Below are 228,982 nucleotides of genomic sequence, written 5' to 3' on the forward strand. Positions count from 1 at the left end.
CGTCGACTTTTGCCGCCTATCTCGGAGTAGCCGCCGAGCCGCCGACAATGCCCTTGCTTGCGGCGCTCCACGCCGCCGGCCACAGGATCCTTCTTCCCGTCTGTGAACCGGAACGGCGTCTGAGCTGGGTCTATTGGACACCGGATACGGCCTTTGTCCGCTCAAAGTACGCACCGATTGACGAGCCGGTGGGCGAACGATTCGACAGCGACGTCATCAGGGATGCCACTGGAATCTTCCTCCCGGCCACCGCTGTCGATGAAGACGGAAACCGTATCGGCCAAGGGGGCGGTTACTACGATCGGCTCCTTGACAAGCTCGACGCCGATGGGCAGCGTCCGCCGACTGTCGCCGTCGTATATGACCACGAAGTGCTGGCCGCGGGGACGATCCCGGCCGAACCGTTCGACAAGCCGGTGGCGGAGGCACTTACCCCCTACCGGATCGTCCGGCTGGTTCCGGCCGATTGATCGGGGCTTCAGGCCTGTCTACTCCGCCACATTTTGTGGTAGCGGCCCCGACTCCGGATGATAGAATTGGCACTCAGGCCCTGGGACTGCTAATGGACGGAACAATCCGCCTTGGCAGCACAGGACCTGTAGTTCGTCCCGGAGGAGGATCACCAGTGCCCACATATGCCTATGCCTGCAAAGACTGCGGACATGCCTTTGACATCGTTCAGTCGTTCACGGACAGCTCCCTGTCCGACTGCCCTGAATGCCAAGGGTCGTTGCGTAAGAAGTTCAACAGCGTGGGCGTCGTCTTCAAGGGATCGGGCTTCTACCGCACCGACTCCCGGGACTCCAAGGGAAGCACCGTTTCGGCCGCTCCCGCCTCACCAGCTGCGCCTTCGGCTCCAGCGTCGGTTCCGGCGGCTGCCGCGAGCTGATTGCGGTTTCCAGTCGCTCCCGGTTTTCCACATAGCTCAACGTTCCACATAGCTCATAAAGCCCTGCCGCGGGCCCGCGGACCCGGTTAGCGTGGCACCATGCCCGCAATCCCGAACGTACCCCCGGATCCCATGTCCGCCGGATCATTGTCGCTTCCGCGCGATAAACTCCTCGCACCGATCAGCAGGGCCCGCACCCGCCGTCTCCAGGCTCTTCCCTTCAGGGCCGGCGGACATCGGGGCGCTAGCGCGGGACCATCCAAACACCGCAGCTTCGGTAGCTGGTTAAACCGCAACCGTCGCCTCGTCGTGGCGCTCCTGCTATGCGTGGCCGCCGGGATCGCAGTCCATCAACTGACTCCCGCTTCGGAGCAACGAGCCACGGTCCTGGCCGCCGCGCGGGATCTTCCCGCCGGGTCCGCCTTGACGGATACCGACCTCAAGCCCCTCGCTGTCCTTCCTGATGGAATTCCAGCCGGGGCACTCACCCCGGGAACCGGATACGGCGGAAAGCAGCTTGCCTCGCCGCTGCGGAAGGGGCAGATCCCCACAGACGCCCAACTCCTGGGACCGGGCCTGCTGACCGGGACCGCACTCGCGACGGCGGCCGTTCCACTTCGCATGGCCGATCCCGCTTCAATTCAGCTCATCTCGTCCGGCCAGTTGGTCAACGTTGTGCTCACCGTGGCAGACGGACTTGAAGGGCCAGGCAAGAAATCCGAACTCTTGGCATCTGCGGTGCCGGTTTTGTGGACATCCGCGCAAGGAGGCAAAGCGAACCAATGGTTGGGCACGAACGAGGCGGACGGCCTTGTGGTTGTCGCCGCCAATCCGCAGCAGGCCGAAATCCTCGCCGGAGCTTCCACTCGCGGGAAACTGTTCTTTGTCCTCGTCAATCCCTCTGACAACCTGTCATGAAATATTCAGCCCCAGTGCGGGGGCCTTTGTTCCTTCAGCCAAGCGTCATGGTCGTAGCCGGGCTCATCACCCCAGCGGCGCGGATCGTCCTCGGAGGCTTTCTTGGGCAGAATGCTTTCTTCCACCTGCTTCCGCTCGGGCGCGGGCTTCACTCTTGTTTTCTCCTGCTCGTCCAACTCGATGTCAGCGCCTACCGCATCGGCACTGGCGTCCGCAGGGTGCTTGGATTGAGTGCTTTTGCTTTCCGCCATTGCGCTTCCTTAGGGGATCGCCGGTCCCGGGCCAGGGCCTTCGGTACTGCCGGGTCCGGCCGCGGCCGACTCCGCCTGTCTGTTCAGTTCCAATTGTTCAACATCAATGTCCAGGAATCCATCGTGGACTGCACCGTACGAGGGTGCTATCGGCTTCTCCAGTCCCAAGTAGGACCCGATGCGGTCAGCGCAGGACGAAGGATCAGTGAATACTTCAATGGTCCACAATGACATGTAACGCCAGCCAAGTCGTTCCAGCAATTGGGGCCGCAGCCGGCTGCGCTCCCTGACGCTCATGCGGCGGTATCGTTCCGTGCCATCGGATTCAATGGCCACCGGGGTGGGCATTTCGGTGTCATCACGGCCTATGGTGTGCACGGGGTCTGCTGCCGCGGCAATGTCCAAGGCTCCGTCGTAGTGGTGCCACACCCGGGCTCCACGGGCACGGAGTCGCTCGCCCAGATCCGCCACCAAAGGATCCTCACCGAGCGCTTGCTCGCTGGCAGCAGCCCTGGTGGCAGGTGTCCCCAGTTCCGAATTCCCGGACAGTTCACGGTCAAGGAGTTCATGGAATTCAACGGCGCCGTGAGCCAGCCGGTCCAGATCGAGGTCCTCCGGGCGGAAGCAGCTCAGGACGTGCAACGATCTCCGGGAACGGGTCATTGCCAAGGCAAACTTGTTTCGCCCGCCTTCGACGGACAGGGGCCCGAAACTGTGGAGGGCCCTGCCATGGGGAGTGCGCCCGAAGCCCAAGGAGAAGATGATATGGTCGCGGACCAGTCCCTGTGCGCGCTCCAAGTCCACCACGCGGAAGGACTCCGCACCGGCGTTGAAGAAACCCGACAATAGCGGATAGTTGGGAAGCTGGAGCCTGATGGCTTCGCCGATCCTTGCCGCATGGCGAAGGCTTGCGGTGACCACGGCGAGCGAGGTCCGCGGCCGAAGGCTTGCATGTTGAAACACCAGGTCAACCACGCGGTTCACTTCGGCGGCGACCGATTCAACACCTTCGTGATCCGCCCCGGGCAAGCCGGTGCCATCCGGGATGTATTCAACTACTACCGAGCGGTCCAGCCCCGTCACGGATTGCCCGTCCGGCAGCCGACGCAGCCCGCCGTTGTAGTAGTTCTTGCTCAACTGGAGCACCAGATCTTCGTCAACCGCCCGATACACCCAGTTCAACTGCCACGTGGGCAGGACCCGGGCCAAAGCACTGAATGCGCTATCCACGGTGTCCTGGCTGGCGGCACCGGCCATGGGCGGCTCCACCGCGACGCTGAAAGTGCGGGCATTGGCGATCTTCGCGTCGCCAAAGGCAACCACTTGCTGGGCTCGGGCGATGGCCGGCAGCACGGCCTGCAGGGATGTGCTCTCGGCGTCGAGAATCACCACCGCATCGAATTTCTGCTCTGCGGGCAAGAGGCTGGTCAGCAGGTACGGGCTGATGGACCACACGGGAACCAAGCGGGACACAAGGGCAGGCGCCTGGGCGCTGAGCGCCGAGAGAGTAACGCGGCCATCCTTGATCAGGTTCCTGAGGAGTTCCGACTGGCGGGGATGTTCAGCAATTCCTGCCCGCCACATTTCGGCGAGTTTCCACCGGAGCCGGGCGGCTCCGCTGGCGATGTGCGCATGGTCGGCCAAGCGGTACTCCGCTTCGAGGCGGCGGAGGGAATCCCCGTCGGACATCGCGAGATAGTCGTCACCGCTGATCATCGCTTCCAGGGCAGACTGCCACCAGGCGAGGTCAAGTTCCGCGGCAACGGATTCGGCGGGCACTTCGCGTTCAGCCAGGTCAGCAAGAAGCTCGGCGAGTCCGTGCTCGCGCATATCCTCGACCAGAAGCGTGCGCTCCGGGAGCGTCTCAAGGGTTCCCGTGTCCGCCACAAGGCGCTCAAGACGGTCCATGAGATCTTCGTATCGGCTCGCGTGGAGGTCGCCGCCACCGGTCGTGTGTTTGAGGCAATCGCCCAGACGGCGCAGATCCCGGTCCAGTTCACGGTAGCTGGCGCCGAGGTCCGCAAGTCCGGAGGGCACTGCCGGATGGCGCTGGCTGGTCGCGTACTGGGCCCAGAGTGCCCGCTGTTCCTGAACGAGCGCCAAGGAACTGTGCAGATCCGCAATGTGGACACCGGGGCGGACATATTCCTTCGCCACGCGACGCAAGCGGGAGCGCTGCATCGAGGGCATCTCGACTCCCCGCTCTCTGCGCCAAGCCGAGGTACCGGTAGCCGAAATCAGATCGTGGACCGGCCGGTCAAAAATATCAGGGGTGAATTTGTCCAGGCTTTCCCGCACCGCCATCAGGAGCTCGAGCTGCGCGCCCCATTCGGCGAAGTTCGCCCCAAGCCGGATTTCGGAGTGCTCCGCAACCTGGTTCATCCGATCCCGCAGCCGGGGAAGTTGCTCGGCGGCACTGCTGGCCAGTTGCTGGGCTTCCTCGGTCTCCTTGCGCGTGACCAGACGCGCGCCGTACCAGGGGCTCGACGTCGATGCACGGCTGAAGCTGCCAAGCTCGGCAGCGCGTCGGAGTCTTTCAGCCAGCTCGGCCCGGTCTTTGATATTGTCCAGCACGCTGCGCTTCAAGCGGACCGTCGTGGCGGGGGCTGGGTGGATGGAGGTCAGTTCCGCGAGGGACTGCATTGCCTGGTAGGGAGAGCATCCCCAGCGCTGACGCACGTTGTGCAAAGACGCGACATGGTCCATGAGCGCATGGCGGTGCTCGGTCAGGGTCTTGTGGAGATTCGCGAGTTGCGGTTCCAGCGACTTTTCGTTGCGGATAATCGCGCTGACCAGCTGGCCCTTGAGCTGCTGTGGCGTGGCGCCGTTGCCCGGCCTGAACAGCATCGATTCAAGGCCCAGGGCTTCAAAATGAGCCGCCAGGCCGTTGAGGCTCGCCCGCCGGTCACCCACCACAAGCACCGATTTCCCCTCGTTGACGAGGGCACCGATCGCGTTGATGGCCGTCTGTGTCTGGCCACTGCCTGGCGGGGTGCTCACCACCAGCGAATCCCCTGCCCGGACGGCATCCACGACGTATTGCTGATCCGAGTCGGCATCCAGGAGGAGCGATTCTTCGGCGGGGTCGCGCTCGTCGAGGTTCGGGAACCGTCCGGATTTGATGGGTTCGGGTTCCACTTCGCCGCCGTTGGCGGCTTCAAACAGGGAGGCAACGACGCTGCTGTTCTCGTTGATCCAGGGGTCATCCAAGTTCCCGGACAGATCCGCCAGCGTCGTGATGAGGAGATTGGGGGTTACTTCCGCACCGTGGATCGGTTGTACCAGTGTGGCAAGACGGTCGAGGACCGGCAGGGGGTCAAGGCGCGCGGTGTTGTAGGCCATGCGGCTCACCGCGTTGACGTCAAAGACGATTCCATGGACGGTCTTCAAGTGCCGGACCAACGCCGGGTTGATGCCCGCTTGTTCGGTCAGTTGCAGCTCGTAGTCATCTTCGCCCGGCCGCGCCGTGAGCGAGATGGCGGCCAACATCACAGGGGCGGAGACTCGCTGGGGCTTCCCGCCGACAGCCGAGGTCCACACGACCGTGCCGCAGGACAGATAACCGGCGTCGATCCCCCGGTCGTTTCCCAGTTCGAAGATCTTCGAGCGAAGGTTCCTGGCGGCACGCGCGGCAACAAGATACTGCTGGCGATCGCGGATCAGGGTGGAAAGCCGGGTCCGACGCCCGGCGAGGAGCTGTGCCAGGCCCGAGGGGTGGCCGTTGCTGAGGTCTATCGAACCTTCCGGCGTCTTGACGAAGCGCAGCATGGTGTCCGCGCCAGTCACGGGCTTGAGCCCTGACAGCCATTTCCGGAGCTCTGCAGAACTCTCTTCATGGCTTTGACCTACTGACACCGCTGCCTTCTTTTCTGTTATAGCTCGAGACGACTTGGACCAAATCGGCATACTTTCGAGGGTAGCGGGAATCGACCGGCAGTCCGCACCGCAACACTGGTGCAAAGGCAAATTAGCCCTGATTTCAGGGGAAATACAAAGTGACCGGCCTCTGGAACAGAGACCGGCCACTCAGAAAGCTATTCCCACTCGATGGTTCCCGGCGGCTTGCTGGTGACATCAAGTACCACGCGGTTGACGCCGTCAACCTCGTTCGTGATCCTGTTGGAGATCCTGGCGAGCAGGTCATACGGGAGCCTCGACCAGTCGGCAGTCATGGCGTCCTCGGAGGAAACAGGGCGCAGCACGATCGGGTGTCCGTAGGTGCGGCCATCGCCCTGAACGCCAACGCTCCGGACGTCGGCCAGCAGTACGACAGGCATTTGCCAGACGTCATTGTCGAGTCCAGCCGCCGTCAGTTCGGCCCGCGCGATGGCGTCCGCCTTGCGAAGGAGGTCGAGCCGTTCCTTGGTCACCTCGCCGACGATGCGGATACCCAGGCCCGGTCCGGGGAACGGCTGGCGTCCGACGATTTCCTGCGGCAAGCCGAGCTGCGCACCGACGGCACGAACCTCGTCCTTGAACAGCGCGCGGAGCGGCTCAACGAGTTCGAACTGCAGGTCCTCAGGCAAGCCGCCCACGTTGTGATGGCTCTTGATGTTCGCGGCACCTTCGCCGCCGCCGGATTCGACGACGTCCGGGTACAGGGTGCCCTGCACGAGGAACTTGATGCTCTCGCCTTCGGACGCAGCCTCGGCGATGATGGCCCGTTCTGCTTCCTCGAACGCACGAATGAACTCGCGGCCGATGATCTTGCGCTTGGTCTCGGGATCGCTGACCCCGGCCAGGGCGGACAGGAACCGCTCCTGCTCGTTGGCGACGTAGAGTTTGACGCCGGTTGCGGCAACGAAGTCGCGCTCGACCTGTTCGGCTTCGCCTTCGCGCAGCAAGCCATGGTCCACGAATACACAGGTCAGTTGATCGCCCACGGCGCGCTGCACGAGGGCTGCGGCCACGGCCGAGTCGACGCCGCCGGAGAGGCCGCAGATGACCTTCGAATCGCCGATCTGCCGGCGGATCCGGTCCACTTGCTCTTCGAGGATGTTGCCGGTGGTCCAGTTCGGCTTCAGGCCGGCTCCGTTGAACAGGAAGTTCTCCAGGACCTGCTGTCCGTGGACAGAGTGCTTTACTTCCGGGTGCCACTGCACGCCGTAGAGATGCTTCTCTTCGTTCGCGAAAGCAGCCACAGGTGCGCCCGCGGTGGTGGCCAGGACCTCGAAGCCGTCAGGAGCCTCGTGAACGGAGTCTCCGTGGCTCATCCAGGTGTTCTGGGAGTCCGGAACACCCGCAAGGATGGAGCGCGCTTCGCCAACGGTCGTGGCCTCGGTGGCGCCGTACTCCCGCAAACCGGTCTGTGCGACCTTTCCGCCGAGCGCGTTCGCCATGGCCTGGAAGCCGTAGCAAATACCGAAGACCGGGACGCCGGCCTCGAAAAGGTCCGCGCCAACCCTCGGGGCACCCTCGGCATAAACGCTTGAAGGTCCGCCGGAGAGGATGATCGCTGCCGGGTTCTTGGCCAGAAGCTGCTCGGTGGTGAACGTGTGCGGAACAATTTCCGAGTACACATTCGCTTCACGGACGCGGCGGGCAATCAGCTGCGCGTACTGGGCACCGTAGTCAACAACCAGCACCGGCTTCTGGGAAGTCTGAGCTTCAGAACTGAAGGGTGCGGTGGGAGTAGTCACCGTAACAGCCTACTTTGCCGGATGCCCCGGTGCACCTTGAAACCGGTCGTGAAGCCCGGAACCAGCTCCGAAAACAGTCCGACGTTAGCGATCTCACAATCCGCGCGGGGCTACGCCTGTCAGTAGCGCTTGGACGCCTGCGGATTCGCGGCGAGCTCCATCTCTACCTCCGAGTGGAACTTCTTCTCCACGATGAAGGACATGAGAGGAACAACGCCGCCCAAGGCGAGCAGGATGAGCTTCGTGAACGGCCAGCGCATGAGCGACCACAAGCGGAAATCCGAGATGAGGTACAGCACGTACATCCAGCCGTGGACGATCAGGACGCCCACGGAGACATTGACTCCGCCCAGCACCGCCTTGGACTCGGCGTCGGCGAATCCGAAACCGAAGGGCTGACCGGTGATCGCGCTGGTACCGCCGGCAAAGAGATACACGCCGAACGCATAGCGTGCAACGAGCTCGGCGCACAGGAGCAGCAGCATGGTGCCGGTGAGGTAGGCCATGACTTTGTAGAACTTCAGGGCCGAGCGGATCTGGGCCGTCGTTCCACCGAAGCGGCGTTTCTTGGCCGCGCTTGGCTTCGCGGCGGATTCTCCGGACTGTTCGGGCTGGATGGCCGGTTTGGGCTCAATCATGGCTTTACCTGTTCTGGCTTGGTAATTGCTGGCAAATCGTCGGACGGGAATTCGTCGTCGGGCTCGTCCTCGTCTTCCTCGAGGGTGCGCCGGTAGTCATCGGCCACCATCCGCCACCAGATGTAGAGGGCGAATCCTGCAAAGACCACCCATTCCACGGAGTAGAAGAGGTTGAGCCAATTGATCTGTTGGTTGGGTGGTTGGGCCGGGATATTCAAGGGCTTCAGCTGCGCCGGAAGCGCGAGGGCCTTGCCCGCCGATACTTCCGATGTCGCGGCGACGAAGCCGGGATAGCTTGAGACTTCCCAAGTGTTGATGAGTTCGGCGACCGAAACCGCTGAGGCTCGACCCGCTCCGGCGTCGACGTTTGGCACCGGCGCCTCGGACGGCAGGAGCCGTCCGGTCAGTTCAATGGTGCCCGACGGCGGCGGCCCGGCTTGGGCGGGATCGGCTACCCAGCCGCGGGCCACGGGGATCCAGGTCTTCGCGGTCGCGCCGACACCGTGGAGGGCGGGGGCGCCATCGACCGCAAACGCGGTCACTACCCAGTACCCTTTTTGCCCGGCGAGCAGCCGGCCCTCCACAAGGACCTGCTTGGCGGGATCGTAACTACCCTTCGCGCTGACCATTTGGTCTGACGCCGAACCCGGGAAGAACGTTCCGGGCTGCAATTCCCCGGTAAGCGGCTTGACTTGCTCCACCGCGGGGTCGTCAACCGGGACATCGCTCTGGGTGGATCTGCCGAACTGCCACTGGCTGAGCAGCACAAACACCCCGGAGAGCAGGAGCGCGAAGACAAGTCCTGCGATCCAGCGGGGCTTCAGAGCGGTTTTCAACACCCCTTAACCGTACTTCGCCAAGCTGTAGAACAGCTAAACGGGCGGGTCCCTTCCCGTAGGGCCAACCTTAGTGGTCGAAGAACACCAGGCTGGAGTTGATCAGTTCGGCGATGACTTCGGGATCGTGGGCGCGCCTGAGGGATTCCCTGAACGATTCCTTGGACAGGGAGCGGGCCAAGGTCGCGAGGACTTCCAAGTGGTCCGAGAATGAACTGGCGGGCGTAGCGATGAGGAGGACAAGCGTGGCCGGTCCGTCGCTGGCACCGAAGTCCAATGAGTGACCGAACTTCGTGACACCGACGGCAATGGAGACCCGGGAAACAAACTCGCTGCGGGCGTGCGGAAGGCCAATGCCGCCCGGCAGCCCGGTGGCAAGCTGGTGTTCGCGCGAGTTGACGACTTCGAGGAAGCCCTCAAGGTCCGTGATACGCCCGGCGGCGTAGAGCCGTTCCGCGAGCTGCCCTGCGGCATCCGTTTTGTCGACCGCTTCCATCTCCAGGATGACGGTCTCCGGCGTTGTCAGTTCGGCATCGTACGGGTCCAGTGGTTCCGCCAAGTCGTTTTCCCTCCAGTGTGGCCAGCCAACCCGGGCCGCTCAGCGGAGGGGAACGATGTCATCGACACCCATGCGCGCAGCATCGGCCGATTCGTCGTCGGGCTGCTGTTGGCTGAGCCGTTCAGCTTCCACCCGGGCCAGGTAGTGCTTGATTTCGCTTTCCCGCTGCGCGTCGCTCCAGCCAAGAATTTCTCCCATCAGCTTAGCGACAACAGGGACAGCGGAAACACCTCTGTCCCACGACTCGATCGAGATTCGGGTGCGTCGGGTCAGGACGTCATGCACATGCCGTGCACCCTCGTGGGTCGCGGCGTAGACGACCTCGGCCGCCAAATAGTCGTCTGCCCCCGGCAGCGGCTCGGCCATTGCCGGGTTGTCCTTGATGATGGCGAGGACTTCCGGGGTCATGGAACCGTATCGGTTGAGCAAATGTTCCACCCTCGCGACGTGGACTCCGGCCTCATCAGCGGTTCTTGCCCGCCGGTTCCATGCAGCTTTGAACCCCTCGGCGCCCAGGAGCGGGATGGTATCGGTGCAGCTCGCGGGAACGCGCTCGTCCATGGCGCGGGTCGCTTCGTCCACCGCGTCCTTCGCCATGACCCGGTACGTGGTGAACTTGCCGCCCGCAACCACCACTAGTCCCGGAACGGGGTGCGCTACGACGTGTTCGCGTGAAAGTTTGGCCGTGGAGTCGCTCTCCCCCGCCAGCAGCGGGCGGAGGCCCGCGTATACGCCCTCAACATCCTCACGGGTCAGGGGCCGCTTCAAGACACGGTTGACGTGTTCAAGAACATAGTCGATGTCCTTTGTGGATGCGGCAGGATGCGCCTTGTCGAGCTTCCAGTCGGTGTCCGTCGTACCGATGATCCAGTGCCGCCCCCAGGGGATGACGAACAGCACGGATTTTTCAGTCCTCAGGATCAATCCCACCGTGGACTGGAAGCGGTCGCGCGGGACCACAAGGTGTATGCCTTTCGAAGCGCGGACCTTGAGCTGGCCGCGATCCGTCACCATGGCCTGGGTCTCGTCCGTCCAGACTCCCGTGGCATTGACCACTTGTTTGGCGCGGACTTCGATGATGCTGCCGTCTTCCTGGTTTTCCACCTTCGCGCCCACTACGCGTTCGCCCTCGCGGACGAACGACACCACGCGCATCCTGTTCACGGCGTGCGCCCCGTAATGTGCCGCGGTGCGGACGACGTTGACCACCAGCCTGGCGTCGTCGACCTGTGCATCGTAGTAGCGGATGGAGCCGACGAAAGCATCGCTCTTGAGGCTGGGCGCTGCCCTCAGTGTTCCGCGCCGGAAGAGGTGTTTGTGCATCGGCACACCGCGGCTGTGGCCGGAGGTGAGGCCAAGCGTGTCATAGAGGAAGATCCCGGCACCAACATAGGGCCGCTCCCAAAAACGCCTGGTCAGCGGGTACAGGAACGGAACCGGCCGGACAAGGTGGGGTGCGATCAGTTGGATCAGCAATCCGCGTTCCTGGAGAGCCTCCTGGACCAGGGCGAAGTCCAGCATTTCCAGGTATCGCAAACCCCCGTGAATCAGCTTCGAGGACCTGGACGACGTTCCCGAAGCCCAGTCCCGGGCCTCGACGATGCCCACGGACAAGCCGCGGGTCACCGCGTCCAAAGCCGCACCGGCCCCGACCACGCCTCCCCCGACAATCAGGATGTCGAGTTCCTTGCCGGGCTCGGTGGTTCCTTTGAGAACTTCGATGGATCTGGCCCGCGCCTGCGGACTCAATGCACCTGTTGATGCATCATCCCTTTGCGAACCATCTGCAACACTGCTCATTGGACGCCTCCCATCGCACAAAGCCCGTAGTTCCCCACACTACTTCTTGTCCAGCGGCTTGGGCAGGGTTTTCGCGGGCCCGCTAAGGCGGCCCGGGCGTAAGCTACCGGCCCGAGTAAGGCGAGACGACGACGTCGACCCGCTGGAACTCCTTCAGGTCCGAATAGCCGGTGGTCGCCATGGAACGGCGAAGCGCGCCAATCAGGTTGGAGGTGCCGTTGGTGTGGTGGCCCGGCCCGAAGAGCACTTCTTCGAGGGGACCCACAGTGCCGACATTGACCCTGTCACCGCGGGGCAGCTCAAGGTGGTGGGCTTCCTGGCCCCAGTGCCAGCCCTTGCCCGGGGCTTCTTCCGCACGGGCCAAAGCGCTGCCGAGCATGACGGCGTCGGCGCCCATGGCGATGGCTTTGACGATGTCGCCCGAAGAACCCATGCCGCCGTCGGCGATCACGTGCACGTACCGTCCACCGGACTCATCCATGTAGTCGCGGCGGGCAGCAGCGACATCGGAAATGGCGGACGCCATCGGCGAATGGATACCGAGCGCACGGCGCGTCGTGGTCGTTGCGCCGCCGCCGAAGCCCACCAGGACGCCGGCCGCTCCGGTACGCATGAGGTGCAGGGCCGGGGTGTAGCCGGCGGCCCCGCCGACGATCACAGGGACGTCGAGTTCGTAGATGAATTGCTTGAGGTTCAGGGGCTCGTGGTTCTTGGAGACGTGTTCGGCCGAGACGGTGGTGCCCCGAATCACAAAGATGTCGACGCCGGCGGCCACCACGGTCTTGTAGTGCTCCTGGGTGCGCTGCGGTGTCAGCGAGCCGGCCACCGTCACTCCCGATGCTCGGATTTCCGCGAGCCTCGTGGTGATCAGTTCGGGCTGGATGGGCGCCTTGTAGAGCTCCTGCATGCGACGCGTGACCGTCGGGCTGGCCGTTTCATCCGCAAGGGCAGAGATTTCGTCCAGCACGGCCTGGGGGTCCTCGTACCGAGTCCACAAGCCCTCAAGGTCCAGGACGCCCAGGCCGCCCAGCCGGCCAAGGGCGATGGCCGTTTCAGGCGACATCGCAGAGTCCATGGGTGCGGCGATCACTGGCATCTCAAACTTGTAGGCATCAATCTGCCATGAGACGGAAACGTCCTTGGGGTCGCGCGTCCGGCGGTTGGGGACGATCGCGATGTCATCCAGGGAGTAGGCACGACGCCCACGCTTGCCACGGCCAATCTCAATCTCGTAAGTCACTGCTCTAGGTTATCCCAGTGCGGCGCGATGTACCGGCAGGGTGACGCACACCATGACGACAAGGCGATGCCTTGTAAACAGGCGAGCCCGCCACCTCCATGAGGGAGGTGGCGGGCTCGCTTTGGACTGCCTAGGACAGGAATTACGCCTAGCGGGAACCGTAGTTCGGAGCCTCGACGGTCATCTGGATGTCGTGCGGGTGGGACTCCTTCAGCCCGGCCGCAGTGATGCGCACGAACTTCCCGCGTGCCTTGAGTTCGGCGATGGTCGGAGCACCCGTGTAGAACATGGTCTGGCGGAGGCCGCCGACCAGCTGGTACGCCACCGAGGAGAGCGGGCCGCGATAGGCTACGCGGCCTTCGATGCCCTCCGGGATGAGCTTGTCGTCACCGGAAACGTCCGCCTGGAAATAGCGGTCCTTCGAGTAGGACGTGTTCTTGCCACGGGACTGCATGGCACCGAGGGAACCCATGCCGCGGTAGCTCTTGAACTGCTTGCCGTTCACGAAGATCAGCTCACCCGGCGACTCGTCGCAGCCAGCCAGCAACGAGCCGAGCATGACGGTGTCGGCGCCGGCCACGAGGGCCTTGCCGATATCGCCCGAGTACTGCAGGCCGCCGTCGGCGATCAGCGGAACGCCGGCAGGGATGGCTGCCTTCGAGGACTCGTAGATGGCCGTGATCTGGGGGACGCCCACACCGGCAACAACGCGGGTGGTGCAAATGGAGCCCGGGCCCACGCCCACCTTGATGCCGTCGGCACCGGCGTCGATCAGTGCCTGGGCGCCTTCACGGGTGGCGGCCTGGCCACCGATGATGTCAACGTGGGCAGCAACGGGGTCCGACTTCAGGCGCGTGATCAGGTCCAGGACACCCTGCGAGTGGCCGTTGGCGGTGTCCACGAACAGTGCGTCGACGCCGGCGTCGATCAGGGTCATGGCCCGTTCCCAGCCATCGCCGAAGAACCCGATGGCAGCGCCGACGCGGAGTCGGCCTTCCTCGTCCTTCGTCGCGAGCGGGTACTGCTCGGCTTTGGTGAAGTCCTTGGTGGTGATAAGGCCCTTGAGGCGTCCCTGCTCGTCAACGAGGGGCAGCTTCTCGATCTTGTTGGTGGCCAGCTTGTGCGAGGCTTCTTCGCGGCTGATTCCGACGTGGCCCGTGATGAGCGGCATCTTGGTCATCACGTCGCTGACAAGCCGCAGCGGGAAGTCGGACTCCGGCACGAAGCGGGTGTCGCGGTTGGTGACAATACCCAGCAGGCGGCCGTCCGGGTCAATGACAGGCAGGCCGGAAACCCGGTAACGCGAACACAGTTCGTCCAGTTCCTGAAGGGTGGCTTCCGGGTGGATGGTCAGGGGGTTGGTGATCATCCCGGACTCGGAGCGCTTGACGCGGTCGACGTGGTCGGCCTGGTCTTCAATGGACAAGTTCCGGTGGATGACGCCGAGGCCGCCCTGGCGGGCCATGGCGATGGCCATACGGGACTCGGTGACGGTGTCCATGGCGGCGGACAGCAACGGCGTCTGGACCGAAATCCGCTTGGAGATCCGGGAGGAAGTATCAGCTTCGGACGGAATGACGTTGGTGTGGCCCGGCAGCAGCAGGACGTCGTCGTAGGTCAGGCCAACAAAGCCAAAAGGATCGTGTTCGGGCTGGGTCATGAGTGCGCCTCTTACCTTGGTTCTTGGGGGTTGCTCTGGTAGGGGTTGCAGCTGATGACCAGCCCGTCATTACGGGACTGGCCTGTGCAGAAAGGTTCTGAATAAATAGTAGAACCTCGCTGCCAATCCCCATATTCCGCGAGGGCAATGTGAGCAACAGCACCCGGCGCCCGCGCCCGGGCGGCCCGGCCGCATAGCTCGGGCTGGCTAGCTCCATCCGGTCGCGGCCAGCCACCGGTCCCTGAACATAGGCGCCATGCTCGCAACATAGGTCTTGGAGAGGTGGTTGTTGTCCAAGTAGACAAAGGTGTTTCCTACAACGCCAGGGCATTCGCTGCCGTTACAAATCAGATCGGTCATGTCCAGTATGGACAAGCCGACGTACTTGCCTTGTAGTGATGCCAGCGGGTTTTGCGGCGCAAGCAGCTGGGCCTCACCGGGATTGCAGTCGGGGCTGTGCTGTCCTTTGACCGCGACGCAATCTGCCATGTTGAAGTCGAACCTCGGGTTGTCACGAACGGCAATGACGGATATGCCTTTGTCTGTGAGCATCTTCACGGTGTCTTCAAACCCGACAGTCAATTTTTCATCGGGTGATGATGGGACGGCTGCGGTTCCCACGAGGAACACCGCACTTGGCGGGTGCTCATCGATTTGCTGGCGAACGGCGTCATCAAATTCCTTGCATTCCGAGTTTAGCCCCGAGGTGTCCACCGTAAATGGACAACCCCCCAGCAGCAGGTGATACAGGCGCCATTGCTCTTGCTCGGCCAAAGGAGCCAAAGCGGCCAACCACTGTTGTGCATGCGAGTCCCCGAGCGCCAGGATGGTCCGAGCCGAGCCTGCAGCCTGATTGTTCTGGCCACACCCCGGTTGGAGGACTTTCGAAGCAGGTTTCAGATCCCCTGTGCACTGGCCCGACAAGCTTGCCCAGTCCTGTGGCAACTTTTCCGGGGTAGGAAGGAGAGCCGCTTTCGGGCTCACTTCGTTGACAAAGCCGGGCACCAAGGCGGCCGCCCCCGGGTTGTCTTTTTCTGCCTGGTCCATCGCAATCTTGGCGCTCACGTACTGCTGCACATTGAATGCGAGCAACGGAACGACGGCGACGGCCAAGCAGGCGACCGTCGCAATGGCGGCACGCCGCCGGTTCACTTCCGGCCATTTCCACTCCCGCAATGGCTTCTCGACAAACTTTGTGGTGAGGAAAGCCAAAACCAGGGCGGCCGCAATGATCACAGTCCCCGAGAGCCACCCGGCCTGGTCTTTGCCGGTCCAGATGAGAGAGATGACCAGCAGCGGCCAATGCCACAGATACAACGCGTAGGAGTTGTCGCCCAGGCGTACGAGAGGCTTGGAGCTCAGGATCCGGTCAACACCGAAACGGCTGCCTGTCTGGCCAGCAACAATAACGCAGGCCGCGGCCAGGGTGGGCCAGAGTGCCACGAAGCCAGGGAATGCCGTCTGGACCTGGAGCACGATCCCACAGCTCAACATTGCCAGGATGCCCACCCAGCCCATCATCACGCGGACGGGCTTCGAGAACCTCAACGCCGGCAGGATGAGGGCAACCAGCGTTCCTACGGCGAATTCCCACAGCCTGGCGAAAGTGTCGAAATAGGCGGTCGTTTGGTCCGTTGCGGTCGCAATGACGGAGTACGTAAGCGACACCGCGAAAACTAGGCCGAACACATACAGTAATGCGATCCGATACCGAAGACGGTACTTCTTACAAGCCAGGGCAACGAGCGCGAAAATAACCGGCCACAGGATGAAGACCTGGCCTTGGATCGAGAGCGACCAGAAATGCTGCAGCGGACTCGCCTGGCTATGATCCGCGGCGTAGTAGTTGACTGCCTCCCGCTGAAGTAGCCAGTTCTGGACGTAGAAAAGCGATGCCCAGACCTGGTCAACCAAAGCTGCCCATCGGGTCTTGGGGAGCACCACGAAAATTGCGGCCAATGTACCCAGCAGAACGACCACAGTGGCCGGAATCAGCCTGCGGAACAGGTGAAGCCAGTGCCTCAGCAGGTCCATGGGGCGGCCCTGCTCATAACGGCTTGTGAACTGCAGTGTCATCAAGAAAGCAGAGACCAAAAGGAAAACATCGACGCCACCGGAAACGCGACCGAACCACACGTGGTACGACACCACCATGAGCACGGCAAGCGAGCGCAGGCCTTGGATTTCGGGGCGGAACTTCGACTTTCGGCTGGTGTTACTGGAACGACTCTGCCCCTTGATGGAAGCTGCCGTTTGCACAGTTGACACCACAATGCCCCTCAAAGTCCTAGATCGAATCATGAATCTTACTGATTCGTAATGTTCAATGCCAATCGAAAATTCATCCGAGCAGCACTTGTCGTTCAATTGAGCCATACCTAGCTGGGCGTTCACAGGGTGATTGCCCGGTACCAACTGTGGGCCCGCCTGCGGGGAAACGGCGGGCCAAATGCAGGAGGCCCGGCCCCCAAAGGGGACCGGGCCTCGCGCATCGAGCAACCAGGATTAGTGGCTGTGGCCTGCGTGCTCGTCTTCCTCGGCCGGCTTCTCGACAACCAGGGTCTCGGTGGTGAGAACCAAGGCTGCGATGGACGCGGCGTTCTGGAGCGCAGAGCGGGTGACCTTGACGGGGTCGATCACGCCAGCGGCGATCAGGTCCTCGTACACGCCGGACTTCGCGTTGAAGCCGTGGTTGTCTTCCAGCTCGGCAACCTTGGCGACGACGACGTAGCCGTCGAAACCGGCGTTCTGGGCGATCCAGCGAAGGGGCTGGGTCAGGGCGCGGCGGACGATGCCGACGGCAGCAGCCGCGTCGCCTTCCAGTGCCTTGACGGCAGCGTCCTCGTCCAATGCCTTGAGGGCGTGGATGAGGGCGGATCCACCGCCGGAGACAATGCCTTCTTCAAGGGCAGCACGGGTGGAGGACACTGCGTCCTCGATGCGGTGCTTCTTTTCCTTGAGCTCGACCTCGGTGGCTGCGCCGACCTTGATCACGCCGATGCCGCCTGCCAGCTTTGCAAGCCTTTCCTGCAGCTTTTCCCGGTCCCAGTCGGAATCGGTGCGGGTCAGCTCGGCACGGATCTGGGCGACGCGTGCCGCGACGTCCTCAGAGGTGCCGGCGCCGTCAACGATGGTGGTGTTGTCCTTGGTGACGGTGATCCGGCGGGCGCTGCCGAGGACCTCGAGGCCAACCTGGTCCAGGGACAGGCCGAGCTCCGGGGAGACAACCTGTGCGCCGGTCAGCGTGGCAATGTCCTGCAGCATGGCCTTGCGGCGGTCGCCGAAGCCAGGAGCCTTGACGGCAACGACGTTCAGGGTGCCACGGATACGGTTCACGATCAGCGTGGACAGTGCCTCGCCGTCGATGTCCTCGGCGATGATGAAGAGCGGCTTGGCAGCCTGCAGGGCCTTCTCGAGGAGCGGGAGGAACTCCTGCAGCGAGGAGATCTTGCCCTGGTTGATCAGGATGAGCGCGTCTTCCAGAACAGCTTCCTGGCGTTCCGCGTCAGTGACGAAGTACGGGGACAGGTAGCCCTTGTCGAACTGCATGCCCTCGGTGAGGACCAGTTCGGTCTGCGTAGTGGAGGACTCTTCGATGGTGATGACACCATCCTTGCCGACCTTGTCGAAAGCCTCGGCAAGGAGCTCGCCAACTTCATCGCTCTGGGCGGAGATCGCGGCAACGCTGGCAACCTGGGTGCCTTCTACTTCGCGGGCGTTCTCCAGAAGGCGGGCAGCCACGGCCTGGACCGAAACCTCGATGCCGCGCTTGATTTCGCCAGGGGCGGCTCCGGCGGCAACGTTGCGCAGGCCTTCCTTGACGAGTGCCTGTGCCAGCACGGTGGCAGTGGTGGTGCCGTCGCCTGCGACGTCATTGGTCTTGGTGGCGACTTCCTTGGCCAGCTGTGCGCCAAGGTTCTCATACGGGTCGTCGAGTTCGACCTCGCGGGCGATTGTGACGCCATCGTTGGTGATGGTGGGAGCTCCCCACTTCTTGTCCAGAACGACGTTGCGGCCACGCGGGCCAAGGGTGACCTTGACGGTGTTGGCGAGCTTGTCAATGCCTGCTTCGAGCGAGCGACGGGCAGCGTCGTTAAACGCAAGCTGCTTTGCCATGGTTGTGTCCTTTCAAGACGGAAAACCCGCACCGCTGATTCGACCGGAAGAAGTCCGACTCGATCTGCGATGCGGGATCCAGGGAATTACTTAACGACGATCGCCAGAACGTCGCGGGCGGACAGAACGAGGTATTCGTTGCCGCCGGTCTTGACTTCAGTTCCGCCGTACTTGGAGTAGATGACGACGTCGCCAACGGTTACGTCGACGGGCACGCGGTTGCCGTTGTCATCGAAGCGGCCGGGGCCAACTGCAACAACTTCGCCTTCCTGCGGCTTTTCCTGTGCAGTGTCCGGGATGACCAGGCCGGAAGCCGTGGTCTGCTCTGCTTCGAGCGGGCGGACAACAATGCGATCCTCGAGAGGCTTAATGGAGACCGACACTCGGATCTCTCCTTTACGTGAGGTAGTACATGGACTATCAAACCAGGGATGCCGTGGCGGGCTTACCGTCGTCGCGGTGCCGGTAAGTGCCTGGCGGCATGATTAGCACCCGCCTAGGGAGAGTGCTAATCAAGACTCTATGTAAGCATTAGCACTCGGTCAAGGCGAGTGCCAGAATTCCGTCACGGGTGAACGTCCAATGGCGGCTTCCGACTCACACGCTCATTGCCCCGCGAGGTCATCGAAGTCAACGTCCTCGCCGTCGTCGTAGTCTTCCTTCGGTGCGCTTCCGCGGTTCAGATAGAGCACTACGGCGCTGGCGAGCGTGACGAAGCCGAACACCACCAGCCCGACGATCGCTGCGATGCGGGCACCGGTGTAGGTGTCACGGATGTCCCGGGCCTCATCCGTGGCGTCCTGGACGCTGTTTCCGGTCATGGAGTAGGTGGCCGCGTTGAAAGAGTCTAGGAAGAAAATGATGATCAACAGCGCGATGCAGACAATGGCGATCAAGGCACTCACGATGAGCGCGGGGCGGGCATACTTGGAGAGATTTCCGGCGAAGGGACGTTTATCGGGGGCAGAGGGAGAACCATTGGCGTCGTCAGGCTGGCGTACTGGGTTGTCTTCCATGGCATCAACCCTATCGGCCTGAGGGACTCTGTTCCCTCCCGACTCCGTATGACGGGCGAGCACTAGGCTTGTTCCCATGGCTGACACATCCCCGGACCAGATTGCCCCCTTGCTGACAACGGAAGGTTGGGAACTGCTGGCGTCCTTGGGACCGTACCGCGATGACGAAGCCTTCGCCCTGAATGCCCGCCTGCGCAAAGACGGCCGCTCCCCTGCCCTCGTTGCCGCCGTCCTCACCCAATCCAGGCTCCGCACCCGGGCCGAGGCCAAGTTCGGCGAATTCGCCCGGCAGATGCTCTTCACCCAGGCCGGCCTGGAACAAGCCACCCGGCTCAATGTTGCGGCCAGGCATGCCGAACGCTTCGCCAACGCAGGCTCACGGCACGTAGCTGACCTGGGCTGCGGGCTTGGAGCAGATTCCATGGCCATGGCCTCCATGGATATCAAGGTCACCGCGGTGGAGCTCGACGAGACCACCGCAGCGTGCGCCACCATCAACCTCATTCCTTTCCCGCACGCAACGGTGGTGCACTCCGACGCAACCTCGGTGCCCCTCGACGGGGTCGACGGCGTGTGGCTCGATCCGGCACGACGCACCACGTCGTCGTCGGGAACCAAGCGGATCTGGGATCCGGAGGCGTTCTCGCCGCCGTTGTCCTTCGTTGAATCATTGGCCGCCACCGGCAAGTCCGTCGGGGTCAAGATGGGCCCGGGAATGCCGCACGAATCGGTTCCGGCCGGCTGCGAAGCACAGTGGATCTCGGTGGGAGGGGATGTCACGGAAGTCACGCTGTGGTTCAACGACGTCGCCCGTCCCGGCATCCGCCGCGCTGCCCTGGTACTCGGGCCGCGGGGCGCCGCCGAGATGACCAGCGGCGAAGATTTCGACGGCGGTCCGGTGCCCGACGTCGGGCCCGTGGAGGGCTACCTGTACGAGCCGGATGGCGCGGTGATCCGGGCGGGCCTGGTGGCCGACGTCGCGCTCCGGCTCGGAGGCCACCTGGTGGACCCACATATTGCCTACATTTGCGCTCCGGAACTGGTGGAGACCCCGTTCGCCCGCGCCTACAAGGTCCTGGAAGTCATGCCGCTGAACGTCAAGGAACTCAAGGCCTGGGTGAAAGCCAACGGCGTCGGCGTCCTGGACATCAAGAAACGCGGCACCTCCGTTACCCCCGAAGAGCTGCGGAAACAATTGCTGCCGCCCGGGAAGAACTCGGCGAAAGCCCGCGGCAACAAAACAGCCACCCTGGTCCTCACGAGGATCGGCGAGGAAAAGGTGGCTGTTGTGGTGGAGCCGGTAGCGGCTGCCTGAGCTGGTCCCTGACTTGCGGCGCCCTATGGGGCGCGCGTGAATTCCTCGGCCGCGGCCACTTGCTCCGGCGTCGGCGTGATGCCGGTGTAGAGCACAAACTGTTCGAGCGCCTGGATGGTGGCCACCTCGGCGCCGCTGATCACGGTCTTTCCTGCCGCACGGCCGGCCTTGATGAGCGGCGTTTCTGCAGGGAGAGCGACGACGTCGAACACCACCTGCGCGGCCGAAACCGCTGCTTCGGGGAAGGACAGCGAGCCGGACTCGGGACCGCCGGCCATGCCGATCGGTGTGACGTTGACGAGCACGTCCGCCGTCGACTCCCCTACCTCGGATTGCCAGCCGAAGCCATAGAGCCCCGCGAGGGATTGCCCGGACTTCTCATTCCGGGCAACAACGGTGACGCGGGAGAATCCGGCGTCGCGGAAGGCAGCCGCGGTTGCCTTGGCCATGCCGCCGGAACCTCGGAGCAGCACGGACGACGCCGGGTCGATCGCGTTGCGCTCGATCAACTGGGCGATCGCGGTGTAGTCCGTGTTATAGGCAGTGAGTACGCCGGCGTCGTTCACGATCGTGTTGACCGAGTCGATAGCGGCGGCGGAAGCGTCCATGCGGTCGACAAGGGCGATGACGTCTTCCTTGTAGGGCATCGAGACGGCGCAGCCGCGGATGCCCAGGCCGCGCACGCCGGCGATGGCGTTCGGCAGGTCGGTGGGAGCGAAGGCCTTGTAGATCCAGTTCAGGCCGAGCGCCTCGTAGAGGAAGTTGTGGAAACGCGTTCCGTTGTTGCTCGGCCGGGCAGAGAGAGAAATACAGAGCGTCATGTCTTTATTGAGGATCGGCATAACGGGGCTTCCTTCGCGTAGCGGGTTCTCTGCCCAGCCTAGACGGGGAGCTAGCCTTGGCGCGCCTTGAAGCGAGGATTCAGCTTGTTGATGACAAAGGTGCGGCCGCGCCGGCGGACCACTTGCGCGCCGGGGATCTTCTTGAGGGCACGCAGCGAATTCCTGACTTTCATGGGGTTCTCCTTCTGGGGTTTTGACTTGTTTGATTGTGGTTTTGTTCCACCGAGGCCGAAGCCCTGCTAAAGGGTGGATTCGAGTTCAAAAGGGTCCTCGAGTCCGGCGAAGCCGAGCCGCATCTCCGCTTCGCTCAGCGCGCACCCGTCCAGGAGGGCCCGGATTTCGGCGGCGTCGAGGTCTTCCCCTCGTCCGGTCACGGCCAGCACCGTGCCCCGGTCGCCGAAGCGGGGATGCCAGTCAAGGACGGCGTCGACGTCGGCGAGTCCCCTTCCATGCTGCGCGCCCTTGCCGTCGAGGACGGTACCGGCGTCCGCGAGCCACTCGCCCGTGATCTCGAGCCAGACGCGCGGCCCGATTCCCTGCACCGCGATCCGGACCTTGGCCGCCGAGGCAATCCACAACCGGCCCCGCATCCAGTGGGATCCCTCGGCCAACTTGGGCAGTGCTTCCTGGAAGCGACCTGGATGAAGGGGACGCTCCACTTTGTGGAGCACGGTCCGGAAACTCCCAGACTCTTCCTCGAGCGGCACCCGCACGGAACCACGACGAACCCTCGCGAGAGCCTCCGCGCCGTCGTAGCAGCCGGGCCGGAAGTCGTCGTCGCCCGCGGAAACGGCGGCGTGCGGAGCAAGCTGCCCGAGCAGTTCCAACCCTTGGGCCCAGGCCTCGCTTGAGTCCGGGCGCAAGCCTGCCAGCTCCGCCCCAAGACCGGCGTGCACCATGACGGTGTCCGCATGGCCCAGTTCCCCGATGAGGAATTCTCCGCTGGTGCGCTCATCCTCGGGCATGGCCGTGAAGCCGGATTCATACAGCGTGTGCTTGTCCCAGATGTGGTCTTCCAGGCCGGAGGGATCGATCGCCAACACGGCGTTGTCGATGACTGCGGGCCGTCCCAGGCCGCGCTTGAGTTCCGCCACCGCCATGTCCACGGAGACCCCGGGCGGAAGGCCCAGGACGATATGGTCATGGCCGGAGGACGCGAGGCGTTCCGCCGTCGGGACAACATCCAGGCGGACCGTGCAGCTGAGGCAGCCGTGTTCCAAAGCGGTTTGCGCCTGCTCCACCAGTTCGCCGTTGCGGAAGATCCTTCGCAAGACGATGGAGCCGTCCAGGAGGTCGTGCAGGACCACCACCGAATCGCGGTGGGTCCGCCCAAGCCTGGCGGTGGCTGCTTCGCGGCATTGGCTGTCCAGTGAGCTGACGACAGAAAGGTGCATGCCCACTATTCTAGATGCAAATCATTCTCATTAGCAAACGACTTCGCTTTCCCTTTTTTACCTCGCGGTCCCATCATGCGGTACCGTACCGCCCCTGCATTAGACTTGAGCCAACCGCTGACGGCCCCACGGCGGGCATTGCTCAGGGCGTTTTTGGCAAATACCGAGGGGACCCACGTGCAGATTGATTTCGCTTCATCCAGGCAGTCGACCCTGGGGGTGGAATGGGAGCTCGCGCTCGTCAACGCACGCACCGGCGAATTGGTCTCGGTGGCGAATGAGGTCCTGCGGGGCGTTGCATCGCGGCATCCGGATTTGAACGAGGATGATGAGCATCCGCACATCAAGCGGGAATTGCTCCTGAACACCGTGGAACTTGTCACGGGCGTGTGCAACACCGTCAAGGAAGCCAAGGAAGACCTGGCCCGCTCGCTGCAGGCTGTCAGGGAAGTCACCGACCCCATGGGCGTGGAGCTTTTCTGCGCCGGAAGCCATCCTTTCAGCCCGCCGCAGCTTCAGCCGGTCTCGGACAAAGAACGCTATGCCAAGCTCATCGACCGCACCCAATGGTGGGGACGGCAAATGGTCATCTATGGAGTCCACGTCCACGTCGGACTGGACCGGAGGGACAAGGCGCTCCCCATCCTCGACGGGCTGGTCAACTACTTCCCGCATTTCCAGGCGCTGTCCGCCTCGAGCCCGTTCTGGGGCGGCGAGGACACCGGCTACGCGTCACAACGCGCCCTCATGTTCCAGCAACTGCCCACGGCCGGCCTGCCTTTCCAGTTCCCCAGCTGGGCCGAATACGAGTCCTATGTCCAGGACATGTTCACCACTGGAGTGATCGACACCCTGTCTGAAATCCGCTGGGATATCCGACCTGTGCCGAATCTGGGCACCATCGAGATGCGCATTTGCGACGGCCTGGCCACCCTTGAGGAAGTGGGCGCAGTTGCAGCCCTGACCCAATGCCTCGTGGACGAGTTCTCCACGATCCTGGACAACGGCGGCAGCATTCCGACCATGCCGCCTTGGCATATCCAGGAAAACAAGTGGCGCGCCGCCCGCTACGGCATGGAAGCGATCATCATCCTCGACGCCGAAGGCAATGAGCAGCTCGTCACTGAGCACCTCAAGGAAACGTTGCTGCGCCTGGCACCTATCGCGGAAAAGCTGGGTTGCTCGGAGGAACTGGCCGACGTCGAAAAGATCATCGCCCGCGGAGCGGGCTACCAGCGCCAGCGCCGCGTCGCCGCCCAGCACGACGGCGATCTTCACGCGGTCGTCCAGGATCTCGTGCAGCAGATGCGGTCCGTTCCGACCGCGTAGCCTCCAGCCGGGTCCCCGCGCCTACACCGAAACCGTGGTCACCGGCAGCGAGGAATCCGGAGCGAACGTGACGCCGCTGGGAGCGATTCCCGCCATGATGAGCTGCGAGCCCAAGGCCGCCACCATGGCGCCATTGTCGGTGCACAGTGACAGCGGCGGAACATGCAGGGTGATCCCCGCAGCCGCGCAGCGTTGCCCTGTCAGCTCACGGAGCCGGGAGTTGGCTGCAACCCCGCCGCCCAGCAGGAGATCCGTGATTCCATTCTCGTTGCAGGCCAACACTGCCTTGGACGTGATGACGTCGACGACCGCCTCCTGGAACGCGGCGGCGATATCGGCGACCGGAACATCCTCGCCCCGGGCTTCGAATTGTTCAACGCAGCGCGCGACGGCAGTCTTGAGGCCGCTGAAGGACCAATCGTAGCGATGGGGTCCGGGTTCCTCCGCGGTTCCCATGTACTTGGGTTGCGAAAGTCCGCGCGGGAAGAGGATGGCCTTGGCGTTGCCCTGCTTGGCGAGTTTGTCGATGGCCGGTCCGCCCGGGTAGCCAAGGCCCAGGAGCCTCGCCACTTTGTCGTAGGCCTCCCCTGCGGCGTCGTCGATCGTGGAGCCGAGCATCTCGACGTCGTCGGTGATGCTGCGGATGCGCAGGATTTCCGTATGCCCGCCGGAAACCAGCAACGCACCGAGGTTTTCCGGCAGCCGTCCGCCCGAAACTCCCCCAGTGCCACCGGCGGCGCCGTCCAGGAGCCCGACGCCGACATGCGCCACCAAGTGGTTGATCGCGTAGAGCGGCTTGCCCGTGGCAACAGAGAGGGCCTTGGCCGCGCAGACACCCACCATGAGCGCGCCGGCCAAGCCAGGTCCGGAGGTCACGGCGATGGCGTCGATATCGTCGAGCGTCACACCTGCCTCGTGCAAGGCCTCCTGCAGCGTGGGTACGAAGGCGTCCAGGTGCGCACGCGAAGCGATCTCCGGAATGACGCCGCCAAAACGGACATGCTCATCCATCGAAGAGGACACAGTGTTGGTCAGCAGCGTGGTTCCACGGACAATCCCGACGCCGGTTTCGTCGCAGGAGGACTCGATCCCCAGCACGAGCGGCTGGATGATGCGGGAGCGGTTCATGCCGGAATTCCTTCAGTCAATGTCAGCCTCATGATGAGGGCGTCCGTGCCGTCCCGGTAGTAGCGCCGACGGACGTGGATCTGCTCGAAACCGAACCGCGCGTAAAGTGCCTGCGCTCGTGGATTGTCGGCACGGACTTCCAAAAGCACTTCCACCGCGCCGCGCCTGCGTGCCTCTTCGATCAGTTCCGTGAGGATGGCGGAGCCTATACCCCTGCCTTCGAATTCGGGCACGACGGCGATCGTCTGGACGTCCGCGATCGGCTCGATGCACATGAGCCCGGCGTAGGCCACAATCTGCCCGCCGGCTTCGGCTACCACATAGCGGCGGGTATCAACCTGCGCGAGTTCATCGAAGAACATCTGCATCGGCCACGCGTCCACCGGGAAGAGCCTGCGCTCCAGGACCTCGACCGCGCTGACGTCGTCGGCGGTCATGTCGCGCAAGGTCACGCCGCCCAGCTTGAATTGGTACGAGGGGTTCACAATGCACGCTTCCTAGGGCCCGGCACTTGCGCGTCGGATTCCCGCAAATACAAGGGGGTGGAATCCGGCAGTTCCACCCCGGCCGCCAGGAGGGCCATGGCGAACTGGCCCAACGAGGCCGCGTCGGGCTGGGTGGTGCTGAATTCCTCGTTCGCGTTGACCACGTCCGCGTAAATGCCGCCGCCGGCACCGAAGACGGGGAGATCGGGCAACTCCGAGGCGAAACCGACGTGCGGACCGTCCACGAGTTGCGGGAGCTGGCCATCGTTGAGCGTGTAGCGCGCCCAGTAGACCTCTTTGCGACGGGCATCGGTGGCCACCAGGAACTCGGCCTGCGCCTCCGTTGACTCGGCCACTTCCAAGGCGATCGCATCCAGGCTCATGAGACCGAAAAGGGGTTTGTTCCAGGCAAATGCCAAAGTGCGGGCCGTGGCAATCCCTGAACGAAGGCCCGTAAACGGCCCAGGGCCGACGCCGGTGACGATGAGGTCGATGTCCGCGCCGCTTACCCCGGCGTCGGTCAGGAGCTTCTCGATGCCGGGCGCCAGGACCTCGGCGTGGCTGCGGGTGTCCTCGGTCGCGAAGGATTCCACCACGCCTTCCATGGCAACGTCCGAGATGAGCGCCGCACTCGCCACGGCCGAAGTATCAATGGCCAAGATCAGCATCAGGCGTTCTCCTCCAGTATTTCGGGCACGGCGCTCCAGCGAGGACCAAAGCCGCGGAAGACGATGGTGCGGGGTTCGTCGTCGTCCTCCGGGTCGAAGTCCAGCACGGCGTCCTGGCTTGCTTCCGGACGGGTTGCCGCCCGCTCCGTGCCGCCCACCGTCCGGTGCATTTCGATGTCAAGGCGACTATCCGAAAGGTGTTCCACGCGCTCGCGCCCCCACTCGACCACTGTCACGGAGTTGTCCATGGTGTTTTCGAGGTCGATGTCGTCGATTTCCGCGGCGGACGCCAGCCGGTAAGCATCAACGTGGACCAGATCGGGGCCGCCGGGCCGGGCCCCCTCCGGCAGGTTGGGGTGGATACGCACCAGGACAAACGTGGGCGAGATGACGCCGGAACGGACGCCCAGTCCTTCGCCGAGGCCCTGCGTGAAGGTGGTCTTGCCGGCACCGAGTTCGCCTGACAGAACCAGCAGGTCACCGGGCTCAAGGACCCCGGCGAGCGCCGAGCCCAAAGCGTGTGTCTGCTCCGCCGTCGCGACCCTGACGGTCCGTTCCCACAAGGCCTCACTCAACGGGGTCTTGTCAATCGGGGCCCCGCTCACCGGGCATCCGCCCCCGGAGTCTCATTGATGTAAATACGGGGCACGCGTGGGCTGATGCGGGTGACAATCTCATAGTTGTTGGTTCCCGCGGCCACTGCCCAGTCGTCCGCCGTCGGGCCGCCGTCGGTGCCGTCACCAAACATGACGGCTTCGGCGCCCAGCCAGCCGGCTTCGTCCGTCACCGCGTTCCCAAGGTCGATGACCATCTGGTCCATGGCGATCCGACCCACAACGGGATAGTTGACTCCGTTGACCCGCACCGGTCCGCCCGTGGCGACGCGCGGCACGCCGTCGGCGTAACCGAGCGGGATCAAGCCCAAGGCACTCTCGCTGGACGTCCGGTAGTTGAGTCCGTATGACACCCCTTGACCCTCGGGCACCCGCTTGCAATTGGAAACGAGGGTGCGCACTGTCATGGCCGGGCGGAGACCAAGTTCCGCGGAGTTTTGTCCTTCGAATGGGGACAGCCCGTAGAGTCCGAGACCGACGCGGACCAGGTCGAAATGGGCGTCCGGGCGCGAAAGTGTGGCGGGAGTGTTGGCCAGATGCCGGACTTCGGTGTCCACTCCGGCGTCCTCGGCCACGGCAATCGCTTCCCGGAAAGCAGCCAACTGCTCATCGGTCTCGGGACGGTGCGGTTCATCGGCCACCGCCAAGTGCGAGAAGATGCCCACTACGCGCAGGAGGCCCTCGTCCTGGTACTCCATGGCCTGGCCCACCACTTTGTCCCATTGGGCGATAGTGGAGCCATTACGGCCCAGGCCGGTGTCCACTTTGAGGTGGATGCGGGCCGGTCGTTCCTGTTCGCGTGCCGCAGCGACCACCGCGTCCAGCTCCCAGCCGGAAATTCCGACGTCGACACCGGCGGCAACAGCCGCCTGGAAGTTGCTTTGGCTCGTGTGCAACCAGGCCAGCATCGGGGCATCAATTCCGGCGGCGCGTAGCGCCAAAGCCTCCGAAATATGGGCAACACCGAGCCATCTGGCGCCGGCTTCAAGTGCTGCCCGCGCCACCTGCACCGCGCCGTGACCATAGGCGTCGGCCTTGACCACGGCCATGACGCTTGCGGGCGAGGCGATGGCCACGAACTGGCGTACGTTGTGCCGGATGGCGTCCAAGTCGATGACGGCTGATCGTTCGAGGACCGTTGCCGAACCCGATTTCGTCGAGGGTTCGAAACTGGCAGCTGCTTCGTAAGTCACCCTCACGATTCTAGTGCCGGGACGACGTGCGGGTTGACTGGGGGTGAGCGGGTTGACTGGGCGTCAGCCGGTTTGCTGGGGTGAGCGCTGCTCAGGCGTCGGAGTTGTGGGCGATCGTGGCTGTTGCACGACGTTGGGCCCCGGGCGGGACGTCCGCCACGATGTCTTCGAGGAAAGCGAACCGTTTGAGCCACTGGCTGGACTGCCGCTCCCTCCGGGCGTTCGCTCGCTGCCACCAGTCGGCGATGTCACCCCAACCGGGCGCAGCAAGCGAGCCGCCCACTTCCTGCACCGCCAGCGAGGCGCAAAGATTGGCAAAGCGGAGCCGGTCCCCCAAGGGCCATCCGGCCAAGCAGCCCACAACAAACGCCGCACCGAAGCAGTCACCCGCTCCGGTGGGGTCGTACGCCGTCACGGGAAGCGACGGCACCCACTCCTCCTCGCCGGTTTCGGAATCCACGGCCATGGCTCCCTGCGCTCCCAGCGTCACTACAGCCACCGGAACCCGGTCGGCGAGGGTGTAGAGCGCGGACCAGGGGTTGTCCTTGCCGGTGAAGGCCATCGCTTCGCGTTGGTTCGGCATGAAGGCGTGGAAATTGCTGAGCTGGTCCAGCCGTTTCGACGACCACTCTCCCGTCGGATCCCATCCGGAGTCGCCGAAGAGTTTGACGCCGGCTTTCCTCGCCGCCAGCATCCAGGGCTCAGGTTCCGCGCCAAGATCCGCGACGGCGGCGAGCGCCTTGGGCGGCTCGCCAATCAGTTCCGAGGCGCTCATCGGCGACGGGTGTCCGTGAGTGACCATGGAACGATCCTGGTCGACACACAAGGAGACGGTCACGGGGGAATGCCAGCCCTCGAACCGCCTGGACAGAGAAAGATCCACGTGCTCCTGACTTTCCAGGATCCGCCAATTGAAGTCCCCGTACCCGTCATCGCCGAACGCCGCGGCGAGGCTGGTCCGCAACCCAAGCCGGGCAGCCGCGATGGCTTGGTTGGCCACGCCGCCGGGGCAGCTCCCCATGCCTTGGCTCCACACTTCGGTACCCGGTTCCGGGCTTCGGTCCAGTCCGGTAAAGATGATGTCCTGGAACACGGTGCCGGTCAGCAGGAGATCGCAGCCTGAATCGGCCCCGTCCACCAGCACATCCCCTCGGATAGCGGCAAGGGGGTCGAATCGTGCCCTGGGCGTTGCGTCCATGCACCGCAGACTACGCCGCGGCCACGATTGTGCATAGCTTTCAGAGCTCCTGGTACATGACGTGCAGCCCCACGTAGCCAAGGGTCGGATGCTGAAAGGCCTCGGGGATAGTCGCCAGGATGCGGAAGCCCATGGACTGCCACAGTCCCACTGCGCGGACGTTGCTTTCGACCACGGCGTTGAACTGCATCGCCTTGAACCCAGCGTCCCGGGCGGCAACCAAGGAATAGGCGCAAAGTGCCCGGGCGATTCCTTGCCCGCCGTGATCGGCATGGACCATGTAGCCGGCGTTGGCCACGTGGCTTCCGCCGCCACCCTGGTTGGCGTGCAGTTCACCGGTACCCAGCACGTCGCCGTCGCGCACTGCCACAAAGGTCAGGCCGGGCGCTTCCTTGATCCATTTGCTTCGGGCAGCTTCTTCGGTAGTGTCGCGGTCCCAGGTGAAGGTCTCCCCTGCCCGGATCACGGGTTCCAGGACGGCCCAGATCCCGGGCCAGTCGCTTGCCCGGGCGGGCCGGATCTCGTATGTAACGGCCGCCGCCGTTCCTGTTTCGCTGTTTGAGTGGCTCACGTCCGTTACGGTATCAGCCCGCTCTACGATGCTGGCCCTGGTGGGCCGGCTGCAATGCCGGGGAGCTCAGGAGTAGTGTTTTCGCTGGGACGCAGAGGATTTATCGCTTTGCGGAACTTGTTGAATTGCGTTGGATACAGGAGGTAGCGGTGTCGTTGATCCGTCGCGTGGCCTTCCTGTCACTCCATACTTCGCCCATGGAGCAGCCGGGTTCGGGCGATGCGGGCGGCATGAATGTCTACGTCCGGGCGCTGGCCATGGCGTTGGCTGATCTTGGCGTGGAGGTAGAGATCTTCACGCGTTCGACGTCCGCCGGGCAGCCCGCCGTCGAACATCCAGGTCCCGGCGTCTGCGTCCACAACGTCCTGGCAGGCCCGCCCCGGAAACTGCCCAAGGAGGAACTGCCCGATCTTCTCCACGCCATGGTTGCCGAAGTCGAGAGGATCCGGCAGCGGCAACCGCACGGCCGTTACGACGCCATCCATTCGCACTACTGGGTGTCCGGTGTGGCCGGCCTCGAACTCTCCGCATTGTGGAACGTGCCGCTGATCCACACGATGCACACGATGGCGAAGGTCAAGAACCTGGTGCTCGAATCCGGCGAGCGCCCGGAGCCGCGCCTGCGTGAAGACGGCGAACAAAAGATCGTCGATGGAGCCACGCGCCTCGTGGCCAACACTCCTGCCGAAGCCCAGGAGCTCGTGTCGCACTACGACGCCGATTTCGACCACATCGACATCGCTCCCCCCGGCGTTGACCTCACCGTGTTCACTCCCGCCTTCCGGGCCCGGTCCCGCGCCGAGCTTGGAGTGCGGCCCGGCAGTTTCCACTTGCTCTTCGCTGGACGCATCCAGCGGCTCAAGGGACCGCAGGTTTTCATCGAAGCTGTTGGCATCCTCCGCAAGAGGCGGCCCGACATCGACCTCGAACTGACCATCCTGGGCGCCTTGAGCGGTGCCAAGGACTTCAATCTGCAGTCCTTTATCACTGCCGCGGGGCTGGACGACGTCGTAACTCACCGCGCGCCGGTCAAGGCGCCGAAGCTGGCGGGCTGGTTCCGTTCGGCCGACGTCGTGGTGATGCCTTCCTTCAGCGAATCGTTCGGGCTTGTTGCCCTGGAGGCGCAGGCCTGCGGGACTCCAGTGGTGGCCACCAACGTTGGTGGCCTGTCCCGTGCCGTTGCGGACGGGCGGACGGGTATTCTGGTCGACGGCCACGATCCTTCCCGCTGGGCCGACGTCATCGAAGCCCTGTACGACGATCCCCGGACCCGCGAAGACATGGGCCGCGCCGCGGCAGTCCACGCGGAGGCTTTCGGCTGGCACAGGACGGCCGCCATCGCGCTCGAGAGCTACCGCGCAGCCATCGGCGCTGTCCTCGTCCGACCGAGCTAGACCCTCGCTCACAAACAAGCCCCCTCCCGGCGACCCGCGCTCACCTATCAGGGCAATCCCGACGACGCCCGCTCACCTATCAGGGCAATTCCCCAAACGCTCGCTCACCTATCAGGGCAATTCCGACGACGCCCGCTCACCTATCAGGGCAATTCCCCAAACGCTCGCTCACCTATCAGGGCAATTCCCCAAACGCTCGCTCACCTGCGGGGGCACGACTGGTAGATTGTCGCGGACAGTGTTCCGCACAGAGTTGAGGACAAGGATGTCTGAAAACAAGATCTCGAGCGACCTCGAAATTGCCCAGAATGCAGCGATACGTCCCATCGAGGAGATCGCGGAGCGTGCCGGGATCAACGTCGATGCGTTGGAACTGTACGGGCGGTTCAAGGCGAAAATCGATCCGGCGAAGCTGCGTCTCCCGGACGTCAAACGCACGGGCAAGATAGTCCTCGTCTCGGCCATGTCCCCCACGCCGGCGGGTGAGGGGAAGTCCACAACCACGGTAGGCCTCGCCGATTCCTTGGCGCGGGCCGGTCACCGGGTGATGATCGCGCTACGCGAACCGTCCCTTGGACCGATCCTGGGCATGAAGGGAGGCGCGACCGGGGGCGGCTACTCCCAGGTTCTTCCGATGGACGAGATCAACCTGCATTTCACCGGCGACTTCCACGCGATCACCTCGGCCAATAACGCCCTGATGGCCCTCGTGGACAACCACATATTCCAAGGCAACGAGCTCAACATTGATCCGCGGCGCATGACGTTCAAACGGGTCCTCGATATGAACGACCGCTCGCTGCGCGAGGTCATCATCGGCCTGGGCGGGCCCGCTCAAGGCGTGCCGCGACAGGACGGTTTCGACATCACCGTGGCCTCCGAAATCATGGCCGTCTTCTGCCTCGCAACGAACTTGGATGATCTGCGCGAGCGCCTCGGCCGCATCACTTTCGGATACAGCTATGACCGGCGGCCGGTCACCGTGGCCGACCTCGGTGTCCAGGGCGCGCTGACCATGCTGTTGAAGGACGCCATCAAACCGAATCTCGTGCAGACGATCGCGGGAACCCCGGCTCTGGTGCATGGCGGCCCGTTCGCCAATATCGCGCACGGCTGCAACTCACTCATCGCCACCCGAACGGCCCAACAGCTCGCCGACATTGTGGTCACGGAGGCCGGCTTCGGCGCCGATCTCGGTGCCGAAAAGTACATGGACATCAAGTCGCGCATCGCAGACGTGGCGCCGTCGGCCGTCGTCGTGGTTGCAACGATCAGGGCTCTGAAAATGCAGGGCGGCGTCCCGAAGGAGCTTCTCAAGGAGCCCAACGTCGAGGCGCTGGCCGCCGGCGTCGAGAACTTGAAACGGCATGTGCACAATGTCGAGAAGTTTGGCGTCACACCGGTTGTTGCAATCAACAAATTTGCGTCGGACACAACAGAAGAGCTCGAATGGCTGCTGGCTTGGTGCGCCCAGGAGGGAGTGCAGGTGGCTGTGGCGGACGTTTGGGGTCGCGGTGGAGGGGGCGACGGCGGTGATGAGCTCGCGGCGAAGGTCGCCGCGGCGGTGGCGGCAGCAGCGCCGTCGGACTTCCGCCATTTGTACCCCCTGAGTCTGTCCGTGGAGGACAAGATCCGCACGATCGTACAGGAAATCTACGGCGCCGACGGCGTTGAGTTCTCGGTCCCTGCGCTCCGGCGTCTGGCGGACATCCGGAAAAATGGCTGGGGCGGAATGCCCGTTTGCATGGCGAAGACGCAGTATTCATTCACCGACGACGCCTCCCAGTTGGGCGCCCCCAAGGGGTTCACGGTGCACGTGCGCGAGCTGATTCCCAAGACCGGCGCGGGCTTCATCGTCGCGTTGACAGGCGCGGTCATGACCATGCCCGGCCTGCCCAAGGAGCCCGCCGCGATGCGGATGGACGTCGATGAGCAGGGAAACCCGGTGGGCCTCTTCTGACGCGCGCTCACGTATGCGGCTCTTTCGGGAAACCCTCGCTCACGTATATGGCACTTTCGGGAAACGCGCGCTCACCTACAGCTCCCAAGGACGATAAGATCTAGAGCCGAATCCCAAGCCTGTGGATAACTTCTGCAGGCACCCGCCCATTTGCGCAACAATGCGGGTATGCGAAACGAGTTTGCCCTTCCCACTGAACTGCTTTCAGGACCGTTCACGCTTGCCGAGGCCCTAGCCCAAGGTGTGCCGCGCAGCCGCCTGCTTCGCGCCGACGTCGAACGCGTCAGCCGTAGCCTCTACCGTCCGATCGGCTGGGACTTCGATCTTGAGGCCGCCGCCCGTGCGCTGTCCGCCGCTACCCCAGGGGCCTGGATCTCCCATGTGACGGCAGCGCGCCTTCGCTGTTCCTGCCTTCCGCCGTGGCTTGCCGATTCCACGGAACTGCACCTCAGCAAGCCCCGATCGGTGCCTGGAGCGCGTCGGAAAGGCGTGATCGGCCATAGGGTGATCGCCGCCGATGACGAGGTCGAATCCGTTGATGGAATACGCATAAGCACGCGCCCACGCACGTGGCTGGACATGGCCCGGCTGCTGCCATTGAACGACCTCGTCTGTATGGGCGACGAGCTGATTCGCGTACCCCGCCAGGCGCTGGAAGGACGAGACATGCCGTTCGCGACCCTTGAAGAACTGCACGCCTTGGTGAAGCGGCATCCAAATTTGCAGGGCGTCGTGCGCGCCCGGCAGGCGCTCGAACTGATGCGCGTAGGCGCGGATTCGGCGCCAGAGTCTCTGCTTCGCTTGGCCATGCTGGACGCTGGAATTCCCGAACCCGAACTTCAACTCAAGTTGCGAAGTGACGATCCGTTCTCGCCGTCGGCCGATTTGGGGTTCCGTCAAAGGCGGGTCGCCATTCAGTACGACGGCGGCCATCACCTCGCGGAGGCGCAGACACTCAGTGATCGACGCCGGAACAAAGCCTTCGAAGCGGCCGGGTGGACAGTACTAGTGTTCCGCAGGGACGATTTGGCGGATCGTTTCGAGCTGGCAACCAAGAAGATCAAGAAGGCACTGCGATCGGCGTGGGTCGATCCCGCCGTCACATCCGGCTTTGCAAGCGCCGTGTAGTGAGCCGGCGTTAAACGACAGACGCCCGCTCACTTGTTGGTGAGCGAGCGTCCGCCCGAAACCCGACATATGTGAGCGGGCGTCCGCCCGAAACCCGACATATGTGAGCGGGCGTCCGGCCAGAACCCGGCATACGTGAGCGGGCGTCCGGCCAGAACCCGGCATACGTGAGCGGGCGTCCGCCCGAAACCCGGCATACGTGAGCGAGCGTCCGCCCGAAACCCGACATATGTGAGCGGGCGTCCGCCCGAAACCCCACACACGTGAGCGAGCGTCCGGCCGAAACCCGGCATACGTGAGCGGGCGTCCGGCCGAAACCCGGCACATGTGAGCGGGCGTCCGGCCGAAACCCGGCCATATGTGAGCGCGCGTCCGGGCAGCCGGGCAGGCAGGGGAGGAAGCGGGGTTAGCGCTCGACGTCGCCTCGGATGAAGGCCTCGACCTTTTCGCGGGCGAGGTCGTCGTTGAACTGCTCCGGCGGGGACTTCATGAAGTAGCTGGAAGCAGAGAGCAGCGGGCCGCCGATGCCACGGTCCAGGCCGATCTTGGCGGCTCGGATGGCGTCGATGATCACGCCTGCGGAGTTCGGGGAGTCCCAGACCTCAAGCTTGTACTCGAGCGACACCGGGGCATCGCCGAAGTTGCGGCCTTCGAGGCGAACGAACGCCCACTTGCGGTCATCGAGCCAGGCGACGTAGTCCGACGGGCCGATGTGGACGTCGTCGGCGTGCAGGACGGCCTCGACGTTGGAAGTCACGGCCTGGGTCTTGGAGATCTTCTTGGATTCCAGGCGGTCGCGCTCCAGCATGTTCTTGAAGTCCATATTGCCGCCGACGTTGAGCTGGTACGTGCGGTCCAGCGTGACGCCGCGGTCTTCGAAGAGCTTGGCCATGACGCGGTGGGTGATCGTGGCGCCGATCTGGCTCTTGATGTCATCGCCGACGATCGGCACACCGGCGGCGGTGAACTTGTCGGCCCATTCCTTGGTGCCCGCGATGAAGACGGGCAAGGCGTTGACGAAGGCAACCCCGGCGTCGATGGCGCACTGGGCGTAGAAGTGCGCGGCGTCCTCGGAACCAACGGGCAGGTAGCAGACCATGACGTCGGCCTTGGCTTCGCGCAGTGCGGCGACGATGTCCACTGCCTCTTCCGGAGCCTCGACGATGGTCTCGCGGTAGTACTTGCCCAGGCCGTCCAGGGTGTGGCCACGCTGTACGGTCACGCCAGTGGAAGGCACATCGGCGATCTTGATGGTGTTGTTCTCGCTTGCGCCGATGGCGTCAGCGAGGTCGAGTCCGACCTTCTTGCTGTCGACGTCGAAGGCAGCGACGAACTGGACGTCGTTGACGTGGTACTTGCCGAACTCAACATGCATCAGACCCGGAATCGTGGCCTGGGGGTCGGCATCGCGATAGTAGTGGACACCTTGGACCAGCGAAGCGGCGCAGTTACCTACGCCGACAATGGCGACACGAATCGGATGTGAAGACACGGAACTCCTTTGAGAACTAACCTCAGGTGCCTAGCGCGTCAGTACCTGAATGTACGACGGCGTCTTAAAGGCACAGCGCCATTCGGCGCTCTTAGCATTGTAGCCAACCCAAACGGGGCCGGCTTTGTTCCCAGCCGGCCCCGCAAGTGTGTTAAGTTTCCGAATCTACTTCTGCGCCCACAGATTGATGTCAGATTCGACGGCGAACTCGTCAATCGCTGTCAGTTCCTCCGACGTGAAGTCGAGGTTGTTGATCGCGGACACGGTGTCCTCGAGCTGTGCCACGCTGGACGCCCCGACAAGCGCCGAGGTCACAGGCGAACCCTTCGGCTGAACGCGCAGGATCCAGGCGATAGCCATCTGGGCGAGGGTCTGCCCGCGGCCTTCGGCAATGGCGTTCAAACCACGCACCCGGCTGAGCTTTTCCTCGGTCAGCGCTGATTCGGACAGGAACCGTTCCTTGGCGGCGCGTGAATCCGAGGGAATTCCGTTCAGGTACCGGTTGGTGAGCATCCCCTGTGCCAGCGGGGAGAAGGCGATGGATCCTGCGCCAACCTGGTCCAGCGTTTCGTAGAGGTTGGGCGAACCGTTCTCGGTCCAGCGGTTGAGCATGGAATAGCTGGGCTGGTGGATGAGCAGCGGCGTGCCCATTTCCTTGAGAATCCGGGCTGCCTCGAGGGTCTGCTCCGGGGTGTAGGAGGATATTCCGGCGTAGAGGGCCTTGCCGGAACGGACTGCGTGGTCCAGGGCGCCCATGGTTTCTTCCAGCGGGGTTTCGGGATCGGGACGGTGGCTGTAGAAGATGTCCACGTAGTCCAATCCCATGCGCTGAAGCGACTGGTCGAGGCTGGAGAGCAGGTACTTGCGGGAGCCCCATTCTCCGTAGGGGCCGGGCCACATGTAGTAACCGGCCTTGGTGGAAAGGACGAGTTCGTCGCGGTACGGCTTGAAGTCGTCCTTCAGGTGGCGGCCGAAGTTCGTTTCAGCCGATCCGTCCGGCGGGCCATAGTTGTTGGCAAGGTCGAAGTGGTTGACTCCCAGGTCAAAGGCCCGCCGCAGGATGGCGCGCTGCTCTTCGAAACGCTTGTCGTCGCCGAAGTTGTGCCATAGTCCCAACGAGATCGCGGGAAGTTTGAGGCCGCTGCGTCCGACGCGGCGGTAGGGCATGGTTTCATAGCGGTTTTCCGCAGCCGAATAAGTCATACCTACCATCCTGCCACCGCCTTCGAGCCTCGGAGGCCGATGTCCGTCATGTGGGCGCGGTCACTTGCCAGGTTCCAAATTCACCATCGCTGATTGCGGTGACGGGCTGCGCCGGGCCAGAACCTCCTTCAGCGATTCGATCCAGAGGGTGGTGAGGGGTAACGACGCCCAAGGGGCACTTACAGCCGCAAAGGGCCAAGGCACCGATAAGGACAGCACGTGCAGCGCGGGAGCCAGCCACATCGCCACGAATGCTGCCACCAACATCACACGGATAAGAGGAGACGGGCGCCGTTCCAAGAGAAAGAGCGCGACGGGGACGAGCAGGATAGCGTCGTAGATCATGAGATGCGGCGAGAAAACGACGGTGGTTGCCAGCGTGGCCACCCAGACGGCGTGGGTGTCCACAGTGGTAGTACTGGCTGCACGGATTCTTTGGAGGAGAAAAACAAAACCGATGGCGATGAATGCCCACCCCACGTATGTGGCGAGCCAGGCACTCCATCCCGGCGGCAGAATGGCGATGATGAACGCCGGAAGGCTCACCATCTTCCAGGCTTGGCCTTGCTGGACCTGTTCGGTATAGACCGAACTAGTGATTGCGGCCACCCAATGTTGGACTCCGTCGATTCCAACAAGTAGTACCGATACCCCAGACAGTCCCGCCACAACCGCCACGAAGGCAGCGAGTGCCCTGTATTTTCGAGTGAAAAGCAGGATGAATGGGACGAGAACTACCTGCTGGGGTTTCAAGGACCCAAGACCAATAGCCGCCCCCGCGAGGCCTTGACGGCGCGTTGCCATGAGGCGCAGCCCGACGAGCCAAACGGCGAGTACGAACGCAGAATCCTGCCCGCCACCCACTAATTCAAGGACCGGCGCGGAAGCGAATATTGCCAGGAACACATATTTGCGCCGTCGTCGCATGAGGTTCGGGGCGAGGAAGCCAAGGCTATGAACACACCAGATCAACATCGAAGCGCTCAAGACTACCCAGCATGCCGCGCTCACGTTGTAGTTCAAAACTGAAAGGGGTGCGTACAGGGCCGCGACGAGTGGAGGAGAAACAAACCATGCCAAATAGGCGGTGGGACCCAAGGCTGTAACCTGATGCCCCAACTGGATTGCGGGGTCGTACAGCCCTTCACGCTCACCGGATAGAAGGAGTCCGCCTCCCGTCCAATGTGCGAGATAGTCAGGAAGAAATGCCCCCTGCGCTCCGGGATCGATGACGCGCTGCGCGGACGAAACGACCGTCATGAGCGCACCCAGGACTATGAAAATCATCGGATAGTTCCGCAGGCGCTCCGGAGTAATCAGCCTGTCGAGCGCTTGAACCAAATTTCGGAAGAAACGTTTGCAAGATCGCGGAATTCGACGAAATCCCCCGTTTTGTTTTGGACCGCGCAGCAGCATGTTGCGGAGCCTACCTCAAACACATTTACCGGGCCATCCCCCTGGAGTCTGTGGCGGGGTGCCGCGGAGCCGGAGCTCACCGTCCGGGCCCCCCACCGCCTTACTTAAGGCGCACGACGGCGGCGCTCTCCCCAGGGAGGGTCAGCTCGCCGTTCCCGACGGCGGCCGTGGAGTCCGTAGCGAGCAGGACTTCGCCATCCATCGCCTTCGTCAACGACCGGTCCCCGAAGTTGCAGGCAACCCTCGCGGCGCCCCTGCTAAGAACCAGCCACTTGTCCTCTTCGCTGAAGTCAACGTGGGTGTCAGTGAATCCGCCGCCTGCGAGCTCCGGAGTCGAGCGCCTGAGGGTCGCCAGCGCCCGGTAAAGTTCCAGCAGCCGGGCGTGATCGCCGTCGTGCGCTTCCTCCCATTTGAGCTTGGAACGTTCAAACGTCAGCGGGTCTTGGGGGTTGGGCACTAATGCGGGATCCCAGCCCATCCGTTCGAACTCCTTGAGCCGGCCCTCTGCCGTCGCCTCTGCGAGCCATTCCTCGGGGTGCGATGTGAAGAACTGCCAAGGCGTGGACGCACCGAACTCTTCGCCCATAAAGAGCATCGGAGTGAACGGCGACGTCATGGTCAGTACGGCGGCCAACGCCAGCCTGCCGTATGACAAGCTCGAACTCAGGCGGTCTCCAGCGGCGCGGTTGCCGATTTGATCGTGGTTTTGGTTGCAGACCACCAGCGCGGCAGGATGGACCAGGCCCGGCCGGATGGGGCGGCCATGATGCCTGCCGCGAAAGCTTGAGTAGCTCCCGTCATGGAAGAAACCGTGTTCAAGGACCTTTGCCAGTGCGCCTAGGGAATCGAAATCCGCGTAGTAGCCAGCTGTCTCCCCGGTGAGGTTCACATGCACGGCGTGGTGGAAGTCGTCGCTCCACTGCCCTTCCAGACCGTAGCCGTTGGTGTCCCTGCGGTAGATGAGGCGCGGATTGTTCAGGTCCGATTCCGCAATCAAGGTCTTGGGGACGCCTGTTTCCGCTTCGATCCCATCCGCGAGGCTGGCGAGGTCTTCCAGGATATGGACGGCCCGCTCATCGCGCAGGGCGTGTACGGCGTCCAGGCGCAGCCCGTCCACGTGGAACTCGCTCAACCACATAGCGGCGTTGTCCAGGATGTATTGACGGACTTCGTCGGAGCCGGGGCCGTCCAGATTCACCGAGTCGCCCCACGTGTTCCCTTCGCCGGATTTCAGGTAGGGGCCGAATTTCGGCAGGTAGTTCCCGCTGGGCCCCAGATGGTTGTAGACCACATCCTGGATCACAGCTAGTCCGGCAGCATGCGCGGCATCCACGAATCGCTGATACGCCTCCGGACCCCCGTAGGCCTCGTGGACGGCAAACCACAGCACGCCGTCGTAGCCCCAGTTGTGGGGGCCGTTGAAGGCATTGACCGGAAGGAGCTCAACGAAGTCGATTCCCAGTTCGACGAGGTAGTCGAGTTTTTCCGCGGCCGCATCGAGCGTGCCTTCCGGGGTGAAGGTCCCGAGGTGAAGCTCATAAATGACGGCGCCGCCGAGCCCGCGTCCCGCCCAATCCGAGTCTTTCCAGGCATAGGACGTGGCGTCGAAGGTGCGGGAAAGGGCATGGACCCCGTCCGGCTGGCGCTGCGACCTCGGATCGGGAAAGGGCCCCTCCCCGTTCACCAAATAGCCGTAGTCAGTCCCGGCCCGCCGGGGTACGTCTGCCGTCCACCAGCCCGCGGCGCCGTCGTCGTGCAACCGCATTTCGTGGTGCTGACCCTCCGCAAGCAAAGTAACAGATTCTGCAAACGGGGCCCACACGTCGAACTGTTTCCCCGCGCTGGTCTTCTCGGCCATCGCTTCCCCTCAATTGTCTCGTTCGGGCTTCGTTTGCCCGCCGTTGTTGGTGCTCTGGCTAGCCAATGGGCACAAGCAGGGCCACCGGATATCTCTGCAGAAGCCTCGCGACGTGAACTTCGCCCGCAGGATAACTGTTGCCTGTCAGTTCATCCTGGACTGCGCTCCCAAGACGGATGAATGTGTCCTGCCACCCGCCGTTCCGCTGAAGCTTCCGCGGGAGCCTGGTTGCCAAGGTGATGGCGCCGCCACCGGCGGCAAGGGCACCACGGTCGAAGGCGATGAGATGTTCGGCCGCGGGACCCTCCGCATTGACAGCACTGTAGCCATCGAAAAGCTCCGGCCTGTCTCGGCGCAACCGCAAGGCCCGGGAAGTCAGCAGCAGTTTGGCCAGCTCGTCCCTCGCTTCAGTCTGGACACCGGCGTCGAGGGCTGCGAGAGCGGCCCTCCGCCGTTCGAAGTCGACCGGGCGCCGGTTGTCCGGGTCGGTGAGTGACCGATCCCAGAACTCGGTGCCTTGGTAGACGTCCGGTACGCCCGGCATGGTCAGTTGGACTATCTTTGCCGACAATGAGTTGGACGTCCCATACGGGTCCACGAGGGCAACGAACTCTTCCAGGGCGGTCGTCACCTCCGGCACGTCGAAGACGGCGTCGACGGCGGAAGCCAGCTTCGCTTCGAAGCCCTCGTTCGGCTCTGTCCAGTTGGTGGAGTTGCCGGCTTCGCGTGCAGCCTTGACGACATAGCCCTTGAGGCGTTCCCGGCTGGCCGGCCAGGCACCCGCGATGGCTTGCCATACGAGGACGGCGAGCGGCCCGTCGGGAATCGGAGCCAGTTCCTGCATACGATCCACGAATGCTTCCCATTCGTCGACCGCCTCGGAGATAGCGGAGATCCTGGCCCGGGTGTCTTCGCTGCGTTTGGTGTCGTGGGTGGTCAGTGTGGTCATGGACAGCGGCAGCAGTGCCTGGCGACGTACCATCCGCTCGTGGAATCTGGCCCCGGACAAGGCGAATTCCGTGGGATCCGCTCCAACCTCGGTCAGCGTCCCAAGGCGCGTGTAACGGAAGAACGCAGTGTCTTCCACGCCCTTGGCCATGACCATGCCGGAGGTCTGCTGGAAGCGGCGGCCCAGTTCGCTCCCGGCGTCGAGCAGCAGCGGAAGCAGGGCCTTGAGGGTCTGTTCCAACTCCGGCCTGGTGCGGGCAGCGCGTTCAACGGCCTCAACCAAGGTGTCTTTTCCGTACGGGAGATAGCTCCGGTAGACATGAAACGAGGCAATGGTCTCGGCCAGGGCGTCTGCCACGTCCGGACGGCGCATCTTCGGAGAGTCCGGGACGAGCCGCGCGAGCCGCAGGATTTCCGAATGCAGGATGCCGTCCGTGATACGCCGCTTGGTGCCGTGGATCACGGCCTGGTAATCGACGGGCGAGCCCGTGCCCCGCAGCCTGGCGTCCAACGCATCAAGCCGCACCTCGGCGTCGGGATCCACGAAAAGGCGGTCGACGTCGGCGAGGGCGTCGTAGCCTGTGGTCCCCTCACAGTTGAAGTTCTCCGGAAGCTCCTCCCCTGGCTCGAGGATCTTCTCGACGAGCAGATAGGATCCGGCCGTGGTTTCCTTGAGGCGCTCCAGGTACCCGGCAGGGTCCGCGAGGCCGTCCGGGTGATCGATCCTCAACCCGTCAACAAGCCCGTCACGGAACCATCGGGCGATCTCCGCGTGGGCTTCATCGTAGACCCATGGGATTTCGACGCGGATCCCGGCCAGGGTGTTGACCGCGAAGAAGCGCCGGTAATTCAGTTCGTCGTCAGCCCGGCGCCAGCCGACCAGCTCGTAGTGCTGGCGCGCATGGACGTCCCCGGCATCGTCACCCGCGGCATAGCTGCCTTCGGCCAGCGGGAAGCGGTGGTCGAAGTAGCGCAATTCGCCGTCGACCACTTCCAGCTTGTCGAGGTCGTCGTCGCTTCCGAGGACCGGGAGCCGGAGTTTTCCGCCGCCGAAGTCCCAGTCGACGTCGAACGCTTCCGCATAGCGGGAGGCCTTTCCCTCTCTGAGGAGGGACCACCACCAAGCATTTTGCGGGGGCGACGCAACGCCCATGTGGTTCGGGACGATATCCACCAGGACCCCGAGCCCGGCTTCCCGTGCTGCCTTGGAGAGCGCGGCGAGCCCTTCTGCGCCGCCGCGCGAAGCATCTACGGTTGAGGGGTCGGTGACGTCGTAACCGTGGTCCGAGCCTTCCTCCGCCGTCAGGATGGGTGACAGATACACCCAATCCACCCCGAGCTCACGCAGATAGCCCGTGAGGGCCGCCGCGTCCTGGAGCGTGAACGACGGCCTGATCTGGAGCCTGTACGTGGAGACGGGCGTCTTCATGATCCCCCGTTCTTGTGGGCGCGTGGCTTTCTGGGCTTCTTCGGCGCAGCGGCAGGCTTGGTTTCGGGGTCAGCCTTTGGCTCCGGAGCATGGTGCTTCTTCGGTTCAGGGGCTGCTTCCGGTACAACCTGGAGCTTCCGGGTTGACGGTGACGGTGTGGCTGGCGCAGTCAAGGAGGCCGTTTCGGTGGTGGCTGTTTGCGACAACGCGGCGAGGGACGCGGCCACGGAATGGTCCGGGTCCGTGTCCGGGACGCTATGCGCCCTCAAGACCACGAGTGATTTGGCCCCGACACCCAGGACTGCTTCTGCCTGAACGGGTTCCGTGTCGGCTCCGCCGCCGGCGGTGTCGATAATGATGTCCCAAGCAGGTGCGTATTCATCCGAGGGCACCTTGAAGCCGACTTCGTCGTCGTGGGCGTTGAAGTAGAGCAGGAAGTTGACGTCCGTGATGCGCCGTCCCTGGTTGTCCCGGCCGCGGATCCCGTCGCCGTTGAGGAACACGCCCACGGAGCGGCCGAAGCCGCTGTCCCAGTCCGACGGCGTCATGGTGGTTCCGTCGACGTCGAGCCATACGATGTCCGGAAGCCTCTCGCCTTCGCCCCGCAGCACCGGGCGTCCGTCGAAGAAGCGGCTGCGGCGGAAGGTGGGGTGCTTGGCGCGCAAAGCGCTGACCGCGGCTGTGAACTCCACGAGCGGCTGGTCCACGCTGTCCCAGTTGATCCAGGTCAGCTCGGAGTCCTGGCAGTAGCCGTTGTTGTTGCCCCGCTGCGTCCGGCCCAGCTCGTCACCGTGCAGCAGCATCGGGACACCCTGGGACAGGAGCATGGAGGCGATGAAGTTCCGCTGCTGGCGGGCACGAAGGCCCAGGACCTTGGGATCCTCCGTGGGTCCTTCGACGCCGCAGTTCCAGGAACGGTTGTGGGATTCGCCGTCGTTGTTGCCCTCGCCGTTCGCTTCGTTGTGCTTCTCGTTGTAGGACACCAGATCGGCCAGGGTGAAGCCGTCGTGGGCCGTGACGAAGTTGATGGAAGCCACCGGGCGGCGCCCCGAGTGCTCGTAAAGATCCGCCGACCCGGTCAACCGGGACGCGAACTCGCCCAGGGTGGACGGCTCGCCACGCCAGAAATCGCGCACCGTGTCCCGGTACTTGCCATTCCATTCCGTCCACTGCGGCGGGAAATTGCCCACCTGGTAGCCGCCCGGGCCGACGTCCCACGGCTCGGCGATCAGCTTGACCTGCGAAACCACCGGATCCTGCTGGATGAGCTCGAAGAAAGTCGACAGCTTGTCCACGTCATAGAACTCACGGGCCAGCGTGGACGCGAGGTCGAAGCGGAAACCATCCACATGCATTTCGGTGACCCAGTAACGCAGGGAATCCATGAGCAACTGCAAGGAATGCGGGCTGCGCACGTTCAGCGAGTTGCCCGTGCCCGTGTAGTCCATGTAGTGCTTCTCGTCGCCCTCCATCAGCCGGTAGTACGCGGAGTTGTCGATGCCCTTGAAGGACAGCGTCGGGCCAAGGTGGTTGCCTTCGGCGGTGTGGTTGTACACGACATCGAGAATGACCTCGATCCCGGCCCGGTGGAGGGACCGGACCATGGCCTTGAAGTCTTGCACCTGCTGGCCTGTATCGCCCTTGGAGCTGTAGCTGTTGTGCGGGGCAAAGAACCCGATCGTGTTGTAGCCCCAGTAGTTGTTCAGCCCCTTGTCCTGCAGGATGCCGTCGTTCGTGAACTGGTGGACGGGCATGAGTTCGATGGCCGTGACGCCGAGCTTCTGCAGGTGGGAAATGACCGACGGGTGGGCGACGCCGGCGTAGGTGCCGCGCTGCTCCTCCGGGACCTCGGGGTGGAGCTGGGTCAGGCCCTTGACGTGCGCCTCGTAAATCACGGAACGGTGGTACGGGATCCGCGGGAGGTGGTCCCCGTCCCAATCGAAGAACGGGTTGATGACCACGCCCATCATCATGTGCGGCGCGGAATCCTTGTCGTTGCGGGAGTCCGGATCCCCCATGTTGTACGAGAAAAGCGCCGGATCCCAGTCGATCTGCCGGTGGATGGCCTTGGCGTAAGGGTCCAGGAGGAGCTTGTTGGGATTGAAGCGCTGCCCGTTGGCAGGGTCATACGGACCATGCACGCGGTACCCGTACTTCTGGCCGGGCTGGACGTGCGGCAGGTAGCAATGCCATACGTAGCCGTCCACCTCGCTGACAGTGTAGGAAATCTCTTCTCCGTCGTCGTCGAAGAGACACAATTCCACCTTTTCCGCCTTCTCGCTGAACAGCGCGAAGTTGGTTCCCGTGCCATCGAAAGTAGCCCCCAACGGGTATGCGGATCCTGGCCAAACGTCCACGTGTTCTCCTTCATGTGCCGGATAACTTTCTGCCAGCCTAGCGAGACTAAGCGACTTTCACGGAACATCCGGGATCATCCGGCGCGATGTTCCCCGAGAAATCGGAACACATCGGGGACGGCCCGGGCAATATCGGAAGCGGTCACCGGCCCGCCCGCCGAGGCTGCGCTGCCTGCCATTCCGTGGATGCCCGCGCCGACGGCGGCTACCGCAGCCCAGCGCTCATCAGGGGCGATTCCCAACGCTGCGAAAGGTCCGTCGTCGTCCAGCCCGGATTCCGCGTACGCCGCAGCCAACGCGCCGACGATCCCGCCAAGGACGTCCCCGCTGCCTGCCGTTGACATCCACGGGCATCCATCCGACTGGCTGAAGACCGCCCCGGAAGGCGAGGCAACCACCGTTGTGGCACCTTTGAGCAAGACGACGGCACCGGTGTGCTCGGCCGCAAGCCGGGCGAAATGCACGGTCCGCGATTCCACGTCGTCCCGCGTGACGCGCACTTCGCCTCGGCCGAGAAGAGCCGCTAGCTCCCCGGCGTGCGGGGTGAGAATCCAGTTCGGCGGGCAGCGTTCCGGCAGGAGTTCCAGGGCTCCGGCGTCGACGACGGCGGGCTGGCCGGCGCTGGCTGCCGCGGCCAATACGTCGCGGGCTCGCTGGAGTTGTTCGGCTCCGTCCAGGCCAGGACCGAGCAGCCAGGCCTGGACCCGGCCGGGCCCCGCCGGCTCCCAGATGGCTTCGGGGGTTCGTGCCAGGACCTGCCGCGCCACGACTTCCGGGCCGAGATACCGCACCATTCCCGCACCGGCCGCGGAGGCGGCCTCGACACAGAGAGCCGCGGCCCCGGTGTAGCGCTCGGAACCTGCCACGATGCCCAGGACTCCTCTGGTGTACTTCTGGGCCCGACGCCCCGGCTCCGGAAGCACGGCGGCCAGGTCAGGTGCGGAGAAGCGGCGCAGGGCAGGTGCCGGAAGATGCTCCTCGACGCCGATGGGCACCAGGATCACCCGGCCGGCGCGGCCCTCGCCCGGGTCGGCCATCAGCCCGGCTTTGATTCCTCCGAATGCCACGGTCAGGCGCGCCGCCAATACAGGCCAGTGGACCTCGCCTGTGTCGGCGTCCAGTCCGCTGGGAGTATCGCAGGCCACCACCAGACTGGGCCTCAGCTCCTCCAGTGCGGCAATTAATTCCGCGGCCGGACCTCCGAGGCCGCCACGGGCGCCGGTGCCCAAGATGGCGTCGAGGATTGCGTCGTCGCCGGCGATCAGCACGGCCAGTTCTTCGGCGTTGTCCTGGTCCAAGACGTGGATGCGTCCGCCCGCGTCACGGAAGGCCGCGAGGGCCTCAGGATGGGCGGAACCGGCGGTGAGCACCGCCGTCGTGCGCATGCCGCGCCTCGCGAGCATTGCCGCGGCGAAAAGACCGTCCCCGCCGTTGTTGCCCTTGCCCGCCAGCACGGTGACGCTCGAGCCGTAAAGGCGGCGGCCTTCCGAACGCAGTTCACGCACGACGGCGTTTGCCAGTCCGTGCGCTGCGCGTTGCATGAGAACAGCGCCTTCGCCGGCATCAAGAAGCGGTTGTTCCGCTGCCCTGATCTGTGTTCCGGTGAAGGCGCTGATCATCGTTGCTTGTGCTGCTAGGCTTCGGCGATGACCATGGCTGTGGCGATTCCGCCGTCGTGGCTCATGGACACGTGCCAGCGCTTCACGCCCATGGACTCGGCAACTGCCAGCACGGTGCCCTTGACCTTGATGGTGGGGCCGTTCTGGTCGAGGCCGATCCAGCAGTCCTGCCAGTTCATGCCGGCCGGAGCCCCCAGGACCTTGGCTACGGCTTCCTTGGCCGCGAAGCGTGCGGCCAAGGACCGCGTGTTGAGTTCGCGTTCCGCGGGAACGAACAAACGGTCCCGGAGGCCCGGGGTCCGCTCGAGTTGGCGCCCGAAGCGCTCTATGTCTACGACGTCTACGCCTATGCCAACAATCATGCGGCTATTCTACGGTCACACTCTTGGCGAGGTTGCGCGGCTGGTCCACGTCGTATCCCTTGGCCTTGGCCAGCTCTGCAGCAAAAATCTGCAGCGGAACAGTGGTGAGAAGCGGCATCAGCAGGGTAGGCGTCTGAGGGACGTAGAAAACGTGCTCGGCGTACGCACGCACGGCTTCGTCGCCTTCTTCGGCGATCACCAGGGTACGCGCACCGCGGGCGCGGATTTCCTGGATGTTGCTGACGACCTTCGCATGGAGGGAATCGCGGCCCCGAGGCGAGGGAACCACCACAAAGACGGGCTGCCCTTCGTCGATCAAGGCAATCGGACCGTGCTTGAGCTCACCGGCTGCGAACCCTTCAGCATGGATGTACGCGATTTCCTTGAGCTTCAACGCGCCCTCGAGCGCTACCGGGAAGCCCACGTGGCGGCCTAGGAAGAGCACCGACTTCTCGTCCTTCATGCTGCGGGCGAGCTCGCGCAGGGGACCTGCGTTGTCGAGGATCTTCTGGATGTGGGCGGGAATCTTTCCAAGGTCCGCCAAGACGTCCTTGATCTGGCCGGAGAAGATGTTTCCCCGGAGCTGGGCGAGGTAGAGACCGAGCAGGTACGCGGCCGTGATCTGGGCCAGGAACGCCTTGGTGGAAGCGACGGCGATCTCCGGACCGGCGTGGGTGTAGAGAACAGCATCTGATTCGCGCGGGATGGTGGATCCGTTGGTGTTGCAGATCGAGATCGTCTTGGCGCCCTGTTCGCGGGCGTAACGGACGGCCATCAGGGTGTCCATGGTCTCGCCGGACTGGCTGATGGACACCACCAGGGTGTTGGCGTCCACGATCGGGTCGCGGTAGCGGAATTCGTGCGCGAGCTCCACCTCGGTGGGGATGCGGCACCAGTTTTCGATCGCGTACTTGGCGACCATCCCGGCGTATGCGGCCGTGCCACAGGCGAGGACGATGATTTTGTTGACCTGCTTCAGCAGCTCAGGGTCGATCCGAAGCTCGCTCAAGGTCAGCTGGCCGTTAATGTCGGAGCGGCCGAGGAGGGTCTGGGTGACTGCGTCCGGCTGGTCGTGGATTTCCTTCTCCATGAAGGAGCTGAAGCCACCCTTTTCCGCCGAAGCGGGGTCCCAGTCAACGTGGTATTCCTTGCCCTGGGCGGGTGCCCCGAAGAAGTCGGTGATCTCCACGGTCTCGGCGGTGATGGTGACGATCTGGTCCTGGCCCAGCTCGACGGCGCGGCGCGTGTGATCGATGAAACCGGACACGTCGGAGCCGAGGAAGTTCTCGCCCTCCCCCAGTCCAACAACAAGGGGGGAGTTGCGACGGGCGGCGACGACGACGTCCGGCCGCTCGGCGTGCACGGCGAGGAGCGTGAACGCGCCTTCGAGCCGCTGGCAGGCGAGCTGCATCGCTTTGGTGAGCTTGCCGTTGGAGGAGTCCCCGTTGAGCTGGTTCCGGAAAATATCGCCCAGGAGTGCTGCCGCTACCTCGGTGTCCGTCTCTGACTCGAAAGTGACACCCTTGGCGATGAGCTCCAGCTTGAGCTCGGCGAAGTTTTCGATGATTCCGTTGTGGATCATCGCCAAGCGTCCGCCATCCGCCAGATGCGGGTGGGCGTTCTGGTCGGTGGGTCCACCATGTGTGGCCCAGCGGGTGTGGCCGATGCCGGTCAACGAGTCCGGGAGCGGATTCACCTCGAGCTCGTTCAGCAGATTGCTTAGTTTTCCGGACTTCTTCCGGGCTGTGATGGTTCCATCAGCCACCACTGCAACTCCGGCTGAATCATAGCCCCGGTATTCAAGCCTCCGGAGTCCTTCAAGCACGACGTCGAGGGCCGAGTGCCCGGCATCTGCCCGGCGGGATGAATTGCCAACGTAACCTACGATTCCACACATGCCTACAAGAGTAGCGGGTGCCCCGTGAAATGGACGTAGGATATCCGGGCCCGCACGTAGGCCAGACCGCGGAATATGCCGGATAGCGCACCTTTTCCGGAGAGCATGCTCACACAAAATCTTCCCGCCGTTCATGCTGTATTTCCGGATCAGCCAACGGAGGGGCAGAATCTCTATAGTGACTTTGCAACGCAATGAAGCGAACGGCGACAGCTCCTCTCCGTTCGTGGAGCTGGACAGGCAGACGTGGTCCCGGCTGGGTGCACAGATGGAGCAGCCGCTTAACGAAGAGGACATCATCCGGCTTCGCGGGCTCGGCGATCCCCTGGACATGAAGGAAATCCGCGAGGTCTACCTTCCGCTCTCCCGCTTGTTGCACCTTTACGTCCAGGCATCACAACAGCTTCATGCAGCCACAACCACTTTCCTTGGCGAGCAGACCCAGCGCACGCCCTTCGTGATCGGCGTCGCAGGTTCGGTGGCGGTCGGTAAGTCCACTATTGCCCGCGTGCTGCGCGAGATGCTTCGGCGTTGGCCTGGCACCCCGAACGTCGAACTCATCACCACCGACGGCTTCCTGTACCCGCTCGCTGAGTTGAAGCGCCGGCATTTGCTTGAACGCAAGGGCTTTCCGGAGTCCTACGACCGCCGGGCCTTGCTTCGATTCGTGAGTGCGATCAAGGGGGGTGCCGAAGAGGTCCGCGCTCCTTGGTATTCGCACGTCACCTACGACATCGTCCCGGACAAGGAAGTGGTGGTCCGACGGCCTGATGTCCTCATTGTCGAGGGCCTCAATGTGTTGGCGCCCGCCCGTCCCCGGCAGGACGGCCGGCAAGGCTTGGCCCTGAGCGACTTCTTTGATTTCTCCATTTACGTTGACGCCAAGACCTCGTACATCGAAGACTGGTACGTGGACCGTTTCCGCAAGCTTCGAACCACGGCGTTCGCCCAGCCCGAATCCTACTTCCACCGTTACGCCACGCTCTCGGACGCCGAGGCGGAAGCCACTGCACGCGGCATTTGGAAGCGCATCAACGAACCCAACCTTGAGGAAAACGTGCTACCTACCCGTGGCCGTGCGCAGCTTGTCCTCACGAAGGACGCCGACCATTCCATCCGCCGCATGCTGCTCCGAAAGGTCTAGCACGGATGTGCTACAACTGCGGCCCGAGCCGAAGGTCCTTCACGACGCTGCTTGCCGCAGGGGTGGGAATGGCGGCCCTGGCAGCCTGCAGCCCGGACACCCGGGTCGCTTCGCCCGCATCCGCACCGTCCTCTTCGGGCCCCCAGACCGCAACGCCGACGCCGACGCCGACGACCCCTGTTCCCGCCACAGCGGCGAGTGAGCCGCCGTCGAGCGCACCGCCGTCGAAGGCTCCGCCGTCGGGTGTGCTGTCCCAGCAGTTTTCCCTGAGCGACCCGGCGAGCCAGTGGGTCATCGTCAACAAGCGCCGGCCGCTGACCCCCTTGCAGTTTGTCCCTGCCGACTTGGCCCAGCCACGCGTGCAGCTGGCAGTCAGCGGAGAGGCGTCCCTGCTCAACAGCACCACCGCCGGAGCAGCCGAAGAGCTCTTCGCGGCAGCCGCCTCGGCCGGCGTCACCATGACTTTGGCGTCCGGTTACCGTTCTTTCCAGACCCAAACGGCCACGTACAACGGCTACGTGAGCACCCGCGGCCAGGCCTCGGCGGACACAGCTTCCGCCCGTCCCGGCTTCTCGGAACACCAGACGGGTTGGGCGTTCGACATCGGAGACGGCGGCGGGGCGTGCAGCTTCGAGCCCTGCTTCGCTGACCAGCCGGCCGCCGTTTGGGCCAAGGCAAATGCGTACAAGTACGGCTTCGTTGTCAGATACCCGTGGATGCTCAATGAAATCACCGGGTATTACTACGAACCGTGGCATTTGCGATTCATCGGGGTTGAGGCTGCGACGGATATGGCCAAGCGGGGCATCGGCACCCTCGAGGAGTACTTTGGACTCGACGCGGCGCCAGGCTACCCATAGAGGTTGATTAACCGGGGAACTTCCCGACACTCCTGGGAATTGAACGGCTGCTCACTTCGAATTCACAAGCATGCACTAGCTTGGTGCCATGTTGAGTGGATTTAAGAATTTCATTCTGAAGGGCAACGTCGTAGACCTTGCCGTAGCCGTCGTCATGGGCGCCGCCTTCGGTGCAGTGGTTGATGCACTCGTCAAGAACGTCCTCATGCCGCTGATCGCTGCCTTGGTTGGATCCCCCAACTTCGACAGTTTCGCGAAGGTAACCATCAACGGAAATGACCTGCAGTTCGGGGTTTTGCTGACCGCGATCGTCAACTTCGTCCTGGTAGCCGCCGCAATCTATTTCGTCGTGGTAGCACCGATGAACCACCTCATTGAGCGCCGCAACGCCAAGTTGGGCATCTCGGAAGATGAGCCGGCGGCCGATCCCACGGTCACGCTCCTCACCGAGATCCGCGACAACCTGGTCCAAAGGTAAGCCGCTGAAATAACTGTGGCCCGCCTCCACACGGAGACGGGCCACAGTTGTTTGGTGCTTTCGGGCCTAGAGAGCCACTTCGCGTGGAATAGCGAGGCGGTCTTCGACGACGCCGGCCAGTTCAGTGCATATGCGGGTGGCGGTTTCCATGTCCGCGGCCTCCACCATCACGCGCACCAGCGCTTCCGTGCCCGACGGCCGCAGGAGCACCCTGCCGGTGTCACCAAGTTCGAGTTCGGCGGCAGCCACCGCAGCGGCCACGCCTTCGTCCGTGGCGGCACGTGACTTGTCCACGCCCTTCACGTTGATCATGAGCTGCGGCAGCTTGGTCATGGCACGGGCGAGGTCTTGGAGGGTGCGGCCTGTCCCGGCCACCTGGGCGGCGATCTGCAGACCGGTCAGGACGCCGTCGCCAGTGGTGGCGTAATCGGAGAAGATCACGTGGCCCGACTGTTCTCCCCCAAGGCTGAAGCCGCCTTCGCGCATTGCCTCCAGCACGTACCGGTCCCCCACCGCGGTCTCACGGAGGGTGATTCCCGCGTCGCGCAAGGCGATCTTGAGCCCGAGGTTGCTCATCACCGTGGCTACCAGGACGTCATCCTTCAGCTTTCCGGACGCTTTCAGCGCAAGGGCCAGGATCGCCATGATCTGGTCGCCGTCAACCTCGTTGCCTTCGTGGTCCACGGCCAAGCAGCGGTCGGCGTCGCCGTCGTGCGCTATGCCGAAGTCCGCACCGTGCTTGACGACCGCTTCCTTGAGCTGGCCAAGGTGGGTGGAACCGACGCCGTCGTTGATGTTCAGACCGTCGGGTTCCGCGCCGATCACCACCACTTCGGCGCCCGCGCTGGCGAAGACCTGCGGGGAACAGCCGCTGGCTGCACCGTGGGCGCAGTCCAGCACAACCTTGAGACCCTCGAGGCGGTGCGGCAGGGTGCCGAGCAGGTGGACGATGTATCGGTCCTCGGCGTCCGAGAAACGCTGGATGCGGCCAACCTCGCCCCCCACTGGGCGTGAGGGTTCCTTGCCGAGCTGGGCCTCGATCGCGTCTTCCACCTCGTCCGGGAGCTTCTGGCCGCCGCGGGCAAAGAACTTGATTCCGTTGTCCGGCGCCGGGTTGTGCGAGGCCGAGATCATGACGCCGAAATCGGCATCGAGATCGGCGATGAGGTAGGCCGCGGCGGGAGTGGGCAGCACACCGGCGTCGTACACGTCGATTCCGGAACTCGAAAGTCCGGCTTCCACGGCTGCGGCGATAAACTCCCCGCTGGCGCGCGGATCCCGGGCGACCACGGCGCGGGGCCGCGTTCCGTTGGCCGCACGCTCGTGGCCAAGGACCACCGCGGCAGCTTGGGCCAACTGAAGAGCAAGCTCCGCGGTGAGCAATCCATTGGCGAGACCACGCACGCCATCTGTTCCAAATAATCTAGCCATCGCGTTCCAGTCTAGACGACGGTTGCGGGGGTCGAGGGAAGGCGGCCCGCCGACCCTGCCTCTACCTCTTCAGCGGCGCGAGCGCAAGAGTGGAACTACTTGACTTGCGTCTTATGCTCCACTCTAGTAATGCCCCTTAACAAGTATCTACGATTACCGCATGACACCTAGCTCTGGGGGCTTGGCGCTCGAAATAATTGTCCCCGTTTTCAACGAGTCCGCCATACTCGAAAGAAGCATTTGCCTGCTTTCTAACGACGAGTGCCGGGAATTGTTGGCTGGCTCCACCATCAAGCAGTTGGCAGTTTGAGCAACAAATCCAGCAAGATTCCCGGACGGGCAGCCCCTGGCGCCGTCCTCGGAGGCCGCTTTCAAGCCATTCTTAAGTGGTTTCGTGGGGATCCCTCGAACGCCGCGTGGGTGCGCCTGGCGCTTCTGGGTCTCCTGGTCTTTACCTCGGTCCTCTACATGTGGGGACTTGATAGCAATGGCTGGGCCAACGCTTACTACTCAGCTGCCGCCATGGCCGGGTCGGAAGATTGGACGGCCTTCTTCTACGGGTCCTCGGACCCAGGTAATGCAATAGCCGTTGACAAGCCACCGATGGCTTTGTGGATCATGTCCCTGTCCGTGCGCATTTTCGGACTCAACTCATGGAGCCTCCTCCTCCCACAGGCACTGATGGGAGTACTCAGCGTCTATTTACTTTATCGAATGGTGCAGAAGAGGATCGACCCTGTAACTGGCCTGCTTGCGGGACTTTTTTTCGCAGTTACCCCCGTTGCCACCGTGATGTTTCGATACAACAATCCGGATGCCCTGCTGACTCTGCTCATGATCGGGGCCGCTTACACCGCCCTCGAGGCAATCGACAGTGGTAAATTGCGGTGGTTGCTCGCGGCAGGAGCCCTGATCGGCGCAGGGTTCCTAGCCAAACAACTTCAGATCCTGCTCATCGTGCCGGCCCTGGGAGTAACTTACTTCGCTTTTTCCCGTGCCCCAATCATCAGGAGGTTCGTGCATTTATGTGGGGCTTTCCTGGTTGCAGCCTTTACAGGCGGCTGGTGGTTTGTTCTCGTTCAGCTAACAAATCCGTCGTCGCGGCCCTTTATTGGCGGTACAAGGAAGAACAGCGTTATAGAGCTCACGGTGGGGTATAACGGTCTGGATCGTTTGACCGGCGAGGCCGCTGTTCGATCCATGACCCCAGGAAATTCAGACGATCTCCAAGCCGGGTTCCAGCGATTTCTTCAACCACAATTTTCCGGCCAATTCGGCTGGTTCCTGCCACTTGCCCTCGCCGGAATCTGTATCATTTCTTGGTTTTTGTGGAAGCGCACTGGCGGGGCACCGAAACGCTATCTCCTGCTCTTGTGTGCCATCTGGTTTGTAACTTCGGCCACGGTCCTTGCCTTCATGTCTGGGATCGTCCACCCCTACTACTCAATGGTCGCCGTGCCATCGTTGAGCTGTCTGGCCGCCTTTGGGTTCATTCACCTCCTGCGGTTCAGAAGACACTGGAAACCGCGGTTTGGCCTCGGATTAGCCCTCCTGGGTTGCATGATATTTGCCTATGTCTCCGCTGTACGTTCCACCAGCGATTTCCCTTGGTTTCCGCAGACGCTTCTTATCCTGGGATCCGTGTCCATCGCAGTCCTGCTCATCCCCGCCACGGGACTTCGTACGCAATGGATCTCCATTGCCGTGCCCCTGTTCACGCTGTTGGCGGGCCCAGCGCTCTGGTCGATAAATACCGCCCTGAGCCCTCACGTCGGCGCTGAGGTAATAGCTGGTCCGAGCATCCTGCATATCCGCACAGACAGTCCGGACAGGCAACAGTTACCACCAAACCTAGCGCCGACACTCTTGATTCTTTCCTATGGCGACATCCCCGTGCCCGGCGTCGTCGATCGGCTGCGAGAGGAGCCCCCCAATGTCATTTGGCCGGCAGCCATGGTTGGTTCTGAATCCGCGGCGAACTACCAGCTTGCGAGCGGAAGGGCGGTGATGCCGGTGGGGGGCTTCGATGCAACCGACCCATTTCCAACGCTTGAAACGTTCCAGGAACTGGTTCATGCTGGCCGCATCGGGTCCATGGTTATCCAGAAACTGCCGCAAACCACATTAGATGGCCATGGTGAAGCCGCCCGAATAGTCGACTGGGTGAGCACTCATTTCAAGGCAGAAATGATCGATGGGGCGCATTACTACAGACTCCGCCCTTAGTCACCTTCTGTTTCACCTGCGCTTAAAACGACAGCAGCCCGTCCCGCCGAATGGCGGGACGGGCTGCTGAGCAAGCATTTTCAGCGCTTGTGGAGCCGAGCGCGTAAAACGCGCTGAGGGCCCCGGACGGTGGTCGCGCCAGCGGCCACCGTCCGGGAAAGCGCGGTTAGCGCTTGGAGTACTGCTGAGCCTTGCGTGCCTTCTTGAGACCAGCCTTCTTACGCTCGATGACGCGTGCGTCACGACGCAGGAAGCCGGCCTTCTTCAGGGTGGCGCGGTTGTTCTCGGTGTCGATCTCGTTCAGTGAACGGGCGATGCCGAGACGCAGTGCACCGGCCTGGCCGGAAATGCCACCACCGTGGATGCGGGCGAAGACGTCGTAGGCGCCGTCAAGATCAAGGATCTTGAAGGGCTCGTTGACGTCCTGCTGGTGCAGCTTGTTCGGGAAGTAGTTGGCCAGTTCGCGGCCGTTGATGATCCACTTGCCGGTGCCGGGCACGATGCGAACGCGTGCAACAGCTTCCTTACGACGGCCAACTGCGGCGCCGGCAACGGTCAGTGCCGGGCGCTCCTTCTTCGGCGCTTCTGCTTCCGCAGGACCGCTCTCCGAGGTGTAGCTGGTCAGGTTTTCCTCAGCCACAACGGCCTCGGTGGTCAGTTCTTCGTTCTGAGCCACGATTCTCCTTGATTAAAAGTTGTTTGGTGGCCAGGACTACTGGGCGACCTGGGTGATTTCGAAAGTCTTGGGCTGCTGGGCGGCGTGCGGGTGCTCTGCACCGCGGTAGACCTTCAGCTTGCCCAGCTGCTGTGCAGCGAGGGAGTTCTTCGGGAGCATGCCCTTGATGGCCTTCTCCACGGCGCGGACCGGGTTGGATTCCAGCAGCTCCGCGTAGTTGACGGAGGTCAGGCCGCCCGGGTAGCCGGAGTGGCGGTATGCGCGCTTCTGCTCCAGCTTGGCGCCGGTCAGGGCGACCTTTTCAGCGTTGATGATGATGACGAAGTCGCCCATGTCCATGTGGGACGCAAAGGTCGGCTTGTGCTTTCCGCGCAGCAGTGTTGCGGTCTGGCTGGCAAGACGACCAAGGACAACGTCGGTGGCATCGATGACGTGCCACTGGCGGTTGATATCGCCGGGCTTCGGGGTGTACGTACGCACGGTTTTGCCTCGTTCTTGTTCTGGCGTTCATGTTTTAGGCGGCACGCTTGAAGCGTGTGCCTACTAGGTATGCGTTACCGGAGCAGAGGTGAGGGCTCTATGTACCAGTTATCCCGAAGTCCCGATATGCCTGTCGAGTTAACGATCCTGCAACTGGATCCCCAAGCGGGCATGTGTCATCGAGAAAGGACACGCACAACGACTATCAACAATAGCGGCAACGAGCTCCAGGGTCAAAATAGGCTGGAAACCATCGTGAACGACTGAGACCATTCCTGAGCTCCTAGGAGATGCCATGACAGCAACTGCCGCCCAGCCCTTGCTTGTGGCCGCCTTCGGGCTCCTGGGGCTCCTCACAAGCCCTCTCGCGGAGCTTCTGATAGCCCGTTCCCTGCCGCGGCTTGGCGGACTCCCCTCCCCCATTATCCGGATCACGACGGCGGTGGCCACCGCCGCGCTGTTTGCCCTCCTGACGCTCCGGTTCGGATTCGCACCGGCTCTCCCCGCCTACCTGGTTTTAGCAGCGATGGCAGTGCAGCTGTCACGCGTGGACTTGGCACACCATTTGCTTCCAAACCCGCTGATCCTGCTGCTGCTTGCGGCCGGCCTTGTCTTGTTGTTCATGTCCGCCATGTTGGCGCCGGACTGGTCTGCCCTGCTTCGCGCGGCTGCTGGAGGCGTCATTTTGTTCCTCGGATACTTAATTCTTGGATTAATTTCTCCTGGAGGCCTCGGAATGGGCGATGTGAAGCTCGCAGCGCCACTCGGAATGTACTTGGGCTACTTGGGCTGGAGCCAAGTGTTCTACGGGGGACTGCTGGGCTTCGTGGTTGGCGGGGTGATGACGGTGCTGATGTTGCGCGTCAAGCGCGGAATCAAGCCATCTGAGGCGGCACACGGGCCCGCTATGTTCGCCGCGGCCATTGGAGTGGTACTTCTTATCGCTTGAGCCTGCGGCACGCCTCCCCCGGTTTCCCTCATCCCACAGGGGTCCCATACGTGTCAGTAACCGGGTGGTACTTAGCCAGAAAAACCGAGTACCAGCGCAGGCCCTTTCGAGTAGTTGACGCCTCCGGTACCACGAAAGACGAGTACCACTACGCATTGTTTGTTAACCCTCCCAGGGGCAATTCTTGTCCTAACGAAATCCGATCCGCTAAACGGGATATGCGAGCGGCAGGAATTCGTAGACAAAATCACTTATCTGGGAAAGGTTTTTCCAATGTCAACTCTCATGATCCACACCCTCGCATTCATCGCCGGCGTAAAAGACCGGTTCTCCTCCGAAAAGGGCGCGACTGCCGTTGAATACGGCTTGCTGGTTGCACTGATTGCCGCGGTCATCGTCGGCGTCGTTGCAACCCTCGGCACACAAATCAACACCGCCTTCACCACAATCTCCGGCAGGCTGTAAAAATCCGATGAAGACCCTGATAACGGGAGCGCTGTCCCTTAGATGGTGGGCACAGCAGTTGGTCAGGTCCGAAAAGGGTGCGACGGCCGTCGAGTACGGCTTGCTTGTGGCACTAATCGCGGCCGTCATCGTTGGCGTCGTTGCAACCCTCGGCACGCAGATCAACACGGCCTTCACCACAATCTCTAGCCAGCTCTAACAACTAGAGACACAGCAATGAGCCCAGGGGCGGCCAGGACAGTTCGGGCGTCTGCTCCGACTGGCAATGACCGCCCCTGGGCTCTTCATTTTGGTAATCACTTTCGTCAAGGAGCGGTTGTGAAAGGTCTCAAGTCCCACGTTGGCGCTTTCTCATCGCGGCTGAGGAAAATTCTCGGGGCCGCAGATGGCTCCGAAACCGGGGCGAGCGCCGTCGAATACAGCCTTCTGGTCGTGTTCATCGCCACCGCCATAGTCGTAATCGTTGGCACCCTCGGCCTTCAACTCGTACCAGGATTTCAACAAGTTGTGGCGGGCCTGTGATGAGGACCCGGCACAACACCAAAGCCAATCGTCGTTCTCCGCGGGAATCGGGTGCCGTCGCAGTCGAATTCGCCCTCGTTCTTCCTATATTCCTTGTACTCGTGTTGGGGATTGCCGAGTTTAGTAGGGCTTTCAACATTCAAGTTTCCCTCAGCGAAGCAGGACGTGAAGCCTCACGCTACGCGGCCATTCACTGTTCCGAGTCAACCTACAGCGTTGCGGCCGCGCAAAGCGCGGGGATTGCTGCAGCGCCTTCCGTTGCTCTGGGGGCGTCAAACATCTCCATCACCTATTCCGGTACTGGTACTTGCGATCCGGCAAACAACGCAATAGCCACGGTGAGCTACACCACTCCGTGGATGACCGGTTTTCCTGCTCTCATTCCAGGGATGCCCTCCTCTCTCTCAATAGGCGGAAAAGGGGTCATGCGATGCGGCGGATAAGAATTGACAATCCGGAGCGCGGCGTCATCGCTCCGATGACGGCATTCCTCATGGTCTTCTTGCTCGGCATGGCGGCATTCGCCGTTGATGTCGGGTCCATGTACTCGGAGCACTCGCAGCTCCAAAATGGCGCAGACGCGGCAGCCCTCGCCATCGCCCAAAGGTGCGCAAAACTGCCTGCCGGCACCACGTGCGCCGCCGACCAATCGACAGATGCCGCACCGTTTGCCAACGGCAACACCTTGGACTCTAACGGACAAGCGATCGTGGCCACCGTCACAGGCGGCACCGTCGATGTGACCACCCAGGCCCAGGACCCGTCTGCGGGCAATCACTTCTCGCTGGTATTTGCCCACGCACTGGGCATCCAAACCGCGGATATCCGTGCGACCGCTCAAGCGAAATGGATCTACCCCACCAAAGGCCGCACAGTCCTGCCGCTCGTCTTTTCAACCTGCGAGTTCGTCGACGATGGCCTTTCACACACGATTCTGACGCAAGGAGGAGGACACGGCGCCCAGGATTGCAACGGCAGAAACCCGTCAAATCAGATCATCCCAGGCGGGTTCGCATGGCTGGCTCCTGACGCCGGCGGCGGATGCAATGTCACAGCCAACGTAGGCAGTTGGAGTCAAACAAGCACCGGCGGTTCCATACCGAACGGGTGTGGCAGCCTCTTTGATTCATCCCTCATAGGCCAGACGGTCGCGCTTCCTGTGTACGGGTATACGTGTGCGGGAATCACTGCCACTGGTTCCCCGAACTGGGGAAACTGCACAGGAAACAACGTCTACTACAAAATCACGAAATGGGCCGGATTCAAGGTCCTCGGCTTCAACTTCCCCGGCTCCAGCGCTGGAGATATCAGTCACTTTGGACCCAGCGAGAAAGGCCTCTACGGCACTTTCGTCGGATATGCGGCGGACCCGACCCTCTTCAGCGGCGGTTCAAGCACACCCACCGGAAACGTCATTGTTATCGGACTTACAAAGTAAGAATTAGAAGGGAGATTGAAAAGTGAAAACTCGCCTACTGGGAGGCATCGTTGCACTCGTGCTCGCAATTGTCGGCACACTGCTACTGGTCTCATTCGTACAGGGGTCCGAAGCCCGGGCCCAAAAAGATCTTCAACCCGTTGACGTCTTGGTTGTGCAGACTCAAATCCCGTCCGGAGCGACCCTCGATACCATCAGGTCCTCGGTCAAACTGACGTCTTTGCCCACAGCTTCCGTTCCCAACGGAGCACTCAAGAGCCTGGACGGGGTCCAAGGGAAGGTAGCCGCCACGGATTTGATGCCCGGCGAACCGTTGCTCGGAGCCCGCTTGGTTGACCCCAACAGTCTGGCGGCCCCAGGGTCCGTCCCCGTCCCGGCCGGAATGCAGGAAATCTCCGTTCAGCTAGAGGCACAGCGCGTGGTCGGCGGGCGGATCGCGGCCGGTGACACGGTAGGTATCGTCGTCCTCTTCGGTGCTGGATCCGGCGGTGACGCCGCGAGCGGAGCAACGTCACAGGAAGTGTTCCATAAAGTCCTGGTCACGAGCGTGCAGCGCTCCCAATCCAAGGCGACGAACTCGACGTCAAATTCGCAGGAGCAGGCGAACACTGAACTGCCAACCGGTCAGCTGCTCGTGACTTTCGCCCGCAGCGACGTGGATTCGGCCAAACTCGCTTTCGCGGCTGAATTCGGAAAGCTGTGGCTCACCAAAGAGCCGGCTTCCGCCGCGGAAAGCGCACCGGTCGTCATCAAGAAGACGGAGTTGTACCGATGAGCCGGTTCGTAGTGATCACGTCCGATGCGGACTTTGAGCGCAGGGCACGGCATGCAGCCACAGGGCTGCGTGGCACCCTCCACGTGATCACCGCCGACTATCTGCCTCCCGGTCCGGACGACATCCTGCGGGTGCTGACCGGAGAACTTGCCGAGGTCATCCTCTTCGGCCCTGGGCTCCCGCTGGAAGATTCGATCCGGCTCGCCAGTCTTTTTGATCTCCAGTTCCCGGAAATCAGCGTTGTTCTTGTGACGGAGAGCAGGTCCGAGGTAGCCCTGCCGGCCATGCGCGCCGGCGTACGGGATCTGCTGTCACCAAGCGCAGACGTGGATGAAATCCGCTCACTGCTCGAACGGGCCAGCCTTGCTGCAGCCGGACGGCGCCGAGGGCTTGGAAATTCGGTCGAAGGCCAACCTCCCGGCGGCCGCGTCATCGCGGTCATGTCCCCGAAAGGGGGCGTCGGCAAGACGACCGTCACCACAAACCTGGCCGTGGGGCTGGGGAAAGTGGCGCCGATGGGCGTCGCTGTTCTGGATCTGGACCTACAGTTCGGAGACGTTGCCTCCGGGCTCATGTTGGAACCCGAGCGAACTCTTGCGGATGCCGTAACGGGTGCCGCGACCCAGGACAGCATGGTTCTCAAGTCCTACCTGTCGGTTCATCCCGCGGGCATCTATGCGCTTTGTGCTCCGCTCAACCCTGTTGAAGCCGACAGGATTTCCGGCGATCAAGTGGGGCACCTGATCAGGCAGCTGTCCGATGAGTTTCAGTTCGTGGTGGTGGATACGGCGCCAGGCTTGGGTGAGCATGTGCTCGCCACCCTCGAAGTGGCCACCGACGTCGTGTGGGTATGCGGCATGGACATCCCGAGCATTCGCGGACTCCGGACGGGATTGACCATTCTCAACGAGGTGGGACTCCTTCCCGAGCGCAGCCACATTGTCCTGAATTTCGCCGACCGTCGAAGCGGCCTCACGCTCCAGGACGTCGAGGCGACCATCGGCTTCCCCGTGGACGTAGTTCTTCGGCGCTCCCGAGCAGTCCCGTTCTCCACAAATAAGGGTGTCCCGCTCTTGCAGGACGGAACCAAGGATCCTGCGACCAAAGGACTCGCGGAGCTGGTGGATCGGTTCAAGCCGAATTGGGAAGACAGACCACACAAGAAACTTCACAGAAGGGTTGTAGTCCAATGAGTCTCGCCAAACGTCTCGAGGCCAGCCGTGGTCTTGACCAGATCTCCGCGCCGCCATCAGGCCCGTCCTCACAGGCAGCCCCGTGGGCGCCCGCTGTGCCCGGGCAAGCAGGCAACACAGCTCCTTCACCGGCCGACCGGCACGCGTCCGAAAACAATGAAGCGCTCAATGCAATCAAGGAACGGGCCGGCATCGCCCTCTATGAGCGAATGGGAAGCCGAATCACCGATTCGTCCGTGGACGAATCGGAATTGCACCAGTATGTCAAAGACGAACTTCGCGCAATCATCGACGAGGACGAGATTCCGCTGTCCGTTCTCGAGCGGCAAAGGCTTGTCCAGGAAATTATCGACGACGTCCTGGGGCTCGGTCCGCTGCAACGGTACCTCGATGAGGAAGCCGTCACCGAAATCATGGTCAACGGACCTGACAAGGTCTACGTGGAGCGGGCCGGGAAGCTCTATCTGACCGGCGCGAAATTCAGCGACGAGGAGCACCTCAGGCGCATCATCGAACGCATCGTCACCAAGGTGGGCAGAAGGATCGATGAATCGTCTCCGCTGGTCGATGCCCGGCTATCGGATGGCTCCCGTGTGAATGCCATCATCCCGCCTCTGGCGGTCGGCGGTTCGTCGCTCACGATTCGAAAGTTCGGCCACGTTCCCCTCACTGTGGACAATTTGATTTCCTTCGGAACCATGTCTCCGGAGATTGCCGAACTGCTCCACGCGTGTGTGATGGGGCGCCTGAACATCATCGTTTCCGGCGGCACCGGCACAGGCAAAACCACGCTTCTCAATGTCCTGTCTTCTTTCCTTCCACCTGAAGAACGCATCATCACGATAGAGGACGCCATTGAACTTCAGCTCCAACAGGAGCATGTTGTCCGGCTGGAAAGCCGCCCACGCAACATCGAGGGGAAGGGTGAAATCAGCATCCGGGAGCTCGTCCGGAACTCTTTGCGTATGCGCCCCGACAGGATCGTTATCGGTGAAGTCCGCGGCGGTGAATCCCTGGACATGCTGCAGGCCATGAATACCGGCCACGACGGCTCCATCTCCACTGTTCACGCCAACTCGCCCCGGGATGCAATTTCACGTCTGGAAACACTGGTTCTCATGGCCGGGATGGATCTGCCGCTGCGTGCCATTCGCGAACAGATCGCCTCAGCCGTAAACCTGATCGTCCATATCTCCCGGCTCAGGGATGGAACGCGCCGCATCACTCACGTTACCGAGGTCCAAGGGATGGAAGGAGACATCGTCACTCTCCAAGACGCCTTTGCCTTTGACTACGGGGCCGGCGTCGACGCCAACGGCAAGTTCCTGGGACGACCCGTCCCCACAGGAGTGCGGCCCCGGTTCGTCGATCATTTCGCCGATTTGGGCATTGCGCTTTCGCCTTCTGTCTTTGGCAGCGTGCCCATTGGCGGTGGATACCGATGACCATCACAGACCCGATCTTCCTCGCAATCGGTGTTGGACTGTGCGTCGCCGCACTAGCCGTCCTGCTGCTTGTAGCTGTCGGACCCGGCAAGCAAATTGCCATCTCCCGCCGTAGACCCGGCGTAATGGAGCAACCTTCGATGCTCACCCGCGTAACTGATCAGGCAACAACATTCCTCGACCGGAACGTCAGCAGGAACGCGAGCTTCGGCAGCCGTAACTCGCTGGAACAAGCGGGCCTCAAGATGCGCCAAGCCGATTTCATTCTGCTGGTAGCTTGCATCGCCGTGACCGTCGGAGTTGTGGGGTTCATCCTGTCGGGGCCATTTCTCGGCATAGTATTCGTCCTCGTGACGCCTCTGGGCGCCATGGCAGCCCTGAAATTGCTGGCCGGCCGGCGCCGCGGAAAGTTCGAGGACCAGCTCGGCGACACCTTGCTAATGCTGGCCGGAGGACTTCGAGCAGGCCACAGCCTACTCCGTTCGGTTGACGCAGTAGCCAAGGAAGCCGAGTCGCCTACCTCTGAAGAATTCGCGCGGCTCGTCAACGAGAACCGTTTGGGCCGCGATTTGAAGGACTCAATGCTGGACGCCGCCCGCAGGCTCCGCAGCGAGGACTTTGACTGGACCGCCCAGGCCATCGAAATTCACCGCGAAGTGGGCGGAGATCTGGCCGACGTCCTGGACCATGTAGGCGAAACCATTCGGGAAAGATCACAAATCAAAGGGCAGGTTCGCTCGCTCAGTGCTGAAGGCCGGTTGTCGGCCTACATTCTGATGGCTCTTCCGATTGGAATGTTTCTTTACCTGAGCGTTGCCAGCGCCAACTACATCGGAACGCTGTACACCAACGGATTGGGCTGGCTGATGGTTGGCGCAGCAGTGGTACTACTAGCAGTCGGCGGGTTCTGGCTCAGCCGCGTCGTAAAGATCAAGTTTTAGGAGGGCATCGTGACCGCCATGGCGTGGTTGATCGTTGGGCTGATCGTACTGCCCAGTTCTTACATCGTGTGGTCCTTCGTATCCATCGATCGAAGCGGCCTCGCAGCTGTCCAGACCAATCTAGGACGTGATCGGGGGCGCCTCGTTGCCTCACCCGACGGAACCTCGGTTGGTGCAGGCCCTCAAGTGAAGAGGGCTGTACCTTTGGGGCTTCGGCTTGCGCCTAAAGGCTACGCCGGATGGCTGGACAAACTGCTGGCAAAAGCAGGCCGGCCAAGTGGGTGGCCGCTGGAACGGTTGCTGATTGCGAAGCCTGCCCTGGCGCTGACAGTCGGGATTCTGGGGATTGTTCTAATAGTCAGAACGCCGACAAGCACGACAGTGTTGCTTGCAGCGTCTCTAACCGTCTTGGCGTACTTCGTTCCAGATATTCTTGTACACGGCCGCGGGGCCGAAAGGCAGAAGGCAATCGAACTGGAACTGCCGAACACTCTTGACCAGATGCTGATTTCGGTCGAGGCCGGACTCGGCTTTGAGACGGCAATGGCTCGTGCCGGACAGAACGGCAAAGGTCCGCTCGCCGCGGAGTTGATCCGTACGCTCCAAGACATGCAGGCCGGGCGAAGCCGAAAGGACGCCTATCTCGCTATGGCGGAGCGGGCGGACGTCCCTGACCTCAGGAGCTTTGTAAGGGCGGTAGTCCAAGCTGACGTCTACGGGATCGCCATTGCAAACGTACTGCGTTTGCAGGCAAAGCAAATGCGTGTCAAGCGGCGCCAAAGGGCCGAAGAAAAGGCAATGAAGTTGCCAATCAAGGTCTTATTCCCGCTCATGTTCTGCATTTTGCCGGTGCTCTTCATCGTGATCATCGGGCCCGCGGTCATCAACGTGATGAAGAGCTTCGCGGGAGTGTTCTAGGCGATTAGTGAACCTGCGCCCTGAAAGCGGCGCCAGCCCCAAAGACCGGTCCTCCTCGACACCCAGAGTCGAGGAGGACCTCCTCGCGGGTGCCCTTGGTCGCCCCCACCTACTCGCGCCGCGCCCGCGTCAGCTCGGCCCGCGCGAACAGTTCATTGTCAGAGGGATAAGCCACTTCCTCGAGCACCAAGGGGTGCGGAGCAGCCAACACGGACTTGGCATCCCTCACACCAGCGAGCAGGCGCTGGTGCAGCCACTCCGGGCTTTCCAGGCCCTCCCCCACACGCAATGCGGATCCCACCAATGCACGCACCATGTTGTGGCAGAAGGCATCTGCTTGGACATTGGCCACCAGCACGCCGTCGCTGCTGCGGACGAACTCAAGCCGCTGCAGCTCGCGGATGGTGGTGGCTCCCTCACGGGGCTTGCAGTACGCGCGGAAATCCTGGAGCCCCAGCAGCGCCGCGGCTCCCTGGTTCATCGCTTCCTCGTCCAGGGTGGCCTTGTGCCAAAGCGTCAGCCTGCGCAGGACGGGGTCCCAGCGTTCCGGGCCGTCGGCGATCCGGTAGCTGTAGCGGCGCCACAACGCTGAGAAGCGAGCGTCGAAACCGTCAGGCGCCAGTCCGACGTCGTGCACTTCAATGGCGCCGGTTTCGTCCTGGAGGACCCGACTCAAGGCGCCGCGAAGCCTCCGCAGCAGCGCGGCTGCGGGGTCGATCTCGTGGCCTCTCGGCAGTCCGCCCCACTCGGCTTCGGACAGGTCAATATGCGCCACTTGTCCTCTGGCGTGGACCCCGGCGTCGGTCCGCCCAGCCACGGTGACCCGTACAGGGCGCCGCACGATCAGCGCCAACGCCTCTTCCAGCGATCCCTGCACGGTCCGGAGACCGGGTTGAAGCGCCCACCCATTGAAAGGGCCGCCGTCGTACGAAAGATCCATCCGGACACGCAAAAACCCGCCGCCCCCCGAAACGGGGGCAGCGGGTTTTCGTTCGTTCATAGACTTAAGTCTACTGTGAAGAATTCAGTGAATTACTTCTTTTCCTCAGCGGCCGGAGCCTCTTCGGTTTCAGCAGCTTCAGCTTCGGGAGCCTCGGCTTCGGTCTCTGCGGCTTCAGCCTCAACGGCCTCTTCCTCGACAACCGGAGCGGTCTCTTCGGCAGCCGGAGCAGCCTTCTCAGCGTCCTTCTTGGCAGCGGCAGTTGCCTCGGCAACTACAGCCTGCTTCGGGGAAACCGGCTCAAGAACCAGCTCGATGACAGCCATGGGAGCGTTGTCGCCCTTGCGGTTGCCGATCTTGGTGATACGGGTGTAGCCACCATCGCGGTTGGCAACGGCGCCGGCGATGTCGGTGAACAGCTCGTGGACGATGCCCTTGTCGCTGATCAGGCCGAGCACGCGACGGCGGGAGGACAGGTCGCCGCGCTTGGCGAAGGTCACGAGGCGCTCTGCGTACGGCTTCAGGCGCTTGGCCTTGGTGACCGTCGTCGTGATGCGCTTGTGCTCGAACAAGGCTGCTGCCAGGTTCGCGAGCATCAGGCGCTCGTGAGCCGGACCGCCTCCGAGGCGCGGACCCTTAGTGGGGGTAGGCATAGTAATTTCTCCTGTAATGAAGGCCGTCCGGGTCCGAACGTGGACTCGGTGGCCAAGATCTGCTTGTTAGAGCTCGTCGTCGCTGAACGCGGCGTCGTCCTCTTCGATGGCTGCGGCGCGGGCTGCAAGATCGAAACCGGGAGGCGAGTCCTTGAGGGACAGACCCAGTTCAACCAGCTTTGCCTTGACCTCATCGATGGACTTCGCACCGAAGTTACGGATGTCCATCAGGTCAGCCTCGGAGCGGGCAACGAGTTCACCCACGGTGTGGATGCCCTCACGCTTGAGGCAGTTGTAGGAACGGACGGTGAGGTCCAGATCCTCGATCGGGAGTGCCATGTCAGCTGCCAGGGCAGCATCCGTCGGCGACGGGCCGATCTCGATACCTTCAGCTGCGGTGTTCAGCTCACGTGCAAGACCGAACAGTTCCACCAGGGTGGTGCCTGCCGAAGCGACGGCGTCGCGCGGGGCGATAGCCTGCTTGGTCTCGACGTCGACAATCAGCTTGTCGAAGTCAGTGCGCTGCTCAACACGGGTAGCTTCCACGCGGAAGGTAACCTTCAAGACCGGCGAGTAGATCGAGTCGACCGGAATACGGCCGATCTCGGAGTCGCCGGACTTGTTCTGAGCTGCCGAAACGTAGCCGCGGCCGCGTTCGATGGTCAGTTCGAGTTCGAACTTGCCCTTCGAGTTCAGCGTGGCAATGTGCAGATCCGGGTTGTGGAATTCGACGCCGGCCGGCGGAGCGATGTCCGCGGCCGTGACGACTCCGGGGCCCTGCTTGCGCAGGTATGCAACAACCGGCTCATCGTGCTCGGAGGACACGGAGAGGTTCTTGATGTTCAGGATGATCTCAGTGACATCTTCCTTGACACCCGGAACCGTGGTGAACTCGTGCAGCACGCCATCGATCCGGATGCTGGTTACAGCAGCACCGGGGATGGAAGAGAGCAGGGTACGGCGGAGGGAGTTTCCGAGGGTGTAACCGAAGCCCGGTTCCAGCGGTTCAATGATGAAACGCGAGCGGTTCTCGGAGACTACTTCTTCAGACAGAGTGGGGCGCTGTGCAATAAGCACTTAGGTTTCCTTTCGGCGAGCATCCGCTATATGACGCAACACAGGTGGTGGAAATCGGCTTGGTTCCGGCTTTGCCGGCCGGGCGCCACGGAGCAGTCAAGCTGTTCCGTGGCGGGCCCGGCCGGCAAGCCAAGAATCCAATTAGACGCGGCGGCGCTTCGGCGGGCGGCAACCGTTGTGGGCGCTGGGGGTGACGTCCTGGATGGAGCCAACCTCGAGGCCAGCGGCCTGCAGCGAACGGATTGCAGTCTCGCGTCCGGATCCCGGTCCCTTGACGAACACGTCAACCTTGCGCAGACCGTGCTCCTGGGCGCGCTTTGCAGCAGCCTCGGCAGCCATCTGGGCGGCGAACGGGGTGGACTTACGGGAGCCCTTGAATCCAACCTCACCGGCGGAAGCCCAGGAGATTACAGCACCGTTCGGGTCCGTGATGGACACGATGGTGTTGTTAAAGGTGCTCTTGATGTGCGCCTGGCCAAGCGCGATATTCTTCTTGTCCTTCTTACGCGGCTTGCGAACCGCGCCACGAGTCTTCGGGGGCATTATTTCTCCTACAGAAAGTTATCGGGGGAAAACCGAGCTAATCCCAAGGGATTAACGTCCGGCCTTCTTCTTGCCGGCGACGGTACGCTTCGGGCCCTTGCGGGTACGAGCGTTGGTCTTCGTACGCTGACCGCGTACGGGCAGGCCCTTGCGGTGACGCAGGCCTTCGTAGCTGCCGATTTCAACCTTGCGGCGGATATCTGCTGCTACTTCGCGGCGAAGGTCACCCTCAACCTTGTAGTTGCCTTCAATGTAGTCACGCAGCTGGACCAGCTCGGCGTCAGTCAGGTCCTTGACCCGAACGTCAGCGCTGATGCCGGTGGCAGCCAGGGTTTCGTGTGCACGGGTCTTGCCCACGCCGTAGATGTAAGTAAGCGCAATTTCCAACCGCTTTTCGCGGGGAATGTCTACGCCAGCGAGACGAGCCATAGTGGCAGTACTCCTTGAATAAACCGGAGGTCGTAGGCAGTACACCCGCACTTTCAGTGCGGCCCCAGCCTCCGACCGGGGGTTAGCTGTCCAGGCTCTAAAACGTCCCGATTCAGCTTGTGCTGCCTTTATTTACTTGCGTGGGTTAGCAACCCAGGTTGCCCTCGCGGGCGCTAGTTCCCTTGCGGGGAATTAGCCCTGGCGCTGCTTGTGGCGCGGGTTCTCGCAGATCACCATGACCCGGCCATTACGGCGGATCACTTTGCACTTGTCGCAGATCTGCTTAACGCTCGGCTTGACCTTCATGGCGTTCCTTTGCGTGTTGCAGTTGGTCAGCTGTTGCGGCAACTACCCCGGCTTCCCGAGGCTGCCGCCCAGCAATTACTTGTAGCGGTAGACGATGCGACCACGTGTGAGGTCGTAAGGGCTTAGCTCCACCACTACGCGGTCCTCAGGGAGAATCCTGATGTAGTGCTGTCGCATCTTCCCCGAGATATGTGCAAGAACGATGTGCTTGTTGGTGAGCTCAACGCGAAACATCGCGTTAGGCAGTGCCTCAGTCACAACGCCCTCGATCTCAATGACCCCGTCCTTCTTGGCCATATCCTCCGCTAACTGTTGTTTGCCGCAGCCCTCCGGTTAGGCACCGGAAAATCTGCGGACGTTTTTTGTTTGTTTGGCCGTCCGGCTCTTGCCACTCCACGAAGCAGGACTCGCGACCTGTAAAATGGGCGTGGCTGTGGAGACAACCAACAAACAACTCTACGCCAAGATGGCACGAAAGTTAAATCCGCCCATGCTAGCGCAGACACCGGCACGGTGTCACCCTTCCCCGGGTCGACGAACCCCCTTGGATCCCGCTAAACCGCGCCGTAGGCAGGGAAGGTGCCTGCCGCCGTCGTGATGGATTCCGCGGCCGCCACGCCGTCAAGGACAGCCAGGCGGACGGCGTCCGCCGCCGCGCTTTGCAGGGTAATGAGCGAAACCTGCCGTGCTTGTTCCGAACTGCGGTCAAGCCCGACGGTGCCGGTCGCCAGCGCGAACACAGTGTCGCCGTCGGCGAGGGTATGGGAAGGACTCAGCGCCCGGGCGAGGCCGGCGTGTGCCGCACTCGCAGTCCGCTTGCATTCGGCGGGGTCGAGGACCGCGTTGGTCGCGACAACGACGAGCGTGGTGTTCAAGGCCGGGGGTCCGGCCTGTTCGGAACTGCCGGATTCGGCCGGCCGCGACGATGTGCCGAAAGGCATCCCCAGGGCATTGACCACTGCGAGCGCGCCCACCACCACGCCGCTGTCCAAGGTGATGGCTGAGGTGCCCACTCCCCCCTTGAACGCGCCGCGTCCAATCACCGCTCCGGTACCGGCGCCGACGCTTCCGCGCCCGACGTCGGCGTGCTCGCTTGAGGCCGCGGCCGCAGCTGCCGCTTCGTACCCCATGGCTGCGTCGGGTCGGGCGGAGAAGGCACCGCCGCGACCCACGTCGAAGATCGCGGCGGCCGGAACGATCGGCACCACTCCCCCGGGCACCGCGAAACCGCGTCCGTGTTCTTCGCACCATCGCTGGGCGCCGTGGGCCGTGACCAAACCGAAGGCACTCCCACCGGTGAGCACCACGGCGTCGACCGTGGGGACGAGGGTGGTGGGATCGAGGGCGTCCGTCTCATGCGTGCCGGGGCCGCCGCCGCGTACGTCCACCGATCCCACTGTCCCTGGCGGCGGAAGGACAACGGTCACCCCGCTGAGCCAACCGTCGCCGATCCGCTGGACATGTCCCACTCGGATTCCCGGCACATCAGTGATCTTCGAAGTCATGTGCCTATTCTGCTCCCCGCCACCCAACTAGCTCGCAGTTGTTGTCGTTCTGAGCCGTCTAAACGACAACAACTGCGAGCTACTTGGGTGGGGACGCTGCACTCCGGCCTATACCGCGGCACCGATCCGGGAAAGCGCGTCCCTCAGGGCTTTCGCCGATACGTCGATGAAGTGCGCACCGTCGTACGGGGCGGCGCGCAAGTCGCTGATCCGCGGCGCCTCGCCCCTTACCGTCCGTTCCGCGTACTCCGCAGCCATGCTCCGGATGCTGGCGACTTCGTCCCGATCAAGGTCAGGGTGCATCGCAATCCATTCCGGATCGTCGAGGCCGATCGGCAAGTGCAGGGTGGGACCCGCGTTCTCGATCGAGAGCGGCAGCTCCGGGTTCCCGGCGTGCAGGATGCCAAGCACCGCATCCCAGTCGATCGAGCCCTGGCCGATCGGCGCGAAGACCCTCCCAAAGATCCCGTCCTGTTCACCGAGGACAAAATCCCGCAAGTGCGTGGCCCTTGTGTACGGTGCCACACGACGCGCGGCAGCCACAGGGTCTTCCCCACGCACCACCACGTTGGCAGTGTCGAAGGTGACGCCGAGGACATCCGGCCCCACTGCTTCCACCAGGCGGACGATTTCGTAGCTCGTGATCTCTTCGTGGGTCTCGATGTTCATGTGCACGCCGTGGTCCCTGGCCACCGGGGCAAGGAGCCGCAGGAACTTCTCGATCGCCACGAGCTGGTCGGCCCACGGTGCGTCGGTCCGGAAGCGGTCGAAAACGTAGTAGCCCGGCATACCCCGCTGGTAGTTGGCACACGCCACCCACAAGTCCGTCACGCCTGCGGCTTCGTGCGCGGCCTCGATCATCTTGATCATGCCGCGTGTGTAGTCGCCGTCGCCGAGCCTGCGGACCTGGGGGGCTTCGGCTGTCGCGTAAGGGTTGACCTTGGCGAGACCCATCTGGAGGTAGAGATTGAGTGAATCCGCGCAGTCCCGGACCTCTGCGAGCAAGCCGCGGTCCAAGGTCGGGGAGACGTCCATGACGCTACGGAAATACACCCCTTCCATCCCCATGCCATGTGCCCGCTCGAGGATGCGGACCGCCGAGTCGTCCGCTTCGTGGGGGATTTTGCTTCCATCGACACCAATTCGCATTTTCGCGTCCTTTACTAGTTCTTCGTGTTTGTCTTGTCCGCCCCAGGTACCGGCGGGTACCCGCCGGTACCTGCGGCGGATCCCGGGAGGTCGCCCTAGCGTCCCCAGTTGTAGAAAGTGGTTGACGAGGCGTAATCAAAGGCCTTCACCGAGTGGGCCAGCACCGCCGTGAATTGCGCACGGTAGAGGATGATGGTGGGCGAACTGGCCCGCCACGCGTCCACGAGGGCATTGATGTACGGCTGCTGCGCTTGGAGATCCGGGGCGTTGTCGAGCTGCTTCATGAGATCCGGCGTCCCTGGAATGCAGATGTGCTGGTTGTTGAAGCTGCTGCCGCACGTCATCTTCTTGCGGAGCTCGTAAGCTGCAACCGCCCCGGCGCTCTCGAAGAGCAGCGCAGACTGGTATTTGCCTGTGTTGAACTTCGTGGCGAAGGCCGTGGGCGTCTGCGAGTCGATGTTGACCGTGACGCCTATGTCCTCCCACGAGGCCTTCAGGATCGTCGCAAGCGTAGAGACCCCTGGCGATGTCGGGTTGATCATGAGGTCGATCTGCGGATTCTCCAATCCCGACTCCTTGACCAAGGCCCGCGCCCGGTCCTTGTCGAGAGGGCGGGGGGCCGAGTGCTGCGTGTCGAAGCCGGGTGTTCCGGGAACGAACGGGCCGTAGTAGCTGTCCGCGTAGCCGTATGCCACGCTGGCCTTGATCTGTTCATAGGGCACCGCGTACGTCAGCGCTTCGCGCAATTTCGGATTCGAGGTCACGCCGGAGGAGTTGTCGAAGGACACAGTGACCGGGGCAAAAGCGGGGGCCGCGGTGACGGTGCAGCAGTCGTTCTGGCTCAGTTCGTGAACCACGTACGGCGGCAGCCCCAGTGTCACGTCGGCCTCGCCCCGGCGCGCCTGCAACATCAGGGTCGGGATCGAGGTGATGAAGTTGACGCGGACCACCGGTTCCTTGGCGGCTTGGCCGTAATAGTTCGGATTCCGTTTGAGCACCGCGTAGTTGTTGGCCACGTATTCGTCGAGGATGTAGGGGCCGCTGCTGCTGGCAGTGTGCGCGGCCAACCATTGATTCGGCACGCCCTTTTTATCCTCGCCATGTTCCTTGATGACCTTCGGGTCATAGATCGACCCGCGGCTCTGCGCCAAGGTCACGAGGATTGCGGGGTACGCACGTGAGAGCTCAAGCCTGACGGTCCCGGGATCCACCACGACGACGCCGCTAATCAGGGGCGGGTCCGTCAGGCCGATCTGCAGGCCCAAGGATCCGCATCCTCCGATCGTGAGATTCCGCATGATCGAGTACCGGACGGCCTCGGCATCCAAAGGGTTGCCGTTCGCGAACTTGGCTCCCGGGTGCAAGGAGAACGTGTAGGCCTTCCCGTCGGGGGAAACCGTCCAGGACGTGGCCAAGTCGCCTTTCACCCGCCCAGGATCCGTATTGGCCACGAGCGTGCCGTCGGGCCGTTGATCTTCGTCGAGCTTGACCAGCCGGGCATAAAAGTTGCTGGCGAAGCTGTTCTCATTGCCGGCGCAGACGAACGCCGGATCGATGTTGGTCAGCGTCGTGGCCCAGTTCACGGTGAAGGGCCGGCTGCTCGGGCTTGACGAAGCGGCCGGACTGGCACAGCCCGCCAAGGCGAGCAGGCCTGCGGCGGCGAGGAACGCCGTCGTCCTCTTCGTCAGGGTACGCAGGGAGGGCAGGGTCCTCATTTCACTTTCCTTCCACGGCTACGGCCGTCCCGGCCGCCGCAAGGGCCTTGGCCCGACGGCGAGCGCCCGGGACCGCGTCGAGCAGCGCACGGGTATAGGGATGGGCGGTGTTGTCGAAAACGTCCGCTGAGGTTCCGGCTTCCACGATCTGTCCCGAGTTCATGACGGCGATGTGATGGCTCATGAGCCGGGCAACGGCCAAGTCATGGACGATGAACAAGTAGGTCAATCCGAGCTCATCCTGGAGATCGCTCAGGAGGTTCAGTACCTGGGCCTGGATCGAGACGTCCAGCGCGCTGACCGGTTCGTCCAGGACCACGAGGTCCGGGTTCAGTACAAGCGCCCTGGCAATCGCAATCCGCTGGCGTTGACCGCCCGAGAACGCGAACGGATAGCGATGCGCCTGCTTAAGGGTGATCCCGACGCGGTCAAGCACTTCCTCGACCCTGCGCGAGCGCTCCGCCCGGTCCGAGACGCCGTGGATGACCAACGGCTCTTCCACTAGGTCGGCAACCGTGAAGCGCGGGTCGAGTGATCCGTTCGGGTCCTGGAACACCATCTGGATCCGCCTGCGCATCCGCCGCATCTCCGGCTTCGACAAGGAGGTGAGGTCGACGCCGTCGAACTCGATCAGTCCGCTGTCCACCGCGGTCAGGCCCATGACGCACGCAGCCGTGGTGGACTTGCCGCTGCCCGATTCCCCCACGAGCCCGAGGGTTTGTCCGCGGTGAAGTTCGAATGAGACGTTCCGCAGGATCTGTGTCCGGTTCCGGGAACCGACAACACCCCTGCCGTAGGACTTGTTGAGGTTCGCCACCCGCAAGAGCGGGGCTGTGGCTACGTTGCTCATGCTGCATCTCCTGGGGTATCGCTCGCGAAATGGCAGCGGACGACGGCGCCGCCCGCCAAGGTGCGCGCCTCTGGTCGTTCCGTTGCGCACCGTAGTTCGTCCCGTCCGATCGGGCATCGCGCGGCAAAGGGGCATCCGGGCTCATCCACCGAAAGGTCCGGGGGCGATCCGGGAATGGCCGGCAACGCGCCACGCTTGGCCGTAGCGGGGTCGATGACGCAGTCCAGCAACGCCTTCGAATACGGGTGGGCCGGGGTGCCGAAAAGGGATCGGGTGCTGGTGGATTCGACGAAGCGCCCCGCGTACATCACGTTGACGCTGTCGCACAGTTCTTCCACGATCCCCAGGTTGTGGGTAATCATCACCAGCGCATTGCCGCGTTCGTCGCAGATTTTGGCCAGGAGGTCGAGGACTTGCGCCTGCGTGGTGACATCCAAGGCCGTCGTCGGTTCGTCGGCGATGACGACGGCGGGATCGTTGGCGATGGCCATCGCAATGAGCACGCGCTGCCTCATGCCCCCGGAATACTGGTGGGGGTAGTCGGCGATCCTCCGTTCGGGATCGTTGACGCCCACCTCGGCGAGGAGTTCGCACGCCATCCGCCGGGCCACCTTGACGGACACGTCCTGGTGCACCCGGATGGTTTCGACGAACTGGGTTCCAATGGTCTTGAGGGGATCCAGGGCAGCCATCGGATCCTGGAACACCAGGCCGATGTCCCGCCCGCGGATCTTGGAGATCCCGGCGTCGTCAAGGCCCACGAGCTCTGTCCCGTTGAGCTTGACGCTGCCGCCGACAATGCGGCCCGGTGGCGGAACGAGACCTACGAGGGACATGGCGAGGGCGGATTTCCCCGAGCCCGATTCCCCGACGATCGCCAATCGCTGCCGCGTGTGGAGGTCGAAGGATACGTCCCGCACCGCGTGGACGGTTCCCGAGGCTGTGTCGAAGTTGGTTGTTAGTCCTTTGACGCTCAGTACGGGCGCCTGGTCCGGCATCCCGTCACGGGCCATGCTCCGGGAAGGATAGGGAAGAGCGTTGGTGTGCGACATTAGCGGGCTCCTACTCGGGTGCGGGGATCTGCCGCAGTCATGATGAGGTCCGCGGCAAGGCTGACCACCACGTAGAGGATGGCGGCCAGCAGGAGCACTGCCTGGACCACGGCAAAGTCCTTCTGGATGATGGCATCGGCAGTCATGGAACCTATTCCAGGCCACCCGAACACTTTCTCGACGAGCAGGCTTCCTGCAAGGAGATCGGCGAACAAGAGCGAAGCAGCCGGCAACAGCGACAGCAGGCCGTGCGGGGCCACGTGGCGCGAGTAGACCGGGAACCTGCGCAGGCCATGGCTTTGGGCCACGGTGACGAAGGTTTCGCGCAGCGTGCCGCGGAGTTGGTTCCGGTACAGCCGGCTGAGGAAGGCGAACGGACCCAAGGCCACAATCGTCGCGGGCAGGATCAGGTGCCAGCTCGCATTGGCGAAAGTCCCCCACTGCCCCGCAAGCAGGGCGTCCACGGTAAACATGCCGGTGACGTTCGGTGGACGGAGCATGCCCGGTGACAGCCGGCCTTCAGGACCCGGGAATATCCCGAGCTGGATCGAAAGAACCAGCAGGGCAAGAAGGGCGATCCAGAAGGGTGGCGATCCCATGGCCAGGGAAGAAGCGATTCGAAGGACCCGGTCCGGCCAACGGCGTCGTGAGTAGACTGCGATGCTCGCGGCCAGGACCGCCGCCACAATGGCGATGATGACCGACAGCAGCCCCAGTTCGATCGTCGCCGGCAGCCTTTGGGCAAGGAGGTTGCCCACGCTGTTGCCTGTGCTGTAAGAGAAGCCGAAGTCACCGCGAAGGAGCGAGCCCATGTAGTTCCCGTACTGGACAAACAGGTTGTCATCCAGTCCCATCGACTTCCGCAGTGCCGCGATGGCGTCGTCGGTGGCCGCATCGCCCGCAATGGCCCGGGCCGGGTCACCCGGAACCTTGCGAAGGAGGATGAAAGCGAAGATAGAAGCCCCGAAGACCGTGGCGAGTGCTACGCCGAGCCGTTTGAAAATGGTGCTAATCATCGGAAAACCTCACTTTGCCTGGATGAATTCGCCGCGCGGATCCAGGACTTCCCGTGCCCTGTCCGCGATCATGGTGGTCAGGCTGACGGCAAGGAGCAGGCCCAGGCCGGGGAACCCCGCGATCCACCATTGACCGGTCAGGAAGAATTGCTGACCGTCAGTGATCATTTCTCCCCATTCGGCCGTCGGGGGTTGGGCACCGAGGCCCAGGTAACCGAGGGCAGCCAAGGAGAGCACTGCCGCACCGAAGACGGCGGCCATCTGCAGGATCATGATCGGAACCAGGTGCGGGAAAACGTGGCGGAACAACACGCGGGCAGGGTGCGCTCCGAGTGCGACGGTGGAACGAACGAAATCCTGGCCGTACAAGCGCATCACCTCCCCGCGAAGCGTCCGCATGTACCACGGGAACGAGTGAAGCGAGAGCCCGATGACGACGGCTGTCACTCCCGGCTTCAATGCCATTGCGATCGCCATTGCCAAAAGGATGGCCGGGAAGCAGAGGATGGAGTTGGTCAGCCATGTGAAAAGCGTGTCCACCCAGCCGCGCATGGATCCCGCCAAAAGGGCCGCGATACACCCGGCGATTGCGCCGATCAGGGCAATCGTCAGACCGGCCAGGATCGATGTCTGGCCACCCGCCAGGACCCGGGCCAACACGTCACGTCCGGTGTCGTCAGTGCCCATGGGGTGTCCCAAGTTCGGAGCCTGCAGGACCGCGCCGAGGTTGATGGCATCGGGCTGAACGCGCCAGATGAACGGGCCAATCAAGGTGGCCACGATGAGGGCGGCCAGGAACGACAAGGTCATGGTCAACGTCCGGTCCCGCCGAAGGAAGCTCCTGAAGGGTCTCCTTCTGGCCGGGACAACGATCTGTGGGGCGGCAATGGTTGTCATGAGAGTCCTTCCTCTCCGGAAAGGATCGTGGCCGGCTTCTGCACGCGGGCACCGATCGATGTGAGGATCGTCCGCAGCGTGGCGGCGCTGTGGAGCAGTTGACGACGACGCTCGGCAGGGCCGGGCTCGTCGTCCCAGTCGGCGAGCGCCGGGATATGCCCGCGCGCCACGCCGTCGTGCGTCGCAACACCGAGCCGGGCCAACTGGCCCAGCCCCGCGGCGTCGAGATGGGCTTCGTGCGTGAACCACGAACGGTCGAAAACCGGTGCATCGAACTTTCCCCGGTGCTGTTCCAGGGTGAAGTCGCGCACCCCGGCACGGAAAAGGTGGCCGAGGATCGCTTCCCAGTCGAAGACCCCCTCCCCGACTGCCCGCAAGCGGCGACGATAACCGTGCGGAAGCGGAAACAGGACCGCGTCCTCCAAATGGGTCATCCGGACCTGCGGTCCAAGCGCCCGGGCTGACTCCACAGGGTCCTCTCCACGAACCACCAGGTTTGCCACATCGAATCCGATCCCGAAGACTGCGGGATCCAAGGCCTGGACAAGCGCCTGCACTTCCGGTGAAGCCAGGTCTTCGTGGGTCTTGACGTTGATGTGGGCCTTTGCGTCACGCGCCGCGGGTGCGAGCGTCTCCAGGTTCGCCCGGATGAGCCGAAGCTGGGCAGGGTGGTCAAGGAACCTGCCTTGTTCCACGGCCCTTTCGCGGACGGACCGTGTGTGAACGAAGAACTCAGTGACGCCTAGTTCCAAGCCCCGGACGAGGGTCCGGCTCAGATCGGCCCGAACCGCGGCCGGATCATCAAACGGTCCCGCACAGCCCAGGCCAAGCTGGAGCTCGACCCCTGCAAGCCGGGCTTCCTCTGCCAGCTCATGCAGTTCGCCAGGCTTGTCCAGTTGCCCACGCGCTTCACCGGAAGGTTCCGAGGCGATGCTGTTGAGCACCACGAGGGTGAAGCCGTCAGCTAAGGCTGCCCGAAGCGATTCCACCAATGGACGGCCTTCGTGACCCGGGTAGCGGGTGAACTGGACCCCCAGGCGCGTCTCCGGCGGTTCGCCGGTGCCGAGGGGCCGCGAATCAGGTAGCACGTGTGTGATCTGGGTCATGTTTGCCAAGATACACTCGTAAGACGTCTTACGAAAGAGTAGATTTTCGGGGCCCCGTGTGAGACGCTTCGTTGAACAGAGAGCATGCCTAGCAAGGAGGGCACCATGACGGTGAATGGCCGGCGCAGCGTCGTCGACGATGCGATCGACGACATCCGCCTGAGGATCCGGGAGGGGGAATGGGGCCTCGGAGACCGCATTCCGCCCGAGCCCGAACTCGGAAAGGCCTTGGGCCTCAGCCGGGCACCCCTCCGGGAAGCCCTCCGCGCCTTGGTACACGCAGGACTCCTGGTGACACGGCAAGGTGACGGGACCTTCGTTGCCGCGGTGGACGAACAAGAAGTCGCCTTGCGCAAGGGCCTCGAGGGAGCTGACCGGCTCGAAGCCATCGAAGTCCGCCGCAGCCTTGACATTCCTGCGGCCGCCCTCGCCGCGCAGCGCCGTGACCAGGATGACCTGGACAAGCTCCAGGACGCGCTCGATCGACGCCGCGCCGCCGCGGAAGCCCACGACGAAGACGGATTCCGGCTGGCAGACATCGACTTCCACCGGGCCGTGGTGGGCGCCGCGCACAACCAGCTCTTGGCCGGCATCTATGGTTCCCTCGCGGAGAGCATCGACGGTTCATGGACATCGCCCGAGGGCCTGAACCGTGCCGCCCACGCCGAGCACGACAGTCATGACGAGCTCTTTGACGCCATCCGCGACCGCTCGGCACAGGACGCCATGCTCGTGGCTGGAGCGATCCTGGACAACCAGGCCTCGGATTTGGAGGGCAAGCTCCCGCGCCCCGCCGGCTCCTAGGATCTCCCGGACCGCCCGAATTGCTTCAAGGAGATCCATGATTACGCGCATCAAGGCCGCATTCATCATTGGGTATGCCGAGGGCGACCACTGCATCATGCCCGACGCGGAGCTGGTCCACGAGGGAGGGACGATTGTCTTCGTGGGCAGGGACTACCCCGGAATAGTAGACATCGACATCGACGCCGGGCAGGCAATCGTCTCCCCCGGATTCATCGACTTGAACGCCCTGGCGGATATCGACCACGCCCTTTTCGATTCGTGGACGGATCCCGGCCGGCGCTTGGGCCTCGTCTGGTCCGAGTCCTACCTGAGGGATCACGGAGCCGTGTTCACCCGGGAGCAGGCACGGTTCCGGCGCGAGTTTGCCCTTTCGCAATTGGTCCGCAACGGCATCACCACACTCATGCCCATCGCATCCGAGAGCTACCACGAATGGTGCGAAGACTACGAGGACCTTGCCGCCACCGCCGCCGCTGTGGAAGCCCTTGGCGTCCGGGCCTACCTGGGGCCGAGCTACCGCACCGCGGTCCCCTATACGGACGGCAAGCGGCTGATGCTCCACGAGGACGAACGGCGCGGCCTCGACGGGCTTGACCAAGCTGTTCGCTTCGCCCAGGACTACGAAGGGCGGGCCCAAGGTCTGATCAGGACGGCCCTGCTACCCGCCCGGATCGAAACGCAGACCGAACAGACCCTCCGCCTCACGCGGCAGGCCGCCGATGAGCTCAAGATCCCCGTGCGCCTGCACGCCGCCCAGGGGCTCTTCGAACTCGAGACGATGATCGCCCGCACGGGGCGGCGCCCGCTCCCCTACCTGGCCGATCTCGGTTTTCTCGCAGAGCGCACCTACATCCCCCACGCCTGGACCATTCCCGGGCACCCACACATGCCTGCCGCTGCCGGCACCGGGGACGATCTGGCGCTGCTCGCCGGGTCCGGAACTACGGTCCTGCTGTGTCCCATCCCCATGGCCCACTACGGCGGAATGCTCGACAACTACGACTCGTACCGCGAGCGCGGAGTGCGGATCGTACTGGGCACCGACTCTGCCCCGCCCAACATGATCCGGGCCATGGACCTGGCGATGGGAATGACCAAGACCCTCAGCGGGGACCGCTCAAGCGCCCAGGCCGCAGACCTGTTTCGCTCGGCCACCCTGGACCCGGCCGAATCGCTCGGCCGTTCCGACCTGGGCTGCCTGGCAGCCGGAGCACAGGCCGACTATTTCGTCTTGGACCTGAGTGGCAGCCACATCGGCCCGCACGCCGACCCCGTCCGCACCCTGATCATGAACGCGGACGGACGGGACATCACCCGGGTGGTGGTGGCCGGCCGGACCATTGTGGACAAGGGAGAAATCGTCACCGTGGACACGAGCGACTACCGGGAACGCGCCCAAGACTTCCTCGACCACTACATTGCCTCGCTGAGCGACTCGGATTACGCCCACCGCCCCACCCCCGAGCTCCTGCCACCCAGTTTTCCCCTGGGGTGAGACCGCGCGGCGCCGGGCTTACGGTGGCCGGAACACAAACGGTAGTCGTGCCTCGAATGTAAACACGGCCCCATCTGCCACGAAACATCGAGTGAACGAGCGCAAAAGGCTTGTCCAACAATCCCGCGAACAGCCCTATTTTTGACTTGACAGGAGCTCCCGTGTGGTGAGCTAAAACTAGCCGCCTCCTTGACCCAACAGTTCGGGTCCGGCGCGCCCCGATATCTGCGAACCGTTAGAGACCTCCCATGACTAGACAACTGACAGGCAGCCCCGCGGACACCGCGCATGCTGTCCCGGCCCCTCAGCGCCGGGGACGCTGGTCCGGCCGAACCCGACGCGACTTCTTTGTGTTCCTGGCACTGGCCTTGCCGAACTTGGCGCTGATCGCAGTGTTCACGTATCTGCCGTTGATCAACAACATGTATTACTCGACCCTTGACTGGACCCTGGGCTCCACCTCGGCCACCGTTGTGGGCTTCGAAAACTACGTCAACTTCTTCACCAGCTCCGACGCCCCGCAAGTGCTTGGCACCACGCTCGTCTTCACCGTGGTCACAGTCGGCGGTTCCATGGTGCTGGGTCTCTTGGTGGCCCTGGCCTTGAACGCCAAGGTCCGCGGCACCACCTTTGCGCGCTCAGCCGTCTTCGCCCCCTACGTCCTCAGCGGCGTAGGAGTCGGCCTCGTGTGGTTGTTCATCTTCGACCCCGGATACGGCGTGCTGTCTTGGCTGCTCCGGGGCATCGGCCAGCCAAGCCCGCAGTGGATCAACGATCCGCAGCTCTCCCTCGTGATGGTCATCATCGTCTACGTCTGGAAGAACCTGGGCTACTGCGCCGTCGTGTACCTCGCCGGACTCCAGTCGCTTCCGAAGGACGTCATGGAGGCAGCCTCCCTTGACGGCGCCAACGGCTTGCGCCGCTTCATGAGCATCTCCGTTCCGCTGCTTTCGCCCACCACGTTCTTCCTGCTGATCACCACGATGATCAGCTCGCTGCAGGCCTTTGACCTGATCCGCATCATGACGCCGCTGGGCAACGGCACCAGCACGCTGATCTACGAGGCCTATCTGCAGGCCTTCGGCGCCTACAACCGCGCAGGCTACTCCGCCGCCATCTCAGTGGTGCTCTTCGCCATCCTGCTCATCATCACCGTGCTCCAGCTGCGGTTCGTCGAACGGAAGGTGCACTACTCATGAGCACTCTCTCTCCCGTCAGCCCCAACCCCGCAAGCGGCGTCGGAACCCTTGAAGGTCCCGACGGCGGTCCGGAGCTCCCAGCGCGGCGCGACAAGCCGTTCTCCCGCGCAAACCTCGTCCAGACACTGGCCGGAGGCTACATCCCGCTGATCGTGGCCACCCTCGTGGTGGTACTGCCGCTGTTGTGGATGTTGCTGAGTTCCTTCAAGCAGCCGGGCGAGATCGTCACCACGGATCTCAAGATCCTGCCGCAGGGCTTGAATCTGGAGAACTACCACACGGCCATGACAACAGTGCCGTTCGCGCGGTTCTTCCTGAACAGCCTGATCGTCACCGTGGTTGGTTCCACTGTCAAAGTGATCCTCGCCATCCTGACGGCTTACGCCCTGGTCTTTGTCCGTTTCCCGTTCAAGAACGTCATCTTCGTCGTGATCCTCGTGGCCCTGATGGTGCCTCCGCAGGTGTCGATCCTCCCCAACTACATCCTGATCGCTGGGATCGGCGGGAAGAACACTCTGTGGGGGATCATCCTTCCGGGACTCGGTACCGCCTTCGGAACCTTCCTGCTGCGCCAGCATTTCAAGACGCTTCCGGGGTCCATCCTCGAAGCCGCGGAAATCGACGGCGCGGGCCATTGGCGCAGGCTGTGGCAAGTAGTCGCCCCCGTATCTCTCCCCTCCATCGCCACCGTCGCCCTCGTCACCGTGGTCAGCGAATGGAACGACTACATCTGGCCGCTGATCATCACGGACCGGCCGGAAACCATGACCCTCCCCGTTGGACTGACCTTGCTTCAGAACTCTGAAGGAAACGGCGCCGGCTGGGGGATCCTGATGGCCGGGGCCGTCCTGGTGATCATCCCCATCCTCCTGGTCTTCGCAGCGTTGCAACGCTACATCGTTGCCGGGCTCACCCAGGGCAGCGTCACTGGCTAGTAACACCGCCCCTTCCACACAACCCCATCACCACCTTTGCATCCTTGAGAGGACCAACCATGGCAATGAATCTTGATCGTAGAAACTTCCTGGGGCTCGCCGGCCTTGGGGTCGGCGCTGCCGCCCTTGCAGCATGCGGCGGTCCGTCGACCAGCGGCAGCGCAGTGAGCAGCAGCCCGTCGGACATCGACTTCACCGGCGTCAAGCCGGCAGGCTCGTTCGACTTTTGGACAAGCCACCCCGGGCAGTCCCAGGCCGTCGAGCAATCCATCATTGACAAGTTCCAGGCGAAGTTCCCGGACATCAAGGTGAACCTCGTGACGGCAGGCGCCAACTACGAGGAAATCGCGCAGAAGTTCCAGACCTCGCAGGCCGCGAAGTCGGCCCTCCCCGGCCTGGTCGTGCTCTCCGACGTCTGGTGGTTCCGCTATTACACGAACGGCAACATCATTCCCTTGGACGGGCTCATCAAGCAGCTGGACGTCAAAATTGACGACTTCCAGAAGTCCCTCGTAGCGGACTACCAATACGCCAACAAGCAGTGGGCGCTCCCCTATGGCCGCTCCACCCCGCTCTTCTACTACAACAAGGACCACTTCAAGGCCGCCGGCCTTCCGGACCGGGCACCCAAGACCTGGCAGGAGTTCGCCGAGTGGGCCCCCAAGCTCCAGGCCAGCTCGGGCGCGAAGTACGCCTACATCTACCCGGCCCTTGCCGGATACGCCGGCTGGACCCTGCAGAACAACCTGTGGGGCTGGGGCGGCAGCTGGTCCAACGGCTGGACCTTCAACTGCGATTCCGCCGAGTCGGTCACGGCCCTGCAGTGGGCACAGGACTCCATCTACAAGGACAAGTGGGCCGGCGTCTCCTCCAAGAACGCCGCGGACGACTTCTCCGCAGGCATCACGTCCACCACGATCTCCTCCACCGGGGACCTGTTGGGCGTGTTGAAGTCCGCCAAGTTCAACGTCGGCGTCGGCTTCCTGCCGGGCGGGCCCAAGGCCGAGACCAACGTCTGCCCCACCGGCGGCGCCGGACTCGGGATTCCCAGCGGTGTCAGCAAGGAAGTCCAGCTCGCGGCCGCGACCTTCCTGAAGTTCATGACCGAGCCGGAGAACACCGCGGCCTTCTCCGCTGCGACCGGCTACATGCCCACCCGCGTCTCAGCGGACATGACTGCAGTCCTCGCCAAGACTCCCCAGATCAAGACGGCCATGGACCAGCTCGCCGTGACCAAGGTGCAGGACAATGCCCGCGTGTTCCTGCCCGGCGCCGATCAGGAGATGGCCAAGGCTGCCGCGAAGATCCTCACGCAGCAGGGCGACGTGAAGGCCACCATGACGGACCTCAAGACAACCCTCGACGGCATCTACACCAAGGACGTCAAGCCCAAGCTCAAGAGCTAGGGCTCCGCGCGCCGAGTGCGCTCCCGCTGCCCAACTAGCTCGCAGTTAATGTCGTTTTAACGGGTCAGAACGACATCTAATGCGAGCTAGTTGGGCAGCCGCGTCTGTTCAGGGAATCGGAACGGGCACGACGCCGAGCGGCACCAACTGCTGTGCACCGCCGTCGGGGGCGGAGAGCACCCAGATGCCCTTTTCGTGGACGGCAACCGAGTGCTCCCACTGGCACGAACGCTTGCCGTCGGTGGTCACCACGGTCCAGTCGTCGTCGAGGGTTGCTGTTTCAATGCTGCCGCGGACGAGCATGGGTTCAATCGCAAGGCACAGTCCCGGCCTGATCTTCGGACCGCGGTGCGTGGTGCGGTAGTTCAATACATCAGGCGCCATGTGCATCTCGGAACCGATGCCGTGGCCCACGTAGTCCTCCAGGATGCCGAGCGGTTTCCCCGGTACGGAGGAGACGTAGTCATCCACGGCGTTCCCGATATCGCCCACGAACTTGCCCTTCGCCAAAGCAGCGATTCCACGCCACATGGCGGCCTGGGTGACATCCGAGAGCCGCTGGTCTTCAGGATCAGCCGTCCCCACTATCACGGTGCGTGCCGAGTCGGAGTGCCAGCCGTCAACGATCGCTCCGCCATCAATCGAAATGATGTCCCCGTCCTGGAGGACCCGGTCCCCGGGGATGCCGTGGACCACTTCCTCGTTGACGGATGCGCAGATGGTGGCCGGGAAGCCGTGGTATCCGAGGAAGTTCGACTTCGCTCCAGCGTCGATGAGGACCGCCGCGAACACGGCGTCGATCTCACGCGTCGTCACGCCGGGTTTCGCGGCCTCAACGGCTGCGTCGAGCGCTCTGCTGAGGACCAGTCCGGCCTCGTGCATCTTGCGCATTTGCTCATTCGTTTTGTATTCGATGCGGGGCTGGCCGAACGCCATGGTCTCCTCTTGTCGTGTGCTGCTTGTGGTGGGCTGCGGAACCAGATCACCCTCAGATCTCTTATTTTCCCGCATCGGCAGTAGTGCTCGAAACCGGAGCCGCGAACGCCCGGAAGCGGTCCCGGGTCCCGGACCCCAGACGGGGAACAGAAAAGGGCGTGTCCAGCGTGGGGAGCAGTTCACTCCAGCGCGGGACACACCCTTTTCAACAGTCGTGCGGCGACTAGACTGCCTTGGCTGCCTCGATGGCCAACAGGACGCGATCCGTGACCTCGTCGATGCCGCCAATGCCATCGACCTGGGTCAGGATGCCGCGTTCGGCATACTTGGCAACGACGGCCTCGGTCTGCTCGTGGTAGAGGTCCAGGCGGTGGCGGATGACACCTTCGTTGTCATCCGAGCGCCCGGTCTCCTTGGCGCGGCCCAGCAAGCGTGAAACAAGTTCCTCGTCGTCGGCCGTCAGCTGAAGCACGACGTCGAGCTTCGCTTCCGTATCGGCGAGGATCTGGTCCAGGTATTCCACCTGGGCGGTGGTGCGCGGGTATCCATCAAGCAGGAAGCCGTTCTCGACGTCGCTCTCGCTCAGTCGGTCACGGACCATCTTGTTGGTCACGCTGTCCGGAACGAAGTCGCCGGCGTCCATGTACTTCTTGGCTTCGATACCCAGCGGGGTTTCGCCCTTGACGTTTGCCCGGAAGATGTCGCCGGTAGAGATGGCGACTACGCCCAAGCGCTTGGAAATCCGCTCGGCCTGGGTTCCCTTGCCCGAACCCGGGGGTCCAATGATCAGCATTCTCGTCATCGCAAAAGCCCTTCGTAGTGACGTTGTTGTAGCTGCGCATCAATCTGCTTGACGGTTTCCAGGCCCACACCCACCATGATCAGAATTGACGTGCCACCGAACGGGAAGTTCTGGTTGGCGCCGATCAGGACGAGTGCGACCAGCGGAATCAACGCCACGAAGCCCAGGTAAAAGGCGCCGGGGAGGGTGATCCTGGAAAGCACGTACTGCAGGTAGTCCGCGGTCGGTTTACCCGCCCGGATGCCCGGAATGAACCCGCCGTACTTCTTCATGTTGTCCGAGACCTCTTCAGGGTTGAAGGTGATCGCGACGTAGAAGTAGGTGAAGAACACAATCATGACGAAGTACAACGCCATGTAGATGGGGTGGTCGCCCTTGGTGAGGTTGTTGTTTATCCACTCAACCCACGGGGCGATGGACTCTCCGGCCTTCGGCTGGTTGAACTGCGCAATCAGCCCGGGCAGGTAAAGCATGGAGGAAGCAAAGATGACGGGCACGACGCCGGCCATGTTCACCTTGATGGGGATGTAGGTGCTGGTGCCGCCCACAGTGCGCCGGCCGATCATGCGCTTCGCATATTGGACCGGAATGCGCCGCTGGGACTGCTCCACGAAGACTACGAGTGCGACCGTCACGAGGCCGATCGCCAACACCGTGAAGAAGGTGCCCGGACCCTTGGAGTTCCAGATGGCACCAAGCGAGGTCGGGAAGCCGGCAGCGATGGACGTGAAGATGAGCAGCGACATGCCGTTGCCCACGCCCTTCTCCGTAACCAGTTCGCCCATCCACATGATGAGGCCTGTACCGGCCGTCAAGGTGATGACGACAAGAATCGTGGCAATGATGCTCGTGTCGGGGATGATCGGCAGCTGGCAGTTGGGCAGCAGCTGCCCGGAGCGTGCCAGGGACACCAATGTGGTGGCGTTCAGCAGGCCCAGAGCAATGGTCAGATAACGCGTGTACTGCGTCAGCTTCGACTGGCCCGAGGCGCCTTCGTCATACAGCTCCTGGAACCGCGGAATGACCACGCGGAGCAGCTGCACGATGATGCTGGCCGTGATGTACGGCATGATCCCCAGGGCAAAGATCGAAACCTGCAGCAGTGCACCACCGCTGAACAGGTTGACGAGCTGATAGAGGCCGCCCTGGTCCTGATTGCTTGACAAACATTGCTGAACATTTTGGTAGCTCACACCAGGCGAGGGGATAAAAGCTCCCAAGCGGAAGATTGTGATGATTCCCAGCGTGAACAACAACTTGCGTCGCAGATCAGGCGTACGAAATGCCCGGCCGAATGCGCTTAGCAAGCGTCCTCCTGAGTTAAAAGTCCAAGGGTGTCGAAAGGGGTCATTGAAACCCAACACCCGAGTCTAACGGTTTGATGCGCCATGCGAACAATCGAGGGTATGCGCCATGTGAAAAGACTCCCGGCGCGAGGGGCCGAAGCCCTCCGCTCCGGGAGTCTTTTTACAGCGGGCGAACGCCCCAGAGCCCTTAGAGGGCAGTGGTGGTTCCGCCTGCTGCTGCGATCTTCTCAGCTGCGCTGGAGGAGAAAGCGTGGGCGGTGACGTCAACCTTGACGGTGATGTCGCCGGTGCCCAGCACCTTGACGGGCTGGTTCTTGCGAACGGCGCCCTTCTCAACCAGCGATTCGACGGTGACAGCGCCACCTTCCGGGAACAGCTCGTTGAGCTTGTCCAGGTTTACAACCTGGAACTCAACCCGGAACGGGTTCTTGAAGCCGCGAAGCTTCGGCAGGCGCATGTGCAGCGGCAACTGGCCGCCGGCAAAGCCAGCCTTGACCTGGTAGCGGGCCTTCGTACCCTTGGTACCGCGACCCGCGGTCTTACCCTTGGAGCCTTCACCACGACCAACACGGGTCTTGGCAGTCTTGGCACCGGGGGCGGGACGCAGGTGGTGGACCTTCAGAGTGTTCTGCTTGTCGGCAGCCTCTGCGGCAGTCTTGTTCTCAGCCATTACTTCGCCTCCTCTACATTCACGAGGTGCGGAACCGTGTTGAGCATTCCAACGGTTACGGCATCAGCGGTACGGACAACAGTGTGTCCGATGCGCTTGAGGCCGAGGGACCGCAGGGTCTCACGCTGGTTCTGCTTGGCGCCGATGACGCCCTTGATCTGGGTGATCTCCAACTGAGCGTCGGAGGGAGTCAGGTTCTTAGCCATGACTAGACACCTGCCTTCTGGTTCTGGAGTGCGCGCACCAGAGCAGCAGGAGCAACCTCGTCCAGCGGCAGGCCACGGCGGGCTGCCACGGAAGCGGGCTCTTCCAGTCGCTTCAGGGCGTCAACAGTCGCGTGAACGATGTTGATGGCGTTCGAGGAACCGAGCGACTTGGAGAGAACGTCGTGGATACCGACGCATTCCAGTACCGCGCGGACCGGACCACCGGCGATAACACCGGTACCCGGGGAAGCCGGACGCAGCATGACAACGCCTGCTGCGGCCTCACCCTGCACGCGGTGCGGGATGGTGCTGCCAACGCGGGGAACGCGGAAGAAGGACTTCTTAGCCTCTTCAACGCCCTTTGCGATAGCTGCCGGAACTTCCTTCGCCTTGCCGTAGCCAACGCCAACCAGGCCGTTGCCGTCACCGACGACGACGAGTGCGGTGAAGCTGAAGCGACGACCACCCTTGACGACCTTGGCAACACGGTTGATGGTTACAACGCGCTCTACGAACTGGCTCTTCTCGGCCTCGCGACCGCCGTCGCGGCCACCACGGCCACCACGGTCGCCGCGGCCCTGGCCACGGTCACCACGCTCGCCACGACGGCCGCCGCGGCGGTCGTCGGTGGCAGCAGCAGTCTCAGTTGCCTCAGCAGCTGCAGCTTCAGTCACCTGAATGTCCTTTTCGTTATTCTCAACGGTCACAGTGCCAGCCCACCTTCACGTGCACCGTCAGCGACGGCGGCGATCCGGCCGTGGTACTTGTTACCACCGCGGTCGAAGACAACAGCTTCGATGCCTGCAGCCTTGGCACGCCCGGCAACGAGCTCGCCGACGCGCTTGGCCTTGGCAGTCTTGTCGCCGTCGAATGCACGAAGGTCAGCTTCCAGAGTGGAAGCGTAAGCCACGGTTACACCCTTGCTGTCATCGACAACCTGGACGAAGATGTGGCGTGCGGAGCGGTTGACGACCAGACGAGGACGAGCAGCCGTGCCGGTGATGCGCTTGCGGATACGAAGCTGGCGACGGCTGCGTGCAGCAGACTTGCTCTTGTTCGTACGCTTCTTGTTAATTGCGATGGCCATGGTTTACTTACCAGCCTTTCCGACCTTGCGGCGGATAACTTCGCCGGCGTAACGGACACCCTTGCCCTTGTAGGGGTCGGGCTTGCGCAGCTTGCGAATGTTGGCAGCAACCTCGCCGACCTGCTGCTTGGAGATACCAGCGACGGAGAGCTTGGTCGGCCCCTCCACCGTGAAGGTGATGCCTTCGGGAGCGGAGACATTGACCGGGTGGCTGAAGCCGAGAGCGAACTCAAGGTCAGAACCCTTGGCCTGAACGCGGTAACCGGTACCAACGATTTCAAGCTTCTTTTCGTAGCCCTTGGTGACGCCCTCGATCATGTTGGCGATCAGGGTGCGGGTCAGGCCGTGCAGGGAACGCGAAGTGCGCTCGTCGTTCGGGCGGGTGACAGTCAAGGTGCTTTCGTCCAGGGTGACCTCGATCGGGCTGGCTACAGTGTGGCTCAGCTCGCCTTTGGTGCCCTTGACGTTGATGACAGAGCCATCAACCTTAACTTCAACGCCGGCAGGAACGGTGATGGGGAGACGTCCAATACGTGACATTATTCTCTTCCTTTCCCGTTACCAGACGTACGCGAGGACTTCGCCGCCCACGCCCTTCTTGCCGGCCTGCTTGTCAGTCAGGAGGCCGGAAGAGGTGGACAGGATTGCGATACCCAGGCCACCCAGCACGTGAGGCAGGTTGGTGGACTTCGCGTAAACGCGGAGACCAGGCTTGGAAATGCGGCGGACACCAGCGATCGAACGCTCGCGGTTCGGACCGAACTTGAGGTCGATGGTCAGCTTCTTGCCGACTTCGGCTTCCTCTTCCTTCCAGGCAGCAATGTAGCCTTCTGCCTTCAGGATGTCGGCAACGCGTGCCTTGAGCTTGCTGTACGGCATGCTCACGGTGTCGTGGTATGCCGAGTTGGCGTTGCGCAGACGCGTAAGCATGTCTGCGACAGGATCTGTCATAGTCATTGTGGGCTCTTGCCCTTCCTCGTAATGGTTTCCGCGTTGGCTACAAAGGAGCCGCGGCCGGACCTACTACGTAGTTATTAGTCTTCGGATTTGAACGGGAAGCCAAGTGCCTTGAGCAGCGCACGGCCTTCGTCATCGGTCTTTGCAGTGGTGACAACCGTGATGTCCATACCGCGAACGCGGTCGATGGAGTCCTGGTCGATTTCGTGGAACATAACCTGCTCGGTCAAACCGAAGGTGTAGTTGCCGTTGCCGTCGAACTGCTTGCCGTTGAGGCCGCGGAAGTCGCGGATACGGGGCAGGGCGAGGGTCACGAGGCGGTCCACGAATTCCCACATACGGTCCCCACGCAGAGTTGCGTGTGCACCGATGGGCATGCCTTCGCGCAGCTTGAACTGTGCGATGGATTTGCGGGCCTTGGTTACCTGCGGCTTCTGGCCGGTGATCAGGGTGAGGTCGCGGACAGCGCCGTCGATCAGCTTGGAGTCCTTGGCGGCATCTCCAACACCCATGTTCACAACAACCTTCACCAGGCGGGGAACCTGGTTCACGTTCTCGTACTTGAATTCCTCAACCAGGGTCTGCTTGATGGAATCGGCGTACTTCGTCTTCAGACGCGGAACGATCTTCGCTGGAGTCTCGAGAGTCTCAGTCATTAGATGTCCTTCCCGGATGCCTTGGACACGCGGACACGGACGGCCTTGGAGACGCCGTCCTTCTCAACGGTCTCGAGACGGAAACCAACGCGGGTCGGCTTCTTGGTCGAGGGGTCAACAAGAGCAACGTTGGAGACGTGGATCGGGGCCTCAACGACCTCGATGCCACCGGTCTTGGTGCCGCGCTGCGACTGACCGACCTTGGTGTGCTTGGTGACGCGGTTGATGCCTTCTACCAGGACGCGGTTGGTCTCGGTGAACACGCGCAGAACCTTGCCCTGCTTGCCACGGTCGCCGCCGCGTTCCTGCTTGGCGCCGGTGATGACCTGAACCAGGTCACCCTTCTTGATCTTTGCACCCATGGGTTACAGCACCTCCGGAGCCAACGAAACGATCTTCATGAACTTCTTGTCACGGAGCTCACGACCAACCGGGCCGAAGATACGGGTACCGCGGGGGTCGCCGTCGTTCTTCAGAATCACAGCTGCGTTCTCGTCAAACTTGATATAGGAACCATCCGCACGGCGGCGTTCCTTCTTGGTACGAACGATGACAGCCTTGACGACGTCACCCTTCTTTACGTTGCCGCCCGGGATAGCGTCCTTGACGGTTGCGACAATGACGTCGCCAATGCCTGCGTAGCGACGGCCGGATCCACCGAGAACGCGAATGGTAAGGATTTCCTTAGCACCCGTGTTGTCGGCGACCTTCAGTCGCGACTCCTGCTGAATCAATTTTTACTCCTTGCGTCGCGCGGGTTCTCAGGCCGAAATGGAGCATACGGAATGAGCCTTGCGGAACGGTTGATCGGGGTGTCTCTTGACCTGCCTGGATTTTGCCAGAGCAGGCCTAAACTCCCGTGCCGCCAGCATCAGCTTCCCTTGCGGAAATAGCTGCGCGGGGCAGTATGCCGCGGCACGATTGTTTACGAGGTGGTTGTTGACGCACAACTGGCGCCATACAAACTCAATATCCTAGCACGTTTTACGCTAAGGACCGAAACGCGGAAAGGCCCGCATTCCTTCCGGAATACGGGCCCTCCCACCAATCCATATCGCTGCCGGACAAAGCCCGGCGCGGGATTACTTAGCCTTTTCGAGGATCTCGACCAGGCGCCACCGCTTTGTAGCGGACAGCGGGCGGGTCTCAGAGATCAGAACGAGGTCGCCGATGCCGGCGGTGTTCTGCTCGTCGTGAGCCTTGATCTTCGAGGTGCGGCGAATGACCTTGCCGTACAGAGCGTGCTTCACGCGGTCTTCGACCTGAACAACGATGGTCTTTTCCATCTTGTCAGAGACAACGTAGCCGCGACGCGTCTTACGGTAACCGCGCTGTTCAGCGCTGGCTGCTGCTTCCGTCACAGTTTCCTTCTGTTCGCTCACTTGGCGTCCTCTCCAGCCTCGGCTTCGGCCTTTTCAGCCTTGGCTTCTGCCTTCTTGGACTTCTTTTCTTCCTTGGCTTCCACAACCGGTGCGGCAACCTCGGCACGAATGCCCAGCTCGCGCTCACGGAGAACGGTGTAGATGCGTGCGATGTCCTTCTTTACCGCGCGCAGACGACCGTGGTTCTCCAGCTGTCCGGTGGCGGACTGGAAACGCAGGTTGAACAGCTCTTCCTTGGACTTGCGGAGTTCTTCAACGAGACGCTCGTTGTCGAAACCGTCCAGCTGTGCGGGTGCGAGATCCTTCGACCCTACTGCCATTTCTATTCACCACCTTCGCGACGCACAATGCGTGCCTTCAACGGCAGCTTGTGGATTGCCAGGCGCAGTGCCTCGCGAGCTACCTCTTCATTGACACCGGCGAGCTCGAAGAGAACGCGGCCCGGCTTGACGTTTGCGACCCACCATTCCGGAGAACCCTTACCGGAACCCATGCGGGTTTCGGCCGGCTTCTTCGTCAGCGGACGGTCCGGATAAATGTTGATCCAGACCTTGCCGCCACGCTTGATGTGGCGGGTCATCGCGATACGGGCAGACTCGATCTGACGGTTCGTGACGTAGGCCGGGCTCAGCGCCTGGATGCCGTACTCACCGAAAGTGACCTTGGTGCCGCCCGTTGCAGCGCCGGAACGACCCGGGTGGTGCTGCTTACGGTGCTTGACTCGACGTGGGATAAGCATTTAAGCCTGTCCTCCTTCTGCTGCGGGAGCAGCAGCTTCAGCTGCCGGAGCCTCTGCAGCAACGGGTGCTGCGTCAGCTGCCGGACGGTCGGTACGACGACGGCGGTCACCACGGTCTGCGCCACCCGGGCGGCCCGGACGGTCGCTCGGACCGCGGCCGCGGGACGGAGCAGCAGCTGCCTGCTGAGCCAGTTCCTTGGCGGTGACGTCGCCCTTGTAGATCCAGACCTTCACGCCGATGCGGCCGAAGGTGGTCTTGGCCTCGTAGAAGCCGTAGTCGATGTTCGCGCGCAGGGTGTGCAGGGGCACACGGCCTTCGCGGTAGAACTCCGAGCGGGACATTTCTGCGCCACCCAGTCGACCGGAGCAAGCGATACGGATACCCTTGGCACCCGCACGCTGTGCGGACTGCATGGCCTTCTTCATCGCACGGCGGAAAGCCACGCGGGAAGTCAGCTGCTCAGCAACGCCCTGGGCAACAAGCTGTGCTTCCATCTCGGGGTTCTTGACCTCGAGGATGTTCAGCTGGACCTGCTTGCCGGTGAGCTTTTCGAGCTCGCCGCGAATGCGGTCTGCTTCTGCGCCGCGGCGGCCGATGACGATGCCCGGACGAGCCGTGTGGATGTCCACGCGGACACGGTCACGGGTGCGCTCGATTTCGACCTTGGCGATACCGGCGCGCTCCATGCCCGTGGACATGAGCTGGCGGATCCGGATGTCTTCGCGAACGAAGTCCTTGTACCGCTGGCCAGCCTTGGTGCTGTCAGCAAACCAGTGCGATACGTGATCGGTGGTGATGCCGAGTCGGAACCCGTGCGGGTTTACTTTCTGTCCCACTTAGCGAGCCTCCTCTTTCTCCGGGGTAGCGACTACCACGGTGATGTGGCTCGTGCGCTTCTTGATCTGAAATGCGCGACCCTGAGCACGCGGCTGGAACCGCTTCATGGTCGGGCCTTCATCAACAAACGCTTCGCTGATGTAGAGGTCTCCTTCGTCAAAGGCAACGCCGTCGCGGTCCGCGAGGACCCGTGCGTTTGCCATTGCCGACTGAACTACCTTGAATACCGGCTCCGAAGCTGCCTGTTCGGCGAACTTCAGAATTGCCAGAGCCTCATTCGCTTGCTTACCACGAACAAGGTTGACGACGCGCCGGGCCTTCATAGGCGTTACGCGGATGTGACGCGCAATAGCCTTGGCTTCCATTGCTTTCCTTCTCTCGTCTTTGACGTAAGTGCAGGCGCCTAGCGGCGCTTGCCCTTACGGTCGTCCTTGACATGGCCGCGGAATGTCCGCGTGGGAGCGAATTCGCCGAGCTTGTGCCCGACCATCGACTCGGTGACAAACACCGGAATGTGCTTGCGTCCGTCGTGCACGGCGATCGTGTGGCCGAGCATGTCGGGGACGATCATCGAACGGCGGGACCAGGTCTTGATGACGTTCTTGGTGCCCTTTTCGTTTTCCCTGGCTACCTTTACAAAGAGGTGCTGGTCAACGAAAGGACCTTTTTTCAGGCTGCGTGGCATGTGTCCAGGCTCCTATCGCTTGTTCTTGCCAGTACGACGGCGACGAACAATAAGCTTGTCGCTCTCTTTGTTGGGGCGGCGGGTGCGGCCTTCACGCTTACCGTTCGGGTTGACGGGGTGACGTCCACCGGACGTCTTACCCTCGCCACCACCGTGCGGGTGATCGACCGGGTTCATCGCGACACCACGGACGGTCGGGCGAACGCCCTTCCAGCGCATACGGCCGGCCTTGCCCCAGTTGATGTTCGACTGCTCGGCGTTGCCGACCTCGCCGACGGTTGCGCGGCAGCGCACGTCAACGTTGCGGATTTCACCGGAGGGCAGACGCAGCTGGGCGAAACGGCCTTCCTTGGCGACGAGCTGAACCGAAGCACCTGCGGAACGGGCCATCTTGGCGCCGCCACCCGGACGCAGTTCAACTGCGTGGATGGTGGTACCAACCGGGATGTTGCGCAGCGGCAGGTTGTTGCCCGGCTTGATGTCAGCATCGGGACCAGCCTCGACGAAGTCACCCTGGGACAGCTTGTTCGGGGCGATGATGTAACGCTTGGTGCCATCAACGTAGTGCAGGAGGGCGATGCGAGCCGTACGGTTCGGATCGTACTCGATTTCGGCAACGCGGGCGTTGACGCCGTCTTTGTCGTGGCGACGGAAGTCGATCAGACGGTACTGGCGCTTGTGGCCACCACCCTTGTGACGGGTAGTGATCTTACCGGTGTTGTTACGGCCGCCAGTCTTGTGCAGCGGACGCAGCAACGACTTTTCCGGAGTCGATCGCGTGATTTCGGAGAAGTCGGCTACGCTCGAGCCGCGACGGCCCGGGGTAGTCGGCTTGTATTTACGGATTCCCATAATTCATTTCCTCGTTAAAGTGGTCTCCGCTACGCGAGCGGACCGCCGAAGATGTCGATTGTGCCTTCTTTGAGGGTGACAATCGCACGCTTGGTGCTCTTGCGCTGTCCCCAGCCGAATTTGGTGCGCTTGCGCTTACCGGCACGGTTGATGGTGTTGATCGATTCGACCTTGACGGAGAAAATCTTCTCCACGGCCAGCTTGATCTCGGTCTTGTTCGAGCGGGGGTCCACCAGGAAGGTGTACTTGCCCTCGTCGATCAGGCCGTAGCTCTTTTCCGAAACGACGGGTGCAATGACGACGTCGCGCGGGTCTTTGATGGTGGCTGCACTCACTTGGCATCCTCCTCGTTCTTTGCCTTGTCAGCGATGAAAGCCTCGAACGCAGCCTTGGTGAAGACAACGTCGTCGGAAACCAGCACGTCGTAGGTGTTCAGCTGGTCTGCGTACAGAACGTGAACATCCGTGAGGTTGCGCACGGAAAGTGCAGCAACATCGTTGGCGCGCTCGATAACAACGAGCAGGTTCCTACGCTCGGAAACTGCACGCAACGCGGCCAGTGCTTCCTTGGAGGACGGCTTGGGGCCGGCGACCAGTTCAGCAACGACGTGGATGCGGCCGTTACGGGCGCGGTCGGACAGGGCGCCACGCAGTGCGGCAGCCTTCATCTTCTTGGGGGTCCGCTGGCTGTAGTCGCGCGGCGTCGGGCCGTGGACAATGCCACCACCGGTCATGTGAGGAGCACGGATGGAACCCTGACGGGCGCGGCCGGTGCCCTTCTGCTTGAACGGCTTGCGGCCTGCACCGGAAACTTCGGCGCGGGTCTTGGTCTTGTGGGTACCCTGGCGGGCAGCAGCGAGCTGTGCGACGACGACCTGGTGCAGCAACGGCACGTTGGTCTGGACGTCGAAGATCTCTGCAGGCAGGTCTACCTTGACAGTGCTAGTCATTTAACTAGGCTCCCTTCACGGCGGTGCGTACGAGGACGACCTGGCCGCGGGCGCCGGGGACGGCACCCTTGATAAGGAGCAGCGACTTCTCGGCGTCAACAGCGTGAACCGTGAGGTTCAGCGTGGTGTGACGTTCTGCGCCCATGCGACCGGCCATTTTCAGACCCTTGAAGACGCGGCTCGGGGTGGATGCGCCACCGATGGAACCGGGCTTGCGGTGGTTCTTGTGCGCACCGTGGGAGGCTCCAACACCGTGGAAGCCGTGACGCTTCATAACACCGGCGAAGCCCTTACCCTTGCTGGTGCCGACGACGTCGATCTTCTGACCGGCTTCGAAGAGCTCAACAGAAAGCTCCTGGCCCAGTTCGTAAGACGCGGCGTCTGCAGTGCGCAGTTCGACGACGTGGCGGCGAGGAGTTACGCCAGCCTTTTCAAAGTGACCAGCCAGCGGCTTGGTGACCTTGCGGGGATCGATCTGGCCGTAGCCGATCTGAACGGCGACATAGCCATCAGTCTCTGCATTGCGCAGCTGGGTGATGACGTTGGAGTCAGCCTGGACGACAGTTACCGGGATGAGCTTGTTGTTCTCGTCCCAGACCTGGGTCATGCCGAGCTTCGTGCCCAGCAGGCCCTTTACATTACGGGTTGCGGTCATAGTTTTCTCAGCACCTCCCTACAGCTTGATTTCGATGTTCACGTCGGCCGGCAGGTCGAGACGCATAAGCGAGTCAACAGCCTTCGGCGTGGGGTCGATGATGTCGATCAGACGCTTGTGAGTACGCATTTCAAAGTGCTCACGGCTGTCCTTGTACTTGTGGGGAGAGCGGATAACGCAGTACACGTTCTTCTCCGTCGGCAGCGGCACGGGGCCCACTACCGTTGCGCCTGCGCGCGTGACCGTCTCAACGATCTTCCGCGCTGAAACATCAATGACCTCGTGGTCATATGACTTCAGCCGGATGCGGATTTTTTGTCCCGCCATGTCGCCTGACTCTCTTTCAGTCTGTGCTGCCCTCGAATAAAGGCTGCCCTGTTCACTTACGTGTTGTATGTGGCTGCCGAAGCATTTGAAGTAGTACTACCACCCGCCGCACAAGCTGAATCCGGAGGGATCCGGGTTCCTCAACTTGCCGGTGTAACCGACCCCCGCGGTCGGGCGTGTCGCGATTTCCACGCAAACGCGTCCGACTTCCTTTGGGGATCTGGGTTATGTTTGGGCTTCAGCTTGGACCCTGGCACCCGGCATTATCCGGATCGGGACGCGAAGAAGCGCTTGAACAACTCACCTAGTATGCCGGAATTCCCCGGCATAAGCCAATCGGGCTTCGTCCGACCATTGCCATCGGCTCCTGCGCTCGGGATGATGGGGGCATGACCGTCCAAGATGCTGCCACTGTGGGGGATCTTGCAGGCCGCATCCGGCCGGACTTCACCCTGGGCGTCGCCGCGGCGGCCTTTCAGATCGAGGGATCGCTCACGGCGGACGGACGCGGACCGTCAAGCTGGGATGCATTTGCCGAGAAACCAGGAGCGATCGTCGACGGGCACTCCCCCGCAGTCGCGTGCGACCACTACAACCGGACAGACGAGGACATTGCCCTCATGCAGGACCTGGGTGTGGACTCCTACCGGTTCTCCCTCTCCTGGCCACGGATCCAACCCGGCGGCAAGGGACCCATCAACCAACAGGGCCTGGACTTCTACGACCGTCTGATCGACAAGCTCCTCAAGGCCGGGGTCTCCCCCATGGTGACCTTGTTCCATTGGGACACTCCCCTGCCGTTGGAGCACGACGGCGGCTGGCTGAACCGGGCGACGGCAGAACGGTTCGCCGAATACTCCGCAGCGGCCGCACACCGCTTCGGTGACCGAGTAGCGCAATGGGTCACCCTCAACGAACCCGTTTCGGTCGCATTGCAAGGATATGCGCTCGGCGTCCACGCCCCCGGCAGGCGGCTGCTTTTCGATGCCTTGCCGGCCGCCCACCACCAGTTGTTGGGCCACGGCCTTGCCGTCCAGGCCCTACGCGCTGCCGGCGTGGCGGGAAGTATTGGCGTAGCCAATGTCCATTCGCCCGTCCGGCCCGCAACTAAACGCTTGGCCGACGTTCTCATGGCCAAGGCCTTCGACCTCATCTTCAACCGGGTGTATGCCGATCCCATCCTCCTGGGGCGGTACCCGAAACCTCCGCTACAGGTGAGGCCGTGGTTCCGGGCCTTGCACAAGGTCGGGGACGAGGATCTCAAGACCATCCACCAGCCGTTGGATTTCTACGGCTTGAACTACTACTACCCCGTCAAGGTAGCTTCGGGCCGCGGCGACGGGGGAACCCCCGTCAGCAACCCGGAGATGATGGCCAAGCTGCCGTTCCACCTGGCGGCCTTCCCGGAATACGAAACGACGGGATTTGGCTGGCCCGTGGCTCCCGAACACCTCGGAATCCTGCTGCGGGAACTCAAAGACCGGTACGGGGCAGCATTGCCTCCACTCTTCATCACGGAGAGCGGCGCGAGCTTCCCGGAGCCGGACCATACCCGGGGTCCAGTGCACGACGCCGATCGCATCAGCTACCTTGCTTCGCACCTTGGCCAGGCTTTGAGGGCCACGGGCCCCGGAGGGATCGCCCACGACGTCGAACTGCTGGGTTACTACGTCTGGACATTGCTGGACAACTTCGAATGGGCCGCCGGATATTCCCAGCGATTCGGGCTGGTGCACGTTGACTTCGACACCCTCGAAAGAACCCCCAAGGACTCGTACTACTGGTACCAATCCTTGAGCAAGGCACGCAGGAGCTGATTCGAGCCCCGTTTGTGGACCGATCGTGCTAAATCAATCTTTCCTGTTGGCCCGATTGATGCGCTTGGCGCGCTCGATCTCGCGGCGGAAGTATTTCCTTCCCCACATCACGCCAGCTACCACCACAACCACCACGACCAGAAAAATGAGCCATCCCATTCCGCATTCCTCCTTTGAGGCAACGCTATCAGGGCGCGGTCCTGTTGAGGCGCCAGACGGCAAGGACGATCAACGCCAAGGCGATCACGGCGAGCATCGCGAAGGCATAGGAACGAAGCGCCCACATAACACTGAGGGCAACGCCTGCGGCACCCCACCATACAAACATGCGCTCGGCGAGGACCAGTCCGGCAAGCAGTAGCACCGCGCATCCGATGAGGACCCATAGTTGCTGTGTCACAGTGCCCGTGAAGACGCTGCCTGGCACTATCGAGAGGAGGCCACCGAGGGACAACAAGCCTGAGGCGAGGCCCAACCTGATACGCCCCTCCAGCCTGTTCCCCGCGTAATAGCGCAGCCCTGCCAAAACGGCACCGAGGACCGTGAACCACTGCACCACCCAAAAGAGCTCCGGCCTGGATCCGTGGACGAAAAGGATCGCCCGCTGCGCAGCGGCAAGGACCAGCACCGCACCCAGCTCGGCGACGGCGAATCTGATGGCCCGGGGTGCCTCTAGGAAAGCCACCGCCACCACAGCGCCGAGCAAGCAAGTTCCTGCCAGAGCGGTGCCATCGTGCAGTAGGCCTGCAACTGCGGCCAGGGCAAATCCCCCTCCTGCCGCTACTGCGAGCGACAACTTGCGCACGGGCTGCGACCCCACCCCCCGGATCCGGGACCAACGGACAGCGTAGAGAACAGCGGCTGTTCCTGCGCAGCCCAGGAGCCACGGGAGGAAATCCGCCCATTGAGCCCCGGTCCGGCCAACGATCGGAGCCTTTTCCAAGGCAGAAGAGGCGAAGACCGTAGCCCCGACGAGGCTCGCGGCGGAGGCAAGCGGGTAGAAGCCGGGCATTCCCTCGACGTGTGAGGCCACGAAGCACACTATGGCCAATACCAGTCCCGCCATTCCCGTGGCGGTGTCCGACACGTCCACTGACAGCGCTCCACCGGCGCCGGTGAAAGCCACCGCCGCCACCAGCCAGAACCAACGTTCAGGGACGCCGCTTCCCGGCTGGACGAGTAGCCTCACAACAGTCACCAAGAGTGACATCGCGAGCAGCACCAGGGACACCGCCAACTGGTCGAGGAGAGGTGCGGCAAGCCACGTCCCGGAAGGGAAGGACACCTCGGGTCCGGCTGCCGCCACCGCCGCGATCGACGCCGGAATGGTGAAATACACAGCGCCTCGGGCGGTGAAGATCATGTTCGCGGCAACGGCGGAAACCAACAACACGGCCAGCTCAAGCAACAGGACCCAGCGGCCGCCGTCGTGGGCTTCCTGCTGAACCACAGACGAAAGGTACGTCGCAGGCAGCGCGGCCTGCGCGCCGAGGGTCACCCACACTGCTGCCTGTTGGAAGGGAATCTGCTGCAATCGGTTCCGCATGAGCCAGCGGATGATGTGCTGCAGCTGCAGGACGCCCGCGAAAGTCAGCGATACCACCGTGGCGGACGCTGAGAGGTCATGGGCAAAAACCGCGGCAACGGCGGCCGTGAGAAACCTGGCGGTGATGAAGTAGATGCCCTTCGCAGTGCGTTCGGGCACCGCGGCCACCATGACGGCGCTGAATACGGCGAAGATGGCAAGCAACGCCTCGACTTCGTGAAGGTGCGCACCGCGAAGCAACAGCAAGAGCGCCAACGTCGCCGGTGCGAAGACCGCGGACGCGCCCTCCGAGCGAAGCATGAACCCCGCCGCCACAGCCGACACCGCCATGATGATTGACACCGCCACCGCCTGCCAGCTTGCAGCCGCGGAGCTGTCGAAGTAGCTCCCGGAAATGCTCACGACGGCGGCACTGGCCATGAAGGGCAGCACCACGGCAGCGTCAAGGGCCGCGAGACCTCGATCAGGGCCTCGTAGCGCCTCCGCGAGGGGCGGAATCAGTTGGAGTGCCAATGCCACGAAGACCACGCTGGCAAGCTGAAGCCGCTCCCCCGCCACCACCAGGCCGCCTCCCTCCCGGAGCAACTGCAGATAGGCTGTGCCGGCGAGCAGGGTGACGAGCCCACGGGCGGCCCACCAATAGCCGCGGCGGTGCAGGGTGCGGGGAAGGCGGAGTGCCTGAACGCTGAAGTAGACCACGCCAACGAGCAACACAACGTTTCCCGAAGCCACGGACACCGCCCCGAAGGACAACGCCCCCGCCCAGGCAAGGGCTGCCGGCGCGAGAAACTCAACCACCCTTCCGCGCAAGGTAGCTCTCACGGCTTTTGGGAACAGCGTCCAGCCAAGCAACGCGACAGCGAGGACATGACCGACGACGGCAGACACTGTCAAGGGCTGGCCCGGCGCTTGCTCGAACAACACAAGCAAAGGCATCCCTGCCATCCCGGCACCGGCAAAGGCTGCGAGGCAGGCCGTCGGCGCGAAGGTCCTGACTCCGGAGCGGATCAGCGCGGCTTCCACCAGCAGCTGGAACGTCGCTGCGGCAAGAAACGCCAGGACGACGGCGGCAATGCGGTCGGGATTCTCCGGCAATATCCCCACTGTCATCGCCGGGACGCCGAGAGTGAGCGCAATCCGCCCCGCCAAGACAAACACCCTGCGCTTGGGCTCCGTTGGCCTCCTTGCCCGCAACAGCCAGAACGCGCCGGCGGTAGCCAATAGGGCCGCCGTCGACCAACCGCCCAGCTCATCGACAAACGGAGCAGCCACCACAATGGCTGTCGCAGGGAGCCACTCGGCCTGCCCTCCCAGCTTCCACGCCAGGACCAGACTGCACACGAGGGTCGCGAACAACGGGATCCCCAGAGGCGTCTCGGAATGCCACACCAAGATGGCGCAGGCCGCCATGAAGACGGCGGCCAATTGAAGGCCGAAGCACACCACGGCATCAATCCAGCAGCGCCGGATCGCCTGGGGTGTGCCCGGTACCGGGAACCAACGGGCGAGCCGGCGGCTGTCGAATGCCGACCACAGCGACTGCAGTGCAAAGAGAACGGCCGCGGCCAGCAGCACTTCCGGCAGCCCAAGCCCGGCGTCGGACAGGGCCACGAGGAAAGCCACGGTGAATGAGAGCCTCGCCGCATAGAACTGCGGGAGCCGGAACACGCCCTGGGGAATGGCAGCCATCACGGCGAAATACAGTCCACACGCCATCATGATCATGGCGTACTCACCCTTCCCCAGATGTTGGGGCACGAAGCTGGCGGCCAATGCAACGAACGGCACGACATAAGGGTGGAGGGACATCAAAGGCCGGACATAGACCGGCGGAAGCCAGCGCGGTCTGCGCATGGCCGCCAGGGTCAGGACCGCGGCGAACCCGATCAGGGAAGCGAAATACCAGACAAGGGCGCCGCCCAGCATGGATACGCCGGACCAAGCAGCGGAGACCACGAAGCTCAACGACAGGAAGGCGAGAACCCTGTTGTCGAGTCGTACCGCGGCGACAACGTAGGCCACTGTCCCAACGATGGACGTGACTAGCCAAGCGGCCAGGCCGTTGTGCAACGCGAAGTTGTACATCGCCAAACCCGTCACGGGGATCAAGGCAAGGCCCGTTCCCGCAAAGGCGATCGCGGCGGGCCGCAGCCTGGGAGCCCTTGCGTGGAGGATGAAACCCCCGGCGTAGAAGGCAGCAGTGATGGTCCAGACACCGGCAAAGCGGAGGACAGACGGGAGGCTAGTGCCGATGAACAGTGCCGAAGCGGCGACCAATAGAAGGCTCGCCACATACAGTGTGACGTTGATGTTCTGCCGATCCCGTTTCAGTTTCCGGGCCGCTTGCTCCTCTCGCAGTGCCTCCGGCGGGATCCGGGCTCCTTGCGGATGGATGGGGAGTGGGCCGGGCATAACAGGAACGGGCCAAACCGGGGCGGCCTGGGCTGGCGGGGTGGTTTGAACTGGAGCAGTCCGGACCGGGACCGTCTGGACGGGAGCAGGCGCGAACGTTTGACCGCGTTCCGCGCCTGGCGGGCGGGAAACCCCTTCCTGCGAGGGAGCACCCTCGCGGTGAGCCTCGGCGTCGCGCCATCCTGCCAGGTGACCAGCCAGATAGCCTGAGCGATACTGCCGGACAGAATCGTCAGCAAGCCGTTGGGCGGCTCTTGCGGCAAGGGATCGAGCTGTCGATCTCCCTGAGGAGTATGCCACCAAAGCGGTGACGAAGATGACAAGCAGTACGAGGATGGTGCCAAAGAAGCCAGACATTCCTGCTCTCCTGTCCAAGGACGACGAAGCCGCACAGGCTTTGGATTCGCAAGGGCACGGATCCACGCTTCGCTATTAATCCATTCGATAGATAAACCATAGCAAAGAAGAACCCCGCCACGATAGTGACGGGGTTCTTCTTTGGTTTGCTACCGGTCGCCAGGCGGCCGGTCCTCCACCGATCTAAAAGTAGAAACTACTTGAGGATCTTGGTGACACGTCCCGAACCAACGGTGCGGCCACCTTCACGGATTGCGAAGCCGAGGCCCTCTTCCATGGCGATCGGCTGGATGAGCTCAACGGTCATCTCAGTGTTGTCGCCGGGCATAACCATTTCCGTGCCTTCCGGCAGGGTGATAACGCCGGTTACGTCCGTGGTGCGGAAGTAGAACTGCGGGCGGTAGTTCGAGTAGAACGGGTTGTGACGTCCGCCTTCGTCCTTGGAAAGGATGTAGACGTTGGCCTCGAAGTCGGTGTGCGGGGTGATGGAACCCGGCTTGACGACAACCTGGCCACGCTCGACGTCGTCGCGCTTCAGACCGCGGAGCAGGAGGCCACAGTTCTCGCCGGCCCATGCTTCGTCGAGCTGCTTGTGGAACATCTCGATACCGGTAACGGTGGTCTTCTGGACCGGACGGATACCAACGATTTCAACTTCGGAGTTGATCGCGAGGGTACCGCGCTCGGCGCGACCCGTAACAACGGTGCCACGACCGGTGATCGTGAAAACGTCTTCGATCGGCATCAGGAACGGCTTGTCGCGGTCACGAACCGGGTCCGGAACCGAGTTGTCGACAGCTTCCATGAGGTCCTCGACGGACTTGACCCAAACCGGGTCGCCTTCGAGTGCCTTGAGGCCGGAAACACGTACAACCGGAGCGTCGTCGCCATCGAAGCCCTGAGCGCTGAGCAGCTCGCGAACTTCCATTTCAACGAGGTCGAGAAGCTCTTCGTCGTCGACCATGTCGGACTTGTTCAGCGCGACCAGCAGGTAGGGAACACCAACCTGGCGGGCGAGCAGAACGTGCTCGCGGGTCTGAGCCATCGGACCGTCAGTGGCGGCAACCACGAGGATCGCACCGTCCATCTGTGCAGCACCGGTGATCATGTTCTTGATGTAGTCAGCGTGACCCGGAGCGTCTACGTGTGCGTAGTGGCGCTTCTCGGTCTGGTACTCAACGTGGGAGATGTTGATGGTAATACCACGCTGGCGCTCTTCCGGAGCAGAGTCAATCGACGCGAAGTCGCGCTGCTCGTTGAGAGTGGGGTACTTGTCGTACAGCACCTTGGAAATGGCGGCAGTCAGCGTCGTCTTACCGTGGTCAACGTGACCAATGGTGCCGATGTTGACGTGCGGCTTAGTCCGCTCGAACTTTGCCTTTGCCACAGGTTCCTCCTAGAACGATTTCAAGTGAGTTGCTCCTCGGCCGCGCTTTTCGCGGCAGAAACTCCAGCAAGTCTACTTGGGGGCTTTGGATTTGGTGAAATTGCAGATTCAGGGACCACTATCGGGACCTGGAGTCTGTTCGCACAGGGACCGGACTGCTGCCTGGGCTACAGCCCGGCGCCTGCGCTGAATGCTTTCCCGGAACGGGCAAACATCCTGGTTTATCCGTCGGTGATTACTCGCCGCGGTTCTTCTGGATGATCTCGTCGGCGACTGCCTTCGGGACCTCGGCGTAGCTGTTGAACGTCATGGAGTACACAGCACGGCCCTGGGTCTTCGAACGCAGGTCACCGATGTAGCCGAACATGCCGGACAGCGGAACGTGCGCGCGGATCACCTTGACGCCGGCGGCATCTTCCATGGACTGCATCTGGCCACGGCGGGAGTTCAGGTCACCGATTACTTCACCCATGTATTCCTCAGGGGTGCGGACCTCAACATCCATCAGCGGTTCGAGCAGAACCGGGTTCGCCTTGCGTGCGGCTTCCTTGAAAGCCATACGGCCGGCGATCTTGAACGCCATTTCCGAGGAGTCAACATCGTGGTACGCGCCGTCAATCAGCGTGGCCTTGATGCCGACAACCGGGTAGCCGGCCAGAACGCCGTCGTTGAGTGCATCCTGGATGCCCGCGTCAACGGACGGGATGTACTCGCGGGGCACGCGGCCACCGGTGACCTTGTTCTCGAACGCGTAGAGCTCGCCGTCGGCGGTGTCCATCGGCTCGATGGCGATCTGGATCTTTGCGAACTGACCCGAACCACCGGTCTGCTTCTTGTGCGTGTAGTCGTGACGCTCTACAGCGCGCTTGATGGTTTCGCGGTAAGCAACCTGCGGCTTGCCGACGTTTGCCTCGACCTTGAATTCGCGGCGCATGCGGTCCACCAGGATGTCCAGGTGGAGCTCGCCCATGCCGGCGATGATGGTCTGACCGGTGTCCTCGTTGAGGGAGACCTGGAAGGTCGGGTCCTCGGCGGAGAGCTTCTGGATGGCCGTGGAGAGCTTCTCCTGGTCACCCTTGGTGTTCGGCTCGATGGCAACCGAGATCACGGGCTCCGGGAAGCTCATGGACTCGAGGACGATCTGGTTGTTCGCGTCGCACAGGGTGTCGCCCGTGGTGGTGTCCTTCAGACCGATCGCTGCGTAGATGTGGCCAGCGGTAGCGCCCTCAACAGGCATTTCCTTGTTGGCGTGCATCTGGAACAGCTTGCCGATGCGCTCCTTCTTGCCCTTGGTGGAGTTGACCACCTGTGCGCCTGCTTCCACGTGACCGGAGTACACGCGGATGAAGGTGAGCTGGCCGAAGAACGGGTGCGCGGCGATCTTGAACGCCAGGGCCGAGAACGGCTCTTCGGCAGAAGGCTTGCGGGTGAGCTCCTTCTCTTCGTCGCGCGGGTCGTGACCGACCATGGGCGGGACGTCGAGCGGGTTCGGCAGGAAGTCGACAACAGCATCCAGCATCGGCTGTACGCCGCGGTTCTTGAAAGCAGAACCACAGAGAACCGGGTAGAGCTCGGAGTTGATCGTCATCTTGCGGATGCCGGCCTTGAGCTCCTCGACAGTGAGTTCTTCACCCTCGAGGTACTTCTCCATGAGTTCTTCGGAAGCCTCGGCAACAGTCTCAACGAGCTGTGCACGGTATTCCTCAGCCTTGGCCTGAAGATCAGCGGGGATCTCCTGGACCTCGTACTTGGCACCCATGGTGACGTCACCCTTGGCATCGCCCGGCCACACCAGGGCGCGCATCTCAAGGAGATCCACAACGCCGATGAAGTCGTTCTCTGCACCGATCGGCAGCTGGAGGACCAGCGGCTTGGCGCCGAGGCGGCTGATGATGGTGTCTACGGTGAAGTAGAAGTCAGCGCCGAGCTTGTCCATCTTGTTGACGAAGCAGATACGCGGCACGTTGTACTTGTCGGCCTGGCGCCAAACAGTCTCGGACTGCGGCTCAACGCCTTCCTTGCCATCGAAGACAGCAACGGCGCCGTCGAGGACGCGCAGCGAGCGCTCGACCTCAACCGTGAAGTCCACGTGGCCCGGGGTGTCGATGATGTTGATCTGGTTCTTGTCCCAGAAGCAGGTCACGGCGGCAGACGTGATGGTGATGCCGCGTTCCTTTTCCTGTTCCATCCAGTCGGTCGTCGAAGCACCGTCGTGCGTTTCGCCGATCTTGTGGTTCACACCCGTGTAGAACAGGATGCGCTCGGTGGTGGTGGTCTTGCCGGCATCGATGTGGGCCATGATGCCGATGTTGCGGACCTTGCTAAGGTCGGTAAGCACGTCCTGTGCCACGGTGTCTCCCTTTCGGATGGACTACACGTTCGCCGCCAGCTCAGGGAGCCGGCGGCGTACGGGAAGTTTTACCAGCGGTAGTGTGCGAAGGCCTTGTTCGACTCGGCCATCTTGTGGGTGTCTTCGCGACGCTTCACAGCGGCACCGAGACCGTTGGACGCATCCAGGATTTCGTTCTGGAGGCGCTCAGTCATCGTCTTCTCGCGGCGGGCCTTGGAGTAGCCAACCAGCCAGCGGAGAGCGAGGGCGGTGGAACGGCCCGGCTTGACCTCAACGGGAACCTGGTAGGTTGCGCCACCGACACGGCGGGAGCGGACCTCGAGGGAAGGCTTGACGTTGTCCATTGCCTTCTTGAGGGCGGCGACGGGGTCGCCACCGGACTTGGCGCGTGCACCTTCGAGTGCGCCGTAAACGATGCGCTCTGCGGTGGACTTCTTGCCGTCGATCAGAACCTTGTTGATCAGCTGGGTGACCAACGGGGAACCGTAAACGGGATCGGAAACTAGCGGCCGCTTCGGGGCCGGACCCTTGCGAGGCATATTACTTCTTCTCCATCTTTGCGCCGTAGCGGCTGCGGGCCTGCTTGCGGTTCTTGACACCCTGGGTATCGAGGGCACCACGGACGATCTTGTAACGGACACCCGGAAGGTCCTTCACACGACCACCACGGACCAGCACGATGGAGTGCTCCTGGAGGTTGTGGCCAACACCGGGGATGTAGGCGGTAACTTCAACGCCACCGTTGAGGCGCACACGTGCAACCTTACGGAGAGCCGAGTTCGGCTTCTTCGGGGTGGTCGTGTAAACGCGGGTGCAAACACCGCGGCGCATCGGGCTGCCCTTAAGCGCGGGAGCCTTGGTCTTGGAGACCTTCGGCGTGCGGCCCTTGCGGACCAGCTGGTTAATCGTAGGCACTTTCGTGTTCTCCGTTGGTTGATCTCTGCTCCGCGCCCAGGCGTTGGCCTGTGTTTGCGTGAGAGCTTTGGCGTTGTCCATGCGGCCCAGGTCCGAAGACCCGATGGGCGTGCAAAAGTGCGGCATTCGTTGCGCACGTAGCCCGCAACCCGGAAACAGGCTCCACCCAACATCATGAGAACAAAACCGAAATGATGCTGCGGCGGCCTTCATCCACTGCCACACAGAACAATTACCAAAATTCTAGCATGGCTTGATCTGAGGCCTTAATCGGGTGTAAGGGGCGAACGACGACGGCGGGTGCCGCCCGCCGTCGTCGGGCACCTTCGCGGACGGAGGGCCCCAAACGGGAAGGACCCCGCACTCGCCGAGTACGGGGTCCTTCCTTTGCGATACAGACTCCGCCGTCAGCGGAAGTCGTTGCCGAGATCGTAGTCATCCAGCGGGATGGCGTGGAACTCGGGAGCTCCGTCGCCGCCCAGGGCGTCATACGAGAAGTCGGTGAAGGCGCTGGGGCCCGTGAACAGGCTTGCCTTTGCTTCTTCAGTCGGCTCCACGGTGACCTCGGTGTAACGGGGCAGGCCCGTACCGGCCGGGATGAGCTTACCGATGATGACGTTCTCCTTGAGGCCAAGCAGCGGGTCGCTCTTGCCTTCCATGGCCGCCTGCGTCAGAACGCGGGTGGTCTCCTGGAAGGAAGCGGCCGACAGCCAGGACTCGGTTGCCAGAGATGCCTTGGTGATACCCATCAGTTCCGGACGGCCGGAAGCCGGGGTACGGCCTTCGGACACCACGCGACGGTTCTCGTCTTCGAAGCGGCTGCGCTCAGCGAGCTCGCCCGGAAGCAGATCGGAGTCGCCGGATTCGATGACGGTCACGCGGCGCAGCATCTGACGGACGATGACTTCCACGTGCTTGTCGTGGATGCCGATGCCCTGGCTGCGGTAAACGCCCTGGACCTCGTCCACCAGGAACTTCTGGGCGGCACGCGGACCCATGATGCGCAGAACCTGCTTCGGGTCCACCGGACCGTTGATCAGCTTCTGGCCGACGCTGACGTGCTCGCCATCCTCGATGAGGAGGCGGGAACGGCGCAGCACCGGGTAGGCGATCTCCTCGGAACCATCGTCCGGGGTGATGATGAGGCGCATCTGGCGCTCGGACTCTTCGATGGCGATGCGGCCGGCTGCTTCAGCAATCGGTGCAACACCCTTCGGAGTACGGGCTTCGAAGAGCTCCTGGATACGGGGCAGACCCTGGGTAATGTCGTCCCCACCGCTTGCGGAAACAGCACCACCGGTGTGGAACGTACGCATCGTCAGCTGGGTACCGGGTTCACCGATGGACTGTGCGGCGATGATGCCGACGGCCTCTCCGATGTCCACGGTCTTGCCTGTAGCCAGCGAACGGCCGTAGCAGAGCGCACAGGTACCGACCTTGGACTCACACGTGAGCACGGAACGGACCTTGACCTCGGTAATGCCGGCTGCGAGCAGCTCGGCAATGACGACGTCGCCGCAGTCGGTGCCGGCAGCTGCCAGCACCGCACCCTTGGAGTCGACGACGTCGACGGCGAGGGTACGTGCGTAGGCGCTGTTCTCGACGTTCTCGTCCAGGACGAGCTCACCATTGGAGTCCGGCACGGCGATTGCGGTCATGAGACCACGCTCGGTGCCACAGTCCTCTTCACGGACGATGACGTCCTGCGAAACGTCCACCAGACGACGGGTCAGGTAACCCGAGTTGGCGGTACGCAGCGCGGTATCGGCCAGACCCTTACGGGCACCGTGCGTGGCGATGAAGTATTCCAGCACCGACAGGCCCTCGCGGTACGAGGACTTGATCGGACGCGGGATGATCTCACCCTTCGGGTTGGCCACAAGACCACGGATACCCGCGATCTGGCGGACCTGCATCCAGTTACCACGTGCACCGGAGGACACCATGCGGTTGATGGTGTTCATCGGGGACAGGCTGTCACGCATCGCCTGGGCGATTTCGTTGGTGGCCTTGTTCCAGATCTCGATCAGTTCCTGGCGACGCTCGTCGTCGTCGATCAGGCCCTTGTCGTACTGGCCCTGGATCTTGGCAGCCATGGTCTCGTAACCGGCCAGGATGGCCGGCTTGGAGGTGGGCACCTCGATGTCGGAGATGGCCACGGTGACGCCCGAGCGGGTTGCCCAGTAGAAACCGGCGTCCTTCAGGTTGTCCAGCGTTGCGGCCGTGACAACCTTCGGGTAGCGCTCTGCGAGGTCGTTGACGATCCGGGAAAGCTCGCCCTTGTCGGCAACAGCCTCAACCCACGGGTAGTCCTCCGGCAGGGTCTCATTGAAGAGAACCTGGCCGAGGGAGGTCTGGACCAGTGCGACCTGACCCGGCTCCCAACCTTCCGGAGCTTCCCAGCCGGCGTAAGGGACAAAGCCCTCAAGGCGGATCTTGACCTGGGAGTTCAGGTGCAGCTCGCGGGCATCGTAGGCCATGATGGCTTCCGCGACCGATGAGAAGATCCGGCCTTCGCCGGCGGAACCAACGCGCTTGGTGGTCAGGTGGTACAGACCGATGATCATGTCCTGCGAAGGCAGGGTCACCGGGCGGCCATCAGACGGCTTCAAGATGTTGTTGGAGGACAGCATCAGGATGCGGGCTTCAGCCTGGGCTTCGGGGCTCAGCGGCAGGTGGACTGCCATCTGGTCGCCGTCGAAGTCGGCGTTGAAGGCGCCACAAACCAGCGGGTGAAGCTGGATGGCCTTGCCTTCAACAAGCTGCGGCTCGAATGCCTGGATGCCGAGGCGGTGCAGGGTAGGTGCACGGTTGAGCAGCACCGGGTGTTCGGTGATGATCTCTTCCAGTACGTCCCAGACCTGCGGGCGGTAACGCTCGACCATGCGCTTTGCCGACTTGATGTTCTGCGCGTGGTTGAGGTCAACCAACCGCTTCATCACGAACGGCTTGAAGAGCTCCAGGGCCATCTGCTTGGGCAGACCACACTGGTGCAGCTTCAGCTGCGGGCCGACGACGATGACCGAACGGCCGGAGTAGTCGACGCGCTTGCCGAGCAGGTTCTGGCGGAAACGACCCTGCTTGCCCTTGAGCATGTCGCTCAGGGACTTCAGCGGACGGTTGCCCGGACCCGTGACCGGACGGCCGCGACGGCCGTTGTCGAAGAGGCTGTCAACAGCTTCCTGAAGCATGCGCTTCTCGTTGTTGACGATGATCTCCGGAGCGCCGAGGTCAAGCAGTCGCTTGAGTCGGTTGTTGCGGTTGATCACACGGCGGTAGAGGTCGTTGAGGTCGGAGGTCGCGAAGCGGCCACCGTCCAGCTGGACCATCGGGCGCAGTTCCGGCGGGATCACCGGGACGGCGTCCAGAACCATGCCAAGCGGGCTGTTGTTGGTGGTCAGGAATGCGTTGACAACCTTCAGTCGCTTGAGGGCGCGGGTCTTGCGCTGGCCCTTGCCGTTCTGGATGGTGTCGCGGAGGGACTCCGACTCTGCCTGCATGTCGAAGTTCTCAAGACGCTTCTTGATGGCTTCGGCACCCATGGAGCCTTCGAAGTACATGCCGTAGCGGTCGCGCAGTTCGCGGTACAGGCCTTCGTCACCTTCAAGGTCGGCGACCTTGAGGTTCTTGAAGCGGTCCCAGACCTGCTCGAGGCGCTCGATCTCAGCATCCGCGCGCTTGCGGACGTTGGCCATCTGACGGTCCGCGGAGTCGCGGGCCTTCTTCTTGTCCGCAGCCTTGGCGCCTTCACCTTCGAGGCGGGCAAGCTCGTCCTCAAGGTCGCGGGCGATCGTCGCGATGTCGCTGTCGCGGTTGTCGACGAGCTGCTTCTTCTCGAGGTCGTGCTCCACCTGAAGGTTCGGCAGTTCCGCGTGACGGCTCTCGGTGTCGACGCTCGTGATCATGTAGGCGGCGAAGTAGATGACCTTTTCAAGGTCCTTCGGTGCCAGGTCAAGGAGGTAGCCCAAGCGGGAGGGAACACCCTTGAAGTACCAGATGTGCGTGACGGGAGCGGCCAGCTCGATGTGGCCCATGCGCTCGCGGCGCACCTTGGCGCGGGTGACTTCAACGCCACAACGCTCGCAAATGATGCCCTTGAAGCGCACGCGCTTGTACTTGCCGCAGTAGCATTCCCAGTCCCGGGACGGGCCGAAGATCTTCTCGCAGAAGAGGCCGTCCTTCTCGGGCTTGAGCGTGCGGTAGTTGATGGTTTCCGGCTTCTTGACCTCACCGTAAGACCAGCCGCGGATGTCTTCCGCGGTGGCGAGGCCGATCTGCATGAGGCCGAAGGAGGATTCGCTGGACATATGGTCCCTGTTCTCTCTTGTTCTCTAAATTCTGAAGTCTTGGGTTTACGGAAAGAGGCAGCTGCCTTGGCTGGCGGTCTGCACCGCCAGCCAGAGCGGCTGTTTAGACCTCTTCTACGGAGCTGGGCTCTGCGCGAGACAGATCAATGCCCAGTTCTTCCGCAGCCGTAAAGACTGCGTCATCAGAGTCACGCATTTCGATCGTCGTACCGTCCGTGGAAAGAACTTCCACGTTCAGGCACAGCGACTGCATTTCCTTGATCAAGACCTTGAAGGATTCCGGAACGCCGGGCTCGGGGATGTTCTCGCCCTTGACGATGGCTTCGTAGACCTTCACGCGGCCGTGGATATCGTCCGACTTGATCGTCAGCAGTTCCTGGAGGGTGTAGGCAGCGCCGTATGCTTCGAGCGCCCATACTTCCATTTCACCGAAGCGCTGGCCACCGAACTGTGCCTTACCACCCAGCGGCTGCTGCGTGATCATGGAGTACGGGCCGGTGGAGCGCGCGTGGATCTTGTCGTCCACCAGGTGGTGGAGCTTCAGGATGTACATGTAGCCCACGGAGATCGGGTCCGGGAACGGCTCGCCGGAGCGGCCGTCGAACAGACGGGTCTTGCCGGAGGAGTCGATCAGGCGGTCGCCGTCGCGGGTCACGTTGGTGGAATCCAGCAGACCTGTGATTTCCTCTTCGCGTGCACCGTCGAACACCGGGGTGGCGACAGTGGTCTGGCCGGATTCACGAGGCAGGTTCGGGAGGTTCTTGACCCACTCCGGCTCGCCTTCGATCTTCCAACCGGTCTTGGCAACCCAGCCGAGGTGCGTTTCAAGCACCTGGCCGACGTTCATACGACCCGGAACACCCAGGGGGTTCAGGACGATGTCCACCGGCGTACCGTCGGCAAGGAACGGCATGTCTTCGATCGGGAGGATCTTGGAGATGACGCCCTTGTTACCGTGGCGGCCGGCGAGCTTGTCGCCGTCGGTGATCTTGCGCTTGGCAGCAACGTAGACGCGGACCAGCTGGTTGACGCCCGGGGGCAGCTCGTCGTCATTGTCGCGGTCGAAGACGCGCACGCCGATGACCGTGCCGGACTCACCGTGGGGAACCTTCAGGGAGGTGTCACGCACTTCGCGGGACTTCTCGCCGAAGATCGCACGGAGGAGGCGCTCTTCCGGAGTCAGTTCGGTTTCACCCTTCGGGGTGACCTTTCCGACCAGGATGTCGCCTGCTTCAACCTCGGCACCGATGTGGATGATGCCGCGCTCGTCCAGTCCTGCGAGGACTTCCTCGGACACGTTGGGGATGTCACGGGTGATTTCCTCGGCACCAAGCTTGGTGTCGCGGGCATCGATCTCGTGCTCCTCGATGTGGATGGAGGAAAGAACGTCCTCAGCGACGATGCGCTGCGACAGGATGATGGCGTCCTCGAAGTTGTGGCCTTCCCAGGACATGAATGCCACGAGAAGGTTCTTGCCGAGGGCGAGTTCACCCTGGTCCGTTGCCGGGCCGTCAGCGATGATGCCGCCAACTTCGAGGCGCTGTCCTTCGTTGACCAAGACACGGTGGTTGTAGCAGTTGCCCTGGTTGGAACGGGCGAACTTGTTAATGCGGTAGCTGGTTTCCGTGCCGTCGTCGTTGAGCATGGTGACGAGGTCAGCGGAAACTTCGTTGACGACACCGGCCTTCTTCGCGATGACGACGTCACCGGCGTCGACGGCTGCAGCGCGCTCCATGCCGGTGCCCACGAACGGGGCCTCGGAACGGACCAGCGGCACGGCCTGGCGCTGCATGTTGGCACCCATGAGTGCGCGGTTTGCATCGTCATGCTCAAGGAACGGAATCAGGGCGGTAGCCACGGACACCATCTGGCGCGGGGAAACGTCCATGAACTGAACTTCGCCGGCCGGGACCAGGACGGGCTCGCCTCCACCACCACGGGCACGGACAAGCACGGTTTCTTCCGCGAACTTCTTGTCTGCGTCCAGCGGTGCGTTGGCCTGTGCAATCAGGACTTCGGCTTCGTCGTCGGCGGTGAGGTACTGGACCTCATCGGAAACGACACCCTCGGACACCAGGCGGTACGGAGTCTCGATGAAACCGAACGGGTTGATACGGCCGTAGGAAGCCAGCGAACCGATCAGACCGATGTTCGGGCCTTCAGGAGTTTCGATGGGGCACATACGTCCGTAGTGGGACGGGTGAACGTCTCGAACTTCCATGCCTGCGCGGTCACGGGACAGACCACCCGGGCCAAGTGCCGACAGGCGGCGCTTGTGGGTCAGACCCGACAACGGGTTGTTCTGGTCCATGAACTGCGACAGCTGGGACGTTCCGAAGAACTCCTTGATAGCTGCCACAACAGGGCGGATGTTGATCAGGGTCTGCGGCGTGATCGCTTCGACGTCCTGCGTGGTCATGCGTTCACGGACGACGCGCTCCATGCGGGACAGGCCGGTGCGGACCTGGTTTTCGATCAGTTCGCCGACGGCGCGGATGCGACGGTTGCCGAAGTGGTCGATGTCATCGATCTCGACGCGGAGCTCGTGGTCTTCGCCATCGCGCTTGCCCATGAGGGTCTTCTCGCCGGCGTGAAGCGCGACGAGGAACTTGATCATGGCCACGATGTCTTCAACGTGGAGGACCGAGGCTTCCTTGTCGCCAAGGGAGCGGTCGATGCCGAGCTTGCGGTTGATCTTGTAACGGCCAACCTTGGCCAGATCGTAGCGCTTGGCGTTGAAGTACAGGTTGTCCAGCAGGGACTGGGCAGCCTCGACGGTGGGCGGTTCGCCCGGACGCAGCTTGCGGTAGATGTCCAGCAGGGCGTCTTCGCGGGTTTCGGTGGCGTCCTTCTCCAGCGTTGCGCGCATGGAGTCGTACTGGCCGAACTCTTCGAGGATCTGGCCTTCGGTCCAACCGAGGGCCTTCAGCAGAACGGTGACCGACTGCTTGCGCTTGCGGTCGAGGCGTACGCCGACCTGGTCGCGCTTGTCGATTTCGAGCTCGAACCATGCACCGCGGGACGGGATGATCTTTGCAGTGAAGATGTCCTTGTCACTGGTCTTGTCGGCGGTGCGCTCAAAGTAGGCGCCCGGGGAGCGGACCAGCTGGGAGACGACGACACGCTCGGTACCGTTGACAACGAACGTTCCCTTCTCGGTCATGAGAGGGAAATCGCCCATGAACACGGTCTGCTGCTTGATTTCGCCCGTGTTGTTGTTCATGAACTCGGCCTTGACATACAGCGGTGCCGAGTAAGTGGCGTCACGGTCTTTGCATTCGGCCATGGTGTACTTCGGGTCAGCGAACTCCGGCTCGGAGAAGCTCAGGGACATAGTGCCCTGGAAGTCCTCGATGGGGGAGATCTCTTCGAAGATGTCAGCAAGTCCTGAGGTGGTGGCGACGCTCAGGTCGCCTTCCTCGACAGCCTTCGCTACCCGCGACTGCCAGCGTTCGTTTCCGACCAGCCAGTCAAAGCTGTCTGTCTGCAGTGCGAGCAGATTCGGAACGTCCAGCGGTTCGTGAATCTTTGCGAATGAGAGCCGGCGAGTTGCACCATCGGTGCTTGCCGTATTAGCGGTTTCGTTATTAGAGGTGCTCGAGGCGACCAAGAGGGATCCTTCCACAGACCTTCAGGCGTTTTCAGATCTCCCCCGCTTGCACCCTGCAGATTGAATCCGCAGTGTACCTTTCCGGTTCCGCTATATGACCCGGGACCTCCGCTGGCCAAGACCATGCTCGTTCTTAACGGCACGTCGATGGCGCAGCTGAGAGGTAAAGCCCACCGCTATATGAAGGCTGAAGGTTAACAGGGAAGACGCAAATATCCACAATACGGCAAATCAACCCACCTGTCTACCCCACATCCCGCCCGAATGCAAGCACAGTTGCTGCAGGCACCTATGCGACCCCGCTCCGTGCTGCCCTCGGCGGAATGTTGATCCAGGCTCCATTGTTGAATGGAGAGGTGATGTACGCCACGGTAACCTAGGCTCACCACCCTTGATCGGAAGAGAGAAAATGAGCACCCCCTCAGACACAACGGACAACAACAACGACGTTGTCATCCTTTCCGCCAGCCGTACCCCACAGGGACGGTTGAACGGGCAACTGGCCGGCCTCACCGCCGTCGAGCTCGGTGCTCACGCCATTTCAGGCGCCATCGCGGCGAGCGGCCTCACCGCGGACAAAGTGGACGCAGTGATCATGGGACAGGTCCTGCAGGCGGGCGCCGGCCAGAATCCGGCACGCCAAAGCGCCATCGCCGCCGGGATCGGCTGGAACATCCCGGCGGTCACCATCAACAAGGTCTGCCTCTCCGGACTGACTGCCGTGATCGATGCCGCGCGAATGATCCGCAGCGGCGACGCCGCCGTCGTGGTTGCCGGGGGCCAGGAATCGATGAGCCGCGCTCCCCACTTGCTGCCCGGTTCGAGGCAAGGATGGAGCTACGGAGCGATCCAGGCCCTCGACGTCGCCGCACACGACGGGCTCACCGACGCTTTCGATGGACAGTCCATGGGCTTGTCCACCGAGATCAAGAACCTTTCGCTTGGCATCGACCGCCGATCCCAGGATGAAGTGGCGGCCGCTTCGCACCAGCGGGCAGCCGCAGCCGCCGCGCAAGGCGTGTTCGACGGCGAGATCACACCCATCAGCGTCAAACAGCGCAAGGGCGAACCCTTGGTGCTGACAAGCGACGAAGGCGTCCGCCCCCAGACAACACTGGAGACTTTGGCCCCCTTGAAGGGCGCCTTTGCCACCGACGGAACCATCACGGCGGGCAACTCCTCTCCCCTGTCCGACGGCGCCTCCGCGCTCGTGCTTACGAGCCGCCGCTTTGCCGAGGCAAACGGCCTTGATTACCTCGCCGTGGTCGGCAAGCCCGGCCAAGTAGCCGGACCCGACAACAGCCTGCATTCGCAGCCTTCCAACGCGATACGGCACGCGCTGGACCGCGCGGGGTGGACAACGGCCGATCTGGACTTCATCGAGATCAATGAAGCCTTCGGTTCTGTTGCGGTGCAGTCCTTGAAGGACCTGGACTATCCCTTGGAGAAGTGCAATGTCCACGGCGGAGCCATTGCGATCGGACACCCGATCGGTGCGTCGGGAGCGCGCCTAGCCCTCCACGCAGCCCACGAGCTGAAGCGCCGCGGGAAGGGCAAAGCGGCCGTCGCCCTGTGTGGTGGCGGCGGCCAGGGCGAAGCGCTGCTTCTCTACCGCGACTAGACATTCGGCGAATTCGGAAGCGGAAGCGGTCTTGAACAGAAACGGGGCGTGAATGCGGGGCACTGAGCGATTCCTGGCAGATGCGGCCACGCGTGGACTCGAAGTCCAACTCGTGGAGCGGGCGGCGGCAAGCAGCCTTGACGAAGCGGCCCGCATCATGGGGATCAGACCGGCGGACATCGTGAAGTCCCTCGTGGTCAAACACCGGGATGGCACGTTCCTGTTTGCGTTGGTTCCTGGTGACCGGCAGATCTCCTGGCCCAAGCTGCGCGCCCTATTGGGCGTCAACAAGCTGTCCATGCCGTCCGCCGACGTCGCTTTCGAGGCAACCGGATATGAGCGCGGCACCATCACGCCGCTCGGAAGTTCCACGCCCTGGCCTGTCTATGCGGACGCCAGCATCGCCGGACGCAGGATCTCCATGGGGGCGGGCGAGCACGGATTCAGCGCTTTCGTGAAGGCCGATGAGCTAGCGGCAGCGCTACAGGCCGTAGTGGCCGACATCAGCGACCCCATCTGACCCTTCCAACCGCAACGCGGGGTCACTTACGGCCCATCCAGCAGCGCCCGATGGGCCGTAAGTGACCCCGCGTTGCTCTTAAACGCAAGAGAGCCCCGCCCGGACGAATCCGGACGGGGCTTCCTGTGTAAAGCGCGAGTTACTTGACAGTAACCGTGGCGCCTGCAGCTTCGAGCTGGTCCTTGGCCTTCTCAGCGGCTTCCTTGGTGGCGCCTTCGAGAACAGCCTTCGGTGCACCGTCAACCAGGTCCTTGGCTTCCTTGAGGCCGAGGGAGGTGATGGCGCGAACTTCCTTGATCACTGCGATCTTCTTTTCACCGGCAGCTTCGAGGATGACATCGAATTCGGTCTTCTCTTCAACTTCTTCGCCAGCGCCGGCGCCAGCCGGGCCTGCAACTGCAACAGCAGCAGCAGTAACTTCGAAGGTCTCTTCGAAGAGCTTGACGAACTCGGAGAGCTCGATGATGGTCAGTTCCTTGAAAGCTTCAATGAGCTCTTCGTTGCTGAGCTTCGCCATGTTTGGCGTCCTTCCTTTAGGTGGTGCTGCCACGGACGTCGTCCGTTGCTGCACCGCAGTTTGAATGGGGAGAACTTAGTTCTCTTCGGTTGCTGCTTCAGCGGCTTCAGCCGGAGCGGCAGCCTCTTCTGCAGCAGCCTCGGCGGGAGCCTCTTCGGCAGCCGGTGCTTCTTCAGCGGCCGGTGCTACAGCGCCGCCCTCTTCTTCCAGCTTGAGGCGCAGAGCGTCAATGATGCGTGCAGCCGCGGCAGCAGGTGCCTTGAGGATGCCTGCAACCTTGGCGAGCTGCAGCTCGCGGGACTCGAGGGCTGCCAGTGCGGCAACCTCTGCTGCGTTCAGTGCCTTGCCTTCGAAGTAGCCGGTCTTGATGACCAGCTGCTTGTTGACCTTGGCAAAGTCCGTCAGGCTCTTGGCGGCAGCAACCGCGTCACCCTTGATGAATGCAATTGCAGTGGGGCCGGCGAGCTGACCGTCGAATGCTTCGACACCAGCTTCCTTGGCTGCAATGGCGGTCAGGGTGTTCTTGACGACCGAGAACTTGGTGTCCAGGCCGAGAGAAACACGCAGCTGCTTGAGCTGTGCAACAGAGAGCCCGCGGTATTCGGTCAGGACAGCGGCGTTCGATTCCTTGAAATCGTTGGTGATCTCAGCTACTGCAGAGATCTTGCTAGGCGTTGCCATAACCCTCCTTCCGGGGAATAAAGCCGGTTTTCCGGGTCCCCGCTCAAAAGAGCTGCAACTAAAAACGCCCCGCGCAGATGCACGGGGCTTGGCTCGACACGATCAAATGATCGCGGAGATTTGCTTCGTTCACCTGCGCCGGCCGCCCTTTGTCAGGGTCCTTCGTCAAGGAAGCCACTTGGTTCTTCCGCGCGTGGCTGCAGAGTTGAGCTGCGCGCGGAGGAGTGGATTCCCATCAACCGACGGTCTTTGGTAGTTCAAGCTTACGGGACGGGCAAGTGCATCGCCAAATCGCGCGGCTCACTCGGAGGAGGTGACCCGCGGGCCCATGTTAGGCAGTTCCTTCTGCCACAACCCCGTGACTCCGGCCGTGGTGAATCCCAATTGCTTGTTCACTGTCAGCAGGTACCGGTTTTCGGGGGCATTCCAGGTGTAGATCACCCGGGCGTCGGGGAACTGTTCGCTGAGGCGCTGCATGTTGGCCACCTTGATGAGGAGCCCGAGCTTGTTTCCCCGGTGTTCCTGCAGGACGATCGTGTCGTCCTGGAAGACGACATCCTGGCGTTGCGCCAGGACCCCGATCGTAGTGAGCCCGACGATCCGCCCGCTCGCGAGGTGCTCGACGGCGGTGACCACCGTTCGGCGCCCCTGCGCAACGGCGGCGTCTTCCGCCTGACGCAACACACCGGCGTCGAACACCAACTGCTGCTGCTCGGCTTCCGCGGTCTCGCTGCCCTCGGACACCACTTCCCCGGCCGCGTTCTCCAGCGCGGCCACCGCTTCGAGCCACTGTTGCGGGCAACGGTCGGTCCAGTGGTGGACTCGGTAGCGGCCGGCGTTCGCGTCTTCCGCTTCGGCTTCAAGCTCAGCCACGAGCTTTGAATCCAGCGGGAGCGCACAGGAACTGAACTGTTCGATGTGCTGGAGGGTGTAGCCGGTGCGCCTGGCAAAATCGACCTCGCGGCTGGCCAAAGGAACAAAGCCCAGGCCGCTGCCAGGCACGAGCTGGCCCTCGGCACCGCCGCGCAAGGATTCGGCGGGGTGGTTCGTGTCCACCATGATCATCGTCCGGCCCTCGCTTTTGGCGAAATGTTCGGCAGCTTCCAGAAGCTGCCGGCCGACGCCCCTGCGCTGGAATTCAGGAAGGATGTCGAGGGTGAACTCGGCCAGGTCCATGTTGTCGGCAAGCGGCAGGGCGATATCCACGGTACCGACAATGCGGCCGTCAACGCGGGCCACCAGAATGACTTGGCGTTCGTAAGGATCGCCGAGTTCGAGCAGTTTCTCCAACGGGGTGTAGGCAAGATCGTCCGTGCCCCAGATCTGCATGCGGACCCTGCGGCTGACTTCGACGGCGGCCAGAAAATCCTTGGCGTCATCGGCGTCAAGGGAATCCGGGATCCAGAGTTGGCCGATCTCCACCGTGCTCGTCATTTGATCCTCTTTTGCCATTCGCCGTCGTATCCCGCCGGTTTGAAGCCGAGCTGTACGTTGATGGACAGCATATGTTCGTTTTCCTCGGCGTTAAAAGTCATGACGCGCTGGACGGCTGGGTATTCCGTTTGAACCCTGCGCAGATTGGCCAGTTTCACGAGCATTCCCAGTCCATGGCCCCTGTGCGGCTCTGCCACCAGAGTATCGTCCTGCTCGGCCACCCAAGGTTTCGCGGAATCAAGGTAGATCACGGTGTAAGCGACGAGTTCCCCTGTCCGCCGATGTTGTGCGGCAGCCACAAGGGCCGTCTGGCCCTCGGCAAGCGTGGTGTCCTCGAGTTGCCTGACGCGGGCAGCATCCCAGGACTCTGCCTCGATCTCAAGGCCGCCCGCCGGGGTATCCGTGCTCATCCGGCCCATCAGCACGGCCATGTGGTCCACGTATTCGCCGGGGCAACGGTTGGTCCAGGCACGGACCTCGTAGGCGGCGTCGGCCTTGGAATGGGCCGTAAGCTCCAGCCTTTGCCACTCCCCATTGTGGTCCATGTCCAGGCTGCTGAATCTGCTGGCCTGTTCCAAGGTGTATCCATTCTTGAGGCAGAAAGCCACTCCCGGACTGTCATCGGGCACTCCCCGGGGTACCTCTCCTGCTCCCGTGGCTGCGGAGCCGATCGGGTGTTCGGTGTGTGCCTGCAGGACATGCCGGCCCTGGGCCACCGCGACACCCTCTACAGTCCGGAGCAATGCAGTTCCGATTCCTTGCCGGCGGTGCCCCGCCAGGACATCTGCCTGGAGCCACGCAGTTTGAACGTTGTCCTTGAGCGGAACCTGGCAGGAAGCGTGCCCAACGACGCTTCCATCAACCCGGGCGAAGAAGTTTCTCGAGGCCTCGTACGGAGTATCGCGCCATCCCGCGAGCCGGGCTTGGGCCGAGGATGCCCGGTCCAGGTTTCCCCAGGTTTCCAGCACCATGGCATCCATCACGGAAGAGAGCTCCCCGAATTCCATGGCGTCCGGCCCATCCAGCGACTCCGGCAGGTGGAGCTCATGGATGCTGAAATCCGGAGGCCGGTCTGTCATGACCTCAGCCTAATCAGCGGTCGCCACGCGCGATAGGTGCCGGTTTGCATACAACGAAAGGACCGCCCGGCGAATGCCGGACGGTCCTTTCAGGGTCAATGCTCCCGGTGGCTTACGCCTCGGTGAGAACCTTGGTGACGTTCGGGTCAACGGAGATGCCCGGGCCGAACGTGGTGGCGACCGTAGCCTTCTGGATGTAGCGGCCCTTGGAAGCGGACGGCTTCAGGCGAAGCACCTCTTCCAGGGCAGCTGCGTAGTTCTCGGCCAGCTTCAGTTCATCGAAGGAAACCTTGCCGATGATGAAGTGCAGGTTCGAGTGCTTGTCGACGCGGAAGTCGATCTTGCCACCCTTGATGTCGTTGACGGCCTTGGTGACGTCTGCGGTCACGGTACCGGTCTTCGGGTTCGGCATGAGGTTACGCGGGCCGAGGACCTTACCGAGACGGCCAACCTTGCCCATGAGGTCAGGGGTTGCCACTGCGGCGTCGAAGTCGGTCCAGCCGGCTGCGATCTTTTCGATCAGGTCATCGGAACCAACGAAGTCGGCGCCTGCAGCGATTGCTGCTTCGGCCTTGTCGCCCGTTGCGAAAACGAGGACGCGGGCAGTCTTACCCGTGCCGTGCGGCAGGTTGACGGTGCCGCGGACCATCTGGTCGGCCTTACGCGGGTCAACGCCCAAACGGAAAGCAACCTCAACGGTGGCGTCGAACTTGGACGGGTTGGTGTCCTTGGCGAGCTTGATGGCCTCGAACGGGGCGTAGAACTTGTCCGCCTCGATCTTGGCTACGGCTGCCTCATATGCTTTGCTGCGCTTTGCCATGCTGCTTATTCTCCTTGTGCAGTTGTGGTCTGCGGACCGCGCTGGGCCCTGCCACAGTTGGAAATCCGGCGTGGATCTCCAACATTTTCAATATTTCAGTGGTGCCGGTTTCCCGGCGGTTGAAGGCTGGTATCAGCCTTCGACGGTGATGCCCATGGAGCGTGCGGTGCCGGCGATGATCTTGGCAGCGCCCTCAAGGCTGGTGGCGTTGAGGTCTTCCATCTTGGTGGTGGCGATCTCGTTCACCTGTGCCTGGGTCAGCTTGGCAACCTTGACGGTGTGCGGCGTGGCCGAACCCTTTGCAACGCCTGCAGCCTTCTTGATGAGCTCTGCAGCCGGCGGGGTCTTGGTGATGAAGGTGAAGGAGCGGTCTTCGTAGACCGTGATTTCAACCGGGATAACGTTTCCGCGCTGGGCTTCCGTTGCAGCGTTGTACGCCTTGCAGAATTCCATGATGTTGACACCGTGCTGGCCAAGCGCAGGACCGATCGGCGGGGCCGGGTTGGCGGCACCTGCCTGGATCTGCAGCTTGATGAGGCCGGTGACCTTCTTCTTGGGAGCCAATGTAGGTCCTTCTCTCAATAACTTCCTAGGACACAGGAGCGTGCCTCAGGTTTATGGCCGCCATGGCAAGGCGACCGACCGCTCCGTGGCTGCTAAGCGGGCAACCGCGGGGCGAAATTCTTGGATCAACTAGATCTTGGTGACCTGGTTGAATGCGAGCGTAACCGGGGTTTCGCGTTCGAAGATCGACACCAGGACCACAAGCGTCTGGGAATCCATCTTGATCTCGGAGATCGTGGCGGGAAGGGTCTCGAACGGACCTTCCTTGACGATGACGGACTCTCCGACCTCGAAGTCGATGTCGACGGGCGTCTGGTGCTGCTTGTTGACCGGCTTGCCCTTTTCGGCCTGCTGCTCTTCGAAGACCGGAGCCAGCATGGAGAAGACCTCATCGAGGCGAAGCGGAACGGGGTTGTGTGCGTTGCCCACGAAGCCGGTGACACCCGGGGTGTGGCGGACGGCGCCCCAGGATGCGTCGGTCAGGTCCATACGGACGAGGACGTAACCCGGAATGCGTACGCGGTTGATGATCTTGCGCTGGGCGTTCTTGATCTCAACGACTTCCTCCATGGGCACCTGGATTTCGAAGATGTAATCTTCCATGTCCAGAGTCTGGATGCGGGTCTCAAGGTTGGCCTTGACGCGGTTTTCGTAGCCGGCGTAGGAGTGAATGACGTACCAGTCACCTTCCTGGCGGCGAAGCTTGGCCTTGAACTCCTCAGCGGGGTCGGCGGGCGCTACAGCTGCAGCGGCGGCCAGGGCGTCGGCGTCGTCGGCAGACTCGTCCTCAGCGGACTCGCCGTCGGCGTCGGACTCCTGGTCGGCGTCGTCGACGTCGGCAGTTTCGGGCGCAGCAGAATCGACCTCGGATCCTTCCACGGCGTCAGCCGTGGCGTGGGCCGTGCTTTCAGCGGGCCCATCCAGCTCAGTCTCAGTTACCTCGAGCTCCTGCTCAGACACTTGGTCTCCTGCTTCCTCATTGCCTAACATGCCTATTTAAATGGCTCAATTCCGCAAACCCTGCGAAATCCCTTGATTTTCCGGGGATTCCACGCGGTTTGCGGAGCGATCCGCTTAGTGGTTCGTGGTGCCAGTAGCGCCGAAAACCCATTTGATTCCCGTACCGAAAGCCAGGTCCAGGATGGTGACGACCAGCATCATGATGGCCACGAACACCAGCACCACGACTGTGTAGTTGACCAGTTCCTTACGGGTGGGGGCAACTACCTTCTTGAGCTCACCAATTACCTGGCGAACAAAAAGAGCAATTCGAGCGAAGAGGCCGGAATCGGACTTCTTGGCAGGGCGGCCCTTCGAGCTGCTCGCAGCTGTTTCGGTCACCTGATCCTCACTCATCTATGCAAACGTCGTTGACCCGACTCTGATCAGAGTCATGGTTGCTGCGCTTGTTCCGGGCAAAACCCGGAACAGCTTGCGCAGGGCAGACAGGACTCGAACCTGCAACCTGCGGTTTTGGAGACCGCTGCGCTACCAATTGCGCCACTACCCTATGGAACGAATCCATATTTCGGCCGCACTCCATCCAAGCCAAGGAATCCAGAAGAACACGAGATTCCGGAGCCTATCTGGGGCGCGAACCATTGTGATGTTTTTCAACACCGGTGAACCAGTCTACGCAACAACGTCGCGATAGTCGAACCGGGCCATTCCCGGAGCGTTCAGGCCGTCCCGCTCGTGTGATCAGCGCTCGGTTGTTCAACCTGCACTGTCACTTTCCCGGGGTTAGCCCGATAGCTCCGCAGAACAGCATAAAGTAGATTTCGTCGAATCCCACCATCCAGCCCATGAGCTGCCCGCGAAGAACGGTGCTTTAATGTCTGCCGGAATACCAGCCGCCCGCATTTCACAGCGAATTTCCGCCATCGCCGAATCCGCCACCCTTGCCGTTGACGCCAAGGCCAAGGCGCTCAAGGCAGCGGGTCGCCCTGTGATTGGCTTTGGCGCCGGGGAGCCCGACTTCCCGACCCCCGACTACATCGTCAAGGCCGCCGTCGAGGCCGCCAGCCAGCCGAAGTACCACCGCTACTCCCCTGCCGCCGGCCTGCCGGAGCTGAAGCAGGCTATCGCGGACAAGACGTTCCGCGACTCGGGCTACAAGGTAGATGCATCCCAGGTGATGGTTACCAATGGCGGCAAGCAGGCCGTCTACAACACGTTCGCCACCCTGGTTGATCCGGGCGACGAAGTAATCATTCCCACGCCTTTCTGGACCACCTACCCGGAGGCAATCCGCCTCGCCGGAGGCGTTCCCGTCGAGGTCTTCGCCGGCCCGGAACAGGGGTACCTGGTCACCGTGGAACAGCTCGAGGCCGCGGTTACCGACAAGACGAAGATCCTGCTTTTCGTTTCCCCGTCCAATCCGACCGGCGCCGTCTACAGCGCCGAACAGGTGGCGGAGATCGGAAAATGGGCAGCAGCGAAGGGCCTCTGGGTAGTCACCGACGAGATCTATGAGCACCTGACGTACGACGGCGTCCCCTTCACCTCGATTGCCACCGCCGCCCCCGAACTCGGCGACAAGGTGGTCATCCTCAACGGTGTCGCCAAGACCTACGCCATGACCGGATGGCGGGTCGGATGGATGATCGGTCCGGCCGACGTCATCAAGGCCGCTACCAACCTCCAGTCGCACGCGACGTCGAACGTTTCCAACATCATGCAGATCGCTGCGCTGGCCGCAGTCTCGGGTCCGCTGACCGCCGTCGACGAAATGAAGGTCGCCTTCGACCGCCGCCGCAAGGCGATCGTCGCCGGACTGAACGCGATCGAGGGTGTGGAATGCCCGACGCCGACCGGCGCCTTCTACGTGTACGCCGACGTCCGCGGACTGCTGGGCAAGGAATTCCCGACGGCGAACGGTCCCGTCCGTCCGTCAACGTCCGCTGAGCTTGCCTCACTGATCCTCGACGAGGTCGAGGTCGCCATCGTTCCGGGCGAGGCCTTCGGCCCCTCCGGTTTCGTGCGCCTCTCGTACGCTTTGGGCGACGACGACCTCGCCGAAGGCGTTCGACGCCTCCAGGAATTCCTCGGTCAGGCCAAGTAGCCCTTCCCGCCTCCACAAACGCCCGTTCACCTTGGGTATAGGTGAGCGGGCGTTGGGGTTTAAGCCCCCTATAGGTGAGCGGGCGTTTGGGTTTAAGCCCCTAAAGGTGAGCGGGCGTCAGAGGAGGCGGCGCTCGGCGGCCCACTTGGTCAGTTCGTGGCGACTGGAGAGCTGGAGCTTGCGGAGCACCGCGGAGACATGGGTTTCCACGGTCTTGATGGAAATGAACAGTTCCTTGGCCACCTCCTTGTAGCTGTAGCCCCGGGCGATGAGGCGCATGACTTCCAGTTCCCTCGCGGAGAGACGATCGAGTTCGTCGTCGGCGATCTCGGCCGGGGAGGTTCCAAACGCGTCCAGGACAAAACCGGCCAGTCTCGGCGAGAAGACGGCGTCCCCGTCGGCCACGCGGATCACGGCATCGGAGATCTCGGGGCCGGAAATGGTCTTGGTGACATAGCCCCGGGCTCCGGCGCGAATGACGGCCACGACGTCCTCGGCGGCATCGGAGACGCTCAATGCCAGGAAGCTCGTGCTCCCACGCAACGGAGCGGATGCGCTGATGACCTCCCGACCGCCACCGCCAAGGCCGCCAGGCAGGTGGACGTCGAGCAACACCACTTCCGGGTGAACCTCGGCAATCACGGCGATAGCTTGCTCCACTGTTCCGGCTTCGCCGACGACGTCGATCCTGGAATCGAGGTCGGCCTTCAGCCCGGACCGGAAAATGGCGTGATCGTCCACGATCACCACACGAACCTTCCGCGCTACTTGCTCTGATAGGGCGTTCATGCTTTGGCTTCTCCGTTTCGGTTCTCTGCTTTGTCGGCGTTCTCGACGGGCAGCTTCAGGCGGACTTCGGTGCCCTCGGAGCTACTGCTGATGACCGCAGTACCGCCGTGGCGCTTCATCCGTCCGATGATTGATTCCTTGACTCCGAGCCGGTCTTCCGGGACGGCATCCGGATCAAAGCCTGGTCCGCGGTCCCTGACGAAAACCTCGCTGCCCGTGTCCGAGCTCTCGAGATAGACGGACACGGCGCCGCCGCCGTGCCTGGCGGCATTGTGCATGGCTTCACGGGCCGCCAGGACGAGGGCTTCGTGCCTGTCCGTCATGGGTGCGTCTCCGACGCTGACGACGTCGACCGGGTGTCCGTGGGCGTCCTCGACCTCGGCTGCGGCCGCGGCAATCCGCTCCGCGAGGAGTCCCGCATCCTTGGCGGCGTCCCGGTACAGCCAGGTGCGCAGTTCACGCTCCTGGGCACGGGCGAGGCGGACCACGTCCTGTTCGGAGCCGGCGCGGCGCTGGATCAGGGCGAGCGTCTGCAGCACCGAGTCGTGCAGGTGGGCGGCAATCTCGGCTCGCTCCGTCTCGCGGACCCGCGCTGCCCGCTCAGTTTCAAGGTCCTTCCAGAACTTGAGGCCCCACGGCAGAAGCACGAGGGCGACGCCGCCCAGGACCGCAATGGAAGCGAGCAGCGCGAGCCAGGTCTGCTCCCATGAGCCGGAACCGGACACCATGACCAACACACCGGCAACCACCAGGGCCAGGCCTGCAGCAAGGCGGACCCAGCCGCCGGCTTGGTCCGCCTTGGTCTTGTCCACCAGTCCTGCCCGACGCGTCTCATCCAGCTGCATCCACGCGATCGCCGCTCCGCCGAGTATCGCCGCCGCCGGAATCAGCGTGCCGAGAGGAACCTCGACGCCGAACTGCCGTGCGATGAGGATGGCGGCCACCAGAAGCAGGCCGGCTCCCAGGAGGATCTCTTTCCCGTACTGGATGCGCCGAATCCTGAACCAGGAGGCGAAGACGGGAGCGGGGGCGGACAGCGGTAGCGGCTGCGCTCCGCCGTCGGGCGCTGTTAGGTCGGGAGGCATGCTCATGGATGGAGGGAGGCTCACCGAGGGAGGTAGGCTCACCGAGGGAGCAATGGGCGACGCCGGCCGGCGGCTATTGCGGCGGGCGCTTTCGTCGGCGGTGGGCACCATGACCCAGAGCCAGGCGTAGAAGGCCAGGCCCGCGCCGCCTGCGAATGAGGCAAGGACCATGCCGAGCCGGATGTACTTCACAGGCCAGCCAAGGTGGTCCGCCAGGCCGCTGCACACGCCGGCAATCATCCGGTCGCTCCTCCGGACCAGGGGCGGGCGTTGCAAGGCGGTTGTCATGGATCCATCCAAACACGTATCAGGGCCTCCGGCGCTCGAAGCTAGGGCATCTCAGGGGAGCACTCAGGGAACGTTCAGGGTATCCCCCAATAGAGGGCGGCTTCGCCAGGCGGCAAGATCGAAGTATGAACGCGAACAGCATGAATCCCGAGGACTCCGGACAAGCAGCGGAGCCCGGACAACCCGCAGAATCCGACCAGCCGGCCGGGACCGGCGCGGCGGAAGAACCGCCCCAGCCAAACACCGGCGGCTACGGCGGCGCGGCACCGAACTACGCCGTTCCCGCTCCCCCGCAGAACTTCTTCAACTGGATCCGCAGCCAGGGCATCAGCCGCGGCCGGGACCGGTGGATGGGCGGCGTGGCCAGCGGCATCGCGCACCGCTTCGGCATCGATCCCTTGATCGTCCGCGGCATCTTCATCATCCTCACCCTTTTTGCCGGCATCGGCATCCTGCTCTACGGCGTCGCCTGGGCGCTCCTGCCCGAACCCGATGGCCGTATCCACGCCCAGGAGGCCGGGGCTGGACGCTGGTCCGCGGGCATGACCGGCGCCCTCATCACAACCATCATCGGATTGCCAAGCCTCGGCCGCGGCTTCTGGGGCTGGAACGGCGTTCCTGGAATCCTGTGGACGCTGTTCTGGGTAGGCGGCATCATCTACCTGGTCTACTTCCTGGTCCAGCGCAGCAAGTCCCGCAACGGAAGGCAGACCATGGGCACGCACAAATATGCGGCCGCTCCAAGTTCCCCTGGCGGGGCGGGCACCTACGCCTCGGCAGGCTATCCAGCCGGCCCTTACGCCGCAGGTCCTTACGCCGGAGGTCCTTACAGCGCAGCTCCTTACGGGTCCGGTACTTACGGGACAGGCGGCCCCTCAACTCCCGCAGGCCCCGTCAATCCTGCGGGGCCGTACCCGCCAGCTGGCGTGCCGAACCGCCCCGAGCGGCCCGAACGGCCGAGGCGGCAGGGACCGGGAGCGGCCATCGTAGCTGTCTCAGCCGGAGCGGCCTTGCTGGCCGGCGGAACGCTCAAGCTGCTCGACGCCGGCAACGTCATCCACCTTGGCGACGCCGCCAACGCGGTGGTCTGGGCCGCGGGCGCCGCAGTCCTCGGTCTCGGCATCCTCGTCGCGGGGCTTCGTGGCCGCACATCGGGGCTGCTCGGTTTCCTGGCCGTTGCGACGCTGGTGATCGGGGGCATATTCAATATTGCCCCCAGCGCAGACCACTTCCGTCTCCAGAATGCCCAATGGAATCCCGTGAGCATCGACGATGCCCGCAAAGGCTTCGACATTACCGGGGCCAACGGAACCATTGACTTGACCAAGCTGAACCTGGGCGCACCGCTGAGTTCCGACGTCGTGGTTCCGATGGACGTGACCGCAAGCAACATCAAGCTCCTCATCCCCGCGACCGTGCCGGTGGAGGTCCAGGCAGACATGACCTTCGCGAACCTCAAGCAGGACGGCAGCGCCGTCACCCAAAGCAACGGTGGCACCCGGGACAGCTACAACACGGACAAGCCCGGCGCCAAGCTGGTCGTCAAACTCAACGGCACCTTCAGCAATGTGACCGTCCAGGAAGGAAACTGACATGAGCACGCACGAACCCACGCGGGCATTTGAAACGGCACCCGAACCCACGGCGCAAGCCGCACGGGCCAGGGTGGGCACGGTGGTCTGGGGGCTGATTGTCCTGGCACTCGCAGCTTTGATCATCATTTCCAAGCTCGGCCTCGTGGCTCTGAACGGCAACTATGTGCTGATCGGGCTCATGATCGGGGCCGGCGCGGCACTCGTGATCGGAGGCCTAGTGTCGGCCCGCTCCCGAAAGGGCAGTGGGTCCGGCCCGGACTCGGGGGCCGGCGCCGACGATTCCGACCGCCCGTAGCAAGCAGCACGTGACAAAGCAGCCACAACAGGGAAGGCTCTAGCCATGAACAAGTTCTTCAGCATCGTACGGGGCATTGGCCTGAAGCGCGGTCCGCAGCGTTTGATCGGAGGGGTGTGCGGTGGCATTGCCGCCAAACTGAAAGTGGACGTGGCCTACGTCCGCATTGGCTACCTGATCTTCTGCCTGCTACCCGGGCCCGCCGTGGTGATATACGTGGTAGCTTGGCTGCTGCTTCCCAACCAAAGCGGCACCATTGCGCTGGAATCCTTCCTCACCCAGCGTTCGCAAGGCAGGAACTAGCACAGCCCGGGTTTGCCGGCGAGTTTCGCCCTTGTTTCAAAAGTCTCATCCCTGGCGATGGTCATGGTTTGTGTCCCACCCCACATTTCCCCCTACAATCATTGTGAGCTCAGCGTGGCGCTCTGCACGTATACCTCCTAACCAGGATTTGAGCCCTCATGAAAATTGGAATCCTTACCAGCGGTGGCGACTGCCCCGGACTTAACGCCGTCATCCGCGGCGCCGTCCTCAAGGGAATTGCCATTCACGGCCAGGAATTCGTCGGTTTCCGGGACGGTTGGCGAGGCGTCGTGGAGGGCGACGTCATCGACATTCCCCGCACCATGGTCCGCGGTATCGCCAAGCAGGGTGGAACCATCCTCGGCACGTCCCGCACCAACCCGTTCGAGAACGGCGGCGGGCCGGATGTCATCAAGGCCCACATGGACCGCCTCGGCATCGACGCCATCATCGCCATCGGCGGCGAAGGCACCCTGGCCGCCGCGAAGCGCCTCACCGACGCCGGATTGAAGATCGTGGGCGTCCCCAAGACCGTGGACAACGATCTCGACGCCACCGACTACACCTTCGGGTTCGACACCGCCGTCCAGATCGCCACTGAGGCTATCGACCGGCTGCGCACCACCGGAGAATCCCACCACCGCTGCATGATCGCCGAGGTCATGGGCCGCCACGTCGGCTGGATCGCACTGCACGCGGGCATGGCTGCCGGCGCGCACGCCATCCTGATCCCGGAGCAGAAAGTCAGCATCGAGCAGATCACCGAGTGGGTCCAGGAGGCCCACGACCGTGGCCGTGCACCGTTGATTGTTGTTGCGGAGGGTTTTGTTCCGGACCACATGGAAGCCCCGCACTCCGAACGCGGCCTGGATACCTTCGGCCGGCCCCGCCTGGGTGGCATCGCCGACCAGCTGGCCCCCGAAATCGAGGCCCGCACCGGCATCGAGACCCGCGCCACGATCCTCGGCCACATCCAGCGCGGCGGCGTGCCGTCGGCTTTTGACCGCGTCCTGGCCACCCGTCTGGGCATGGCAGCCATCGATTCGGTCGTGGAAGGCCGCTGGGGAACCATGGTGGCCCTCAAGGGCACGGACATCGAGCACGTGGGCTTCGAAGCTGCCCTGGGCAAGCTCAAGACCGTCCCCCAGAACCGCTACGACGAAGCCGCGGTGCTGTTCGGCTGAGCCGGATCCGTTCGGCGGAGCCGGTTCCTCAAGGAGCAGGCGGGCACCACCGGGTGCCTGCCTGCTCTTTCCTTTCCAGGGACTGCATAGACTCGATGTCATGGAACTTGATGCGGGATCGGCGGAAATCGTGCTGCTGGTCTGGGCCCGGCATTTAGGGTTCGACGACGAAGCCTTCAGTTTCGTCTCCGGCTCACCTGCTGCCCGCGTCGGGGAGCGGCTGGTCAGGGAAGATGAGGACGCTGAATCCATCACGTTCGTGAGGCTCTTTGGCCGCTCGGCGTTGGTGGCTCCGGGATGGGCGGCGGCCGCCGCCGTCGAGCTCTCGGACGATCAACTGAGCGAGCATTCCGCACTGTTGCGGATCAGCCGCGAACACGGTGGACACGGGCTCGGGACCTCTGCGCTGCTGTTCGCCGACGACCTTCCCCTCTTCCAGCCAGGCGGCGAAGTCACCGTCTCCCACGGCCATCCGGAGGCAATCGAGTTGGAGGGCAGATGCCCTCCGGACGACGTCAACGAAGTCCACCTCTCAAGGATGGACCACCATTTCACTGTGATGGATGGCAACGAACCGGACCGCAAACCGGTGGCCTGCGGCGCTTATGCGGAGTGGCAGGGGATCCTCGCGGACTTGGGCGTCCTGGTGCCCCCGGAACTGCGCCGGCAAGGACTCGGAACCCTGGCTGCGTCGATCGCCGCCCACGAGGCACTCGCCTCGGGCCTCACGCTGCAATGGCGGACCGCACTGGACAACCGGGGCTCGATGGCGTTGGCCCGAAAGCTGGGATTCGTCGACGGCGGCATCCAGACCTCCGTGCTGCTCCGCTAGCGACCTCCACCGCCCGCGAGTTGGCAGACGATGCCCCCAAAATCGTATTTTGAGGGCATCGTCTGCCGGCTCGCGCGGGCTAACCGTCTTGCGAAACAGTCTCAGGCTTCGCGGCGGCAGCCGGCGCGCCCCAACCCTGGACGGCTTTGGGCTTGCCGAACAACAACGCCGCTACTGCGCCCAGCAGAATCGCGAAGGCCGGGAGCAGGACCGACTGGCTCATCGCCGTCGAGAAGCCGTCATGCAGGAATTCCGGCAACTTCCCGGTGAATCCGCCTTCGCCTGCCGGGGCGGCCCCTGGGGGAGCCGCGGGCAGCTCGGCCGCCAGTCGGGACTGGATGAGGGCAGCAATCGCGGCCGATCCCAGCACCGCACCAATCTGGCGCGTCGTGTTGAAGACACCGGAACCGGCGCCGGCCGAGCGCGGCGGGAGGTTGCGGGTAGTGGCGTTGGAGACCGGGCCCCAAATGAAGCCGTTGGCCACACCCTGGAGGGCGCTGGGCAGCAGGAACATCCAGATGGGAGTGTCCGGCTTCAGAAGGGTCGAGGTCCAGAAGAGTGCGCCGGACAGGCAGACGAGGCCGAACGCGGCGAACCAGCGCGGGTTGATCCGGTCGATCAGCTTGCCAACAAAAGGTGCCAGCGCGCCGGAAATCACGGCCATGGGGATCATGAGCAATGCGGACTGCGTCGGGGTCAAGCCGCGGACTACCTGGTAGTAGAAAATGGTGGGCAGCGGGAACGCGGTGATGGTGAAGCCCACCGCCATGATGGTGGTGTTGCCCAAGGAGAAGTTGCGGTCCTTGAACAAGCCCAACGGCAGCAGGGGTTCGCCGCCGCGGCGCTCCAGGAGCCACTGCCACAAGACGAACACGGCCAAGACCACGAGCCCCGTGATGATCAGTCCCCACACGGTAATGGCTCCGGTGACGGTCCCCCACTTGTAGCTTTGGCCTTCCTGGATGCCGAACACCAGCAGGAACATGCCTGCTGCCGACAGCAGGACCCCCAGGACGTCGAACTTGTGGCTGTGCGTGGTCAGCTTCGGTACGAGCCGGGTCACGAGGACAAAGGCAACGACGCCGATGGGAACGTTGACGAAGAAGATCCACTGCCAACCGAGGCCGTCGACCAACACGCCGCCGAGGATCGGGCCGACGAGGATAGCCATGCCGGCCGTGGCTCCCCAGAGGCCCATGGCCGCGCCGCGGCGGTCGGGCGGGAAGATCCGCGTAATGACGGCCATTGTTTGGGGCGTCATCATGGCCGCGCCGATGCCCTGGACCACCCGGGCGGCGATCAGCATGCCGATATCGCCCGAGAGGCCGCACCACAGCGAGGCCAGGGTGAAGACCACAAGGCCGATCAGGTAGAGGTTCTTCGGCCCGAAGCGGTCACCGAGCCGTCCAGTGATCAGCAACGGAACGGCGTAGGCGAGGAGGTAGGCGCTCGTCACCCAGATGACGGCATTGATATCGGTGTGCAGGCCCTCCATGATCCGTGGGTTCGCCACGGAAACAATGGTGGTGTCGATCAGGATCATGAAGAACCCGACCACGAGGGACCACAGTGCGGGCCACGGTTTAGCTACGTTTTCCATGGGTTTCCTTAGACTGTGCTGAATTTCTTGCAAGTTGGTGCGTGGGATGGGCGGTCACCATGGCAACTGCCCGCTGCGGAGATCGTTTTGGAAGCTGCGTATCCAGTCGATTTCCGTCCGCAGCATGGTTTGTTGGTACTTGACGTCGATCCAGAACTTGGGCTCGACGCCTTTTGCAGCGACAGCTTCTTCACCCCGGACCAGGAAGTCGAGTTGGTTTTCCAGGTTCGCCACGCGATGGTCCAGGAGTTCGAGTACGACGCCGGACGGCAGGTTGTGTGCCTCGGCGATAGCGTGGGGGAAGACCGGGTATTCGTTCACGGGTTCCGCCAGCATGTTCTGGAGGCGCTCGGTCAGCGCGTCCCTGCCGCTTCCGGTGATTCGGTAAGTGGTGCGCTCGGGCCGGTTTCCGGCACGGTCAATGCCTGTGGACTCGACCAAACCCGCCTCTTCCAGGCGGCCGACTGCGTGGTAGAGCGTACCCGGCCGGACTTTGACCAAGCGGTCCTCGTGGCGGGCCATCAGGAGCTGGTACATCTCGTATGGATGCATCGGCGCCTCGACAAGGAGGGCCAATGCAGCGACGCCCAGTGGAGTCAGTGCGGCTCGTGCCATTTACCCATCCTCCGTGCGAACTATTCCACAACAACTATTCCACATGGAATATTTGAACGCAAGGCAGCCAGCGCGGCGAGGCCGTCACGCATGGGCAAAGCCCGACGGCCCCGCCTTGGCTTATCCGAGCAGTCCGAGAATTTCCGTGCGGGCAAACATCCGGGCGGCGTCGCGCGCTGTGGGTGCACCGGCGTCGGGATCGGCCCCCGCGTCGATCAGAACCCGGGCCACCTCCGTGTAACCCTTGAAAACTGCGCCGGCCAGCGGAGTCTGGCCACGGTCGTTCGCGCCGTTTGCATCGGCACCGTGGTAGAGCAGAAGCTGTACGGTTTCAGCGTGGCCATGGTATGCGGCCAGCATCAGCAGCGAGTCACCCGCGGCAGTGCGCATTCCAGCCGGCGCACCGGCATTGAGGTAGCTGCGCAGGATCTGCGAGTTGCCTTCCCTGGCGGCATCGAACAAGGCATGCGCCAAGGCAATGGCCTCGTCATCGGCACTGCCCGTTTGGGCTTCGGCGCCCGTCGTTTCGCTCATCGATGGGGTCCCTTCAGGAATCCGGTCTGACGCCCCACCACCTGTCCGGCATCGGGCGCAACGATTACTTCCTGGGCGGCCGGATAAGGCTCCTCACCGTCCAGCACGGTCAGCACTTCGTGCGGGTCGACAGACCGCTTGATCAGAGCCAGCCCTACTGCCCCCATTTCGAAATGCTGGGCCACGGATGTCAGCGTACCCACCTTGCGCTCTCCGGCAAATACGACGCTGCCCGGCGCCGGAAGGGTGTGCTGCGAGCCGTCCAACTGCAGGAAAACGAGCCGCCGGGGCGGGTGTCCCAGGTTGTGGACGCGGGCGATGGTCTCCTGGCCCTTGTAGCAGCCCTTGGACAAGTGGACCGAGGTCCGGAGGAGATCGAGCTCGTGCGGAATGGTCTTCTCGTCCGTCTCCGCGCCGAGCCGGGGACGCCAGGCGGCAATGCGGAGCGCCTCCGCGGCCAACGAGCCGGCGAGGGCCATACCCTCAACGGCCGCTTCGAGCTCGGCCGCGGGAATGAGGTACTCGAACCAGGGTCGCTCAAGGCCGGGGTGAGAGCCTTCCTCCACCACGCTGTAGGAGTAGCCGCCGACGCCGATGTGCGGCCACGGGTCCTCCCAGACGAGCCGCCCGGACCAGGCGTCAACAGGCTTGGTTGAGCCGACGACGGCCCAATCGGCGGACACGTCGGCCACCTCGACGCGCAACATGAACCGCATTTTGTCGAGCCACTCCGCCAGCGGGGCAGCCTCGGCGGCTTCGACCAGCAGCCAGGTGGTCTCGCCGTCGTCCACCACGCGGGCGTCAAACTCGATGCGGCCCTGGATGGTGAGGAGCAAAAGCTCACTGGAGACGCGGGGCTGGAGGTTGGTCAGTTGCTGCGAAGAAAGGGTGTTGAGCCAGCTAAGGCGGTCCGGTCCGGTGACCGTGACAACGCCCCGGTAGGAAAGGTCGACGACGGCGGTGCCGGCGGCGAGTGCGCGCTGCTCCCGCAGGGGCTCGCCGTAGTGGGCCGCGACGCCGGAGTCCTCGCCGCCGCCTTCTACAGTTCCGGGGCGCGACAATAGGGGGCTCTTGTAAGTCATATGTAGTAGAAGTCCTTGGGGCTCAGCGGTATTCCGGGTTTTCAAAATCGAAGCGTGTGCCGGCTTTCCAGTCATCCGGGAGGTTGCCGTAGGCAGGAATGCCGCCGACGTCCTTGAGCATCCGGGCGTAGTGGAGCAGGTTCCACGTCATGAAGGTGGTGTTCCGGTTGGTGAAGTCGCTCTCGGGGCCACCAGATCCTTCGTCGAGGTAGCTGGGGCCGGGGCCGACTGCACCGATCCAGCCGGCATCGGCCTGGGGCGGAATAGTGAAGCCGACGTGCTGGAGGCTATACAGCACGTTCATGGCGCAGTGTTTGATGCCATCCTCGTTGCCCGTGATCAGGCAGCCACCGACCTTCGGATAGTAGGCCCACTGGCCTTTGCTATTGAGCTGGCCCGAATGGGCGTAGAGCCGCTCGATGAGTTTCTTGGTCTGGGAGGAGTTATCTCCAAGCCAGATAGGACCGGCCACCACCACGATGTCGGCCTCCAACACGGCCGGGTACAACTCCGGCCATTCGTCAGTGGCCCAGCCATGTTCGCGCATGTCCGGATACACTCCGGCGGCAATGTCATGGTCCACCGTGCGGATCACCTGCGTACTGACGCCCTGCTTTTCCATGATGCGCCGGCTGATGGCTATCAGTCCGTCGGTATTGCTCACTTGCGGCGATGGCTTGAGCGTCCCGTTGAAAAACACAGCCTTGAGATCGTCATAACTGGCAGGCTTCGTTGCTTCGTTCACTTGCTGCTCCCCTTTGGTTCGGACTGCGAAACGGGACGTTCAGTGAGACCTCTTCGGTGAGACCTTGAAGCCAGGGAACAAGCCCTCCTACTAAAGCCTGTTCAGGAAAGCCGAAGCGTGGGCCTCGAGCGACTTGCCCGGTGTGGACACATCCCAGCGCCACAACAGGTTACCATCCACGAGGCCGAAGATGCGTGTGGCCGCAGTGTATTCCTTGGAGTGGCCGCCGCGCATCACCATATCGGTGCTCATTTGGATCTGCGGCCCCTTGATTTGGCCGTAGTACAGCTCGCTGATGCCCCCCGGATGGGCGATCGTCACGGCGATGTCGAACCCGCCGTCCGCGTTCCGGTGGGCCTCGACGTCGTCGGCGGTTTTCAAAACCGGGACCATTTCCGCGGGAATCAAGCCGGGGCCGCCGTCGGCGTCGAGCATTTTCCGTTCCAGCGCCCAGAAGCCTGTTTCCACCGTGAGGGGCCGCAACTTGGTGCCGTCCTCGTCGCTGAGCCAGCTTTCCGCGCGGTACTCCAGGTAGGGCAGACCGTGGTGCGTGAAGGAGACATGCTGGATGAAATGATCCGAGTCTTCTTCACCGGTTCCAAGCCGTCCCCGGCCTTCCCACTCACCAATGAGCCAGGAAAGGGGTACCAATTCGGGTGTCAGGTCGGAAGGGATTTCGATGGGCACAGCAATTACCTCAGCGGACCGGAAGGTACAGAAGCTCTACTTCTGGCCCTTGAAGAGACGGTAAACGACAAAACCAGCGAACCACGCCATCGAGAGGCTGGCCAGGCCGAGGAGGACAAGGAAGAAGATTTCAAATGCAAGTACGGACATGATGCCATCCTAACTGTTAGTAGATGAGTAGTTTGTCGATGAAGTAGCACATGGCGCCAACCGCCCAGACGGGGGCGACGCCCATTCCAAGGACGGCCGGGAAATTGAGGCGGCCGAGCCGAAGCGTCACCATCCGGCGGAAACTGACCAGGACCGAGCCGATGACGACGCCCACCACGATGGCGGCCACGATCGCGATATTGGAGAACACGAGGCCTGCCAGCGGAGCCACCAATCCCGCCGCCACGATGCCCAAAGGCGCCACGACCCGGTCCGGCCAGCGCAACAAGCCGGCGAGGAGGGCGACGGCGGCGCTGAGAGCGGCGACCAACACCATTTCCTTGATCCCGTTGAACCTCGCACCCGCAATCCAACCCGCGCCAAGGCAGCTCAGCAGGACGCCGGCGCAACTGCCAAGGGTGGATTCGAGCCGTTGGGCCTGACCGGTTCCGCGAATCAGCTGCACGACGAACACCGCGATCACGCCTGCGGCGATGAAGGCGGGGGTTGCGTCGAGAAATCCGGGGGCTGGCACGAATCCGGCAGCCAAGGCTGAACCCGCACCGCTCAGGCCGATCACCGTGGCGAGCGTTTTTTTCGCGGGGACGGCCAGGAAATGGGGCCAGCCGATGCCAACCGCGGCCGACGCCAGAATTCCGACGGCGACCAGCCCTTCCGTGGGACCGTAAGAGCTGGCGACGAAAACCGCGAGCGCCACGAGGCCGACCACCCCGATGCTCCAAGACTTCACTTCGCCCCTGACCTCACTGTGTCCCTCACCTCGTTGCGCCCTCGTGGGGTCCTCGATGGGCCCCATTTCGTTCCAGGCTGCGAGCAACCTCCTGCCAATCCTGCCTTATACGGCACAAATATGTCGCAAACATGGGTTGAAGGTGACACGAATCCCTGACGTTGCAGGGGCCTTTGGGTATACTCGGTTGTCAACAGCGCTTCTTGTTGCAACGCTTCCGTTACAACGGAACCACGCCCCATAAGCAGCTACCGGCCGGTGGAAACCCGGTTCAGACGCCCGATGATGCGCGGACCGCCCATTGGAGGAACTATGTCGCACATCCTGCTCCTGACGAACAGCACCGGGTCGTCGGTAGACATCCTGCCCGCCTTGGAGCTATTGAACCACCGGGTCCACATCCTTCCGGCAGAGCCAACGGCATTGCTCGAAACCGACCCCACCGACGTCGTCTTCCTTGATGCCCGCAAGGACCTCGTGGGGGCCCGCTCCCTGACCCAGTTGCTCAAAGCCACGGGCTTGAGCGCCCCCCTCATCCTGATCCTCACCGAAGGCGGCATGGCTGCCGTCTCTTCCGCATGGTCTGTTGATGACATCGTCCTCGACTCGGCGGGCCCGGCCGAAGTCGAAGCCCGGATCCGCCTGGCCGTGGCCCGCGCCATCCCCGGCGAAGAGGAAACCAACACCGAAATCCGGGCGGCCGGCGTCGTGATCGACGAGGCAAGCTACACGGCCCGCGTGAACGGGCAGCCGCTCAACCTGACCTTCAAGGAGTTCGAACTGCTGAAGTATCTGGCCCAGCACCCGGGCAGGGTGTTCACGCGCCAGCAGCTTCTCACCGAGGTGTGGGGCTACGACTACTACGGCGGCACGCGCACCGTGGACGTTCACGTCCGGCGCCTGCGTGCCAAGCTGGGCGTGGACCACGAGAACCTCATCAGCACGGTCCGCAACGTCGGCTACCGGCTGACCTTGGTCCGCTTGACGGAAGACGAGCTCACGGAGGCCTAGGCTTCCGAAACGCTTCAAAACCCCGAGCTTCTGAAACACAGGGAAGGCCCGGACTCACTGAGTCCGGGCCTTCCCTGTGTTTGAGTGGAGGACATACGGGTCGAACGTATCGAGGCCACCCCACTGGTGGATCCCCCTCGTATCCTGCTTCGCGAAGCCGGACGAGATATAGACCTTACACGGCCAACACAGTGGCCGCAAAATCGATCCCGCCAAACCGGCCGGAGACGTATAGCCTTGCAGCATGAGCCCTGCGCACCCGGAGAACTGGCCCGTCCTCGTCGTCAAAGGCGCGTCGGATAACGACTTGTTGAAAGACATCAAGACGCTGGCCGCAGCTGCCGAGGAGTCGGACGGCAATCCCCCGCTGTCCGAACAGACCCTGGTCATGCTGCGCGGAGCCGATGCCGGCGACCACTCGGTGCTCACACTGGCCTTGTATGCCCCGGACGAGCAGTCCGATCCGGCGAGCGGCCAGGATCTGGCGGGAATCGCCGTCGTGGTTGAAGCGGACGACGGGACAGGAGTCCTTGAAATGGCGGTGCACCCCAGCTACCGCAACCAGGGTGTCGCAGGCCGGCTGCTGGACTCGCTCCGGAACAGCCGCGGGCTCGAGGGGCTGAACGCCTGGTCCCATGGGAACCACGAGGCCGCCGCGGAGCTTGCGTCCCGTTACGGCTACGGCCCGGTGCGCGAACTGTGGAAGATGCGGCTCATGACCTCCACAGCGGAACTGCCCGACGCCGGCCTCCCTGAGGGAGTCTCGCTGCGCGCCTTCGTGCCGGGTCAGGATGAGTCCGCCTGGCTGGCCGCCAACAGGGCGGCTTTCGCCCACCACCCCGAGCAGGGTTCCCTGACCCGGGCCGACCTGGAAGCCCGGATGGCCGAGGACTGGTTCGATCCCGCAGGTTTCCTGCTGGCCGTGAACCCGGCCGGAGAGTTGCTCGGTTTCCATTGGACCAAGGTGCACCCCCGGCAAGGACCCCATCCGGCCATCGGTGAGGTCTACGTCGTCGGCGTGACCCCTGCGGCCCAGGGGCTGGGGCTTGGCAAGGCGCTCACTGTCGCCGGGATCAGGTACCTCCAAAGCCACGAACTGCACTCCGTGATGTTGTACGTGGACGCCGACAACACCGCTGCCGTCGCCCTTTACCAGAAGCTGGGATTCGTACGATGGGACGTCGATGTCATGTATGCGCCGTTAACCCGGGAGTAACCCGGAACCAAGGCGTATCTGAAAGGCTAGGACATCTAGGATTCCGGCACGTGGAATCCTTGTAGGGTTGAATCAAACCCCCGCGCTGAACGAAGGAGAGCCCGATGAACCCGGACCCGGTCGGAACCACCAAAACCGAGGTCAAGGGCGCAACCTTGCCTCCCCGCTTCGGATCTTCCGAAGTCCCGGCTGCGCGGGCAACACAGGACCGCATCGACATTCCCGAATTTGCGCCCTCCCTTGAACCGGAAGGCGACATCACTCCGGACCGCTTCCTGGACCGCGAGCTGAGCTGGCTCGCCTTCAACTCCCGGGTTCTCGAGCTCGCGGAGGATCCGGACCTGTTCCTCCTGGAGCGGGTCAATTTCCTCTCCATCTTCGCCTCGAACCTGGATGAATTCTTCATGGTGCGGGTTGCCGGCTTGAAGCGCCGCATCGCCACCGGACTCGCGGTGCCCTCCCCCGCCGGGCTGAGCCCCATCGAAGTCCTGGAGCAGATCGGCGATGCCGCCCGAAAGCTGCAGGAACGCCACGCGCGCGTGTTTGCCGAGCAGATCCGCCCCGCTCTGGCCTATGAGCACATCCACCTCATGCGCTGGGACGAACTCGACGACGAGGCCCAGCACCGCTTGAGCATCATGTTCGGCGAGAAGGTCTTCCCGATCCTCACCCCGCTCGCCGTTGATCCCGCCCACCCGTTCCCGTACATCTCCGGCCTTTCCCTCAACCTGGCCGTGATTGTCCGCAACCCCGTGAGCGACAAGGAACTCTTCGCCCGCGTCAAGGTTCCGGACCAGCTGCCTCGGCTCGTCTCGATCGACGGACCGCGCGCCGGTGCCGTCCCAGGCCGGGTGGCACGATTCATCGCCCTCGAAGAGGTCATCGCGGTGCATTTGGACAAGCTGTTCCCCGGAATGGAAGTCATGGAGCACCATTCCTTCCGCGTCACCCGCAACGAGGACGTGGAAGTTGAAGAGGACGACGCCGAGAACCTCCTGCAGGCGCTCGAAAAAGAACTCCTGCGCCGCCGCTTCGGCCCGCCCGTCCGGCTTGAGGTCACCACCGACATCAACCCGAACATCCGTGCGCTCCTGGTGCGGGAACTCGGTGTCGAGGAATCCGAGGTCTACTCCGTTCCGGCTCCCTTGGACCTCCGGGGCCTGTCGGTCATCGGCGGAATTGACCGCGCCGACCTCCACTACCCCAAGCACGTCCCCCACACCTCGCGGTACCTGAACGAATCCGAGACCTCCAAAGCCGCCAACGTCTTCGCGGCGATGCGTCGCCGCGACATCCTCCTGCACCACCCTTACGACTCGTTCTCGACGTCGGTCCAGGCCTTCCTGGAGCAGGCCGCCGCCGACCCCAAGGTCCAGGCCATCAAGCAGACCCTGTACCGCACGTCCGGCGATTCCCCGATCGTCGACGCACTGATCGACGCCGCCGAGGCTGGCAAGCAGGTCCTGGCCCTCGTGGAGATCAAGGCCCGCTTTGACGAGCAGGCCAACATCTCCTGGGCACGCAAACTTGAGCAGGCTGGCGTGCACGTGGTGTACGGCATCGTGGGACTCAAGACGCACTGCAAGTTGTCCCTGGTTGTCCGCCAGGAAGTGGATGGCCTCCGCCGGTACTGCCACATCGGCACAGGCAACTACCACCCCCGGACGGCCCGCTACTACGAGGACCTGGGCTTGTTGACCTCCAATGAGCAAGTCGGCGAGGACCTGTCCAAGCTCTTCAACCAGCTCTCCGGATATGCCCCCAAGTCAACCTTCAAGCGGCTCCTCGTGGCGCCGCGCTCGGTACGGTCCGGCCTGATCGACAGGATCGAGACCGAGATCCGCAATGCCCGCGCAGGAATTACCGCCAAGGTCCAGATCAAGGTCAACTCCATGGTTGACGAGGCCACCATCGATGCCCTTTACCGGGCGTCACAGGCCGGGGTAAAGGTTGACGTCATTGTCCGTGGCATCTGCTCGCTGCGTCCGGGAGTGCCTGGACTGAGCGAGAACATCACAGTCCGCTCCGTCCTTGGCCGTTTCCTGGAGCACTCGCGCGTGTTTGCCTTCGCCAATGCCAACGATCCCGTGGTCTACATCGGCTCCGCGGACATGATGCACCGCAACCTAGACCGCCGGGTTGAAGCCCTGGTGCAGCTCTCCAACCGCGAAGACACGGCCGAGGTCATGGACCTGCTGCGCCGTTACATGGACCCGGGCACGGCCAGCTGGCACCTCGACAACCAAGGCCACTGGACAAGGTTCCACCAGACCGAAGACGGCACGCCGCTGTTGGACATCCAGTCTTGGCTGCTTGCCTCCCGGTCCCGCCAACGTGCAGTTGCCCGGCGGTAGGCAGCGAAAGTTGAAGAGCGATACACCTGTTGCAGACCAGACGGACCATCCCGGAGAGCCGATCGCCGTCACGGCGGCCGGCGCTATTCCTTGGCGCGTTACCAAGGGTGCCCTCGAGGTCCTGCTGATTCATCGGCCAAAATACGACGACTGGTCCTGGCCCAAGGGCAAGCTCGACGCCGGGGAAACCATCCCGGAGTGCGCCGTCCGCGAGATCAGGGAAGAGATCGGCCTCGACGCCGCCCTCGGGATCCCCCTTCCTCCGACCCACTATCATGTGGCGGCCGGGTTGAAGGTGGTGCACTACTGGGCGACCCAGGTCAACGGGTCCATCATCAAGCCGGACGGCGAGGAAGTGGATGCCTACATGTGGGCCGCGCCGGACAAAGCCGCACGTTTCCTGAGCAACCCGACAGATGTGGGACCCCTCCAGGCGCTCGCGAAGGCACACCTGAACAGTGAGCTGGAGACCTGGCCCCTGATTCTGGTGCGCCATGCCAAGGCCAAGCCACGATCCTCCTGGTCCAAGGCCGAAGGCAGCCGGCCGCTGGCCGTGACGGGACTGCGGCAGGCGCTGGCCGTGGAACGGCTCCTGGGCGTGTGGAAGCCGCTGCGGATCGTGAGCAGTCCGTGGGCCAGGTGCGTATCCACCATCGCGCCGTATGCCAAGTCGGCCGGAGCCAAGGTGAAACTTGTGGAGGCCCTGACCGAGCACAACCACCAGCGGAGCCCGAAGAAGACATCCGCCGTCGTCGAGGGCCTGTTCGACAAGCAGCGCGGGGTTGCGCTCTGCACCCACAGGCCGGCACTCCCCACCGTCTTGAAGACGCTCGGCGCGCGTATGGGCCCCGAGCTTCACGAGATGCTGCCTGCCCAGGATCCGTACCTGGCGCCTGGCGAGCTGATCGTGTGCCACGTGGCCCGGGCAAACGGCCAGCGCGTTGTGGCCGTGGAACAGATCAAGCCCTTCGACGACTGACTCCAGTAAGCTGGGTGCGTGAGCATCCCAACCCCATATGAAGACCTCCTGCGCGACGTCATGGCCAACGGCACGCATAAGTCGGACCGCACGGGCACTGGCACGCGGAGCGTTTTCGGCCGCCAGCTGCGCTTCGATTTGAGCCGGGGTTTCCCGCTCATAACCACCAAACGGGTGCATTTCAAATCACTCGCGCTGGAGCTCTTGTGGTTCCTCCGCGGCGAGTCGAACGTGAAGTGGCTCCAGGAGCAGGGTGTCACCATCTGGGACGAGTGGGCGGACGCCGACGGCGAACTCGGCCCCGTGTACGGGGTTCAATGGCGCAGCTGGCCGACCCCCGATGGCGGGCACATTGACCAGATCGCCGAGCTCATGAAGGGCCTGGCCGCCAACCCGGATTCACGCCGGCACATCGTTTCGGCATGGAACGTGTCCGAGATCAAGGACATGGCCCTGCCGCCGTGCCACGCGTTCTTCCAGTTCTACGTGGCCGACGGCAAGTTGTCCTGCCAGTTGTACCAGCGTTCGGCAGACATGTTCCTGGGCGTTCCGTTCAACATCGCTTCCTATGCGCTGCTGACCTGCATGGTGGCCCAGCAACTGGGCCTTGAGCCCGGCGATTTCGTCTGGACAGGCGGGGACGTCCACGTCTACGACAACCACGTCGAGCAAGTCACCGAGCAGCTCTCCCGGGAGCCATACGAGTACCCGCAATTGCGCTTCGCCCGCAAGCCGGACTCGATCTTCGACTACACCTTCGAGGACTTCGAAGTAGTCGGCTACCGCCACCATCCCTCGATCAAAGCGCCCGTGGCGGTATGAACATCCACGAATCTCCTGCCGCGGAGTCGCCTTCCTCCGGGGAGGCCGCGGAAACGCTCAACGGAATCGGCCTGGTCTGGGCACAGACCGGCAGCGGAGTGATCGGCAAGGGCGGGACCATGCCCTGGCATGTCCCCGAGGATCTGCAGCACTTCAGCCGGCTGACAACAGGACATCCGGTCATCATGGGCCGGAAAACCTGGGAGTCTTTTCCCGCAAAGTACCGGCCCTTGCCCGGCCGCACCAATATCGTGGTGACCAGGCAACACGGCTGGGCCGACTCGCCCGAAGCACGTGGCGCCGTCGTGGTTTCCTCCCTTGATGCCGCCCTGCTTGAGTCGCAGTTCGCACCCGGCGGCCAGAATGTCTGGATCATTGGCGGCGGCGAAATTTACCGGCAGTCCATGGATATCGCGAATGTCGCTGTCGTCACGGTCATAGATTCCGACACCGACGGCGACACGTTCGCGCCGGAGTTCGGCGAGGCGTGGAGTCTTGAGTCGACGAAACCGGTTGAAGGCTGGCTGACGTCGAAGAACGGCACCAACTACCGGATCGCCACGTGGCGCCGGACGGAAGACTGAGAATGCTGAAGAAACCTGAGACCCTGTTCGTGCTCGGCTACATGTTGTTGCCGCTCTTCGCGCTCTTGTCCGCGATCGTTGGACTCACCATGATCCTGGGCGGCAACAAGATCCTGGGAATCATCGTGCTTGTAGTTGTGACCCAGGTCTTCGCTTTTGGAGCCTTCTACGCCTTGCGCGCCCGCAAGGCGGCCCTGCTGGAAGAACCCGACTCCTCGCCCAAGTAACTCGCATTAGATGTCGTTTTGAGTCCCCAAAACGACACCTACTGCCAGTCAGTTGGGTCCGGGTCACCTCGTGACGTAACCGACAGCGGCCGGGAGCCGCGAAAGTCTAGACTGGTTCAATGACTACAGCAGCTAATCCGTCCGTTGGACTGGTCGGTTGGCGTGGCATGGTCGGCTCCGTCCTGATGCAGCGCATGCAGGAAGAAGGCGACTTCGCCAACATCAACCCGGTATTTTTCTCCACCTCGAACGCTGGAGGTGCCGCGCCGTCATTTGCCGACGGCTCAGGCAAGCTCGAGAACGCGTTCGACATTGAGACTCTTGCCAAGCTGCCGATTATTGTCACGGCCCAGGGTGGCGACTACACGAAGCAAGTCCACGGTGAGCTGCGCGGCCGCGGCTGGGACGGGCTGTGGATCGACGCCGCGTCCACCCTGCGCATGAACGACGACTCCATCATCGTGCTGGACCCCATCAACCGCGACGTCGTCGACGCAGGCCTGTCCGGCGGCGTGAAGGACTACATCGGCGGCAACTGCACGGTTTCCTGCATGCTTATGGGGCTCGGCGGCCTGTTCAAGAACAACCTGGTTGAGTGGGGCACGTCCATGACCTACCAGGCGGCCTCGGGCGGCGGTGCCCGCCACATGCGCGAACTGCTCAACCAGTTCGGCACCCTCAACAACGAAGTCAGCAGCGAACTGGACGATCCCGCCTCGGCGATCCTGGAAATCGACCGCAAGGTCCTGGCGACCCAGCGCTCCGGCGTCGACGCCACCCAGTTCGGCGTTCCGCTGGCCGGCTCGCTGATCCCCTGGATCGACGCCGACCTCGGCAACGGCCAGTCCAAGGAAGAGTGGAAGGCCGGGGTGGAAACCAACAAGATCCTCGGCACGGGCAACGGGAAGCCGGGCAAGGACCATGTGGTGATGGACGGCCTCTGTGTCCGTATCGGCGCCATGCGCTCCCACTCCCAGGCGCTGACGCTCAAGCTGCGCGAGGACTTGTCCGTCGCCGAAATCGAGAAGCTCCTTGACGCTGACAATGAGTGGGCCAAGGTCGTTCCCAACACCAAGGAAGCCTCCATGGCGGACCTCACCCCGGTAGCCGCGTCCGGCACTTTGGAGATCCCCGTGGGCCGTATCCGCAAGCTCGAGATGGGCCCGGAATACATCAGCGCCTTCACCGTGGGCGACCAGCTCCTCTGGGGCGCTGCCGAGCCGCTGCGCCGCATGCTGAAGATCGCCACCGGCACCCTCTAGGACTCCTGCTTCTAATCAACTGACTCGCAGTTGTTGTCGTTTTGAGGGCTCATAACGACAACAACTGCGAGTCAGTTGGGTCAACTCTCCATGAACCGCACGTACTTCGCGGCCTGGAGTTCGAAGGAGCGCTTGGCCGCCGGAGTCAGGCCTTCCGTGGCGAACGGTTCGGGCTCGACGACGGCGGTCCGGCCGGTGCCGCTGCGGGACCACGTGCCCACCACTTCACCGCCGGACACGATCATCCGCTTGAAGACACCGTTGCCGCCCGGAACGACCTTCTGGAAATGCTCGGGGGGCAAGACAAGGCTGCGGTCCGTATACCCCAGCAGGAATTCATCGAATCCCGGCAAGGCGAGGACCGTCCGCGAGCCGGGGACTCCGTCGTCGAGCAGTGCCGCCGTCTCGGGCGACAGCCAGTAGGACGTTCCCCGGAAGACGAGCTCAACGACTTGGCTGCGAATGGCCTCATGCGCTGCCCGGACCTCGGCTTTAGGGATCTGGGTCCACCACGCGAAGTCCAAGAGCGTGACCGGTCCGTGGCTGCGTATATACCTGAGCAGGAATTCGGCAATCCCTTCTCCTCGGCTCAGACTCTTGGATTCCGGAATCCACTCATCGAAGGCCACGAATAGTTGCTGTCCAAGCGCTTTGCCTGCCGTACCGGCCGGAGGACCTTGGACCAGCCAAGCGTTCTGGCACAGAATCCACAGCAAATGGATCCCGCGTTGGGCCGCGGTCACTTGGCCAGCGGACTCGAAGATCTTGAAAAGCTCCTCGCGCGTTGCGCCCGGGCTTCCGGCGACCCGTTCAAGGGCAAGGTCCCGGCACGTGGCGATGTCTGCTTCGTCGATGCCGAGCTCCCGGTGCCGCGCGGCCACCGAACGCATGGATCGTTCGGCGGTGATGGCCAGGATCCAGCGCAAGTCCCGCGGCGGAACCAGGTGAAGTGTGCCCCGCATGGGCCAGGACCGCACCACTGTGCCGTTCTCCAGCGCTTCCAGCACCTTAGAGAGGCCGGAACCAGGGACCCGCTGTCCCACCGCCCAGAACGCCGAGGTGAGGTCCTGGGCCTGCATGGCACCCATCCTGGAGACGCATTCCTCCGGGCTACTGAATCCGCCAAGCAATCCTTGGCTCGCGAGGCGCAGCCTCCCCATGACTTTGGGAGTGACGCTGATCTTCGTCGAAGCTGCCATGGCCCCATCATAAGACGCACGGCGGACAGCTTCGGTCCTCATTAACACGCTGGAGGAACTCCCACGCCGCTCACAGGGGCCTTCCAGCGGGCCCTCCTACGCTAAGGGAATGCTGTTCGGTGAGTTGGGTCCGCTGCTGCGGCCGCTCAGCCGGCGGTTAGCGGCCGCTGGTTGGTGCGCCGCCGCCGTCGGGCTTGTCTGCGGCTTGGCAATAGCTGTTGGTGCGGGGGTCCGGTTGTCCCCGTCGATGCAGGCTGTCCAAGAGGTGGGACTTGCCGCCACGGGAGCCGCGGCGCTCCTCCTGGCCCTTGCCGCCGCGTGCCAGCCGTCGTCCGAGCGGCACGTTGACGATTCCGAACCAGCGTTCCAGGCAGGCGCGAGCGATCAAGTGCGCAGCTTCCTGCTTGCCGCCATAGTTATGCTCCTGGGGGTGGCAGGCTTTGCGGCAGCCGGCTGGATGTCGCCAGGCGGTCCGTCGCCGCAGAGCATTGCGTTCAGCCAGATCTTCCTCTTGGGGGCAGCCAGCTGCGGGCTGACGTTCCTGCTCCTCAACAAGGTCCTCCCGAGCGGAAAGCGCTGACGGGCGTTCTTCGCGGGTTCCTGAGCGGTTTTCTACAGGGCCAGACCGATCAATAGCGGCTCCGGATGCAGCTCAATGCCAAAACGCTCGACGACGCCGCGGCGCACCTCGCGCGCGATCGCCACCATGTCCTCCGCGCTGGCTCCTCCCCGGTTGGTGATGGCCAGGGTGTGTTTGGTGGACAGGGAGGCGCGGCCGCCGGAGACGCTTGCGGGTTCGAGTCCGAAGCCCTTTCCGAAGCCGGCCTGGTCGATCAGCCAGGCTGCCGACAGCTTGACGAGGCCATCGTTTCCGGCCGGGTACTGGGGCGCTCCCTCAGGCAGTGCCGCGGCCGCTGCCGCAGGGACAATCGGGTTGGTGAAGAAGGAGCCCGTGGAATACGTGTCCCTGTCCGAAGCGTCGAGGACCATGCCCTTGGATGCACGCAGCCGCAGGACTTCACGCCGGACGTCGTTGGAATACGCGCGTTTCCCGGCCTCGACCCCGAGTGACCGGGCCAGCTCTGCGTACCGGATGGGCGCGCTCATGCGTCCGAGCGGCAGCTGGAATTCAACTGTCAGCACCACGTATCGGGGTGAGCCCTCGGTGGTGGTCTGTTTGAGGATGGAGTCCCGGTAGCCGAACTTGAGTTCGGAGTTGGTGAAGGTTTGCACGGCGTTGCGTCCGCGGTCCCAGGTACGGACCGCGGCGATGGTCTGGGAGACGTCGGCACCGTAGGCGCCCACATTCTGCACAGGAGTGGCGCCCGTGGCTCCGGGGATGCCGGAAAGGGCCTCAAGTCCGGACCACGCGTGCAGCACCGAGTGCTCCACAAGGGCATCCCAGTTGTGCCCGGCCTGGACCACCACGGAAACCCCTCCGCAGCTATCCTCCGAATTGACGGTGAAGCCTTGCGAAGCGATCTTGAGCACGGTGCCCGGGTATCCGGCGTCGGAGATCAGCAGGTTCGAACCACCACCGATGATGAGGAGTTTGTCACCCGCAGCATCCGCCGAGCGGACGGCGTCGATGATTTCCGCTTCGTTGCGGGCCTCCACGAAGGTGCCGGCGGGGCCACCAACAGCGGCCGTGGTCAGTTCGGAAAGCATCGTCTGGGTCACCAAACAAGCCTAGCGGGGATTGTCTGCCCCAGCCGACTCAGGGACGCGCGCGCTTAGGCGCGCGCTTCCGCTCAGGGAAGCGCCCGCTCAGGCGCGCTTCCGCGAGACGGGCGCCAGGAAGAAGCTCGCGACGAGCAGGACCAGCACGGCGAGCAAGGAATGCAGGATGCCGAAGTGCTCCGCCAGCAACCCCAAGAGCGGCGGACCGCAAAGGAAGGCCCCATAGCCGATCGTGGAGACGACTGAAACCCGGGCCGCCGCATGGGCGGGATCGTCCGCGGCGGCGGACATGCCCACCGGGAACCCCAAAGAGGCGCCCAGACCCCAGATGGCCAGGGCCGCGAAGGCGAGCCACGGCACGGGGGCGAAGACAAAGAGCGCCAGCCCCACCACAGCCGTGGCCGAGCACCAGCGCATGACGGGCACCCGGCCGAAGCGGTCCAGGACCACCGTCCCGGCAAAACGGCCCACAGTCATGAAGGTCACGAAGATTCCGTAGCCGATGGCTCCGGCAGCATCGGATTGACCGTGGCCATCGGCCAACGCCAAGGCTACCCAGTCCCCCGCCGCGCCCTCAGCCAGAGCGAGCCCCAGGACGAGCAATCCAAGCAGGAGGGTCCGGCGTTCGCGCCACGCCCGCGCCACCATGCGCTTGCTGTCCAAAGGTTCGGCCGGTCCCTGCTGGCCGGGCTGGCCCGTCTGGATGACCGGCAAGGGGCCGGTTGAAGGATCTTCGAAGGTGTCCGGTTTTTCCGGCTTAAAGGCCTTGGCGGTGCCTCGCGCAGCGGAATGGCGGGTGATATCCGCGCGGAACCAGGCAGTGGCTGTCACCACCGAGACTGCGACCACCAGGCCGGCCGCGGCCAGATGCCAGAAGACCGGCAGTCCCGCGGCAGCGGCCCACGCGCCGAGCCCTGCGCCCGCAACAGTGCCAAGGCTGAAGGATCCGTGGAGACGCGGCATGATGTGCCGTTCGAGGGCGCGTTCCAGTGACGCTCCCTCGACATTGGATGCCGTGTTCCAGCTGGCCGTGCCGAGGCCGATCACCATGAGTCCAAGCGCTACGACCACCGGGTTGGCCAGCACGGACGTGCCAAAACCGGCAACCGCGAGGCCCAGACCCACCATGGCGCCGCCGATCCGCGTGGTCAGTCGTGATCCGAGCCGGATCACGATCACCCCTGACGCGGACACGGACACGAACGATGCCACCGTCATGCACATCAGCAGGAGCCCTACCGTGCCGGGCGTCAGGTTCAGGCCATCGCGGATCGCCGGCAAGCGGGAGACCCACGACGAGAAGGCCAGGCCGCTGGCGCCGTACGCGGCCACCACTGCATTGCGCCACCGCGACAATTCCGCCGCGGTGGCGCGAGGTGGTGATTGTTGCAGCTGGCTCAAGCGAGCTTCACAACGGCCTGGGATTTCATGAGGACCTTCTGGCCTGCAAAGGTGACGGTCAGGTCGATGCGCGCGGTGCGGGCTTCGGCGTCGAGCGCTCCCACCACTCCGGCGACCTCGATCACGGCGCCGGGCTCGCTGGTCCCCGTGGTGTCGGTGACCAGCACCGGTTTGGTGAAGCGCGTCTGGTAGTCGACGACGGCGGCGGGGTCGCCGGCCCAGTCGCTCACCAATTGCACGGCGGAGCCCATGGTGAACATGCCGTGGGCGATGACTCCGGGAAGTTCGACGCCGGTGGCGAAGGATTCGTTCCAGTGGATCGGGTTGAAATCGCCGGACGCGCCGGCGTACTTGACCAGGTCCTGGCGGGTGACCTCGATGCTGCGGGTGCCGATTTCCTGCCCGACGGTGAGTTCTTCAAGTTTCAAGCTCATGGTTACTGTCCCTCTCCGCGGACCAGGATGGACGAGGTGGTGGTGGCGACCCTCTGGCCGTCCACGGTGGTGATTTCCGAACGCGTGGTGATCATTGCCCCGCCGCCCATGGCGCGGACGCTGTCGACGTGCAGTTCGGCCCGCAACTGATCCCCTGCAACGATCGGGCGGTGGTGCGTGAAGCGCTGATCGGCGTGCACTACGCGGGTGAAGTCGATCCCGGAATCGGGGTCCTCGATCAGCTGGGCATCGGCCCGCTGGGCGACGATGATGGCAAAGGTCGGCGGGGCGACGAGGTCGCTGTGGCCGAGGGCCTTGGCGGCTTCGACGTCGAAGTGGGCGGGATGGGTGGCTTTCACGGCCCGGGCGAACTCCCGGATCTTTTCGCGGCCGACGTCGTACACCTCTGCGGCAGGGTAGCTGCGGCCCTGCAAGTCCGGGTTAATAGTCATAGTCCAACCCTATCGGCCCGGGACGTGTCTCCGGATGAGCATCGACGCCGTACCGCTAGTCCGCGGCAGGCGGTCCGAACCATGTGGTCAGCGCGTCGTCGAGGCCCAGTCGGGTTCGGTCTCCCACCCAGGCCACGTATCCGTCGGGCCGAATCAACACGGCGGCCGGAGGTGTGACGGCCCCTAGTGCCGGAAGCTCCCAAGTCCCGGTGTATGTGGCGTCGATCAGCTGAACGCGGTCCGCCCACGGCGTGATGTCGATGCCGCCCGGCTCACCCAGGTTGAGGAGGACTGCACGGGCATCGTGCAGCAGGCTGAAGACGCGCAACAGGCCGGCCGGGGTGACAAGGTCGAGATCGGGCATGCGGCGTCCGAGCAGCGGGTGCCCCTCGCCGACGTCGTAATGCACGTCGAGGCCGGACTGCATCGCGGCGTAGCGCTTGCGCGGTTCCTCCATGCCGAGGAGTTCGGCAATGATCTCGCCCACGGCTTTTGTGCGTTCGTCCGGGCGGCGAAGCGCGACACTCGCCATCGTGTTGCGCAGCACGCGGGCTGCCACCGGGTGGCACTCGGCGTGGTAGGTGTCGAGGAGGCTTTCGGGCGATGTCCGCTTGAGAACCTGGGCCAGCTTCCATCCCAGGTTCACGGCATCTTGCACACCCGTGTTGAGGCCCTGTCCGCCGTCCGGTGCATGCACATGTGCGGCGTCGCCGGCGAGCAGGACCCGCCTGTCGCGGTAGCTCGCGGCCTGCCGGGTCATGTCGGTGAATCTGGAGATCCAGATGGGACTGTGGATCCCGTAATCCGTCCCGCACACGGCGATGAGCGCCTCGCTCAGGTCATGGAGGGTGGGTTCGGTGGCGGGTCCCACGTGCTGTTCGGTCACCATGACCCCCACGGGCCCGCCTTCCGCGTAGACCACCTTGCCGTCGAGAATCTTGTAGTCCAGCTTGCCGAAGGAGTGGATGCCGAAGGCATTGGTGTGGACGCCCAAGGGCGGCTGCTCGGCCATCTCGACCTGGGCGATCAGGGCGCTGGTGGTCGGATCCCACCCGGGGAATTCGATTCCGGCTGCCTTGCGGACCAGGCTGCGTCCGCCGTCGCACCCGACGAGGTATTCCGCGCGCAACGCCCCGCCGTCGGACAACTCGACGTCGACGCCGGTCTCGTCCTGTGCGAATCCGGTCACCTCGCGTCCGTAGTGGATCGGCACCGCGAGCTCGGCGACCCAGCCGGCCAGGATGCGCTCGATGTGGTTCTGCCACAGCCCAAGCCCGTAGTTGTGCCGGGTGGGAAAGTCGCTGATGTCAAAACGGACGCCGCCGAACCCCGCGACCTGGGCCACCTGCCCCTCGGACAGGAAGCGATCTGCGATTCCGCGCTGGTCGAGGACTTCGATGGTGCGTGAGTGCAAACCGCCTGCACGTGAGCCGGCGAGATCCTGGTTTGGACGCCGCTCGACAATCGCGACATCGACGCCGGCCAGCGCGAGTTCGCCCGCCAGCATCAGCCCCGTGGGACCCCCTCCGACGATCACCACCTCATGCTTGGTCATCGCCACGCTCCGCCAGGCTACTTCTTCAAGCCCTTGCGGACCTGCTGTCCGCGGACCACCATGCCCACGACATGCAGGACCAGGCCGAGCCCGATCACGAACAAGGACGTCAGTGCAAGGCTTTGGTTGTGGGAGGTGTTGCCGATGATCGTGAGAATGATCCCGACGGCGATAAGCCCCATCGCGCTGAAAACCAGCGTCTTGTAGGCGGTAGAGGCCGTGGCCCAGAATTCGTTCAGCACTCCCCAAGTTTAGGGCACTTGCCAGAGCCGCGGGTCCTGGGGGCCGGAAACCCGACAAACCTACCAACGCTCGCTCACCTATGAATGGTTGTGGACGAACGCTCGCCCACCTATGAATGGTTGTGGACGAACGCTCGCTCACATATCAACGGTTATGGGCGAACGCTCGCTCACATCATCTGCGCGAAGGTTTTGGGAATTGCCGTCATAAGTGAGCGAGCGTCCAGGAAAAGCCGGATATATGTGAGCGAGCGTCTGTCGATACCCTTACGTCGGTGGGTGCCCCTATAGGGAGGGCTGGACCCCGAAGGCCACTGCGAGCTTCATGATCTTCTCGGCGCGGCCGAGGCGCGGGAGGTCGGAACCGTCGCGGATGACCCTGCCATTGGCTTCGAAGTCGTTCATGAAGTCGGTGGCCCAGGCGACGTCCGATGGCGTGGGGCTGATGACCTCGTTGATGACAGTGGTCTGGTCAATCGCCAGGCAGAGCTTGCCGGTCATGCCCATGGTCACCGTGATGCCGGTCTGCTCGCGCAGGATCGGGTGGTTCGTGCCGACGGTCGGGCCGTCGATCGGTCCCGGCAGGTTGCCAACGCGGCTCGCGACGACGAGCTTGGCGCGCGGGTACGCCATTGCCTCAGGCGTTGCGGCCATGCCGGTGTCCCGGCGGAAGTCGCCCGAACCGAAGGCCAGGCGGAAGGCACCTTGGGCGCGGGCGATGTGGTTGGCTTCCTCGATGCCCAGAGCCGATTCCACGAGAGCGACCACCGGGGTCTTGCCATCCATGCGGTGGAAGGACTCAGTGACCTGGTCCGCTGACTCGGTCTTGGCCAACATGACGCCCAACAGGCCGGGCGTGCCGCGCAGGCCGGCGAGGTCATCGGCCCAGAACGGGCTCGTGGCGTCGTTGATGCGGACCCAGGCCTGGCCGCCGGCGGTCAACCAGTTGATGACGTTGTCGCGGGCGATGTCCTTCTGGGACGGGTCCACAGCGTCTTCGATATCCAGGATGATGGCGTCCGCGCGCGATGAGGCCGACTGGTCGAAAAGCTCCGTCTTCATGGCGTTCACGAGGAGCCAGGAACGGGCAATGTCTGCGGGAATTTTGCGGGTTGACCGAATGGACTCGGCGGCGGTGCTTGACGTCATGTATCTACCGTATCCGGCCAGCCGCCAGGAACGCTAAGAATCTGGCACCGGTGTGAGCATCAATACGAACAAAACGATTGTGACAGGCACCCCCACCCCAACTGGCTCGCAGTTGTTGTCGTTATGCGCCGTCAAAACGACAACAACTGCGAGTCAGTTGGGTGTGGCGCGCTTTGGGGAGCCCGCAGCGCAACGCAGCGCAACGCAGCTCAACCCGGCGACGCTAAGCGAAATGTGTCCTTGCATTGCCCGGAGTTGCGCGGGCATGTCGTCGGATTTCGCCCGGTTTCCCGGCGTTTCCGGGCGTTACCGCCGGGCTTCCCCTGAGCAGTGGACATGCGCTTACATCGTTCCCACCGGCAGTTCGGTCTGCTCCAGACCACGCCCGGACCACGAATTCCACTCCCCAGAAAGTAGCTCCCATGAAACTGCACCAGCCCCTGCTAAGCGTCGCGGCCGCCGTCGTACTTGCGCTGACGGTGACCGGCTGCGGCGGCAATGCCCAGGCGGGTGACGAGACGGCCGGCCAGACGGAAGTCAAGGAGCTCCGCTACCAAGGCTCGGCCAACAACGTCGGCCTCCCCGAACTGGCGGCGGACCTCGGTTACCTGGGCGACATCAAGCTCAACTGGGTGGGCAACACCATCAGCGGTCCCCAGGACATCCAGTCGGCGGCCACCAACCAGACCGACTTCGGCGGGGCGTTCGCGGGAGCCGTGGTGAAGCTGATTGAGGCAGGGGCACCGGTGACCGCCATCGTGAACTACTACGGCGAGGATGCGAAGACCTTCAACGGCTTCTATGTCAAGGCGGACAGCCCCATCAAAACCGCCAGGGACCTTATCGGCAAGAAGATCGCAGTCAACACCCTGGGCGCCCATTCCGAAGCCGTCATCAACACCTACCTCAGCAAGAACGGCCTCAGCCAGGACGAAATCAAGCAAGTACAACTGGTAGTGCTCGCGCCCAACGACACGGAAGAAGCCGTACGCCGCGGCCAGGTCGACGCAGGAAGCCTGGGCGGGGTCCTGCAGGACCATGCCGTTGCCGCCGGCGGACTGCGCTCGCTGTTCGCCGACTATGAACTCTTCGGCACCTTTGCCGGCGGACAGTACGTGCTCCGCAACGACTTCATCGAAAAGAACCCCAACACGGCCCGGACCTTCGCAACGGGCGTGGCCAAGGCCATCAAGTGGGAGACCGAGACGTCGCGCGAACAAGTGATCGCACGCTTCAAGAAGATCATCGAGGCCCGCGGACGCAACGAGAGCACCGCGAACCTGCAGTACTGGAAGAGCCCCGGCGTACCCGACAACGGCGTGATCAAGGACGAGGACTTCACCCGCTGGTCTTCGTGGCTGAAGGGCTCGGGAATCGTCAAGAACGATCTCACGCCGTCGAAGTACTACACCAACAAGTTCAACGAACTCGCATCAAGCACCCCCACCCCAAGCACAGCGAAGGGATAGTGATGACCGCAAAAATCAGCATCCGCAATGTCACCAAGCAATTCACCGTCCGCCCCGGCAAAGGTTCCAAGCGCTCCAAGGCCTCCCCGACCGGCGCGACTGGCAAGACCGCAACCCAAGAGCCCACCACACTGACCGCCCTCGACTCTTTGAGCCTCGACGTGCGCGACGGCGAATTCCTCACCTTGGTGGGGCCCAGCGGTTCCGGCAAGACGACCCTGCTGGACCTCCTGGCTGGCCTGTCCACGCCCACCTCCGGCGAGGTATTGGTGGACGGCCAGCCTGTGACGGGACCCGGGAGGGATCGTGCCGTGGTTTTCCAGCAGTATGCCCTCTTTCCCTGGCGCACGGCGTCGGCCAATGTGTCGATCGGGCTTGAAGGCAAGGGCACGGACGGGCGCAAGCTCAATCGCCGCGAACGTGCCGCCAAGGCAAGCGAATACCTCGCATTGGTTGGCCTGGCCGGCTTCGAGGACCGTTTCCCGCATGAGCTCTCGGGCGGCATGAAGCAGCGAGTGGCCATTGCCCGGAGCCTCGCGTATGAGCCCGATGTGCTCCTCATGGACGAACCCTTCGCCGCGTTGGACGCCCAGACGCGTGAACAACTCCAGGACGAGCTCCTGCGGATCTGGCGGGCCACAGGAAAGACGATCGTGTTCATCACCCATGGCATCGACGAGGCCGTGTACCTGGGGCAGCGCGTCGCCGTCCTCAGCGCCCGGCCCGGGCGGCTCAAGGAAATCGTGGACGTGGACATCCCCGACCGCGACGGCGAGGACGACATCCGTTCGCACCCCGCCTTTGTCGAACAAAGGCACAAGGTCTGGACCCTGTTGCACAACGAAGTCCGACTGGCCCAGGACGCCGGGCATCGCAAGATCCTGCCGGACGGCACGGCCCCGGATGAAGTTCCGGGAACAACTCCCGAAAGGAGCGCAGCCTGATGACCACAACACTCGCGCAACAGCCCGCGGCGAGCGCCGCACCCAAGCAACCTCCCGCCGTCGGGCACTCCGGTCTTGTTGAGGCGGGGCGTCGGCGCACGACGGCGGCACCCGCCTTTGTGAGGATGGCCGCCGCCCGCGCCGGTTCCGTCCTGTGGAAGGCCGCAGGGATCATCGCCTTCCTGGCTTTGTGGGAACTCGGGCCGACCTATCTGGCGAGCCCGTCAACCCGCGTATTCCTGCCGCCCTTGCACGAGGTCTTGGCCGCGTGGGGCAAGTTGTTCGAATCCGGCACCATCCAGGGGCATTTGGCCGCGAGCCTCACCCGTTCGGTGTCGGGATTCGGAGCGGCCCTCGTGGCTGGGGTATCCCTCGGTCTGCTGATCGCCTGGTACGGACGGCTCAATTCGGTGTTGAACCCGCTCCTGGAACTGTTCCGCAACACTGCCGCGCTTGCCCTGCTGCCTGTTTTCACACTGTTGCTGGGGATCGGCGAGGAGTCCAAGATCAGCATCGTGGCCTACGCGGCGTTCTTTCCGGTCCTGTTGAACACGATCGCGGGCGTCAAAACCGTGGATCCGCTTCTCATCCGGGCCGCGAAATCGCTCGGACTCTCAAGCCTCGCGCTGTTCCGCAAAGTGATCCTGCCCTCCGCGGTGCCCACCATCTTCACGGGAATCCGCATGGCCGGCACGGCCTCCATTTTGGTGTTGATCGCGGCGGAAATGGTGGGGGCGAAGGCGGGGCTCGGCTACCTCATTGTGAACGCCCAGAGCAGTTTCCTCATCCCGGACATGTACGCCGGCATTCTCACGGTGTCCCTTCTGGGATTGGCCGTGAATTTCGTCCTTGTAGCCCTGGAACGGCATTTCTCCCGTTGGCGGACCGCCGTCGGGTCCGGCTCCTGACCGTCAATCCAACCTCATAACCCATCAAATAAGTAAAGGAACAAAATGTCTGTCATTACCGAAACCAAGCTCGAATTCGCCAAGCTCGGCTCGCGCATCGGCGCCGAAATCCGCGGCTTCGACCTCAGCGGCGATCTCGCCCCGGAAACCGTGGCTCAAATCCGGGCTGCCCTCAACGAACACAAAGCCCTCGTTTTCCGCGAGGCCAACATTCTCAGCGACGAGGCCCAGGTGAAATTCGCAAGCCATTTCGGCCCGCTCACCACGGCGCATCCGACCGTGGCCTCCGTGGAGGGCGAAGAGAACGTCCTGCCCGTGGACAGTGAGAACGGTTCCGCGAACAATTGGCACACCGACGTCACGTTCGTGGTCAACCCGCCGCAGGCTTCAACCCTGCGCAGCATCGACCTTCCGTCCTATGGTGGCGAGACGCTGATTGCCTCTTCGGCGGGAGCGTACGAGGATTTGCCGGACGAGCTCCGGAACTTCGCGGACACGCTCTGGGCGATCCACACCAACGACTACGACTACTCGGTGCCGAAGAACCTGGAACATGAGAATGCCGACGAGCGCCGCAAGGAATTCACGCGCATCAAGTTCGAAACCGCCCACCCGGTGGTGCGTGTCCATCCCCTGACCGGCGAGCGCGGATTGTTCATTGGGGGCTTCGCGCAGCGCCTGCGGATCGTGGGGCTGTCCAACACGGAGTCGAAGGACATCATCCGCTTGCTGCAGGCCTACGTCACCCGTCCGGAGAACGTGGTGCGCGTGAACTGGGAACCGAACCAGCTGGTGCTCTTCGACAACCGCATCACCCAGCACTACGCCCCCGACAACTACGATGGCCAGCCACGCAAGCTCAACCGCGTGACGATTGCCGGCGACATCCCGGTGGGCGTGGACGGCAGGCCGAGCCAATCGATCCAGGGTGACTCGTCAACGTATTCGCCCACGGTTGGGGCCCATGTCGTCGCGCCGCTGTCGTAGCACGCATGTGTTGTTGTAGCTGCCTTAGCCCAACTGACTCGCAGTTGTTGTCGTTATAAGCCCTCAAAACGACAACAACTGCGAGTCAGTTGGGGTTAACCCGCGCTTAGGGGAGCTTGCTGCCCCGCGCGGCCACCCACAGGCCGTACCACTCGGTCCGCGTCATGGCTGCGGCAACTGCGGCAGCATCCGCGCAAGCAAGGATCCGCGCCGGGTTGGAACTGCCCAGCACCGGGGAAATACGTGCCGGATGCTTCATGAGCCACCCCAACAACACGGCCTCAGGCGTGACACCCTTTGCTTCCGCGAGCTGGGCGACAAGAGCGGCTGTCGCGGTGTCCGCGGCGGTCGGGAAAACCGGCGTCGAGCCCGTGTACCGGCCCTGCGCGAGGGAACCATATGCCTGCAGCTCAATCCCCTGGCCGACGCAGCATTCCAAAGTGCCGTGCGGGAAACTGTAGCCGAGGGCGTCGTCGTGGTTGACCAGGACCGTGCTCTCAAGCCAGGCCCGTCGGTGCAGGCTCATTTCCAGTTGGTTGGCCACGATCGGCACCTCCAGCTGGTCCTGCAGGAAGGCGATCTGCGCGCCGGACATGTTGGACACGCCCAATTGCCGCACCTTGCCTTCCGCCATAAGCTGCCCGACGGCGGAGGCCACCTCTGCGGGTTCCATCAAGGGGTCGGGGCGATGAAGCAGAAGCACGTCGACGTAGTCGGTCCGCAACCGTTCCAGGCTTCCATTGACCCGTTCCAGGATGGCGTCCTTGCTGAGGTCGTAATGTCCGTCGACACCAGGCTGGCCGAGCCGGATTCCGCATTTGGTCTGGAGCTGGATTTTCTCCCGCAGCCCTGACGTCCTGGCCAGGACTTCACCGAAGACTGCCTCGGACTTGCCGCTGCGGTAGATGTCGGCGTGGTCGAACAAGTCGATCCCGATGCCCATGGCGGCTTCGATCGCGGCCGCGGCCTGCTCGATTTCGGCAGCACCGTATTCGCTGCCCTCCCAAGGGCCTCCGAGACCCATGCAGCCATAGATGAGCCGGCCGGACGCGATTTTGCTCTTTGCAGTCATTTTCAAACTCTCTCACATGCAACTAACCCGCAGTTGTTGTCGTTTACAGCCCTCAAAACGACATTAACTGCGGGCCAGTTGGGTCAGCGACTGGGGACTAGACGATCCAGGCGGTCGTGTTTGCCGGGAGCTTGCCGCCCTCGAGCGGTGCGCTGCTCACGACGACGGTGCCTTCCGGAAGTGCCACCGGCTCGGTTCCGAAGTTCGTCACCGACTGCCAGCCGTTGGGCCGCGCGAAGTGCAGCACCGACTCATTGCTCGAGGGGATCCATTCAAGGTCCTCGGCCGACCGCAGTTCCGAACGCAATTCCAGGGCCTTGCGGTACAGCTCCAGGGTGGAGCCCGGAACGTTGTCCTGCGCCTCCACGGCGTAGCCGGCAAACCATTCAGGCTGCGGCAAGTGGGCATGTCCATCGCCGAAACCGAACGACGAACCTTCACTGGTCCATGGCAGCGGGACACGGCAACCGTCGCGGCCGACGTCGACTCCAGGGTTACGGAAGAACGCCGGGTCCTGGCGCTGCCCGGCCACAATGTCGCCGACTTCCTGCAGCCCAAGCTCTTCGCCCTGGTACAGGTACGCGGAACCCGGCAGGGCGAACATCAGCAGCGACGCGGCGCGGGCACGGCGCAAGCCGAGCTCGGCGTCGACGTCGGCGGCCGAACCGCCGTCGAGGAGCCATTGCTTGCCGTCCTGGCCCAGGCCGTCACGGCCGCTACCCGCGGGCAAGCCGTAGCGCGTGGCGTGCCGGACGACGTCGTGGTTGGAGAAGACCCAGGTCGAGGAAGCACCGGAGGCCGCGGCCTCGCTCAGGTTCTTGGTGATGATCGTGCGGAACTGCGCGGCATCGAAATCGGCCTGGAGGAGGTCGAAGTTGAAAGCCTGGCCCAGTCCCTCGGGGCTGGCGTAGCGGGCGCGGCGGTCCGCGTGGACCCACGCTTCCGCGACGGCCGTCCGGGGCGGGTTGTACTCGTTGAAGACCTTGCGCCACTCGGCGTAGATCTCGTGAACCTCGTCGCGGTCCCAGAACGGGTGGGCTCCCAAAGCGTTTTCGCCTTCCTTGGGCAGCTCGGTCTTGGAGGGCAGAACCTCCGGCAGGTCCTTCGTGAGGGCATGGGCAACGTCGATGCGGAAGCCGTCCACGCCACGGTCGGACCAGAAGCGCAGGGTCTTCAGGAAGTCCTCGCGGACCTCGGGGTTCTCCCAGTTGAAGTCCGGCTGTTCTTTGGTGAAGATGTGCATGTACCACTGTCCGGGGGTGCCATCCGGTTCGGTGATGCGCTCCCAGGCCGGGCCGCCGAAGATCGAGTCCCAGTCGGCCGGGGGCAGTTCGCCGTTTTCGCCCAGGCCGTCGCGGAAGATGTAGCGCTCACGGGCTGCCGAGCCCTTCGGGGACGCCAGCGCCTCCTTGAACCATTCATGCCGGTCCGAGGAGTGGTTCGGGACGATATCCGCGATCAACTTGATGCCTGCGGCGTGCAGGGCGGCCGCCATCTCATCGAAGTCGGCCAGGGTGCCCAGCTTGGGGTCCACGTTGCGGTAGTCGTCGACGTCGTAGCCACCGTCAGCAAGGGCCGAGGGGTAGAACGGGCTCAACCAGACGGCGTCAATGCCGAGGGACTTCAGGTACGGAACCTTGGCGGTAATGCCCTTTATGTCGCCCAGGCCGTCGCCGTTCGCATCGGAAAAGCTGCGAGGGTAGATCTGGTAGACAGCCGCTTGGCGCCACCAGTTCGGATCGGCCATGCGCTCGGCGCGCTCGGAGTCGAAGTGGGTTGCCATGGTGACGGTGGAGGACAAAGGGAATCCTGTTCTGTGTCGACGCTTCGATGGATGGGACTTTTATTTAGAATCTAAATTTAGTACCTCAAGTATTATGTGACGCATACCTACAGGAGGTCAACAGCCATGCCTGAAATCGCGACTGCCACGCCGCAGATGCTCCGGCGGTTCAACGCGGCCACCGTGCTCGGAGCCATCCGTTCCTCCAACGCCGTGACGGTTTCTGAACTGATGGACGCCACCGGACTCACGCGCGCCACCACCATTTCCGTGTGCGAAGACCTCATGGCCCGGGGCTGGATCCGCGAGCTGGAAAAAGATTCCGATGCCTACCAGAAAGGCCGGCCCGCACGGCGCTTCGAGCTCGACGAAAGTGCAGGCTGCGTCCTGGGAATCGACGTCGGCGTCCTCAAGACCACCGTTGTGGCGGCCGATCTACGCGGCAAGACCACGGGACGGGCCAGCAAGCCATTCCGCGCCAGGGAGATCGAAGCCGGGGAACGGATCCGTGTCATCAGCCAAACCGCGCTGCTCGCCCTCGAGGCTGCCGCAGTGGCACCGGACAAGGTCCTTGCGGTGACGGTGGGGCTCGCAGCCCCGGTTGGCCGCGACGGGAACATCCTCGTCAGCCAGCCGTTCTGGAGCCTGTTCGACGTCGGGCTGAAGAAGGCCCTGCACGATCTGCACGGATGGGCGGTAATGCTGGAGAACGATGCCAACTTGGCGGCATTGGGCGAATGTTGGCGCGGCGCCGGCAGCGGCGTGCAGGACCTGGCAGTGCTCCTTGCCGGGGAGCGTTTCGGTGCGGGCCTGGTGGAATCCGGCCGTTTGCTTCATGGCAGCCGCGGCGGCGCTGGCGAGATGGCCTACCTGGACATGGTGGACGGAGTCGGATCGGCGGACGGCCTCGCCGCGCTCGCCAGATTGTGGGCGGCGGAAGCCTTGGCGGGAAACGCGGAAACGACGCTGCGCACCGCGGCCGAGCCGGGCCACGAGGTCACGGCACAGCACGTCTTCGCCGCCGCTGCCCAGGGTGACAAGGTTGCGCTGGGCATCCTGGACCGGCTTGCGGACCGGCTTGCCCGGGTGGTCTCCACGGTAGCCATTTTGCTCAACCCGGAGCTCGTGGTGATCGGCGGCGCGGTGGCGGATTCGGCGTCGGTCCTCCTCGAACCTGCCACACGGAAGCTGGCCAGTTACACCGCCACTCCCCCGCGGCTGGCAGCCTCCCCCTTGGGCGATGCGATTGTGGGCATCGGTGCGGTGCGCCACGCACTGGACCACGTGGAGAAGAACTCTTTGGATCTGGTGTTGCGGCGGGCCTAGGGCCTTCGGAGCCGGCCGTTTCCCGTCGGCGCGGTCGGCGCGGCCGCTAGTCCGGCATCGCCATGGTGCGGAGGTCGAGCTGGCGCAGCACCCGGTCCGCCACCTCGGGATCCATCCCCGGTTCGCTCCGCGCCGCGACCACTTCCTGGCGCGCGGCGTCGAGGGCTATGGTCTGGACCGCGATCGCCAGTTCCCTGCCGCGTTGGCGCTTTTCAGCGTCCGACTCATTCTTCAATGTCCCGTCGAGCAGCTCGGCATGCAGGCGGGTCATCTTTTCCTTGACGAGGGCTACCTTGTCCGCCGGCAGCTCCTTCATCAGATCGTGTTCCTTGAGCGCGGAGATGGCGGCAGTCTGGGCGCGCTTGGCCAAGAGCCTAGCGGCATCTTTTTCGTGCGAACCGTCTTCGGATGCCTTGAGCACGCGCATGAGCCACGGAAGGGTCAGTCCCGGCAGCACCAGGGTGGCCAACAGTACCGCACAGGCGATGACCAGGATCTCGTGCCGGGCAGGGAAGTCGCTGCCGTCGGCAATAGTCAGCGGAAGGGCCAAGGCGAGTGCCAGCGTTGCGAGTCCCCGCATGCCGCACCAAGTCAGGATGAGGACCTCCTTGGGGGACGTTGGCTGCAGCAGGTTCTTCCGCTTGCGGGCCGAGATTGCCAAGAGCCCGAGCCAGGCGAACCGGACAACGAACACGAGAGCGCAGACCGCCACGGCCGGACCGATCATGCCGTAAATGGCCGTGCCTTCGTCCCGGATTACATGCCGGATCTCCAATCCCACAAGTCCGAACGCCAGGCCCGTAGCAAGGAGTTCCACCACATCCCAGAAGGCGGTGCGGGTCACGCGCTCGGCCGCGTCCTGCGACCGCGCGTGCCGCTGTGTCTCGAGGGCCGTGACGACGACGGCGATCACCCCCGAAGCGTGCAGCTCTTCAGCCAGGATGTATGCAGCGAAGGGAGTCACCAGGGTCACGGCACTTCGGGCCACCATGGAGGTGACCAGCTTGGTGATGAGCCTCGTCAACCAGCCCATCGCAATGCCGACAATCACGGCAAGGGCGGCACCGATGATGAATTGGAGCACGACGCCGGCCCCCACCTTGGTGCCTGAAACCGTCGCTGCCACCGCGGCCTGGAAGATCACGATCGCGGCCGCGTCGTTGAACAGGCCTTCGCTCTGCAGCACGGTGATGAGCCTGCGCGGCATGTGGACGCGACCGGCAACGGATTCAACCGCGACGGGGTCCGGCGGAGCCACCATGGCGCCCAGTGCGATCGCCGCAGGAATGCCGATCCCTGGAATCATGAGCCACGCGGCTCCGGCAACGACCGCCGTCGAAACGACCACGAGTGCCACCGCCATGAGCAGAAGCGTCCGCCAACGGACCCGGAAGACCGCCCAGGAACTTTTCTGGGCGGTCGCGAAGAGCAGCGGAGGGAGGAAGATCGGGAGGATCAGTTCAGGCGCAAGCTCAAAGTCCGGGAAGCCCGGGATGAAGGTCATCGCCGCAGCCAGCAACAGCATCAGCACCGGGTACGGGAGCCGCAAGCGGTCCCCCAAGCCCACGGCCACAACCGTTGCGAGGAGCAATCCAACAATGAGTGCCAACTGGTCCATGTTCCCGATTTCCCCATACTCCCGATATCCAGTAGCGGCAGCGTCCCGGGCATTGCCTCGGGACTAGCCCTACAAACATATCCCGCCGACGTGCGGTCCCGGCCCGGCTACCGGACCGGCAGCGTGTGGCTAGGACGCGGTGAGGGCCTCCACCACAGGCACCGAGCCGTCCCTGAACTCGATGGTGCGGTGGACAGTCTCGGGCAGTTCGAGGACGGCGGCAGCCACTAGGGCAACATTGGCCCGCGAAGTTTCGGTCCCGGTGCCCGGGTCCGCGGGGCTTACCTCAATGAGCGCAGACCCAGGATTGCTGGTCAGTGCGCCCGGGCCAAGGATCGTCCAGTCGAGGTCAGTCGCACGCAGGTACTCGTCCGCCGCGGCCTTGGCATCCGCGTAGGCGAAGAAGCTGTTGTCCTCGGGAACGCCATGGCCGGGTCCTGCGCCAAAGTAGGACACCATCACATAGCGGGCCACGCCCGTTTGCGCCGCGGCATCCATCGAGCGGATGGCGGCGTCCCTGTCCACTGCATACGTACGTTGCGGATTGCCTCCGCCTGCCCCGGCGGACCACACCACCGCGTCGTGGCCGTCAAGTGCAGAGGCGATCTCCGCCGTCGTCGAATTCTCGACGTCGAGTACTACCGGGGCGGCACCCGTCACTTCGACGTCGGGGGCGTGTTCCGGATTGCGGATGAAGGAAGTGACCGCGTGACCTTCGTTGCTCAGGATGCGGGACAGTTGCAAGGCCACCTTGCCGTGGCCGCCGATGATTGCGATTCGACTCATGGACCCATTCTGTCCCAGCGGTCAAGTGCATGGTCAAGCCCTTCCCAACACGGTGGATAAATTCCCGGAAAATAGTGTCTCCGCGTTTGCGGTGCGCATTGCCGAATTCGTCAATTCTCCGGATAAATATGACTTCTAATTACTAAGCAGACTTAGTTTAGTAATAATCACACCACCCCGCCCCGGGGCTGGCAGTCCGGACTCCTGCAAGCACCCGCCACCTGCCGAAGAAGCCTTGCGAGTGTTTGACCGGCAGTTCGGAATAAAAGCGAGTGGCACCCACTCGTGTAGGGCGAATTCTCCATTCCTACACTCAAATTACCTGCAGCAGGAAAAAGGAAATATCTCTTTCATAAATCTCACTGATGGATTTATCAAAACGGGTTCATACATCCCTTTGATGGATTTATCACAGCAGATGGATCGAGGGATTCCTCAGTGCTGCGCATTTAAGCAAAAGGGTCTCAACAAAGCGCCATCCCCTGCGCCTGCGTATCACTTCCCGGGCCAGCCAACCGACCGGCCCCAGAAACCATGAATTACGGGGATCCGACATGTATCAGCAGGAGTACGGACACAGCGGGATCAGCGGAGGCAACGTCCTCGCCCTGATATCCAAGGGGGTGAGAACACTCACCAGGTACAAGGCATCAATAGCCACCTGGGCAATCGTGGCAGCGGTGGCGATTGCAGCCGTGACGATGCAGAACTACGCACAGGTACTTGCGCCGGCAGGGACGAGCGCCGCAGTCGCCCCGCATGTCGGTTCGGGCGCCGGGATTGTCGCGCCTTCGCCGGCCGCTGCCAGTCCGACGCCGGCTGGCAGTCCCACGCCGGCCGCCACGCAGGCGCCGGTACAGACGCAGGCACCGGCCGCCGTCGCGCCGTCAGCGCCCGCAGCGGCGCCGGCCGCAGCTCCACCCGCTCCGGCTCCGGTTGCTGCGCCGCCTCCTGCTCCAGCGCCTGACACGAACGCCTATACGGTGATCAGCGGCGACACTGTTGGCTCCATAGCCGCCAGGTTCGGCGTCGACGTCGACGGAATGCTGGCGGCCAATGGGCTCAGCGCCTACTCCGTCATCGTGCCCGGCGAAGTGCTAAAGCTGACAGGACCGCCGGTTGCCGCGGCCGCCGCACCTGCACCTGCACCTGCCCCTGCCCCCGTTCCGGCGCCTGCGCCTGCTCCCGCTCCGGCTCCAGCTCCAGCGGTGCGGACCATCTATGTTGCGGGCTCAGGTGGCCAGGCGGCCGTGGACAGTTGCATTGGCCCGATCCATTTCACCCCCACGGACGCCTACTCGCTGTTCATTACCGAACATGATTTCTGCGGCGGATGGGCACAATTCTCGGGTATCGGCATCGGCGAGACGGTGAGCATCCCAGGCTACGGCACGTACACAGTGACGGCCCGCGGCCAGGTGCCACAAGGCGGGACCACCAACAACGTCGCAGCGGTCTTCGGTGGATTTCCTCGGGCGGTACTGCAAACGTGCATCCCGGGCACCAACCAGATGCTCGTCATCGCACTGAACTAAGGGCGGTCGCGCGGCGGCGAGGTTTGCGCGTTCCAATCCCGACCCTCTTTTGAATCCCCGAAGGCCTCTTCAAGGGCGTGTCGCCGGAGCGTTGCACGGCATCGCTTTCAAAGAACGTCAGGACGGGAGGCCCCCGGGCTTCCAGCGTCTTAAAAAGAAGCAGGCCAGGAGCTTGAGGCTCCTGGCCTGCTTCTGCAACGGTGGGAGGCTCGAACTACCGATCAGACCTCGCCCTATGCCCTCCAGTTTGGGAGACTGGACCAATACCTGTGAGCGGGGCGAACTTGGACGGACAACAGTGGATCTGGGTTGCGACGGTGCTGGTCGTCGCGGCGATCGTAGCCATTGTCATGGCCTTTGGACGCCGGTGAGAGTCGCCCGTTGATCGCGAATGCGTCCAGGGCCTGGCCTTTCCGGACGGGCTCCGGTATCGCGGCCCGGTAGCGACTGTCCCTCAGGGTGTAACAACTTCGTGTACTTCCGCTTCTTTTGCCACAGCACGAGCAGGTTAAGAGAACACATCAGCACAACTGTGATGCCAACGAAAACCACAAGGTCAATGAGATAGCGGCCAAAATCCACGAGCAGGGATGCCTTTCGGTCCGGACAACCTCCTGATCGTAGCTGGAGATAGCCCACAGACGAAATGACCCCCTACACGGTGAACCTCAAGGAAACACTAAGAAAAGATCAAGATTCACTTAAGACTGTCCGCTCGGGCGCCAAGCGATGATGGGAGAATCTGTTTGTCCTCAGGCACGTAAGTCGGCGGCCAAGATCTCCGAGAAGCGCCGCCACCTGAGGATTGGGGGACACTCAAGTGGCGGCGCCTCTAAAAACTATCGGCTGGTCGGGTGCGCTCTCAGCTTTTCGACAGGATCTTTACGAAATCTTTACGGCAAGTGCCCAGCAGACTTGCGGGCTTCGATCAGGACCAGGGGCAGACTTGGCCGGCCGCCGGAAGGGCCATTTCTTCGATCCGTATCCGGCTCGGTGCGACACCCCGGAAACGAAAAAGCCCCCGCCTTAGCGGGGACTTTCTTGGTAGCGGTGGGGAGGCTCGATCTCCCGACCTCACGATTATGAGTCGTGCGCTCTAACCAACTGAGCTACACCGCCACGAATGAGAAAAACCTGCGCCAAGCCGGTCAAAACCGCCTTGACACAGGCCCTCATTCAGAGCCCCCCACCGGAATCGATCCGGTGACCTCGTTCTTACCAAGAACGCGCTCTACCACTGAGCTAGGGGGGCAACGAGTAAATACTCTACCGGACGATTTCTCAGGCCACAAATCGGCTGCGTGACAGGGAAAAACGGCGCCGACACAATTTGCATCCGCACCGGATTCTTGAGTCGGAATGCGTCTGAATTAGGGCAAGCGGAGCACCTGGCCCGGGTAGATGTGGTCCGGGTTGGGCACGGTATCCGCGTTCGCTGCGATCAGGGCATCCAAGTCGACGCCGAACTGCACGGCGATGCCGCTCAGGGTATCGTCTGCTTCCACCACGACTTCGGTGACCTGCCCTACGCTGGCGGCGGGAGCACCGGCGTCGGGCATCGCGGCGCCCGCACCCACGGGAGCTTCCGCTGACGGCTCGGGCCCGGCACTTTGGACTGTCTCCCCCGTTGAGGCTTCAGCGGCCTCCTGCGGGGCCTCCGAGGCCCGTCCAGTCGGCTTGTGTTCGGCCTTGTCGAGGCCGAGGTTCTTCTTCAATCCATCGAGGAAACCCATGAACCAACCTTTCCACACCCGCGGGCCGCGCGTCTTCCCCATGTTTGGTTTGGGAAAGCGTTTCCGACACGGCGAGTCCGTCATTCTTGGGTCTCTGGGCCGTCAAACATGGGGAAAACGGTACAGTCAGCCGTGCGCGGGACCTGGGCCGGCGTTAAAGGCGGCGCCGTTAAACAGCCAGAGGCCGGCTCGAAAGCCGGCCTCTGACCAGAAACCCAGGAACTAGTCCTGTTTACCACTTACCCTTGCGGTTGAAATCGCGGTTGCCTGCGTCGCCGCCAGTGCGCGGCTTGCGTGCGCCTCGGTCGGCGTAGCTGCCCGTTCCGGCGCTTGCGCCGGCGCCGCTGCGCTCGCTGTAGGAACGGCCGCCGCGGTCAGCGGAGGAACGCTCGCCACCGGAGTAACCACCGCGGTCGCCTTCGGTCTTACGGAACTCCTTTTTGAAGCCGCCGTTGCCCTTGAAGTTTCCGCCACGGTCTCCACCGGAGTAACCGCCACGGTCGCCGCCGCGGCTGCCACCGGAGTAGCCGCCACGCTCGCCGCCGCGGTCAGAGGCAGGCTTGCGACCGTTGTCCAGCTCGAGGTGAATCAGCTCGCCGCCGATCCGGGTGCGGGACAGGGCGCGCAATTGCTCGGGGCTCAAGTCCGCCGGAAGCTCCACCAGGGAGTGGTCCGAGCGGATGTCGATCCCGCCGATCTGTGCCGAGGAGATGCCGCCTTCGTTGGCAATGGCGCCAACGATCGAACCCGGCATGACGCGCTGGCGGCGTCCGACGGCGATCCGGTAGGTGGCGTTGCCCTCGGTCAGGGTGCGGGTGGGGCCACGGGAACCAAAGCCGTCCTTGGAGCGCTCGCGCTTCTGGAATTCCGGTGCAGCCGGCAGTTCCTTGACCAGGAGCGGCTGGCCGCCCTGCGCCATGACGGCCAGTGCAGCGGCGATCTCCGAAGCCGGAACGTTGTGCTCCTCTTCGTAGGAGGAGATCAAGTCACGGAAAGCGGCAACGTCCTCGGACTCGAGGGTCTCGGTGATCTTGTCCGCGAACTTGCCCAAACGCAAGGTGTTGACCGTCTCGGCGGTGGGCAGGTGCATCTGCTCAACCGGCTGGCGGGTGGCCTTCTCGATCGAACGCAGCAGGTACTTCTCCCGCGGCGTCATGAACAGGATGGCGTCGCCGCTACGGCCTGCACGGCCGGTACGGCCGATGCGGTGGACGTAGGACTCGGTGTCGTGCGGGATGTCGTAGTTGACTACGTGGCTGATGCGCTCAACGTCAAGGCCGCGGGCCGCGACGTCGGTGGCGACCAGGATGTCAATGCGGCCTTCCTTCAGCGCGTCGACAGTCCGTTCGCGCTGCTGCTGCGGAATGTCACCGTTGATCGCGGCGGCCTGGAAGCCGCGGGACTTCAGCTTGTCAGCCAGGTCCTCGGTTGCCATCTTGGTGCGCACGAAGGCGATAACGCCGTCGAACTCTTCCACCTCGAGGATGCGGGTCAGTGCGTCGAGCTTGTGCGGGCCCATGACCTGCAGGTACCGCTGGCGGGTGTTGGCGCCGGTGGTCGTCTTGGACTTGACCGAGATCTCGGCGGGGTTGTTCAGGTACTGCTTGGACATCCGGCGGATCTGGCTCGGCATGGTCGCGGAGAACAGCGCAACCTGACGGTCTTCCGGGGTCTGCTGGAAGATCTGCTCAACGTCCTCGGCGAAGCCCATGCGGAGCATCTCGTCGGCTTCGTCCAGTACGAGGTACTGCAGCTCGGACAGGTCCAGTGAACCCTTGGAGATGTGGTCGATGACGCGGCCCGGGGTACCGACAACAACCTGCGCACCGCGGCGCAGGCCAGCAAGCTGCGGGCCATAGGCGGAGCCACCATAGACAGGGAGAACGGTGAAGTCATCGATGTGCTTGGCGTACGAGGTGAAGGCCTCGGCAACCTGGAGCGCAAGCTCGCGGGTCGGGGCGAGAACCAGGGCCTGGGTCTTGCGAGACGGGCCGTTGAGGTCGTGGAGTTCGGCCAGGCGGGACAGAGCCGGTACTGCGAATGCTGCAGTCTTACCGGTGCCGGTCTGGGCGAGGCCGACGACGTCGCGGCCTTCGAGCAGCAGCGGAATGGTTGCTGCCTGGATCGGAGACGGCTTCTCGTAGCCGACGTCCTGCAGGGCCGCCAGGACGCGGGGGTCGATTCCGAGGTCGACGAAGCGGACGCCCTCTTCCTCTTCCTCGACGGGTGATTCGGCCGGGGCCTCAGCCTTAGCGGGCGCTTCAGCCTTAGCGGGTGCTTCAGCGGGTGCCTCAACAAAGGCAGGGGCCTCAACCGGGGCCGGGGCCTCGATGAACTCAGCGGCGGGTGCGGTTTCGGCGATCTCGACGGCGGTCTCTGCTTCTTCAGCAGACTCGGCGACGAACGGGTCGTTCAGGTTTTCGGGCATAGGGGAAAGTTTCCTCATCCATAGGGGGCCAGTCGGCGCGGCCCGGTTGGGCTTGGCCGCAGTACACGTTGCGAACAGAAGAACCCGAAGGCTCTGGTGCTCGCAAGAAGTCCGGCGCTGTCGCAATCCCATGGCAGGACTTCCCGCTGCATCTCTTGGCTGCTATCTCAGCAGTCTGTACAGCGTTTTCTTCGCCCGGCTCTCCCTATGAAACTGCCCACACACATTTTGCGGGCCCCAACACTGACCAGTCCTGCCTCAAGAATTGGGCAGGAAAAAGGGATTTCCGGAGTGGGGGATACTTCAAGTGTAGGGCACAGATGAGTCCCTTGGCGACATAACCGTCGACGGCGGCGGTGAGCTTGCGCACAAACCCGCCCCGGCGCCCTTACGGCCGCCCCTCAGCACGGCCGTTCGAGGGCGTCCGTTCGAGGGCGGATCAGGCGTCCACCCCGTTGCGGCGCATGAGCTTTTCGAAGGTGTCGTGGTAGTCGGACTGGAGAAGGACCTCTCCGTCCGCCTCGGCGTCGAGAAGCAATTGCATGTCATCGAGGTTGGGGTTGCTGAACCACTGGCCCACCGTAATGCCATGTTTCGGCACAAACAGTTTGTGGATGTAGTCGCCGGCCGAAATGGAGCCGGTCTTCACCACCCGCAGGTAGGTGCCGACCCGCCCTGCCTCCGTGAAGCGCTTGACCCACTGTGGTTCATTCATGCGGCGCTGGAAAGTTGCGCACGGCACACGCGGGGATGTGACCTCGACTTCTACGTCCAGGCCGATCTTCCACCGTTCGCCGATCACTGCGCCGCTGGTCTCGATTCCGGCAACGCGGAGGTTCTCCCCGAAGATCCCGGCGGGCATGTCCCGCTGGAGTTCATTCGCCCAGTAATCGGCATCGGCCTGGGAGTACGCATACAGTGCTTGGTCCTCGCCGCCATGGTGGATCCGGCTCGCCTGGATGTCTCCGTGGATTCCCAGCTTGTGGACCTTCACCGGGCCGTCGACGGGGCGCTTGTCAATGGCCGTCACTCCGACCGAACCTTCGGGATCGGGCAGGAGTTCGTGTACCCGGCAAACAGCAAGCAACGATGCGGTATCCATGACTACAGTCTACGTACGCAGCTACGGATCGAAGCGATATCCCATGCCGGCCTCGGTGTGGAGGTGGCGGGGCTGTGCAGGGTCGCGTTCGAGCTTGCGCCGGAGCTGGGCAATGTAGACACGCAGGTACTGGGTCTCCTTCGCGTAGGCCTGTCCCCAGACCTGGGTGAGGATCTGCTGCTGGCTGACCAGCCGGCCGGCGTTGCGCACCAGCAATTCCAGGATGTTCCACTCCGTGGGTGTCAGCCGCACTTCTGCGCCGTCTTTGGTGATCTTCTTTCCGGCCAGGTCAACCAGGAAGTCGGCGGTCTGGAGCGTCGGCACTTCGTGCCGGGGCGCTGCCCGCCGAGAGGCGGCACGGAGCCTGGCCAGGAGTTCGTCCAGGCCGAAAGGCTTGGTCACGTAGTCGTCGGCTCCGGCGTCGAGGGCCTCTACTTTGTCTTCCGAGCCGTGCCGGGCGGACAACACGATGATGGGCATGCTGCTCCAGCCGCGGATTCCTTTGATCACATCCACGCCATCCATGTCCGGAAGCCCAAGGTCGAGCACCACGATGTCCACTGGCTGCTGGGCCGCCGCTTTGAGCGCATCTGCGCCGTTGCCCACGCTGATGGCGTGGTAGCCGTGGGCATGGAGATTGATTTGCATCGCCCGGGCGATCTGCGCCTCATCTTCCACGATCAGCACGAGGTTCACTGCCGCCCTCCCGTCCACAGAGGGAGAGTGACCACCATGGTCAGCCCGCCTCCCGGCGTCGCCTCAGCCATGAGCGTACCGCCCATGGCCTCGGTGAATCCCTTCGCGACAGCGAGTCCCAAGCCGATTCCGCTGCGGCCGTCCCGGCTGGATGGAGAGTCATCGAGTCGTTGGAAGGGCTGGAAAAGCTCAAGGACCGCCGCGGGCGCGATCCCCGAACCATGGTCCATCACCCGCAGTTCGCTGGCCGGCCGCCCGTCCACCGTGATGCCCGCGCCGGTCCGGGCCACCAGCACAACGTCGGAGTCGGGCGCGTATTTCACTGCGTTTTCCACGAGGTTAGCCACGACGCGTTCCAGTATCCCGGCGTCGGCCTCTACATACGGAAGGTTGGCAGGAAGCTCGTTCCGGATGCGCTCCCCCGGCACGCCTCGCAAAGCCTCCGGCATGATCTGGTGCCAGCCCAGTCCGCGCAGCAGCGGGTTCACGGCATCCGCGGTAATCCGGGACATGTCCAGCAAGTTGTCGACCAAATGGTCCAAGCGGTCCGCGTAGTCCTCGATGGTGGCCAACAGTTCGCGCTCGTCTTCGGGGGCAAAGGTTACGCCTTCCTGCCGCAGGCTGCTGACAGCAAGCTTGATGCCCGCCAGCGGAGTGCGGAGATCATGGGAGACGGCGCGCAGGATGGAGGTCCGCATTTTGTTGCCTTCGGCCAGGCGCACATTGTCCTGCCTGCTCTTGACGAGCTGCTGGCGCTCCCGCAACGCCACCACGAAGGCGCCGAACGCCGCGAGCATGCGCCGGTGCTGTTCGGAAAGCGGCCCGCCCCGGAGCAGGAGCGTGTAGTTGCGATCGACGACGGCGGCGTGGTCGGCTGCCGCATGGGTCACCGGCGGTTGAAGCCCGGAGCTTGCAAGGACCTGCCAGCTGGGCCCGGGGGCATCCGGCGAGTCAAAAGTGGAGAGCAGCGTCATCGACTCCATGCCCAGGTTGACGCGGATCTTGTCCAGGAAAGATTCAAGGCTGCCGTCCGAGCTGAGGATACGAAGGGCCAACTCGCTGAGTGCCCTTGCCTCGGCTCCGGAATGCGCGGCCTCCTGGGCCCGTCGGGTCGCCAAACCAACGGCGAGCGCAACTCCGCACGCCACGGCAAGGAAGATGACCAGAGTGAGAAGCGTGGCGGGATCCGCGATCGACAGGGAGCCCACCGGTTCGGCCGAGAAGTAGTTCAAGAGCATGCTGCCGAGGACGGCGGAGACCACGGCAGGCCACAATCCCCCGATTGCGGCAACGGCGGCGGAGACTGCCAGCTGGAAGAGCATGATCATGGCGAAGTTCCGGTATTCCAGCACGGATACCACGACTTCGATGGCAGAGGGTAGCAGCAGGGCCAGGACCAGGCCCGCAAGGATGCGGCGTCGCCCGATCCCCTTGGCTGCCCGAAGCTGCAGCCCTATTGCGTTCACGTCCGCGGCGGCCATGGCTCAATTCTGGCACGGGCACGGGCCGGCGTCGGACGTCGGACGTCGCTGCAGGCTGCTGAAGGGAACATGTCCGGCCTTAGGATGCTGGCATGAGCCATTCAACGACGAATACCTCCGATGTCCTTGCCCTCGATTCCCTCTTGAGCTCCGAGGAGCTGGAGCTTCGCGAGAAGGTCCGTGATTTCACGGACCAGCGGATCCGGCCGAACATCGCCCGCTGGTACGAGGACGCGGTGTTCCCGCGGGAACTGCCGGCGGAACTCGGCGAACTCGGCGTCCTGGGCATGCACCTGGAGGGCTACGGCTGCCCGGGCCGCACCGCCGTCGAATATGGCCTCGCCGCGATGGAGCTCGAGGCCGGCGATTCCGGCATCCGGACCTTCGTATCGGTCCAGGGCTCCCTGGCCATGACGGCGATCCACAAGTGGGGCAGCGAAGAGCAGAAGGAACAATGGCTCCCGCGCATGTCCGCCGGCGAACTGATCGGCTGTTTTGCCTTGACAGAGCCGACGGCGGGTTCGGATCCGTCGTCGATGGCCAGCTTTGCGCGCCGCGACGGGACGGCCGACGACGCCGGCTGGGTGCTGAATGGTTCCAAGCGCTGGATCGGGATGGCATCGATCGCCGACGTCATGATCGTGTGGGCAAACACTGACGACGGCATCCGGGGCTTCCTGGTTCCGGCCGGCACTCCGGGAGTCACCGCGACTCCCATCGACGCGAAGCTCTCCATGCGCGCCTCGATCCAGTGCGATGTGGTGTTCAACGCCGTCCGGCTGGGTCCGGAGGCACTCCTCCCGGGTGCCGTTGGCCTCCGCGGCCCGTTCTCCTGCCTCAACGAGGCGCGTTACGGCATTGCCTGGGGTGCCATGGGCGCGGCCCGTGACTCCTACGAGGCCGCGCTCGAATATGCCGGAAGCCGCATGCAATTCGGCAAACCCTTGGCCAGCTACCAGTTGACCCAGGAGAAGCTCGTGAACATGGTCCTGGAAATCCAGAAGGGCACCATGCTCGCGCTCCATCTTGGACGGCTCAAGGATGCAGGCAAACTGCGACCGGAACAGATCTCGGTGGGCAAGCTCAACAATGTGCGCGAGGCAATCAAGATCGCCCGCGAAGCCCGCACCATCCTCGGTGGCAACGGCATCACGCTGGATTACCCGCCGTTGCGCCATGCCAACAACCTGGAATCAGTGCGCACCTACGAAGGGACGGACGAGGTACACGCGCTGATCCTGGGCCAACACATTACGGGGGTTCCGGCTTTCCGCTAGCTTCCAGCGCGAGGATCAGGCTCCGACAGGAACCGGTTCCTTCTTCCCCGCGTCCTTGCGGATTGTCGCGCTGATGACGGCGGCCACCGTGCACATCGCTGCCGCGCCGATCCATGCATAGGTGTAATGGCCCGTGGCGTCACGGATGTAACCCGCGAGCAACGCGGCAGCCGCGGCCCCGAGCTGGTGCGCCGCGAAGACCCAGCCAAACACCACCGAACCGTCCGCGCCGAACACCTTCCGGCAGATGGCCGCCGTCGGGGGCACAGTGGCTACCCAGTCCAGGCCGTAGACCACAACGAACAGGATCATGCTGGGTTGCACCGTGGACCCCAGAAGCACGGGCAGCACCAACAGCCCGACCCCCCGGAACTGGTAATAAACGGCGAGGAGCACCTTGGGATTGAAGCGGTCCGTCAACCACCCGGAAGCGATGGTGCCCACGATGTCGAAGATCCCGACGACGGCCAGCAAGCCTGCCGCGGTGGTTTCCGGCATTCCGTGGTCGTGCGCCGAGGGAATGAAGTGGGTGCCGATCAGGCCGTTGGTGGTGGCACCGCAGATGGCGAAACCGGCAACCAAGGCCCAGAAGGTGCGCACTTTGCTGGCGCGTTTGAGCACCTGCAGTGCCCGCACGGCGGCGTTGGGCGCCTTGGAGCCTTCAGCTGTGGTGGCGTCCGCAACCGGAGCGGTGCCCGCCGTCGTGGGCTGCTCTTCTTCGGCACCGTAAGGCTGGACCCCGACGTCGGCAGGTGAGTTCTTGAGCCAGCGCAGCACGAGCGGCACCACCGCGAGCGCTCCGGCTGCGATCAGCAGCGAGGCGCCGCGCCAGCCCGGGCTCTGCGCGAGCACCGCGATGAAGGGCAGGAACACAAGCTGCCCGGCGGCGCTGCCCGCCGTCAGTATGCCGATCACCAGTCCGCGGTTCTTGGAGAACCAGGTGTTGGCGATGGTGGCCGCGAAAACCAGGGCCATGGATCCGGTGCCGAGCCCGATCAGCACACCCCAGGTCAGCAGGATCTGCCAGGACTGGTTCACGAATACCGTCAGGGCGGAGCCGAGGCCGATCAGGCAGAGGGCGATCGAGGTGACCGTCCGGATTCCGAAGCGCTCCATCAGTGCGGCCGCGAAGGGCGCGGTGAGGCCGAACAACACCAGGTTGATACTGACGGCGAGCGACAGGACGGTTGTTGACCAGCCGAATTCCTGTTGCAGCGGCACCATCAGCACGCCTGGCGCTGCCCGGAATCCGGCTGCGCCCACAAGGGCCAGAAACGCGACGGCGGCCACCATCCAAGCGGGGTGGAGGCGCCGCTTCCGCGGGGTCTTGCCGGCTGATTTCCCTGCGGAAAGTTCCGTGGGATTGGGTGCGGTCATGCGGAGGGCTCCGATTCGTTCGGGAGGTCATGTCTAGTGGGAGCAGTGGCCAAGGCCAACGGGTGTTCCGATCGTGTGAGGCTATGCCAGCTGGTGTTGGCGGCGGTCAGCCGGGTCCCGCAGTGCGAGCAGGTATCAGCCGACGCCGTCGGCAGTCCGCAACCGTTGTGGATCACGCGCATGTGGGCGTTGTCCGCCGGGGCATCGAGATGTTTCTCGGACCACAGGATGATGGCGTTCAAGACAGGCATGGCATCCTCGCCCTTGGGGGTGAGGACGTACTCCTGGCGCATCCGAGCACCATCCAGATAGGGCCGTTGGGCAAGGAGGCCCGCTTCAACCAGCCAACCCAGTCTTTTGCTGAGGACGTTGTCTGCGATCTGGAGCCGGGTCTTGATGGCATCGAAGCGCCCGTTGCCGAAGAAGACTTCCCGCAGCACCAGACTTCCCCAGGGGTCTCCCAGGACATCGAGGCCGCGGGCCAGGCTGCACGTCCGCTCGGACCAATCGGATCGTAAGGGCATGGTTTGAGATTAGCTGGCTTTTCTAAAGAAAGCTAGGTGTTTCCGTGCGTGGCCATCAAGAGACCGCACGGTGGCCGGATGGTGTCCACGAATTTTACCGAGGGTTTATCCGGAGAGCCTAGATTCGCAGGGTCAATCCCGCTTACGAAAGGCACTCTCTTCGATGTCAACGGACACCCCGCAAACGAAGAATCATTCCAACGCTGGAATCTCCCGACGAGGCTTTCTCGGCACCGCCGCCGCGGCCACAGCCCTCGCAGCCACGGGTTCGCTCTTGCCGCCTTCCGTCCAGGCAGCCATGGCCAAACCGGTGGCACCGGGAAGCCTCCAGTCCATCAAGCACGTCATTGTGCTCATGCAGGAGAACCGCTCCTTCGACCACTACTTCGGTTCGCTCCGCGGCGTACGCGGCTACGCAGACAAGTCCATCATCCGGCTGCCCAATGGCCGTTCCATGTTCGAACAGCCTCGCTCCACTGGCGAGAGCGTCCTGCCGTTCTCACTTCGCAAAGCTGCGGAGCTCGCCGGCCGGCCGGATTCGGATATCCAGTACCTGAACGCCTTGGACCACTCCTTCTCGGGCACTACTGCAGCGTGGAACCACGGCTGGTGCGACAAGTGGGTTCCGGCCAAGAGCGCCTCCACCATGACGTTCTATGAGCGCTCGGACATCCCCTTGCAGTACGAGCTCGCTGACACGTTCACGATCTGCGATGCCTACCACTGCTCCGTGAACGGCTCCACCAACCCCAACCGCAACTACCTCTGGAGCGGCACCACGGGAACCGAGCCCGGCAGCACCAAGCGTGCCGTGACGAACGCCGCCTACAGCTACGACCATGGGGGCTACAACTGGACCACTTACCCGGAACGGCTTGAACAGGCCGGCATCTCCTGGCAGATCTACCAGGATTGGGACAACTTCACGGACAACGCGGTGGAGTACTTCCAGACATTCAAGGCGATCGGCCACAAGATGCTGGCAGCCGTGGACGGGAACCTGCGCACCACCGAGGAGTTCTACGACAAACTCGCGGGCAAGGCGCCGGCCGAGCAGGACCGGCTCCTGGCCCAGTTGGAACAAGCCCGGGGGCTCCTGAGCGACGCCGAGAAGGCCCTCTTCGACAAGGGCATGCGTCGTGGCCGCCCTAACACCCTCTTGCAGCGCCTCAGCGCAGACATCAGCGCCGGTTCCCTGCCGAAAGTCAGCTGGCTTGTACCCTCCGCTGCCGATTCCGAACACCCCAGTTCCTCCACGCCTGTGGGAAGCGCCAACTTCGTCTACCGCCTGCTGGACACCGTTGCCAGCAACCCGGACATCTGGGCCAGCACCGCCATCTTCCTGAATTTCGACGAGAACGATGGCTACTTCGACCATGTTCCCCCGCCCGTGCAGCCGCGCCCGGAATCGGGCGAATCCACGGACTGGACCACGGCGTTGCCCGTTGGCCTCGGACCCCGTGTCCCCATGACCGTCGTGTCACCGTGGACCATCGGGGGCTATGTCAGCTCCGAGGTTTTCGACCACACCTCCGTCATCCGTTTCCTGGAGCGCTGGACCGGCGTGCAGGAACCAAACATTTCGCCGTGGCGCCGTGAGGTGTGCGGTGACCTGACCGGCGTCTTCAATTTCGACGCCGCGGGCACGCCGCCGGTCCTGGATCACCCGGGCCCGGTGCCGGCCAAGATCTCCCGCTGGCGTCCGAACCCGCCGGCCGTGCAGGTGGCACCCATCCAGGAATCCGGAAGCCGACCGGCACGCCCGCTCCCCTACCGGCCACGGACATCCGCTGCGGTGACGACCGGCGGCATCACGCTCTCGTTGGACAACAACGGCACGCAGTCTGCGCACTTCGCCGTCTACGGCTACGCGGGCGAGGTTACTGAGCCACGGCACCTCGATGTGAAAAGCCCTCTGACTGTGGAGTTGCCTGTTGTCGGAGGCTCCTTCGACGTGATCGTCACCGGCCCCAACCGTTACCAATACGAACTGAAGGGCTCGACGGCGGGTGCCGCGGCCGGCGTCGACGTCACCGTCAATGGCCCGCGCGGCAAGAAGGAGGTGGAAATCGAGTTGCGCAACAACGGAGCCAAGACCGTCCAGCTCAACATCGCAGCGCTGCAGTACGCCGGGGATAAAGACCAGCAGGTCTTGAAGCCGGGCCAGAAGAAGAAGATCGGATGGCCGACGCTCCAGGGCTGGTACGACGTCGAAGTCACCTCGCCTGACGATTCCTCCTTCCGTCGCCGCCTCACGGGTCGCGAAGAAGACGGCCAGGTGGGCATCTCCGGCTAGGGGGACTCCACTTCTGACCATGTTTGAATGCAGATCGGCCGGGACACGCCGCTGTGATGGCGCGTCCCGGCCGATCCGTTCATCAAAGAAGGTCAGAAATGGAGGGGGCTTTCAGTCGGTGATGTTGCCGATCGCCTGCTCGAGGTCCGCAATCAGGTCTTCGACCTCCTCGATGCCACAGGAAAGCCGGATCAGGTTCACCGGCACGGCCAACTCGGTCCCCTTGACCGAAGCGTGCGTCATCTCCGACGGGTAGTTCATGAGGGACTCGATGCCGCCCAGGGACTCGGCCAGCGTGAAGACCTGGGTGGACTCGGCCACCTTGCGGGCGGCGGCTTCGCCGCCCTTGAACTGCACGGAAATCATGCCACCGAATTTCTTCATCTGCTTGGCCGCGAGCTCGTGGCCCGGGTGGGAAGGCAGGCCCGGGTACAGCACGGCTTCAACCTCGGGGCGCTCAAGCAACCATTCAGCCACGGCCTGCGCGTTCTCGCTGTGGCGGTCCATGCGCACACCGAGCGTCTTGAGGCCCCGGGTGGTCAGGAACGCATCCATAGGTCCGGAGACGGCGCCGACAGCGAACTGCACAAAGCCGATCTTTTCGGCCAGTTCGGCATCCTTGACCACGATCGCTCCGCCCACGACGTCCGAGTGGCCGCCGATGTACTTGGTGGTCGAGTGGACCACGACGTCGGCACCCAGGGCGAGCGGCGTCTGCAAGTAGGGCGAAGCGAAGGTGTTGTCGACGACAAGGAGGGCCCCGGCGTCGTGCGCTACTTTGGCGAGCGCTTCGATATCGGTGATCTTCATCATCGGGTTTGAAGGAGTCTCCACCCAGACGATGCGGGTCTTGTTCGCCGCGACGGCCGCCGCAACGGCGTCAAGGTTGGACATGTCCACTGGTGTGTTGCCGATGCCCCATGCACCGAGCACGCGGTTGATGAGCCGGTAGGTTCCGCCGTACGCGTCGTTGCCGAGGACGATATGGTCGCCGGGCCGGGCAACGGCGCGGATCAGGGAGTCCTCGGCGGCGAGGCCCGAGCTGAAGCTGTAGGCGTGGGTTCCACCTTCCAGCGCGGCGAGCTGCTCCTGCAGAGCATCGCGGGTGGGGTTGCCGCCGCGGCCGTATTCGTAGCCGTCGCGCAGTCCGCCTATGCCGTCCTGGGCATACGTCGAGCTGAAGTGCAGCGGCGGGACCACGGCGCCCGTTCGCGGTTCGAAGGCCTGGCCGGCGTGGACGGCACGCGTGTTGAATCCTGCTTCGTTTGCAGACATATGAACTCCTAGTGTCAGTTGCTCAGGTAGGCGAGAAGGTCGTGGCGGGTCAGGATGCCCACGGGAGCTCCGACGAACGTCACCATGACGGTGTCGACGTCGGAAAGCAGCTCGCGCGCGGCGGAGATGGTTTCCAAGAAGCCGATGACGGGCAAGCGCTCCCCCATGTGCTCGGAGATCTTGTCGGTCAATTTCGCCTCGCCGCGGAACAGCTTGGAGGTCAGCGTGCGCTCATCGACGGCGCCGAGCACCTCGCCCATGACCACCGGCGGTTCCTGCGAGAGGACCGGGATGTGCGAAACCCCGAATTCGTTCATGATGTTGATGACATCGCGGACGGTCTCGTTGGGATGGATGTGGACGAGGTCCGGCATCTCGCCCGTCTTGGACTTCAAAACCTCGCCAACCGAGGCTTCCTCCCCGCCGGAGAGGAAACCGTAGGAGCGCATCCACTTGTCGTTGAAGATCTTCGCCAGGTAGCCGCGCCCGGAGTCCGGCAGGATCACGACGACGACGGCTTCCTCGCCAAGGTCTTTGGCCACCTGCAACGCGGCAACCACTGCCATCCCAGAGGAGCCACCCACCAAAAGGCCTTCCTCGCGGGCCAGACGCCGGGTCATCTCGAAGGAGTCGGCGTCGCTGACGGCAATGACATCGTCGGGCACAGTCTTGTCGTAGTTGGCCGGCCACATGTCCTCGCCGACGCCTTCCACGAAATAGGGCCGCCCGGTGCCGCCCGAGTAGACCGAGCCTGCCGGGTCCGCGCCGATGACCTTGACGCGGCCGCCGTCGGACTCCGGCCGGTTGGCCGACACATCCTTGAGGTACCGCCCCGTGCCCGTGATGGTGCCGCCCGTGCCCGCGCCGATCACGACGTGGGTGATCTTCCCGTCGGTGTCACGCCAGATTTCGGGGCCGGTGGTTTCGTAGTGGCTGCCGGGGGCGGCGGGGTTGGAGAACTGGTCCGGCTTGTAGGCTCCGGGGATTTCCGACACGAGCCGGTCGGAGACGCTGTAGTAGCTTTGCGGACTGTCCGGGGCCACGGAAGTGGGAGTGACCACAACTTCGGCGCCGTACGCCTGAAGCACGGCACGCTTGTCCTCGCCCACTTTGTCGGGGACAACGAAGATGCACCTGTAGCCCTTTTGCTGTGCCACGAGGGCGAGCCCGACGCCGGTATTGCCCGAGGTCGGTTCCACGATGGTTCCGCCCGGCTTGAGCTTTCCGTCCCGCTCTGCCTCCTCGATCATCTTCACCGCGATGCGGTCTTTGATCGAGCCGCCGGGGTTCACATATTCGAGCTTCACCAGAATGGTGGCTTTGATGTCCCCGGTCACGTGGTTGAGCTTGATGAGCGGTGTATTGCCAATGAGGTCCAAGACGGACTGGGCGTACTTCATAGGTACCAAGTTACCGCTTGGTCGGGAGTGCTTCCGTGCAGACGGGGTCCGGGGCGGTGGCGGGTCCGCGTCCGCTTCGCGTCTAGCCAAAAGATGGCCTCGCGGGGCAAGCTAGCGGGGACACCCTCCAGCGAAAGGACATGCACCATGGATTGGACCCTCGAAGTGGTTGTGCTCCCCGTGAGTGACATTGACCGTGCCATCGAGTTCTACCGCGACAAAGTGGGCTTCAACCTCGACCACAACACCACCAACGAGCACATGCACGTGGCGCAGCTGACCCCGCCGGGCTCCGGATGTTCGATCGTCGTCGGAGACCTGCCAGCGCAGAGCGAGATGGCTCCGGGTTCCATGCGGGGCCTTCAACTTGTGGTGGCGGACGCGCGTGCTGCACGCGAGGAATTGCTTAGCCGCGGAGTCGATGCCAGCGAAATCACCGTCTTCGACGAGCGCGACGGCGGCACGTTCTTCGGCTTCAGCGATCCGGACGGAAACACCTGGGCGGTGCAGGAACTCAAGGTCCGCGCCGAGAAGCCATTGATTCCGGCGGAGGCCCGCGGGCGCTTCGGAGAATAGGCAATCGGCTCACTCGGCCGGTGCAGTGCCTCCTGCCGAAGAATCGGTCTGCCAGAGGCCCAGGATGTTGCCTTCAGTGTCCTTGAAATAGGCGTAGTAGCCCATTCCCGGAACAGCATCCTTGCCTTTGACCACTGAACCGCCCGCACTCTCGATTTGGCCGAGCGATGCCTCGATGTCTTCTACGTCGACCGTGATGATGGGAGTCTTCAGCTCTTCCGAGCGCGGAAACAGTGCGCCATTGATGGCCCCGGGCGAGCTCGGCATGCCCGTCTGCGGGTCTGACGGCGTGGTGATTGCGATCGTGTAGTCCATCTCCTGCATGGGGTTGAGCATCCAGCCGAAGGCACCCTGGTAGAAAGTGTTGGCCCGCTCTTTGTCGTCCGCGGGGATTTCAAAATGCACAACACCGGCCATTGCGTTCTCCTGAAATTGTCATGGAAGGCGCAGACGCCCCGCGCCACACGTGGAGTCTAGTCGTGTGGGTTTCGCGGCGTAAGGGGGCTGGAACGACGCACTTTTGGAGCGTTGTCTCACGAGCATGCGACCATGAATGAATGACCATCGTCGATGCCCCACCCGCCGCAGCGGCTGCGGCCGACGCGTCGGTGCGATGGCACGCCGGCGGCCCTTTCGATCTTCTGCAGACACTCGGAATCCTCATGCGCGGCAACGGCGATCCGTCGTTCGCTGCGCGGCAGGACGGCGTGTGGATGGCGTTGACGACGCCGGACGGTCCGGCCACCTTGCGCCTCGCCGCCGCGGGAACCGGCCAAGACACTCATGTGGATGCCCAGGCCTGGGGTTCCGGCGCCGATTCGGCAATCGCCTCTGTGCCTGCACTGTTGGGGAGCGGGGACGACTGGTCCGGCTTTGACGAGGCTGCGTTCCATGCGACTCTTCCGCGGATGGTCAGGGAAGCCCGACGCCGGAACCTCGCCGTCCGCTTGCCTACCACCGGCCGCGTGGTGGACTCCCTCGTGCCCACGATTCTTGAGCAAAAGGTCACCACTATCGAAGCCCGCCGGGGTTACCGCTACCTGATGTACCGTTACGGGACCGCAGCACCGAGCGGGCGCCGCCTTTCGACGTCGAGCCTGCCGTCGGGCCTGCTCGTCGCGCCGACCGCCGCCCAATGGTTGGCCATTCCTTCATGGGAATGGCACAAGGCCGGCGTGGGTCCCCAGCGTTCTGCAACAGTCATGCGGGCGCTGCGATCCGCCGTCGCGCTTGAACGGCTCGCCTCACTCAGCGCGGCGGAGGCCGGGGCCAAGATGCAGACGATTCCTGGCATTGGCATCTGGACGGCTGCCGAGGTGGTCCAGCGGACCCACGGCTGCCCGGATTCGATCGCCGTGGGCGACTACCACTTGGCCTCGTATGTCGGTTACGCGCTCACGGGAAGAAAGACGGACGACGCCGGAATGATCGCCCTCCTGGAGCCATGGCGTGGGCACCGGCAGCGGGTAGTCCGGATGCTCGGGCTGAGCGGCTTCCGCAAGCCGACCTTCGGACCCCGGATGACCATCCAGGACCACCGAGGACACTAGCAACGCGGGGTCACTTACGGCCCATGTTGCTGCCCGGCATGGGCCATAACTGACCCCGCGTTGAGGGTTTCGCCCGCTTGATCCGGGCAATCAGGCCGGTGAACCCTTCGGCCAGGTCATCGGCGTTGACCTTGAAGTAGGACCAGCCGGCGCTGGTGAAAGCCTCGTCCCTCCGGTTGTCCCTTGTCTGCCGCTCCCGCGTGAGATGCGGGGCGCCGTCATACTGCACAGCGATCCGGAACCGCCGGTACCCCAGGTCAGCGGAAGGCGACCACAGATCGCCCGGATCGAGGCGGAGCTGCAATTCCGGTTCAGGCAATCGCGCCTCCACCATGGCCAGCCGCAGGAATGTCTCCGGAAACGAATCTGCTCCTACCCGCATGTCTTCAAGGGCAAGCCGGGCTTTCTCCACGCCTTTCATGTTCGGATGCTGCCGAATCAGGAGCCGCAGCCCGTCCTTGTTCGCGTAGGGGTCCGCCCTTCCTTCAAGGCCCGGCCGGGGCATGCGGATTAACTGGTCTCCCATGGCAATCACGTACCGCAGCGGCAACTGCTGCGCCAGGTCAAGCCACGTCCTGGATGGAGAGGACACAGGAACTCCGGCGATTTCCGTGACTTCGCCCGGGAGGACACGGACTCGGTGCCCCGTCACTCCGGTTCGTCGGACCCTGGGAAGCGCATGGGGCTTGCTGAGGTGGACTGCCTCGCCGCCGCCCAGCCACGGAGGAAGGCCAAGGCGGGTCAATATCGCGGCGCTCTCATGGGACACCCAGGCGCCCGGTGTTGCCGCGGCAAGGATCCGTGCCCTTTCGGCGAACTCAAACTCGCGCCCCGCAGGCAAGTAGATCAGGCGGCCGCCGTCGGACACGTCCCTGGCCCGGAGCCGCTTCGGAGCGACGCCAAGCACGCGGGATTCATAGACCGTGAAGGGACGGTTACTGAGTTCCTTCGGCAGCGGAATGATGCGGACCATAGGATCCAGTTTGGCCGCAATTTGACCCCACCAAGGAGTTATCCACAGGCAGACTTCCAACCACGCCAACGCGGGGTCACTTACGGCCCATGTCGCTGGCCAGCATGGGCCGTAAGTGACCCCGCGTTGGAATTAGAGTCCGAGGCGGGCGATCGCTTCTTCGCGCATGTCGATCTTGCGCACCTTGCCGGACACCGTCATGGGGAAGCTCTCCCGGATGTCCACGTAGCGCGGGATCTTGTAGTGGGCCAGTTTGCCGCGGCAGAACTCCTGCACCCCGTCCAAGTCCAATGTTGCTCCCGGTTTGAGGATGATGCAGGCCATCAGCTCCTCGCCGTACTTGGCATCCGGAACGCCGATAACCTGGACATCCTGGATTGCGGGATGCCTGTACAGGAACTCCTCGATTTCCCGGGGATAGACGTTCTCGCCGCCACGGATGACCATGTCCTTCATACGGCCTTCGATCACGATGAAGCCATCCGGATCCATCCGGGCGAGGTCGCCGGTGTGCATCCAGCCATCGTCGTCGATAGCCTCGGCTGTCTTCTCGGGCTGGCCCCAATACCCGGCCATCACGGCGTAGCCCCGGGTGCACAGTTCGCCGATCCCGCCGCGTTCAAGTGTCTCGCCGGTGCCTGGATCCACGATCTTGGACTCCAGCCGAGGCATCGTGCGCCCGACGGTCGTAGTCCTCTGCTCCAGAGTGTCGGCAGCGAGGGTCATGGTGGACACGGGCGACGTCTCGGTCATTCCGTAGCAAATGGCCACGTCCCGCATGTTCATCTCCGCGATGACACGCTCCATGACCTCGATAGGGCACAGTGAGCCCGCCATGACGCCGGTTCGTAGCGTCGAGAGGTCGTAGGAGGCGAAATCCGGCAAAGCCAACTCGGCGATGAACATCGTTGGCACGCCGTACAGCGAGGTCCCGCCAAAATCCTGCACGGCTTCCAGGGCGGCAGCCGGGGTGAATCCGCGCCCGGGAATGATGGTGGCTGCCCCGAAGCTCAGGGCGTTCAGGTTCCCGATGACCATGCCGAAACAGTGGTAGAACGGCACCGGAAGGACCACCCGGTCGCGTTCCGTGTATCCCAGCAGCCTGCCGATCTGGTTGCCGTTGTTGAGGATGTTGTGGTGGGTCAGCGTGGCGCCCTTGGGGAAACCCGTGGTCCCCGAGGTGTACTGAAGATTGATGGGATCGTGCGGGTCCAGTTCCGCCATACGAGCCCTGAGCGCTGAGGGCACGACGTCGTCCGCTCGCTTGAGCAGTTCGGCGTACGTCAGCTCGGCGTCGGTTTGCGGTTCGCCTGCGTTGAGCATGTCCAGTCCCAGATCGGGAAGGAACACCAGTTCCCGAAGCTCGGGGCAGCTGGCCAAAGCTTCCCGGGCCATGCCCACATAGTCGCTGTTCTTGTCCGCTGGCGCGGCCACCAGCATCCGCATGCCGTTCTGGCGGACCACGAATTCGAGTTCGTGGCTGCGGTAGGCCGGGTTGACGTTGACCAGGATCGCGCCGACCTTCGCCGTGGCGTATTGCAGGATGGTCCATTCAGCGCAGTTCGGGCTCCAGATGCCTACCCTGTCACCCTTGGCGATGCCCGTGGCGAGCAGCGCGCGGGCGAGCCGGTCGACGTCGTCGTTCAGTTTTTCGTAGCTCCAGCGCCGAGCCTCATCTCCAGGCACCACGGCGGCTTCGATGAGCGCATCCCGCAACGGAAACCGCGCCGCGACGCGTTCAAAGTTGGCGCCGATCGTCTCTTCAAGCAGCGGGACGTCAGTGTCCCCGGCTGTGTAGGAAAGCATGAACGCACGCTACCAACTCCGCGGGGCCAAGAGAAGACTTTTGCTTGGAAGTCCTACAAAATATTTCAGGGCGTTGCCGGGCGAGCCGGTAATGTGAATCCCATGAGTGCACCCATTGACCTGCAGGCCACGTTCATTCCCAACGACGGCGAATTCTTCCGCGTCAAGCTCGCGCTGGAAATCGCGATCGACGAAGTAGTGAACGAACCCGGCTGCATCCGTTACGAGCTCACGGAAGCCAGCGAGGACAAGCTGGTCCTGACCGAGCAGTGGGCCTCCGAGGAACACCTCGACATCCACTCCAAGGGCATCGCCGTCCAGGACCTCAACGAATCCCTCAGCGCGCTGCTGGCCGAGCCGGTGAAGCTCGAGCGCCTCTAAATAACATCGGCAGCTCCTGCGGAGCTGCCGATGTTATTTCTAGGAGTTTTCCGCGCGCTGCTTTGCGATGTGCGCGTGGACCTCATCCATGTCGAGCCCCTTGACGGCCTCGATGACCTGTTCCAGCTGGGGTCCGTTGAGTGCGCCCGGCTGGGAGAACACGAGGACCTTTTCGCGGAAGGCCATGAGCGTGGGGATCGAGGAGATACCGGCTTCGGCGGCGAGCTGCTGCTCGGCCTCGGTGTCCACCTTGGCGAAGAAGACATCGTCATGCTTCTCGGAAGCGGCCTGGTATGTGGGGGCAAACTGCCTGCAAGGGCCGCACCACGCAGCCCAGAAATCCACCAGGACAATGTCGTTGCCCTCGATGGTCGATGCGAACTGCTCCCCGGTGATGTCAACTGTAGCCATGCTTCCACGGTACGCGACCGCGCCGCCTAAGTCGCGCTTGTTCGCTACCCGGCAAACCGGGAATAAAGCACGACGGCGGGCGGCCGGATTGGGGCCGGCCGGCACCTTCGGCTAGTGCCAGAGGTGCGGGGCGGCCTTCCGGGCGCCGGGGAGTGCGTTGTTCTCCCGCCACTCGTGGATCCATTCCGGAAGCTCGAGATCCGCTGGAGGCTCACCGAACTCGGCCAGGATTTCCTCCTGGCTCACGGGCCGGCCCTTTGCGACAAGCCGGGTGGCAATGTGCGCGCGGGCGTAGATCTCGCCGTCCACCACCATGCGTTGTTCAAAGTAGATGGCCTTGGAATCGAGCCCGATGATCTTGGACTCGATGGTGTATTGCTGCCAGAGCTGCAACGACTTCCGGAACGCAATGGTCTCCCCTGCAGCTACGGGGCTCCAGCCCCGGCGGCGCATCTTCTGCCAGATCCCTGCACGCACCATAAGGTCGAAGCGTCCAAGATCCATCAGCGAGAAGTACATGCCGTTGTTGACGTGCATTGCAATGTCGATGTCCGTGGGCAGCACACGCATGGGCAACGAGGACATACCCCATACACTGAGCCGGCTCCGCCTGGACGAGGTGAACAAGATCAAGAGGGTTCGCAGAAGCAAATGCATAACCGCCATGTTACTCCGCAGTAACATTTCGGGACAGCTTCGTTTTGTGTGTCGCTACATGGCATGTCGTTTACCGCCGGTTCACATGCCGCGGGAAGAATGTCTGAAAACAAATTGCAGAAGGCACCAAGGAGATCCCGTGAGCACCACCCAAACCATCAGGGCACACGCAGAGGTGTGGCCGGAACTGCCGCTTCACCAGGAACTGGTGTTGCAGGACACCCGCGGCAACAGGATCGTGGGCACCTTGGACGGCATGACCGAGGATCGCAGCACGCTCTGGATCCAGTTGTCCGGAGGCCTCGGCCGGCAACTCGTCCACCATCAGGACGGATACTGGCTGGAGCCCGGCAGCTCAAGCTAACTGGCTTTCGTCGTCGACACCGGAATTCCGGTGCCGACGCCCCACATCCCTGACGACACCGGATTCCGGGTGTCGAGAGTCCAACCGCGCCTCGCAGGCGATCTTCCGCGTCGAACGGCCCCGCCAAGCAAGCAGGCACAAAAAAATCCCCGGAACCAATGGTTCCGGGGATTTAATTTTGTGGCAGATGAGGGATTCGAACCCCCGTAGGCGTTGCCAGCTGATTTACAGTCAGCCCCCTTTGGCCGCTCGGGTAATCTGCCGAACTTCAAAAGAAGTCACTCCCGATCATCGTTTCGTTTCCGATCCGGTAAGCGCGAGCAAGACAACCTTACAGAACTTCCGCCGAAGAATCGAATCGAGGCCTCCAAGCCTCAAAACAGGCGAAAATCTCAGGCCCCACCAAATATCCGGCCAGCCAACTTGGCCTCGAAACTGGCTGCTTGCTCCAGCGTGATCTGGTTGAGTTGCACGGCCCGCAACAAGTCCGAGTGGACACCATCCATCCGCGATGCCGCATCAGGAACCGGGCTCAGGACCACGGACGCTGCGAGCGCCGCGGCTGCAACCGCGGTTGCGGCGGTGGCGGCGACGGCTCCGATTGAACCGGCAGCGGCAGCGGCTGACTTAGTGACGTAACGGACGGCCTGGTTGCTCATAGTGCTCCCTTTCAGGATGGGATCTTCAAACTGTTACAACTCTGGCGGGGCAGTCTCAGTTCCGGCCATGCGTGTGCTGTGAGCGAACTGTGAACGCTCAGCACACGCCGGGCGCTTCCGTATTAGGCTGGTTGGCAGACAAAGCCGCCCGTTTCCGGGCCGCAACGCACCAACCAAAGGAGAGTCATGGCAGGCGAATCCACATTCGACGTCGTCAGCAAGGTAGACAAGCAGGAAGTCGCCAACGCGCTCCACCAGTCCCAGAAGGAAATCGCACAGCGATACGACTTCAAGGGCGTCGGCGCGGAGATCGACTTCAGCGGCGAAAAGATCCTCATGAAGGCCAACTCCGAGGACCGCATCCTCGCTGTCCTGGACGTCTTCCAGTCCAAGCTCATCAAGCGCGGCATCTCCCTCAAGTCCCTCGACCAGGGCGAGCCGTACCCCTCCGGCAAGGAATTCCGCCTGGAATGCTCCATCAAGGAGGGCATTGCCCAGGACATTGCGAAGAAGATCAACAAGATCATCCGCGACGAAGCCCCGAAGTCCGTCAAGTCCCAGATCCAGGGCGACGAACTCCGCGTCACGTCGAAGTCCCGCGATGACCTACAGGAGACCATGAACATCCTGAAGAAGTTCGAAGAGGTCGACCTCCAGTTCGTGAACTTCCGCAGCTAAGACTTCGCTGCGGCCCAGGCCGCCATCCAGAAGTACGACGACGGCGCGTTGCCCCTTGAGCGGGCAACGCGCCGTCGTCGTTAATTGGGTTAGGCCTGTCACGCCACGCAAGTTTATGGGGGCGGGCTCCCGCGAGGACCCCGGGATTCCGCGACGGTACCGATCCGCTGAGGCCAAAAGATTGCTGAGCGTGACAACCGCTCAAAATAATTACGACACCCTTCTTTTGCGTAATCGGATCAAACGGGTACTGTACTTCCTTAGGCGAGCCTAAGTGTGGCTCCCCTAACGAAAGATTCCAGATGACCGCGAACTTCCTGATCGGCCTGCGCGAAGGCCTCGAAGCCACCCTCATTGTGGTCCTGCTGATGGCCTACCTCGTCAAGACCGGGCGCCGCTCGCTGCTCCCCCGGCTTTGGGCCGGCGTCGGCATCGCCGTGGCCGTATCCATCGCCTTCGGCGCCCTGCTCACCTTCGGTCCGCAGGGACTGACTTTCGCCGCGCAGGAGGCGATCGGGGGCGGGTTGTCCGTTGCCGCCGTCGCGCTCGTCACGTGGATGGTCTTCTGGATGGCGCGCACTGCCCGCAGCCTCGGCGGCGAGCTGAAGTCGCAAGTGGACAAGATGGCTGACGGCGCCGCGTGGGGCCTCGTGGTGGTGGCGGCGCTCGCGGTGGGCCGCGAAGGACTCGAGACGGCGCTGTTCCTTTGGGCTGCTGCCCAGGCCGCCGGGGAATCGTCGCAGCCGCTGCTCGGCGCACTGCTCGGCCTGGCCGTTGCCGCCGGACTGGGCTACCTGCTGCACCGCGGAGTCTTGAAGGTCAATCTCTCGCGGTTCTTCACCTGGACCGGCGTCGGACTCATCGTGATCGCGGGCGGTGTGCTCGCCTATGGCGTCCATGACCTCCAGGAAGCCGGAATCCTGCCCGGGCTCCACAACCTCGCGTTCGACGTCTCAGCGGCCATCCCGCCGTCGTCTTGGTACGGCACCCTGCTCAAGGGCACCCTCAACCTTTCCCCCGCCACGACCTGGCTCGAAGCGGGAGCCTGGTTGCTGTATGTGCTTCCGGTGCTCTACTTCTACATTCGGGCCAACGGTTCCGCTTCCGCTAAATCTTCCGGCAACGCCGCCGCTCCCCAAACCCCTTCCCAGGCCGCCAAGGCCGCCTAGACGCTTCTCGCACTCCACAACAGAAGGAAACCCCATGCCTGGCACGACCCTGCCCAAAATCACCCTGCCCAAAATCGCCTCCCGCTCTCGGAAGTCCCTCGCCATCGTCGCCGCGGCCGCCGCCGTTCCAATGGTGCTCACCGGCTGCACGGACAACACAAAGTCGCCAGGGGCCAGCGCCTCCGCCGGACCGATCCAGGTCACCAGCACCAAGACCGAGTGCAAGGTTTCCACCGGGAGCGTCCCCAGCGGAAACCTGAGCTTCGCGGTCAAAAACGAAGGCACGGAAATCACCGAGTTCTACCTCCTCGCGGAGGACGGCTTGCGGATCGTCGGCGAAGTGGAGAACATCGGTCCCGGCTTGACCCGCAACCTGGTGATCACAGCCCCAGCCGGCAAGTACACCACCGCGTGCAAGCCTGGCATGCAGGGCGACGGCATCCGCGCGGCCTTCGAAGTCACGGACTCCGGAAACAAGACCGTCGATGCCGATTTCCAGAAGCTTGTGGACACCGGCGTCCAGCAGTACACGGCGTACGTCAAGGACCAGACCGAGCAGCTCGTGACCGGCACCAAAGCCTTCGCCGACGCCTACGCCGCAGGCGATGCATCCAAGGCCCGCGAACTCTACGCCGCAACTCGCATGCACTGGGAGCGGATCGAACCGGTCGCGGAATCCTTCGGCGACCTCGACCCCAAGCTCGATGCCCGCGAAGCCGACCTAGAGCCCGGCCAGGAATGGACCGGATGGCATCGCGCGGAAAAGGACCTGTTTCCGCCGGCAGGCTACACGGCGCTGACGGCCACCGAGCGAGCCAAGATCGCCACGCAGCTTGTCGCAGATACCGAGGAGCTCGGCAAGCGCACCCGCACTGTGGTGCTCTCCGCGGATAAGCTCGGCAACGGGGCCAAGGAACTCCTCGACGAAGTCGCGCGCGGCAAGGTCACCGGCGAGGAAGAAATCTGGTCCCACACAGACCTCTGGGACTTCCAGGCCAACGTCGACGGCGCCCGGATTGCGTTCGAAAACCTCAAGCCCGCGCTCGCGCAGAAGGACGCTGCCCTCGCCACGAGCCTCGACGAGAAGTTCGCTGCCCTGCAGGCCGAGCTCAAGAAGCACGCCAAGGGTGACGGCTTCGCTTACTACACCGAACTCAGCCCGGCTGAGGTCCAACAACTCGCCGCACTGGTCGACGCCCTGGGCGAGCCGTTGTCCAAGCTCACCTCAGCCGTGGTCCTGTGAGCGGCTGCCCTTTCAACCACGAGCCCGCTGAGGCGCCCGACGGCGGCACCCAGCCTGCCGCCGTCGGGCCGCACAGGCGCGGCGTGTCCCGTCGAGGGCTGTTCTCCCTCGCCGGCGTGGGCGGCGTCGGTGCCGTGGCAGGACTGGCCGCCGGATACCTCAGCCACGATGCCGTGGCCGCAGTGGCCGCCCCCGCAGGCAGCGGAAGCAACGTGGTTCCTTTCTACGGCGAACGCCAAGCCGGCATCATCACTCCCACACAGGACCGCCTCCACATGGCTGCCTTCGACGTCACCATCGAGGACCGCGCCGCGGTGATCCAGCTCCTGAAAGACTGGACCGCCGCGGCCGAGGCAATGACCACCGGCCGCACAACGGGCGCGACCGGCGCCGTCGACGGCTCCTACGATGCGCCGCCGGAAGACACCGGGGAAGCCCTCGATCTCGCGGCGGGCAAGCTGACGTTGACGTTCGGCTTTGGCCCGGGCCTCTTCGAAAAGGACCTCAAACCCCGCTTCGGCCTGGAGGGCCGCAGACCCGGCGCCCTGATCGACCTGCCGCATTTCCCCGGCGATGCCTTGCAGCCAGAACGCACCGGCGGGGACATTGTGGTCCAGGCGTGCGCGGACGATCCCCAAGTTGCCGTGCACGCGATCCGCAACCTGGCCCGCATCGGCTTCGGCAAGGTGCGCGTCCGTTGGTCCCAGCTGGGCTTCGGCCGGACTTCCTCCACGTCGCGGGCCCAGGCGACCGCACGCAACCTTTTCGGGTTCAAGGACGGCACAGCCAACCTGAAGTCGGAAGACGCGGCACCCCTGGACGAGCACGTCTGGGCCACCGCCGGAACCCACCCGGGAGAAGCGTGGATGGCGGGAGGCAGCTACCTTGTGTCCCGGCGGATTCGGATGCATATCGAAATCTGGGACCGCACGTCGCTCCGCGAACAGGAAGGCCTGATCGGCCGCACCAAGGGTGTTGGAGCCCCCTTGTCCGGAGGAGAGGAATTCACGGCGCCGGACTTCGCGATCAAGGGCCGCGACGGAGAGCCGTTGATTCCGATCGATTCCCACGTCCGCCTCGCCCACGCGGACCAGAACAACGGCGTGAAGATGCTTCGCCGCGGATACAACTACACCGACGGTTCGGACGGGCTCGGCCACCTCGACGCAGGTCTGTTCTTCATCGCCTTCGTCAAGGACCCACGGACGCATTACGTGCCCATGCAGATGGCCATGGCGAAGAGCGACAAGCTGGCCCTGGAGTACCTCAAGCACACGGGCTCGGGGCTGTTCGCGGTGCCTCCGGGCATAAAGGCGGGCGGCTTCATTGGTGAGGGCTTGTTCGCATGAAGCCGCCCGTCGTCGAACGCGGCACCGGCACTCGGGGGCTGACGGGACCGCTGGCTAGGAAAGCGGCCGTCCGGCCATCCGTTCGAGCCGCTCGATGCGCTCACGCATGGGCGGGTGGGTGGCGAACAGCTTGGTCATGGCACCGCCGCGGAACGGGTTGGCAATCATGAGGTGCGAAGTATTCACGAGGCGCTGATCCTGTGGCAGCGGCACTTGCTTCACGCCCGCTTCAATCCTGCGAAGGGCTGAGGCGAGCGCCAGCGGATCGCCGGTGAGCTCCGCGCCGTCGTGGTCGGCGTCGTACTCCCTCGTGCGGGAAATGGCGAGCTGGATCAAGGAGGCGGCAAACGGCGCCAGGAGCGCCATGGCGATCATGGCAATCGGATTGGCGTTGCGCCGGTCCCCGCCGCCGAAGAACAGCAGCATCTGGCCCACCGAAGTAATGACGCCGGCGACGGCGGCCGCGATGGACGAGGTGAGGATGTCGCGGTTGTAGACATGCATGAGTTCATGCCCGAGGACGCCCCGGAGTTCGCGCGCGTCGAGCAAGTTCAGGATGCCCGCCGTGCAGCACACGGCGGCGTTCTTCGGATTACGTCCCGTGGCGAAGGCATTGGGGGTCATCGTCGGAGAAACGTAGATCCTCGGCATGGGTTGGTTCGCGCGCACGGAGAGTTCCCGGACGATTTGGTAAAGCTGCGGAGCCTCGGCTTCCGAAACCGGGTACGCGGCCATGGACCGGATGGCGATCTTGTCGCTGTTCCAATATCCATAAGCGGTTGTCGCGATGCCGATCAGTGCCATGATCCAGATGGGCGACGCACTGCGGGTGCCCACGCCGATCACGGCTCCGAGTCCCAGCAGCACCGCCCAGAGCACACCGAATAGCGCTGCGGTCTTCAGGCCATTGTGATGATTATGCACTTCACTACTTTCTTGCAGTTATCTCGCTGTTGGTTCTGATCCGATTAACGCCGGCGGCGGCCCGGACGTTCCGCCCAACTGACTCGCATTTAATGTCGTTCTGGGCCGCCATAACGACAACAACTGCGAGCTACTTGGGCGTGGGGCTCAACACGGGCTAGGGCACCGGGTGGATCGAATCGTACTGGAGGAATCCGCGTTGCCCGCGCGCCACGAGCCACGCCAGTACTGCGCACAGCACGCCGCCGAGGAGCAGGACCCAACCTTCGCTGAGGACCTTGGTGGCGCCACCGGCGAGCATGTCCCCCACTCGCGGACCACCTGAAACCACCACGATGAACACGCCTTGCAACCGTCCCCGCATGTGGTCCGGAGTGGCCGATTGCAGGATGGTGGTGCGGAAGACCGCGCTGACCGAGTCCGAGATCCCGGCAAGGGCGCAACACATGGCGGCCGGGATGATCCACAGCGTGACCCCGTCGCGCCCGGCGTCCCCGGCAAGGACCACCACCAGGCCGAAAGCCGCGATCGAAAAGCCCCATCCGGCCACTGACCACACCACTGCGCTCCCTTGGCGCCGTACCCTCCCCAGCGGTCCGGAGAACAACCCCGCCAGGAAGGCGCCGACAGCCACCGAGGCGAGCAGCACACCCACGGTGGTGTCGCCGCCTCCGATCATCGTGGCTCCGATCGCGGGCATGAGGGCGCGCGGCTGGGCGCAGATCATCGCAATGAGGTCGATGATGAAGGTCATGCGGAGGTTGGGCCGGGTGCCCAGGAAACGGAAGCCCTCGACGACGGAGCGCAAGCCGGGTGCCGACGCGTTCGCTGCCGCGGGAAGGGCCGGGAGCTTGAAAAGGCTCCACAGCGCGAAGGCGAAGCTCAGGGCATCGATCGTGTAGGTCCAGCCAAAACCGCTCGAAGCGACCAGAACGCCGGCCAGCAGGGGGCCGGCGGTCATGGAAATACCCATGTTGAGCATGCTCAACGCGTTGGCTGCGGGCAGCAGTTCCTTGCGGACCAGCAAGGGAATGATGGCGCTGCGTGCGGGCGCGTTGATGCCTTGCGCGCCGCTCTGAACCGCGACGAGGAGGAACAGGATCCAGACATTGTTCAGCTGGAACCACGCTTGGAGTGCCAGGGCCACGCTGCAGCCCCACAAAACGAGGGACGCAACAATGGCGACTTTTCGCCGGTCATAGGCATCCGAAAGGGCACCTCCAAACAAACCCGCGATCACGAGCGGGACCAGGGCAAAGATGCTGAGCAGGCCCACGTAGAGGCTCTGTTGGGTGATGCTGTAGACCTCGAGGCTCACAGCAACCAGGGTCAGCTGGGATCCGACCATCGACACGGACGACCCCAGCCACAGACGGCGGAATGCGGGGCTTTCGCGAAGCGGGGTCATGTCAGCCAGGAGTTTTGCCACCGTCCAACCCTACCCATCAACGCGTCCGCCCTCCCGGAGCGGCGCGTGGGGCGGCGTTCGCTGCTGCGGTCCGGGCCGCCGTCGGGCCGCGTGCCTCTGTCGCGAGCCCGAGTCCGTGCCGCCGTCGCACCCGAGTCCCGGCCGCCGTCGGCGGGTTCATCCGAAGTTAGCCTCACCTTATTGTGAAGTACTCATAATAAGTGCTTCAATGGGCGTATGGCAGATCACACGGCAGACCAGGAAGCGTGGGCTTCCGCCCTGCATTCCCACGGACGCCGCGTGACCAAACAGCGCTTGGCGGTCCTCGCGGCCGTTCAGCACAATCCACATTCCCCGGCCGAAGGCATCCTGGCTGCCGCGCGCAAGGATCTTCCCGAACTGACAGCGCAGTCTGTTTATGTGGTGCTGAGCGACCTTACGGACCTGCAGATGCTGCGACGCTTCGAACCGCCCCACTCTCCCGCGCTGTACGAGACGCGAGTGGGCGACAACCACCACCACGCCGTATGCATCAGTTGCGGCCGGGTGGAGGATGTCGACTGCGCCGTAGGCCATGCCCCCTGCCTCACCCCGCACTGGGATGAGCACTCCAAACCCATGACCATCCAGATCGCAGACGTCCTGTACCAAGGCATCTGCCAGGACTGCCAGGCCAAACAACAGCTTCCTACTCAAACGCAAGTAACCACGAAATAGGAGAACGATGACCGCGAACATCTCGACCACCCAGTCGGGCGCCCCCGTCACCTCGGACGCGCATTCCAAGTCCGTTGGTGCCGATGGTGCCATCATCCTGACCGACCACTACCTGGTGGAAAAGCTCGCCCAGTTCAACCGCGAGCGCGTCCCGGAGCGTGTTGTGCACGCCAAGGGCGGCGGCGCTTTCGGTACCTTCAAGACTTCCTCGGACGTTTCCCAGTACACCAAGGCTGCCCTGTTCCAGCCCGGTGTCGAGACGGACATGCTCATCCGCTTCTCCTCCGTTGCAGGCGAGAACGGCTCCCCTGACACGTGGCGCGACCCCCGCGGCTTCGCGGTCAAGTTCTACACGTCCGAGGGCAACTACGACCTCGTCGGCAACAACACCCCGGTGTTCTTCATCCGCGACGGCATCAAGTTCCCCGACTTCATCCACTCCCAGAAGCGCCTCCCGGGCACCCACCTGCGCGACGCCGACATGCAGTGGGACTTCTGGACCCTGTCCCCCGAGTCCGCGCACCAGGTCACCTGGCTCATGGGCGACCGTGGCCTGCCGGCTTCCTGGCGTGAAATGCAGGGCTACGGCTCGCACACTTACCAGTGGATCAACGCCGAGGGCGAGCGCTTCTGGGTCAAGTACCACTTCAAGTCCAACCAGGGCGTCAAGACCATCACGGGCGACCAGGCAGCTGAGCTGGCCGGCTCGGACGCGGACTTCTACATCCGCGACCTCCAGGAAAACATCGCCGCCGGCAACTTCCCGTCCTGGGAACTGCACGTCCAGGTCATGCCTTACGAAGACGCCAAGACGTACCGCTTCAACCCGTTCGACCTCACCAAGGTGTGGCCGCACTCGGACTACCCGCTGATCCACGTGGGCACCATGGAGCTCAACAAGAACCCGGAGAACTACTTCGCGCAGATCGAGCAGGCCACCTTCGCGCCGTCGAACTTCGTTCCGGGTATCGCTGCCTCCCCGGACAAGATGCTGCAGGCCCGCATCTTCTCCTACGCCGACGCACACCGCTACCGCGTGGGCACCAACCACGCCCAGATCCCGGTGAACCAGCCGAAGAACCAGGTCAACAACTACAGCCAGGACGGCGCGGGACGTTACCTGTTCAATGCTCCTTCGGTTCCGGTCTACGCACCGAACTCCGTGGGTGGCCCGGCCGCTGTTGAGCCGCAGAACCCGGCCGGCGGCTGGGAGAACGACGGCGAGCTGACGCTCTCCGCACACTCCCTGCACGCCGAGGACAGCGACTTCGTCCAGGCCGGCGCGCTGTACCGCGAGGTTTACGACGACGGCGCCAAGGCCCGCCTGCTGGATACCATCACCGGCGCTGTGGGCGGCGTCAAGAGCCCCGGCATCAAGGAACGCGCCATCCAGTACTGGACCAACGTCGACGCCGAACTCGGCGCCAAGCTGCGCGCCAACCTCGGCGCAGGCGAGGGCGAGTCGGCTGCAGAGGCAGCCAACAAGCTGTAACGAGCTCGATAAACGAAGCAACCCCGCTGCGGATTCTCCGCTGCGGGGTTGCTTTTTTGATGCCTATGAACAGCGGGGCCTGTTTACCGTTCCGCGGCGGGTTTTCCACATAGCCGAGAATGTCTCTGGCTAGCTCGGCATTGTGATCCATAGGATCCTTGTATGAGCACATTCACCGGGATCCCCGCAGAGGCCATCGCCTTCTATGCCGAACTTGAAGAGAACAACAACCGCGAATGGTGGTTGGCCCACAAAGACATCTACGACTCCGCCGTGAAGGAGCCATTGACGCTGTTGCTGGAGGAGCTTGAGCCACGTTTCGGGCCGGGCAAGGTATTCCGTCCGAACCGGGATGTCCGCTTCTCCCAGGACAAGTCCCCTTACAAGACGGCACAGGGAGCGTTTGCAGCGGACAAGGAGGGCGTGGGCTACTACCTCCAGCTCAGTGCAGACGGCCTGCTGGTCGGCGGCGGATGCCACTCGCGCACCCCGGAGCAGATTGCCCGTTTCCGCGCCGCCACGGATTCGCCGGCCAGCGGGGAGGAACTCCAGAAAATCGTCGATTCCATCGCCGCCGCCGGTTTCGCAGTGGAGGGTGAGAAGCTCAAGACCGTGCCTCGTGGTTTCGACAAAGACCATCCCCGCGCCGAGCTCTTGAAGCACAAGTCGTTGTCTGCCGGAGTGACTTTGGGCGAACCGGAATGGATGTCCCAGCCCTCAGCCAAGGAAGAGATCGCCAAGCGTTGGGAGGTACTGCGCCCGCTCGTGGAGTGGGTCAACGAGCACGCGGCGCCCTAGTCGCTCGAGTCGAAAGCGTTGGGGTCGTAGTCGTTGGGGTCGAAAGCGTTGGGGCAGCCCCTCGATCCGGTCGCCTAGACCCTGCTGAGGCTGTCTTCGTCGTCGCCGCTCTTCCCGGACAACGCAGCCTTCCCGGACAACGCAGCCTTCGCGGAAGCGAACTTCTCGTTCAGTCGGGAGTGGCGCTGCCCGTAGGCAAAGTAGATGGCAAGTCCGATTACCAGCCAGATGGCGAAGAAGATCCAGGTCTCCACGGCCAGGTTTGTCATCAGGTAGACGCACAGCACCGCCGAGACCACGGGAAGGACCTTGCCGAACGGAACCCGGAAAGCGGGCTTCAGATCCGGGCGCTTCTTACGCAAGACCAGGATGCCCAGGCTCACCATGACGAAGGCCGAGAGGGTACCGATGTTGATCATTTCTTCGAGAAGATCCACGTTGGTCAGACCGGCGACGATTGCTACGGCCGCGCCGCAGATGATCTGGAGGCGGACCGGCGTCGAACGCTTGTCGCTCGTCTTGGACAGCGCGCGGGGAAGCAGGCCATCACGGCTCATGGCGAGGACGACGCGGGCCAGGCCCATGAGCAGGACCATGATGACGGTGGTCAAACCGATCAGGGAGCCAAAGGCAATGACCTTGGCCGCGTCGGTGTTTCCGACCGCCTCGAAGGCCGTGGTCAGGGTGGGGTTCTTGGCTTCGGCCAGCTGTGTATAGGACACCATGCCGGTCAAGGCGAGGGAGACCAGGATGTAGAGCAATGTCACGAGCGCCAGGCCACCGAAGATCCCCCGGGGCAGCGTCTTCTGTGGGTTCTTGACCTCTTCCGCGGAGGTGGCAACCACGTCGAAGCCGATGAACGCAAAGAACACCAAGGCTGCGCCGGCAAAGATGCCCAGCGTTCCGTACTGCGCCGGAACCGCACCGGTGAGGAAGCCGAAGAGGGACTGTTTCATGACATCCGCCCCGTCGGCGCCTCCTGTAGGTTGTGACGCCGGGACAAAGGGCGCGTAGTTGGAGAATTTCACGTACGTGAAGCCGACGACAATAACGAACAGCACCACGGCGATCTTGATCATCGTGAAGACGTTGCCCACGCGGGCGGACAGCTTGGTGCCCAGCACGAGGAGCACCGTGAAGATGGCAACAATCAGGAAGGCGCCCCAATAGAGATCCACACCGCCGATGTTCAACGCCGGGGGCATGTCCACACCCATGAGCGCAAACACTTTGCTCAAGTAGATTCCCCAGTACTTGGCGATCACGGCAGCAGCGGTAAACAGTTCAAGGATGAGGTTCCAGCCAATGATCCAGGCAAGGACTTCACCCATGGTGGCGTAGGTGAAGACGTAGGCGGACCCGGCAACCGGGATTGCGGTAGCGAATTCGGCGTAGCACATGATCGCCAAGGCGCACGTGACGGCCGCGACGGCGAAGGAAATCGTCACGGCGGGGCCGGCAAAGTTCGCAGCCGCCTTGGCCCCGACAGAGAAGATCCCGGCGCCGACTGCAACGGCAACGCCCATGATCATCAGATCCCAGGTGCTGAGGGAACGCTTGAGCTTGCGTCCGGGCTCATCGGCGTCCGCAATGGACTGCTCGATCGATTTGGTCCGGAAGAGGTTCATAAAGGAGTCCACAATCTTGATGAGGCGGTAGAAACAGACTCATCAAGAGTAGTGTCCAGCCAATGGACCCCCACATTTGTCCCAAATCGTGAGACGCAAACGCCGCACATCTTCAGAGCTTGGGGACGTTCCAATCCATCAAGGTGGAACGGATCAGGAAGCGTTTCCCCTCGGGAGATTCCACGGAGAAGCCACTCCCGCGGCCGTCCACCACATCGACCGTCAGATGTGTGTGGGACCAGTAATTGAACTGCTCCCGGGACATCCAGAACTCCAAGGGCTGCGCCCGTTCGGGCTGGCCGATGTCGAAAAGTCCGAGGAGAACGTCCGAATCGCCGGTGATGAATTCGCCGGCGGGGTAACACATGGGTGAGGAACCGTCGCAGCAACCACCTGACTGGTGGAACATGAGCGGACCGTGCTGCTCCCACAACTTGCGGAGCAGTTCGATGGAAACGGCGGTGAGCGCCACCCGGGAAAAGTCTTCCCCGGGTAGCGTCACTGCGGCGTCAAGCCTGTTGTGGGGCATTAGAACCTCAGCACCACGCGGCCGTCGATCTTGGCGTGCTTCATTTCGTCAAGGACCGCGTTGACCTCGGAGAGCTCGCGTGTGGACACGGTCGGGTGGATCTTGCCCTGCGCGTAGAAGTCCAGCGCTTCCTCCAGGTCCTGGCGTGTTCCCACGATCGAACCACGGACGGTCAGGCCCTTGAGCACAATCTCGAAGATCGGCGCGGGGAAGTCTCCCGGCGGGAGTCCGTTGAAGACGATGGTCCCGCCACGCCGGGCCATGCCGATCGCCTGCCCGAACGCCGACGGGTGGACTGCCGTGACCAGGACGCCATGGCAGCCTCCGGTTTCCCGCTGGATGACTTCCGCCGGATCTTCGTGCAACGCGTTGACCGTCAGCTCGGCACCATGCTTCTTGGCGAGGGCAAGCTTGTCATCTGCGATGTCCACCGCGGCAACCCGCAAGCCCATGGCCACCGCGTACTGCACCGCGATATGACCCAGCCCGCCGATACCGGAAATCGTGACCCACTGGCCCGGCTTGGCCTCGGTCATCTTCAAGCCCTTGTAGACGGTGACTCCGGCGCACAGCACCGGAGCGACCTCCACCGGATCCGAACCAGCCGGAATCCGCGCAGCGAACCGGCTGTCCACCAGCATGTACTCCCCGAAGGAACCATCCACGCTGTAGCCGGCGTTCTTCTGGGCCTCGCACAGCGTTTCCCAACCCGTCCGGCAGAACTGGCAATCGCCACACGCGGACCAAAGCCAGGCATTGCCCACCAGGTCCCCGACCGCCAGATCCGTCACGCCCTCACCGAGCGCCACCACTTCGCCCACCCCTTCATGGCCGGGCACGAACGGCGGTGAAGGCTTGACCGGCCAGTCCCCCTCCGCGGCATGCAGGTCCGTGTGGCACACCCCGGTGGTCAGGACCCGGACCAACGCCTCTCCGCGGCCGGGCGTGGGAATCGGAAGGGACTGGATCTGAAGGTCTTTACCGAATTCAGTTACTACGGCTGCTTGCATTGTCGTCGTCATTGGCGAAATCCTTGCGTCGTTAAAGCGTTTCTCGAGGGGAACTGCTGCTTTCCTGAGGGATGGCCAGGGTGGTTCGGCGGGGAGTGATCTGTGCTGAACACTCCCCGCCGGATTAAGTGCGGCTTAGAAGAAGCCGAGCTTGTTCTCGTTGTAGCTGACCAGGAGGTTCTTGGTCTGCTGGTAGTGGTCCAGCATCATTGCGTGGTTCTCACGACCAATGCCGGAGGACTTGTACCCGCCGAACGCGGCGCCGGCCGGGTAGGCGTGGTAGTTGTTGACCCAGACACGGCCGGCCTGGATTTCCCGGCCCGCCCGGTAGGCGACGTTGCCATTGCGGGACCAGACACCGGCGCCGAGTCCGTAGAGGGTGTCGTTGGCGATGCCGATGGCGTCGTTGTAGTCGCTGAACTTCGTCACGGACACCACGGGGCCGAAGATCTCCTCCTGGAAGATCCGCATCCGGTTGTGGCCCTCGAAGATGGTCGGCTGGACGTAGTAGCCGCCGGCCAGGTCGCCGTCGAGCTGCGCGCGGGCGCCGCCGGTGAGGACCTTGGCACCCTCCTGCTTTCCGATGTCGATGTAGGAAAGGATCTTCTCCAGCTGGTCGTTGGAGGCCTGGGCACCGAGCTGGGTGTCGGTGTCCAACGGGTTGCCCTGGATGATTTTCTGCGTTCGGGCCACGGCGTCGGCCATGAAGGAGTCGTAGATGCCTTCCTGGACCAGGGCGCGGGAAGGGCAGGTGCAGACTTCGCCCTGGTTGAAGGCGAAGAGCGTGAAGCCTTCCTGGGCCTTGTCGTAGAACGCGTCGTTCTGGGCGGAGACGTCGTCGAAGAAGATGTTCGGGCTCTTGCCGCCCAGTTCAAGGGTCACCGGGATCAGGTTCTGGGACGCGTACTGGCTGATGAGCCGGCCGGTGGTGGTCTCGCCGGTGAAGGCGATCTTGCGGATCCGCGGGCTGGAGGCCAGGGGCTTGCCGGCCTCGACGCCGAAGCCGTTGACGACGTTGACCACGCCGGCGGGCAGCAGGTCACTGATCAGTTCCATCAGCACCAGGATGGAGGACGGAGTCTGCTCGGCGGGCTTGAGGACGACGGCGTTGCCCGCGGCCAGTGCCGGGGCGAGCTTCCACACGGCCATCAGGATCGGGAAGTTCCACGGGATGATCTGGCCCACGACGCCCAGCGGCTCGCGGAAGTGGTAGGCCGTGGTGTCCTCGTCCAGTTGGGACAAGTGGCCTTCCTGGGCGCGGATCGCGGAGGCGAAGTAGCGGAAGTGGTCCGCCGCGAGGGGGATGTCCGCGTTGAGGGTTTCCCGGATGGGCTTGCCGTTGTCCCAGGTTTCGGCGACGGCCAACAGCTCGGTATTCTCGTCGATCCGGTCGGCGATCTTGTTCAGGATCGCGGCGCGTTCGGTCGCGGAGGTCTTGCCCCAGGACGGCGCTATTTTGTGCGCGGCGTCCAGTGCGAGCTCGATGTCCTCGGCTGTGCCCCGCGCTACCTCGCAGAAGGCCTTCCCGGTCACCGGGGTGATGTTCTCGAAGTATTGCCCCTTGACTGGGGCAACCCATTCGCCGCCGATCCAGTTCTCGTAACGGTCCTTGAACGTGACCTTCGAACCCTCGGCACCCGGCTGTGCATAAACAGTCATCTGTAGCTCCTTTGCTCCGCATGATGGTGGCTTTGCTGTGCCATCAGCGTAGGAGCGGGAAGGTTGCAAGCAGGTTGCAACCCTGTGTTTCAGATCACGTCCGGGCGGTACCCACCTACAGGGGTCGGAAGCTAAAGGCCCGCGGGGAAATTGTAGGAGCTTGGAACCGGCGAAGGTGCGGCACCAAAGGAGAGCACCACTTCGTCGTGGGCTTTGAGCACAACGTCGGACACCGGCCCACTCTGCTTTGCGCCGTTTACGTAGGCGGTCCAGCCGCCGGTCCCGCTGTGCGGTGCTCCGGTGGCATCTTTACCGTCCAGGACTCCCCACTCACTGAGGACCTGGCCCAGGGTGTACTTCAGTCCGGGCGTAGGCGCTTCGATGTGGATGACGCCGGAGGTGTCGTGGGTGTGAAGCGCCGAGATTCCGTTGGGCTGCCCGTCGGCCCCGAAGCTGAAGCCGATCTCGGCCGGGACCGTGACGGCTTTCCCATCAACGAGGACGTCCAGGTGGGCGTGATAGTGCTCGGCGGTGCCTTCGGCGGTGAGGACATCCAGGCCCGCGGCCTTGATTCTCTGGGCGCCGGCGGCCGGATCGAGTTCCCAGCCGGCGGCGGCAGCTGTTGTGGCCGAAGCCGAAGGCGTTGCCGATGCGGGCGCTGTCTGGGCGGGCGCCCCGCAGGCTGTGACTCCGGCGAGGAGTCCGAAAACGGTCAGGGCAACGGCGAGGCGTTTGTTCAACACGGAGGAAGCTTCTTTCGTTTGGCTCGGTTCTACGATACGGGCCGAAACTCCGTATTTGCCGAGTGCCACACGAGGGGCCCGCGTCAGGCCGACAGTTCGGTTTCCAGGCGTTCAAGCTCGGCGACGACGGAAGCCCGCTTGGGTGAGCGCGGCGGCAGGAGCTTGAGGGCGGCAAGCCGCACATCGACGTCGTTCTTCGCCTCCGGCAGCCCGGCATACTTGAGCAGCGCCTCGGCACTGCCGTCGTTGAGGACCGCCTCGCGCAAGAGCGCCGAGACCTTCTCGCGGAGCTCCACAATGCCGGGCGCTTCGGAATGCGGAAGGACGGCGCCTTTGTAGATCTCCAAGGCAATGCGGTGGGCGCCCCGCTGCAGGCAAGACAGGACCTGGGCGGCGTCCTGGCCGAGGTCGATCGGGAGCCGGTAGGGGCGGGATTCCGGAACTGCCGCGGGGTCGAGTTCGTGCAGGACTTTGCGCAGGCGCACCATTTCGGCCCGGAGGGTGACGGTGAATCCATCTCCCGGATAAAGGGCCAGAGCGAGCTCCTCGGCACTGAGCCCCTCGGGACGGGCTCCCAGCAACGCCAGGATCTCGCTGTGCCTCGCGGAAAGCGGAATGCTGCGTCCTCCCATGCTCAACAGGGCCTGGTCCCGGCCCAGCAGCTGGAGGCTGTTCCGGTAGAGCCCGTTGCCCTGGCGCGAGCCGACGGCGGAAGGCGAGATCCGGCGTCGGGCAGGCGTCGAGTGCTTAGTGGCCGCGAGCTGGAGCCTTTCCACGCGCAATTGTGCCTGCGCTGCCGCCACGGTTGCTTCAACGAGGGAAAGCGTGTGGGGTGCGACGGCGGCTTCCGTGCCGGTGATGTCGACGACGCCGAGGAGCGCGCCGGAGTCAGGGTCATGGAAAGGCACCGCCGTGCAGCTCCACGGGTGGACGGAGCGTTTGTAGTGCTCGGCGCCGGAAATCTGGATGCCGCGGCCCAAGGCGAGCGCCGTGCCGGGGGCGCTCGTCCCGACGGCGGCTTCGGACCAGTCCGCGCCTGCCACGAACATCATGCCTTCGGCGCGGCGCCGCATCGCGGGATTTCCGTCCACCCACAGCAGGCGGCCGAGCTCATCCCCCACGGCCACCAGCAGCCCGCTCTCATAGCTGGGCTGGATGAGGAGCTTCTGGATGACCGGCATGATGATGGCCAGCGGGTGTTGGCGGCGGTATTCCTCAAGCTCGTCGAGGTCCATGGCCACGGGAGCTTCGGGCTGGTCCGGGTTCGCCTTGAACTGCGCGGAACGCTGCCAGGACTCCTTGATTAGGCTACGCAAACCGGAAAGCTCCGTGGCATCTGGAAGCCCAAAGCGCCACGTATCAATTTGCTCATGGCCAGCGCGGGCATGGCGCTGCAACAGCTCGGCGACATCATTGACCGAAGCTGCCGGATGGATCGGATTCTTCATCGAACTCCCAAAACCGGACGCAGCACAGTATCGGCCAGTCTAGTTGCGAGCCGAGGCTTTGCCTATGGGGCGACGCCGAGTAAGGGTCGTCCGGTCGAATTCGCGGCTGCGGGCCGAAGGCTAGGTTCCGGAACGCAGCCCACGGTCCGCACCCACGGTTTCGGCAGGGAACGGCGTCGGAGAGCCGTTAGCCCCGCGAGATCTCGATCATGTCCTCGCGCGGAACCACCTTGATGCGTTCGCGTACGACGCCGGCGTCCGGGTTTTCGGCTGTCCATGCGGCGCCGAGGGCTACTTCGTGCGCATCGAGCTTGTTCCAGCCTTCCCAGGTGGTGTACTCGATGCCCCGCTCTTCAAGGAGGTTGATGATGGCCTGCGGGTCCGGGTTTTCGGCCGGGGGCAGCGTGAGGCGGTCCTCCAGGAGGCAGCCGATGGTCTCCAGCGCGTCGCCCTTGGTGTGTCCGATCAGGCCGACGGGTCCGCGCTTGATCCAGCCGGTGGCGTAGATACCGGGTACCGGCTTGCCGTCGGCGCCCAGCACCCGTCCGCCGTCGTTGGGGATGACCCCGCGGCGGGCGTCGTACTCAAGCTCGTCCAGCGGGGAACCGTGGTAACCGATGGCGCGGTAGACGGCCTGGATCGGATAGTCCACGAACTCGCCGGTGCCCTTGACATTGCCCGTGCCGTCCAGCTGCATGCGCTCGAACTTGATGCTGGAGACCTTCCCGGAGCCGTCTTCGGAAACGATCTCCACCGGGCTGTGCAGGAAATGCAGGTGCAGGCGGCGGGACGAGGGCTGCTCGGCTTCGGCATGTTCCTCGACGAGCCAGTTAGTCAGCGTGTTGACCATGGTCTTGATCTGGTTGTTGCTGCGGATGGCCTCGTCTGAAGCTTCGTCAAACTCGAAATCTTCCGGGTACAGCACAATGTCCACGTCGTTGGAGTGCGAGAGCTCGCGCAGTTCCAGCGGAGTGAACTTGATCTGGGCGGGACCGCGACGCCCGAAGACATGCACGTCCGTGACCGGGGAGGCTTTGAGGGCGGCATAGACGTTGTCCGGGATTTCGGTCACCAGGAGGTCATCTGCGTGCTTCGAGAGCATGCGGGCCACGTCCAGCGCGACGTTGCCGTTGCCGATGACTGCCACTTCCTTGGCATCCAGGGGCCACTCGCGGGGCACGTCCGGGTGTCCGTCATACCAGGAGACGAAGTCGGCTCCGCCGAAGGAGCCTTCCAGCTCGATGCCGGGGATGTTCAGCTCCGCGTCCTTGATGGCCCCCGTGGAGAAGATCACCGCGTCGTAGAAGGCGCGGAAGTCGTGCAGCGTGAGGTCGCGGCCGTAGGTCACGTTGCCCAGGAAGCGGATGTCTCCGCGGTCCAGGACCTTGTGGAGCGCGTTGACGATGCCCTTGATGCGGGGGTGGTCCGGCGCCACGCCATAGCGGATCAGGCCGTACGGTGCGGGGTATGCCTCGAAAAGGTCGATGCTGACCTCGACGTCGCCGTCCTTGACCTCATTCGATTTGGTCAGGATATCCGCGGCGTACACGCCGGCCGGCCCTGCGCCGACAATAGCGACGCGCAATGGACGTTTTGAGGTGGTTTCGGCCGAGTTGGACACCGTGAACCCTTCTGAGACGGGAATCCGCCCCGCGTGGTGGGGCGCGCAGTTTCCAATTCTAGTTCTCAGTTGCGGCCGGAGTGTCAGTACGTGGCGGGAGGTGACACAACCGGGCGAGGAAACTCACAATAACTTTCCGGCCGTACGGTCAGGAATACGTTCGCAAAGTGTGATGTTGTTGACTTTGTGTCTACGCCCGAGCAAACCGTGCCTGCCCAGTCCGCCACCAGTGCTTCCAGCGCTTCGAATGCTTCGGCTACAGCAGCCGCCGCCGCTGCCACGGCCAAGAAGGAGACGACGGCGGGTGTGGTGTTCGGTATCGGGGCGTACGGCCTGTGGGGGCTGCTTCCGCTCTACTTCCTGGTGTTGCAACCCGCCAGTGCAGTGGAAATCGTCGCGAACCGGGTGGTGTGGTCGCTCATTTTCTGCGCCCTTCTCATCACCATCACCCGGACGTGGCGCCTCCTCGGCAATGCCTTCAGGGACCGGACGGTCCTGGGGCCACTCGCCGTCGCTGCCGGACTGATCGCCATCAACTGGCTGACCTACACCTTCGGCGTCACCACCGGACATGCGGTCGAAGCCTCGCTCGGCTACTTCATCAATCCGCTCGTGTCGGTGCTCCTTGGCGTGTTCGTCCTGAAGGAAAAGCTCCGCCCGCTCCAGTGGGCCGCCGTCGGGATCGGCTTCATCGCCGTCGGCGTCTTGACGGTTTCCTATGGCAAGCTGCCGTGGATCGCGCTGGTCCTGGCGTTCAGCTTTGGACTTTACGGTTTCGTGAAGAAGCGCGTGGGGCCCAAGGTCAACGCCATCACGAGCCTCACCGTGGAGACCGTGGTCCTCGCGCCGATCGCCGGCGCCACCATGATTGTCCTCGGCCTCACGGGAGCCGGGACTTTGGGAAGCAACGGCCCGGGCCACTTCTGGCTATTGGCGGCTTCAGGCATCATCACGGCCGTGCCGCTCCTGTTCTTCGGTGCCTCCGCACGCCGCCTTCCCATGACCACCATCGGCCTGCTGCAATACTTCGCGCCGGTACTCCAGTTCATCGTGGCGCTGGCCGTCTTCCACGAGGCCATGACCCCCGACCGTTGGGTTGGCTTCGGGATCGTGTGGCTGGCGTTGCTGCTCCTGACCCTCGATATGCTGCGCACGGCACGCAAGAACTCGGTCATCAGGAAAAGCGCACGGCTCAGTGGGGCCTAGGACCCCCGGACATGCTCAGCGCTACCCAGCACCAATGGACATGCTCATTGGCGTCCACTGGACATGCTCATTGTTAAACGCAAGGGATGGACATAGTCGCACTATGTCCATCCCTTGAACCTAGAGGCGGGCATGTCCACCTGAAGGTTGTGGCTAAGCGTTGGCCTTGATGGCCGCTGCCAGGACCTCGAGGCCGTCCAGGAGCAGTTCGTCGCTGATGACAAGCGGCGGCAGCAGACGGATCACGTTGCCGTAGGTGCCGCAGGTCAGGATGATGACGCCTTCCTGGAGGCACGCGGCGGCAACAGCCTTGGTCAGTTCCGCGTTCGGTTCCTTGGATCCGGCCTGGACCAGTTCGATCGCCAGCATGGCACCGCGTCCACGGACGTCGCCGATCGCGGGAACCTCAGCAGCAAGTTCACGCAAGCGGCCGAGTGCGATTTCCTCGATGTGGCGTGCGCGGGCGTTGAGGTCGTGCTGTTCCATGGTGCCGATGGCAGCAAGAGCCGCAGCACAGGCAACCGGGTTGCCACCGTAGGTGCCGCCGAGGCCGCCCGGGTGGACGGCGTCGAGCAGGTCAGCGCGGCCTGTGATCGCGGACAACGGGAGGCCGCCGGCAATGCCCTTGGCCATGGTGATGATGTCCGGGACAACACCCTCGTGGTTGACGGCGAACCATTCACCCGTGCGGCAGAAACCGGACTGGACCTCGTCCGCAATGAAGACGATGCCCTTGTCCTTGGCCCATGCGGACAGTGCCGGCAGGAAGCCCTCGGCGGGAACAATGAAGCCGCCCTCGCCCTGGATCGGTTCGATGATGATCGCGGCAACCTGGTCGCCGCCGATCTGCTTCTCGATCATGGTGATGGCGCGCTTGGCGGCCTCGGCACCGGTGATCTCCGGGTTTTCCTCGCGGAACGGGTAGCTCATCGGCATGCGGTAGACCTCGGGCGCGAACGGGCCGAAGTTGGTCTTGTACGGCATGGCCTTGGCGGTGAGTGCCATGGTCAGGTTGGTGCGGCCGTGGTAGGCGTGGTCGAAGGCGACGACGGCGTCACGGCCGGTTGCCAGGCGCGCCACCTTGACGGCGTTCTCCACTGCTTCGGCACCGGAGTTGAAAAGCACGGTGCGCTTCTCGTGGTCGCCCGGGGTGAGGCGGTTCAGCTGCTCGGCGACGGCGACATAGCCCTCGTACGGCGTGACCATGAAACAGGTGTGGGTGAAGTGCGCTGCAGCGTCCTGGACGGCTGCGACGACGGCGGGATCCGAAGCGCCCACGCTGGTCACCGCGATGCCCGAGCCGAGGTCGATGAAGGAGTTGCCGTCGACGTCGCGGATGATGCCGCCATCGGCGTCCTCAACGTAAACGGGCACGCCCGAGGACACGCCGGCCGCGACGACGGCCGCGCGGCGCTCGTTCAGGGCCTGTGACCTGGGGCCGGGGAAGGCGCCGTTGATGCTGCGCTTCTGGTCCAGGCGGTAGGTGATTTCATGTGCTGTTGCGGTCATGATGGTTCTTTCTTTCTTACTTTTGCGTGCCGTGTGCCGGCTATGGGGCCACGCCGGCAGGGTTCCCTGGCCGAAGCGGAGCGAGGTTAGGGTGCCGGTGGGGATTAGGCGTCCAGTGCAGACATGACGTGCTTGATGCGCGTGTAGTCCTCGACGCCGTACATGGACAGGTCCTTGCCGTAACCGGACTGCTTGAAGCCGCCGTGGGGCATCTCAGCGGTCAGCAGGATGTGGGTGTTGATCCAGACCGCGCCGAAGTCCAGGTCGCGGCTCATCCGCATGGCGGTGCCGTGGTCCGTGGTCCAGACGCTGGAAGCCAGGGCGTATTCGACATCGTTGGCCAGCTCGAGTGCCTCGGCTTCGGTGGTGAACTTCTGGACGGTGATGACGGGTCCGAAGGTTTCCTTCTGGACGACGTCGTCGCTCTGCTTGGCGCCGGTGATGATGGTGGGCTCGAAGAAGAAGCCCTTGTCACCGGCACGGTGGCCGCCGGTTTCGATCTTGCAGTTGGCCGGCAGGTGCTCCACTACCGAGTTCACGGCATTGAAGTGGTTCACGTTGTTGAGCGGGCCGAAGTAGTTTTCCTCGTCGTTCTGCGAACCAGTGTGCAGCGTCTTGGTGTGTTCCACCATGGCGGCAACCACGTCGTCGTGGATCGAATCTTCAATCAGCACGCGGGTGATGGCCGTGCAGTCCTGGCCGGCATTGAAGAAGGCGAATTCGGCGATGGCCGCTGCGCTCTTCTTGATGTCGGCATCCTTGAAGACTATGGCCGGGGCCTTGCCGCCAAGTTCCAGGTGGGCACGCTTGAGGCCCTTGGCCGCCCCGCTGGCCACGGCAATGCCGGCACGTACGGAACCCGTGATCGAGACGAGGCCCGGGACCTTGTGCTCCACCATCATGGAGCCGGTGGCCGCGTTGCCGAGGACCACGTTGAGAACGCCGGCCGGGAAGATCTCCCCCGCCAGGCGGGCCAGGACCAAGGTGGATTCCGGAGTGGTGTCGGAGGGCTTGAGAACAACGGTGTTGCCTGCTGCGAGGGCGGGGCCGATCTTCCAGATGCCCATGAGGAACGGGTAGTTCCAGGGTGCAACCTGGGCGACGACGCCGATCGGTTCGCGGCGGACGTACGAGGTGTGGCCCTCGAAATACTCGCCGGCGGACTTGCCTTCCATGATGCGCGCGGCGCCGGCGAAGAAGCGGAGCTGGTCCGCACCAGCGGCAACTTCCTCGGATGCGATGAGGGCGCGGACCTGGCCGGTGTTGCGGTGCTGTGCCTCAACGAGCTCATCGCTGTTGGCCTCGATAGCATCGGCGAGCTTGAGCAGCATGAGCTGTCGCTGGCCTGGAGTGACATGCTTCCAGGACTTGAAGGCTTCCTTCGCCGCGTTCATGGCCGCATCGACGTCGGCCGCCGTGGAGATAGGCGCGTGAGCGACAATCTCCCCGTTGGTGGGGTTCACGATGTCGAGCAGTTCGGTGCCTGCCGGCGTGACGAACTCGCCGTTGATGAAGTTCTGCAAGGTTTGGACCACGGTGTACAACCTCTTTCGGTGTCTAGGCATTGGTTGCAGCTGCTCCGAGCCTATGCCAGCACCCCGCGGCGCGGAATAGTCAGGTGCACACCCCGACCACCCCGACTTAGTGCGAATGACCAGTGCCGGGATATCCTTTTTGGCATGGCAATGTCACTCGCCGCGCTCGTCGCCGTCCCCTCTCTGCGGCTCCGGAAAGCCGGCCTCGCGGAAACCACTTGGAACGAAGATATCCGTTGGGTGGCCGTGACCGAGCAGGAGGATCCCCAACGCTTCCTCAACGGCGGCGAGCTGATCCTGACCACCGGCCTCAGGCTCAGCGGGGCCGCGGAACAGCGCCGCTTCGTGCGCCAGGTACAGCGCGCGGGAGCCGTCGGCATCGGCTTCGGCACCGGGCTGACCCACGAGTCCGTGCCCCCCGCCCTCATTGCGGAAGCGAACCGCTGGGGCCTGCCCCTCGTGGAAGTCCCGTACGAAACCCCTTTCATCGCCATCGGCAAACTCGTGGCCGACTCCCAGTCCGCCGACCACTACTCGAAGCTGGAGCGCCTCATCGCCGGCCACCAGATCCTGGCCCGGGCCTTGCTGACCGGTGGCGGACTCGGCGAACTGCTCAAGCAGTTGGGCAGCATGCTCCGGACCGACATCGCGCTCACGCAGTTCAGTGCCCAGCTCTACAACAGCGTGGCCGGCAACCCCGCACCGACGGCCGACGACTGGGCGTCCTTCCCCATCCCAACCGGCCGCCGCGACGCCTGCACCCTATGGATCAAGCAGCCCTTCGGCGACACCGGAATCGTCAGTTATGCGCAGAACCTGATCAGCGTGGAACTCAACAACATGGTCAAGCAGCGCCAGAGCCAGCGGGCCCTGGCGGGCCAGGTGCTGGACGACGTCATCCACGGAACCCTGGACACGGTGGAGGGCGCCCGCCGCCTGGCCGGCGTCGGAATCAACAGCACCCGCAAGAACGTGGTGCTGCTGGTGGTCTCGGCCGCCCACCACAAACAACTCGGTAGCACCTCGCTTCCGCAATCGCTCGACGGCGGGGTGACCGCCGTCGTCGGGAAGGACCTGGTGACGGTAGTGCCCGACGACGGCAGTTCCGCGAGCGCGCTCGCGAAGGACCTCAGTGATCACCTTTTGGAAGCCGGGATCCACGCGGCGATCGGGATCGGCGGCGCCTACACGAAGCCGAACGGCGTGCGCTGGAGTTACTTCGAAGCGCGCGACGCCGTGGCGCACGGCCTGCCGGTCAACGAACCTGAGCGGCTCAGCCTGACCTCGCTGTTGCTGGCCAGCGAGGATGTGCCGCTGGCGGACATGGCCAGCGAGGCGCTCACTCCCCTGCGCAAGTTCGACGCCGCGCACGGCTCCGAGCTCGTTCCGACCCTGGAAAGCTACCTCAACCACAATGGTTCGGTGGCCGCCGTCGCCGAAGCCCTGACCCTGCACCGCAATACGGTGCGCTACCGCTTGGCGCAAATCACGGACCTCACCGGCTACGATCCTGCCCAGACGCCGGACCGGGTGCAGTTGTGGCTTGCCCTGGCTGTGCAACGGCTGGGATCGCGCAACCCGCGCTGAGGGCTTTTCGCGGCCCGGCTGAGACCCGAGGATCGGTAGCCGGACCGCGACGGGGGCCTAGCGGAAGATGTCGGCGGCAACACCCATGATGATTCTGTCCCCGGGCGTCGACTTTTGCAGGAAGTCCACAACAGCCCAATCGTCCAGCGATATGCATCCAGCGGTTGGAACCTTGTTTTCGTGCAGGAAGATCGCAAATCCGGCGTCTTGGGTGATCGGCGAGTCCGGCGGACGGTTGTAGTTGAGGACGGCCCCTTGCCGGTAATCATGCTGGGGGCGGGTTGCGAAGTACCACATGTTCTCGTCATAGCCCACCCACGAGCTGGACTCGAAGTACGTGTTGTAAGTGTCGGTCCATGGATTTCCACCCCAGCGTGAACGGGGATTCAACATGCGGTACGGAAGGGCCGTCCCTGGATTACCCAGGCCGAATGCCTCCGTAACGGAGAACCAGCCCGTGGGCGAGTAGTTGTAGCGGGTAGGACCGGAGGCAACCCCAGGCGGCTTGAATCCACTGGCCCCCACAAATCCGTTCGTGGTCCACTCAGTTACATACGTTCCTGCCACCCGCTTGCAATACGCAACACCAGCGTAGGACTGGCCATAGGCTGCCGTGTACACCAAGGTCACGTGGTTGGCATCGCCGGAAGGGTACTTCACCCGGCCATCGTTCAAACCCGTGCACTCGCTGTGCCGGTAGTCTCGGGCCCCGGCTGGCGTCCACGTCAAATATCCGCCTTGGAAGGCTTGGACACATTCACCGTTGATGCACGTCTCGGGGGTGGCCGGATAGCCGAGGTACCCCAAATGCCAGCCCATTTGCTCGTATTTCGCCTTCATGCCTCCCCGGATGGGTTGCGCACCGGTGACCGGCGACCAGAAAATCAGGCCGCCTTGGAACCACTGGTAACACCCGCCGCCGCGCTGCCCGCACACCTCGCCTTCGAGGGGATAGCCTAGATAGCCGCCCGTCAGCCCGCCCATGTTGTCGTACTGGGAACGGATGCCGCCGTTGACGCCATTCGCCCCGGTCTGCGGCGACCAGTAGATGGTGCCGCCTTGGAACTGCTGAAGGCAACCGGATGCTGGCTGGCCGCAGATTTCGTCGGAAACGGGATAGCCAAACCGCCCGTTTTCGAAGCCCGCACTGGCCCACGCAGAGCGAATGCCGCCGTGGCTTGTCCGTGCCCCGCTGGCCGGTGACCAGATGATGGCTCCGTGCTGGTACATCTGGTAACAGCCATTGGCCTTGAGTCCGCAGGTCTCGCGGGTTGTCGGATACCCCAGCCAGCCAGATTCAGCTCCGGCCGCAGCAAACGCTGCGCCAATAGCCCCTGGTGTCCACACTCCGGACGCTCCCGACGCCGAACTCCAGAGAATTCTCAGATTCCCGAAGCTTTGCTGGCACCCGGAGTTCACCAAATCGCATAGTTCCGGGCTCGTGGGGTACCCCGCTTGGGCGTAGCCACCATATAAGCGGAAAAAGGCGTCACCGATGCCGCCTTTGGTCCAGACAGTCTGGGGACCGCCGAGCGCGCTCCAGGTGATATCCAAACCACTGGAGAACTTCTGATAGCAGCCATTGCTATCGCATTTTTCCTCGCCGAGGGGATAGCCGAACGCGGAAAGCTGTCCGCTTTCGTGCCATCGGGGCCCGGTCTTTCCTGCCGTGAGCAGCACCGCGTTGGCACCAGTGAGCGGCGTGGAATAGATGCTCCCGCCAGTGAACACCTGGACGCAAAGGAGATTCTGATCGCAAGATTGATCCGCTGTCGCGGCCCCCAAAGGTCCCCCCGCACCGCCCAGTAGCTGCCATTTGGCCGCGATCGCTCCTGTAGGAACGATGTCGACGGCTGTCGCAGCGAGGTTCGGCGGGGCTCCGGGCGCCACGTCCCGGGTCGGAGCGGGCGCGGGCACCGAGGAGGGCGCCGTTGGCGCCGTTGTCGCTGGCATCCCCGTCGGTTCCTGAGCCGGGGCCGTGCGGTTGCTCGGCTGAGGGGCGGGGGTTGCGGAAGGTGCGGGAGACGTTGAAACGGCGGGAGACGGCGTCGGAGACTCCACTGCTGGGAGACCGACGGCGGTTGCCGCCGTGGGCGCGAGCCCGGCGGCGACAACGGCGGTCAGGACAAACGTTGCTAAGACACGGATAGCCCGGGTGGCGCTGTTTCCCGTCACTTTGAGACCACCGCATCACACGTGGAGCCGGCAGGTGCCGCCTGGGCGACTTCTGCTGCGCGGACTTCCGTGCTGGCGCCGGCAGCGACTTCCTTCTCGATCATCGCGTGCCCGGCCACGCTGCTTGTCGTTCCCACGGCGATTGCGATCGTGTACTTCACGGACGCAGTTCCGGTGTTGTGCAGCGTCCCGGAGAAAGACCAGATGCCGTGAGCGTCGGCCGCGCATTGCACGTTCTTCAGCGCATCAGTGACGAGAGAGTCCGGCGCGGATACGCTCGGTGCGGGCGACGGTGGCGACGGAGGCGTCGAGGGCGCTGAAGGTGGTGCGGCGGCGCTCGGAGGTGGTGCTGACGACGGCGCGCCGCAAGCGCCAAGAGTAAAAACTCCGACAGCAGCGAGCACGACAGTAAAGGGCCAGTTCTGCATTCTTCCCCCAAAAAATGTTCATAACCTGCCCAGAACCGTGTTCCTGGCCAGCAACATTTGCGAGACTACCAGCGCCCGGACTTCAACCGGGAGATTTCCACCACAAAACTTCCCGCGCCAAACATCAAACGTCTAACCTTTAAGCATGGCCTCAACTCACCCGACTCCCCACGCAACGGAAGCAACAACTGTGCCCACCAGCGGCGGCACGGTGGCGCCGAAATCCCGGGTGGTCGCCGTCGTCGGGATCATCGCCGTCATCTTGATCGGCCTTAACCTGCGCGCCGGCATCACCAGCGCGGCGGCGCTGTTCCACGATCTACAGGCATCCCTCGGCTACGGGGCGCTCGTCGCGTCGATTCTTCCGTCCATCCCCTTGTTGTGCTTCGCCGTGGCAGGACTGGGAACCTCGTGGCTGTCTCGCCGGATCGGCGTCGAGAAGTCGATCTTCGTGGCGCTGGCCATGCTGGCGGCCGGGCTCCTGGTCCGCAGCGTGCCCGCGACCGGCGCCCTCCTCGCCGGAACAGTGCTGGCGATGTCCGGCCTGGCGGTGTGCAACGTGGCCATGCCTTCATACATCCGCGAGCACTATGCAAGCAAGACCTCCCTGATGACCGGCCTCTACACGTTCACCATGTCCGGCGGTGCCACCTTCGCCGCCGCAATCAGCGTCCCCTTGGCCCAACAACTAGGCTCGCCGTCGATGGGATTGGCGGCGTGGGGCCTCCTTGGCGTCGCCGCACTTCTTGGCTTCCTCCCGATGGTCCTCCACACCCATCGCACTTCACGGAAGGCCAACCAGGAGCGCGTATCCATGTGGCCCCTCCTGCGCACCCGGTTGGGATTCCTCATCACTTCCATCTTCACGTTGCAGGCCCTCCTGGCGTATGCCGTGATGAGTTGGTTTGCCTACATCCTGACAACCCAAGGACTCAGCGCCTCCGAGAGCGGCCTGCAGTTCGGACTCATGCAGCTGGTTTCAGTGGCCGCCGGCATGATCCTCCTGGCCATTGGCTCGCGACCCGGCATGATGCGGCCGGCCTTGTACCTGGGTAGCGGGACCACCCTTCTGGCGGTCCCGGCGATGCTGTTGCTCCCGACGTCGTTGGCCTCGGTTCCCGCCGTAATGTTCGGTTTCGGCCTGGGCATCTTCCCCTTGGTCTTGGTGATCATCAGCCGCAGCGGGCGTACGACGGCGGAGACCACCGCCATGTCGACCGTCGCCCAGTCCGTGGGGTACTTGATCGCGGCGTTGGGACCGTTCGGCATGGGCCTGCTCCACAGTGCCACCGGCGCTTGGACCCTCCCGCTCTCGCTCCTGGCCCTGGCGGCCCTGGCCCTCATGGTCACCTGCCACCAGCTGACCAGCAAACGCACGCCGATCAAGGCCGGACCGAGGCCCGTGGCATGAGCCTGACCCCTTCGCACCGGCCCGTCTTGGCCGAGGAAGTCACCAGGCAACTGCGCGGCATGATCCAGTCCGGAGAGTGGCCGCTGCAGGAAAAGATTCCGGCCGAGCCGGAACTCATGGCCTCGCTCGGAGTCTCCCGCGGGACACTCCGCGAAGCCATCAAGGCCTTGGCGCACAGCGGCATGTTGGAGGTCCGCCGCGGTGACGGTACCTATGTCCGGGCCACGAGCGAAATCTCCGGCGCAGCCCAACGCATGTACAAGGAACATACGCAGGAGCACGTAGTCGAGGTCCGGGTGGGGCTCGACACCCAGGCCGCCCGACTGGCGACGAAGCATGCCACGGCCGAGGACATCGCCGCCATGCGGGCCCTTCTCCAACGACGCCACGACGCGTGGCTCGCCGCCGACTACCCTGCCTGGGCCCGGGCCGATTGGGATTTCCACGAACGGGTGGCGCTGGCTTCGGGCAACCCGTTGCTGCACCAGCTGTATGTGTCCTTCGGCGGGGTCTTCAACGACGATCTCCTGCGCCAGCAGCGCAAGGCCGGCTTCAACGGCATCCCGCACGAAGGCCACGACGAGCTCGCCGACGCCATCGAGGCACGCGACGAGGCTGCCGCCGTCGCGAGCGTCTACCGCAACCTGGACTTCGCGGCGGAATGGATCAACAGCTGACGCCCGCTCACCTATATCGGCGTTTCCCCCAACGCCCGCTCACCTACGACAGGCTTTTGACCAACGCCCGCTCACCTACGCCGGAGCGGCGCGCGTCAGCTCGACGCCGGCGTCGGCTGCCTCACGGAAGAGTGCGTCGATGAGCACCACGTCGCGGCCGGCACGATGCAGCAGGCTTGCGGCGACGTTGGCCCGGTAGCCGGAGGTGCAATGCACCCAGATCCTGGAATCCGGCAGTTCGTCCAGCCGGAGCAAAAGCTCGTGCAGTGGAACGTTCGCCGCGCCTTGGACGTGGGAGGCGGAAAATTCCTCGGTGCGGCGCACGTCCAGCACGGTTTCGCCGGGGGTTCGGTCCCGCACCAGCCCCGTCCAGTCGGTGATCGGATAGTGCACCAACGATGCGCCTGGTGCCAGAGCCCCGGGATCCTCGCCGACGGCGGCATCCGGGGAGTCGAATCCGATCCTTGCGAGGTCACGGATGGCCTTTTCGACGTCGGCATGGGCGCCCAGCAAAGTCAGCGGCTGGTTCCATGGCAGGACCCAGCCAAGGTAGCTCGTGAAGCTCGATCCTGTCCCGTATTCAAAGGCCACGCTGCCGCGCAGGTGGCTCGCGGCGAATGCGACCCGGTTGCGCAGGTCAACCACCCATTCTCCGGCCTCGAGCCTGCGCTCCAGCTCCGCGGGCTCCAACGATTCCGGCACCTCGAGCATCGCGGGCCCCGGACCCACGGCGTTGAGCGGACTCATGTGCGCGTAATAGCTCGGGTATGCCGTGATATTCGTCAGGAGGTGCCTGACAAAATGGTCTTCGTCCGGGTCGGTGAGTGCGTGGTTGGTGGCGGCCTGCTCCCCGATCGTCGATGCCGGGATCCTGCTCGCAGGACCGATGGAGCAGAACGAACCGAAGCCATGGGTTGGATACAGGATCGCCTCCGGCGCTGCCTCAGCAAGGAGCCGCCGGACCGAGGCGTACTGGTCATGGGCCAGTCCGGCGGTGTCCTCCGGAGCAATCAAATCAGTCCGGCCCACAGAACCGTAGAGCAGGCTGCCCCCGGAAAACACCGCTTGCCGGACGCCAGTGCCGGCGTCGGGGTCTGAAACCACATAGGCCAGATGGGTGTGCGTGTGGCCCGGGGTGGCCACTGGCTTGACGGAAAGCCTGCCTACCTTGAACGTCTCCCCCGGAACCACCGGTTCCCGCTTAAACGACACGCTGTCCGCGGCATTCACCAAATAGCGGGCGTTCTGGTGCCGGGCAAGGAGGAGGCCACCCGTGAGGTAGTCGTTGTGGAGGTGGGTCTCAGCGACATGCGTGATGACCACCCCCGCAGAACGCGCTGCCGTTTCGACGCGGTCGGTATCACGCTGGGGGTCGATCACGAGCGCCACCGTGCCGTCATGAACGAGGTAGCTGCGGTCCCCCAATTGGGTCGTTTCGACGACGACGACGTCCATGCGGAGAGTCTATCCCCGAGAACACGCAACGCGGGGTCACTTAGCGCCCATTCCGATGCTCCGGATGGGCGCTAAGTGACCCCGCGTTGTAGAAACTAGACCTGGGCGGCCACGCCGTCGCGGGAAATGTCCACCATGTCCTCACGCGGCACCACCTTGATGCGTTCGCGCTTGACCTCGACGCCGTGCGAGGTGCCGGCCTCGGAAGCGGCGGCGCCCAAAGCGAGCTCGTGGGCGTCCAGTGCCAGCCAGCCTTCCCAACTGGTGAACTTCACGCCGCGGGCGTCCAGGAGTTCGACGACGGCGTCCGCCTCGGGAACTGCGGCCAACGGCAGGTTTTCGCGGTCTTCCAGGAGGTAGGTGACCGTCTCCAGCGCGTCACCCTTGGTGTGGCCGATCAGGCCGACGGGGCCGCGCTTGATCCAACCCGTGGCGTACAAGCCCGGAACGTGCTCGCCGGAAGCGTCCAGCACGCGGCCGCCGTCGTTCGCGACGACCCCACGACGGTGGTCGAACTCTACGTCCGGCAGGGCGGAACCGAAGTAGCCGATGGCGCGGTACACGGCCTGGACCGGGTAGTCGACGACCTCGCCGGTACCGCGCGCATTGCCCGTGCCGTCCAGCTCGGTGCGCTCGAACTTGATCGCGGCAACCTTGCCCGGGGTCTCCGCGGAATCCACGATCTCCACCGGGCTGTGCAGGAAGTGCAGGTGCAAGCGACGGGAGGCCTTGAGCTCGGAGAGGTCCTCGGGCTGCTCGGCGATCCAGTTGGTGAGGGTACCCACCATGGTCTTGGTCTGGTTGTTCGTCTGGATCTGGCGGTCCGACTCTTCGTCGAACTCGAAGTCCTCGGCGTAGAGGATGATGTCGACGTCCTTGGAGTGGGACAGTTCGCGGAGCTCCAGCGGGGTGAACTTCACCTGTGCCGGACCGCGGCGGCCGAAGACGTGTACGTCGGTGACCGGGGAAGCCTTGAGGCCCGCGTAGACGTTGTCCGGAATTTCGGTGACCAGCAGGTCGTCGGCGTGCTTGGAGAGGACACGGGCAACGTCGAGTGCCACGTTGCCGTTGCCGAGCACGGCCACGGAGGTGGCTTCCAACGGCCACTGGCGGGAAACGTCGGGGTGGCCGTCGTACCAGGAGACGAAGTCGGCGCCGCCGAAGGAGCCTTCCAGTTCGATGCCCGGGATGTTCAGGTCCGCGTCCTTGATGGCGCCGGTGGCGAAGATGACGGCGTCGTAGTGCGTGCGCAGGTCTTCGATCGAGATGTCAGTGCCGTAGTCGACGTTGCCGAAGAAGCGGATGTCGCCGCGGTCCAGGACCTTGTGCAGGGCGTTCACGATGCCCTTGATGCGGGGGTGGTCCGGGGCAACGCCGTAGCGGATCAGGCCGTAGGGGGCCGGGTAGCGGTCGAAGAGGTCGATGCTGACCGTCAGCTCGCCGCTCTTGACGGCCTCGCTCTTGGTCAGGATGTCAGCTGCGTAGACGCCGGCCGGGCCGGAGCCGACGACGGCGACGCGCAGCGGACGTGCGGCGGTTCCTACGGTGGTGCTAGATGACACGGCTGTGTTCCTTTTCAGTGTGCTTCCCAACTGGCTCGCATTTGTTGTCGTTTTGAGGGCTCATAACGACAACAACTGCGAGCTAGTTGGGTGAGGGGCTAAGGGGTGACGACGCGGGGCTTGTTAGGGGTCAGGGTGCTGTAGTCAGCGGTCTTGAAATGTTCGGGGGCAAACGGGCTGACACGCACCACATCACCGATCACAATCACTGCGGGATTTGCGACGCCGGTGGCCTCGGCTTGGTCTGCAATGGTCGCCAGGGTGCCGATCGTGACGCGCTGTTCGGGCATGTAGCCGTTCTCTACGATACCTACTGGCGTGTCCAAGGGCATTCCGGATGCAGCGAGGGCAGCCGCGGATTCCCTGAGTTTGGCGACACCCATGAGCAGGATCACGGTGTGGTCGGGACGGGCCGGGACCTCTGAAAGTTCCTCGTGGCCGGTCACCACGCTGAAGCCCTTCGCAAGTCCGCGGTGCGTCACGGGAATCCCGGCGGCCGCGGGCACGGAAATCGCCGAAGTGACACCGGGAACCACATCAACCTCGACGCCGTTCTGCCGGCAGAATTCGGCTTCCTCGCCGCCGCGGCCCAGGACGTAGGGGTCGCCGCCCTTGAGCCGCACCACCCGGTGGCCGGCCAGGGCTTCCTCGACGAGGATCCGGTTGATCTCCAGTTGCGGCACCGGGTGGTGGCCGGGGGTCTTGCCGACCTCGATCACGCGGACGTCCGGAGCAAGTTCGTGCAGCAAGTCGCGGGGTCCGAGGCGGTCCGCGACGACGACGTCGGCCTGGCCCAGGAGGCGGCGGCCGCGGACGGTGATGAGTCCGGAATCGCCAGGCCCGCCACCCACGAGGGCGACGCTTCCGGTCGAGGCACGACGACGGCGGAGCGGCAGGTCTCCAGTCTCAAGTGCGGTGGCAACTGCGTCGCGCAAGGCCATGGCACGGCGCGGGTCTCCCCCGGCGTTGATGGCGATCTTCACGTCGTCTACAACGGCGACGGCGGGGGTCCAGGCTGCTGAGGCTTCGTGGTCGGAGGCGTTGACGCACCAGATGCGCTGCGCCTCGGCGTCGGCGGCTACCTGGGCGTCCACAGCGGCAACGCCGGTAGCCGTCTGGACGAACCACACGCCGTCGACGTCGGAGGAAAGGTAAGTGCGCGGCTCCCAGGTGAGCAGGCCGGAGGCGGCGAGTTCCCTGAGCGCGTCAGAGGCAACGGGGGCCACCACAGTCACCCGGGCGCCGGCGTCGAGCAGTCCCTTGGCGCGTCGCGCAGCGACTGGTCCGCCGCCCACCACCAGCACCGGGCGGCCAAGCAGCCGCAGGGCTGTGGGGTAGATGTCCTGTATTGCCATGAAAAAACTGTAGGGCCGGTCCGTAACATGCTTCAAAGGTCCGGAAACACCAGTTCACGCTAGGTAACCCGGCGTCACATTACGCCTCAGCGCTGGGCGCCTCCCAGCCAATCGCCGGAGCCACGTATTTGGCGATGTTGCCGAGCAGCTTGACGTTGTAATCCACCCCGAGTTGGTTGGGCACGGTAACCAGCACGGTGTCCGCAGCCTGGACCGCGGCGTCCTGCGCGAGTTCCGCGGCCAAGGCATCGGGTGGGCCGACGTAGCTCTTGCCGAACCGCGACAACGCACCGTCGAGCATGCCCACTTGGTCGCGGTTCTCCACCTGGGCGCGCAGCCCGAAATAGTGTTCGTCCTCGGCGTCCACCACGGGAATGATGCTGCGGCTGACCGAGACCCGCGGCTCAAAACCGTGTCCTGCGGCTGCCCATGCCTCCCGGAACATGCTGATCTGTTCGGCCTGGAGCTGGTCGAAGGGAACTCCCGTGTCCTCGGTGAGCAGGGTGGAGCTCATGAGGTTCATGCCTTGTTCCGCAGCCCAGACGGCTGTCTTGCGGGTGCCGGCGCCCCACCAGATGCGCTGCGGCAGCCCGGGCGATGTCGGTTGGATCGGGAGGAGGCCACGCCCGCCGCCCATGAAGGAAGGATCGGCTTCGGCCACTCCATGGCCCGCGATGGCATGCCGGAATACGGCGGTGTGGCGGCGGGACATCGCGGCGTCGTCCTCACCCTCGGCTGGCGTGTAGCCGAAGTACCGGGCGCCGTGCAGGGCAGGCTCGGGTGAACCACGGCTGATGCCCAACTGGAGCCTGCCTTGGCTGATGAGGTCCGTGGCCGCGGCTTCTTCGGCCATGTACAGCGGGTTTTCGTAACGCATGTCGATCACGCCCGTGCCCATTTCGATCCGGTTGGTGCGTGCCGCGATGGCCGCCAACAAGGGGAACGGCGAGGCTTGTTGGCGGGCAAAGTGGTGCACGCGGAAGAAGGCCCCGTTGATGCCCAGTTCCTCGGCCGCAACCGCAAGGTCGATCCCCTGCAGCAAGGCGTCGCCGGCCGAAGGAGTGCGCGAGCCTTGGACGGGTCCCCAATGGCCGAAGGAAAGAAAACCGATTCGTTTCATGCCCGCATCAACCACGGGGTGGGCCCGGGAATTCCTTAGCGCGTGCTCCCGGCGCCTTAGCGCGTGCTTCCGGCCAGCAGGCCGCGGCGGAGCAGGAGGCGGCGCTCAATCGGAGCGAAGACCACGAGCTCGATCAGGATGCCCACAAACAGGATCGCCAGGATCGCGGACATGACCGTGGCCATGTCGGACAAGGTGCGGCCCTGGTCCAGGAGCGAACCGAGTCCGAAGCCGATGGTGCCGCCGACAGCGATGATTTCCGCGGCCATGAGCGAACGCCAGGAGAACGCCCAGCCCTGCTTGAGGCCGCCAAGGTATCCGGGGAGGGCCGCTGGCAGGACGATCTGCAACGCCATCTGCAGCCGCGAGGCCCCAAGGACCTTGCCGACGCTCCGGTATTGCGGCGGAATCTGGTCCACCCCGGAAATCAACCCGTTGATGATGGACGGGATGGCACCCATCAGGACGACAAAGTACACAGTGCCGTCCGAGAGTCCGAACCAGATGATCGCCGCCGGAACCCACGCCACGGATGGAAGCACCTGGAGCCCGGAAATGAGCGGTCCGAAGGCGCGGCGCAGCGGTTGCACCTGAGCGAGGAGCAGGCCCACCGGAGTAGCCACGGCGACGCTGATGAGGAAGCCAATCACGCCGCGCTGAAGTGAGGTCCAGACGGCTTCCTGGGCTTTGCCTTCGGCCCACAGAGAACCGAACTGGCTCAGGACGTCGAGCGGGCCGGGAACCTGGTCGCGACGCTTGAAACCGAGGGAGACGTAGAACTGCCATGCCAGGATGAGGACCAGGAGCGCCGCGATCGGGAGGATGACCCGGGTCCAGTCGATGCGCGCCTTGCGGTGGGCGTCCGACTGTAGCCTGTCCAGGCCGGCTTCGAGGTCCCGGAGTTCGTCCGGGTTTCCCTTGAGGGACGGCGAGGTGATGTGGCGGGACTGCGGAGCTTGCTCGACGGTTTCCCCTTCGGCAAGCCGGGTCTCTTGTTCAATTGGCATGGCGGCGGATCTCCTCGCGCAGGCGGCGGGTAATGGTTCCAGTGAGCTCCCCGGCGCGGCCGGCGTCGGTCCGGTGTTCCTCGGTGACGTTCCACTCGGCTACGACCCGTCCGGGACGGGAGGACAGCAGCAGGACGCGCTGGCCGAGCCTCACGGCTTCGCGCACGTTGTGCGTCACGAACACGATGGTGCGGCCCGTTTCCTTCCAGATCCGCTCAAGCTCGTCGTGCAGAAGGTCACGGGTGATGGCGTCGAGCGCGGCGAATGGTTCGTCCATGAGCAACAGCTGCCGGTCCTGGGCCAAAGCGCGGGCCAGGGCGACGCGCTGCCGCATGCCGCCGGAGAGCTCGTGCGGGCGCTTGTCCCCCGCGCCACCCAAGTGGACGAGGTCCAGCAACTCGCCTGCACGGGCAGCACGCGACGCTTTGCTCAGGCCCCCGGACTTGTCGGCGAGCTTCAGCGCGAGTTCGATGTTGCCGCGGGCAGTGAGCCACGGGAACAGCGCTGAATCCTGGAACATGAAGGCGGCACCGTCACTGGGCACCTCCAGGGCGCCCGACGTCGGCTGGTCCAGCCCCGCGAGGATGTTCAGCAGGGTGGACTTGCCGCAGCCGGACGCACCCAGCAGGGCGACGAACTCGCCTTGCTGGATGGTGGCGTTGACGTCGTCCAGCACCGGGGCGCCGTCGCCGAAGCGTTTACCCAGGTGTTCCAGTACGACTGGCATGGTCCCGTCCTTCGTTCGTTTCGTTGTTGAATTCCCAACTGACTCGCAGTTGTTGTCGTTATGAGGCCTCAAAACGACACTTACTGCGAGTCAGTTGGGCCTTGGCGGTTCAGTCTTGGCCCAGTCCTGCGGCCGAGGTCTTCTGTCCCGTCACGCTGTTGAGGGCGCGGAGGTCGAAGATGCCGTTGATGTCGGCCGGTTTGGTGATGCCGGCGTCGACGCCGTCCTGGAGGAGCTTCTTGTAGGTTCCGGCGAGCGGGTCCACGGTGAAGGTGATGTTCTTCAGCGAGCGGTCGATGACGTCGGCCGGGAGCGTGCTGCCCGCGGTCGCCTTCAGTGCGGCGTTGATGGCGCTGGCCTTGTCAGCGGCCGAGGCGGTGTTGAGCCAGTTGACCGAGGCTTCGTGGCCTTGGAGCAGGGCGGTCACGGTCTGCGGGTGGTCGGCAGCGAACTTCTTGCTCACGATGAGGATGGTGGTGGGGAACTGGCCCTTATCCCACAGGTCCTTCTCGTCCACGAGCACCTTGCCTCCGGCCTGGAGCGCCAGACGCGAGGCCCACGGCTCAGGCAACCACGCGCCGTCGAGCTTTCCGTCCTGGAAGAGCTTGAGGGTCTGGGCGTTGTCGGTCGGGTTGATGGCGACGTCGCCTCCGCCGTTCGGGTTGGTCTTCAGTCCCTGCTTGCCGAGCCAGGCGCGCAGTGCCACGTCCTGGGTGCCGCCGAGCTGCGGTGAGGCGAGGGTCTTGCCCTTGAGGTCCGCGGCCGAGTTGATGCCGGGCTTGACCACCAGCTGGGCGCCGCCGGAGGCTGCGCCGGCGATGATGCTGATGGATGCGCCCTTGCTCTGGACGAAGGAGTTGATGGCCGGGTTCGGGCCGAGGTACGCGGCGTCGATCGCGCCGGCGTTGAGTGCCTCGATGGCGGCCGGTCCGGCGTTGAAGATCTGGGTAGTGAGCTTGGTGCTGCCCAGCTTGCTGGCGAAGATGCCCTTGCTGACGCCCACCAGCGCCGGGGCGTGGGTGACGTTGCCGAAGTAGCCGAGCCGGAGTTCGGCGGCGGGGGTCGTTGCCGCCGCTGCCTGGGTTTCATTGTTCTTCGCGACAACCGATGCCACTGCGGCGCCGGCGCCGATCAGCAGGACGAGTCCGACGGCGATGCCGATCTCAAGCGTGCGGCGTCGCTTGGGCTTGTTGGTTTCACCGGCGACGATGCGGGTGCTCCCCGGGTTCGAGGCGGGCGGTGTGGGTTCTGGGGTCTTTGACATGTTGATCCTTGAAGTGCGTGGAGGGGCTGGGCGTCTGTCAGGCCCTGCGACATCGCCCCGGGAGGACAGGCACGGACCAATCCGAAGAGGTCATGGATTCACCATAGGGACTGTCATATTTGCCCTTCAACGCCCCGGAAACTCTGGGTCACGCACGTTCATGCGGCGTCACAATTGGGCGTCGTCTCTAGACAGCCATGAACTCACGCTTTCTTGTCGGACGTGGATGGCATCGTGTCCAGCACGGGCACCTGCCCGACGTCGACACAGGGAAGTTGGGGCAAATGTACGTATGTGATTGTGGAAGAACACCGCCAGATGACTACAGTTTCTGCGGCTGCGGACAGCCCATAGTGCAGGCTCCGACCCCGGGAACAAGCCCAAGGTCAACGCGTCTAGGCAACAACGTCGGTGGTGTGCAAGCGGGACGAGACATTACCGCCCGCCAGATCATCGTCGGGAAAGATCCCTCGGACCCCTATGAATATCGGACGCACATTGCTAGGAAGTCTCAGAAGCGAAGCGTGCTACCAGACAATTGGGTAGCCGCAGTTGCAGGTATCTGCACCATCGCATCATTTCTATTGATGGCATTCCCTCCCGATAGCGTACCTAGTGGA

At 63.5% G+C, this 228,982-nt stretch carries 215 protein-coding genes and 4 tRNA genes (1 of these 219 cut by a window edge); 69 read left to right on the forward strand and 150 right to left on the reverse strand.

Annotated elements, in window-relative coordinates:
• The 3 genes from LFT47_RS15700 to cpaB (LFT47_RS15710) form a co-directional block, all read left to right on the forward strand.
• Nucleotides 1-470, forward strand: partial view of a 5-formyltetrahydrofolate cyclo-ligase gene (locus LFT47_RS15700; protein WP_236812172.1) — the 3' portion only. 136 nt of this gene lie to the left of the window's left edge; 470 of the gene's 606 nt are visible here — the last part of the coding sequence; its start codon lies off the left edge, out of view; the stop codon is at nt 468-470.
• A gap of 155 nt (nt 471-625) precedes the next feature.
• On the forward strand, nt 626-889 hold the full coding sequence (locus tag LFT47_RS15705) for an FmdB family zinc ribbon protein (protein WP_236812174.1): 264 nt from the start codon (nt 626-628) through the stop codon (nt 887-889).
• 99 nt (nt 890-988) lie between these two features.
• Nucleotides 989-1,807, forward strand: a complete 819-nt coding sequence (gene cpaB / locus LFT47_RS15710; RefSeq protein ID WP_336885417.1) for a Flp pilus assembly protein CpaB — start codon at nt 989-991, stop codon at nt 1,805-1,807.
• A 5-nt stretch (nt 1,808-1,812) separates the two neighbouring features.
• On the opposite strand, the gene LFT47_RS21540 is transcribed toward cpaB (LFT47_RS15710), so the two are convergent.
• From LFT47_RS21540 to LFT47_RS15770, 13 genes are all read right to left on the reverse strand, one after another.
• Nucleotides 1,813-2,058, reverse strand: coding sequence for a hypothetical protein (locus LFT47_RS21540; RefSeq protein WP_442863407.1), 246 nt, complete (start codon nt 2,056-2,058; stop codon nt 1,813-1,815).
• 9 nt (nt 2,059-2,067) lie between these two features.
• Nucleotides 2,068-5,964 carry an AAA family ATPase gene (locus tag LFT47_RS15715; protein ID WP_442863408.1) on the reverse strand — a complete coding sequence of 1,299 codons (3,897 nt, stop codon included), beginning with the start codon at nt 5,962-5,964 and terminating at the stop codon, nt 2,068-2,070.
• 128 nt (nt 5,965-6,092) lie between these two features.
• Entirely contained in the window at nt 6,093-7,697 is a 1,605-nt protein-coding gene (gene guaA / locus LFT47_RS15720) for a glutamine-hydrolyzing GMP synthase (RefSeq protein WP_236812176.1), read from the reverse strand.
• 119 nt (nt 7,698-7,816) lie between these two features.
• On the reverse strand, nt 7,817-8,335 hold the full coding sequence (locus LFT47_RS15725; RefSeq protein ID WP_236812178.1) for a DUF3817 domain-containing protein: 519 nt from the start codon (nt 8,333-8,335) through the stop codon (nt 7,817-7,819).
• Nucleotides 8,332-9,174 (reverse strand): SURF1 family protein, encoded by an 843-nt coding sequence (locus LFT47_RS15730; protein ID WP_236812180.1) that lies wholly within the window; start codon nt 9,172-9,174, stop codon nt 8,332-8,334. The genes LFT47_RS15725 and LFT47_RS15730 overlap by 4 nt, the downstream gene beginning before the upstream one ends.
• 67 nt (nt 9,175-9,241) lie before the next feature.
• The gene (locus LFT47_RS15735) at nt 9,242-9,730 is read right to left on the reverse strand and encodes a PTS sugar transporter subunit IIA (RefSeq protein ID WP_236812181.1); all 489 of its coding nucleotides are present in this window, start codon (nt 9,728-9,730) and stop codon (nt 9,242-9,244) included.
• 39 nt (nt 9,731-9,769) lie between these two features.
• The gene (locus LFT47_RS15740) at nt 9,770-11,530 is read right to left on the reverse strand and encodes a glycerol-3-phosphate dehydrogenase/oxidase (RefSeq protein ID WP_236812183.1); all 1,761 of its coding nucleotides are present in this window, start codon (nt 11,528-11,530) and stop codon (nt 9,770-9,772) included.
• A 103-nt stretch (nt 11,531-11,633) separates the two neighbouring features.
• Nucleotides 11,634-12,770, reverse strand: a complete 1,137-nt coding sequence (locus LFT47_RS15745) for a GuaB3 family IMP dehydrogenase-related protein (RefSeq protein ID WP_236812185.1) — start codon at nt 12,768-12,770, stop codon at nt 11,634-11,636.
• A gap of 148 nt (nt 12,771-12,918) precedes the next feature.
• Nucleotides 12,919-14,430, reverse strand: coding sequence for an IMP dehydrogenase (gene guaB, locus LFT47_RS15750; protein WP_236812187.1), 1,512 nt, complete (start codon nt 14,428-14,430; stop codon nt 12,919-12,921).
• A gap of 207 nt (nt 14,431-14,637) precedes the next feature.
• The gene (locus LFT47_RS15755; RefSeq protein ID WP_442863409.1) at nt 14,638-16,698 is read right to left on the reverse strand and encodes an acyltransferase family protein; all 2,061 of its coding nucleotides are present in this window, start codon (nt 16,696-16,698) and stop codon (nt 14,638-14,640) included.
• Nucleotides 16,699-16,935: 237 nt separating this feature from the next.
• Nucleotides 16,936-18,546, reverse strand: coding sequence for a chaperonin GroEL (gene groL / locus LFT47_RS15760; RefSeq protein ID WP_236812188.1), 1,611 nt, complete (start codon nt 18,544-18,546; stop codon nt 16,936-16,938).
• 86 nt (nt 18,547-18,632) lie between these two features.
• Nucleotides 18,633-18,929 carry a co-chaperone GroES gene (gene groES / locus LFT47_RS15765; RefSeq protein WP_028265041.1) on the reverse strand — a complete coding sequence of 99 codons (297 nt, stop codon included), beginning with the start codon at nt 18,927-18,929 and terminating at the stop codon, nt 18,633-18,635.
• Nucleotides 18,930-19,151: 222 nt separating this feature from the next.
• Nucleotides 19,152-19,562, reverse strand: a complete 411-nt coding sequence (locus LFT47_RS15770; protein ID WP_236812189.1) for a hypothetical protein — start codon at nt 19,560-19,562, stop codon at nt 19,152-19,154.
• A 76-nt stretch (nt 19,563-19,638) separates the two neighbouring features.
• Between LFT47_RS15770 and LFT47_RS15775 the strand changes: the two genes are divergently transcribed.
• On the forward strand, nt 19,639-20,877 hold the full coding sequence (locus LFT47_RS15775) for a class I SAM-dependent methyltransferase (protein WP_236812190.1): 1,239 nt from the start codon (nt 19,639-19,641) through the stop codon (nt 20,875-20,877).
• Nucleotides 20,878-20,900: 23 nt separating this feature from the next.
• On the opposite strand, the gene LFT47_RS15780 is transcribed toward LFT47_RS15775, so the two are convergent.
• The 3 genes from LFT47_RS15780 to LFT47_RS15790 form a co-directional block, all read right to left on the reverse strand.
• Nucleotides 20,901-21,719, reverse strand: a complete 819-nt coding sequence (locus LFT47_RS15780) for a shikimate 5-dehydrogenase (protein WP_236812191.1) — start codon at nt 21,717-21,719, stop codon at nt 20,901-20,903.
• Nucleotides 21,720-21,769: 50 nt separating this feature from the next.
• Nucleotides 21,770-21,892: a type B 50S ribosomal protein L36 gene (gene ykgO, locus LFT47_RS15785; protein WP_184740519.1), complete on the reverse strand. Its 123-nt coding sequence runs from the start codon at nt 21,890-21,892 to the stop codon at nt 21,770-21,772.
• A gap of 66 nt (nt 21,893-21,958) precedes the next feature.
• A complete protein-coding gene (locus tag LFT47_RS15790; protein WP_236812192.1) occupies nt 21,959-23,113 on the reverse strand; it encodes a GTP-binding protein in 1,155 nt (384 codons plus the stop codon).
• A gap of 177 nt (nt 23,114-23,290) precedes the next feature.
• On the opposite strand from LFT47_RS15790, the gene LFT47_RS15795 reads away from it, so the two are divergent.
• Entirely contained in the window at nt 23,291-24,442 is a 1,152-nt protein-coding gene (locus tag LFT47_RS15795) for a glutamate--cysteine ligase (RefSeq protein ID WP_236812194.1), read from the forward strand.
• 21 nt (nt 24,443-24,463) lie between these two features.
• On the opposite strand, the gene tsaD is transcribed toward LFT47_RS15795, so the two are convergent.
• The 7 genes from tsaD to LFT47_RS15830 form a co-directional block, all read right to left on the reverse strand.
• On the reverse strand, nt 24,464-25,570 hold the full coding sequence (tsaD, locus tag LFT47_RS15800; protein WP_236812196.1) for a tRNA (adenosine(37)-N6)-threonylcarbamoyltransferase complex transferase subunit TsaD: 1,107 nt from the start codon (nt 25,568-25,570) through the stop codon (nt 24,464-24,466).
• Entirely contained in the window at nt 25,567-26,007 is a 441-nt protein-coding gene (rimI, locus tag LFT47_RS15805) for a ribosomal protein S18-alanine N-acetyltransferase (protein WP_442863476.1), read from the reverse strand. Before rimI ends, tsaD begins: the two co-directional genes overlap by 4 nt.
• Before the next feature lie 44 nt (nt 26,008-26,051).
• A complete protein-coding gene (tsaB, locus tag LFT47_RS15810; RefSeq protein WP_236812198.1) occupies nt 26,052-26,723 on the reverse strand; it encodes a tRNA (adenosine(37)-N6)-threonylcarbamoyltransferase complex dimerization subunit type 1 TsaB in 672 nt (223 codons plus the stop codon).
• Nucleotides 26,723-27,298 carry a tRNA (adenosine(37)-N6)-threonylcarbamoyltransferase complex ATPase subunit type 1 TsaE gene (gene tsaE / locus LFT47_RS15815; RefSeq protein WP_236818652.1) on the reverse strand — a complete coding sequence of 192 codons (576 nt, stop codon included), beginning with the start codon at nt 27,296-27,298 and terminating at the stop codon, nt 26,723-26,725. The genes tsaB and tsaE overlap by 1 nt, the downstream gene beginning before the upstream one ends.
• A gap of 26 nt (nt 27,299-27,324) precedes the next feature.
• Nucleotides 27,325-28,530, reverse strand: coding sequence for an alanine racemase (alr, locus tag LFT47_RS15820; RefSeq protein ID WP_236812199.1), 1,206 nt, complete (start codon nt 28,528-28,530; stop codon nt 27,325-27,327).
• A gap of 91 nt (nt 28,531-28,621) precedes the next feature.
• The gene (locus LFT47_RS15825) at nt 28,622-29,728 is read right to left on the reverse strand and encodes a carbohydrate kinase family protein (protein WP_236812200.1); all 1,107 of its coding nucleotides are present in this window, start codon (nt 29,726-29,728) and stop codon (nt 28,622-28,624) included.
• A 40-nt stretch (nt 29,729-29,768) separates the two neighbouring features.
• Nucleotides 29,769-30,299 carry a GNAT family N-acetyltransferase gene (locus tag LFT47_RS15830; protein WP_442863410.1) on the reverse strand — a complete coding sequence of 177 codons (531 nt, stop codon included), beginning with the start codon at nt 30,297-30,299 and terminating at the stop codon, nt 29,769-29,771.
• Between the two features lie 149 nt (nt 30,300-30,448).
• Between LFT47_RS15830 and mshA the strand changes: the two genes are divergently transcribed.
• The 3 genes from mshA to LFT47_RS15845 all read left to right on the forward strand — a co-directional run bounded on the left by mshA (nt 30,449) and on the right by LFT47_RS15845 (nt 34,781).
• Nucleotides 30,449-31,693, forward strand: coding sequence for a D-inositol-3-phosphate glycosyltransferase (gene mshA, locus LFT47_RS15835; RefSeq protein WP_236812201.1), 1,245 nt, complete (start codon nt 30,449-30,451; stop codon nt 31,691-31,693).
• Between the two features lie 265 nt (nt 31,694-31,958).
• On the forward strand, nt 31,959-33,653 hold the full coding sequence (locus tag LFT47_RS15840) for a formate--tetrahydrofolate ligase (protein WP_236812203.1): 1,695 nt from the start codon (nt 31,959-31,961) through the stop codon (nt 33,651-33,653).
• A gap of 168 nt (nt 33,654-33,821) precedes the next feature.
• Entirely contained in the window at nt 33,822-34,781 is a 960-nt protein-coding gene (locus LFT47_RS15845; protein WP_236812204.1) for a DUF559 domain-containing protein, read from the forward strand.
• A 406-nt stretch (nt 34,782-35,187) separates the two neighbouring features.
• Here LFT47_RS15845 and LFT47_RS15850 read toward each other — a convergent pair whose 3' ends face one another.
• The 9 genes from LFT47_RS15850 to glmS form a co-directional block, all read right to left on the reverse strand.
• Nucleotides 35,188-36,273 carry an inositol-3-phosphate synthase gene (locus tag LFT47_RS15850; protein ID WP_078108128.1) on the reverse strand — a complete coding sequence of 362 codons (1,086 nt, stop codon included), beginning with the start codon at nt 36,271-36,273 and terminating at the stop codon, nt 35,188-35,190.
• A 165-nt stretch (nt 36,274-36,438) separates the two neighbouring features.
• A complete protein-coding gene (gene mgrA, locus LFT47_RS15855; RefSeq protein ID WP_236812206.1) occupies nt 36,439-37,476 on the reverse strand; it encodes an L-glyceraldehyde 3-phosphate reductase in 1,038 nt (345 codons plus the stop codon).
• Nucleotides 37,477-37,536: 60 nt separating this feature from the next.
• Nucleotides 37,537-38,892: a glycosyltransferase family 87 protein gene (locus LFT47_RS15860; protein WP_236812208.1), complete on the reverse strand. Its 1,356-nt coding sequence runs from the start codon at nt 38,890-38,892 to the stop codon at nt 37,537-37,539.
• Between the two features lie 100 nt (nt 38,893-38,992).
• Complete coding sequence (gene treZ / locus LFT47_RS15865) at nt 38,993-40,750, reverse strand: malto-oligosyltrehalose trehalohydrolase (protein ID WP_236812210.1); 1,758 nt, start codon at nt 40,748-40,750, stop codon at nt 38,993-38,995.
• A gap of 58 nt (nt 40,751-40,808) precedes the next feature.
• Nucleotides 40,809-43,127, reverse strand: coding sequence for a malto-oligosyltrehalose synthase (gene treY / locus LFT47_RS15870; protein ID WP_236812212.1), 2,319 nt, complete (start codon nt 43,125-43,127; stop codon nt 40,809-40,811).
• Nucleotides 43,124-45,484: a glycogen debranching protein GlgX gene (gene glgX, locus LFT47_RS15875; protein ID WP_236812214.1), complete on the reverse strand. Its 2,361-nt coding sequence runs from the start codon at nt 45,482-45,484 to the stop codon at nt 43,124-43,126. The genes treY and glgX overlap by 4 nt, the downstream gene beginning before the upstream one ends.
• Before the next feature lie 74 nt (nt 45,485-45,558).
• Nucleotides 45,559-47,103 (reverse strand): NAD(P)H-hydrate epimerase, encoded by a 1,545-nt coding sequence (locus LFT47_RS15880; protein WP_236812216.1) that lies wholly within the window; start codon nt 47,101-47,103, stop codon nt 45,559-45,561.
• Nucleotides 47,104-47,117: 14 nt separating this feature from the next.
• Nucleotides 47,118-47,465, reverse strand: a complete 348-nt coding sequence (locus tag LFT47_RS15885; protein WP_236812218.1) for a holo-ACP synthase — start codon at nt 47,463-47,465, stop codon at nt 47,118-47,120.
• A 4-nt stretch (nt 47,466-47,469) separates the two neighbouring features.
• Nucleotides 47,470-49,362: a glutamine--fructose-6-phosphate transaminase (isomerizing) gene (gene glmS / locus LFT47_RS15890; protein WP_236812220.1), complete on the reverse strand. Its 1,893-nt coding sequence runs from the start codon at nt 49,360-49,362 to the stop codon at nt 47,470-47,472.
• Nucleotides 49,363-49,495: 133 nt separating this feature from the next.
• Between glmS and coaA the strand changes: the two genes are divergently transcribed.
• Complete coding sequence (gene coaA, locus LFT47_RS15895; protein ID WP_236812222.1) at nt 49,496-50,506, forward strand: type I pantothenate kinase; 1,011 nt, start codon at nt 49,496-49,498, stop codon at nt 50,504-50,506.
• Nucleotides 50,507-50,516: 10 nt separating this feature from the next.
• On the opposite strand, the gene LFT47_RS21545 is transcribed toward coaA, so the two are convergent.
• Entirely contained in the window at nt 50,517-50,801 is a 285-nt protein-coding gene (locus LFT47_RS21545; protein ID WP_442863411.1) for a hypothetical protein, read from the reverse strand.
• A gap of 49 nt (nt 50,802-50,850) precedes the next feature.
• Between LFT47_RS21545 and LFT47_RS21550 the strand changes: the two genes are divergently transcribed.
• Together LFT47_RS21550 and mscL are read left to right on the forward strand one after the other, a co-directional pair.
• Nucleotides 50,851-51,366 (forward strand): M15 family metallopeptidase, encoded by a 516-nt coding sequence (locus tag LFT47_RS21550; protein WP_442863412.1) that lies wholly within the window; start codon nt 50,851-50,853, stop codon nt 51,364-51,366.
• A gap of 88 nt (nt 51,367-51,454) precedes the next feature.
• Nucleotides 51,455-51,844: a large conductance mechanosensitive channel protein MscL gene (gene mscL, locus LFT47_RS15905; protein ID WP_236812225.1), complete on the forward strand. Its 390-nt coding sequence runs from the start codon at nt 51,455-51,457 to the stop codon at nt 51,842-51,844.
• Nucleotides 51,845-51,910: 66 nt separating this feature from the next.
• Here the strand turns inward: mscL and glmM are convergent, their stop codons facing one another.
• Complete coding sequence (gene glmM / locus LFT47_RS15910; protein WP_236812228.1) at nt 51,911-53,275, reverse strand: phosphoglucosamine mutase; 1,365 nt, start codon at nt 53,273-53,275, stop codon at nt 51,911-51,913.
• Nucleotides 53,276-53,581: 306 nt separating this feature from the next.
• Here glmM and LFT47_RS15915 point away from each other — a divergent pair, with 306 nt between their 5' ends.
• A complete protein-coding gene (locus tag LFT47_RS15915; RefSeq protein WP_236812230.1) occupies nt 53,582-55,501 on the forward strand; it encodes a glycosyltransferase family 39 protein in 1,920 nt (639 codons plus the stop codon).
• 166 nt (nt 55,502-55,667) lie between these two features.
• Here LFT47_RS15915 and rpsI read toward each other — a convergent pair whose 3' ends face one another.
• A complete protein-coding gene (gene rpsI / locus LFT47_RS15920; protein ID WP_234749102.1) occupies nt 55,668-56,177 on the reverse strand; it encodes a 30S ribosomal protein S9 in 510 nt (169 codons plus the stop codon).
• A gap of 36 nt (nt 56,178-56,213) precedes the next feature.
• Complete coding sequence (gene rplM / locus LFT47_RS15925; RefSeq protein ID WP_024817563.1) at nt 56,214-56,657, reverse strand: 50S ribosomal protein L13; 444 nt, start codon at nt 56,655-56,657, stop codon at nt 56,214-56,216.
• Nucleotides 56,658-56,952: 295 nt separating this feature from the next.
• On the opposite strand from rplM, the gene LFT47_RS15930 reads away from it, so the two are divergent.
• From LFT47_RS15930 to LFT47_RS15980, 11 genes are all read left to right on the forward strand, one after another.
• Nucleotides 56,953-57,606, forward strand: coding sequence for a prepilin peptidase (locus LFT47_RS15930; protein ID WP_236812232.1), 654 nt, complete (start codon nt 56,953-56,955; stop codon nt 57,604-57,606).
• A gap of 273 nt (nt 57,607-57,879) precedes the next feature.
• Complete coding sequence (locus LFT47_RS15935) at nt 57,880-58,071, forward strand: Flp family type IVb pilin (protein ID WP_236812234.1); 192 nt, start codon at nt 57,880-57,882, stop codon at nt 58,069-58,071.
• Nucleotides 58,072-58,078: 7 nt separating this feature from the next.
• Complete coding sequence (locus LFT47_RS15940; RefSeq protein ID WP_236812236.1) at nt 58,079-58,270, forward strand: Flp family type IVb pilin; 192 nt, start codon at nt 58,079-58,081, stop codon at nt 58,268-58,270.
• A 119-nt stretch (nt 58,271-58,389) separates the two neighbouring features.
• The gene (locus tag LFT47_RS15945; protein ID WP_236812238.1) at nt 58,390-58,593 is read left to right on the forward strand and encodes a Flp family type IVb pilin; all 204 of its coding nucleotides are present in this window, start codon (nt 58,390-58,392) and stop codon (nt 58,591-58,593) included.
• The gene (locus tag LFT47_RS15950; RefSeq protein WP_236812240.1) at nt 58,593-59,036 is read left to right on the forward strand and encodes a TadE/TadG family type IV pilus assembly protein; all 444 of its coding nucleotides are present in this window, start codon (nt 58,593-58,595) and stop codon (nt 59,034-59,036) included. The genes LFT47_RS15945 and LFT47_RS15950 overlap by 1 nt, the downstream gene beginning before the upstream one ends.
• On the forward strand, nt 59,024-60,031 hold the full coding sequence (locus LFT47_RS15955) for a pilus assembly protein TadG-related protein (protein WP_236812242.1): 1,008 nt from the start codon (nt 59,024-59,026) through the stop codon (nt 60,029-60,031). Before LFT47_RS15950 ends, LFT47_RS15955 begins: the two co-directional genes overlap by 13 nt.
• 22 nt (nt 60,032-60,053) lie before the next feature.
• Nucleotides 60,054-60,806, forward strand: a complete 753-nt coding sequence (cpaB, locus tag LFT47_RS15960) for a Flp pilus assembly protein CpaB (RefSeq protein ID WP_236812244.1) — start codon at nt 60,054-60,056, stop codon at nt 60,804-60,806.
• A complete protein-coding gene (locus tag LFT47_RS15965) occupies nt 60,803-61,999 on the forward strand; it encodes an AAA family ATPase (RefSeq protein ID WP_236812246.1) in 1,197 nt (398 codons plus the stop codon). The genes cpaB (LFT47_RS15960) and LFT47_RS15965 overlap by 4 nt, the downstream gene beginning before the upstream one ends.
• Nucleotides 61,996-63,444: a CpaF family protein gene (locus LFT47_RS15970; RefSeq protein WP_236812247.1), complete on the forward strand. Its 1,449-nt coding sequence runs from the start codon at nt 61,996-61,998 to the stop codon at nt 63,442-63,444. Before LFT47_RS15965 ends, LFT47_RS15970 begins: the two co-directional genes overlap by 4 nt.
• Nucleotides 63,441-64,385 carry a type II secretion system F family protein gene (locus LFT47_RS15975; protein WP_236812249.1) on the forward strand — a complete coding sequence of 315 codons (945 nt, stop codon included), beginning with the start codon at nt 63,441-63,443 and terminating at the stop codon, nt 64,383-64,385. The genes LFT47_RS15970 and LFT47_RS15975 overlap by 4 nt, the downstream gene beginning before the upstream one ends.
• 9 nt (nt 64,386-64,394) lie before the next feature.
• The gene (locus LFT47_RS15980) at nt 64,395-65,303 is read left to right on the forward strand and encodes a type II secretion system F family protein (protein ID WP_236812251.1); all 909 of its coding nucleotides are present in this window, start codon (nt 64,395-64,397) and stop codon (nt 65,301-65,303) included.
• 109 nt (nt 65,304-65,412) lie between these two features.
• On the opposite strand, the gene LFT47_RS15985 is transcribed toward LFT47_RS15980, so the two are convergent.
• The 15 genes from LFT47_RS15985 to LFT47_RS16055 all read right to left on the reverse strand — a co-directional run bounded on the left by LFT47_RS15985 (nt 65,413) and on the right by LFT47_RS16055 (nt 78,541).
• Nucleotides 65,413-66,303 carry a tRNA pseudouridine synthase A gene (locus LFT47_RS15985; protein ID WP_236812253.1) on the reverse strand — a complete coding sequence of 297 codons (891 nt, stop codon included), beginning with the start codon at nt 66,301-66,303 and terminating at the stop codon, nt 65,413-65,415.
• Nucleotides 66,304-66,335: 32 nt separating this feature from the next.
• Nucleotides 66,336-66,896 carry a 50S ribosomal protein L17 gene (gene rplQ, locus LFT47_RS15990; protein WP_236812255.1) on the reverse strand — a complete coding sequence of 187 codons (561 nt, stop codon included), beginning with the start codon at nt 66,894-66,896 and terminating at the stop codon, nt 66,336-66,338.
• 66 nt (nt 66,897-66,962) lie between these two features.
• On the reverse strand, nt 66,963-67,973 hold the full coding sequence (locus tag LFT47_RS15995) for a DNA-directed RNA polymerase subunit alpha (RefSeq protein WP_011692778.1): 1,011 nt from the start codon (nt 67,971-67,973) through the stop codon (nt 66,963-66,965).
• Between the two features lie 141 nt (nt 67,974-68,114).
• A complete protein-coding gene (gene rpsK / locus LFT47_RS16000) occupies nt 68,115-68,516 on the reverse strand; it encodes a 30S ribosomal protein S11 (protein WP_028265083.1) in 402 nt (133 codons plus the stop codon).
• A gap of 51 nt (nt 68,517-68,567) precedes the next feature.
• Complete coding sequence (gene rpsM, locus LFT47_RS16005; RefSeq protein ID WP_011775569.1) at nt 68,568-68,945, reverse strand: 30S ribosomal protein S13; 378 nt, start codon at nt 68,943-68,945, stop codon at nt 68,568-68,570.
• A 192-nt stretch (nt 68,946-69,137) separates the two neighbouring features.
• Complete coding sequence (gene rpmJ, locus LFT47_RS16010; protein WP_011775570.1) at nt 69,138-69,251, reverse strand: 50S ribosomal protein L36; 114 nt, start codon at nt 69,249-69,251, stop codon at nt 69,138-69,140.
• A gap of 75 nt (nt 69,252-69,326) precedes the next feature.
• Nucleotides 69,327-69,548 (reverse strand): translation initiation factor IF-1, encoded by a 222-nt coding sequence (gene infA / locus LFT47_RS16015; RefSeq protein WP_009358723.1) that lies wholly within the window; start codon nt 69,546-69,548, stop codon nt 69,327-69,329.
• 257 nt (nt 69,549-69,805) lie between these two features.
• Nucleotides 69,806-70,756, reverse strand: a complete 951-nt coding sequence (locus LFT47_RS16020; RefSeq protein ID WP_236812257.1) for a P1 family peptidase — start codon at nt 70,754-70,756, stop codon at nt 69,806-69,808.
• A gap of 108 nt (nt 70,757-70,864) precedes the next feature.
• Nucleotides 70,865-71,905: a sugar phosphate isomerase/epimerase family protein gene (locus tag LFT47_RS16025; protein ID WP_236812258.1), complete on the reverse strand. Its 1,041-nt coding sequence runs from the start codon at nt 71,903-71,905 to the stop codon at nt 70,865-70,867.
• 95 nt (nt 71,906-72,000) lie between these two features.
• Entirely contained in the window at nt 72,001-73,620 is a 1,620-nt protein-coding gene (locus LFT47_RS16030; protein ID WP_236812259.1) for an ABC transporter substrate-binding protein, read from the reverse strand.
• Nucleotide 73,621: 1 nt separating this feature from the next.
• The gene (locus LFT47_RS16035) at nt 73,622-74,470 is read right to left on the reverse strand and encodes an ATP-binding cassette domain-containing protein (RefSeq protein ID WP_236812260.1); all 849 of its coding nucleotides are present in this window, start codon (nt 74,468-74,470) and stop codon (nt 73,622-73,624) included.
• Nucleotides 74,467-75,522, reverse strand: a complete 1,056-nt coding sequence (locus LFT47_RS16040) for an ABC transporter ATP-binding protein (RefSeq protein WP_236812261.1) — start codon at nt 75,520-75,522, stop codon at nt 74,467-74,469. The genes LFT47_RS16035 and LFT47_RS16040 overlap by 4 nt, the downstream gene beginning before the upstream one ends.
• The gene (locus LFT47_RS16045; protein WP_236812262.1) at nt 75,522-76,538 is read right to left on the reverse strand and encodes an ABC transporter permease; all 1,017 of its coding nucleotides are present in this window, start codon (nt 76,536-76,538) and stop codon (nt 75,522-75,524) included. Before LFT47_RS16045 ends, LFT47_RS16040 begins: the two co-directional genes overlap by 1 nt.
• Nucleotides 76,539-76,547: 9 nt before the next feature.
• Entirely contained in the window at nt 76,548-77,435 is an 888-nt protein-coding gene (locus tag LFT47_RS16050) for an ABC transporter permease (RefSeq protein WP_236812263.1), read from the reverse strand.
• Complete coding sequence (locus LFT47_RS16055; RefSeq protein WP_236812264.1) at nt 77,432-78,541, reverse strand: sugar phosphate isomerase/epimerase family protein; 1,110 nt, start codon at nt 78,539-78,541, stop codon at nt 77,432-77,434. The genes LFT47_RS16050 and LFT47_RS16055 overlap by 4 nt, the downstream gene beginning before the upstream one ends.
• A gap of 105 nt (nt 78,542-78,646) precedes the next feature.
• Between LFT47_RS16055 and LFT47_RS16060 the strand changes: the two genes are divergently transcribed.
• The 5 genes from LFT47_RS16060 to LFT47_RS16080 all read left to right on the forward strand — a co-directional run bounded on the left by LFT47_RS16060 (nt 78,647) and on the right by LFT47_RS16080 (nt 84,383).
• A complete protein-coding gene (locus tag LFT47_RS16060) occupies nt 78,647-79,345 on the forward strand; it encodes a FadR/GntR family transcriptional regulator (RefSeq protein ID WP_236812265.1) in 699 nt (232 codons plus the stop codon).
• Nucleotides 79,346-79,382: 37 nt separating this feature from the next.
• Nucleotides 79,383-80,843, forward strand: coding sequence for a chlorohydrolase family protein (locus LFT47_RS16065; protein ID WP_236812267.1), 1,461 nt, complete (start codon nt 79,383-79,385; stop codon nt 80,841-80,843).
• Between the two features lie 248 nt (nt 80,844-81,091).
• Complete coding sequence (locus tag LFT47_RS16070; RefSeq protein WP_236812269.1) at nt 81,092-82,042, forward strand: carbohydrate ABC transporter permease; 951 nt, start codon at nt 81,092-81,094, stop codon at nt 82,040-82,042.
• Nucleotides 82,039-82,977: a carbohydrate ABC transporter permease gene (locus LFT47_RS16075; RefSeq protein WP_236812271.1), complete on the forward strand. Its 939-nt coding sequence runs from the start codon at nt 82,039-82,041 to the stop codon at nt 82,975-82,977. The genes LFT47_RS16070 and LFT47_RS16075 overlap by 4 nt, the downstream gene beginning before the upstream one ends.
• Before the next feature lie 59 nt (nt 82,978-83,036).
• Nucleotides 83,037-84,383, forward strand: coding sequence for an ABC transporter substrate-binding protein (locus tag LFT47_RS16080; protein ID WP_236812273.1), 1,347 nt, complete (start codon nt 83,037-83,039; stop codon nt 84,381-84,383).
• Nucleotides 84,384-84,491: 108 nt separating this feature from the next.
• Here LFT47_RS16080 and map read toward each other — a convergent pair whose 3' ends face one another.
• The 23 genes from map to rpsJ form a co-directional block, all read right to left on the reverse strand.
• Nucleotides 84,492-85,319 (reverse strand): type I methionyl aminopeptidase, encoded by an 828-nt coding sequence (gene map / locus LFT47_RS16085; RefSeq protein ID WP_236812274.1) that lies wholly within the window; start codon nt 85,317-85,319, stop codon nt 84,492-84,494.
• A 223-nt stretch (nt 85,320-85,542) separates the two neighbouring features.
• Entirely contained in the window at nt 85,543-86,112 is a 570-nt protein-coding gene (locus LFT47_RS16090) for an adenylate kinase (protein WP_236818655.1), read from the reverse strand.
• 5 nt (nt 86,113-86,117) lie between these two features.
• Nucleotides 86,118-87,428 carry a preprotein translocase subunit SecY gene (secY, locus tag LFT47_RS16095; RefSeq protein WP_236812275.1) on the reverse strand — a complete coding sequence of 437 codons (1,311 nt, stop codon included), beginning with the start codon at nt 87,426-87,428 and terminating at the stop codon, nt 86,118-86,120.
• 187 nt (nt 87,429-87,615) lie between these two features.
• The gene (rplO, locus tag LFT47_RS16100) at nt 87,616-88,098 is read right to left on the reverse strand and encodes a 50S ribosomal protein L15 (protein WP_059387372.1); all 483 of its coding nucleotides are present in this window, start codon (nt 88,096-88,098) and stop codon (nt 87,616-87,618) included.
• Nucleotides 88,098-88,304 carry a 50S ribosomal protein L30 gene (rpmD, locus tag LFT47_RS16105; protein ID WP_059387371.1) on the reverse strand — a complete coding sequence of 69 codons (207 nt, stop codon included), beginning with the start codon at nt 88,302-88,304 and terminating at the stop codon, nt 88,098-88,100. Before rpmD ends, rplO begins: the two co-directional genes overlap by 1 nt.
• A 2-nt stretch (nt 88,305-88,306) precedes the next feature.
• Entirely contained in the window at nt 88,307-88,978 is a 672-nt protein-coding gene (rpsE, locus tag LFT47_RS16110; protein WP_028265093.1) for a 30S ribosomal protein S5, read from the reverse strand.
• Between the two features lie 29 nt (nt 88,979-89,007).
• On the reverse strand, nt 89,008-89,391 hold the full coding sequence (rplR, locus tag LFT47_RS16115; protein ID WP_236812276.1) for a 50S ribosomal protein L18: 384 nt from the start codon (nt 89,389-89,391) through the stop codon (nt 89,008-89,010).
• 3 nt (nt 89,392-89,394) lie between these two features.
• Nucleotides 89,395-89,931 carry a 50S ribosomal protein L6 gene (gene rplF, locus LFT47_RS16120; protein WP_236812277.1) on the reverse strand — a complete coding sequence of 179 codons (537 nt, stop codon included), beginning with the start codon at nt 89,929-89,931 and terminating at the stop codon, nt 89,395-89,397.
• A gap of 18 nt (nt 89,932-89,949) precedes the next feature.
• Nucleotides 89,950-90,348 (reverse strand): 30S ribosomal protein S8, encoded by a 399-nt coding sequence (rpsH, locus tag LFT47_RS16125; protein WP_028265096.1) that lies wholly within the window; start codon nt 90,346-90,348, stop codon nt 89,950-89,952.
• Nucleotides 90,349-90,425: 77 nt separating this feature from the next.
• Nucleotides 90,426-91,004: a 50S ribosomal protein L5 gene (gene rplE, locus LFT47_RS16130; RefSeq protein ID WP_059387367.1), complete on the reverse strand. Its 579-nt coding sequence runs from the start codon at nt 91,002-91,004 to the stop codon at nt 90,426-90,428.
• A complete protein-coding gene (gene rplX / locus LFT47_RS16135; protein ID WP_236812278.1) occupies nt 91,004-91,366 on the reverse strand; it encodes a 50S ribosomal protein L24 in 363 nt (120 codons plus the stop codon). The genes rplE and rplX overlap by 1 nt, the downstream gene beginning before the upstream one ends.
• A 3-nt stretch (nt 91,367-91,369) precedes the next feature.
• Complete coding sequence (rplN, locus tag LFT47_RS16140; RefSeq protein ID WP_003803789.1) at nt 91,370-91,738, reverse strand: 50S ribosomal protein L14; 369 nt, start codon at nt 91,736-91,738, stop codon at nt 91,370-91,372.
• Nucleotides 91,739-92,086: 348 nt separating this feature from the next.
• Nucleotides 92,087-92,386: a 30S ribosomal protein S17 gene (gene rpsQ, locus LFT47_RS16145; RefSeq protein WP_059387365.1), complete on the reverse strand. Its 300-nt coding sequence runs from the start codon at nt 92,384-92,386 to the stop codon at nt 92,087-92,089.
• Entirely contained in the window at nt 92,383-92,706 is a 324-nt protein-coding gene (gene rpmC / locus LFT47_RS21390) for a 50S ribosomal protein L29 (protein WP_059387364.1), read from the reverse strand. Before rpmC ends, rpsQ begins: the two co-directional genes overlap by 4 nt.
• 2 nt (nt 92,707-92,708) lie before the next feature.
• Nucleotides 92,709-93,125, reverse strand: coding sequence for a 50S ribosomal protein L16 (rplP, locus tag LFT47_RS16155; RefSeq protein ID WP_028265101.1), 417 nt, complete (start codon nt 93,123-93,125; stop codon nt 92,709-92,711).
• Nucleotides 93,126-93,962: a 30S ribosomal protein S3 gene (gene rpsC, locus LFT47_RS16160; protein WP_028265102.1), complete on the reverse strand. Its 837-nt coding sequence runs from the start codon at nt 93,960-93,962 to the stop codon at nt 93,126-93,128.
• Complete coding sequence (rplV, locus tag LFT47_RS16165; protein ID WP_028265103.1) at nt 93,963-94,328, reverse strand: 50S ribosomal protein L22; 366 nt, start codon at nt 94,326-94,328, stop codon at nt 93,963-93,965.
• A 38-nt stretch (nt 94,329-94,366) separates the two neighbouring features.
• Complete coding sequence (gene rpsS / locus LFT47_RS16170) at nt 94,367-94,648, reverse strand: 30S ribosomal protein S19 (protein ID WP_018773666.1); 282 nt, start codon at nt 94,646-94,648, stop codon at nt 94,367-94,369.
• Between the two features lie 12 nt (nt 94,649-94,660).
• Nucleotides 94,661-95,500 (reverse strand): 50S ribosomal protein L2, encoded by an 840-nt coding sequence (gene rplB / locus LFT47_RS16175; RefSeq protein ID WP_028265104.1) that lies wholly within the window; start codon nt 95,498-95,500, stop codon nt 94,661-94,663.
• Between the two features lie 29 nt (nt 95,501-95,529).
• Entirely contained in the window at nt 95,530-95,835 is a 306-nt protein-coding gene (gene rplW, locus LFT47_RS16180) for a 50S ribosomal protein L23 (RefSeq protein ID WP_059387362.1), read from the reverse strand.
• Nucleotides 95,832-96,449 (reverse strand): 50S ribosomal protein L4, encoded by a 618-nt coding sequence (rplD, locus tag LFT47_RS16185; protein ID WP_236812279.1) that lies wholly within the window; start codon nt 96,447-96,449, stop codon nt 95,832-95,834. Before rplD ends, rplW begins: the two co-directional genes overlap by 4 nt.
• 4 nt (nt 96,450-96,453) lie before the next feature.
• Nucleotides 96,454-97,104 (reverse strand): 50S ribosomal protein L3, encoded by a 651-nt coding sequence (gene rplC, locus LFT47_RS16190; protein WP_059387360.1) that lies wholly within the window; start codon nt 97,102-97,104, stop codon nt 96,454-96,456.
• A gap of 18 nt (nt 97,105-97,122) precedes the next feature.
• On the reverse strand, nt 97,123-97,431 hold the full coding sequence (gene rpsJ / locus LFT47_RS16195; RefSeq protein ID WP_003803825.1) for a 30S ribosomal protein S10: 309 nt from the start codon (nt 97,429-97,431) through the stop codon (nt 97,123-97,125).
• A gap of 389 nt (nt 97,432-97,820) precedes the next feature.
• On the opposite strand from rpsJ, the gene LFT47_RS16200 reads away from it, so the two are divergent.
• A complete protein-coding gene (locus tag LFT47_RS16200) occupies nt 97,821-99,248 on the forward strand; it encodes a GH1 family beta-glucosidase (RefSeq protein WP_236812280.1) in 1,428 nt (475 codons plus the stop codon).
• Between the two features lie 33 nt (nt 99,249-99,281).
• Here the strand turns inward: LFT47_RS16200 and LFT47_RS21395 are convergent, their stop codons facing one another.
• The 8 genes from LFT47_RS21395 to rpoB form a co-directional block, all read right to left on the reverse strand.
• Nucleotides 99,282-99,407, reverse strand: a complete 126-nt coding sequence (locus LFT47_RS21395; RefSeq protein WP_272909588.1) for a hypothetical protein — start codon at nt 99,405-99,407, stop codon at nt 99,282-99,284.
• Nucleotides 99,408-99,435: 28 nt separating this feature from the next.
• Nucleotides 99,436-103,563 carry a hypothetical protein gene (locus LFT47_RS16205; RefSeq protein ID WP_236812281.1) on the reverse strand — a complete coding sequence of 1,376 codons (4,128 nt, stop codon included), beginning with the start codon at nt 103,561-103,563 and terminating at the stop codon, nt 99,436-99,438.
• A 196-nt stretch (nt 103,564-103,759) separates the two neighbouring features.
• A complete protein-coding gene (gene tuf, locus LFT47_RS16210; RefSeq protein ID WP_028265109.1) occupies nt 103,760-104,950 on the reverse strand; it encodes an elongation factor Tu in 1,191 nt (396 codons plus the stop codon).
• Nucleotides 104,951-105,185: 235 nt separating this feature from the next.
• Nucleotides 105,186-107,300, reverse strand: coding sequence for an elongation factor G (fusA, locus tag LFT47_RS16215; RefSeq protein ID WP_236812282.1), 2,115 nt, complete (start codon nt 107,298-107,300; stop codon nt 105,186-105,188).
• A gap of 68 nt (nt 107,301-107,368) precedes the next feature.
• Nucleotides 107,369-107,839: a 30S ribosomal protein S7 gene (gene rpsG, locus LFT47_RS16220; RefSeq protein WP_059387355.1), complete on the reverse strand. Its 471-nt coding sequence runs from the start codon at nt 107,837-107,839 to the stop codon at nt 107,369-107,371.
• Nucleotide 107,840: 1 nt separating this feature from the next.
• On the reverse strand, nt 107,841-108,215 hold the full coding sequence (gene rpsL, locus LFT47_RS16225) for a 30S ribosomal protein S12 (protein WP_009358312.1): 375 nt from the start codon (nt 108,213-108,215) through the stop codon (nt 107,841-107,843).
• A gap of 407 nt (nt 108,216-108,622) precedes the next feature.
• Nucleotides 108,623-112,522, reverse strand: a complete 3,900-nt coding sequence (locus LFT47_RS16230; RefSeq protein ID WP_236812283.1) for a DNA-directed RNA polymerase subunit beta' — start codon at nt 112,520-112,522, stop codon at nt 108,623-108,625.
• A gap of 103 nt (nt 112,523-112,625) precedes the next feature.
• Nucleotides 112,626-116,132: a DNA-directed RNA polymerase subunit beta gene (gene rpoB, locus LFT47_RS16235; RefSeq protein WP_078108119.1), complete on the reverse strand. Its 3,507-nt coding sequence runs from the start codon at nt 116,130-116,132 to the stop codon at nt 112,626-112,628.
• Nucleotides 116,133-116,541: 409 nt separating this feature from the next.
• On the opposite strand from rpoB, the gene LFT47_RS16240 reads away from it, so the two are divergent.
• Entirely contained in the window at nt 116,542-117,753 is a 1,212-nt protein-coding gene (locus LFT47_RS16240) for an acetyl-CoA C-acetyltransferase (RefSeq protein ID WP_236812284.1), read from the forward strand.
• Between the two features lie 52 nt (nt 117,754-117,805).
• Nucleotides 117,806-118,273, forward strand: coding sequence for an aminoacyl-tRNA deacylase (locus LFT47_RS16245; protein WP_236812286.1), 468 nt, complete (start codon nt 117,806-117,808; stop codon nt 118,271-118,273).
• Nucleotides 118,274-118,412: 139 nt separating this feature from the next.
• Here LFT47_RS16245 and rplL read toward each other — a convergent pair whose 3' ends face one another.
• The 9 genes from rplL to LFT47_RS16290 all read right to left on the reverse strand — a co-directional run bounded on the left by rplL (nt 118,413) and on the right by LFT47_RS16290 (nt 124,878).
• Entirely contained in the window at nt 118,413-118,790 is a 378-nt protein-coding gene (gene rplL, locus LFT47_RS16250; protein WP_234749044.1) for a 50S ribosomal protein L7/L12, read from the reverse strand.
• A gap of 75 nt (nt 118,791-118,865) precedes the next feature.
• Nucleotides 118,866-119,471: a 50S ribosomal protein L10 gene (gene rplJ, locus LFT47_RS16255; protein ID WP_234749043.1), complete on the reverse strand. Its 606-nt coding sequence runs from the start codon at nt 119,469-119,471 to the stop codon at nt 118,866-118,868.
• Nucleotides 119,472-119,771: 300 nt separating this feature from the next.
• A complete protein-coding gene (locus LFT47_RS16260; RefSeq protein WP_442863413.1) occupies nt 119,772-120,923 on the reverse strand; it encodes a GNAT family N-acetyltransferase in 1,152 nt (383 codons plus the stop codon).
• On the reverse strand, nt 120,902-121,984 hold the full coding sequence (locus LFT47_RS16265) for a GNAT family N-acetyltransferase (RefSeq protein ID WP_236812290.1): 1,083 nt from the start codon (nt 121,982-121,984) through the stop codon (nt 120,902-120,904). Before LFT47_RS16265 ends, LFT47_RS16260 begins: the two co-directional genes overlap by 22 nt.
• A 112-nt stretch (nt 121,985-122,096) precedes the next feature.
• The gene (rplA, locus tag LFT47_RS16270; protein WP_234749040.1) at nt 122,097-122,804 is read right to left on the reverse strand and encodes a 50S ribosomal protein L1; all 708 of its coding nucleotides are present in this window, start codon (nt 122,802-122,804) and stop codon (nt 122,097-122,099) included.
• A gap of 132 nt (nt 122,805-122,936) precedes the next feature.
• Nucleotides 122,937-123,368, reverse strand: a complete 432-nt coding sequence (rplK, locus tag LFT47_RS16275; RefSeq protein ID WP_018773647.1) for a 50S ribosomal protein L11 — start codon at nt 123,366-123,368, stop codon at nt 122,937-122,939.
• A gap of 129 nt (nt 123,369-123,497) precedes the next feature.
• Nucleotides 123,498-124,328 (reverse strand): transcription termination/antitermination protein NusG, encoded by an 831-nt coding sequence (nusG, locus tag LFT47_RS16280; RefSeq protein ID WP_236812291.1) that lies wholly within the window; start codon nt 124,326-124,328, stop codon nt 123,498-123,500.
• Nucleotides 124,329-124,442: 114 nt separating this feature from the next.
• Entirely contained in the window at nt 124,443-124,724 is a 282-nt protein-coding gene (gene secE, locus LFT47_RS16285) for a preprotein translocase subunit SecE (RefSeq protein WP_059387348.1), read from the reverse strand.
• Nucleotides 124,725-124,805: 81 nt separating this feature from the next.
• Nucleotides 124,806-124,878 (reverse strand) — tRNA-Trp (locus LFT47_RS16290).
• A gap of 324 nt (nt 124,879-125,202) precedes the next feature.
• On the opposite strand from LFT47_RS16290, the gene LFT47_RS16295 reads away from it, so the two are divergent.
• Nucleotides 125,203-126,432, forward strand: a complete 1,230-nt coding sequence (locus LFT47_RS16295; protein ID WP_236812293.1) for a pyridoxal phosphate-dependent aminotransferase — start codon at nt 125,203-125,205, stop codon at nt 126,430-126,432.
• A 117-nt stretch (nt 126,433-126,549) separates the two neighbouring features.
• Here the strand turns inward: LFT47_RS16295 and LFT47_RS16300 are convergent, their stop codons facing one another.
• A complete protein-coding gene (locus tag LFT47_RS16300; protein WP_236812294.1) occupies nt 126,550-127,221 on the reverse strand; it encodes a LuxR C-terminal-related transcriptional regulator in 672 nt (223 codons plus the stop codon).
• The gene (locus LFT47_RS16305; protein WP_236812296.1) at nt 127,218-128,594 is read right to left on the reverse strand and encodes an ATP-binding protein; all 1,377 of its coding nucleotides are present in this window, start codon (nt 128,592-128,594) and stop codon (nt 127,218-127,220) included. The genes LFT47_RS16300 and LFT47_RS16305 overlap by 4 nt, the downstream gene beginning before the upstream one ends.
• 125 nt (nt 128,595-128,719) lie before the next feature.
• On the opposite strand from LFT47_RS16305, the gene LFT47_RS16310 reads away from it, so the two are divergent.
• The 5 genes from LFT47_RS16310 (at nt 128,720) to LFT47_RS16330 (ending at nt 132,803) form a co-directional block, all read left to right on the forward strand.
• A complete protein-coding gene (locus LFT47_RS16310; protein WP_236812298.1) occupies nt 128,720-130,186 on the forward strand; it encodes a PspC domain-containing protein in 1,467 nt (488 codons plus the stop codon).
• A 1-nt stretch (nt 130,187) separates the two neighbouring features.
• Entirely contained in the window at nt 130,188-130,484 is a 297-nt protein-coding gene (locus tag LFT47_RS16315) for a hypothetical protein (protein ID WP_236812300.1), read from the forward strand.
• Nucleotides 130,485-130,529: 45 nt separating this feature from the next.
• The gene (locus tag LFT47_RS16320) at nt 130,530-130,787 is read left to right on the forward strand and encodes a PspC domain-containing protein (protein ID WP_236812302.1); all 258 of its coding nucleotides are present in this window, start codon (nt 130,530-130,532) and stop codon (nt 130,785-130,787) included.
• Between the two features lie 158 nt (nt 130,788-130,945).
• Complete coding sequence (locus tag LFT47_RS16325) at nt 130,946-131,971, forward strand: ATP-dependent 6-phosphofructokinase (RefSeq protein WP_234749032.1); 1,026 nt, start codon at nt 130,946-130,948, stop codon at nt 131,969-131,971.
• 100 nt (nt 131,972-132,071) lie between these two features.
• Nucleotides 132,072-132,803 carry a GNAT family N-acetyltransferase gene (locus LFT47_RS16330; protein WP_236812304.1) on the forward strand — a complete coding sequence of 244 codons (732 nt, stop codon included), beginning with the start codon at nt 132,072-132,074 and terminating at the stop codon, nt 132,801-132,803.
• Nucleotides 132,804-132,882: 79 nt separating this feature from the next.
• Here the strand turns inward: LFT47_RS16330 and LFT47_RS16335 are convergent, their stop codons facing one another.
• From LFT47_RS16335 to LFT47_RS16365, 7 genes are all read right to left on the reverse strand, one after another.
• Complete coding sequence (locus LFT47_RS16335) at nt 132,883-134,403, reverse strand: DHA2 family efflux MFS transporter permease subunit (RefSeq protein WP_236812306.1); 1,521 nt, start codon at nt 134,401-134,403, stop codon at nt 132,883-132,885.
• A 54-nt stretch (nt 134,404-134,457) separates the two neighbouring features.
• Complete coding sequence (locus LFT47_RS16340) at nt 134,458-135,018, reverse strand: PadR family transcriptional regulator (protein WP_236812308.1); 561 nt, start codon at nt 135,016-135,018, stop codon at nt 134,458-134,460.
• 120 nt (nt 135,019-135,138) lie between these two features.
• The gene (locus tag LFT47_RS16345) at nt 135,139-135,552 is read right to left on the reverse strand and encodes an ankyrin repeat domain-containing protein (protein ID WP_236812309.1); all 414 of its coding nucleotides are present in this window, start codon (nt 135,550-135,552) and stop codon (nt 135,139-135,141) included.
• Nucleotides 135,549-136,634 carry a CAF17-like 4Fe-4S cluster assembly/insertion protein YgfZ gene (ygfZ, locus tag LFT47_RS16350; RefSeq protein WP_236812310.1) on the reverse strand — a complete coding sequence of 362 codons (1,086 nt, stop codon included), beginning with the start codon at nt 136,632-136,634 and terminating at the stop codon, nt 135,549-135,551. The genes LFT47_RS16345 and ygfZ overlap by 4 nt, the downstream gene beginning before the upstream one ends.
• A gap of 22 nt (nt 136,635-136,656) precedes the next feature.
• Entirely contained in the window at nt 136,657-137,379 is a 723-nt protein-coding gene (locus LFT47_RS16355) for a flavodoxin family protein (protein WP_236812311.1), read from the reverse strand.
• Nucleotides 137,380-137,469: 90 nt separating this feature from the next.
• Nucleotides 137,470-138,066 (reverse strand): FABP family protein, encoded by a 597-nt coding sequence (locus LFT47_RS16360; RefSeq protein WP_236812312.1) that lies wholly within the window; start codon nt 138,064-138,066, stop codon nt 137,470-137,472.
• A gap of 166 nt (nt 138,067-138,232) precedes the next feature.
• Entirely contained in the window at nt 138,233-138,967 is a 735-nt protein-coding gene (locus LFT47_RS16365) for a permease (RefSeq protein ID WP_236812313.1), read from the reverse strand.
• A 312-nt stretch (nt 138,968-139,279) separates the two neighbouring features.
• On the opposite strand from LFT47_RS16365, the gene LFT47_RS16370 reads away from it, so the two are divergent.
• The 8 genes from LFT47_RS16370 to asd all read left to right on the forward strand — a co-directional run bounded on the left by LFT47_RS16370 (nt 139,280) and on the right by asd (nt 147,422).
• A complete protein-coding gene (locus LFT47_RS16370; RefSeq protein WP_236812314.1) occupies nt 139,280-139,978 on the forward strand; it encodes a winged helix-turn-helix transcriptional regulator in 699 nt (232 codons plus the stop codon).
• Between the two features lie 244 nt (nt 139,979-140,222).
• Entirely contained in the window at nt 140,223-141,194 is a 972-nt protein-coding gene (mshD, locus tag LFT47_RS16375; RefSeq protein ID WP_236812315.1) for a mycothiol synthase, read from the forward strand.
• A 104-nt stretch (nt 141,195-141,298) separates the two neighbouring features.
• Nucleotides 141,299-143,548: an RNA degradosome polyphosphate kinase gene (locus tag LFT47_RS16380; RefSeq protein ID WP_236812317.1), complete on the forward strand. Its 2,250-nt coding sequence runs from the start codon at nt 141,299-141,301 to the stop codon at nt 143,546-143,548.
• A gap of 10 nt (nt 143,549-143,558) precedes the next feature.
• A complete protein-coding gene (locus LFT47_RS16385) occupies nt 143,559-144,527 on the forward strand; it encodes an NUDIX hydrolase (RefSeq protein ID WP_236812318.1) in 969 nt (322 codons plus the stop codon).
• Between the two features lie 18 nt (nt 144,528-144,545).
• Nucleotides 144,546-145,349: a thymidylate synthase gene (locus LFT47_RS16390; RefSeq protein ID WP_272909589.1), complete on the forward strand. Its 804-nt coding sequence runs from the start codon at nt 144,546-144,548 to the stop codon at nt 145,347-145,349.
• A complete protein-coding gene (locus LFT47_RS16395; RefSeq protein ID WP_236812319.1) occupies nt 145,346-145,933 on the forward strand; it encodes a dihydrofolate reductase in 588 nt (195 codons plus the stop codon). Before LFT47_RS16390 ends, LFT47_RS16395 begins: the two co-directional genes overlap by 4 nt.
• A 2-nt stretch (nt 145,934-145,935) precedes the next feature.
• Entirely contained in the window at nt 145,936-146,160 is a 225-nt protein-coding gene (locus LFT47_RS16400; RefSeq protein ID WP_236812320.1) for an NF038396 family protein, read from the forward strand.
• A 119-nt stretch (nt 146,161-146,279) separates the two neighbouring features.
• Nucleotides 146,280-147,422: an aspartate-semialdehyde dehydrogenase gene (gene asd / locus LFT47_RS16405; protein WP_236812321.1), complete on the forward strand. Its 1,143-nt coding sequence runs from the start codon at nt 146,280-146,282 to the stop codon at nt 147,420-147,422.
• 80 nt (nt 147,423-147,502) lie between these two features.
• On the opposite strand, the gene LFT47_RS16410 is transcribed toward asd, so the two are convergent.
• Nucleotides 147,503-148,621, reverse strand: coding sequence for a winged helix DNA-binding domain-containing protein (locus tag LFT47_RS16410; protein WP_236812322.1), 1,119 nt, complete (start codon nt 148,619-148,621; stop codon nt 147,503-147,505).
• 109 nt (nt 148,622-148,730) lie between these two features.
• Here LFT47_RS16410 and LFT47_RS16415 point away from each other — a divergent pair, with 109 nt between their 5' ends.
• Nucleotides 148,731-149,201, forward strand: coding sequence for a hypothetical protein (locus LFT47_RS16415; RefSeq protein ID WP_236812324.1), 471 nt, complete (start codon nt 148,731-148,733; stop codon nt 149,199-149,201).
• A gap of 32 nt (nt 149,202-149,233) precedes the next feature.
• On the opposite strand, the gene LFT47_RS16420 is transcribed toward LFT47_RS16415, so the two are convergent.
• The 7 genes from LFT47_RS16420 to LFT47_RS16450 all read right to left on the reverse strand — a co-directional run bounded on the left by LFT47_RS16420 (nt 149,234) and on the right by LFT47_RS16450 (nt 155,534).
• The gene (locus LFT47_RS16420) at nt 149,234-150,301 is read right to left on the reverse strand and encodes a UDP-N-acetylmuramate dehydrogenase (RefSeq protein WP_236812326.1); all 1,068 of its coding nucleotides are present in this window, start codon (nt 150,299-150,301) and stop codon (nt 149,234-149,236) included.
• Between the two features lie 87 nt (nt 150,302-150,388).
• A complete protein-coding gene (locus tag LFT47_RS16425; protein WP_236812327.1) occupies nt 150,389-151,702 on the reverse strand; it encodes an MFS transporter in 1,314 nt (437 codons plus the stop codon).
• A complete protein-coding gene (locus LFT47_RS16430; protein ID WP_236812329.1) occupies nt 151,699-152,136 on the reverse strand; it encodes a MaoC family dehydratase in 438 nt (145 codons plus the stop codon). The genes LFT47_RS16425 and LFT47_RS16430 overlap by 4 nt, the downstream gene beginning before the upstream one ends.
• Before the next feature lie 2 nt (nt 152,137-152,138).
• Nucleotides 152,139-152,588 carry an FAS1-like dehydratase domain-containing protein gene (locus LFT47_RS16435; protein WP_236812331.1) on the reverse strand — a complete coding sequence of 150 codons (450 nt, stop codon included), beginning with the start codon at nt 152,586-152,588 and terminating at the stop codon, nt 152,139-152,141.
• Nucleotides 152,589-152,643: 55 nt separating this feature from the next.
• The gene (locus LFT47_RS16440) at nt 152,644-154,143 is read right to left on the reverse strand and encodes an FAD-dependent monooxygenase (protein ID WP_236812332.1); all 1,500 of its coding nucleotides are present in this window, start codon (nt 154,141-154,143) and stop codon (nt 152,644-152,646) included.
• Between the two features lie 17 nt (nt 154,144-154,160).
• On the reverse strand, nt 154,161-154,385 hold the full coding sequence (locus tag LFT47_RS16445; protein WP_236812333.1) for a DUF3188 domain-containing protein: 225 nt from the start codon (nt 154,383-154,385) through the stop codon (nt 154,161-154,163).
• Nucleotides 154,386-154,670: 285 nt separating this feature from the next.
• Nucleotides 154,671-155,534, reverse strand: coding sequence for an HpcH/HpaI aldolase/citrate lyase family protein (locus LFT47_RS16450; RefSeq protein WP_236812334.1), 864 nt, complete (start codon nt 155,532-155,534; stop codon nt 154,671-154,673).
• A 422-nt stretch (nt 155,535-155,956) separates the two neighbouring features.
• Between LFT47_RS16450 and LFT47_RS16455 the strand changes: the two genes are divergently transcribed.
• From LFT47_RS16455 to LFT47_RS16470, 4 genes are read left to right on the forward strand one after another with little or no spacing between them, the layout of a single operon-like run.
• Entirely contained in the window at nt 155,957-157,003 is a 1,047-nt protein-coding gene (locus LFT47_RS16455) for an ABC transporter substrate-binding protein (RefSeq protein ID WP_236812335.1), read from the forward strand.
• Nucleotides 157,004-157,005: 2 nt separating this feature from the next.
• Nucleotides 157,006-157,947, forward strand: a complete 942-nt coding sequence (locus LFT47_RS16460; RefSeq protein ID WP_236812336.1) for an ABC transporter ATP-binding protein — start codon at nt 157,006-157,008, stop codon at nt 157,945-157,947.
• Nucleotides 157,947-158,855, forward strand: coding sequence for an ABC transporter permease (locus LFT47_RS16465; RefSeq protein ID WP_236812337.1), 909 nt, complete (start codon nt 157,947-157,949; stop codon nt 158,853-158,855). The genes LFT47_RS16460 and LFT47_RS16465 overlap by 1 nt, the downstream gene beginning before the upstream one ends.
• Nucleotides 158,856-158,900: 45 nt before the next feature.
• On the forward strand, nt 158,901-159,842 hold the full coding sequence (locus tag LFT47_RS16470; protein WP_236812339.1) for a TauD/TfdA dioxygenase family protein: 942 nt from the start codon (nt 158,901-158,903) through the stop codon (nt 159,840-159,842).
• A 106-nt stretch (nt 159,843-159,948) separates the two neighbouring features.
• Here LFT47_RS16470 and LFT47_RS16475 read toward each other — a convergent pair whose 3' ends face one another.
• Nucleotides 159,949-160,914, reverse strand: coding sequence for an aldo/keto reductase (locus LFT47_RS16475; protein ID WP_236812342.1), 966 nt, complete (start codon nt 160,912-160,914; stop codon nt 159,949-159,951).
• Between the two features lie 97 nt (nt 160,915-161,011).
• On the reverse strand, nt 161,012-162,715 hold the full coding sequence (locus LFT47_RS16480; protein ID WP_236812344.1) for a glycoside hydrolase family 13 protein: 1,704 nt from the start codon (nt 162,713-162,715) through the stop codon (nt 161,012-161,014).
• A 108-nt stretch (nt 162,716-162,823) separates the two neighbouring features.
• Here LFT47_RS16480 and LFT47_RS16485 point away from each other — a divergent pair, with 108 nt between their 5' ends.
• Entirely contained in the window at nt 162,824-164,023 is a 1,200-nt protein-coding gene (locus LFT47_RS16485; protein WP_236812346.1) for an ROK family transcriptional regulator, read from the forward strand.
• A 46-nt stretch (nt 164,024-164,069) separates the two neighbouring features.
• Here LFT47_RS16485 and LFT47_RS16490 read toward each other — a convergent pair whose 3' ends face one another.
• On the reverse strand, nt 164,070-165,641 hold the full coding sequence (locus LFT47_RS16490; protein WP_236812348.1) for a Na+/H+ antiporter: 1,572 nt from the start codon (nt 165,639-165,641) through the stop codon (nt 164,070-164,072).
• A 129-nt stretch (nt 165,642-165,770) separates the two neighbouring features.
• Entirely contained in the window at nt 165,771-166,427 is a 657-nt protein-coding gene (locus tag LFT47_RS16495) for an NAD(P)-binding oxidoreductase (protein WP_236812350.1), read from the reverse strand.
• Between the two features lie 554 nt (nt 166,428-166,981).
• Between LFT47_RS16495 and LFT47_RS16500 the strand changes: the two genes are divergently transcribed.
• Nucleotides 166,982-167,962, forward strand: coding sequence for a LysM peptidoglycan-binding domain-containing protein (locus tag LFT47_RS16500; protein WP_236812352.1), 981 nt, complete (start codon nt 166,982-166,984; stop codon nt 167,960-167,962).
• 1,042 nt (nt 167,963-169,004) lie between these two features.
• On the opposite strand, the gene LFT47_RS16505 is transcribed toward LFT47_RS16500, so the two are convergent.
• From LFT47_RS16505 to LFT47_RS16535, 7 genes are all read right to left on the reverse strand, one after another.
• A tRNA-Met gene (locus LFT47_RS16505) sits at nt 169,005-169,081 on the reverse strand.
• Nucleotides 169,082-169,142: 61 nt separating this feature from the next.
• A tRNA-Thr gene (locus LFT47_RS16510) sits at nt 169,143-169,214 on the reverse strand.
• A 118-nt stretch (nt 169,215-169,332) separates the two neighbouring features.
• Nucleotides 169,333-169,695 carry a LysM peptidoglycan-binding domain-containing protein gene (locus tag LFT47_RS16515; RefSeq protein WP_236812353.1) on the reverse strand — a complete coding sequence of 121 codons (363 nt, stop codon included), beginning with the start codon at nt 169,693-169,695 and terminating at the stop codon, nt 169,333-169,335.
• Nucleotides 169,696-169,927: 232 nt separating this feature from the next.
• Complete coding sequence (locus LFT47_RS16520; RefSeq protein ID WP_236812354.1) at nt 169,928-172,123, reverse strand: DEAD/DEAH box helicase; 2,196 nt, start codon at nt 172,121-172,123, stop codon at nt 169,928-169,930.
• Nucleotides 172,124-172,562: 439 nt separating this feature from the next.
• Nucleotides 172,563-173,225: an MOSC domain-containing protein gene (locus LFT47_RS16525; RefSeq protein WP_236812355.1), complete on the reverse strand. Its 663-nt coding sequence runs from the start codon at nt 173,223-173,225 to the stop codon at nt 172,563-172,565.
• A 21-nt stretch (nt 173,226-173,246) separates the two neighbouring features.
• Complete coding sequence (locus tag LFT47_RS16530) at nt 173,247-173,921, reverse strand: response regulator (protein WP_236812356.1); 675 nt, start codon at nt 173,919-173,921, stop codon at nt 173,247-173,249.
• Nucleotides 173,918-175,402, reverse strand: coding sequence for a sensor histidine kinase (locus LFT47_RS16535; RefSeq protein WP_236812357.1), 1,485 nt, complete (start codon nt 175,400-175,402; stop codon nt 173,918-173,920). Before LFT47_RS16535 ends, LFT47_RS16530 begins: the two co-directional genes overlap by 4 nt.
• A 92-nt stretch (nt 175,403-175,494) precedes the next feature.
• Here LFT47_RS16535 and LFT47_RS16540 point away from each other — a divergent pair, with 92 nt between their 5' ends.
• The gene (locus LFT47_RS16540) at nt 175,495-176,679 is read left to right on the forward strand and encodes an acyl-CoA dehydrogenase family protein (RefSeq protein ID WP_236812358.1); all 1,185 of its coding nucleotides are present in this window, start codon (nt 175,495-175,497) and stop codon (nt 176,677-176,679) included.
• Between the two features lie 15 nt (nt 176,680-176,694).
• On the opposite strand, the gene LFT47_RS16545 is transcribed toward LFT47_RS16540, so the two are convergent.
• Together LFT47_RS16545 and LFT47_RS16550 are read right to left on the reverse strand one after the other, a co-directional pair.
• Nucleotides 176,695-178,056, reverse strand: coding sequence for an MFS transporter (locus tag LFT47_RS16545; RefSeq protein WP_236812360.1), 1,362 nt, complete (start codon nt 178,054-178,056; stop codon nt 176,695-176,697).
• Nucleotides 178,053-178,580: a winged helix-turn-helix transcriptional regulator gene (locus LFT47_RS16550; protein ID WP_236812362.1), complete on the reverse strand. Its 528-nt coding sequence runs from the start codon at nt 178,578-178,580 to the stop codon at nt 178,053-178,055. The genes LFT47_RS16545 and LFT47_RS16550 overlap by 4 nt, the downstream gene beginning before the upstream one ends.
• A 163-nt stretch (nt 178,581-178,743) precedes the next feature.
• Between LFT47_RS16550 and LFT47_RS16555 the strand changes: the two genes are divergently transcribed.
• Complete coding sequence (locus LFT47_RS16555; protein ID WP_236812364.1) at nt 178,744-180,876, forward strand: phosphocholine-specific phospholipase C; 2,133 nt, start codon at nt 178,744-178,746, stop codon at nt 180,874-180,876.
• A 111-nt stretch (nt 180,877-180,987) separates the two neighbouring features.
• On the opposite strand, the gene LFT47_RS16560 is transcribed toward LFT47_RS16555, so the two are convergent.
• The gene (locus tag LFT47_RS16560) at nt 180,988-182,151 is read right to left on the reverse strand and encodes a cystathionine gamma-synthase (protein ID WP_236812366.1); all 1,164 of its coding nucleotides are present in this window, start codon (nt 182,149-182,151) and stop codon (nt 180,988-180,990) included.
• Between the two features lie 14 nt (nt 182,152-182,165).
• Nucleotides 182,166-183,551, reverse strand: coding sequence for a cystathionine beta-synthase (locus LFT47_RS16565; RefSeq protein ID WP_236812368.1), 1,386 nt, complete (start codon nt 183,549-183,551; stop codon nt 182,166-182,168).
• Nucleotides 183,552-183,698: 147 nt separating this feature from the next.
• On the opposite strand from LFT47_RS16565, the gene LFT47_RS16570 reads away from it, so the two are divergent.
• A complete protein-coding gene (locus LFT47_RS16570; RefSeq protein ID WP_236812370.1) occupies nt 183,699-184,127 on the forward strand; it encodes a VOC family protein in 429 nt (142 codons plus the stop codon).
• 9 nt (nt 184,128-184,136) lie between these two features.
• Here LFT47_RS16570 and LFT47_RS16575 read toward each other — a convergent pair whose 3' ends face one another.
• Nucleotides 184,137-184,544, reverse strand: a complete 408-nt coding sequence (locus tag LFT47_RS16575) for a VOC family protein (protein WP_236812371.1) — start codon at nt 184,542-184,544, stop codon at nt 184,137-184,139.
• 140 nt (nt 184,545-184,684) lie between these two features.
• Here LFT47_RS16575 and LFT47_RS16580 point away from each other — a divergent pair, with 140 nt between their 5' ends.
• A complete protein-coding gene (locus LFT47_RS16580; protein WP_236812372.1) occupies nt 184,685-185,677 on the forward strand; it encodes a DNA-3-methyladenine glycosylase family protein in 993 nt (330 codons plus the stop codon).
• Between the two features lie 10 nt (nt 185,678-185,687).
• On the opposite strand, the gene LFT47_RS16585 is transcribed toward LFT47_RS16580, so the two are convergent.
• Nucleotides 185,688-186,650, reverse strand: a complete 963-nt coding sequence (locus LFT47_RS16585; protein ID WP_236812373.1) for a hypothetical protein — start codon at nt 186,648-186,650, stop codon at nt 185,688-185,690.
• Nucleotides 186,651-186,782: 132 nt separating this feature from the next.
• A complete protein-coding gene (locus LFT47_RS16590) occupies nt 186,783-188,456 on the reverse strand; it encodes an AMP-binding protein (RefSeq protein ID WP_236812374.1) in 1,674 nt (557 codons plus the stop codon).
• Nucleotides 188,457-188,558: 102 nt separating this feature from the next.
• On the opposite strand from LFT47_RS16590, the gene LFT47_RS16595 reads away from it, so the two are divergent.
• Nucleotides 188,559-188,837, forward strand: a complete 279-nt coding sequence (locus LFT47_RS16595; RefSeq protein ID WP_236812376.1) for a putative quinol monooxygenase — start codon at nt 188,559-188,561, stop codon at nt 188,835-188,837.
• A 39-nt stretch (nt 188,838-188,876) separates the two neighbouring features.
• On the opposite strand, the gene LFT47_RS16600 is transcribed toward LFT47_RS16595, so the two are convergent.
• Both LFT47_RS16600 and LFT47_RS16605 read right to left on the reverse strand, forming a co-directional pair.
• A complete protein-coding gene (locus LFT47_RS16600; RefSeq protein ID WP_059387274.1) occupies nt 188,877-189,248 on the reverse strand; it encodes a thioredoxin family protein in 372 nt (123 codons plus the stop codon).
• A gap of 111 nt (nt 189,249-189,359) precedes the next feature.
• Nucleotides 189,360-189,905 (reverse strand): acyl-CoA thioesterase, encoded by a 546-nt coding sequence (locus tag LFT47_RS16605; protein ID WP_236812378.1) that lies wholly within the window; start codon nt 189,903-189,905, stop codon nt 189,360-189,362.
• A 139-nt stretch (nt 189,906-190,044) separates the two neighbouring features.
• Here LFT47_RS16605 and LFT47_RS16610 point away from each other — a divergent pair, with 139 nt between their 5' ends.
• Nucleotides 190,045-190,269 carry a hypothetical protein gene (locus LFT47_RS16610; protein WP_236812380.1) on the forward strand — a complete coding sequence of 75 codons (225 nt, stop codon included), beginning with the start codon at nt 190,045-190,047 and terminating at the stop codon, nt 190,267-190,269.
• Nucleotides 190,270-190,450: 181 nt separating this feature from the next.
• Here the strand turns inward: LFT47_RS16610 and LFT47_RS16615 are convergent.
• Both LFT47_RS16615 and LFT47_RS16620 read right to left on the reverse strand, forming a co-directional pair.
• Nucleotides 190,451-190,532, reverse strand: a tRNA-Tyr gene (locus LFT47_RS16615).
• Between the two features lie 129 nt (nt 190,533-190,661).
• Nucleotides 190,662-190,928 carry a hypothetical protein gene (locus LFT47_RS16620; protein WP_236812382.1) on the reverse strand — a complete coding sequence of 89 codons (267 nt, stop codon included), beginning with the start codon at nt 190,926-190,928 and terminating at the stop codon, nt 190,662-190,664.
• Between the two features lie 186 nt (nt 190,929-191,114).
• Here LFT47_RS16620 and LFT47_RS16625 point away from each other — a divergent pair, with 186 nt between their 5' ends.
• From LFT47_RS16625 to efeB, 4 genes are all read left to right on the forward strand, one after another.
• Nucleotides 191,115-191,606, forward strand: a complete 492-nt coding sequence (locus LFT47_RS16625; protein WP_236812384.1) for a YajQ family cyclic di-GMP-binding protein — start codon at nt 191,115-191,117, stop codon at nt 191,604-191,606.
• 302 nt (nt 191,607-191,908) lie between these two features.
• Nucleotides 191,909-192,775 carry an iron uptake transporter permease EfeU gene (efeU, locus tag LFT47_RS16630; RefSeq protein WP_236812386.1) on the forward strand — a complete coding sequence of 289 codons (867 nt, stop codon included), beginning with the start codon at nt 191,909-191,911 and terminating at the stop codon, nt 192,773-192,775.
• Nucleotides 192,776-192,809: 34 nt separating this feature from the next.
• Complete coding sequence (gene efeO / locus LFT47_RS16635; RefSeq protein WP_236812388.1) at nt 192,810-194,018, forward strand: iron uptake system protein EfeO; 1,209 nt, start codon at nt 192,810-192,812, stop codon at nt 194,016-194,018.
• On the forward strand, nt 194,015-195,367 hold the full coding sequence (gene efeB, locus LFT47_RS16640; RefSeq protein WP_236812390.1) for an iron uptake transporter deferrochelatase/peroxidase subunit: 1,353 nt from the start codon (nt 194,015-194,017) through the stop codon (nt 195,365-195,367). Before efeO ends, efeB begins: the two co-directional genes overlap by 4 nt.
• 54 nt (nt 195,368-195,421) lie before the next feature.
• On the opposite strand, the gene htpX is transcribed toward efeB, so the two are convergent.
• Both htpX and LFT47_RS16650 read right to left on the reverse strand, forming a co-directional pair.
• Nucleotides 195,422-196,291 carry a zinc metalloprotease HtpX gene (gene htpX, locus LFT47_RS16645; RefSeq protein ID WP_236812392.1) on the reverse strand — a complete coding sequence of 290 codons (870 nt, stop codon included), beginning with the start codon at nt 196,289-196,291 and terminating at the stop codon, nt 195,422-195,424.
• 157 nt (nt 196,292-196,448) lie between these two features.
• Nucleotides 196,449-197,720 (reverse strand): MFS transporter, encoded by a 1,272-nt coding sequence (locus LFT47_RS16650; RefSeq protein ID WP_236812394.1) that lies wholly within the window; start codon nt 197,718-197,720, stop codon nt 196,449-196,451.
• Between the two features lie 216 nt (nt 197,721-197,936).
• Between LFT47_RS16650 and LFT47_RS16655 the strand changes: the two genes are divergently transcribed.
• The 3 genes from LFT47_RS16655 to LFT47_RS16665 all read left to right on the forward strand — a co-directional run bounded on the left by LFT47_RS16655 (nt 197,937) and on the right by LFT47_RS16665 (nt 200,706).
• Entirely contained in the window at nt 197,937-198,416 is a 480-nt protein-coding gene (locus LFT47_RS16655; RefSeq protein ID WP_236812396.1) for a Fur family transcriptional regulator, read from the forward strand.
• 7 nt (nt 198,417-198,423) lie between these two features.
• A complete protein-coding gene (locus LFT47_RS16660; protein ID WP_236812398.1) occupies nt 198,424-199,908 on the forward strand; it encodes a catalase in 1,485 nt (494 codons plus the stop codon).
• 162 nt (nt 199,909-200,070) lie between these two features.
• A complete protein-coding gene (locus tag LFT47_RS16665; RefSeq protein WP_236812400.1) occupies nt 200,071-200,706 on the forward strand; it encodes a DUF2461 domain-containing protein in 636 nt (211 codons plus the stop codon).
• A gap of 74 nt (nt 200,707-200,780) precedes the next feature.
• Here LFT47_RS16665 and LFT47_RS16670 read toward each other — a convergent pair whose 3' ends face one another.
• The 7 genes from LFT47_RS16670 to LFT47_RS16700 form a co-directional block, all read right to left on the reverse strand.
• Nucleotides 200,781-202,334: an amino acid permease gene (locus LFT47_RS16670; protein ID WP_236812402.1), complete on the reverse strand. Its 1,554-nt coding sequence runs from the start codon at nt 202,332-202,334 to the stop codon at nt 200,781-200,783.
• Nucleotides 202,335-202,446: 112 nt separating this feature from the next.
• The gene (locus LFT47_RS16675) at nt 202,447-202,863 is read right to left on the reverse strand and encodes a DUF779 domain-containing protein (protein WP_236812404.1); all 417 of its coding nucleotides are present in this window, start codon (nt 202,861-202,863) and stop codon (nt 202,447-202,449) included.
• Nucleotides 202,863-203,885 carry an alcohol dehydrogenase AdhP gene (adhP, locus tag LFT47_RS16680; RefSeq protein WP_236812405.1) on the reverse strand — a complete coding sequence of 341 codons (1,023 nt, stop codon included), beginning with the start codon at nt 203,883-203,885 and terminating at the stop codon, nt 202,863-202,865. Before adhP ends, LFT47_RS16675 begins: the two co-directional genes overlap by 1 nt.
• A gap of 123 nt (nt 203,886-204,008) precedes the next feature.
• Nucleotides 204,009-205,532 carry an acetaldehyde dehydrogenase ExaC gene (exaC, locus tag LFT47_RS16685; RefSeq protein ID WP_236812406.1) on the reverse strand — a complete coding sequence of 508 codons (1,524 nt, stop codon included), beginning with the start codon at nt 205,530-205,532 and terminating at the stop codon, nt 204,009-204,011.
• Nucleotides 205,533-205,663: 131 nt separating this feature from the next.
• The gene (locus LFT47_RS16690; protein ID WP_236812407.1) at nt 205,664-206,275 is read right to left on the reverse strand and encodes a hypothetical protein; all 612 of its coding nucleotides are present in this window, start codon (nt 206,273-206,275) and stop codon (nt 205,664-205,666) included.
• A gap of 83 nt (nt 206,276-206,358) precedes the next feature.
• The gene (locus LFT47_RS16695; protein WP_236812408.1) at nt 206,359-207,723 is read right to left on the reverse strand and encodes a GAF domain-containing protein; all 1,365 of its coding nucleotides are present in this window, start codon (nt 207,721-207,723) and stop codon (nt 206,359-206,361) included.
• A gap of 187 nt (nt 207,724-207,910) precedes the next feature.
• Nucleotides 207,911-209,344 carry an FAD-dependent oxidoreductase gene (locus tag LFT47_RS16700; protein ID WP_236812409.1) on the reverse strand — a complete coding sequence of 478 codons (1,434 nt, stop codon included), beginning with the start codon at nt 209,342-209,344 and terminating at the stop codon, nt 207,911-207,913.
• Between the two features lie 306 nt (nt 209,345-209,650).
• On the opposite strand from LFT47_RS16700, the gene rarD reads away from it, so the two are divergent.
• Nucleotides 209,651-210,550: an EamA family transporter RarD gene (rarD, locus tag LFT47_RS16705; protein WP_236818657.1), complete on the forward strand. Its 900-nt coding sequence runs from the start codon at nt 209,651-209,653 to the stop codon at nt 210,548-210,550.
• 153 nt (nt 210,551-210,703) lie between these two features.
• Here rarD and gabT read toward each other — a convergent pair whose 3' ends face one another.
• Entirely contained in the window at nt 210,704-212,059 is a 1,356-nt protein-coding gene (gabT, locus tag LFT47_RS16710) for a 4-aminobutyrate--2-oxoglutarate transaminase (protein WP_236812410.1), read from the reverse strand.
• 104 nt (nt 212,060-212,163) lie between these two features.
• Entirely contained in the window at nt 212,164-213,594 is a 1,431-nt protein-coding gene (locus LFT47_RS16715) for a gamma-aminobutyraldehyde dehydrogenase (protein ID WP_236812411.1), read from the reverse strand.
• Nucleotides 213,595-213,738: 144 nt separating this feature from the next.
• On the opposite strand from LFT47_RS16715, the gene LFT47_RS16720 reads away from it, so the two are divergent.
• Nucleotides 213,739-215,181: a PucR family transcriptional regulator gene (locus LFT47_RS16720; protein WP_236812412.1), complete on the forward strand. Its 1,443-nt coding sequence runs from the start codon at nt 213,739-213,741 to the stop codon at nt 215,179-215,181.
• Between the two features lie 57 nt (nt 215,182-215,238).
• On the opposite strand, the gene LFT47_RS16725 is transcribed toward LFT47_RS16720, so the two are convergent.
• Nucleotides 215,239-217,134 (reverse strand): L,D-transpeptidase family protein, encoded by a 1,896-nt coding sequence (locus LFT47_RS16725; protein WP_236812414.1) that lies wholly within the window; start codon nt 217,132-217,134, stop codon nt 215,239-215,241.
• Between the two features lie 218 nt (nt 217,135-217,352).
• Complete coding sequence (locus tag LFT47_RS16730; RefSeq protein ID WP_236812416.1) at nt 217,353-217,517, reverse strand: hypothetical protein; 165 nt, start codon at nt 217,515-217,517, stop codon at nt 217,353-217,355.
• Nucleotides 217,518-217,929: 412 nt separating this feature from the next.
• Here LFT47_RS16730 and LFT47_RS16735 point away from each other — a divergent pair, with 412 nt between their 5' ends.
• Together LFT47_RS16735 and LFT47_RS16740 are read left to right on the forward strand one after the other, a co-directional pair.
• Nucleotides 217,930-219,195, forward strand: coding sequence for an MFS transporter (locus tag LFT47_RS16735; protein ID WP_236812418.1), 1,266 nt, complete (start codon nt 217,930-217,932; stop codon nt 219,193-219,195).
• Nucleotides 219,192-219,872, forward strand: coding sequence for a FadR/GntR family transcriptional regulator (locus LFT47_RS16740; protein WP_236812420.1), 681 nt, complete (start codon nt 219,192-219,194; stop codon nt 219,870-219,872). The genes LFT47_RS16735 and LFT47_RS16740 overlap by 4 nt, the downstream gene beginning before the upstream one ends.
• 75 nt (nt 219,873-219,947) lie before the next feature.
• On the opposite strand, the gene LFT47_RS16745 is transcribed toward LFT47_RS16740, so the two are convergent.
• The 7 genes from LFT47_RS16745 to LFT47_RS16775 form a co-directional block, all read right to left on the reverse strand.
• Nucleotides 219,948-221,327 carry an MBL fold metallo-hydrolase gene (locus LFT47_RS16745; protein WP_236812421.1) on the reverse strand — a complete coding sequence of 460 codons (1,380 nt, stop codon included), beginning with the start codon at nt 221,325-221,327 and terminating at the stop codon, nt 219,948-219,950.
• Nucleotides 221,328-221,422: 95 nt separating this feature from the next.
• Entirely contained in the window at nt 221,423-222,889 is a 1,467-nt protein-coding gene (locus LFT47_RS16750; RefSeq protein WP_236812424.1) for an FAD-dependent oxidoreductase, read from the reverse strand.
• 98 nt (nt 222,890-222,987) lie between these two features.
• Nucleotides 222,988-224,244 carry a uroporphyrinogen-III C-methyltransferase gene (gene cobA / locus LFT47_RS16755; protein WP_236812426.1) on the reverse strand — a complete coding sequence of 419 codons (1,257 nt, stop codon included), beginning with the start codon at nt 224,242-224,244 and terminating at the stop codon, nt 222,988-222,990.
• 79 nt (nt 224,245-224,323) lie between these two features.
• Nucleotides 224,324-225,364 (reverse strand): LLM class flavin-dependent oxidoreductase, encoded by a 1,041-nt coding sequence (locus LFT47_RS16760; protein ID WP_236812427.1) that lies wholly within the window; start codon nt 225,362-225,364, stop codon nt 224,324-224,326.
• A 56-nt stretch (nt 225,365-225,420) separates the two neighbouring features.
• Nucleotides 225,421-226,371: an ABC transporter permease gene (locus LFT47_RS16765; protein WP_236812428.1), complete on the reverse strand. Its 951-nt coding sequence runs from the start codon at nt 226,369-226,371 to the stop codon at nt 225,421-225,423.
• Nucleotides 226,361-227,098, reverse strand: coding sequence for an ABC transporter ATP-binding protein (locus LFT47_RS16770; RefSeq protein ID WP_236812429.1), 738 nt, complete (start codon nt 227,096-227,098; stop codon nt 226,361-226,363). The genes LFT47_RS16765 and LFT47_RS16770 overlap by 11 nt, the downstream gene beginning before the upstream one ends.
• A 109-nt stretch (nt 227,099-227,207) precedes the next feature.
• On the reverse strand, nt 227,208-228,362 hold the full coding sequence (locus LFT47_RS16775; RefSeq protein WP_236812430.1) for an ABC transporter substrate-binding protein: 1,155 nt from the start codon (nt 228,360-228,362) through the stop codon (nt 227,208-227,210).
• Nucleotides 228,363-228,982 lie beyond the last annotated feature (620 nt).

This window comes from Arthrobacter sp. FW306-2-2C-D06B, from assembly GCF_021789175.1.
Classification (GTDB): domain Bacteria; phylum Actinomycetota; class Actinomycetes; order Actinomycetales; family Micrococcaceae; genus Arthrobacter.

Excerpts from the sequence above, each read along its gene's own strand:
- LFT47_RS16440 (WP_236812332.1), bottom strand. The coding sequence starts at position 154,143 with ATGACCAAGCATGAGGTGGTGATCGTCGGAGGGGGTCCCACGGGGCTG.
- LFT47_RS16660 (WP_236812398.1), top strand. The coding sequence starts at position 198,424 with ATGACCGCGAACATCTCGACCACCCAGTCGGGCGCCCCCGTCACCTCG.
- LFT47_RS16070 (WP_236812269.1), top strand. The coding sequence starts at position 81,092 with ATGACTAGACAACTGACAGGCAGCCCCGCGGACACCGCGCATGCTGTC.
- LFT47_RS15715 (WP_442863408.1), bottom strand. The coding sequence starts at position 5,964 with ATGCCGATTTGGTCCAAGTCGTCTCGAGCTATAACAGAAAAGAAGGCA.
- LFT47_RS16345 (WP_236812309.1), bottom strand. The coding sequence starts at position 135,552 with ATGAGCGAAACGACGGGCGCCGAAGCCCAAACGGGCAGTGCCGATGAC.
- LFT47_RS16040 (WP_236812261.1), bottom strand. The coding sequence starts at position 75,522 with ATGTCGCACACCAACGCTCTTCCCTATCCTTCCCGGAGCATGGCCCGT.
- LFT47_RS16555 (WP_236812364.1), top strand. The coding sequence starts at position 178,744 with ATGTCAACGGACACCCCGCAAACGAAGAATCATTCCAACGCTGGAATC.
- LFT47_RS16230 (WP_236812283.1), bottom strand. The coding sequence starts at position 112,522 with ATGTCCAGCGAATCCTCCTTCGGCCTCATGCAGATCGGCCTCGCCACC.
- LFT47_RS16740 (WP_236812420.1), top strand. The coding sequence starts at position 219,192 with ATGAGCCTGACCCCTTCGCACCGGCCCGTCTTGGCCGAGGAAGTCACC.
- coaA (WP_236812222.1), top strand. The coding sequence starts at position 49,496 with ATGCTGTATTTCCGGATCAGCCAACGGAGGGGCAGAATCTCTATAGTG.
- LFT47_RS16435 (WP_236812331.1), bottom strand. The coding sequence starts at position 152,588 with ATGACTATTAACCCGGACTTGCAGGGCCGCAGCTACCCTGCCGCAGAG.
- LFT47_RS16490 (WP_236812348.1), bottom strand. The coding sequence starts at position 165,641 with ATGGACCAGTTGGCACTCATTGTTGGATTGCTCCTCGCAACGGTTGTG.
- LFT47_RS21540 (WP_442863407.1), bottom strand. The coding sequence starts at position 2,058 with ATGGCGGAAAGCAAAAGCACTCAATCCAAGCACCCTGCGGACGCCAGT.
- secE (WP_059387348.1), bottom strand. The coding sequence starts at position 124,724 with ATGAGTGAGGATCAGGTGACCGAAACAGCTGCGAGCAGCTCGAAGGGC.
- rplC (WP_059387360.1), bottom strand. The coding sequence starts at position 97,104 with ATGACCGCAACCCGTAATGTAAAGGGCCTGCTGGGCACGAAGCTCGGC.
- LFT47_RS15975 (WP_236812249.1), top strand. The coding sequence starts at position 63,441 with ATGACCATCACAGACCCGATCTTCCTCGCAATCGGTGTTGGACTGTGC.
- LFT47_RS15955 (WP_236812242.1), top strand. The coding sequence starts at position 59,024 with ATGCGGCGGATAAGAATTGACAATCCGGAGCGCGGCGTCATCGCTCCG.
- rplA (WP_234749040.1), bottom strand. The coding sequence starts at position 122,804 with ATGGCAAAGCGCAGCAAAGCATATGAGGCAGCCGTAGCCAAGATCGAG.
- LFT47_RS16720 (WP_236812412.1), top strand. The coding sequence starts at position 213,739 with ATGGCAATGTCACTCGCCGCGCTCGTCGCCGTCCCCTCTCTGCGGCTC.
- LFT47_RS16050 (WP_236812263.1), bottom strand. The coding sequence starts at position 77,435 with ATGACAACCATTGCCGCCCCACAGATCGTTGTCCCGGCCAGAAGGAGA.
- LFT47_RS16265 (WP_236812290.1), bottom strand. The coding sequence starts at position 121,984 with ATGACAGACCGGCCTCCGGATTTCAGCATCCATGAGCTCCACCTGCCG.
- LFT47_RS16335 (WP_236812306.1), bottom strand. The coding sequence starts at position 134,403 with ATGGAAAACGTAGCTAAACCGTGGCCCGCACTGTGGTCCCTCGTGGTC.
- rplR (WP_236812276.1), bottom strand. The coding sequence starts at position 89,391 with ATGGCCATCGCAATTAACAAGAAGCGTACGAACAAGAGCAAGTCTGCT.
- mshD (WP_236812315.1), top strand. The coding sequence starts at position 140,223 with ATGAGCCCTGCGCACCCGGAGAACTGGCCCGTCCTCGTCGTCAAAGGC.
- LFT47_RS16395 (WP_236812319.1), top strand. The coding sequence starts at position 145,346 with ATGAACATCCACGAATCTCCTGCCGCGGAGTCGCCTTCCTCCGGGGAG.
- LFT47_RS16295 (WP_236812293.1), top strand. The coding sequence starts at position 125,203 with ATGTCTGCCGGAATACCAGCCGCCCGCATTTCACAGCGAATTTCCGCC.
- LFT47_RS16260 (WP_442863413.1), bottom strand. The coding sequence starts at position 120,923 with ATGGCAAAAGAGGATCAAATGACGAGCACGGTGGAGATCGGCCAACTC.
- LFT47_RS16045 (WP_236812262.1), bottom strand. The coding sequence starts at position 76,538 with ATGATTAGCACCATTTTCAAACGGCTCGGCGTAGCACTCGCCACGGTC.
- LFT47_RS16415 (WP_236812324.1), top strand. The coding sequence starts at position 148,731 with ATGCTGTTCGGTGAGTTGGGTCCGCTGCTGCGGCCGCTCAGCCGGCGG.
- map (WP_236812274.1), bottom strand. The coding sequence starts at position 85,319 with ATGGCGTTCGGCCAGCCCCGCATCGAATACAAAACGAATGAGCAAATG.
- LFT47_RS16590 (WP_236812374.1), bottom strand. The coding sequence starts at position 188,456 with ATGCTTTCCTACACAGCCGGGGACACTGACGTCCCGCTGCTTGAAGAG.
- cobA (WP_236812426.1), bottom strand. The coding sequence starts at position 224,244 with ATGGCAATACAGGACATCTACCCCACAGCCCTGCGGCTGCTTGGCCGC.
- LFT47_RS16430 (WP_236812329.1), bottom strand. The coding sequence starts at position 152,136 with ATGAGCTTGAAACTTGAAGAACTCACCGTCGGGCAGGAAATCGGCACC.
- gabT (WP_236812410.1), bottom strand. The coding sequence starts at position 212,059 with ATGACCGCAACAGCACATGAAATCACCTACCGCCTGGACCAGAAGCGC.
- adhP (WP_236812405.1), bottom strand. The coding sequence starts at position 203,885 with ATGACGACGACAATGCAAGCAGCCGTAGTAACTGAATTCGGTAAAGAC.
- treY (WP_236812212.1), bottom strand. The coding sequence starts at position 43,127 with ATGAAGACGCCCGTCTCCACGTACAGGCTCCAGATCAGGCCGTCGTTC.
- LFT47_RS16455 (WP_236812335.1), top strand. The coding sequence starts at position 155,957 with ATGAAACTGCACCAGCCCCTGCTAAGCGTCGCGGCCGCCGTCGTACTT.
- glmS (WP_236812220.1), bottom strand. The coding sequence starts at position 49,362 with ATGTGTGGAATCGTAGGTTACGTTGGCAATTCATCCCGCCGGGCAGAT.
- LFT47_RS16585 (WP_236812373.1), bottom strand. The coding sequence starts at position 186,650 with ATGGTCCGCATCATTCCGCTGCCGAAGGAACTCAGTAACCGTCCCTTC.
- LFT47_RS16600 (WP_059387274.1), bottom strand. The coding sequence starts at position 189,248 with ATGGCTACAGTTGACATCACCGGGGAGCAGTTCGCATCGACCATCGAG.
- treZ (WP_236812210.1), bottom strand. The coding sequence starts at position 40,750 with ATGGCCGAGAAGACCAGCGCGGGGAAACAGTTCGACGTGTGGGCCCCG.
- LFT47_RS16525 (WP_236812355.1), bottom strand. The coding sequence starts at position 173,225 with ATGGATACCGCATCGTTGCTTGCTGTTTGCCGGGTACACGAACTCCTG.
- LFT47_RS16465 (WP_236812337.1), top strand. The coding sequence starts at position 157,947 with ATGACCACAACACTCGCGCAACAGCCCGCGGCGAGCGCCGCACCCAAG.
- LFT47_RS16550 (WP_236812362.1), bottom strand. The coding sequence starts at position 178,580 with ATGCCCTTACGATCCGATTGGTCCGAGCGGACGTGCAGCCTGGCCCGC.
- LFT47_RS15860 (WP_236812208.1), bottom strand. The coding sequence starts at position 38,892 with ATGCTGCTGCGCGGTCCAAAACAAAACGGGGGATTTCGTCGAATTCCG.
- LFT47_RS16315 (WP_236812300.1), top strand. The coding sequence starts at position 130,188 with ATGAGCACGCACGAACCCACGCGGGCATTTGAAACGGCACCCGAACCC.
- LFT47_RS16400 (WP_236812320.1), top strand. The coding sequence starts at position 145,936 with ATGCTGAAGAAACCTGAGACCCTGTTCGTGCTCGGCTACATGTTGTTG.
- LFT47_RS15775 (WP_236812190.1), top strand. The coding sequence starts at position 19,639 with ATGGCTGACACATCCCCGGACCAGATTGCCCCCTTGCTGACAACGGAA.
- LFT47_RS16065 (WP_236812267.1), top strand. The coding sequence starts at position 79,383 with ATGATTACGCGCATCAAGGCCGCATTCATCATTGGGTATGCCGAGGGC.
- LFT47_RS16325 (WP_234749032.1), top strand. The coding sequence starts at position 130,946 with ATGAAAATTGGAATCCTTACCAGCGGTGGCGACTGCCCCGGACTTAAC.
- LFT47_RS15840 (WP_236812203.1), top strand. The coding sequence starts at position 31,959 with ATGTCTGAAAACAAGATCTCGAGCGACCTCGAAATTGCCCAGAATGCA.
- LFT47_RS16670 (WP_236812402.1), bottom strand. The coding sequence starts at position 202,334 with ATGAACCTCTTCCGGACCAAATCGATCGAGCAGTCCATTGCGGACGCC.
- LFT47_RS16380 (WP_236812317.1), top strand. The coding sequence starts at position 141,299 with ATGAACCCGGACCCGGTCGGAACCACCAAAACCGAGGTCAAGGGCGCA.
- LFT47_RS16090 (WP_236818655.1), bottom strand. The coding sequence starts at position 86,112 with ATGCTGATCATTGGACCCCCGGGTTCGGGCAAGGGAACCCAGGCCGAG.
- rplV (WP_028265103.1), bottom strand. The coding sequence starts at position 94,328 with ATGGAAGCCAAGGCTATTGCGCGTCACATCCGCGTAACGCCTATGAAG.
- LFT47_RS16460 (WP_236812336.1), top strand. The coding sequence starts at position 157,006 with ATGACCGCAAAAATCAGCATCCGCAATGTCACCAAGCAATTCACCGTC.
- LFT47_RS16540 (WP_236812358.1), top strand. The coding sequence starts at position 175,495 with ATGAGCCATTCAACGACGAATACCTCCGATGTCCTTGCCCTCGATTCC.
- LFT47_RS15845 (WP_236812204.1), top strand. The coding sequence starts at position 33,822 with ATGCGAAACGAGTTTGCCCTTCCCACTGAACTGCTTTCAGGACCGTTC.
- LFT47_RS16495 (WP_236812350.1), bottom strand. The coding sequence starts at position 166,427 with ATGAGTCGAATCGCAATCATCGGCGGCCACGGCAAGGTGGCCTTGCAA.
- LFT47_RS16655 (WP_236812396.1), top strand. The coding sequence starts at position 197,937 with ATGGCAGATCACACGGCAGACCAGGAAGCGTGGGCTTCCGCCCTGCAT.
- LFT47_RS16310 (WP_236812298.1), top strand. The coding sequence starts at position 128,720 with ATGAACGCGAACAGCATGAATCCCGAGGACTCCGGACAAGCAGCGGAG.
- LFT47_RS16020 (WP_236812257.1), bottom strand. The coding sequence starts at position 70,756 with ATGACTTCGAAGATCACTGATGTGCCGGGAATCCGAGTGGGACATGTC.
- rplP (WP_028265101.1), bottom strand. The coding sequence starts at position 93,125 with ATGCTTATCCCACGTCGAGTCAAGCACCGTAAGCAGCACCACCCGGGT.
- LFT47_RS16055 (WP_236812264.1), bottom strand. The coding sequence starts at position 78,541 with ATGACCCAGATCACACACGTGCTACCTGATTCGCGGCCCCTCGGCACC.
- tsaB (WP_236812198.1), bottom strand. The coding sequence starts at position 26,723 with ATGCTGATCTTGGCCATTGATACTTCGGCCGTGGCGAGTGCGGCGCTC.
- LFT47_RS16605 (WP_236812378.1), bottom strand. The coding sequence starts at position 189,905 with ATGCATTTGCTTCTGCGAACCCTCTTGATCTTGTTCACCTCGTCCAGG.
- LFT47_RS16035 (WP_236812260.1), bottom strand. The coding sequence starts at position 74,470 with ATGAGCAACGTAGCCACAGCCCCGCTCTTGCGGGTGGCGAACCTCAAC.
- rplB (WP_028265104.1), bottom strand. The coding sequence starts at position 95,500 with ATGGGAATCCGTAAATACAAGCCGACTACCCCGGGCCGTCGCGGCTCG.
- LFT47_RS16545 (WP_236812360.1), bottom strand. The coding sequence starts at position 178,056 with ATGACCGCACCCAATCCCACGGAACTTTCCGCAGGGAAATCAGCCGGC.
- LFT47_RS16595 (WP_236812376.1), top strand. The coding sequence starts at position 188,559 with ATGAGTGCACCCATTGACCTGCAGGCCACGTTCATTCCCAACGACGGC.
- LFT47_RS16560 (WP_236812366.1), bottom strand. The coding sequence starts at position 182,151 with ATGTCTGCAAACGAAGCAGGATTCAACACGCGTGCCGTCCACGCCGGC.
- LFT47_RS16305 (WP_236812296.1), bottom strand. The coding sequence starts at position 128,594 with ATGACAACCGCCTTGCAACGCCCGCCCCTGGTCCGGAGGAGCGACCGG.
- LFT47_RS16330 (WP_236812304.1), top strand. The coding sequence starts at position 132,072 with ATGGAACTTGATGCGGGATCGGCGGAAATCGTGCTGCTGGTCTGGGCC.
- LFT47_RS16565 (WP_236812368.1), bottom strand. The coding sequence starts at position 183,551 with ATGAAGTACGCCCAGTCCGTCTTGGACCTCATTGGCAATACACCGCTC.
- LFT47_RS15880 (WP_236812216.1), bottom strand. The coding sequence starts at position 47,103 with ATGATCAGCGCCTTCACCGGAACACAGATCAGGGCAGCGGAACAACCG.
- LFT47_RS16450 (WP_236812334.1), bottom strand. The coding sequence starts at position 155,534 with ATGACGTCAAGCACCGCCGCCGAGTCCATTCGGTCAACCCGCAAAATT.
- mscL (WP_236812225.1), top strand. The coding sequence starts at position 51,455 with ATGTTGAGTGGATTTAAGAATTTCATTCTGAAGGGCAACGTCGTAGAC.
- LFT47_RS16665 (WP_236812400.1), top strand. The coding sequence starts at position 200,071 with ATGAGCACATTCACCGGGATCCCCGCAGAGGCCATCGCCTTCTATGCC.
- LFT47_RS16575 (WP_236812371.1), bottom strand. The coding sequence starts at position 184,544 with ATGGCCGGTGTTGTGCATTTTGAAATCCCCGCGGACGACAAAGAGCGG.
- LFT47_RS16340 (WP_236812308.1), bottom strand. The coding sequence starts at position 135,018 with ATGGCACGAGCCGCACTGACTCCACTGGGCGTCGCTGCATTGGCCCTC.
- rplD (WP_236812279.1), bottom strand. The coding sequence starts at position 96,449 with ATGACTAGCACTGTCAAGGTAGACCTGCCTGCAGAGATCTTCGACGTC.
- LFT47_RS21545 (WP_442863411.1), bottom strand. The coding sequence starts at position 50,801 with ATGACCCACTGGCTCGCCGGGTCGCTCAGGGAAAACTGCTGGGACAGC.
- LFT47_RS15940 (WP_236812236.1), top strand. The coding sequence starts at position 58,079 with ATGAAGACCCTGATAACGGGAGCGCTGTCCCTTAGATGGTGGGCACAG.
- rpmC (WP_059387364.1), bottom strand. The coding sequence starts at position 92,706 with ATGGCAGTAGGGTCGAAGGATCTCGCACCCGCACAGCTGGACGGTTTC.
- rimI (WP_442863476.1), bottom strand. The coding sequence starts at position 26,007 with ATGACCGCCGACGACGTCAGCGCGGTCGAGGTCCTGGAGCGCAGGCTC.
- LFT47_RS15885 (WP_236812218.1), bottom strand. The coding sequence starts at position 47,465 with ATGATTGTTGGCATAGGCGTAGACGTCGTAGACATAGAGCGCTTCGGG.
- rpsG (WP_059387355.1), bottom strand. The coding sequence starts at position 107,839 with ATGCCTCGCAAGGGTCCGGCCCCGAAGCGGCCGCTAGTTTCCGATCCC.
- LFT47_RS15930 (WP_236812232.1), top strand. The coding sequence starts at position 56,953 with ATGACAGCAACTGCCGCCCAGCCCTTGCTTGTGGCCGCCTTCGGGCTC.
- LFT47_RS15725 (WP_236812178.1), bottom strand. The coding sequence starts at position 8,335 with ATGATTGAGCCCAAACCGGCCATCCAGCCCGAACAGTCCGGAGAATCC.
- rplQ (WP_236812255.1), bottom strand. The coding sequence starts at position 66,896 with ATGCCTACCCCCACTAAGGGTCCGCGCCTCGGAGGCGGTCCGGCTCAC.
- rpsS (WP_018773666.1), bottom strand. The coding sequence starts at position 94,648 with ATGCCACGCAGCCTGAAAAAAGGTCCTTTCGTTGACCAGCACCTCTTT.
- LFT47_RS16370 (WP_236812314.1), top strand. The coding sequence starts at position 139,280 with ATGTCGCACATCCTGCTCCTGACGAACAGCACCGGGTCGTCGGTAGAC.
- LFT47_RS16205 (WP_236812281.1), bottom strand. The coding sequence starts at position 103,563 with ATGTCTGGCTTCTTTGGCACCATCCTCGTACTGCTTGTCATCTTCGTC.
- LFT47_RS15970 (WP_236812247.1), top strand. The coding sequence starts at position 61,996 with ATGAGTCTCGCCAAACGTCTCGAGGCCAGCCGTGGTCTTGACCAGATC.
- rpsH (WP_028265096.1), bottom strand. The coding sequence starts at position 90,348 with ATGACTATGACAGATCCTGTCGCAGACATGCTTACGCGTCTGCGCAAC.
- ygfZ (WP_236812310.1), bottom strand. The coding sequence starts at position 136,634 with ATGACTTACAAGAGCCCCCTATTGTCGCGCCCCGGAACTGTAGAAGGC.
- efeO (WP_236812388.1), top strand. The coding sequence starts at position 192,810 with ATGCCTGGCACGACCCTGCCCAAAATCACCCTGCCCAAAATCGCCTCC.
- LFT47_RS16535 (WP_236812357.1), bottom strand. The coding sequence starts at position 175,402 with ATGGCCGCCGCGGACGTGAACGCAATAGGGCTGCAGCTTCGGGCAGCC.
- infA (WP_009358723.1), bottom strand. The coding sequence starts at position 69,548 with ATGGCCAAGAAGGACGGGGTCATTGAGATCGAGGGCGTTGTGACTGAG.
- LFT47_RS15780 (WP_236812191.1), bottom strand. The coding sequence starts at position 21,719 with ATGCCGATCCTCAATAAAGACATGACGCTCTGTATTTCTCTCTCTGCC.
- LFT47_RS15985 (WP_236812253.1), bottom strand. The coding sequence starts at position 66,303 with ATGAACGAACGAAAACCCGCTGCCCCCGTTTCGGGGGGCGGCGGGTTT.
- LFT47_RS16675 (WP_236812404.1), bottom strand. The coding sequence starts at position 202,863 with ATGCCCCACAACAGGCTTGACGCCGCAGTGACGCTACCCGGGGAAGAC.
- LFT47_RS16300 (WP_236812294.1), bottom strand. The coding sequence starts at position 127,221 with ATGAACGCCCTATCAGAGCAAGTAGCGCGGAAGGTTCGTGTGGTGATC.
- LFT47_RS16075 (WP_236812271.1), top strand. The coding sequence starts at position 82,039 with ATGAGCACTCTCTCTCCCGTCAGCCCCAACCCCGCAAGCGGCGTCGGA.
- LFT47_RS16475 (WP_236812342.1), bottom strand. The coding sequence starts at position 160,914 with ATGACTGCAAAGAGCAAAATCGCGTCCGGCCGGCTCATCTATGGCTGC.
- LFT47_RS16775 (WP_236812430.1), bottom strand. The coding sequence starts at position 228,362 with ATGTCAAAGACCCCAGAACCCACACCGCCCGCCTCGAACCCGGGGAGC.
- LFT47_RS16060 (WP_236812265.1), top strand. The coding sequence starts at position 78,647 with ATGACGGTGAATGGCCGGCGCAGCGTCGTCGACGATGCGATCGACGAC.
- LFT47_RS16695 (WP_236812408.1), bottom strand. The coding sequence starts at position 207,723 with ATGAAGAATCCGATCCATCCGGCAGCTTCGGTCAATGATGTCGCCGAG.
- LFT47_RS16025 (WP_236812258.1), bottom strand. The coding sequence starts at position 71,905 with ATGCGAATTGGTGTCGATGGAAGCAAAATCCCCCACGAAGCGGACGAC.
- rpsJ (WP_003803825.1), bottom strand. The coding sequence starts at position 97,431 with ATGGCGGGACAAAAAATCCGCATCCGGCTGAAGTCATATGACCACGAG.
- rplE (WP_059387367.1), bottom strand. The coding sequence starts at position 91,004 with ATGACTGAGACTCTCGAGACTCCAGCGAAGATCGTTCCGCGTCTGAAG.
- rplJ (WP_234749043.1), bottom strand. The coding sequence starts at position 119,471 with ATGGCAACGCCTAGCAAGATCTCTGCAGTAGCTGAGATCACCAACGAT.
- groL (WP_236812188.1), bottom strand. The coding sequence starts at position 18,546 with ATGGCAAAGCAGCTTGCGTTTAACGACGCTGCCCGTCGCTCGCTCGAA.
- LFT47_RS21395 (WP_272909588.1), bottom strand. The coding sequence starts at position 99,407 with ATGGGATGGCTCATTTTTCTGGTCGTGGTGGTTGTGGTGGTAGCTGGC.
- efeU (WP_236812386.1), top strand. The coding sequence starts at position 191,909 with ATGACCGCGAACTTCCTGATCGGCCTGCGCGAAGGCCTCGAAGCCACC.
- LFT47_RS16515 (WP_236812353.1), bottom strand. The coding sequence starts at position 169,695 with ATGGGTTTCCTCGATGGATTGAAGAAGAACCTCGGCCTCGACAAGGCC.
- LFT47_RS15965 (WP_236812246.1), top strand. The coding sequence starts at position 60,803 with ATGAGCCGGTTCGTAGTGATCACGTCCGATGCGGACTTTGAGCGCAGG.
- LFT47_RS16580 (WP_236812372.1), top strand. The coding sequence starts at position 184,685 with ATGACCATCGTCGATGCCCCACCCGCCGCAGCGGCTGCGGCCGACGCG.
- rpsK (WP_028265083.1), bottom strand. The coding sequence starts at position 68,516 with ATGCCCCCGAAGACTCGTGGCGCGGTTCGCAAGCCGCGTAAGAAGGAC.
- rplO (WP_059387372.1), bottom strand. The coding sequence starts at position 88,098 with ATGGCTGAGAACAAGACTGCCGCAGAGGCTGCCGACAAGCAGAACACT.
- LFT47_RS15935 (WP_236812234.1), top strand. The coding sequence starts at position 57,880 with ATGTCAACTCTCATGATCCACACCCTCGCATTCATCGCCGGCGTAAAA.
- rpsM (WP_011775569.1), bottom strand. The coding sequence starts at position 68,945 with ATGGCTCGTCTCGCTGGCGTAGACATTCCCCGCGAAAAGCGGTTGGAA.
- LFT47_RS15825 (WP_236812200.1), bottom strand. The coding sequence starts at position 29,728 with ATGGACGCAACGCCCAGGGCACGATTCGACCCCCTTGCCGCTATCCGA.
- LFT47_RS16320 (WP_236812302.1), top strand. The coding sequence starts at position 130,530 with ATGAACAAGTTCTTCAGCATCGTACGGGGCATTGGCCTGAAGCGCGGT.
- LFT47_RS16745 (WP_236812421.1), bottom strand. The coding sequence starts at position 221,327 with ATGGACGTCGTCGTCGTCGAAACGACCCAATTGGGGGACCGCAGCTAC.
- glmM (WP_236812228.1), bottom strand. The coding sequence starts at position 53,275 with ATGGCTAGATTATTTGGAACAGATGGCGTGCGTGGTCTCGCCAATGGA.
- LFT47_RS15770 (WP_236812189.1), bottom strand. The coding sequence starts at position 19,562 with ATGGAAGACAACCCAGTACGCCAGCCTGACGACGCCAATGGTTCTCCC.
- rpmJ (WP_011775570.1), bottom strand. The coding sequence starts at position 69,251 with ATGAAGGTCAAGCCGAGCGTTAAGCAGATCTGCGACAAGTGCAAAGTG.
- rpmD (WP_059387371.1), bottom strand. The coding sequence starts at position 88,304 with ATGGCTAAGAACCTGACTCCCTCCGACGCTCAGTTGGAGATCACCCAG.
- LFT47_RS16245 (WP_236812286.1), top strand. The coding sequence starts at position 117,806 with ATGCGGGGCACTGAGCGATTCCTGGCAGATGCGGCCACGCGTGGACTC.
- LFT47_RS16030 (WP_236812259.1), bottom strand. The coding sequence starts at position 73,620 with ATGAGGACCCTGCCCTCCCTGCGTACCCTGACGAAGAGGACGACGGCG.
- asd (WP_236812321.1), top strand. The coding sequence starts at position 146,280 with ATGACTACAGCAGCTAATCCGTCCGTTGGACTGGTCGGTTGGCGTGGC.
- LFT47_RS16735 (WP_236812418.1), top strand. The coding sequence starts at position 217,930 with ATGGCCTCAACTCACCCGACTCCCCACGCAACGGAAGCAACAACTGTG.
- LFT47_RS16765 (WP_236812428.1), bottom strand. The coding sequence starts at position 226,371 with ATGCCAATTGAACAAGAGACCCGGCTTGCCGAAGGGGAAACCGTCGAG.
- LFT47_RS15790 (WP_236812192.1), bottom strand. The coding sequence starts at position 23,113 with ATGCACCTTTCTGTCGTCAGCTCACTGGACAGCCAATGCCGCGAAGCA.
- rplL (WP_234749044.1), bottom strand. The coding sequence starts at position 118,790 with ATGGCGAAGCTCAGCAACGAAGAGCTCATTGAAGCTTTCAAGGAACTG.
- LFT47_RS16760 (WP_236812427.1), bottom strand. The coding sequence starts at position 225,364 with ATGAAACGAATCGGTTTTCTTTCCTTCGGCCATTGGGGACCCGTCCAA.
- LFT47_RS16520 (WP_236812354.1), bottom strand. The coding sequence starts at position 172,123 with ATGCCCGAAAACCTGAACGACCCGTTCGTCGCCGAGTCTGCTGAAGAA.
- LFT47_RS15740 (WP_236812183.1), bottom strand. The coding sequence starts at position 11,530 with ATGAGCAGTGTTGCAGATGGTTCGCAAAGGGATGATGCATCAACAGGT.
- LFT47_RS16625 (WP_236812384.1), top strand. The coding sequence starts at position 191,115 with ATGGCAGGCGAATCCACATTCGACGTCGTCAGCAAGGTAGACAAGCAG.
- LFT47_RS16080 (WP_236812273.1), top strand. The coding sequence starts at position 83,037 with ATGGCAATGAATCTTGATCGTAGAAACTTCCTGGGGCTCGCCGGCCTT.
- rplX (WP_236812278.1), bottom strand. The coding sequence starts at position 91,366 with ATGGGTGCAAAGATCAAGAAGGGTGACCTGGTTCAGGTCATCACCGGC.
- LFT47_RS16620 (WP_236812382.1), bottom strand. The coding sequence starts at position 190,928 with ATGAGCAACCAGGCCGTCCGTTACGTCACTAAGTCAGCCGCTGCCGCT.
- tsaD (WP_236812196.1), bottom strand. The coding sequence starts at position 25,570 with ATGAACCGCTCCCGCATCATCCAGCCGCTCGTGCTGGGGATCGAGTCC.
- guaB (WP_236812187.1), bottom strand. The coding sequence starts at position 14,430 with ATGACCCAGCCCGAACACGATCCTTTTGGCTTTGTTGGCCTGACCTAC.
- rplF (WP_236812277.1), bottom strand. The coding sequence starts at position 89,931 with ATGTCACGTATTGGACGTCTCCCCATCACCGTTCCTGCCGGCGTTGAA.
- exaC (WP_236812406.1), bottom strand. The coding sequence starts at position 205,532 with ATGACTGTTTATGCACAGCCGGGTGCCGAGGGTTCGAAGGTCACGTTC.
- mgrA (WP_236812206.1), bottom strand. The coding sequence starts at position 37,476 with ATGACTTATTCGGCTGCGGAAAACCGCTATGAAACCATGCCCTACCGC.
- LFT47_RS16725 (WP_236812414.1), bottom strand. The coding sequence starts at position 217,134 with ATGCCAGCGACAACGGCGCCAACGGCGCCCTCCTCGGTGCCCGCGCCC.
- ykgO (WP_184740519.1), bottom strand. The coding sequence starts at position 21,892 with ATGAAAGTCAGGAATTCGCTGCGTGCCCTCAAGAAGATCCCCGGCGCG.
- LFT47_RS16485 (WP_236812346.1), top strand. The coding sequence starts at position 162,824 with ATGCCTGAAATCGCGACTGCCACGCCGCAGATGCTCCGGCGGTTCAAC.
- LFT47_RS16770 (WP_236812429.1), bottom strand. The coding sequence starts at position 227,098 with ATGCCAGTCGTACTGGAACACCTGGGTAAACGCTTCGGCGACGGCGCC.
- LFT47_RS16240 (WP_236812284.1), top strand. The coding sequence starts at position 116,542 with ATGAGCACCCCCTCAGACACAACGGACAACAACAACGACGTTGTCATC.
- LFT47_RS15950 (WP_236812240.1), top strand. The coding sequence starts at position 58,593 with ATGAGGACCCGGCACAACACCAAAGCCAATCGTCGTTCTCCGCGGGAA.
- LFT47_RS16200 (WP_236812280.1), top strand. The coding sequence starts at position 97,821 with ATGACCGTCCAAGATGCTGCCACTGTGGGGGATCTTGCAGGCCGCATC.
- cpaB (WP_336885417.1), top strand. The coding sequence starts at position 989 with ATGCCCGCAATCCCGAACGTACCCCCGGATCCCATGTCCGCCGGATCA.
- LFT47_RS16410 (WP_236812322.1), bottom strand. The coding sequence starts at position 148,621 with ATGGCAGCTTCGACGAAGATCAGCGTCACTCCCAAAGTCATGGGGAGG.
- LFT47_RS16470 (WP_236812339.1), top strand. The coding sequence starts at position 158,901 with ATGTCTGTCATTACCGAAACCAAGCTCGAATTCGCCAAGCTCGGCTCG.
- LFT47_RS16500 (WP_236812352.1), top strand. The coding sequence starts at position 166,982 with ATGTATCAGCAGGAGTACGGACACAGCGGGATCAGCGGAGGCAACGTC.
- LFT47_RS16570 (WP_236812370.1), top strand. The coding sequence starts at position 183,699 with ATGGATTGGACCCTCGAAGTGGTTGTGCTCCCCGTGAGTGACATTGAC.